This is a genomic window from Serratia sp. 1D1416, from assembly GCF_003641105.1.
Taxonomy (GTDB): Bacteria; Pseudomonadota; Gammaproteobacteria; order Enterobacterales; family Enterobacteriaceae; genus Serratia; species Serratia ficaria.
In genome coordinates this window covers 4,270,157-4,496,346 of the sequence record NZ_CP032738.1, presented here as the reverse complement: position 1 = coordinate 4,496,346, position 226,190 = coordinate 4,270,157, and the positions used below count along the sequence as shown (strand labels likewise).

Annotated in this window: 212 protein-coding genes, 8 pseudogenes, 1 riboswitch and 1 other annotated feature (2 of these 222 running past the window's edge); of the genes and pseudogenes, 116 read left to right on the top strand and 104 right to left on the bottom strand. The window is 60.0% G+C overall.

Features of this window, described 5'->3' with window-relative positions:
• From oppA to oppF, 5 genes and pseudogenes are all read left to right on the top strand, one after another.
• Positions 1–140: pseudogene (oppA, locus tag D7I37_RS21715) on the top strand (oligopeptide ABC transporter substrate-binding protein OppA) (it extends 1,497 nt beyond the left edge of the window).
• A gap of 83 nt (positions 141–223) precedes the next feature.
• Positions 224–1,144: an oligopeptide ABC transporter permease OppB gene (oppB, locus tag D7I37_RS21710; protein ID WP_061794484.1), complete on the top strand. Its 921-nt coding sequence runs from the start codon at positions 224–226 to the stop codon at positions 1,142–1,144.
• Between the two features lie 14 nt (positions 1,145–1,158).
• Positions 1,159–2,067 carry an oligopeptide ABC transporter permease OppC gene (gene oppC / locus D7I37_RS21705; RefSeq protein WP_006321181.1) on the top strand — a complete coding sequence of 303 codons (909 nt, stop codon included), beginning with the start codon at positions 1,159–1,161 and terminating at the stop codon, positions 2,065–2,067.
• 11 nt (positions 2,068–2,078) lie between these two features.
• The gene (locus D7I37_RS21700) at positions 2,079–3,095 is read left to right on the top strand and encodes an ABC transporter ATP-binding protein (RefSeq protein ID WP_061794483.1); all 1,017 of its coding nucleotides are present in this window, start codon (positions 2,079–2,081) and stop codon (positions 3,093–3,095) included.
• Complete coding sequence (oppF, locus tag D7I37_RS21695; RefSeq protein ID WP_061794482.1) at positions 3,092–4,093, top strand: murein tripeptide/oligopeptide ABC transporter ATP binding protein OppF; 1,002 nt, start codon at positions 3,092–3,094, stop codon at positions 4,091–4,093. The genes D7I37_RS21700 and oppF overlap by 4 nt, the downstream gene beginning before the upstream one ends.
• A gap of 71 nt (positions 4,094–4,164) precedes the next feature.
• On the opposite strand, the gene D7I37_RS21690 is transcribed toward oppF, so the two are convergent.
• The gene (locus D7I37_RS21690; RefSeq protein WP_061794481.1) at positions 4,165–4,488 is read right to left on the bottom strand and encodes an HI1450 family dsDNA-mimic protein; all 324 of its coding nucleotides are present in this window, start codon (positions 4,486–4,488) and stop codon (positions 4,165–4,167) included.
• A 56-nt stretch (positions 4,489–4,544) separates the two neighbouring features.
• Positions 4,545–6,005: a cardiolipin synthase gene (gene cls / locus D7I37_RS21685; RefSeq protein WP_061794480.1), complete on the bottom strand. Its 1,461-nt coding sequence runs from the start codon at positions 6,003–6,005 to the stop codon at positions 4,545–4,547.
• Positions 6,006–6,245: 240 nt separating this feature from the next.
• Here cls and D7I37_RS21680 point away from each other — a divergent pair, with 240 nt between their 5' ends.
• A complete protein-coding gene (locus D7I37_RS21680; protein ID WP_073970208.1) occupies positions 6,246–6,422 on the top strand; it encodes a YciY family protein in 177 nt (58 codons plus the stop codon).
• A 46-nt stretch (positions 6,423–6,468) separates the two neighbouring features.
• Here the strand turns inward: D7I37_RS21680 and D7I37_RS21675 are convergent, their stop codons facing one another.
• The gene (locus D7I37_RS21675) at positions 6,469–6,960 is read right to left on the bottom strand and encodes a Dps family protein (RefSeq protein WP_061794478.1); all 492 of its coding nucleotides are present in this window, start codon (positions 6,958–6,960) and stop codon (positions 6,469–6,471) included.
• Positions 6,961–7,159: 199 nt separating this feature from the next.
• Complete coding sequence (locus D7I37_RS21670) at positions 7,160–8,632, bottom strand: MFS transporter (RefSeq protein WP_129544349.1); 1,473 nt, start codon at positions 8,630–8,632, stop codon at positions 7,160–7,162.
• 126 nt (positions 8,633–8,758) lie between these two features.
• Here D7I37_RS21670 and D7I37_RS21665 point away from each other — a divergent pair, with 126 nt between their 5' ends.
• Positions 8,759–9,304, top strand: a complete 546-nt coding sequence (locus D7I37_RS21665) for a TetR/AcrR family transcriptional regulator (protein ID WP_061794476.1) — start codon at positions 8,759–8,761, stop codon at positions 9,302–9,304.
• A 157-nt stretch (positions 9,305–9,461) separates the two neighbouring features.
• On the opposite strand, the gene D7I37_RS21660 is transcribed toward D7I37_RS21665, so the two are convergent.
• Both D7I37_RS21660 and D7I37_RS21655 read right to left on the bottom strand, forming a co-directional pair.
• The gene (locus D7I37_RS21660) at positions 9,462–11,351 is read right to left on the bottom strand and encodes a hypothetical protein (RefSeq protein WP_129544348.1); all 1,890 of its coding nucleotides are present in this window, start codon (positions 11,349–11,351) and stop codon (positions 9,462–9,464) included.
• Positions 11,352–11,439: 88 nt separating this feature from the next.
• A complete protein-coding gene (locus D7I37_RS21655) occupies positions 11,440–12,408 on the bottom strand; it encodes an amidohydrolase family protein (protein ID WP_129544347.1) in 969 nt (322 codons plus the stop codon).
• Positions 12,409–12,759: 351 nt separating this feature from the next.
• Here D7I37_RS21655 and D7I37_RS21650 point away from each other — a divergent pair, with 351 nt between their 5' ends.
• The gene (locus D7I37_RS21650) at positions 12,760–13,941 is read left to right on the top strand and encodes a site-specific integrase (RefSeq protein ID WP_129544346.1); all 1,182 of its coding nucleotides are present in this window, start codon (positions 12,760–12,762) and stop codon (positions 13,939–13,941) included.
• A gap of 1 nt (position 13,942) precedes the next feature.
• On the opposite strand, the gene D7I37_RS21645 is transcribed toward D7I37_RS21650, so the two are convergent.
• From D7I37_RS21645 to D7I37_RS21630, 5 genes are read right to left on the bottom strand one after another with little or no spacing between them, the layout of a single operon-like run.
• Positions 13,943–14,146, bottom strand: coding sequence for an AlpA family transcriptional regulator (locus D7I37_RS21645; RefSeq protein WP_129544345.1), 204 nt, complete (start codon positions 14,144–14,146; stop codon positions 13,943–13,945).
• Positions 14,146–15,546: a DEAD/DEAH box helicase gene (locus D7I37_RS21640; RefSeq protein WP_129544344.1), complete on the bottom strand. Its 1,401-nt coding sequence runs from the start codon at positions 15,544–15,546 to the stop codon at positions 14,146–14,148. Before D7I37_RS21640 ends, D7I37_RS21645 begins: the two co-directional genes overlap by 1 nt.
• A complete protein-coding gene (locus D7I37_RS27475; RefSeq protein WP_242502725.1) occupies positions 15,533–16,576 on the bottom strand; it encodes a phosphoadenosine phosphosulfate reductase family protein in 1,044 nt (347 codons plus the stop codon). The genes D7I37_RS21640 and D7I37_RS27475 overlap by 14 nt, the downstream gene beginning before the upstream one ends.
• Positions 16,577–16,618: 42 nt before the next feature.
• Complete coding sequence (locus D7I37_RS27600; RefSeq protein WP_256369325.1) at positions 16,619–16,747, bottom strand: hypothetical protein; 129 nt, start codon at positions 16,745–16,747, stop codon at positions 16,619–16,621.
• On the bottom strand, positions 16,744–17,013 hold the full coding sequence (locus D7I37_RS21630; protein WP_129544343.1) for a VRR-NUC domain-containing protein: 270 nt from the start codon (positions 17,011–17,013) through the stop codon (positions 16,744–16,746). Before D7I37_RS21630 ends, D7I37_RS27600 begins: the two co-directional genes overlap by 4 nt.
• 64 nt (positions 17,014–17,077) lie before the next feature.
• Between D7I37_RS21630 and D7I37_RS21625 the strand changes: the two genes are divergently transcribed.
• Entirely contained in the window at positions 17,078–18,238 is a 1,161-nt protein-coding gene (locus D7I37_RS21625) for a hypothetical protein (protein WP_129544342.1), read from the top strand.
• 34 nt (positions 18,239–18,272) lie between these two features.
• Here D7I37_RS21625 and D7I37_RS21620 read toward each other — a convergent pair.
• Positions 18,273–20,168, bottom strand: a pseudogene (locus tag D7I37_RS21620) (DNA polymerase I); the annotation flags it as partial.
• A gap of 52 nt (positions 20,169–20,220) precedes the next feature.
• Here D7I37_RS21620 and D7I37_RS21615 point away from each other — a divergent pair.
• The 24 genes from D7I37_RS21615 (at position 20,221) to D7I37_RS21500 (ending at position 41,659) form a co-directional block, all read left to right on the top strand.
• Complete coding sequence (locus D7I37_RS21615; protein ID WP_371415236.1) at positions 20,221–22,089, top strand: VapE domain-containing protein; 1,869 nt, start codon at positions 20,221–20,223, stop codon at positions 22,087–22,089.
• Between the two features lie 307 nt (positions 22,090–22,396).
• Complete coding sequence (locus tag D7I37_RS21610) at positions 22,397–22,768, top strand: antiterminator Q family protein (RefSeq protein ID WP_242502724.1); 372 nt, start codon at positions 22,397–22,399, stop codon at positions 22,766–22,768.
• A gap of 558 nt (positions 22,769–23,326) precedes the next feature.
• Positions 23,327–23,689, top strand: a complete 363-nt coding sequence (locus tag D7I37_RS21605) for a DUF4406 domain-containing protein (protein ID WP_129544340.1) — start codon at positions 23,327–23,329, stop codon at positions 23,687–23,689.
• Positions 23,664–24,017: a phage holin, lambda family gene (locus tag D7I37_RS21600; RefSeq protein ID WP_129544339.1), complete on the top strand. Its 354-nt coding sequence runs from the start codon at positions 23,664–23,666 to the stop codon at positions 24,015–24,017. The genes D7I37_RS21605 and D7I37_RS21600 overlap by 26 nt, the downstream gene beginning before the upstream one ends.
• A gap of 5 nt (positions 24,018–24,022) precedes the next feature.
• The gene (locus D7I37_RS21595; RefSeq protein WP_129544338.1) at positions 24,023–24,634 is read left to right on the top strand and encodes a glycoside hydrolase family 19 protein; all 612 of its coding nucleotides are present in this window, start codon (positions 24,023–24,025) and stop codon (positions 24,632–24,634) included.
• Positions 24,631–25,077: a lysis protein gene (locus D7I37_RS21590; protein WP_129544337.1), complete on the top strand. Its 447-nt coding sequence runs from the start codon at positions 24,631–24,633 to the stop codon at positions 25,075–25,077. The genes D7I37_RS21595 and D7I37_RS21590 overlap by 4 nt, the downstream gene beginning before the upstream one ends.
• 6 nt (positions 25,078–25,083) lie before the next feature.
• Positions 25,084–25,371 (top strand): hypothetical protein, encoded by a 288-nt coding sequence (locus tag D7I37_RS21585; protein WP_129544336.1) that lies wholly within the window; start codon positions 25,084–25,086, stop codon positions 25,369–25,371.
• Between the two features lie 33 nt (positions 25,372–25,404).
• Positions 25,405–25,665: a hypothetical protein gene (locus D7I37_RS21580; RefSeq protein ID WP_129544335.1), complete on the top strand. Its 261-nt coding sequence runs from the start codon at positions 25,405–25,407 to the stop codon at positions 25,663–25,665.
• Between the two features lie 128 nt (positions 25,666–25,793).
• Positions 25,794–26,036: a DUF2560 family protein gene (locus D7I37_RS21575; protein ID WP_061069136.1), complete on the top strand. Its 243-nt coding sequence runs from the start codon at positions 25,794–25,796 to the stop codon at positions 26,034–26,036.
• Between the two features lie 8 nt (positions 26,037–26,044).
• Positions 26,045–26,578: a hypothetical protein gene (locus D7I37_RS21570; protein WP_129544334.1), complete on the top strand. Its 534-nt coding sequence runs from the start codon at positions 26,045–26,047 to the stop codon at positions 26,576–26,578.
• A 31-nt stretch (positions 26,579–26,609) separates the two neighbouring features.
• Positions 26,610–27,170, top strand: coding sequence for a terminase small subunit (locus tag D7I37_RS21565; protein WP_129544333.1), 561 nt, complete (start codon positions 26,610–26,612; stop codon positions 27,168–27,170).
• Positions 27,115–28,656: a terminase large subunit domain-containing protein gene (locus tag D7I37_RS21560; protein WP_129544332.1), complete on the top strand. Its 1,542-nt coding sequence runs from the start codon at positions 27,115–27,117 to the stop codon at positions 28,654–28,656. The genes D7I37_RS21565 and D7I37_RS21560 overlap by 56 nt, the downstream gene beginning before the upstream one ends.
• Positions 28,657–28,659: 3 nt before the next feature.
• Positions 28,660–30,837 carry a portal protein gene (locus D7I37_RS21555; protein WP_129544805.1) on the top strand — a complete coding sequence of 726 codons (2,178 nt, stop codon included), beginning with the start codon at positions 28,660–28,662 and terminating at the stop codon, positions 30,835–30,837.
• 14 nt (positions 30,838–30,851) lie between these two features.
• On the top strand, positions 30,852–31,763 hold the full coding sequence (locus D7I37_RS21550) for a scaffolding protein (RefSeq protein ID WP_129544331.1): 912 nt from the start codon (positions 30,852–30,854) through the stop codon (positions 31,761–31,763).
• Positions 31,763–33,052 (top strand): P22 phage major capsid protein family protein, encoded by a 1,290-nt coding sequence (locus tag D7I37_RS21545; RefSeq protein ID WP_129544330.1) that lies wholly within the window; start codon positions 31,763–31,765, stop codon positions 33,050–33,052. Before D7I37_RS21550 ends, D7I37_RS21545 begins: the two co-directional genes overlap by 1 nt.
• Positions 33,053–33,100: 48 nt before the next feature.
• Positions 33,101–33,406 carry a hypothetical protein gene (locus D7I37_RS27185; RefSeq protein ID WP_129544329.1) on the top strand — a complete coding sequence of 102 codons (306 nt, stop codon included), beginning with the start codon at positions 33,101–33,103 and terminating at the stop codon, positions 33,404–33,406.
• An 18-nt stretch (positions 33,407–33,424) separates the two neighbouring features.
• Complete coding sequence (locus D7I37_RS21535) at positions 33,425–33,934, top strand: packaged DNA stabilization gp4 family protein (RefSeq protein ID WP_129544328.1); 510 nt, start codon at positions 33,425–33,427, stop codon at positions 33,932–33,934.
• Positions 33,906–35,333, top strand: a complete 1,428-nt coding sequence (locus tag D7I37_RS21530) for a packaged DNA stabilization protein (RefSeq protein WP_129544327.1) — start codon at positions 33,906–33,908, stop codon at positions 35,331–35,333. The genes D7I37_RS21535 and D7I37_RS21530 overlap by 29 nt, the downstream gene beginning before the upstream one ends.
• Entirely contained in the window at positions 35,333–36,163 is an 831-nt protein-coding gene (locus D7I37_RS21525; RefSeq protein ID WP_165283118.1) for a phage tail protein, read from the top strand. Before D7I37_RS21530 ends, D7I37_RS21525 begins: the two co-directional genes overlap by 1 nt.
• A complete protein-coding gene (locus tag D7I37_RS21520; RefSeq protein ID WP_129544325.1) occupies positions 36,163–36,624 on the top strand; it encodes a DUF2824 family protein in 462 nt (153 codons plus the stop codon). The genes D7I37_RS21525 and D7I37_RS21520 overlap by 1 nt, the downstream gene beginning before the upstream one ends.
• Positions 36,618–37,268 carry a DNA transfer protein gene (locus D7I37_RS21515; RefSeq protein ID WP_129544324.1) on the top strand — a complete coding sequence of 217 codons (651 nt, stop codon included), beginning with the start codon at positions 36,618–36,620 and terminating at the stop codon, positions 37,266–37,268. The genes D7I37_RS21520 and D7I37_RS21515 overlap by 7 nt, the downstream gene beginning before the upstream one ends.
• A gap of 9 nt (positions 37,269–37,277) precedes the next feature.
• On the top strand, positions 37,278–38,621 hold the full coding sequence (locus D7I37_RS21510; RefSeq protein ID WP_129544323.1) for a phage DNA ejection protein: 1,344 nt from the start codon (positions 37,278–37,280) through the stop codon (positions 38,619–38,621).
• Positions 38,621–41,299: a lytic transglycosylase domain-containing protein gene (locus D7I37_RS21505; protein WP_129544322.1), complete on the top strand. Its 2,679-nt coding sequence runs from the start codon at positions 38,621–38,623 to the stop codon at positions 41,297–41,299. The genes D7I37_RS21510 and D7I37_RS21505 overlap by 1 nt, the downstream gene beginning before the upstream one ends.
• Positions 41,300–41,371: 72 nt before the next feature.
• On the top strand, positions 41,372–41,659 hold the full coding sequence (locus tag D7I37_RS21500) for a hypothetical protein (RefSeq protein WP_129544321.1): 288 nt from the start codon (positions 41,372–41,374) through the stop codon (positions 41,657–41,659).
• Positions 41,660–41,680: 21 nt separating this feature from the next.
• Here the strand turns inward: D7I37_RS21500 and D7I37_RS21495 are convergent, their stop codons facing one another.
• Positions 41,681–41,929, bottom strand: coding sequence for an Arc family DNA-binding protein (locus D7I37_RS21495; RefSeq protein ID WP_129544320.1), 249 nt, complete (start codon positions 41,927–41,929; stop codon positions 41,681–41,683).
• A gap of 142 nt (positions 41,930–42,071) precedes the next feature.
• Between D7I37_RS21495 and D7I37_RS27465 the strand changes: the two genes are divergently transcribed.
• Complete coding sequence (locus D7I37_RS27465; RefSeq protein WP_242502723.1) at positions 42,072–44,033, top strand: phage head-binding domain-containing protein; 1,962 nt, start codon at positions 42,072–42,074, stop codon at positions 44,031–44,033.
• Positions 44,034–44,244: 211 nt separating this feature from the next.
• On the opposite strand, the gene D7I37_RS21485 is transcribed toward D7I37_RS27465, so the two are convergent.
• Positions 44,245–44,541: a YciI family protein gene (locus D7I37_RS21485; RefSeq protein WP_061794473.1), complete on the bottom strand. Its 297-nt coding sequence runs from the start codon at positions 44,539–44,541 to the stop codon at positions 44,245–44,247.
• Between the two features lie 177 nt (positions 44,542–44,718).
• On the opposite strand from D7I37_RS21485, the gene D7I37_RS21480 reads away from it, so the two are divergent.
• Together D7I37_RS21480 and tonB are read left to right on the top strand one after the other, a co-directional pair.
• A complete protein-coding gene (locus D7I37_RS21480; RefSeq protein ID WP_061794472.1) occupies positions 44,719–45,372 on the top strand; it encodes an epoxyqueuosine reductase QueH in 654 nt (217 codons plus the stop codon).
• 236 nt (positions 45,373–45,608) lie between these two features.
• On the top strand, positions 45,609–46,352 hold the full coding sequence (gene tonB / locus D7I37_RS21475; RefSeq protein WP_061794471.1) for a TonB system transport protein TonB: 744 nt from the start codon (positions 45,609–45,611) through the stop codon (positions 46,350–46,352).
• 65 nt (positions 46,353–46,417) lie between these two features.
• Here the strand turns inward: tonB and yciA are convergent, their stop codons facing one another.
• Both yciA and D7I37_RS21465 read right to left on the bottom strand, forming a co-directional pair.
• Complete coding sequence (gene yciA / locus D7I37_RS21470; RefSeq protein WP_061795080.1) at positions 46,418–46,846, bottom strand: acyl-CoA thioester hydrolase YciA; 429 nt, start codon at positions 46,844–46,846, stop codon at positions 46,418–46,420.
• A 75-nt stretch (positions 46,847–46,921) separates the two neighbouring features.
• On the bottom strand, positions 46,922–47,461 hold the full coding sequence (locus tag D7I37_RS21465; protein ID WP_061795081.1) for a septation protein A: 540 nt from the start codon (positions 47,459–47,461) through the stop codon (positions 46,922–46,924).
• Between the two features lie 232 nt (positions 47,462–47,693).
• Between D7I37_RS21465 and D7I37_RS21460 the strand changes: the two are divergent.
• Positions 47,694–49,396, top strand: a pseudogene (locus D7I37_RS21460) (SulP family inorganic anion transporter).
• A 43-nt stretch (positions 49,397–49,439) separates the two neighbouring features.
• Here D7I37_RS21460 and D7I37_RS21455 read toward each other — a convergent pair.
• Together D7I37_RS21455 and D7I37_RS21450 are read right to left on the bottom strand one after the other, a co-directional pair.
• The gene (locus tag D7I37_RS21455; protein WP_061795083.1) at positions 49,440–50,192 is read right to left on the bottom strand and encodes a YciC family protein; all 753 of its coding nucleotides are present in this window, start codon (positions 50,190–50,192) and stop codon (positions 49,440–49,442) included.
• Between the two features lie 34 nt (positions 50,193–50,226).
• On the bottom strand, positions 50,227–50,667 hold the full coding sequence (locus D7I37_RS21450) for a YkgJ family cysteine cluster protein (protein ID WP_095097798.1): 441 nt from the start codon (positions 50,665–50,667) through the stop codon (positions 50,227–50,229).
• 283 nt (positions 50,668–50,950) lie between these two features.
• On the opposite strand from D7I37_RS21450, the gene ompW reads away from it, so the two are divergent.
• The gene (gene ompW, locus D7I37_RS21445; protein ID WP_129544319.1) at positions 50,951–51,583 is read left to right on the top strand and encodes an outer membrane protein OmpW; all 633 of its coding nucleotides are present in this window, start codon (positions 50,951–50,953) and stop codon (positions 51,581–51,583) included.
• 40 nt (positions 51,584–51,623) lie between these two features.
• On the opposite strand, the gene D7I37_RS21440 is transcribed toward ompW, so the two are convergent.
• From D7I37_RS21440 to D7I37_RS21410, 6 genes and pseudogenes are all read right to left on the bottom strand, one after another.
• Positions 51,624–51,938 (bottom strand): BON domain-containing protein, encoded by a 315-nt coding sequence (locus tag D7I37_RS21440; RefSeq protein ID WP_061795086.1) that lies wholly within the window; start codon positions 51,936–51,938, stop codon positions 51,624–51,626.
• A 215-nt stretch (positions 51,939–52,153) separates the two neighbouring features.
• Complete coding sequence (trpA, locus tag D7I37_RS21435; RefSeq protein ID WP_061795087.1) at positions 52,154–52,960, bottom strand: tryptophan synthase subunit alpha; 807 nt, start codon at positions 52,958–52,960, stop codon at positions 52,154–52,156.
• The gene (gene trpB, locus D7I37_RS21430) at positions 52,960–54,150 is read right to left on the bottom strand and encodes a tryptophan synthase subunit beta (protein WP_061795088.1); all 1,191 of its coding nucleotides are present in this window, start codon (positions 54,148–54,150) and stop codon (positions 52,960–52,962) included. Before trpB ends, trpA begins: the two co-directional genes overlap by 1 nt.
• Positions 54,151–54,208: 58 nt before the next feature.
• Positions 54,209–55,570 (bottom strand): bifunctional indole-3-glycerol-phosphate synthase TrpC/phosphoribosylanthranilate isomerase TrpF, encoded by a 1,362-nt coding sequence (trpCF, locus tag D7I37_RS21425; RefSeq protein ID WP_207205573.1) that lies wholly within the window; start codon positions 55,568–55,570, stop codon positions 54,209–54,211.
• A 3-nt stretch (positions 55,571–55,573) separates the two neighbouring features.
• A pseudogene (gene trpD, locus D7I37_RS27460) lies at positions 55,574–57,168 on the bottom strand (bifunctional anthranilate synthase glutamate amidotransferase component TrpG/anthranilate phosphoribosyltransferase TrpD).
• Positions 57,168–58,727, bottom strand: coding sequence for an anthranilate synthase component 1 (locus tag D7I37_RS21410; RefSeq protein WP_371415235.1), 1,560 nt, complete (start codon positions 58,725–58,727; stop codon positions 57,168–57,170). The pseudogene trpD and the gene D7I37_RS21410 overlap by 1 nt, the downstream one beginning before the upstream one ends.
• A 28-nt stretch (positions 58,728–58,755) precedes the next feature.
• Positions 58,756–58,858, bottom strand: a sequence feature (Trp leader region).
• Between the two features lie 240 nt (positions 58,859–59,098).
• Here D7I37_RS21410 and D7I37_RS21405 point away from each other — a divergent pair.
• From D7I37_RS21405 to rluB, 7 genes are all read left to right on the top strand, one after another.
• On the top strand, positions 59,099–59,986 hold the full coding sequence (locus D7I37_RS21405; protein ID WP_061795092.1) for a PHP domain-containing protein: 888 nt from the start codon (positions 59,099–59,101) through the stop codon (positions 59,984–59,986).
• 47 nt (positions 59,987–60,033) lie between these two features.
• Positions 60,034–60,654: an L-threonylcarbamoyladenylate synthase gene (locus D7I37_RS21400; protein ID WP_129544317.1), complete on the top strand. Its 621-nt coding sequence runs from the start codon at positions 60,034–60,036 to the stop codon at positions 60,652–60,654.
• Between the two features lie 114 nt (positions 60,655–60,768).
• Entirely contained in the window at positions 60,769–61,128 is a 360-nt protein-coding gene (locus D7I37_RS21395; protein ID WP_061795094.1) for a Rap1a/Tai family immunity protein, read from the top strand.
• Between the two features lie 151 nt (positions 61,129–61,279).
• Positions 61,280–61,732 (top strand): hypothetical protein, encoded by a 453-nt coding sequence (locus D7I37_RS21390; RefSeq protein ID WP_242502722.1) that lies wholly within the window; start codon positions 61,280–61,282, stop codon positions 61,730–61,732.
• A gap of 191 nt (positions 61,733–61,923) precedes the next feature.
• A complete protein-coding gene (locus D7I37_RS21385; protein WP_129544316.1) occupies positions 61,924–62,382 on the top strand; it encodes an STM2901 family protein in 459 nt (152 codons plus the stop codon).
• Complete coding sequence (locus D7I37_RS21380) at positions 62,376–62,708, top strand: DUF1493 family protein (RefSeq protein ID WP_095097784.1); 333 nt, start codon at positions 62,376–62,378, stop codon at positions 62,706–62,708. Before D7I37_RS21385 ends, D7I37_RS21380 begins: the two co-directional genes overlap by 7 nt.
• Positions 62,709–62,935: 227 nt before the next feature.
• Positions 62,936–63,835: a 23S rRNA pseudouridine(2605) synthase RluB gene (gene rluB / locus D7I37_RS21375; RefSeq protein ID WP_061795095.1), complete on the top strand. Its 900-nt coding sequence runs from the start codon at positions 62,936–62,938 to the stop codon at positions 63,833–63,835.
• A gap of 42 nt (positions 63,836–63,877) precedes the next feature.
• Here rluB and cobO read toward each other — a convergent pair whose 3' ends face one another.
• Entirely contained in the window at positions 63,878–64,468 is a 591-nt protein-coding gene (gene cobO / locus D7I37_RS21370) for a cob(I)yrinic acid a,c-diamide adenosyltransferase (RefSeq protein WP_061795096.1), read from the bottom strand.
• Positions 64,469–64,480: 12 nt separating this feature from the next.
• Positions 64,481–65,242 (bottom strand): YciK family oxidoreductase, encoded by a 762-nt coding sequence (locus tag D7I37_RS21365; protein WP_129544315.1) that lies wholly within the window; start codon positions 65,240–65,242, stop codon positions 64,481–64,483.
• Positions 65,243–65,604: 362 nt separating this feature from the next.
• Between D7I37_RS21365 and sohB the strand changes: the two genes are divergently transcribed.
• A complete protein-coding gene (gene sohB, locus D7I37_RS21360) occupies positions 65,605–66,651 on the top strand; it encodes a protease SohB (RefSeq protein ID WP_129544314.1) in 1,047 nt (348 codons plus the stop codon).
• A gap of 42 nt (positions 66,652–66,693) precedes the next feature.
• On the opposite strand, the gene D7I37_RS21355 is transcribed toward sohB, so the two are convergent.
• Positions 66,694–66,951 carry a YciN family protein gene (locus tag D7I37_RS21355; protein ID WP_061795099.1) on the bottom strand — a complete coding sequence of 86 codons (258 nt, stop codon included), beginning with the start codon at positions 66,949–66,951 and terminating at the stop codon, positions 66,694–66,696.
• Positions 66,952–67,376: 425 nt separating this feature from the next.
• On the opposite strand from D7I37_RS21355, the gene topA reads away from it, so the two are divergent.
• The 4 genes from topA to acnA all read left to right on the top strand — a co-directional run bounded on the left by topA (position 67,377) and on the right by acnA (position 74,829).
• Positions 67,377–69,974, top strand: coding sequence for a type I DNA topoisomerase (gene topA, locus D7I37_RS21350; RefSeq protein WP_061795100.1), 2,598 nt, complete (start codon positions 67,377–67,379; stop codon positions 69,972–69,974).
• A gap of 359 nt (positions 69,975–70,333) precedes the next feature.
• Positions 70,334–71,308, top strand: a complete 975-nt coding sequence (cysB, locus tag D7I37_RS21345; protein WP_061795101.1) for an HTH-type transcriptional regulator CysB — start codon at positions 70,334–70,336, stop codon at positions 71,306–71,308.
• A gap of 370 nt (positions 71,309–71,678) precedes the next feature.
• Positions 71,679–71,921, top strand: coding sequence for a hypothetical protein (locus tag D7I37_RS21340; protein WP_129544313.1), 243 nt, complete (start codon positions 71,679–71,681; stop codon positions 71,919–71,921).
• 235 nt (positions 71,922–72,156) lie between these two features.
• The gene (acnA, locus tag D7I37_RS21335) at positions 72,157–74,829 is read left to right on the top strand and encodes an aconitate hydratase AcnA (RefSeq protein ID WP_095097766.1); all 2,673 of its coding nucleotides are present in this window, start codon (positions 72,157–72,159) and stop codon (positions 74,827–74,829) included.
• Positions 74,830–74,880: 51 nt separating this feature from the next.
• Here the strand turns inward: acnA and ribA are convergent, their stop codons facing one another.
• Positions 74,881–75,474 carry a GTP cyclohydrolase II gene (gene ribA / locus D7I37_RS21330; RefSeq protein WP_061795104.1) on the bottom strand — a complete coding sequence of 198 codons (594 nt, stop codon included), beginning with the start codon at positions 75,472–75,474 and terminating at the stop codon, positions 74,881–74,883.
• A 279-nt stretch (positions 75,475–75,753) separates the two neighbouring features.
• Between ribA and pgpB the strand changes: the two genes are divergently transcribed.
• The 3 genes from pgpB to lapB all read left to right on the top strand — a co-directional run bounded on the left by pgpB (position 75,754) and on the right by lapB (position 78,296).
• The gene (gene pgpB, locus D7I37_RS21325; protein WP_129544312.1) at positions 75,754–76,518 is read left to right on the top strand and encodes a phosphatidylglycerophosphatase B; all 765 of its coding nucleotides are present in this window, start codon (positions 75,754–75,756) and stop codon (positions 76,516–76,518) included.
• Positions 76,519–76,814: 296 nt separating this feature from the next.
• Positions 76,815–77,117 carry a LapA family protein gene (locus tag D7I37_RS21320; RefSeq protein ID WP_061795106.1) on the top strand — a complete coding sequence of 101 codons (303 nt, stop codon included), beginning with the start codon at positions 76,815–76,817 and terminating at the stop codon, positions 77,115–77,117.
• Positions 77,118–77,123: 6 nt separating this feature from the next.
• Positions 77,124–78,296 (top strand): lipopolysaccharide assembly protein LapB, encoded by a 1,173-nt coding sequence (gene lapB / locus D7I37_RS21315; RefSeq protein ID WP_129544311.1) that lies wholly within the window; start codon positions 77,124–77,126, stop codon positions 78,294–78,296.
• Between the two features lie 58 nt (positions 78,297–78,354).
• Here the strand turns inward: lapB and D7I37_RS21310 are convergent, their stop codons facing one another.
• Positions 78,355–78,642: an Arc family DNA-binding protein gene (locus D7I37_RS21310; RefSeq protein ID WP_061795108.1), complete on the bottom strand. Its 288-nt coding sequence runs from the start codon at positions 78,640–78,642 to the stop codon at positions 78,355–78,357.
• Between the two features lie 173 nt (positions 78,643–78,815).
• Positions 78,816–79,076 (bottom strand): YdgH/BhsA/McbA-like domain containing protein, encoded by a 261-nt coding sequence (locus D7I37_RS21305; protein ID WP_061795109.1) that lies wholly within the window; start codon positions 79,074–79,076, stop codon positions 78,816–78,818.
• Between the two features lie 329 nt (positions 79,077–79,405).
• Here D7I37_RS21305 and pyrF point away from each other — a divergent pair, with 329 nt between their 5' ends.
• Together pyrF and yciH are read left to right on the top strand one after the other, a co-directional pair.
• Entirely contained in the window at positions 79,406–80,134 is a 729-nt protein-coding gene (gene pyrF / locus D7I37_RS21300; protein ID WP_095097763.1) for an orotidine-5'-phosphate decarboxylase, read from the top strand.
• A gap of 11 nt (positions 80,135–80,145) precedes the next feature.
• Positions 80,146–80,472: a stress response translation initiation inhibitor YciH gene (gene yciH, locus D7I37_RS21295; protein ID WP_061795111.1), complete on the top strand. Its 327-nt coding sequence runs from the start codon at positions 80,146–80,148 to the stop codon at positions 80,470–80,472.
• 196 nt (positions 80,473–80,668) lie between these two features.
• On the opposite strand, the gene osmB is transcribed toward yciH, so the two are convergent.
• The gene (gene osmB / locus D7I37_RS21290) at positions 80,669–80,887 is read right to left on the bottom strand and encodes an osmotically-inducible lipoprotein OsmB (protein WP_004945176.1); all 219 of its coding nucleotides are present in this window, start codon (positions 80,885–80,887) and stop codon (positions 80,669–80,671) included.
• Between the two features lie 338 nt (positions 80,888–81,225).
• On the opposite strand from osmB, the gene araD reads away from it, so the two are divergent.
• Positions 81,226–81,921 (top strand): L-ribulose-5-phosphate 4-epimerase, encoded by a 696-nt coding sequence (araD, locus tag D7I37_RS21285; protein ID WP_061795112.1) that lies wholly within the window; start codon positions 81,226–81,228, stop codon positions 81,919–81,921.
• Between the two features lie 3 nt (positions 81,922–81,924).
• Here the strand turns inward: araD and D7I37_RS21280 are convergent, their stop codons facing one another.
• The 3 genes from D7I37_RS21280 to D7I37_RS21270 are packed head-to-tail and all read right to left on the bottom strand — an operon-like array spanning position 81,925 to position 86,057.
• Positions 81,925–82,671 carry a DNA-binding transcriptional regulator YciT gene (locus tag D7I37_RS21280; protein ID WP_061795113.1) on the bottom strand — a complete coding sequence of 249 codons (747 nt, stop codon included), beginning with the start codon at positions 82,669–82,671 and terminating at the stop codon, positions 81,925–81,927.
• 49 nt (positions 82,672–82,720) lie between these two features.
• A complete protein-coding gene (locus D7I37_RS21275; RefSeq protein WP_129544310.1) occupies positions 82,721–85,153 on the bottom strand; it encodes a formate C-acetyltransferase/glycerol dehydratase family glycyl radical enzyme in 2,433 nt (810 codons plus the stop codon).
• Between the two features lie 4 nt (positions 85,154–85,157).
• The gene (locus D7I37_RS21270; protein ID WP_061795115.1) at positions 85,158–86,057 is read right to left on the bottom strand and encodes a glycyl-radical enzyme activating protein; all 900 of its coding nucleotides are present in this window, start codon (positions 86,055–86,057) and stop codon (positions 85,158–85,160) included.
• 149 nt (positions 86,058–86,206) lie between these two features.
• Here D7I37_RS21270 and fsa point away from each other — a divergent pair, with 149 nt between their 5' ends.
• Both fsa and kdgT read left to right on the top strand, forming a co-directional pair.
• Positions 86,207–86,872, top strand: a complete 666-nt coding sequence (fsa, locus tag D7I37_RS21265; RefSeq protein WP_061795116.1) for a fructose-6-phosphate aldolase — start codon at positions 86,207–86,209, stop codon at positions 86,870–86,872.
• A gap of 238 nt (positions 86,873–87,110) precedes the next feature.
• On the top strand, positions 87,111–88,094 hold the full coding sequence (gene kdgT / locus D7I37_RS21260) for a 2-keto-3-deoxygluconate transporter (protein ID WP_061795117.1): 984 nt from the start codon (positions 87,111–87,113) through the stop codon (positions 88,092–88,094).
• 51 nt (positions 88,095–88,145) lie between these two features.
• On the opposite strand, the gene D7I37_RS21255 is transcribed toward kdgT, so the two are convergent.
• A complete protein-coding gene (locus D7I37_RS21255) occupies positions 88,146–90,212 on the bottom strand; it encodes a carbon starvation CstA family protein (protein WP_061795118.1) in 2,067 nt (688 codons plus the stop codon).
• A 392-nt stretch (positions 90,213–90,604) separates the two neighbouring features.
• Here D7I37_RS21255 and D7I37_RS21250 point away from each other — a divergent pair, with 392 nt between their 5' ends.
• The gene (locus D7I37_RS21250) at positions 90,605–91,768 is read left to right on the top strand and encodes a M20 aminoacylase family protein (RefSeq protein ID WP_129544309.1); all 1,164 of its coding nucleotides are present in this window, start codon (positions 90,605–90,607) and stop codon (positions 91,766–91,768) included.
• Positions 91,769–91,796: 28 nt separating this feature from the next.
• Positions 91,797–93,110: an MFS transporter gene (locus tag D7I37_RS21245; RefSeq protein WP_061795120.1), complete on the top strand. Its 1,314-nt coding sequence runs from the start codon at positions 91,797–91,799 to the stop codon at positions 93,108–93,110.
• A 76-nt stretch (positions 93,111–93,186) separates the two neighbouring features.
• Here D7I37_RS21245 and D7I37_RS21240 read toward each other — a convergent pair whose 3' ends face one another.
• On the bottom strand, positions 93,187–95,121 hold the full coding sequence (locus tag D7I37_RS21240; protein WP_061795121.1) for an exoribonuclease II: 1,935 nt from the start codon (positions 95,119–95,121) through the stop codon (positions 93,187–93,189).
• Positions 95,122–95,306: 185 nt separating this feature from the next.
• Entirely contained in the window at positions 95,307–95,834 is a 528-nt protein-coding gene (gene gloA / locus D7I37_RS21235; RefSeq protein WP_095097754.1) for a lactoylglutathione lyase, read from the bottom strand.
• Positions 95,835–95,934: 100 nt separating this feature from the next.
• Here gloA and D7I37_RS21230 point away from each other — a divergent pair, with 100 nt between their 5' ends.
• Entirely contained in the window at positions 95,935–96,789 is an 855-nt protein-coding gene (locus D7I37_RS21230) for a LysR family transcriptional regulator (RefSeq protein WP_095097751.1), read from the top strand.
• A gap of 15 nt (positions 96,790–96,804) precedes the next feature.
• Here the strand turns inward: D7I37_RS21230 and D7I37_RS21225 are convergent, their stop codons facing one another.
• Positions 96,805–99,111, bottom strand: a complete 2,307-nt coding sequence (locus D7I37_RS21225) for an FdhF/YdeP family oxidoreductase (protein WP_129544308.1) — start codon at positions 99,109–99,111, stop codon at positions 96,805–96,807.
• Positions 99,112–99,396: 285 nt separating this feature from the next.
• On the opposite strand from D7I37_RS21225, the gene dacD reads away from it, so the two are divergent.
• Positions 99,397–100,566 carry a serine-type D-Ala-D-Ala carboxypeptidase DacD gene (gene dacD / locus D7I37_RS21220; protein WP_129544307.1) on the top strand — a complete coding sequence of 390 codons (1,170 nt, stop codon included), beginning with the start codon at positions 99,397–99,399 and terminating at the stop codon, positions 100,564–100,566.
• Positions 100,567–100,630: 64 nt separating this feature from the next.
• Positions 100,631–101,548 carry a LysR family transcriptional regulator gene (locus D7I37_RS21215; protein ID WP_061795126.1) on the top strand — a complete coding sequence of 306 codons (918 nt, stop codon included), beginning with the start codon at positions 100,631–100,633 and terminating at the stop codon, positions 101,546–101,548.
• 52 nt (positions 101,549–101,600) lie between these two features.
• Here the strand turns inward: D7I37_RS21215 and D7I37_RS21210 are convergent, their stop codons facing one another.
• The 6 genes from D7I37_RS21210 to sapA form a co-directional block, all read right to left on the bottom strand.
• The gene (locus D7I37_RS21210) at positions 101,601–102,785 is read right to left on the bottom strand and encodes a peroxidase-related enzyme (RefSeq protein WP_061795127.1); all 1,185 of its coding nucleotides are present in this window, start codon (positions 102,783–102,785) and stop codon (positions 101,601–101,603) included.
• Positions 102,786–103,206: 421 nt separating this feature from the next.
• The gene (sapF, locus tag D7I37_RS21200) at positions 103,207–104,019 is read right to left on the bottom strand and encodes a putrescine export ABC transporter ATP-binding protein SapF (protein ID WP_061795128.1); all 813 of its coding nucleotides are present in this window, start codon (positions 104,017–104,019) and stop codon (positions 103,207–103,209) included.
• A gap of 1 nt (position 104,020) precedes the next feature.
• A complete protein-coding gene (gene sapD, locus D7I37_RS21195) occupies positions 104,021–105,013 on the bottom strand; it encodes a putrescine export ABC transporter ATP-binding protein SapD (RefSeq protein ID WP_061795129.1) in 993 nt (330 codons plus the stop codon).
• A complete protein-coding gene (sapC, locus tag D7I37_RS21190; protein ID WP_061795130.1) occupies positions 105,013–105,903 on the bottom strand; it encodes a putrescine export ABC transporter permease SapC in 891 nt (296 codons plus the stop codon). The genes sapD and sapC overlap by 1 nt, the downstream gene beginning before the upstream one ends.
• The gene (gene sapB, locus D7I37_RS21185; RefSeq protein WP_061795131.1) at positions 105,890–106,855 is read right to left on the bottom strand and encodes a putrescine export ABC transporter permease SapB; all 966 of its coding nucleotides are present in this window, start codon (positions 106,853–106,855) and stop codon (positions 105,890–105,892) included. The genes sapC and sapB overlap by 14 nt, the downstream gene beginning before the upstream one ends.
• Positions 106,852–108,501 carry an ABC transporter substrate-binding protein SapA gene (sapA, locus tag D7I37_RS21180; RefSeq protein WP_061795132.1) on the bottom strand — a complete coding sequence of 550 codons (1,650 nt, stop codon included), beginning with the start codon at positions 108,499–108,501 and terminating at the stop codon, positions 106,852–106,854. Before sapA ends, sapB begins: the two co-directional genes overlap by 4 nt.
• Positions 108,502–108,707: 206 nt before the next feature.
• Between sapA and folE2 the strand changes: the two genes are divergently transcribed.
• The 3 genes from folE2 to zigA are packed head-to-tail and all read left to right on the top strand — an operon-like array spanning position 108,708 to position 111,384.
• Positions 108,708–109,634 (top strand): GTP cyclohydrolase FolE2, encoded by a 927-nt coding sequence (gene folE2, locus D7I37_RS21175; protein ID WP_061795133.1) that lies wholly within the window; start codon positions 108,708–108,710, stop codon positions 109,632–109,634.
• Positions 109,624–110,184: a carbonate dehydratase gene (locus D7I37_RS21170; protein ID WP_129544306.1), complete on the top strand. Its 561-nt coding sequence runs from the start codon at positions 109,624–109,626 to the stop codon at positions 110,182–110,184. Before folE2 ends, D7I37_RS21170 begins: the two co-directional genes overlap by 11 nt.
• A gap of 12 nt (positions 110,185–110,196) precedes the next feature.
• On the top strand, positions 110,197–111,384 hold the full coding sequence (gene zigA, locus D7I37_RS21165; protein WP_129544305.1) for a zinc metallochaperone GTPase ZigA: 1,188 nt from the start codon (positions 110,197–110,199) through the stop codon (positions 111,382–111,384).
• A 192-nt stretch (positions 111,385–111,576) separates the two neighbouring features.
• Here zigA and pspF read toward each other — a convergent pair whose 3' ends face one another.
• Positions 111,577–112,581, bottom strand: coding sequence for a phage shock protein operon transcriptional activator (pspF, locus tag D7I37_RS21155; RefSeq protein WP_061795136.1), 1,005 nt, complete (start codon positions 112,579–112,581; stop codon positions 111,577–111,579).
• 184 nt (positions 112,582–112,765) lie between these two features.
• Here pspF and pspA point away from each other — a divergent pair, with 184 nt between their 5' ends.
• The 7 genes from pspA to tyrR all read left to right on the top strand — a co-directional run bounded on the left by pspA (position 112,766) and on the right by tyrR (position 118,770).
• Entirely contained in the window at positions 112,766–113,431 is a 666-nt protein-coding gene (pspA, locus tag D7I37_RS21150; protein WP_129544304.1) for a phage shock protein PspA, read from the top strand.
• Between the two features lie 60 nt (positions 113,432–113,491).
• Positions 113,492–113,719 (top strand): envelope stress response membrane protein PspB, encoded by a 228-nt coding sequence (gene pspB / locus D7I37_RS21145; RefSeq protein ID WP_061795138.1) that lies wholly within the window; start codon positions 113,492–113,494, stop codon positions 113,717–113,719.
• The gene (gene pspC, locus D7I37_RS21140; protein ID WP_129544303.1) at positions 113,719–114,078 is read left to right on the top strand and encodes an envelope stress response membrane protein PspC; all 360 of its coding nucleotides are present in this window, start codon (positions 113,719–113,721) and stop codon (positions 114,076–114,078) included. Before pspB ends, pspC begins: the two co-directional genes overlap by 1 nt.
• A gap of 102 nt (positions 114,079–114,180) precedes the next feature.
• Positions 114,181–114,447, top strand: coding sequence for a phage shock protein PspD (gene pspD, locus D7I37_RS21135; protein ID WP_073970230.1), 267 nt, complete (start codon positions 114,181–114,183; stop codon positions 114,445–114,447).
• Entirely contained in the window at positions 114,428–115,825 is a 1,398-nt protein-coding gene (locus D7I37_RS21130; protein ID WP_129544302.1) for a YcjX family protein, read from the top strand. Before pspD ends, D7I37_RS21130 begins: the two co-directional genes overlap by 20 nt.
• Positions 115,822–116,883, top strand: a complete 1,062-nt coding sequence (locus tag D7I37_RS21125; protein WP_061795142.1) for a YcjF family protein — start codon at positions 115,822–115,824, stop codon at positions 116,881–116,883. Before D7I37_RS21130 ends, D7I37_RS21125 begins: the two co-directional genes overlap by 4 nt.
• 315 nt (positions 116,884–117,198) lie before the next feature.
• Complete coding sequence (gene tyrR, locus D7I37_RS21120; RefSeq protein ID WP_061795143.1) at positions 117,199–118,770, top strand: transcriptional regulator TyrR; 1,572 nt, start codon at positions 117,199–117,201, stop codon at positions 118,768–118,770.
• A gap of 59 nt (positions 118,771–118,829) precedes the next feature.
• On the opposite strand, the gene tpx is transcribed toward tyrR, so the two are convergent.
• The gene (gene tpx, locus D7I37_RS21115) at positions 118,830–119,333 is read right to left on the bottom strand and encodes a thiol peroxidase (protein ID WP_095097744.1); all 504 of its coding nucleotides are present in this window, start codon (positions 119,331–119,333) and stop codon (positions 118,830–118,832) included.
• Between the two features lie 223 nt (positions 119,334–119,556).
• On the opposite strand from tpx, the gene ycjG reads away from it, so the two are divergent.
• A complete protein-coding gene (gene ycjG, locus D7I37_RS21110) occupies positions 119,557–120,537 on the top strand; it encodes an L-Ala-D/L-Glu epimerase (protein ID WP_095097741.1) in 981 nt (326 codons plus the stop codon).
• Here ycjG and mpaA read toward each other — a convergent pair.
• Positions 120,534–121,241 (bottom strand): murein tripeptide amidase MpaA, encoded by a 708-nt coding sequence (mpaA, locus tag D7I37_RS21105; protein ID WP_129544301.1) that lies wholly within the window; start codon positions 121,239–121,241, stop codon positions 120,534–120,536. The two genes, ycjG and mpaA, sit on opposite strands and share 4 nt — an antisense overlap.
• A 208-nt stretch (positions 121,242–121,449) precedes the next feature.
• Here mpaA and D7I37_RS21100 point away from each other — a divergent pair, with 208 nt between their 5' ends.
• On the top strand, positions 121,450–121,800 hold the full coding sequence (locus D7I37_RS21100; RefSeq protein ID WP_061795147.1) for a hypothetical protein: 351 nt from the start codon (positions 121,450–121,452) through the stop codon (positions 121,798–121,800).
• 158 nt (positions 121,801–121,958) lie between these two features.
• Complete coding sequence (locus tag D7I37_RS21095) at positions 121,959–123,593, top strand: ABC transporter substrate-binding protein (protein WP_061795148.1); 1,635 nt, start codon at positions 121,959–121,961, stop codon at positions 123,591–123,593.
• A 156-nt stretch (positions 123,594–123,749) separates the two neighbouring features.
• Here the strand turns inward: D7I37_RS21095 and D7I37_RS21090 are convergent, their stop codons facing one another.
• Positions 123,750–123,998 carry a hypothetical protein gene (locus tag D7I37_RS21090; protein ID WP_061795149.1) on the bottom strand — a complete coding sequence of 83 codons (249 nt, stop codon included), beginning with the start codon at positions 123,996–123,998 and terminating at the stop codon, positions 123,750–123,752.
• A gap of 194 nt (positions 123,999–124,192) precedes the next feature.
• Positions 124,193–125,260, bottom strand: a complete 1,068-nt coding sequence (locus D7I37_RS21085; protein ID WP_129544300.1) for a hypothetical protein — start codon at positions 125,258–125,260, stop codon at positions 124,193–124,195.
• Positions 125,261–125,397: 137 nt separating this feature from the next.
• On the opposite strand from D7I37_RS21085, the gene zntB reads away from it, so the two are divergent.
• Positions 125,398–126,381, top strand: coding sequence for a zinc transporter ZntB (zntB, locus tag D7I37_RS21080; protein ID WP_095097735.1), 984 nt, complete (start codon positions 125,398–125,400; stop codon positions 126,379–126,381).
• A 211-nt stretch (positions 126,382–126,592) separates the two neighbouring features.
• On the opposite strand, the gene D7I37_RS21075 is transcribed toward zntB, so the two are convergent.
• The 3 genes from D7I37_RS21075 to nifJ form a co-directional block, all read right to left on the bottom strand.
• Positions 126,593–126,991: a VOC family protein gene (locus tag D7I37_RS21075; RefSeq protein WP_061795152.1), complete on the bottom strand. Its 399-nt coding sequence runs from the start codon at positions 126,989–126,991 to the stop codon at positions 126,593–126,595.
• Between the two features lie 141 nt (positions 126,992–127,132).
• The gene (gene ttcA, locus D7I37_RS21070) at positions 127,133–128,071 is read right to left on the bottom strand and encodes a tRNA 2-thiocytidine(32) synthetase TtcA (RefSeq protein WP_129544299.1); all 939 of its coding nucleotides are present in this window, start codon (positions 128,069–128,071) and stop codon (positions 127,133–127,135) included.
• A gap of 264 nt (positions 128,072–128,335) precedes the next feature.
• Entirely contained in the window at positions 128,336–131,869 is a 3,534-nt protein-coding gene (gene nifJ, locus D7I37_RS21065; RefSeq protein WP_129544298.1) for a pyruvate:ferredoxin (flavodoxin) oxidoreductase, read from the bottom strand.
• 249 nt (positions 131,870–132,118) lie between these two features.
• Between nifJ and ssmE the strand changes: the two genes are divergently transcribed.
• A complete protein-coding gene (ssmE, locus tag D7I37_RS21060; protein WP_061795155.1) occupies positions 132,119–132,451 on the top strand; it encodes a multidrug efflux SMR transporter SsmE in 333 nt (110 codons plus the stop codon).
• A 160-nt stretch (positions 132,452–132,611) separates the two neighbouring features.
• Here ssmE and D7I37_RS21055 read toward each other — a convergent pair whose 3' ends face one another.
• Positions 132,612–133,268 (bottom strand): MgtC/SapB family protein, encoded by a 657-nt coding sequence (locus D7I37_RS21055; RefSeq protein WP_095097725.1) that lies wholly within the window; start codon positions 133,266–133,268, stop codon positions 132,612–132,614.
• Between the two features lie 205 nt (positions 133,269–133,473).
• Here D7I37_RS21055 and D7I37_RS21050 point away from each other — a divergent pair, with 205 nt between their 5' ends.
• Positions 133,474–133,734 (top strand): DUF333 domain-containing protein, encoded by a 261-nt coding sequence (locus D7I37_RS21050; protein ID WP_061795157.1) that lies wholly within the window; start codon positions 133,474–133,476, stop codon positions 133,732–133,734.
• A 39-nt stretch (positions 133,735–133,773) separates the two neighbouring features.
• On the opposite strand, the gene hslJ is transcribed toward D7I37_RS21050, so the two are convergent.
• Both hslJ and D7I37_RS21040 read right to left on the bottom strand, forming a co-directional pair.
• On the bottom strand, positions 133,774–134,202 hold the full coding sequence (gene hslJ, locus D7I37_RS21045; protein WP_129544297.1) for a heat shock protein HslJ: 429 nt from the start codon (positions 134,200–134,202) through the stop codon (positions 133,774–133,776).
• Positions 134,203–134,250: 48 nt separating this feature from the next.
• Complete coding sequence (locus D7I37_RS21040; RefSeq protein ID WP_061795159.1) at positions 134,251–135,243, bottom strand: 2-hydroxyacid dehydrogenase; 993 nt, start codon at positions 135,241–135,243, stop codon at positions 134,251–134,253.
• Positions 135,244–135,709: 466 nt separating this feature from the next.
• On the opposite strand from D7I37_RS21040, the gene D7I37_RS21035 reads away from it, so the two are divergent.
• The 3 genes from D7I37_RS21035 to D7I37_RS21025 are packed head-to-tail and all read left to right on the top strand — an operon-like array spanning position 135,710 to position 138,848.
• Positions 135,710–138,322: a YdbH family protein gene (locus D7I37_RS21035; protein ID WP_129544296.1), complete on the top strand. Its 2,613-nt coding sequence runs from the start codon at positions 135,710–135,712 to the stop codon at positions 138,320–138,322.
• Entirely contained in the window at positions 138,319–138,516 is a 198-nt protein-coding gene (locus D7I37_RS21030; protein ID WP_061795161.1) for a YnbE family lipoprotein, read from the top strand. Before D7I37_RS21035 ends, D7I37_RS21030 begins: the two co-directional genes overlap by 4 nt.
• 8 nt (positions 138,517–138,524) lie before the next feature.
• Entirely contained in the window at positions 138,525–138,848 is a 324-nt protein-coding gene (locus D7I37_RS21025; protein WP_061795162.1) for a YdbL family protein, read from the top strand.
• 118 nt (positions 138,849–138,966) lie between these two features.
• Here the strand turns inward: D7I37_RS21025 and azoR are convergent, their stop codons facing one another.
• Positions 138,967–139,572 carry an FMN-dependent NADH-azoreductase gene (gene azoR, locus D7I37_RS21020; protein ID WP_061795163.1) on the bottom strand — a complete coding sequence of 202 codons (606 nt, stop codon included), beginning with the start codon at positions 139,570–139,572 and terminating at the stop codon, positions 138,967–138,969.
• Positions 139,573–139,841: 269 nt separating this feature from the next.
• Between azoR and hrpA the strand changes: the two genes are divergently transcribed.
• Positions 139,842–143,729 (top strand): ATP-dependent RNA helicase HrpA, encoded by a 3,888-nt coding sequence (gene hrpA / locus D7I37_RS21015; RefSeq protein ID WP_165283117.1) that lies wholly within the window; start codon positions 139,842–139,844, stop codon positions 143,727–143,729.
• A 66-nt stretch (positions 143,730–143,795) separates the two neighbouring features.
• On the opposite strand, the gene D7I37_RS21010 is transcribed toward hrpA, so the two are convergent.
• Together D7I37_RS21010 and asr are read right to left on the bottom strand one after the other, a co-directional pair.
• On the bottom strand, positions 143,796–144,617 hold the full coding sequence (locus D7I37_RS21010; RefSeq protein WP_129544294.1) for a serine protease: 822 nt from the start codon (positions 144,615–144,617) through the stop codon (positions 143,796–143,798).
• Between the two features lie 303 nt (positions 144,618–144,920).
• Complete coding sequence (gene asr, locus D7I37_RS21005; protein WP_061795165.1) at positions 144,921–145,205, bottom strand: acid resistance repetitive basic protein Asr; 285 nt, start codon at positions 145,203–145,205, stop codon at positions 144,921–144,923.
• Positions 145,206–145,390: 185 nt separating this feature from the next.
• Here asr and D7I37_RS21000 point away from each other — a divergent pair, with 185 nt between their 5' ends.
• The gene (locus D7I37_RS21000) at positions 145,391–146,320 is read left to right on the top strand and encodes an alpha/beta fold hydrolase (RefSeq protein ID WP_061795166.1); all 930 of its coding nucleotides are present in this window, start codon (positions 145,391–145,393) and stop codon (positions 146,318–146,320) included.
• Between the two features lie 171 nt (positions 146,321–146,491).
• Here the strand turns inward: D7I37_RS21000 and D7I37_RS20995 are convergent, their stop codons facing one another.
• The 4 genes from D7I37_RS20995 to folM all read right to left on the bottom strand — a co-directional run bounded on the left by D7I37_RS20995 (position 146,492) and on the right by folM (position 150,848).
• Positions 146,492–147,991 carry a carboxypeptidase M32 gene (locus D7I37_RS20995; RefSeq protein WP_061795167.1) on the bottom strand — a complete coding sequence of 500 codons (1,500 nt, stop codon included), beginning with the start codon at positions 147,989–147,991 and terminating at the stop codon, positions 146,492–146,494.
• Between the two features lie 34 nt (positions 147,992–148,025).
• A complete protein-coding gene (rstB, locus tag D7I37_RS20990; RefSeq protein WP_061795168.1) occupies positions 148,026–149,330 on the bottom strand; it encodes a two-component system sensor histidine kinase RstB in 1,305 nt (434 codons plus the stop codon).
• Entirely contained in the window at positions 149,327–150,052 is a 726-nt protein-coding gene (rstA, locus tag D7I37_RS20985; RefSeq protein ID WP_061795169.1) for a two-component system response regulator RstA, read from the bottom strand. Before rstA ends, rstB begins: the two co-directional genes overlap by 4 nt.
• A 73-nt stretch (positions 150,053–150,125) precedes the next feature.
• Positions 150,126–150,848, bottom strand: coding sequence for a dihydromonapterin reductase (gene folM / locus D7I37_RS20980; RefSeq protein WP_061795170.1), 723 nt, complete (start codon positions 150,846–150,848; stop codon positions 150,126–150,128).
• A gap of 185 nt (positions 150,849–151,033) precedes the next feature.
• On the opposite strand from folM, the gene D7I37_RS20975 reads away from it, so the two are divergent.
• Positions 151,034–151,444 (top strand): hypothetical protein, encoded by a 411-nt coding sequence (locus D7I37_RS20975; RefSeq protein ID WP_061795171.1) that lies wholly within the window; start codon positions 151,034–151,036, stop codon positions 151,442–151,444.
• A 29-nt stretch (positions 151,445–151,473) separates the two neighbouring features.
• Here D7I37_RS20975 and D7I37_RS20970 read toward each other — a convergent pair whose 3' ends face one another.
• Positions 151,474–152,865 (bottom strand): amino acid permease, encoded by a 1,392-nt coding sequence (locus D7I37_RS20970; RefSeq protein ID WP_095097710.1) that lies wholly within the window; start codon positions 152,863–152,865, stop codon positions 151,474–151,476.
• Between the two features lie 57 nt (positions 152,866–152,922).
• Between D7I37_RS20970 and D7I37_RS20965 the strand changes: the two genes are divergently transcribed.
• Complete coding sequence (locus D7I37_RS20965) at positions 152,923–153,123, top strand: hypothetical protein (protein ID WP_129544293.1); 201 nt, start codon at positions 152,923–152,925, stop codon at positions 153,121–153,123.
• Here the strand turns inward: D7I37_RS20965 and ydgH are convergent.
• On the bottom strand, positions 153,116–154,066 hold the full coding sequence (gene ydgH, locus D7I37_RS20960; RefSeq protein ID WP_061795173.1) for a DUF1471 family protein YdgH: 951 nt from the start codon (positions 154,064–154,066) through the stop codon (positions 153,116–153,118). The two genes, D7I37_RS20965 and ydgH, sit on opposite strands and share 8 nt — an antisense overlap.
• Before the next feature lie 540 nt (positions 154,067–154,606).
• Here ydgH and pntA point away from each other — a divergent pair.
• Together pntA and pntB are read left to right on the top strand one after the other, a co-directional pair.
• Positions 154,607–156,136, top strand: a complete 1,530-nt coding sequence (gene pntA, locus D7I37_RS20955; RefSeq protein WP_061795174.1) for a Re/Si-specific NAD(P)(+) transhydrogenase subunit alpha — start codon at positions 154,607–154,609, stop codon at positions 156,134–156,136.
• A 10-nt stretch (positions 156,137–156,146) separates the two neighbouring features.
• A complete protein-coding gene (gene pntB / locus D7I37_RS20950; RefSeq protein ID WP_095097704.1) occupies positions 156,147–157,541 on the top strand; it encodes a Re/Si-specific NAD(P)(+) transhydrogenase subunit beta in 1,395 nt (464 codons plus the stop codon).
• Positions 157,542–157,595: 54 nt separating this feature from the next.
• Here pntB and uspE read toward each other — a convergent pair whose 3' ends face one another.
• The 5 genes from uspE to dalD form a co-directional block, all read right to left on the bottom strand.
• On the bottom strand, positions 157,596–158,558 hold the full coding sequence (gene uspE, locus D7I37_RS20945) for a universal stress protein UspE (protein ID WP_061795176.1): 963 nt from the start codon (positions 158,556–158,558) through the stop codon (positions 157,596–157,598).
• 124 nt (positions 158,559–158,682) lie between these two features.
• Positions 158,683–159,447, bottom strand: coding sequence for an FNR family transcription factor (locus tag D7I37_RS20940; RefSeq protein ID WP_061795177.1), 765 nt, complete (start codon positions 159,445–159,447; stop codon positions 158,683–158,685).
• A 243-nt stretch (positions 159,448–159,690) separates the two neighbouring features.
• Entirely contained in the window at positions 159,691–160,986 is a 1,296-nt protein-coding gene (locus tag D7I37_RS20935) for an MFS transporter (RefSeq protein ID WP_129544292.1), read from the bottom strand.
• Between the two features lie 54 nt (positions 160,987–161,040).
• Positions 161,041–162,513, bottom strand: coding sequence for a xylulokinase (gene xylB / locus D7I37_RS20930; protein ID WP_061795179.1), 1,473 nt, complete (start codon positions 162,511–162,513; stop codon positions 161,041–161,043).
• A gap of 11 nt (positions 162,514–162,524) precedes the next feature.
• Positions 162,525–163,907, bottom strand: coding sequence for a D-arabinitol 4-dehydrogenase (dalD, locus tag D7I37_RS20925; protein WP_061795180.1), 1,383 nt, complete (start codon positions 163,905–163,907; stop codon positions 162,525–162,527).
• 193 nt (positions 163,908–164,100) lie between these two features.
• On the opposite strand from dalD, the gene D7I37_RS20920 reads away from it, so the two are divergent.
• Positions 164,101–165,048 carry a sugar-binding transcriptional regulator gene (locus D7I37_RS20920; RefSeq protein WP_061795367.1) on the top strand — a complete coding sequence of 316 codons (948 nt, stop codon included), beginning with the start codon at positions 164,101–164,103 and terminating at the stop codon, positions 165,046–165,048.
• On the opposite strand, the gene ogt is transcribed toward D7I37_RS20920, so the two are convergent.
• A complete protein-coding gene (gene ogt / locus D7I37_RS20915; protein WP_061795181.1) occupies positions 165,045–165,569 on the bottom strand; it encodes a methylated-DNA--[protein]-cysteine S-methyltransferase in 525 nt (174 codons plus the stop codon). The genes D7I37_RS20920 and ogt overlap by 4 nt on opposite strands.
• A 95-nt stretch (positions 165,570–165,664) precedes the next feature.
• Positions 165,665–165,796: pseudogene (locus tag D7I37_RS20910) on the bottom strand (class II fructose-bisphosphate aldolase); the annotation flags it as partial.
• Between the two features lie 165 nt (positions 165,797–165,961).
• Between D7I37_RS20910 and olsF the strand changes: the two are divergent.
• The 3 genes from olsF to D7I37_RS20895 all read left to right on the top strand — a co-directional run bounded on the left by olsF (position 165,962) and on the right by D7I37_RS20895 (position 169,357).
• A complete protein-coding gene (gene olsF / locus D7I37_RS20905; RefSeq protein WP_095097694.1) occupies positions 165,962–167,683 on the top strand; it encodes an ornithine lipid synthase OlsF in 1,722 nt (573 codons plus the stop codon).
• Positions 167,684–167,785: 102 nt separating this feature from the next.
• On the top strand, positions 167,786–168,568 hold the full coding sequence (locus D7I37_RS20900) for an N-formylglutamate amidohydrolase (protein ID WP_129544291.1): 783 nt from the start codon (positions 167,786–167,788) through the stop codon (positions 168,566–168,568).
• A gap of 75 nt (positions 168,569–168,643) precedes the next feature.
• The gene (locus D7I37_RS20895) at positions 168,644–169,357 is read left to right on the top strand and encodes a flagellar brake protein (protein WP_061795185.1); all 714 of its coding nucleotides are present in this window, start codon (positions 168,644–168,646) and stop codon (positions 169,355–169,357) included.
• A 33-nt stretch (positions 169,358–169,390) separates the two neighbouring features.
• On the opposite strand, the gene D7I37_RS20890 is transcribed toward D7I37_RS20895, so the two are convergent.
• The 3 genes from D7I37_RS20890 to D7I37_RS20880 are packed head-to-tail and all read right to left on the bottom strand — an operon-like array spanning position 169,391 to position 171,197.
• Positions 169,391–170,230, bottom strand: a complete 840-nt coding sequence (locus D7I37_RS20890; protein WP_095097691.1) for a PfkB family carbohydrate kinase — start codon at positions 170,228–170,230, stop codon at positions 169,391–169,393.
• A gap of 2 nt (positions 170,231–170,232) precedes the next feature.
• A complete protein-coding gene (locus tag D7I37_RS20885; RefSeq protein WP_061795187.1) occupies positions 170,233–170,946 on the bottom strand; it encodes a glutamine amidotransferase in 714 nt (237 codons plus the stop codon).
• Positions 170,943–171,197, bottom strand: coding sequence for a hypothetical protein (locus D7I37_RS20880; protein WP_061795188.1), 255 nt, complete (start codon positions 171,195–171,197; stop codon positions 170,943–170,945). Before D7I37_RS20880 ends, D7I37_RS20885 begins: the two co-directional genes overlap by 4 nt.
• Positions 171,198–171,264: 67 nt before the next feature.
• Between D7I37_RS20880 and D7I37_RS20875 the strand changes: the two genes are divergently transcribed.
• The gene (locus D7I37_RS20875) at positions 171,265–172,554 is read left to right on the top strand and encodes an aminotransferase class I/II-fold pyridoxal phosphate-dependent enzyme (RefSeq protein ID WP_095097688.1); all 1,290 of its coding nucleotides are present in this window, start codon (positions 171,265–171,267) and stop codon (positions 172,552–172,554) included.
• On the opposite strand, the gene D7I37_RS20870 is transcribed toward D7I37_RS20875, so the two are convergent.
• The 4 genes from D7I37_RS20870 to D7I37_RS20855 form a co-directional block, all read right to left on the bottom strand.
• Positions 172,551–173,537, bottom strand: a complete 987-nt coding sequence (locus tag D7I37_RS20870) for an LLM class flavin-dependent oxidoreductase (protein WP_095097685.1) — start codon at positions 173,535–173,537, stop codon at positions 172,551–172,553. The two genes, D7I37_RS20875 and D7I37_RS20870, sit on opposite strands and share 4 nt — an antisense overlap.
• 154 nt (positions 173,538–173,691) lie before the next feature.
• Positions 173,692–174,507 carry a D-alanyl-D-alanine endopeptidase gene (pbpG, locus tag D7I37_RS20865; RefSeq protein WP_095097682.1) on the bottom strand — a complete coding sequence of 272 codons (816 nt, stop codon included), beginning with the start codon at positions 174,505–174,507 and terminating at the stop codon, positions 173,692–173,694.
• Positions 174,508–174,677: 170 nt separating this feature from the next.
• A complete protein-coding gene (gene ppk2 / locus D7I37_RS20860) occupies positions 174,678–175,592 on the bottom strand; it encodes a polyphosphate kinase 2 (RefSeq protein WP_129544290.1) in 915 nt (304 codons plus the stop codon).
• Between the two features lie 27 nt (positions 175,593–175,619).
• Complete coding sequence (locus tag D7I37_RS20855; RefSeq protein ID WP_129544289.1) at positions 175,620–177,230, bottom strand: inorganic phosphate transporter; 1,611 nt, start codon at positions 177,228–177,230, stop codon at positions 175,620–175,622.
• Positions 177,231–177,417: 187 nt separating this feature from the next.
• Here D7I37_RS20855 and D7I37_RS20850 point away from each other — a divergent pair.
• A pseudogene (locus D7I37_RS20850) lies at positions 177,418–178,445 on the top strand (transporter).
• Here D7I37_RS20850 and D7I37_RS20845 read toward each other — a convergent pair.
• The 9 genes from D7I37_RS20845 to D7I37_RS20805 all read right to left on the bottom strand — a co-directional run bounded on the left by D7I37_RS20845 (position 178,446) and on the right by D7I37_RS20805 (position 185,891).
• Complete coding sequence (locus tag D7I37_RS20845) at positions 178,446–178,979, bottom strand: SRPBCC family protein (RefSeq protein WP_061795195.1); 534 nt, start codon at positions 178,977–178,979, stop codon at positions 178,446–178,448.
• Between the two features lie 3 nt (positions 178,980–178,982).
• Complete coding sequence (locus tag D7I37_RS20840; protein ID WP_061795196.1) at positions 178,983–179,330, bottom strand: helix-turn-helix transcriptional regulator; 348 nt, start codon at positions 179,328–179,330, stop codon at positions 178,983–178,985.
• A 90-nt stretch (positions 179,331–179,420) separates the two neighbouring features.
• Positions 179,421–180,647 (bottom strand): Zn-dependent hydrolase, encoded by a 1,227-nt coding sequence (locus tag D7I37_RS20835; RefSeq protein ID WP_129544288.1) that lies wholly within the window; start codon positions 180,645–180,647, stop codon positions 179,421–179,423.
• Positions 180,644–181,135 (bottom strand): L-2-amino-thiazoline-4-carboxylic acid hydrolase, encoded by a 492-nt coding sequence (locus D7I37_RS20830; protein WP_061795198.1) that lies wholly within the window; start codon positions 181,133–181,135, stop codon positions 180,644–180,646. Before D7I37_RS20830 ends, D7I37_RS20835 begins: the two co-directional genes overlap by 4 nt.
• Before the next feature lie 22 nt (positions 181,136–181,157).
• On the bottom strand, positions 181,158–182,312 hold the full coding sequence (locus D7I37_RS20825) for a branched-chain amino acid ABC transporter substrate-binding protein (RefSeq protein WP_061795199.1): 1,155 nt from the start codon (positions 182,310–182,312) through the stop codon (positions 181,158–181,160).
• Positions 182,313–182,345: 33 nt separating this feature from the next.
• Positions 182,346–183,059: an ABC transporter ATP-binding protein gene (locus D7I37_RS20820; RefSeq protein WP_061795200.1), complete on the bottom strand. Its 714-nt coding sequence runs from the start codon at positions 183,057–183,059 to the stop codon at positions 182,346–182,348.
• Complete coding sequence (locus tag D7I37_RS20815) at positions 183,052–183,822, bottom strand: ABC transporter ATP-binding protein (RefSeq protein WP_129544287.1); 771 nt, start codon at positions 183,820–183,822, stop codon at positions 183,052–183,054. The genes D7I37_RS20820 and D7I37_RS20815 overlap by 8 nt, the downstream gene beginning before the upstream one ends.
• Positions 183,819–184,931, bottom strand: coding sequence for an ABC transporter ATP-binding protein (locus D7I37_RS20810; protein WP_061795202.1), 1,113 nt, complete (start codon positions 184,929–184,931; stop codon positions 183,819–183,821). The genes D7I37_RS20815 and D7I37_RS20810 overlap by 4 nt, the downstream gene beginning before the upstream one ends.
• Before the next feature lie 9 nt (positions 184,932–184,940).
• The gene (locus tag D7I37_RS20805; protein ID WP_129544286.1) at positions 184,941–185,891 is read right to left on the bottom strand and encodes a branched-chain amino acid ABC transporter permease; all 951 of its coding nucleotides are present in this window, start codon (positions 185,889–185,891) and stop codon (positions 184,941–184,943) included.
• 170 nt (positions 185,892–186,061) lie between these two features.
• Between D7I37_RS20805 and D7I37_RS20800 the strand changes: the two genes are divergently transcribed.
• Entirely contained in the window at positions 186,062–186,994 is a 933-nt protein-coding gene (locus D7I37_RS20800) for a LysR substrate-binding domain-containing protein (protein WP_095097671.1), read from the top strand.
• Positions 186,995–187,118: 124 nt separating this feature from the next.
• On the opposite strand, the gene D7I37_RS20795 is transcribed toward D7I37_RS20800, so the two are convergent.
• Positions 187,119–187,703 (bottom strand): TetR/AcrR family transcriptional regulator, encoded by a 585-nt coding sequence (locus D7I37_RS20795; RefSeq protein WP_129544285.1) that lies wholly within the window; start codon positions 187,701–187,703, stop codon positions 187,119–187,121.
• A gap of 129 nt (positions 187,704–187,832) precedes the next feature.
• Between D7I37_RS20795 and D7I37_RS20790 the strand changes: the two genes are divergently transcribed.
• The gene (locus D7I37_RS20790) at positions 187,833–188,888 is read left to right on the top strand and encodes a sugar phosphate isomerase/epimerase (RefSeq protein ID WP_129544284.1); all 1,056 of its coding nucleotides are present in this window, start codon (positions 187,833–187,835) and stop codon (positions 188,886–188,888) included.
• Between the two features lie 26 nt (positions 188,889–188,914).
• A complete protein-coding gene (locus tag D7I37_RS20785) occupies positions 188,915–189,808 on the top strand; it encodes an alpha/beta fold hydrolase (RefSeq protein WP_061795206.1) in 894 nt (297 codons plus the stop codon).
• Positions 189,809–189,894: 86 nt separating this feature from the next.
• Here the strand turns inward: D7I37_RS20785 and D7I37_RS20780 are convergent, their stop codons facing one another.
• The gene (locus tag D7I37_RS20780) at positions 189,895–191,328 is read right to left on the bottom strand and encodes an NAD-dependent succinate-semialdehyde dehydrogenase (RefSeq protein WP_061795207.1); all 1,434 of its coding nucleotides are present in this window, start codon (positions 191,326–191,328) and stop codon (positions 189,895–189,897) included.
• 198 nt (positions 191,329–191,526) lie between these two features.
• On the opposite strand from D7I37_RS20780, the gene D7I37_RS20775 reads away from it, so the two are divergent.
• Both D7I37_RS20775 and D7I37_RS20770 read left to right on the top strand, forming a co-directional pair.
• Positions 191,527–192,354, top strand: coding sequence for an AraC family transcriptional regulator (locus tag D7I37_RS20775; protein ID WP_095097667.1), 828 nt, complete (start codon positions 191,527–191,529; stop codon positions 192,352–192,354).
• Positions 192,355–192,448: 94 nt separating this feature from the next.
• A pseudogene (locus D7I37_RS20770) lies at positions 192,449–193,401 on the top strand (DMT family transporter).
• 31 nt (positions 193,402–193,432) lie between these two features.
• Here the strand turns inward: D7I37_RS20770 and fusA are convergent.
• The 4 genes from fusA to D7I37_RS20750 all read right to left on the bottom strand — a co-directional run bounded on the left by fusA (position 193,433) and on the right by D7I37_RS20750 (position 197,398).
• Entirely contained in the window at positions 193,433–195,538 is a 2,106-nt protein-coding gene (gene fusA / locus D7I37_RS20765; protein ID WP_061795368.1) for an elongation factor G, read from the bottom strand.
• Positions 195,539–196,015: 477 nt separating this feature from the next.
• On the bottom strand, positions 196,016–196,417 hold the full coding sequence (locus D7I37_RS20760; protein ID WP_129544283.1) for a hypothetical protein: 402 nt from the start codon (positions 196,415–196,417) through the stop codon (positions 196,016–196,018).
• On the bottom strand, positions 196,414–196,734 hold the full coding sequence (locus tag D7I37_RS20755) for a hypothetical protein (protein ID WP_207205539.1): 321 nt from the start codon (positions 196,732–196,734) through the stop codon (positions 196,414–196,416). The genes D7I37_RS20760 and D7I37_RS20755 overlap by 4 nt, the downstream gene beginning before the upstream one ends.
• 415 nt (positions 196,735–197,149) lie before the next feature.
• On the bottom strand, positions 197,150–197,398 hold the full coding sequence (locus D7I37_RS20750; RefSeq protein WP_129544282.1) for a DUF883 family protein: 249 nt from the start codon (positions 197,396–197,398) through the stop codon (positions 197,150–197,152).
• A gap of 209 nt (positions 197,399–197,607) precedes the next feature.
• Here D7I37_RS20750 and D7I37_RS20745 point away from each other — a divergent pair, with 209 nt between their 5' ends.
• The 5 genes from D7I37_RS20745 (at position 197,608) to D7I37_RS20730 (ending at position 203,868) form a co-directional block, all read left to right on the top strand.
• Complete coding sequence (locus D7I37_RS20745; protein ID WP_129544281.1) at positions 197,608–199,101, top strand: alpha/beta hydrolase; 1,494 nt, start codon at positions 197,608–197,610, stop codon at positions 199,099–199,101.
• A 211-nt stretch (positions 199,102–199,312) separates the two neighbouring features.
• Positions 199,313–199,486: riboswitch (M-box (ykoK) riboswitch) on the top strand.
• Between the two features lie 341 nt (positions 199,487–199,827).
• The gene (mgtS, locus tag D7I37_RS27100; protein ID WP_145957250.1) at positions 199,828–199,920 is read left to right on the top strand and encodes a protein MgtS; all 93 of its coding nucleotides are present in this window, start codon (positions 199,828–199,830) and stop codon (positions 199,918–199,920) included.
• A 109-nt stretch (positions 199,921–200,029) separates the two neighbouring features.
• Positions 200,030–200,209, top strand: coding sequence for a hypothetical protein (locus D7I37_RS20740; protein WP_061795212.1), 180 nt, complete (start codon positions 200,030–200,032; stop codon positions 200,207–200,209).
• 289 nt (positions 200,210–200,498) lie between these two features.
• On the top strand, positions 200,499–201,773 hold the full coding sequence (locus D7I37_RS20735) for an HlyD family secretion protein (protein ID WP_129544803.1): 1,275 nt from the start codon (positions 200,499–200,501) through the stop codon (positions 201,771–201,773).
• On the top strand, positions 201,766–203,868 hold the full coding sequence (locus D7I37_RS20730; protein ID WP_129544280.1) for a peptidase domain-containing ABC transporter: 2,103 nt from the start codon (positions 201,766–201,768) through the stop codon (positions 203,866–203,868). The genes D7I37_RS20735 and D7I37_RS20730 overlap by 8 nt, the downstream gene beginning before the upstream one ends.
• 8 nt (positions 203,869–203,876) lie before the next feature.
• Here the strand turns inward: D7I37_RS20730 and D7I37_RS20725 are convergent, their stop codons facing one another.
• The 5 genes and pseudogenes from D7I37_RS20725 to D7I37_RS27640 all read right to left on the bottom strand — a co-directional run.
• The gene (locus D7I37_RS20725) at positions 203,877–204,887 is read right to left on the bottom strand and encodes a glycosyltransferase (RefSeq protein ID WP_129544279.1); all 1,011 of its coding nucleotides are present in this window, start codon (positions 204,885–204,887) and stop codon (positions 203,877–203,879) included.
• Entirely contained in the window at positions 204,880–206,214 is a 1,335-nt protein-coding gene (locus D7I37_RS20720) for a TcdA/TcdB catalytic glycosyltransferase domain-containing protein (protein WP_129544278.1), read from the bottom strand. Before D7I37_RS20720 ends, D7I37_RS20725 begins: the two co-directional genes overlap by 8 nt.
• Before the next feature lies 1 nt (position 206,215).
• Complete coding sequence (locus tag D7I37_RS20715) at positions 206,216–206,458, bottom strand: hypothetical protein (protein ID WP_129544277.1); 243 nt, start codon at positions 206,456–206,458, stop codon at positions 206,216–206,218.
• A gap of 68 nt (positions 206,459–206,526) precedes the next feature.
• Positions 206,527–206,778 carry a hypothetical protein gene (locus D7I37_RS20710; RefSeq protein WP_129544276.1) on the bottom strand — a complete coding sequence of 84 codons (252 nt, stop codon included), beginning with the start codon at positions 206,776–206,778 and terminating at the stop codon, positions 206,527–206,529.
• Positions 206,779–207,108: 330 nt separating this feature from the next.
• Positions 207,109–207,264, bottom strand: a pseudogene (locus D7I37_RS27640) (ATP-binding cassette domain-containing protein); the annotation flags it as partial.
• A 460-nt stretch (positions 207,265–207,724) separates the two neighbouring features.
• Between D7I37_RS27640 and D7I37_RS20700 the strand changes: the two are divergent.
• Positions 207,725–210,154: a DUF3772 domain-containing protein gene (locus tag D7I37_RS20700; protein ID WP_095100151.1), complete on the top strand. Its 2,430-nt coding sequence runs from the start codon at positions 207,725–207,727 to the stop codon at positions 210,152–210,154.
• A gap of 46 nt (positions 210,155–210,200) precedes the next feature.
• Here D7I37_RS20700 and D7I37_RS27095 read toward each other — a convergent pair whose 3' ends face one another.
• The gene (locus D7I37_RS27095; protein ID WP_165283116.1) at positions 210,201–210,377 is read right to left on the bottom strand and encodes a hypothetical protein; all 177 of its coding nucleotides are present in this window, start codon (positions 210,375–210,377) and stop codon (positions 210,201–210,203) included.
• 176 nt (positions 210,378–210,553) lie between these two features.
• Here D7I37_RS27095 and D7I37_RS20695 point away from each other — a divergent pair, with 176 nt between their 5' ends.
• Positions 210,554–210,823 (top strand): PTS transporter subunit EIIB, encoded by a 270-nt coding sequence (locus tag D7I37_RS20695; protein ID WP_129544275.1) that lies wholly within the window; start codon positions 210,554–210,556, stop codon positions 210,821–210,823.
• A gap of 22 nt (positions 210,824–210,845) precedes the next feature.
• Here the strand turns inward: D7I37_RS20695 and D7I37_RS20690 are convergent, their stop codons facing one another.
• The 4 genes from D7I37_RS20690 to D7I37_RS20675 form a co-directional block, all read right to left on the bottom strand.
• Complete coding sequence (locus D7I37_RS20690; protein WP_165283115.1) at positions 210,846–212,222, bottom strand: FAD-binding oxidoreductase; 1,377 nt, start codon at positions 212,220–212,222, stop codon at positions 210,846–210,848.
• A 22-nt stretch (positions 212,223–212,244) separates the two neighbouring features.
• The gene (locus D7I37_RS20685) at positions 212,245–213,102 is read right to left on the bottom strand and encodes a GNAT family N-acetyltransferase (protein ID WP_061795216.1); all 858 of its coding nucleotides are present in this window, start codon (positions 213,100–213,102) and stop codon (positions 212,245–212,247) included.
• A gap of 300 nt (positions 213,103–213,402) precedes the next feature.
• Complete coding sequence (locus tag D7I37_RS20680) at positions 213,403–214,146, bottom strand: bifunctional 2-polyprenyl-6-hydroxyphenol methylase/3-demethylubiquinol 3-O-methyltransferase UbiG (protein ID WP_129544272.1); 744 nt, start codon at positions 214,144–214,146, stop codon at positions 213,403–213,405.
• A gap of 182 nt (positions 214,147–214,328) precedes the next feature.
• Entirely contained in the window at positions 214,329–215,264 is a 936-nt protein-coding gene (locus tag D7I37_RS20675; RefSeq protein ID WP_061795218.1) for a LysR family transcriptional regulator, read from the bottom strand.
• 123 nt (positions 215,265–215,387) lie between these two features.
• On the opposite strand from D7I37_RS20675, the gene D7I37_RS20670 reads away from it, so the two are divergent.
• From D7I37_RS20670 to D7I37_RS20625, 10 genes are all read left to right on the top strand, one after another.
• Positions 215,388–216,653, top strand: coding sequence for an ABC transporter substrate-binding protein (locus D7I37_RS20670; protein ID WP_095097656.1), 1,266 nt, complete (start codon positions 215,388–215,390; stop codon positions 216,651–216,653).
• A 41-nt stretch (positions 216,654–216,694) separates the two neighbouring features.
• The gene (locus tag D7I37_RS20665; RefSeq protein ID WP_061795220.1) at positions 216,695–217,687 is read left to right on the top strand and encodes a carbohydrate ABC transporter permease; all 993 of its coding nucleotides are present in this window, start codon (positions 216,695–216,697) and stop codon (positions 217,685–217,687) included.
• The gene (locus D7I37_RS20660) at positions 217,684–218,529 is read left to right on the top strand and encodes a carbohydrate ABC transporter permease (protein WP_129544271.1); all 846 of its coding nucleotides are present in this window, start codon (positions 217,684–217,686) and stop codon (positions 218,527–218,529) included. Before D7I37_RS20665 ends, D7I37_RS20660 begins: the two co-directional genes overlap by 4 nt.
• Positions 218,530–218,560: 31 nt before the next feature.
• Positions 218,561–219,922, top strand: a complete 1,362-nt coding sequence (locus D7I37_RS20655) for an alpha-glucosidase (RefSeq protein WP_129544270.1) — start codon at positions 218,561–218,563, stop codon at positions 219,920–219,922.
• A gap of 61 nt (positions 219,923–219,983) precedes the next feature.
• Positions 219,984–221,099, top strand: a complete 1,116-nt coding sequence (locus D7I37_RS20650; RefSeq protein ID WP_129544269.1) for an ABC transporter ATP-binding protein — start codon at positions 219,984–219,986, stop codon at positions 221,097–221,099.
• Between the two features lie 16 nt (positions 221,100–221,115).
• The gene (locus D7I37_RS20645) at positions 221,116–222,786 is read left to right on the top strand and encodes an alpha-glucosidase (protein WP_061795224.1); all 1,671 of its coding nucleotides are present in this window, start codon (positions 221,116–221,118) and stop codon (positions 222,784–222,786) included.
• Between the two features lie 272 nt (positions 222,787–223,058).
• On the top strand, positions 223,059–223,412 hold the full coding sequence (locus D7I37_RS20640; protein WP_061795227.1) for a DUF1428 domain-containing protein: 354 nt from the start codon (positions 223,059–223,061) through the stop codon (positions 223,410–223,412).
• A gap of 12 nt (positions 223,413–223,424) precedes the next feature.
• Entirely contained in the window at positions 223,425–223,898 is a 474-nt protein-coding gene (locus tag D7I37_RS20635; RefSeq protein WP_061795228.1) for a VOC family protein, read from the top strand.
• Positions 223,899–223,928: 30 nt separating this feature from the next.
• Positions 223,929–224,615 carry a VIT family protein gene (locus D7I37_RS20630; RefSeq protein ID WP_129544268.1) on the top strand — a complete coding sequence of 229 codons (687 nt, stop codon included), beginning with the start codon at positions 223,929–223,931 and terminating at the stop codon, positions 224,613–224,615.
• A 116-nt stretch (positions 224,616–224,731) separates the two neighbouring features.
• Positions 224,732–226,069 carry a D-serine ammonia-lyase gene (locus D7I37_RS20625; protein ID WP_129544267.1) on the top strand — a complete coding sequence of 446 codons (1,338 nt, stop codon included), beginning with the start codon at positions 224,732–224,734 and terminating at the stop codon, positions 226,067–226,069.
• Here D7I37_RS20625 and D7I37_RS20620 read toward each other — a convergent pair.
• On the bottom strand, positions 226,063–226,190 hold the 3' portion of the coding sequence (locus tag D7I37_RS20620) for an IclR family transcriptional regulator C-terminal domain-containing protein (RefSeq protein WP_061795231.1). 700 nt of this gene lie beyond the right edge of the window; 128 of the gene's 828 nt are visible here — the last part of the coding sequence; its start codon lies beyond the right edge, outside the window; it ends in the stop codon at positions 226,063–226,065. The genes D7I37_RS20625 and D7I37_RS20620 overlap by 7 nt on opposite strands.

The window sequence follows — 226,190 nt, the reverse complement described above, 5'->3', positions numbered from 1 at the left end:
CAGTTGGATAAAGACTCGGCCATCGTGCCTGTTTATTATTATGTGAATGCCCGTCTGGTGAAACCTTACGTGGGGGGTATACCGGTAAAGACCCGCTTGATAACGTGTACGACAAAAACCTGTACATCATCAAGCATTGATACGGTAAGGAGCGGCGACATGAGTCGCCGCTCCATGTTGATAATAATAAGCCGTCATCAGGCTGTAGCACAGGGTTAGGGCAATGCTTAAATTTATACTTCGTCGCTTATTGGAAGCGATCCCGACACTATTTATCCTTATTACCATCTCCTTCTTTATGATGCGTTTGGCGCCGGGCAGCCCATTTACCGGCGAGCGCGCATTGCCGCCGGAAGTGATGGCGAATATCGAAGCCAAATATCATTTGAACGATCCTATCTGGAAACAGTACGGTCACTATTTAGCCCAGCTGTCGAAAGGCGATTTTGGCCCGTCATTCAAATACAAGGACTATTCGGTCAACGATCTGGTGGCCTCCTCCTTCCCGGTGTCCGCCAAACTCGGCCTGGCCGCGTTCCTGCTGGCGGTGGTGCTGGGCGTCAGCGCCGGCGTGATTGCCGCGCTGAATCAAAATACCAAATGGGACTATACGGTGATGGGGTTCGCCATGACCGGGGTGGTGATCCCCAGCTTCGTGGTGGCGCCGCTGCTGGTGCTGATCTTCGCCATTACGCTGAAATGGCTGCCGGGCGGCGGCTGGAACGGCGGGGCGCCGAAGTTCATCATTTTGCCGATGGTGGCGCTGTCGTTGGCCTATATCGCCAGCATCGCCCGCATTACCCGCGGTTCGATGATCGAGGTGCTGCACTCCAACTTTATCCGCACCGCGCGCGCCAAAGGCCTGCCGATGCGTCGCATCATCTTCCGCCACGCGCTGAAGCCGGCGCTGTTGCCGGTGTTGTCCTATATGGGCCCGGCGTTTGTCGGCATCATCACCGGTTCGATGGTGATCGAAACCATTTACGGCCTGCCGGGCATCGGCCAGCTGTTCGTGAACGGCGCGCTGAACCGCGACTATTCCCTGGTGCTGAGCCTGACCATTCTGGTCGGCGGCCTGACCATCTTGTTTAACGCGATCGTCGACGTGCTGTACGCCGTTATCGATCCGAAAATTCGTTATTAATCTGGAGCACGCGAATGATGTTGACCAAAAAGAACAGCGAAGCTCTGGAACACTTCAGCGAAAAGCTGGAAGTGGAAGGGCGCAGCCTGTGGCAGGATGCGCGCCGGCGCTTTGTGCACAACCGCGCGGCGGTCAGCAGCCTGTTTGTGCTGGCGTTGATCACCCTGTTCGTGATTGTGGCGCCCTGGCTGTCGCAGTTCGCCTATGACGATACCGACTGGGCGATGATGTCGGCCGCGCCGAGCCTCGAATCCGCGCACTACTTCGGCACCGATTCCTCCGGCCGCGACCTGCTGGTGCGCGTGGCCATCGGCGGGCGCATCTCGCTGATGGTCGGCGTGGCGGCGGCGCTGGTGGCGGTGATCGTCGGCACCCTGTACGGCGCAATGTCCGGCTATCTGGGCGGCAAGACCGATTCGGTGATGATGCGTTTGCTGGAGATCCTCAACTCCTTCCCGTTCATGTTCTTCGTGATCCTGCTGGTGACCTTCTTCGGCCAAAACATCCTGCTGATCTTTGTGGCGATAGGCATGGTGTCGTGGCTGGACATGGCGCGTATCGTGCGCGGGCAAACGCTGAGCCTGAAACGCAAGGAGTTCATCGAAGCGGCGCTGGTGTGCGGGGTTTCTACGCGCAACATCGTGCTGCGGCATATCGTGCCGAACGTGCTGGGCGTGGTGGTGGTCTACGCCTCGCTGCTGGTGCCGAGCATGATCCTGTTCGAGTCCTTCCTCAGCTTCCTGGGGCTGGGTACGCAAGAGCCGTTAAGCAGCTGGGGCGCATTGCTCAGCGACGGCGCCAACTCGATGGAAGTTTCACCGTGGTTGCTGCTGTTCCCGGCGGGTTTCCTGGTTGTCACTCTGTTCTGTTTCAACTTTATCGGCGATGGCCTGCGCGACGCCCTCGACCCGAAAGATCGTTAAGGAGTGCAATCATGAGCACCATTGAAAATCCGCAGTTGCAAAGCAGCGTCGGCGCCAAATCTTCGCTGTTGTTGGATGTAAAAGACCTGCGCGTGACCTTCGGCACCCCGGACGGCGACGTCACGGCGGTGAACGATCTGAACTTCGACCTGCGCGCCGGCGAAACGCTGGGCATCGTCGGCGAATCCGGCTCCGGCAAATCCCAGACCGCCTTCGCGCTGATGGGGCTGCTGGCCAGCAACGGCCGCATCGGCGGTTCGGCCAGGTTTAACGGCCGCGAGATCCTCAACCTGCCGGAAAACCAGCTCAACAAGCTGCGGGCGGAAGAGATCTCGATGATTTTCCAGGATCCGATGACCTCGCTCAATCCCTATATGCGCGTCGGCGAGCAGCTGATGGAAGTGCTGATGCTGCATAAAAAGATGAGCAAGAGCGAAGCCTTTGAAGAGTCGGTGCGCATGCTCGATGCGGTAAAAATGCCGGAGGCGCGCAAGCGCATGCGCATGTACCCGCACGAGTTCTCCGGCGGCATGCGCCAGCGCGTGATGATCGCCATGGCGCTGCTGTGCCGGCCCAAGCTGCTGATCGCCGACGAACCGACCACCGCGCTGGACGTGACCGTACAGGCGCAGATCATGACGCTGTTGAATGAGCTGAAGCGCGAGTTCAACACCGCCATTATCATGATCACCCACGATCTGGGGGTGGTCGCCGGCATCTGCAACAAGGTGCTGGTGATGTATGCCGGCCGCACCATGGAGTACGGCAGCGCGCGCGACGTGTTCTATCATCCGAGCCACCCGTACTCGATCGGCCTGCTGAACGCGGTGCCGCGCCTGGACGCCGAAGGCGAGGCGTTGATGACCATCCCCGGCAACCCGCCGAACCTGTTGCGTTTGCCGAAAGGCTGCCCGTTCCAACCGCGTTGCCCGTACGCGATGGAGCAATGCGCGAGCGCTCCGCCGTTGGAGCAGTTTGGTGAAGGGCGCCTGCGCGCCTGCTTTAAACCGGTGGAGGCGTTGGTATGACAGCGGTAACCGACAAGAAAGTGCTGCTCGAAGTGGCCGATCTGAAAGTGCACTTCGACATTCATGATGACAAACAGTGGTTCTGGCAGCCGGCGAAAACCCTGAAGGCGGTCGACGGCGTGACGCTGCGGCTGTTCGAGGGCGAAACGCTGGGCGTGGTCGGCGAGTCCGGCTGCGGCAAGTCGACCTTCGCCCGCGCCATTATCGGCCTGGTGAAGGCCACCAGCGGCCGCGTCGCCTGGTTGGGCAAAGACCTGCTCGGCATGAACGACGCCGACTGGCGCAAGACCCGCAGCGATATCCAGATGATCTTCCAGGATCCGCTGGCCTCGCTGAACCCGCGCATGACCATCGGCGAAATCATCGCCGAACCGCTGCGCACCTACTACCCGAAAATGCCGCGCCAGGAAGTGAAAGACAAGGTTAAGGCGATGATGCTGAAGGTCGGGTTACTGCCTAACCTGATCAACCGCTACCCGCACGAGTTCTCCGGCGGCCAATGCCAGCGTATCGGCATCGCGCGCGCGCTGATCCTCGAGCCGAAGCTGGTGATCTGCGACGAACCGGTCTCGGCGCTGGACGTATCGATTCAGGCGCAGGTGGTCAACCTGCTGCAGCAGCTGCAGCGCGAGATGGGGCTGTCGCTGATCTTCATCGCCCACGACCTGGCGGTGGTGAAGCACATTTCCGATCGCGTGCTGGTGATGTATCTGGGGCATGCGGTGGAGCTGGGCACCTATGACGAGGTGTACCACAACCCGCAGCATCCTTACACCAAGGCGCTGATGTCGGCGGTGCCGATCCCCGATCCGGACAAGGAAAAGGAAAAGCGGATCCAGTTGCTGGAAGGGGAACTGCCTTCGCCGATCAACCCGCCGTCGGGCTGCGTATTCCGCACCCGCTGCCCGATAGCCGGGCCGGAGTGCGCCAAAACGCGTCCGTTGCTGGAAGGCAGCTTCCGCCATGCGGTATCCTGCCTCAAGGTCGACCCTTTATAGCGTTTAGGGTTTATGCCAACAAAAAGCCCCGCTGATTCAGCGGGGCTTTTTTTATCCGGCGGAGCGGAAACTCACTCTTTCCACAAAATGTGGCACAGCTTGTGGTCTTTCTCGCGGCACAGCAGCACCCGGGCGAACACGTCGTTGATCGGTTCGCCGTCGCTGTCCGCCAGGCCAATCACCACTTCGGCGAAGAAGTCCGGGTTCAGATCGAAATCCACATGTTCCTGCCAGTCTTCGGCCGGGTCGTACAGCTCGGCGCCGCCGCGTTCCTCAAACTGCAGGTTGAACAGCAGAATATCCGCCGGATCCAGATTGTCGCCGGCCAACTCCAGGAAAATGTCGTAGGCCTGTTCCAGCGTTTCGTCTTCGGTAAGGCGGTTATTCAAATCCATAAAAAAATCCTGATAACAAATGATTTGGCGTTATTAAAGCACGCTCGCCGCGGCTTTTACAGCAGCGGGCTGAAAAAGTAGAACAGCCGCTCGAGCAGGCGGTGCCAGTATGGCCGTTTCAGCCACTCCTTGGCGTCCAGCAGCTGCGAACGGGCGATATAGTCTTCCTGCACGCAGGCCAGATCGCTGCCGAAGCCGTCGTCGTCGATCACCAGCGTGATCTCGAAGTTGAGCCACAGGCTGCGCATGTCGAGGTTGACGGTGCCGACCAGGCTGAGCTGGCCGTCGACCAATACGCTCTTGGTATGCAGCAGGCCGCCTTCGAACTGGTAGATGTTGACCCCGGCCTCCAGCAGCTCGGAGAAGAACGCCCGGCTGGCCCAGCGCACCATCATGGAGTCGTTGTCGCGCGGCACGATGATGCTGACCTCTACGCCGCGCAGGGCGGCGGTGCAGATGGCGTGCAGCAGATCGTCGCTCGGCACGAAGTAGGGGGTGGTCATGATCAACTGTTCGCGGGCGGAATAGACCGCGGTCAGCAGCGCCTGGTGGATCATCTCCTCCGGGAAGCCCGGACCGGAGGCGATTACCTGAATGGTATGGCCGCTTTCCTGCTCGAACGGCATGATATTGACGTCCGGCGGCGGCGGCAGAATGCGCTTGCCGGTTTCTATCTCCCAGTCGCAGGCGTAGACGATGCCCATGGTGGTGGCCACCGGGCCTTCCATGCGCGCCATCAGGTCAATCCACTGGCCGACGCCGGCGTCCTGTTTAAAGTAACGCGGGTCGACCATGTTCATGCTGCCGGTGTAGGCGATGTAGTTGTCGATCAGCACCACCTTGCGGTGCTGGCGCAAATCCATGCGGCGCAGGAACACGCGGAACAGATTCACCTTCAGCGCTTCGACCACTTCGATGCCGGCATTGCGCATCATTCCCGGGTAGGGGCTGCGGAAAAACTGCAGGCTGCCGGCGGAATCCAGCATCAGGCGGCAGTGCACGCCGCGCCGTGCGGCGGCCATCAGCGATTCGGCCACCTGATCGACCAGGCCGCCCGGCTGCCAGATATAGAACACCATCTCGATATTGTGGCGGGCCAGCTCGATGTCGCGGATCAGCGCCTTCAGGGTGTCATCGGTGGTGGTGAGCAGTTGGAGCTGGTTGCCCTTGACGCCGTCGATGCCTTGCCGGCGATCGCACAGCTGGAACAGCGGTCTGGCGACCTCGCTGTATTCGGTGGCGAAGATCCTGCGGCTTTCCTTCAGTTCGTTCAGCCAGCGGGCGGTGGAAGGCCACATCGCCTTGGCGCGCTCGGCGCGCCGCTTGCCCAAATGCAGTTCGCCAAAGGATAAATAGGCGACGATGCCGAACAGCGGCAGAATATAGATAACCAGCAGCCAGGCCATGGCCGAAGGCACGGTGCGGCGTTTCATCAGAATGCGCAGCGTCACCCCGGCGATAAGCAGCCAGTAACCGAACACCATGAGCCAACTGATTACAGTATAAAATGTTGTCATAAAGGCGAAAAATCCCGTTCGCAAACCACCAACGAAGAGTGTACGCACAGATTGATAAAGGGGAAACCTTTTATCGGCGCTTATGTTGCATAAATATGATGAAGTTAAGGCACTTGCTGAAAATAAAATGTGGCTTTTCGGACGCTTGCCCGGCAGCGGCCGCAGCGACGGCGACTTGGATCGCCGGCGGAAAGGGCTATAATGCCCGCGGTTGGCATTTGACGGACGAGTGATGAAATTATGAGACGCAGTAGAAACGAAGTGGGCCGCTGGCGGATGTTGCGGCAGAGCCAGCGCCGCAGGCATCGTTGGCTGGAGCGCCAGTCGTGCAGCAACCGGCATATCATCCGGGTGCGCCGCCGGCTGGACGACCAGCACCGGCGCTCGCTGCTGTTCGTGGTTTCCTGCGAATGGTAAAACGAAAACAGTCCCGTCAGGGACTGTTTTATCATGGCGGCAGGAATTATTTGCCCAGGTAGGCGTTGAGCATCCAAACCTGTTTTTCCTGCTCCTTGATGTAGTCGCTCATCAGCGAAGCGGTGCCTTCATCGCCCGCGTCGGCGGCCAGCGCCAGCAGCGCGCGCTGTTGCTGCAGCAGTACCGAATAACCGCCCAGCAAGCCGCCCAGCGTGCCTTTATCGTCGGTCACGTTGGTGTCCTCCTTGATATCGGCGGTTTTCAAATAGTCGCTGTATGCATGCCGCGGCTGTGAACCCAGCGTCAGAATACGCTCCGCCAGCTCATCCACCTTGGTCAGCAGATCGTTATAGGTCTCTTCGAATTTAACGTGCAGCTCAAAGAAATGCGGGCCGCTAATATTCCAGTGGTAGCCGCGCACGTTCATATATAACACCTGGTAATTCGCCAGCAGCGCGTTCAGCGCTTCGGCCAGCTTTGCCGATTGTTTACTGTCGAGGCCGATATGGGTCTTGGTCGCTTTCTTCGCCGTTGCCATAATAATCTTCTCCTGATTATTCGTTCCGAGGGTAGACAGGATAGTTTCCATAACACACACAGTAACCGGATTTATCGCAGGGTTAAATGCGATTTAAAGCATCATTGCCATCGCTAAAACCAATGGCGATAAATCCGTGAAGCAAATTGCCCAATCAGTTTACGCAGGATCTGTTAACGGCAAAAGTCGGTTTTGCCGCTTATTTGCGCAATGCCAATTTGACCGCGCCGGCGCCCAGCGCCATTAATGACGCCGCGGCGATTAATACGGCAATAAACGCCTGGTCGAAGGCCTGACGCGCCAATTGGGTCAATTGCTGCGCTCGATCGGCCGCCAGACCGGCGGCCAGCCGCAGCGCTTCGTCGATGCTGTCATAGGCCAGGTTTCCCACCGCCAGATCGGCCGGCAACGCCAGGCTGTGGCTGTAAACCGCCGTCATCAATCCGCCGAGCAGCGTGATGCCCAATACGCCGCCCAGTTCATAGGACACATCCTCAATCGACGCCGCCATGCCGGATTTCTCCTCCGGCGCGCTTAGCATGATGGCGGTAGACGCGGAGGTGATTGCGCCGCCCAGCCCGAACCCGCTGATAAACAGGCAAGCCAGCTGCAGCGCCAGGCCGCTTTGGTACAGCGCCGCCAACCCGGCGATGCCGAGCGCGGTCAGCATAAAACCGCCGAGGATGATGCGGCGTTCGCCATAGCGCGGCAGCAGCAGGCCGGCCATGGGGGCGGCCAGCGCCGAGGCCAGCGGGATAGGCAAAATGAACAGCGCCGCCTGCAAGGGGCTCAGGCCCAATACCAGCTGCAGGCGTTGGCTCAACACCAGCTCGACGCCGATCAACGCCACCATCGACAGCAACGCGACCCCAACGCCGCCGGCGAACAGCGGGTTGCGGAACAGCGAAAAGTCGATCATCGGGCTGTCGCTGCGCAGTTGGCGGCGCACGAACAGGGTGAGAAACAGCACGCCGATGATGGCGGCCATCGCCAGGGCGCCGAAAGAGGGCGCCGGCTTGCTCAACTCTTTCAGGGCGTAGATAGCGCCCACCAGTCCGGCCATGATTTGCACCGAACCGACAATGTCGTAAGGGCGCGGATTGTCTCCCCCGCAGTGCGGGATCAAGCGCCACGCCAGCGGCAATACCAGCAATACCACCGGCACGTTGATCAGGAATACCGATCCCCACCAGAAATACTCCAGCAGCAGGCCGCCGACCACCGGGCCGATGGCCGCGCCGCCGGACGCGACCGCCGCCCAGATGCCGATCGCCAGCGCGCGTTCGCCATCGTCGGTAAACACGTGGCGAACGATGGACAGGGTCGCCGGCATCATCATCGCCGCGCCCACGGCGAGGAACACCCGCGCGGCGATCAGCCATTCCGCGCTGGGCGAGAAGGCCGCGCACAGCGAAGCGGCGGCGAACACCGGCAGGCCGGAGATAAACAGCCGCTTATGGCCGATGCGATCGCTCAGCATGCCGGCGCCGGGCAACAGGCCGGCGACCACCAGCGGGTAGGCGTTGACGATCCAGAGTTTTTGCGAGGCGCCGGCGTCCAGCGCCTGGGTCAGCCGCGGCAGTGCGGTGTATAACACCGTCATATCGATGACAATCAGAAACAGTGCGCTGGAGATCATTGCCAGGATCAACCAGCGGTTATTGGCGTGCATAATAATATTCCACAAATGTGGGCGACGCGGTGGCGCCGCCATAGCGAGTAACCCACCGGGGTTGCCGGGTGATATACTGGTGCCAATATATATCCATACGTACGTATTGAAAAGAGGGGTTTCTCAATGGGGCGTCAACGCAGCATCGATCGCGACAAGGTTCTGGACGTGGCCGAAGAGATAGTCGCCACCCAGGGCGCCGCCGGCCTGACCATTGATTCCGTCGCCAAGGCGATGGGCATCTCCAAAGGCGGGGTGCAATATTGCTTCGGCAGTAAGGACGCGCTGATCGATGCGATGTTCGATCGCTGGGGCAAGGCTTACGACCGGGTATTCGACGCCATTGCCGGTGAGGATCCTTCGGCCATCACCAGCGTCAGGGCGCATATGCAGGCGACCTGCAGTTCGGATCAGGCCTCCAGCGCCAAGGCGGCGGGGCTGATGGCGACGTTGATCCAGACGCCGGAACACCTGGAAAGCTCGCGCGCATGGTATCGCAGCCGCATCGCCGGGCTGGATCTGCGCAGCGAAGAGGGCAAGCGCGCGCGGCTGGCTTTTCTGGCCACCGAAGGGGCTTTCATGCTGCGTTACTTTGGCTTAATGGATATCGATCAGGCTGAATGGGAAACGATGTTCACCGATATGCAGGCGTTGATTCTGGACCCCAAATAGCCGCCTATCGCAGCGATAGATGGAGCAACGCCGGCGAGCGGGAGTATGCTTGCCAGACAAGATATTCCCTCGAAGAACCCTTTGGCCAGCCGCTCCGTGCTGGCTTTTTTTTGTAAAAAAGCCGCGAAATTTCGCGGCTGTCGGCAAGGTTGGGCGATTAGACCTGTCGCAGATAGACATCGGTAATGCGCAGATCGAAATTGCTCTTCATTTTCGTCGTGTCAACCAACAGGAAAGCATGGGTAGCCCAATCCGGCGCTCGCTCAAATGACGGCGGCTGGGTGGCGTAACCTTGCATTTGCCCTGGAATAACTTCGGTTTTCAGCTGGGATTCGCTGCCGCTGAAATTATAGGTATACGAATGGCCGGTTTGCTGCATCAGGATTTTCGGTTCGACATCCTGTTGCGCGCCAAACTCGCTCAATTTTGCCCAAACGATTTTGACCTGACAGCTTTGCCCCTCTCCGGCATAGGTATTGGCGCGAATATGATGAATGACGCTGCCGTAACCTTTCAACTTGATGGTTCCCAGAACGGCCTGGAACACGCCGCTTCCTGCGGCAAGGTTGCGCCCCAGGGAAACGAAGCCGGTTTGCCGAATGATGCTGAAGTTGGTGCTGTTTTCGGTACCCCAACCATAGCGGGACTTGCGCACGGTGTTGACGCCGCCCGGCGGCAGTACCCACACTTCCTCGGTCCATTTTTCATTGCCGGCGCCGCTGGTATAGGTCGAACTGTCGAGCCAGTTGTCCTGCACCGCCGCATCGGTACGTACCTGCGTCAGCAGATACGGCCAGGCGATGGGCAGCTGCGTATCGTGCAACGATACCGAGCCGGTGCCGTCGAACCAGCCGCTGACGTTGGCATCGCCGCCTTGTTGCATTTGGCCGATATTGACCTTTTCAAACACCACTCGCGCCAGGTTGCCGACATAAAAAGGGTTGCTGGTGGTCGGGTAGGTGGATGGACTGCCGCCGGCTTTGAAGGTGAACAGGCCGCCGATAACGTTAACTTTGCAACTTTTATCGTCGGGGACGTTCATGATGTAATTCTGCGGCCCGTAGCCCTCGACATGGCAATCGCGGAAAATATGCTGCCCGCCCTCGATGTGCATGTATTTTCCCACGTGACTGGTTGAGGTTTGTTCGCCATTTTTCCCGTAGATATAGTCGAAGGAGCAATTGAAGAAATAGCTGTAGCCGCCCTGCAGTTTTACGCCGCAGTTGCTTTGCGCGAACACACAGCTGTGGAAGTTCATTTCTTCGCCGGAGTCTGTGGCGTTGTTCGGGAAGTAGTAGCAGATGTCACAGTGGTTAAAGGTAAAGCCGTACATGCGCAGGAAGTAGAAATGGCTGGTTCCCGTCAGGCCGTAAGCAAAGCCTTCGACAGCGCCGCCCTGGAAAGTCAGCGAGTTGCGCGCATAGCTCTCCGACAGCGACGTGGAGAAGGTCATGCCATCGACGAATGAGTCTGCGCCGGGGCCAATCATGCGCAGATTGCGGGCGCTGAGATTGCCCTGGGTATAACCGGCGCCGTTTTGCCATGCGATGGCGGCCATGCGTTTCGCCTCGGTGCCGTGCGCGAGGGCCGAAAAGTCCAGCAGGGCGCCGGAGAAATCGTAATCGACCGTTTTTACATTGAGATTCAGCGTCGCCAGGCATTTGAAACGGCCATTGCCAAATACCAGGTTGCCGTTTTTCAGTATGCGCGAACCGCTGAGGGACGCCAGCGAACTGGCGTAGTCATGAGCCTGTTGAATGGCGGCGGTGTCATCATTGATGCCGTCACCCTTTGCGCCATACATATAAGGGGACAGCGTGCCGGCAACGTCGAGCGCACGCACCCAGACCCATGAGGCGTTGGGGCGAATAAACATGCCGCCGTCGTCAGCGGGGGTCGATTGCGCCTTGGCGACGAAGGTGCCGCCGCCGGTGGGTTGGCGGTTGTTGGCGCTCCAGTCGTCATAATAAGCCGCAACGGCGATCTGTTCACCGGCGGCAGTCGGTATGCGGCTTCTCAGCGTGGCGATGTCAGGGCAAGTATCCATATTTTTTATCCTCAAATAATACTGTAATTATATACAGCAATTTAAGTCTATGCCTTGATGCGCCGGGTATCAAAGGAAGGCCGTTGTGCTATTCGTCAGCGAACGCGCCGCGCTCTGGCAGGCCAAACAGCCGGGCCGCATTGCCATCCAGAATGGCGGCGATCTGCGGCTCCGGCAGGCCGGAGCGCCGGATATACTCCACCGTGGTTTGGAACAAATCCCCTGGCTGGAACGGGAAATCGGTGCCGAACAGCAGCCGTTCGGCGCCGAACGAGTCTACCGCGGCGCGCAAGGCGGGAGGGTGATCATGGCCGACGGTGTCGTACCACAGGCGCTGTGCGGCGAGGCTCGGCCGTTCGGGGGTATTCGGCGCTTCCCAGGCCAGGGTTTGATCGATCCGTTCCAGCGCCATCGGCAACAGGCCGCCTAAATGCGGCACGATGATTTTCATCCGCGGGAAACGTTTAGGGATGCCGTTAACGATGAGGTGCATCGCCGCCACGGTATCCTCGACCGGAGCGCCGATCGCCCAGGTCAGCTGATAGTCGGCAATCAATGGAGACAGCGCGCCGCGGCCTGCCGGATGAAGGGCCAGCACGCTGCTGCGGCGATCGAGCTCCTGATAAAGCGGGTCGAACAGCGGGTTGGCGATGGAGAGGCCCAGCACCGAAGTGGTGATGCAGGCGCCCAGCATGCCCAGTTCGGAGAGCGCACGCTCCAGCTCGCGCAGAGAGGCGTCGATATGCGGCAGCGGCAGGGAGGCGATTGCGCGAAATCGGCGCGGATATTGCTGCACCACGGCGGCGTATTCGTCATTTATCCGCCGCGCCGCGTCGACGGCGGTTTTTTCATCTTCGAAGTGCGGGGAGAGCGGCGTCGCCGACAGAATTTGCATGTCGATATCGGCGGCGTCCAGCAGGGCGAAACGCGCGGCGAGTTCGCGCGCGGTGCTGCCCGCGCCCAACTGTCGATACTCGGCAACCTCCCGTACGCCTAGCGACTGCAAAAGGTCCAGATACTCCGCGCTCCACAGGTGGGCATGTACGTCCAGTCGCATCGGTCTTCTCCCGGTTGTCGAAAATCGCTCTTTGACAGTATAGGCGCGGCGGGTTTCACTCACCGCGGCCGGGCATTTTTTGGACCGGATGGATGGGGGAAAAGCACGTTCTGGACAGGGAACGCGCTTGGTTAATGCGCAGGAGTGGGGTCAGAACACCTGTTTGAAAAGTATTTTGGCAGGTTTACCCCTCAGTACTCACCTTTCACGTCTTTACCTTTTAAATCCCGTTGTGTCTGGCTTGATAGGGCAAATCGTTACCTTTTACCTCTAAGTTTTTACCCTCGATTTATCTGCAAGGCTTTAATTTTGTGTACACTAATACGTACATAAAAACACGAGCCAACCCCTATGTTGACAGACACGAAGCTGAAAAAATCGCTGGGTAAAAAACGCGATGCGATAGAGATCATTTCCGATAGCCACGGGCTGAATGCCCGGATCAGCAAAGCCGGCAAGATTACGTTCTTCTACCGCTACCGGTGGGTGAAAGAGCCTGTGCAACTGTCGATCGGCGAATATCCTGCGATGACCATCGCACAGGCGCGCGAACGGCGCCAGGTGCTGCGCGGTTGGTTGACGGAGGGTTTCGATCCTCGCGAAAAAATTCGTTTAGAGCGCCTTTCCCGCAACACTTCGCCGACGGTGGACGAGGCCTTCAACTACTGGATCGACAAATACTGTCGGCCGAACGGTTCGGTTAAGATCGACTATTACCTGCAGGTGTACTGCAAGCACATCAAACCCAAGCTGGGCGAACTGCGGATGGAGTCAACTGCCCGGATGCACTGGCTGGAGGTACTGGACTCTATCGATAGCAGTGTCATGGCCAACTACATGACATCGCTGTGCAAACGCGCGTTCAAGTTTTGCGTCAATCGGGGGTATATCGCGGCGAATCCCTTGGAAGGGCTGGGGCCGCGTGACGTAGGCACAGCTCCGGCGCGCAAAAAACGCTATCTCGCAGATCGAGAGATCCAGCAAACCTGGCAATGGTTGGATGACCACCAGACCGACGAGGCGCGCCTGATTATCCGGTTTATGCTGCTGACTGGGTGCCGCACCGCGGAGATCCGCCGGGCGTGCTGGGACTGGTTTGATTTTGAGGATGACACCTGGACGGTGCCGAAAGAAGAGTATAAGACCGGCGTGGCGGTGCGCCGCGCGTTGCCGCCGCTGGCAAAAGCGTTGCTGCTGGCCCATCGCGAAAAGGTGAATACTCGCCACGTTGTGACGTCGCAGCGCGGTATGCCAGGAAAAGAGTTTGATAGACCGGTAGGGCCGTCGGTAGCGGCTAATTATACTCGGCGGGTCTTTGAAGGGGCTGGAATGAAGCCGTGGTCTATGCATGACCTGCGCAGAACGTTGGCGACAAAATTATCGGAGCAGGGCGCGCCGCCGCATGTAATCGAGAAAATCCTCGGCCACCTGATGACAGGAACGATGGCGCATTACAATCTGCACGACTACATGGACGATCAGCGGCATTGGTTGGGGGTGTGGGAGGAGTATGTGAAGGGGGTTACAGGGTAACTTATTTCGCGCTGTTGGCGTCTTCCCAGGTCAGCACATCGGAAAGACGCCAGCGGTTTGGACTGCCGGGGATCGTCGGCGCCGGGAAGGGCAGCTTAAACCCCTTCGGGCATTGGTCTTTGTCTCGCCATTTCCACAGCGTCTTTTCTGAAATTTGATAGCGGGACAGAATATCCCGCGTGAACACGATCGGATTATCGCCCATTACATGCCTCTCTTTTTCATGGCTTCGAGCAGGATGTCCTGCACTTCACGTTTTGAATTGCGCCGCTCCATCACCATTTCGTCGGTGGTGTCGGCGGCGATGATGTGGTGTATCCAGACTGGTCGGTTGTGGCCGGCTTGCGCCTGGCGCGTCGGCCCGATGCGTTCGATAATTTGTTGGTACTGCTCCAGATCCCACCAATGCGAGAAGAACACCAGGATGTTGCCACCGTCCTGCAGGTTAAGGCCGTGGCCGGCGCTGGCCGGGTGTGCGAACATTACAGGGATTTTACCGGTGTTCCAGTCGCGGATTGTCTGCGGGTCTGCGTCGAGCTGGCACCCCTTAGGGAAGGCCTTTTGCAGTCGCTGCAGGTCGTGTTTCCAATGGTAGGCTACCAGCACCGGCATACCACCGGCCTCGGCCAGAATGCTGTCGAGCGCCTGCAGCTTGCCATCGTGCACTTTCGCCCAGTTGCCTGCATCATCGGTGTAAATGGCGCCGCTGGCGATCTGCAGGCACTTCACCGTTTTGGCCGCGGCATTTAGCGCTTCGATGTCGGCGCCGTTCAGTTCGAGAAACATCTCCTTTTCCATGTCCTGGTATTGCTGGCGCGCTTTCGGCGGCAGCTCTACGCGGATAACGTTATGGATGGGTTCGTCGATGTCGAACCAGTCGGCGGCATCCAGGGAGATCGTCACGTCGGCGAGCGCCGCCTGCATCTGCTCCTGCGCGTGCGGCCACGGCTCCAGTTTCGACCATTGCTGACCAGGGAACTGAATGCTGTTGAACCAGCGCGAGGTGAACGCGCTGAAGGTGCGGCCCAACCTATCACCGCGGTCAACGAACCACGCCTGGCCCCATAGGTCGATCAGGCCGTTCGGCGCTGGCGTACCGGTGAGGTTCACCCAGCGGTGCACGTGCTTATGTGCAACTTTCGCCAGCGCCGCCGCGCGTTTGCCGCCTTGCCGCAGGCGGAACGACTTCAGCCGGGTGCTTTCGTCCGCTATGACCGTGCCGAACGGCCAGCGGCCGCCGAGCTGCTCAACCAGCCACACCAGGTTGTCGTAGTTGGTGGTGAACACGCTGGCGTTGCTGTTGAGCAGCGCCGCGGCGCGCTCTTTGGCAGTGCCGACGATTGGTTGCATTTCTATGTTGCGAAGGTGGCCCCATTTCGCGACTTCATCCGGCCAGGTGCTGGCCGCCACGCGCAGCGGTGCCAGAACGAGCGTCGGCTGCGTCTCTTCACCGGAGCAGTAGAGCGCCTCCAGGCTGCTGAGCGTGCCCACTGTTTTGCCCATGCCCATGCCAGCCCACACGTTGGAGCGCGGTACCTGCAGCGCGTGGTCGATAATGAGATTCTGGTAAGGGCGGGGGGTGAATACTTTTTTAGATGAACTCATAGCCGTCCTTGTGTCGTAGAGAAGTGGATCCACTAAAAGGAAGGGCCGCTGTATTGGCGGCCCTTATCGGTTGCTGGGATGGCATTCGTGCTGCAAGCTCCTCCCTGCTTTCCGCTGAAAACATTGTGATTATTTCCCCGAAGCTATTTTTACCCCAGTACATGTCCAGGTCTGTCCCGTTACGGTTTTCCATTTTACGAACACTATTAGCATTAAGAACTTGCCAGAACTGCTTCGCCAATTCCGGTTCGTCTTTTGCAGCTAACGCTATTTTTTGAATGGATTTCTTTATGCAAAAAACACAGTTCCCGAGGTGTTCGGGAATCCCTAGGTCGAAAGGCTGACGAGACCACCAGTCAATAACATCATGTTTCCCTGTGTCAGATATTTCAGCTAAATAACTGGTGCTTTCCGATGCGTTTTGACTAAGCCTCTTCATGCATTTATCCAACAGTGCTGAAGGGGTGTTGAAGTCGTTTGCGAGACCTATTTTCGCCCAATCTTCCGACACCCACTGATAGGTATTCATGCCGCTCCGGTAGGCGATTAGCGTTTGCTCTCGCGTCATCCCTGCTTTAGTCATGCTGCGGTGTAGTAAACCGCCCCATAGTCGCGCTGGTTCATCTGCGCGAATACCTATCCACGTGCGATATGCCTTCCGGCCTATGTGCTCGTCGCAGTACTTTTTGAATGGGCCGAGCTTCATACGGTCGGTGCAGAACTCGCCGCCCACGTATGGTGTGCCGTATTTTTCCAACATGGCGCGCCACGGTTCCAGGTCGGGGCCGATCTCATCTAAGCTGATCACCCGGTAGCCGTTCCCCTTGCCTAATTCAGGGTTAACGACAACGCGCAGACATATCAGGTCAATCCCCCAGTGCTTTACGGCATCGCGTATAAATTGATATGTGGCCGGGTGTTCTGCGCCGGTGTCCATGAAAACAAAACGCGTATCAGGATCTTGTTGGCGCATCAGGTGTGCGAGGTACGCAGAAGTCCGGCCTCCTGAGAAGCTGACAACGTTAATCATGGTTTATACCTTGGGGATGTTGGGGGAAGCGGGGGAGATGCTTTATTTCGCCCACTCCACTACGACGATCAGCATCAGGCCGAAAGCGCCGAGCCAGAAGCTGGCGCAGAATGCAAAAACGGCGTACCAGATGGCACGCCGCGACCAGTTATAAATGTTCAATCCAATCACAATATGCCCTCCAGATTTTTACTGTCCAGCACCACCACCTCGAAGCCCAGCGCGTGCAGCTTGGCGTGACAACGCAGTTGGTCGGGGCGCGGCTTCTCGCCCGGTGCTTTGCACTCGACGAACACAGCCCGGCCGCCCGGTAGCAGCACAAGGCGATCGGGAACGCCGCGGATGCCAGGCGACACGAATTTATACGCAATACCGCCGGCCTTTTTTACCTCTGCGCGCAGGTACTGCTCAACTGAGGATTCTCGGCTATATGTCAAAACGTTTCCTCCTATGTCATACTGTTGTTTTGAGATTTCTTTACTGTCAGTTAGTGAGGGCTAAATGTCGGATGACCCGTTAAATACTATTGTTAAATCATCTTCGGAAGAATTGACTCGGCAACTGTATGGCGATGTGAAAAGCTTTATCGTAAACATGGCAAGAAAGATGATAACTCCGGTGAAGAAAAGCCAGGCTAAACGCTACGATAATATTGCGTCGCTATTGGATGACCTAAAATCAAATAAATTAAGGCAAGATAGTTTTGTTGCATTAGAGTGTAAGCCTAGCATGTTCGGCACTTTTCTTAGGGGGCATAAACTAAGTTTAATTAATTCTATGGGTCGTATTGTAGGACATAAAAACTTCATTTTGTCACCTGATCCATTCCTTCAGTTGATGGCAAATACGACCAGTTATCTTAAGCCTGTTGGATTGTATCCTAAGATTGATGATGAGGTGTCTCAAATATGCTTATACCCTGCGGATACAAATAATTATGGTATGATGGGTATAATGCCAGGTGTAGGGGATTTGGTACCTTCGATACCTGCAATAGCGTCTCAGAGCAAGTTAGTACACTCCGGTGCGTCTTCTAATGTTATAGGCATAGTTAGACTTATAACTCGAGCTATGTTTGAAGATAATAACATCCCTATCGAAATATATGAAGATTATAGAGCTAAAGGTGATGTTTGGTTTCTTGATCTCCATTCGGAGGGAACTGAAATAAAACCAATGTACAACGCAGCCACTACTGAGGTGTGGGCAGGGTTGTATGCCGAAGGGCACCTGGAACACAATGGGGTAGTGCGCTTTGATATACTTATCCCTGAACTAGTACAAGCATTCAAAAATGTTGGAATCGATGTTCAGTATATTCAGAATCAAGCTAGGGATAAGGATTTTTTATTTTGGTCGCCAGATGTTAGATTAGTGCTATATCCCAGCTCATCATATTTTTCCTTACACATGGATGCCGAGGTTAATATATCTTACAAAGTAAGCAGGAATAAATTCGACCGAATATGTCATGGTGTCTTAGACGCTTTAGTGCAATCAGCAAACAAATGTGGTGTTAAGGTAAATAATCCATACGATCTTGATTTTAGCTATACTGATTCATCAAGTATGTATTCATTGCTTACCTCGGGCGGAGCTAATGCTATTACAGACCCCTTAGCTATCGCCGTAAGAGATTGGCATCGTCTAAAAAATGGATAATATATATATATATATATAGTTTTTGCGTAAGATATTAATCCTTACGGTAATGGTAGGCCTCGAACCCACCGGCATTTAGCGGGAGGTCTGGAGCCCATGCAGGGTTAGTGGCGAGCAGCCGGCTTAGCTGGTCGTGGAAGTAGAAGTCTTTGTCTGGTGCCTCGGTGATCACCTCATCGTGCACGGTCAGCACGATCTCGTAGCCTCGCGCCTCGACGGCCGACATGTTGCCGGCTAGCACATCGCGGGCGCCGGCCTGGGTAACGTTCTCCACCAGTTTCCCGCCGTAGGTTTTGAGGCGCTGCCATTTGCGCGAATACGGGTTCACACCCATGTAAGTGATTTCGCCTTTGACGATTGCGGCCCCTGGGTAGCAGACGACGCGACCAGATGGCAGGGCGATACGTAGCCAGGAACCATCCTTGCGGACCTTCAGCCGCCGACAGTTGAACTGCTTACCCGGTTGCGAGATTGCGCGGCGCACGGCATTCTCCAGTTCGGACCACAGGCTAACCGTTTTGGGGTGTGCATTGCGCCACAGACGTTTCAGCGAGTCGCAGGTGATAAACACCCGTTCGGACAGGCCGTAGGTTTTTTTCTGCTTAACCGACACCTGCCACCAACTTTTCGCCTCTCGCTGGACGGCGATAGGGATGTTCGGCAGTGCAGCGTCGGCCAGGTCTTCCAGGTCGAGCCCGTAGACCAGTGCGAACGTCACGAACGCCGCCACACCACCGCCAAAGCCCAGCCCCAATTCCATTACCTTGCCGATTTGGCGCATGGCCTTATCGACTTCCTCGGGCGTCATGTTGAAGGCGCGTGCGTAGGCCAGCTTATACAAGTCATGTCCTGCGCGAATCGGTTCGCCGTTCTCGTCGGTGCCGAGGATGTTGTCGTAATCGCGGAACGCCTGCAGCTTCCACTCTTCACCAGCCAGCCATGCCAGGAACCGGCCCTCAATGTTTGACAGGTCGCTGACAACCAGCTTTTTGCCTGGTGGCGCCATGATGCAGCCGCGCAGCGCGGAACTGGTCAACTCCATGATGTTTTCGAACACCAGATCGGCGACGCCCAGTTTCAGCGCCTCGATGCCCTGATCGATTTGTTCCTGCTTCATCGTCGGGCGAGGGAGGTTTTGCGGCTGGAAGAGACGACCGGCCCAGCGGCCGGTTCGGCTGGCACCACAGAATTGAAGCGTTCCGCGCAGCCGGCCGTCACTGCTGACACCCTTCATCAGCGCTTTATATTTGCTGGTGCTGGTCGTACAGGCCGCCAGGCGTATGGTTAGCAGTTCGCGCAACGGGGCGGGCAGATCAGGGTCGTTGATGCGACGCTCGAGCGTGCTTTTCTGCATGTCTGGCAGCTCAACGCCGAAAGCCTCAAGGATGTGTTTCAGCATGGCGTCGCGCTGGGTCGCCGCCTGCACCTCGCCGTCGGTCATTTCCTGCGTGCGCTTTGCCAGCAGCAACTGCTCATCACCCACGGCAGTGATGGCGGCTTCGGCCAGCGCTATGTCCATGCACACGCCGCGGTCGTTGATCTGCTGATCGCGATGCCATAACGCCAGCTCGTCGCCCTGATAATTCCAGTTCGGTAGCTTGGCGTCGACGGCGCGCATGGCGTGGATATCGAGGCCGGCGTATTCAACAAAGCGCTGCCACTCCGCCGGGTGCGATTTGGCCGTGGCGCGACGCAGCTTGCTGTTTTTCGGGCGTGGCTTGCAGAACAACTGGATCAGCTGCTTACCCGCTTTATCCTTCGCCTTGTCGGTGTCGACGTTGAGCACTTCGCACAATGCACCCAGCGCGCCGGGGAGGCCGTGCGCCAGAGCCTTAACCATTGTGTCGCGCCAGCGTTCAACGCCGCCCACCACGATACCAGGCAGCAATCGCTGAAGTGCGTGGCGCAGCATGGTGCGGTCGAAATGACTGTATTACGGCATCCTGCTGCAGACGCGCACCGTCCGCGCGCTGGATGTGGACGTGTCCGATCCGATTGTCGCCGACGCGATTCTCAACGCGGTCACCACCATGATCGGCCCGCTACCCAAACGCATGCGCGACAACAGCCCGAAATTCCTGCTGGCGTTCCAGCTCGAGGGGCAGATGTCGAAACGCATCCTGCGCACCGAAGCCGGCAATATCGAATTTCTGGCCACCGGACAGCAGTTCGTCGCGCTGGGTACACACCCGAGCGGAGCCCGTTATCTGTGGGACGGCGGTCTGCCGGATGATATCCCGGTGGTGGGCGCCGACGATTTCGAGGCAGTGTGGACCATGCTCGAAACCGTGTTCGGCGTAGGCGAGACCGTCGTCGAGAAAGAAGGGCGGGCACGTGACCGTAGCGGGCGCGATGCTGGCGCCACAGACGAGACGGCCGACTACCTCGACGCCAACGGCTGGACACTCGACTGGGGCGCCGGCGGTGAGCGTTATATTCGCTGTCCATTCGAGGACGGACACAGCACCGAGAGCGCCGACAACACCGCAACCGCTTATTTCCCTGCGGGCACCGGCGGGTTTGAGCAGGGGCATTTCCGCTGCTTGCACGCCAGCTGCGCGCACCGCAACGATGGCGACTACCTGAATGCAATCGGCATTCGCGATAACGACTTCGACGTGGTGCCTCTCGCGCCAGCAGAGAAACCTCCGCTGCCGGCGTTTATTCGCAACGAGAAGACAGGGCAAATCAAGGCCACCATCGACAACGCCGCCAAGGCGGTGATGCGGCCAGATTTCTGCGGCCTGCAGATCCGTTTCGACCAGTTCCGCGACGAAATCATGTTCGCGCCCGAGAGCAGCGACCAGTGGCAGTCATTCGCCGACGCCGACTATTCGCGCCTGCGCATCACCCTGGAGCGCCGCAGCTTCGAGGCGGTGGGCAAGGAGCTGATCCGCGACGTGGTGATGCTGGCTGCCGACGAGCAGCCGTTCGACAGCGCCATGACCTGGCTCGAGTCGCTGAAGTGGGACGGCGTGCCGCGCATCGATACCTTCTTCCAGCACTATTTTGGCGTTGAGCCGTCGGCATACTGCCGCGCGGTGTCGCTCTATACGTGGACGGCGCTGGCCGGCAGGGTGCTGTCGCCAGGCTGCAAGGCGGACATGGTGCCTATCCTCGTCGGCCCGCAGGGCTGCGGTAAATCCACCGGCGTGGCGGCGCTATCACCAGACCCGTCGTTCTTCACCGAGATATCGTTCGCGGAAAAAGATGACGACCTGGCGCGCAAGATGCGCGGGCGCCTCGTGGCCGAAATAGGGGAGCTGCGCGGCCTGCACTCCAAGGAGCTGGAGTCCATCAAGGCCTTCATCACCCGCACGCACGAGAACTGGATCCCCAAATATCGAGAGTTCGCCACGCAGTTCCCGCGCCGGCTGGTGTTCATCGGCACCACCAACCAGGACGAGTTCCTCGCAGACGATACCGGTAACCGCCGGTGGCTGCCGCTGCGAGTCGGTAAAGTTGCGGTTGATCAGCTTAAAAAGGATGTCCTGCAGCTGTGGGCAGAGGCGCGGGAGACGTTTAAGCGCCTTGGCGGCGTCCAATTCCACGAGGCCGAGGTGCTGGCGGCGGGGGAACACGAGCAGCACACCATTAAGGATGCATGGCTCGAAATCGTCGAGAACTGGCTCGATGCTCCCGACAGCCTGACCGACGAGGTACCGCGAACACGCGATTTTTTACGTGCAGCTGACGTTTTGCGGGACGCCATCGGGCTGGACCCGCGCAGCATTGGAAAGCGCGAAGAAATGCGAATAAGTAATGTTTTGCAAAATTGCGGCTACTCCCGCGTGCGGCGACTAATCGAAGGTAAACAGCAACGAGTGTGGGCAGTGGCTAGTACCACCTAGACCACCTACGCGGAAGAGGCGGTCTAATTGCAACTTACTGATTGCACGAAACAAAGACCACCTAGACCACCTAGACCACCTGTTAAGTAAGAACCCCATTTATATATATAAGGGCTTTCAGGGAAAAGGATCTAAAAGAGCTGTCTAGGTGGTCACAGGTGGTCTAGGTGGTGAACTTGTAATTTTTCGCAAGTTACAGCGAACAAATAGCGGTTCGCAGCACATTGCCACAACAACCGGCACAGCGCGGCGGGCGAAGTTGCAAAAAAGATTAAGTTTGATGAGGTCACAACGAATGCGCAGAAATATGCAAGAAGTTTTAGAGCGGTGGGGCCGCTGGGCGGTCAGTGAAGAAAAATGCACGTCGGTGGACTGGCCGGCGATGTCCGTCACGCCAGCGCGCCTTCCGATGGCAGGGGGCGGCAAATCGTGCAGCGATGACGACGGGCTGATGATCGACGGCTGCGTCAGTCGCTTCAAGAAGCTACGCGACAGGGAAGACGTGCTGATCCTGGGCCTGCGCTACATCGGCGGGCTGCCGCTGCGCCAGATAGCGGAGGCGCTAAACATGGACCTCAACGCGGTGCGGCGCTCGCTGTATTCGACTGAGGCGTTTCTGGAAGGGTGCCTGGCAACGTTCTGCATTCCGTTGGACATGGATCCGGAAGTGTGCGAATAAGATTTTCTTTGTGTACACAGAAAACTATGCTATACAGATAACGTGCAAGAGTTGTATATGCACACCGACCTCGTGAAACACGGCCTCGCTTCGGCGGGGCCTTGTCGTTTCTGGCGCCCAAAACCAGAAAACCTCTCAAAATAGCCGTTTCAGCCATAAAATTGGCTATGCAAAAAGCACCCTGTTTTATGCACGGTTTATGCAGTCCGTTTTCCGCCGTATCGCCCAGAAGATTGCACAAAACACGCAGCTCGCCACGATCGCGCGGTGAGCGGTGTTACGGTGGTGCGCGTAAGGTTCATTATGTTAAAAAGTCCTCAAAATAGACAATTTTCAATGCAGAGCGCCATCCGATTAACTTCGTGTCCCGAAGCGACGTAGGGGTTGGTGTCGGTGCCTTGGTGGATGGCGCTCCGCATTGAAAATATTTGGCAGGTCCACCGGGGGTGGCGTGTGCATATTGGGGCTCACGTTTGACGGTTCGATTCCGTTACTTGCCACCAACACATTCGCAGCCCTGGCTAACCGCTGGGGCTTTTTCGTTTCTGGAACCCCTACATGAAAACTTACATCGCAGGGCCAATGACGGGCCTACCTGGATTCAACCGCCCGGCTTTCTTTGCGGCGGCGAAAGATATCGCGGCTGCGGGGCGCGTAGCGTTAAACCCTGCGGTGCTGCCTGATGGGCTTTCTGAGGTGGACTACATGTGCGTGTGCATCGCCATGCTGCAGCGCGCTGACGCGATTTACATGCTGGATGGTTGGCGTAGCAGTAAGGGCGCCCGCGCTGAATTCGCCCTGGCGGAGAAGCTGGGCATAGAGATCCTGTTTCAGGACGTGACGCCGCTCCAGTGCCTCTACACCCAACGCCGACACAGCCGGCAGGGGAAAGGATATGAAGATGCCAACCAATCCGCATAACTGGCCTGACTGGATCGAGCTGCTGCAATCTTGGTGGCGAGGTGAAACACCCATCGGCGGTGTACTCATGTCGATTGTGATTACCATTCTGCGTGTTGCCTACACCGGCGGCGGCTGGCGCCAGATGCTGCTGGAAGGGGCGTTATGCGGTGCGCTGACTCTGACAGCGGCGTCATGCATGGGGCTTATCGGCTTACCTCCAGCGGCAACCATCGCTTTGGGCGGCGCCATTGGCTTCATCGGCGTTGAGAAGGTGCGCGGCGTTTTGATCCGCGTGCTGAACCAGCGCTTCGGCGTCAGCGACGACAACAGCAAACCGCAGGCATAATCACCATGACACAAGACCAATTCCAACAGGCGGCTGGCATCAGCGCCGAACTGGCCGTGCGCTGGTTCAAGCCTATCACCGTCGCCATGGCGGAGTTCGGCATCACAACACCGGTGCAGCAGGCGATGTTCATCGCGCAGACAGGCCACGAGTCGCAGGGCTTCACCCGACTGGCCGAGTCGTTCAACTACACGCCGGCGGCGCTGCGGGCAACCTTCGGCAACCGCATCAGCAGCGACCAGGCTGCGATGCTCGGCCGCACGGTGGACCACCCGGCACGGCAGGAGGCGATCGCTAACCTGGTCTACCAGGGCCGCTACGGCAACAAGCTGCCTGGAGACGGTTGGAAGTTCCGCGGCCACGGCCTGATCCAGATCACCTTCCTCGACAACCACAAAGCATGTGGCAAAGCACTGGGCCTCGACCTGGTCGCCAACCCCGAACTGCTGATGGCCGACGCGAACGCCGCGCGCTCGGCGGGCTGGTATTGGCGTTCGCGCAATATCAATCAGGTGGCTGGCGATGTCCGCGAGGCAACCCGGCGCATCAATCCGGCGTTGCATGCACTTGACCAACGCGAGACGAGCTACAAACGCGCTATTGCGGTGCTCGCATGACATGGCCGCTACCGCATTGGCAGGCCGCTGTCGTGGCCGTTGTGCTCTGCCTGCTGGCGTATTTCGCTATCAGCAATCAGGCGCTGCGCCACGAACGCGACAAACTGCAAACGGCCAACAGCCAGCTGACTAACCAGCTCGCCTGGCAGAACAGCACACAGCGCGCGGTGGCTGCCATCGACGAACACCGTACCCAGGAACTGAACGATGCAAAGAATCAGATTGATGATCTGCAACGCCTTGTTGCCGCTGGCGCTCGCAAGCTGCAGCTCGCCGCCACGTGCACAACCACCGGCGCCGCCGGCGTGGCTAATGCAGCCAGCCCCAGACTTACTGACGCCGCTGAGCGGGATTATTTCCGTCTCCGAGAGCGAATAGAAACCGCCCGCAGCCAAATAGCCGGCCTGCAGGACTACATCCGCAACGTGTGCCTGGCGAAGTGAGGATGCATGGACAACGTAACCAAGCTGAACCTGATTAAGCCAGGCGAGAACGACCCGGCAATCGAGCATGACAAAGAGAAGATCCGGCGCATCCTGCTCGATGTTCTGGATAAGGTCGACACCGAAACGCTGCGCACGCTGGTGCTGGTTGCCATCACCGACGACGGTTCGGTTGTGCAGGGGCGCCACGTGCTCGGCAACTACCATTCGCTGCTCGGTGGCTTAAGCCGTTCGGCCTACATCGTTAACCAACTGCTGGACGGCGTTAATAACGCCAGCGAGCAGGAATATTAACCACCATCACCAGAAGACCCAGGAGAAGAAACCATGTTCACTTTGAAAATTATTACCGCCAACGGTAACGAAGTTATCCACGCGGCGCAGGATCCGATCTTTCACCAGGCCAGCAACACAATTTCGTTTCAGGGGTACGACAACCTGAGCAACTCGGTAACGCTGGGTGAGGGGCAAACGAGTGCAGGCGGCGATGTGGCCTACTTGATGGGCGAGCGAGGCGCAACCCTTGCAACGTGGCGTTATCGCCAACCGGAGCGTAGCGGAAACTCGCTGCAGCCGATGGATAGCTAAGCGCATTACAGAAGCCCTTCGTCGAGGGGCTTCGATAATGACAACAGGTGCGGCCAAGGCGGCTGTAAATATTAACCAGGGATGCCAACTGACAAGGATTAAGTCGTACCGCAGGAGACTCCCCGCAAATGGCGATTATCGAGATGACTGAATTGCAGGCAATGAACCTAGAGATCTTCCGCTTGGTTCAGAGCGACACAGCAGCGGCTGAGAAGGCGATCACTTTCATTGGCGGCGACAAGCTGAAATACGAGCTGTTTAAGGACGGCTACACCCGTGCCCAAAGCGAAACCGGTGTTGTGGCTCGCGCAGATAAAGCGATCCGCACTGCTGAGGAAGCTTTGGACCTGTTCCAAACTCCAGCCCAGTGAGGTGATGCATGAGCAACAAATGGCCGATTTTTACGGGTAATAACACCCAGGTTAACGCTGTGAAAATCAGCGCTATCCGTCAGCAGGACAACGGCTACGGCGTTATCACGCCAGATGGCGGCTACCCAGCGGTAACTGTGACCGACAGCTTTATGCGCGACTGGAAACCTGTTGTCGGCGGCTATTTGGTGCAGGACGCAACCGGCCAACTGGTGTTCATGTCCGCTGCCGCTTTCGAAGCGCAGTTCACACCTGGCGGTGGTGGCGATATCACCTCGGCAGATATCACCGATGCGACAACCGTCGGCCGGCAGGTCCTGACCGCAGCCAACTCGGCCGCAGCACGCACTGCTATCGGCGCCGGTACTTCGAGCCTGGCGCTGGGCACCACTGCCAGCACCGCGTTGGCGGGCAACGGTACAGCGGCCGCAGCTACCAAACTGGCGACGGCGCGCACGATCACCCTGACGGGAGCTGTCACCGGCTCCGCGACTTTCGACGGCACTGGCAACATCTCCATCGCAACTACCGCGGGCGCGTAATTTTTCGCGCCAAGCGAGACAGGAATAAATCATGGCAGGAAAACTCAAGGACAAAAAAGAGCTTTTTTGCCGCGAATACATCATCGATCTGAAAGCAGCGCCGGCGGCTGAGCGGGCAGGGTATAGCGCCCGTTCGGCCTGCAACATCGGTCCACGCCTGCTGAAGGAACCAGAAGTCCTGGCACGCATCGACGAGCTGAAGCGCGAGCGCCTTGCGCAGCTCGGCATTGATTCCAACTATGTGCTGCTGCGCCTGGTGGAGATCGACCAGATGGACGCGGCAGACATCTTCAACACCGACGGAAGCATTAAGCCGATCACAGACTGGCCCGCGGCATGGCGTCGCTATTTGAGCGGCTTCGATCTGGCAGAAATGTTTGAAGGTCGCGGAGAAGACCGCGAAATGGTCGGCTTGCTGAAAAAAATCAAATGGCCTGACAAGGTGCGAAACCTTGAGCTGATCGGCAAACACATCAGCGTGCAGGCCTTCAAAGACAAGATCGAGACTGAGGACGTCACCCCGGCGCCTAACCGCGATGTGCGGCAGTCGCGCATTAAGGAGTTGCTCAACCGTGGTAAACGCAGCGATTGACCTTGACGACCTGACCGACGAGGAGCAGGCCGAACTGCTCGCATTGTTGGAAGAGGAAGACGAGTATCGCCGCACGCACATGCTGTATGAATACAGCCCGTACGCCAAGCAGCGCGAGTTTCTGGACGCTGGCGGCGATTATACCGAACGCTGTTTCATGGCGGGCAACCAGTTGGGTAAATCCTACACCGGGGGGGCGGAGGTTACCTTCCACCTCACCGGGCGCTATCCGGGTGGCGCAGGCTATCCCGATGAAGGCGCCTACGATGGCGACTGGCAAGGCCGCCGGTTCAACGAGCCGGTGGTGTTTTGGGTCGGTGGCGAGACCAACGAAACCGTCACCAAAACCACTCAGCGCATTCTCTGCGGGCGAATTGAAGAGAACGACGAGCCAGGCTATGGCCTGATCCCGAAAGAAGACATCATCAGCTGGAAGAAATCGCCGTTCTACCCGAACCTGGTCGATCACCTGCTGGTGCGCCACCACGCGCCAAATGGCGTTGAAGATGGTATGTCTATCTGCTACTTCAAGCCTTATTCGCAGGGGCGCCAGCGCTGGCAGGGCGATACCGTGCACGGCGTCTGGTTCGATGAGGAGCCGCCGTACGCGATCTACTCGGAAGGTCTGACCCGTACCAACAAATACGGCCAGTTCTCACTGTTGACTTTTACCCCGTTGATGGGGATGTCGCAGGTCGTCGAGAAGTTCATTAAGAACCCGAGCAAGGCGCAAAAAGTGGTCACGATGACCATTCACGACGCCGAGCACTACACCGACGCCGAGCGCGAGCGAATCATCGAGTCGTATCCCGAGCATGAGCGCGAAGCACGTGCCAAAGGCATACCGACGATGGGTAGCGGGCGCATCTTCCAGATCCCTGAAGAGACCCTCAAATGCCAGCCATTCGAATGTCCTGATCACTTCTACGTTATCAACGGGCAGGACTTCGGCTGGGACCACCCGCAGGCGCACATTCAGCTGTGGTGGGACAAAGACGAAGACGTGTTCTATCTGGCGCGCGTGTGGAAGAAGAGCGAGAAGACCGCCACGGAGGCCTGGAGCGCCGTTAAAGCATGGTCAAACCGCATACCAGTAGCGTGGCCGCACGATGGCCATCAACACGAAAAAGGCGGCGGAGCACAGCTCAAAACGCAATATTCCGACGCGGGCTTCCAGATGTTGAAGGAGCACGCAACTTTCGCGGAGGGCGGAAACTCTGTCGAGTCCGGTCTTACTGAACTTCGTGACCTCATGCTGGAAGGTAGATTCCGGGTGTTCAATACCTGTGAACCCTTCTTTGAGGAGTTCCGACTCTATCACCGTGACGAGAACGGCAAGATATCCAAGACAAACGATGACGTCATTGATGCCGTTCGCTACGCCTACATGATGCGCCGCTTCGCGCGGATGATGCGCGACATCAGGAAGCCCAAAGAAAAAAAAATCCCAGCGCCAATACGGCCTATCCCACGTCCCACGAGGTAGATGATGGCTGACAACGACAAGCAGCAGGACAGGCTGCAGACCATCCTGACGATCTTCGATCGGGATTGGATGTCTAGCGACGAAGCCAGAACCGAAGCGACCAACGACCTGTATTTTTCTCGGGTGTCGCAGTGGGATGACTGGCTCAACCAATACACAACATTGCAGTACCGGGGGCAGTTCGACGTTGTCCGCCCAGTGGTGCGCAAGCTGGTCGCAGAGATGCGCCAGAACCCGATCGATGTGCTATACCGACCGAAAGACAACGCTGACCCCGACGCTGCCGATACGCTGATGGGCATGTACCGCACGGACATGCGCCACAACACGGCAAAAATCGCCGTCAACGTGGCCGTGCGCGAGCAGATCGAGGCGGGCGTCGGTGCCTGGCGTCTGGTCACCGATTATGAAGACCAGGACCCAACTAGCAACAACCAGATTATCCGCCGGCTGCCGATCCATGAGGCATCATCGCATGTTGTCTGGGACAGCAACGCCAAGCAGATGGATAAAAGCGACGCCCGGCACGTCACGGTTATTAACGCCATGAGCCTGGACGGGTGGAAAGCGTACGCTGAGGAACAGGGTTTTGACCCCGACGACATTCCCGACTTCCAGAACCCGGATATGACCTGGTTGTTCCCCTGGCTGACCAAGGACGTTGTCTACGTCGGCGAGTATTACGAGGTTGAGGAGAAGAAAGAGACCGTTTTCATCTATCAGGACCCACTGACAGGCGAACCGGTGAGCTACTTCAAACGCGATATTGCGGACGTGATCGACGAGTTAGCAGAGCGCGGCATACAGAAAATTGCAGAGCGTAAGGTTACGCGTCGCCGTGTTTATAAATCTGTCATCACCTCGTCGTGCATCCTGAAAAATCGTGAACTGATCGCCGGTGAGCACCTGCCAATCATCCCGGTTTACGGGGAGTGGGGTTTTGCCGGTGACAAAGAGGTCTACGAGGGCGTCGTCCGGCTGACGAAAGACGGCCAGCGCCTGCGCAACATGATCATGTCGTTCAACGCCGACATCGTCGCCCGTACGCCGAAGAAAAAGCCTTTCTTCTGGCCGGAGCAGATTTCAGGCTACGAATACATGTACAGCGGGCAGGATGATTTCCCGTATTACCTGCTGAACCGCACCGACGAAAATGGCGGTGACATTCCGCCGCAGCCGTTGGGATACATGGACAACCCGGAAGTACCGCAGGCCAACGCTTACATGCTTGAAGCCGCGACCAACGCAGTGAAAGAAGTCGCCACTCTTGGCGTGGACAGCGAGGCCGCCGGCAGCAATGTGGCATTCGACACCGTCAACCAGTTGAACATGCGCGCTGATCTGGAAACGTACGTGTTCCAGGACAACCTGGCCACGGCCATGCGCCGCGACGGCGAGGTTTACGCCTCAATGGTTAACGACATCTATGACGTCCCGCGAAACGTCCTTGTGACGCTGCCTGATGGCAGTGAGAAGGACGTGCAGCTGTTGACACAGGTTGTCGATTATCAGACCGGTGAGGTGGTTACGCTGAATGATATCCGCGGCCGGTATGAAACCTATACCGATGTGGGGCCATCGTTCCAGAGCATGAAAGAGCAGAACCGAGCGGAGATAGGGGAGTTATTGCAGAAAATCCCACCGGAACATCCGGTGTGGAATGTCCTGTTACTCCAGTTCCTATCGTTGCTAGATGGCAAGGGCATCGAGATCACTCGGGACTATGCTACGAAACAACTCGTCACGCAGGGGCTCAAGAAACCGGAGACTCCTGAAGAAATTCAGATGGTTCAGCAAGCACAACAGCAACAGGGGCAACCTGATGCTGCAATGGTGCAGGCTCAGGGCGTTCTGCTCACCGGGCAGGCCGACCTGCAGAAGGCGCAGAACGACCAGGCCAAGATCCAGGTCGAGGCGTTCAAAGCCCAGACGGAAGCTCAGGTATCGGCCGCGCGAGTGGTCGAGATTCTCGCTTCCGCTGACAGCACCAAGAAGCAAGATGTTCTCGCCGCGCTTAAGTTGCTCGGCGACTTCCAGAATAAGCAGGGAGATAGCGCCCGCGCTGACGCTGAGCTTGTCCTCAAAGGGCAAGGGCAAATTCACTCACGCCGCATGGATTTAACCAATCTCATGCAGCAAGCAAATCAACCCTCCGGCGGAGCAGCCGAGATTCCTCAATAGCGAGAGATTAAATCATGACCGACACCACCGAAATTCAGGCAACTGAAGAACAAACCCTGCCCGTCACCCCGCAGGCGGCACCTGCGGATGATCAGCTGGTCGACAATGCCAACGCCAGCGAAGGACAGGAAGACGGCTTCGATATTGTCCTGAACGACGATGAGGCAAAACCTAAGCAGGATCCGGCGACAAACGCCAAGTTCGCGGCTAAACGCCTCGAGCGAAAACGCCAGCGGGAGCTTGAACAGCAAGCCGAAGCGGTGCAGCGCGGCGAACTGCCGGACACCCTGCGAGTGGCTCCTGAGCTGCCTGCTCAGCCGGATATCAACGCATATCTGTCAGATGATGGCCTTGCCAAGTACGACTACGACCAGACGCGGGCACTTGCCGCTTTCAACGCAGCCAACACTGAATGGCTGATGAAAGCGCAGGATGCTCGCAGCAACGCCGTGGCCGCCCAGGGCAAGAAAACCCAGGAGTTCACTCAGCAGTCAGCTGTTTATGTGGATGCAGCACGCAAACACTACGACGCCGCCGAAAAGCTCAACCTGCCGGACTACCAGGCGAAAGAAGACGCCTTCCGCGCGATGCTCGCTCCGGGCATCGATACGGAGATCATGGCGCTGTTCCCTGAAAAGTCCGCAGCGATTTTCTACCACCTGGGCACAAACCCAGAGAAGGCGCGCGACATCCTGAGCCTGCCGCAAACGCAGGCCATCATCGAGCTGACTCGCCTGTCAGATCGTTTAACTCTCAAACCGCGTGCGCGGCAAATCTCCGGCGCGCCGGCGGTGGATGAGCCTGTGCAAGGTCAGGCCGCTGCAGCGAACCGAGACTCGCTCCAGAAACAAATGGAAGCCGCCGCCAACAAAGGCGACACCGCGACTTACCGCGCGCTCAAACAAAAGCTTAAGGAACTCAAATAATGGCTCTTAACGAAGGTCAAATGATCACCTACGCGGTAGACGAAATTGTCGAAACCGTAGCAAACCTGACGCCAATGGCGCAGAAAACTAACAAATACTCCCCTCCAGCGCCGTCGATGCAGCGTTCTGGCAACACCTTCTGGCTGCCGGTTGAGCAGGAAACGCCGACCCAAAGCGGCTGGGACCTGACCGACAAAGCTACTGGTGTGCTGGAATTGTCCGTGAAGTGCAATATGGGCGACCCAGACAACGACTTCTTCCAACTGCGTGCTGACGATCTGCGCGATGAGCGCTCTTATCGCCACCGCATCCAGGCGTCCGCTAAAAAGCTGGCGAACAACGTCGAGAAGGCTATTGCGCAGCAGGCTGTCGATATGGGTTCGCTTGTTGTCACCAATCCGCAGCCAATTGGCACCGCAACTGGCAGTGGCTGGGACTTCGTCGCAGATGCAGAAGAGATCATGTTTGCCCGCGAACTGAACCGCGACGCAGGCCTGTCCTACTTCTTCAACCCGGGCGACTACAAACGCGCAGGCCATGACCTGATCAACCGCGACATCTTCGGCCGCATCCCTGAAGAGGCCTATAAAAACGGCAGCATTCAGCGGCAGGTGGCTGGTTTTGATGACGTGCTGCGTTCCCCTAAACTGCCGACTCTGGCGGCATCTACTGCCACCGGGTTGACCGTAGCCGGTGCGCAGAAATTCAAGCCAGAAGCGTGGCGTGAAGATACTGACGGCAACAAGGAAAACGTCGATAACCGCGTGGCTACCGTCACCCTGAGCGCAGGCACCGGCTTGAAGCGCGGCGACAAAATTAGCTTCGCTGGCGTGAAGTATCTGTCACAGATGGCTAAAAACGTGCTGACTCACGACGCCACTTTCACCGTGGTTGCAGTGAACGGTGCCAACGTGACAATCGCACCTAAGCCAATCGCGCTGGATGATACCGCGTTGACCCCCGAAGAGCGCGCCTATGCGAACGTTAACACCTCGCTGGCCGATACCATGGCAGTGAACATCCTGAACGTGAAAACCGCGGAAACGAACGTGTTCTGGGCGGATGATTCCATCCGCCTGGTATCGCAGCCGATCCCGGCTAACCACGAACTGTTCGCGGGCATGAAAACCCAGTCGTTCGCCATCCCTGGCGTCGGCCTGAACGGGATCTTCGCGACGCAGGGCGATATCTCGACCCTGGCCGGCAAGTGCCGTATCGCGCTGTGGTATGCCGCGTGTGCGGTACGCCCAGAAGCGATCGGAGTCGGCCTGGCCAACCAGACCGCTTAACCAACTGAAAAGGGGCTTCGGCCCCTTTTTCTTTGTTGAGGATTGACCATGTCCCAGATGATTTACAAACACGGTGGCGGCACGCTGGTGTGGGGGCTGAAAGCCCACGTGAAAGTGGTCGAAGCCGACGAGTTGGACGAGCACCTCGCCGATGGTTGGCTTGACCACCCATCACAGCTTTTTGATGCTGCTGAGCCTGAGCCTGAGCCTGAGCCTGAGCCTGAGCCTGAGCCTGAGCCTGAGCCTGAGCCTGAGCCTGAGCCTGAGCCTGAGCCTGAGCCTGAGCCTGAGCCGACGAAGAAGCAACGCAAAGGAAAATCATCGGCTTCAGATAGCGCCGAAGAGTTCGTTTAACCACGGTAGGCGGTGACCATGAATCTCACGACAAAAGGCGATCTGGTGCTCGCCGCGCTGCGCAAAATTGGCATCGCCTCCAACGCCACGCTGACTGATGTCGAGCCGCAGTCTGTAGAGGACGGCGTGAACGACCTCGAAATGATGATGGGGGAATGGCGAGAAGACCCAGCGGTCGGCATCGACATTGGTTATCAGTTTGCCGCTGAAGGCGAACCGGCGATGGATGGCGACGACCACGGACTGAAAACGGCGCACCTCAGCGCGGTGTACCACAACCTGGCTATGCGTATTGCACCAGACTACCAGATTGAGCCATTGCAGAAGGTGGCGACCACTGCGCGCTATGGCAAGGAACTGCTGGTCAAGTCTTCCGCGCTTACGCGGGCTAAAAAAGTGTATCGCGATGCGGGATACCCAAACCGGATGCCTATCGGGTCAGGCAACCGCATTCCGACCTACAACGGCCACTACTATTTCCATCGCAAGGGTGATGAAGATGCCGACGACCCAACTACCTCTAGCTAAAGGACTCGGTAAAGACTACCGCAACGCGGATTATGTCGACCAGCTGCCGGTTAATATGCTGGCCACGCCGAAAGAGGTGCTGAACGCCGCCGGATATCTCCGCTCTTTTCCTGGGGTGGCCAAGAGGGCCGATGTGGCTGGAACATCCCGCGGGGCAGAGTTCAACACCGTGCAGAACCAGGTTTATCGAGTGGCGGGCGGCAAACTGTACAAAGGTACTGTTGAAGAAGGGAGTGTGTCAGGCAGTTTTCGCGTCAGCATGGCGCACAGTGCTACAAGCCAAGCGGTGGCCTCAAATGGCACGCTAACGCTGCACCGGTACGGTGGTGAAATAAAGACGCTGCAAAATTGGCCTGAGAGCGTTGGTGGGGTTTCATACGCTCAGTACGATATTGGCAGCGTGCGCGATATCTGCCGGGCCAGAGGCCGCTATATATGGGTGAAGGACGGCACTCAAACATTTGGGGTCACCGACCTCGAGGACGAGTCACATCCAGATCGTTTTCGCCCGTTCTACAGTGCGGAGAGCCAGCCTGACGGAATCATTGGTTGCGGTATCTGGCGTGATTTTGTGGTGATGTTTGGGTCAAGCACCATCGAATATTTCTCCCTTACCGGCGCTACAGACAGCACAGCAGCGATCTACGTTTCCCAGCCGTCGTTAATGGTGCAGAAGGGGATCGCCGGCACGTATTGCAAAACCGAATTCGGTGAATCTTTTGCATTTATTAGCCATCAGGCAACTGGGGCGCCGTCGATTTACATCATCAACAGCGGGCAGGCTACTACGATTGCCACGTCAACGGTTGAGAAGGTGCTACGCAGCTACACGGCGGATGACCTCGCCGCTGGCGTAATGGAAACTGTGAGGTTCGATAGCCACGAATTGCTTATCGTCCATCTCCCTCGGCATGTGCTTTGCTACGACGCGGCAGCCGGACAGAACGGTCCGCAGTGGTGCATCCTCAAAACTGGGCTGTTTGACGATACCCACCGGGCGATAGATTACATGTTCGAGGGGAACCAGATTACTGTCGGTGACAAAATCGAACCGGTGGTCGGAGTCCTGCAGTTCGACTCCTCAGCGCAATACGATAAGCAGGCGGAACATCTGCTCTTCACGCCGATGTTTAAAGCCAACAACGCCCGCGTGTTCGACTTCGAGCTCGAAGCAGCGACAGGTGTTTCGCAGTACGCGGAGCGCCTGTTTATCTCCTCGACCGCCGACGGGTCTAATTACGGCCGGGAGCAGATGATCGATGCAAATGCACCTTTTGCGTACGACAAGCGTGTGCTGTGGCGTCGCCTCGGCCGGGTGCGGAAAAATATCGGCTTCAAAGTTCGGGTGATCACCCGCTCGCCGGTGACTCTGAGCGATTGCTCGGTGAGGATTGAGTGATGGCTGATGATAACTTAAACAAGCCAGTGGTTATTCAGGCCACTCGAATTGATGCAACGCTCCTTCCTCGCAACGTTTTCTCTCAGCCATATCTCCTGTATGTCGTCCAACAAGGTACAGATCTGGGCAATGTGGCTGACAAAGCGAACGAGGCAGGCCAAGGGGCTTGGGACGCTCAGGTAAAAAATGACGAGCAGGATTTGGTCCTGGCAAACCATGAATCGCGAATAGAAGCGGCTGAGGAAACGCTCGTCGATCACGAGCAGCGCATTACTGCCGCAGAAGCCACGTTGGTCAACCACGAAGAGCGTATCACCGTAGCAGAAACTGAGCTCGCGGACCATGAAGCACGCATAGCAGCCAATGAATTGGAACTGGCGGACCATGAAACGCGAATCACGCAAAACACCAACGATATATCGGCGCTGGACACCCGGCTGGACACCGCCGAAAGCGACATCAGCACGCTGGAAACTAACTCGGTATCGAAAGCGGTATCGACCAGCCAATCCGTTCAGGCATCCGGCGGGTCGTTCCTCGTAGGCAACGTCGCTACCCCTACGACTGACAAGCTGCAGGTCGGCGGTAGCGCCAATATCAGCATCTCGTACAAAGTGGCAGGGCTGCAGGTGATAGGAGCACGCCAAACCGGCTGGACTGCCGCAACCGGTACGGCGAACAAATCCGCATTCAACGCTGATCTGGCATTCTCCGTTGGAGCAGCGTACACGCAAACCGAAATCCAAGCATTGGCCGACGCTTTAATTGCTGCACGTCAGCGCATCAAAGCGCTGGAGGATATGGCGCGCACTCACGGGATGATTAACTGATGGAAATTAAATTAATCGACAACCCGGCACGTTTGCAGGCGTTCCTGAACGACCAGGCCAATACTGGCAACATTGTCGATGACGGCGATCACTACTACATCAAGCCGGATGCGGTTTACCTCGGTATTTACGAAGGGGCGTTGCTGGCCGGCGTGCACGAGGTGCGCAACTTCTGGCAAAGCGTCGTTGAATGCCACGCCATCTACGACCCAGGTTTTCGCGGTCAGTACGCGCTCGAGGGGCATCGGCTTTTCTGTCTCTGGCTCCTGGCAAATTCGCCATTCACGAACAGCATCACGATGGTGCCCGATACCACAAAATATGGACGCGCAATCATCCGCCTGCTGGGTGCAACTCGAATAGGTCACCTGGACGATGCATATATCAGCAACGGCCAGACAGTAGGCGTCACTCTGTATCAGCTCAAACGCTCGCAGTATGAGGACATGCAAAAATGCTAATTTTCCAGCTCATGAACAAAGTTCGCGATCGCGCGGTGCTCTGCAAAGGTGGTGACAATGGTGCTGGCGCTTCTGCGGACGCAACCAAACAGGCCACCGCACTGCAGCGCGAGATGTGGCAAACCAATATGCAGAACCTGGCGCCGTTCACGCCGCTGGCGCAGCAGTATATCGGCCAGTTGCAAAATCTATCCTCGCTCGGCGGCCAGCAATCGGCGCTGAACAGCTATTACAATTCAGGCCAATTTAAAGACCTGGCAAATCAGGCTCGCTATCAGCAACTGGCATCTGCGGAAGCCACCGGCGGGCTGGGCTCGACTGCAACCAGTAACGGCTTAGCGACGATCGCCCCGATGCTCGGTCAGAACTGGCTCACCGGTCAGATGAACAACTATCAGAACCTAGCCAACATTGGCCTGGGGGCGCTACAGGGTCAGGCCAACGCAGGTCAATCCTATGCGAACAACACCGGCCAACTACTCCAACAACAGGCAGGTCTGGCGGCTGCGAATGCTAACCAGCCATCCAAACTGGGCGGCGCCCTACAGGGGGCTGCAGCTGGCGCGGCGGTCGGCACATCGATCATGCCGGGTTGGGGTACGGCGATCGGCGCTGGTGTTGGTGCACTCGGTTCACTATTTTAAGGGGGCATTATGGCAACGTGGCAGCAAGGCAACGCAGGTAGCCTGTTGGCCGGCATCGGCACCAACAACACGAACGCACCGCAAGCCAGTGATGCAAATACCGCGCTGAGCCTCATTCGCGATAATAACGACCGCGCGCGCGCCGGAGAGAACAATCTCGGCGTGCGGCTGGCGGGTGCGGCTGGGTCTATCTTCAACAGCTACAAGCAGGGCGAGCAGGTCCAGCGCCAGAAGGCGTTCCAGCAGGACTACGCGAATGCGTACGAATCTGGTGACCGCGGTGCGATGCGCGGGCTTGTCGCCAAGTACCCTGAACAGTTCGAAGCGGTACGCAACGGCATGGGGTTCATTGATGAAGACCAGCGCAATACGGTCGGCAGCCTGGCAGCGTCGGCGCGATTGGCAGCTCAAAGCCCCCAAGCCATGGGGCAATGGTTGCAATCAAACGCCGGTGATTTGACGCGTGTCGGCGTTAACCCCTCCGACGTGGCGCAGATGTACCAGCAGAACCCCGCCGGCTTTGGCCAGTTCGTTGACCATCTGGGGATCGCCTCGCTCGGCCCGGATAAATATTTTGACCTGCAGGCGAACAATGCCAAGTTGCAGCAGACCGGGCAGATCGCGCAGGCAAATCTCAACCTTGGCCAGCAGCGTCTGCAGCAACAAGCACAGTATCAGCAGGGACAGCTTTCCCAGGGGCAGCAACAACTGAACCTCACCGCCCAGAAGAACCAAGCGGATAACGCCAATAAGCAGCTGGAACTGAGTATGAAAGCGGGCGAGAACAGCGCTAAATCGCAGGCAACACAGCAGGCAGCAGTGCAGAAAATGCAGGACTACGTCGGGGCTCACCAAAGCAATGCGAATAGCGTGGCGAGCATGTACGACACGGTCAATCAGGTGAAGAGCATTCCACCCGACGTGTTCGACCGCGTGTTCGGATTTGGCGGCACAGTAAACTCCCGGATCCCCGGTACCGAGTCGGCCGACGCATGGTCCAAAATCGAGCAAATGCAGGGGCAGGCGCGATTGATGGGTGTTATCGGCATGAAAGGCACTGGGCCCGTGTCAGATTCCGAAGGGCAAGCTGCAGCCCGCGCTTTTCTGGCCATCAATCAAAATATGTCACCGAAAGCCGCCCGAGCTGCAGTAGACAACTGGCAGAAGGTTCTGCAGCGCCAGACCACCTATTTGCAGAAGCAACAGCCTACTATCGATACCTATCAGCAGAAGATCAGCGCATTTAACTCCCGGCAGAATGGTTCGGCGGTACCGCGTGCAGGGCAAAGCGAAGATGGCTATACGTTCATCGGCGGTGACCCGAGCAATCCTAATAGCTGGAGAAAGAACTAATGGCAGGACCTTGGGAAAAATATCAAAGTGCGCCAGCAGACACGCCACCCTCAGATGGGCCGTGGGCCAAATACCAGCAGCCTCAGGCTGAGCAATCGCCACCGCAACAGGGTGGCGATATTGTTTCTGCTGCCGAGCAACGTTTCGGGATTCCAGCGGGATTGCTCAGTGCAGTGATCAGCAAGGAAAGCAGCGGTAATGCAGGGGCCATTAGCGGGAAAGGTGCTATCGGCTTAGCGCAGGTCATGCCTGCCACGGCTCGCGGCATGGGCTACGACCCTGAGGAGCTGAAACGAAACCCGGCGCTGCAGGTTGAGGCCGGCGCTCGCTATTTGAAACAAATGCTCGATGCGCACGGCAATGTCACTGATGCACTGGCCGCCTACAACTGGGGTCCCGGCAACGTGCAAAAGTTTATGCGCGGTGAGAAAACGCAGATCCCGACGGAAACCGTCAACTATGTCACTGACCCGCGTTTTGCGCAGTGGACACAGCCGGCTGCTCAGCCAGGGAGTGAAAACGAACTGGCCCAGCTCTCACAGCAGGCAGAACAGCCGTGGGCCCAGGCAGCGCCGGAGCCCACGTTAGCGGAGAATTTAGGGCAGGCGGGGCGCGGTCTAGCGCAAAGCGCTGTGAACGTTGCCAACATCCCCGGGCAGGTGGTGAACACCGCTCTCGGTGCCGCAGGCGTGCCAGCTGAAGACCAGGTGATGCAGTTGCGCCTGCCAGAAAGCATGCAGCCTACAGACCCCTACGCGCAGCTGGGGGCCGAGATCGGCCCGTATCTTATTCCCGGCCTCGGCGCTGAACGTACTGCGGCGGCGCTGGCCTCTACAGCCGGCGCTGGGCGCGCAGAACGTATCGCAACGCAGGGCGCCAATATGCTGGCGGAAAACCTCCCCGGCGCGATTGCGCAGTCCTCCCAGGATAATGACCTGTCGGGTAATCTTGCCACCGGTCTAGCCGGTAGCGTAATAGGTCGCGGACTGCTGGCCGCTGGGGGCCGAGCTGCGGGCGCTATCCGCGGCGCGGCACAACGTGAAGGGCAGGCAACCGCAGCAGCGGCTGAGCAGACAGTACCAACGGCACCAGGAGCGCAGGCGGCTGCCACAGTGCCACCCGAACAAGGAGTGCAGGACGTGGCGGCGCGTGTTGGCGCTGCCGCTGACCGAGAAACTGCATCGCGCATGGCGGACGCCACGCGCGATGTCGCACCGCGACAGGATGTTATCGACGCCGCCAAGCAATTGGGGCTGAGCGAAGACGATTTGCTGTTGTCGCACGTATCAGGCAATCAGGCCTATCGCGATTTTGAACAGGCGTTGAAATCCGTTCCTGGTTCGCAGCTGGCGGCACAGGAGAATCAGGCGCTAACCAAGATCGCTAAACAGGCCACTGATATGACGGACGCAGCCGGCGCACTACCGGACAAAGCTGCGATGAATGACAAGTTTCTGTCTTCTTTCCAGCGCGGTATTGCCACTGTGCAGAATAAATCGGACCAGCTTTATAACCAGATTTCCTCTGCTATCCCCAAAGGCCAGACAGTTGAAGCGAACAACATCATTCGCTATCTGGATGGCAAAGCGGACGAACTGGGCGGCGCGGAGCATCTATCAACGATGGAGAGGCGGGTTTATAACTCCGTCGCCCCTGTTGGCACTGAAGCTACTGCGCCGACCTATGCGCGGCTAGACAACATCCGCAAGCAGATCGGGCAGGCTATTGGTAAAAACTCGGGGCCCTTCCGCGATGAGGAGACTGGTGCGCTGAAACAGCTCTATGCGAATCTGACAGCTGACCAGGAGCAGGCGGTTGTCGCTGCTGGTATGGGCGATAAATGGCAGGCTGCCAAGAAGCTGATCGGGGTCCGCAGCACGATGGAGGACGCGCTAACCGGCCTGCTGGGCAAAGACCTGCGTGGCGACATCGGCACAAAAGCCAGCTTGGCTATCCGCAACCTGGCCAAGGGTGATGCGAAAGGATTCCGGGCGCTGCAGCAGGATATACCCTCGCCGAGGATCCGGCGAGAAGTGGTGGCCACGTCGCTACGCGATGCATTCAGCCAGGGCAGCCGCAAAGAGAACGAGTTCCACCTACCGGGTTTTGTGGACTGGTATCAAGGTCTGAAATCCTCAGGCACATTGCCGATGGTGGAGCGAGAGCTGGGGGGAAGAACTGCCACCAACTTGCGGAATCTGTTCACCGTTTCACAGGCAGTGCGTCAGGCTCGCGAGAGCAGTATCCAAACGGGTCGACTGAACGCTTTCATCAAGCAGTTTGATGCAGAAGGCGGAACTTTGGACAAGATATATCGCCACGGTAAAGGTGCGTTAGCAACGACGGTGCTCGGGCACATCCCTGTTGTCGGCCCGACGTTGAGCTATGGCGCTGTAGCGGGGATGGCAGCGAAAGAAGCCGCCCGCCCGGCGCGTAGCGTCGCTGCAGATCGTCTGTTGGCGTCGGCTGAATTCAGGTCGGTTGTGAAGCAAGCAAAAGGAACCAGGCTGCCGGAGAAGGGTCAGCAGGCAATCAACCGGAAAATGGAAGCGCGCATCGCTAATTCCCCTGCGTGGAAATCGTTCTACCGAACGTTGACGCGCGAGGAGAAGCAGGCGATCACGAGAGTGGGGATTATTGGCTGGCTTTCAGGAGAGGCCGACGGCAGAGAATATTAACCCACGGCCAAGGATGGCAGAAATAGTTAACCAGATATATCATCTATGCCATAAATCAAAAGGGGTATATCAATGAAGAAATTAACTCTGGTTGTTGCTGCAATAGGACTGCTTTCTGGGTGTGCTAATTCGTCAAAAACTTTCGCGCCAGACGGACGTGAAGCATACTCAATTGACTGTTCTGGTACTGCCAGAACATGGGGTATGTGCTTAGAGAAAGCTGGTGATCTCTGCGGCGCTAAAGGCTATGACACCTTCATTTCTGCAGGGGATAAAGGTTGGATTGCAACAGCGCAACCTGATTTCTCCATGGCGGGAAGCACCATTTCAAGAAATCTACTTATCGCCTGCAAGAAATAGTGCAATGGGGCTTCGGCCCCTTTACTTTTCCGAGTAAATCACCTTCAGCGTTTCGACAACAACCTTTTTGAACTGCTCGGCGTGTTCGTACGCCAGGCGTTCTGCGTCGTTGCGAAAACCGGATATTTTTGGCGGCCGCGCCAGCGCTTCCTCGATTATCAGCGTGATCTCTGCGTTGAGCGAACGGCCGTTCATTTTGGCGCGCTGCTTAATTTTGCCGTGGGTTTCTTTCGGCAACCGTAAATGAAACTGCGTCTCTAACTCTTCCATAGTCGTGCCTCACCGGTGGGTGGATCGGCATGATATGGCGAACTGTATAAATCAACAATAGTACCATTTTGGTACAAAATCACACTTCAACACTACCGCAAGCCTCGCCTTGTGGGGGTTACACACGCCTGGAGAAAAACAAATGGCCGATGAGATCGTCCCGAACGTCGTTGTTTCGATGCCATCACAACTTTTTACGCTCGCCCGTGCATTCAAAGCGGCGGCGAACGGCCGGATTTACATCGGTAAAATCGACACAGATCCGACAATCCCCGAGAACCAAATCCAGGTATACCTTGAGAACGAGGACGGCACGCACGTGCCCATCGCCCAGCCGGTTATTATCAACTCCGGCGGGTACCCCGTGTATGGCGGCCAGATAGCTAAATTCGTGACCGTGCAGGGCCATAGCATGGCTATCTATGATGCATTCGGGGCGCAGCAATTCTATTTCCCTAATGTGCTGAAATACGACCCCGATCAGCTTCGCCCTGTAGTTGAGCAATTTATTAATGACATCAAGGGACCTGGCGGCGCTGACCTTGTCGGTAATGCGTTTGGTGGAAGCTTGCAGGATGCTATGGGATTTGTCACCCCGGAGATGTTCGGGGCGGTACCAGCGGAGAAATCAACTCCGGACGACAACGGAATGCACTACGAATCTGCAGCGGCCAACGTTGTAGCTATCCAGGCGGCGATCGACTATGCGCGAGTGAACCGGATCCCGCGCGTCTATGGGCGAGGTCTATATGCAGTATCAGGCCCGGTTCGTTTGGACGATATGGCGGAGGGATTTGAACTTGCCTTGGGGGGATTGGTAGTCAGCGATGATTGGCCGCTACTTTCCAACTGGAAGGATTCAACCGGCGCGGTTATTGTCGGTGAGAATTCAAACGGCAGCCAGGTAGGCCTGCGTACTATCATTGGTTATTTCAGTGGCAGAGATAAACGCGCAAGCCTGTTCCAGCTGAAAGGTATGGGCTGCGGCAGCTGTTATTTCGAAGTTGGTCGCGCGCGTGATTTCTGCGGGGTCTACGAGAACACGAAGTCAACCAAGTTCAACTCCGCGGATAACACGATCCGAATCAACTACGCGGCAACAGGGTACTTTGGCGTGCGACTTCGCCGTCCACCAAGCTTTATCTGCGAAGGGCACAAACTATACGGCGGATTTATCCAAGGCTGCTTATACGGCGCCGTTCAACTATTCAACGGCGCGCAGTACTTCACTGCACAGGGTATCGGTGTAGACTTCAACGGTCGTTATTTGTGCGAATACACCTTGGATGCAGGCTTTAACGCGTCAGTGGTCCGCGAGCAGTCATTTAGCAACGGTGCGAATAGCCGTGAGCTGCTCGACTATTACATCTACCCTGGCGGCACAAACAGAATTCTGTGCGTAGAGCCAGATAATGTTTCTAACGGGTCTGTCGCCACAGGCTTCAACGTCGGCGATACAGTAACAATGGGCGGGTATTCCGGGAAGGTGACGGCGGTGCGCCGGCCGGCGGCTAATAACTTCTATTTTGACGTAATCCACGGTTTTACAGGTAGTCCGTTCGGGAAGTGCGATATTCAGATGTCGTATTGCGGCGGCATTGTTGGCGGACTGTTCAACACGTCAACGCTTCGCTGGTATAACTCAAACTCTGCGTTCACTACTATCATTAACGGCATGCGTCTGCGTAGCACAGGAACCTCCGCCGTTTTGGAGGACGTTTATCTCGGGTCGATCATTGAGGCAACTCAGGGCCGCGTTATCATCTCGAAAGATCTGGACCTCGGGGAGTACCGGTTGCGGGTAGGCGATCAAAACGTAACTTTAGCTCAATCTGTCGTTACCAATGTTCGAACATTCGCCTACATAGATGACGAAACTGCGTCTGGGTTAGGGATTAAAAACCTGTACCGGATGACAATCAAAGGCCAATCCGCGTCGGGTAGCGTTCGCGGCGGTGCGTTAGTGTATGTCGGCCAGTCAGGCATTGAGGTGGTCGATAGCACCACATTCCCGGTTACGTTGAGTGTTTCAGGTTTTACGCTGCGGGCGGTCCAGAACGCACAGCCTAATATTTTCACCGTGTTCCAATTTGAGCGTATATAAACCCCGACTAACAAGATGTGGGGCACCCATGGGGCAAAAAATTACCGCAAAACGATGCAACTACTTGGTTTGTAGCGGCTCGGTTTGCGGTAATGCTCTGCTATTTAAAGGAAAACACGCTTTTATAAAGTGTACATAAAAGCGTGTTTAAATCGTTTTTAAAATGTCTTGTTTTATTTAATTTATTGTTTTTAAATGAATTAATTTAAAGCTAGAACACCTGTTTGAACGGCTTGACCGTCACTTCGGCATAGACGCCGGCGGCGACGTAAGGATCCTGCTCGGCCCAGGCCTGGGCGTCGGCCAGCGAGGCGAATTCGGCAATCACCGTCGAACCGGTAAAGCCGGCGGCGCCCGGGTCGTTGCTGTCGATGGCCGGGTTCGGCCCCGCCAGCACCAGACGGCCGGCGTCGCGCAGCGCCTGCAGGCGCGCCAGGTGAGCCGGGCGCACCGACAGGCGATTTTCCAGCGAGTGGGGAACGTCTTGCGCGTAGATCAGATAAAGCATGTTTCACCTTTAAAATCATTGCTATAAAACGGTAAATCCAAGGTAACGCAAAAGGCGGGACAAGGGAACGGCGCCCGACGGATTTTCATTGCGGTTGGCGCTTATGCCTTGAAGCAGCTAGTTTTTATTCGTATAGTGCGCCGCGCGGTTAAACAGACATGTCTCGGAGGTGAGGAAATGACGGAACTGGTGAGGGAAAAACTCGATTTGCCCGAGGGGAAAAGCAAACTGCTGCTGCATTCTTGCTGTGCGCCCTGTTCCGGCGAAGTGATGGAGGCCATTCAGGCTTCCGGCATCGAGTACGCCATTTTCTTCTATAACCCGAATATTCACCCGCAAAAGGAATATTTGCTGCGCAAGGAGGAGAACATTCGCTTTGCCGAGCAGCACGGGGTGCCTATCATTGACGCCGACTATGATACCGACAACTGGTTTGCCCGCGCCAAGGGCATGGAGCATGAGCCGGAGCGCGGCATTCGCTGCACCATGTGTTTCGATATGCGCTTTGAACGCACCGCCCTGTATGCGCATGAACATGGCTATGACGCGATTTCCAGCTCGCTGGGCATTTCCCGCTGGAAGAACATGCAGCAGATCACCGATTGCGGCATCCGCGCGGCGGAGAAATACCCCGATCTGCTGTATTGGGACTACAACTGGCGCAAGAAGGGCGGCGCGTCGCGAATGATCGAAATCAGCAAGCGCGAACGCTTTTATCAGCAGGAATACTGCGGCTGCGTTTATTCGCTGCGCGATACCAACCTGCATCGCAAAGCGCAGGGACGACCGCTGATTAAGCTGGGCGTGCTGTACTATGGCGACGAAGAATAACCCGCAATCGCGATAACGACCCGCTACGGCGGGTTTTTTTATTTTTAGCGTGAGTGAAACAGGTTAACGAAGCGTGTAAATCGCTCAGTTAAAAGGCAACGCGAAGGTTAATATCCTTATGAGTTTGCTGGTTTTAACCGCCAATACTGACGATTAAAGCGATAGTTTGCCTTTCGTTATTGAATATGATTGCTATTTGCATTTAAACTTGGCGAACCAGAGGAAACAGAATCATTATGCCGCTAAAAAAGATGTTCCTTAATCGCCGTTTGTCAGTGCCGATTGTCCTGTCCGTTGGCTTACATAGCGCCCTGGTGGTGGGCTTGCTCTATGCTTCCGTCAAAGAAGTGATGGACCTGCCCAAGCCCGAGGACGCGCCGATCAGCGTCATGATGGTCAATACCGCCGCGATGGCGGAACCGCCGCCGCCCGCGCCGGCCGAACCCGAGCCGCCGCAGGTGGAGCCGGAGCCAGAACCCGAGCCGGAACCGATACCGGAGCCACCGCCGAAGGCGATCCTGAAGCCGGAGCCGGTAAAGCCCAAGCCCAAGCCGAAACCCAAGCCGAAGGTTGAGAAGCAGGTCAAGCCCGCGCCGAAGAAAGTGGAGCCGCGCGAACCTTCGCCGTTCGAAAACGACGCGCCGGCCAAGCCGATTGACAAAGCGCCGGTGAAGCAGGCGCCGTCTGCGCCGGTGCAGGGCAATTCGCGGGACGTAGGGCCGAAACCGATCAGCCGTGCCGATCCCATCTATCCGCCGCGCGCCAGAGCGTTGCAGATTGAAGGTAACGTGCGGGTGCAGTTCGACATCGACAGCGACGGCCGGGTGAGCAACGTGCGCATTCTGTCCGCCGAACCGCGTAATATGTTCGAGCGCGAAGTGAAGCAGGCGCTGCGTAAATGGCGTTATGAAGCGAAAGAGGCGAAAGATCGCTTCGTTACTATCCGCTTCAAATTGAACGGCACCACCGAAATGAACTGATATTGAGGCTTACGCCAAAAGAAAAGGGTCGCCGCGGCGACCCTTTTTACCTTCGGCAGTTCAGCTTATTCTTCGAAACCGACGCGGAAGTTCATCTTGCCGTCGGGCAGGGCGCGCGAGTTGCCTTCGTCATCCACCGCCACATAGGTAAACACCGCTTCGGTCGCGCGGTAACGCTGGCCGATAGGGGCGGAAGAGACTTTCTTTACCCACACTTCAATGTTGATGGTGATGGAGCTGCGCCCGGTGCGGATACAGTTGGCATAGCAGCAAACCACGTCGCCCACGGCTACCGGTTTCAGAAAGGTCATGCCGTCGACGCGCACCGTGACTACGCGGCCTTCGGCGATTTCCTTGGCCTGGATGGCGCCGCCGATATCCATTTGCGACATGAGCCAGCCGCCGAAGATATCGCCGTTGGCGTTAGTGTCCGCCGGCATCGCCAACGTGCGCAGCACCAATTCGCCGCTCGGTAAAGGTCGTTGTTGTGTCATCGCTGTCTGCTTATCAAAGAAGGGATACCATCATACTGCCCGCGGCAAGCGCCGCAGGCATTAACAATTTTGTAACTATTTTTTCTGTTCTTCCGGCATGTGCCGGTAAATGTAAACGCCGCTGAGCAGGGTGAACACCAGCGTCAGCACCGTCAGGCCGAACACTTTAAAATTGACCCACACGCTTTGCGGCAGCCAGAAGGCGACGTAGATGTTCGCCAGGCCGCAGGCCAGGAAGAAGACCGCCCAGGCGAGGTTCAGATTGCTCCACACCTTGTCCGGCAGCGTCAGCTCTTTGCCCAACATGCGCTGTACCAGCGGTTTTTTCAGCACCAGCTGGCTGATCAGCAACGCCAGCGCGAACAGAGCGTAGATGACCGTCACTTTCCATTTGATAAACAAATCGTTATGGAATACCAGCGTCAGGGTGCCGAACACCAGCACCATCAGGAAGGTGATCAGCGTCATCTTCTCGACCTTGCGGTATTTCACCCAGGTGAACACCAACGCCAGGGCGGTAGCGACGATCAGCGCGCCGGAAGCGACGTAGATATCGTACAGCTTGTAAAAAGCAAAAAAGACAATTAGCGGGAGGAAATCTAGAAACTGCTTCATAAATCAATCCATCAACTGTTCATCGGCCGACTATACCGGATTCGACGGGCTCTGTGTACCGCCGGGAGCGGTCGATTATCGGCGTTTGGCCGGCGGATTTCTGCCGCGAAAGCAGGAATTTGCATAAACTTACGCTTGAAGTCGCGAGTTCGCAGCGGGCGGATTGCCAGTCTCGCCGGCGCGCCGCATAGTAAGCGTAATAATAGCCGCATAATTTACCACGGAAAATAGCATGCAGTGGAAATCTCTCCAGGCCCTGACGCCTGGTTTGACGCATTTGTTAGGGTATCAACGCAGCTGGCTCAAGCCGGACATGCGCGCCGGGCTTTCAGTGGCCGCCGTCGCGCTGCCGGTCGCCATCGCCTACGCCGAACTGGCCGGCGTCAGCCCGGTAGTGGGGCTTTATTCCTGCATTTTGCCGATGGTGGCCTATGCGCTGTTCGGCTCCTCCCGCCAACTGATCGTCGGGCCGGACGCCGCCACCTGCGCGGTGATCGCCGCGGTGGTCACGCCGCTGGCCGCCGGCAACATGGAGCGGCATTGGCAGTTGACCATCATGATGACGGCGATGATGGGGGCTGGTGCCTGCTGGCCAGCCGCTTCAGGCTGGGTGCGCTGGCGGATTTGCTGTCGCGGCCGATCCTCAGCGGGCTGTTGAACGGGGTGGCCATTACCATCATCGTCGATCAGATCGGCAAAGTGCTGGGGTTCGCGGTGCGGCCGGCGCAGCTGATCGAGCGCATCTACGCGCTGCCCGGCAATCTGTTGCACAGCGACTGGCTGACCATGGCGGTATCGCTGCTGACCCTGATAACGCTGATCGGGTTTAAAAAATGGCGGCCCAACTGGCCGGCGCCGCTGTTCGCCATCGTGCTGGCGGCGTTCGTCACCTGGGCGGGCGGCCTGCAGCGGCACGGCGTGGTGACGGTCGGCGGGTTCAGCGGCGTATTGCCGATCGTCCAGTGGCCGGATTTTCAACCGGGGCTGCTGCGCGACATGGTGATCCCGGCGCTCAACCTGGCGGTGGTGAGCTTTGTCAGCATGATGCTGACCGCCCGCAGCTTTGCGGCCAAGAACGGTTATGAGGTGAACGCCGACGCCGAATTCCGCGCGCTGGGCCTGGTGAATATCGTGTCGGCGCTGTCGCAGGGGTTCGCCATCAGCGGCGCCGATTCGCGCACCGCGGTCAACGACGCCAACGGCGGCAAAAGCCAGCTGGTGTCGATCATCGCCGCGGTGGTCATCGCCTTCGTGCTGCTGTTCCTGATGGCGCCGCTGCAGTTCATTCCGGTGGCGGGGCTGGGCGTGGTGCTGATGTATGCGGCCTGGTCGCTGCTGGATTTCCGCGGTATCTGGCTCCTGCGTCGCCGCAACGCCCAGGCTTTCCGCCTGGCGATGTTCACCTTCCTGTGCGTGTTGCTGGTGGGGGTGATCAGCGGCATCGGGCTGGCGGTGCTGCTGGGGCTGATGCAGTTCTTGCGCACGGTGTTCCGGCCAACGGAGCAGCTGCTGGGGGTTAACCAGGAGGGGATGATCCACTCGATGGGCCACAACAACGGCATCCGGCCGGTGCCGGGCGTGATGATGTATCGCTTCAACTCGCCGCTGACCTATTTTAACGTCGCCTATTTCAAGCGGCGCATTCTCAACCTGGTGGACGGCACGCCGTTCCAGCCGCGTTGGGTGGTGGTGGACGCGGTCGCCAGCTTTACCCACGCGGACATCAGCGTGCTGGCGGCCATCGATGAGTTAAAACGCGATCTGTTACAGCGTAACGTGAAGCTGGTGCTGGCGGGACGGCGCACCGAGCTGACGCGCTGGTTCCGCATCAATCGGCTGGGGCGCGACAAGGAGCTGATATTGGTGCCGGATTTGTATCTGGCGCTGAAGCTGATTCAGAGCAAAGAACAGGCGGATCCTCCGCCGGCGCCATAAAAAAGGGCACGCCGAGGCGTGCCCTTGATCTTGCCGGCCCACATTAGCTGCGCAGCAGCATATACAGGCGGAACAGGTAAATCAGCAGCAGCGCGGAAACCAGGTTGCTCAGCGCGGTCAGCACCACGCTGGCGACGTTTGGCGTCAGCACCGACAGATGGCTCACCATAAACAGCACCAGCAGCTTGGCCGCCAGCCACAGCATCATCGCCGGCACGATCACGCGCGCGTTGGCGAAGGCCAGCTTGCAGCTCAGCTTGATCGAGGCAAATACGCCCTTTTTGTCGGCGGTGGTGATCACCGGCGCCAGCGAGAAAGCGATGGCCATAATCACGCCGGGCACCACGAACAGCGTCAGGCCCAGTTGGATCAGCAGGGTGCAGATAAACAGCAGCAGCAGCAGGCGCGGCAGCTCCGGCGCCGAGATGCCGATGGCGCGCAGCGCGCTGGTACGTTGCCCCTGAGATACCAGGCGGATCAGCGTCAGCATCCCGCCGACCAGCAGCACGTTGCCCACCAGGGCGGAAAACGTGGCGGCGGCCGACACCCTCAGCAACACCATCTGCTGTTCCGGCGTCATTTGCTGGATGATCTCCTGGAGCCCCATGCCTGAAGTCGCGGCGAAATCGCTGGTCGTCGCGGCCAGGATCGTCAACTGTTCGGCGTCAGGACTGAATACCTGGTTGAGCAGCACGGAGATGAACGCAGTCAACAGCGCCAACATCAGGATGCTGGCCAGTTGATTACGGAAAAAATTAAAACTGTCACGGTACAAAGCGTTGGCCGTGATAGGCATGCAGACTCCTTGGCGTCGAGAAAACAGAGATAAATCAGTGGGCGATTGTACCCTGTTCCGCGCCGCTGTGGCACCCCGCGAGTTGCACTACGTCTAATTCTTCGACGATTGTCGTTTCCGGCAGCGACAAGGGCAGCGGAACCGGCAATGGCGGCAGGCCGTAGCGTTCACGGGCGCGATCGCAGGCTTCGTTGCGCAGCCCGTTTTCGCCCGACTGATCGAACTCGCGACAGGGGCTGGGGCGGTTGAGATAAATGGAACAGGACACCGCCTTGCCGATTTCGCCATCCAGTGCCGTACAGCGCGGGGCCTTGCTGTTGGTCCCCTGCATGCAGCGCAGGAAAGGGGTTAAGGGTTCGGTCAGGGATAAAGGCACCGCGCCGCCGCCATCTTCCGCTTCGGCCCAATAGAATGACACTCGAAAATAACCGCAGCATGCGCCGCAGCTGACACAGGGATTGAGAATTTCGCTCATCTTGATTGCCGACCGACTCCTTACGGCACCAACCAAAACCAACACGGAAGATGAAATTACTCAGCGGTAATTTTTTTAGCAACCGAAATTTGAACATGCAGATAATTTGCAACAAATTTGATTTTTTGATTCAGATCAATTCTCTATTTATTAAGCGGTTAGGTAACCTTGTTTTTAGTGGGATTTTGAATTTTTACACATAAGATGTGATCCCTATGGGATCATGAATACCCGTAAGTAGGTATATTCCCCGAGAGTTTAAACCACACAAATGGAATGGATAATGAAAAAGACAACTCTGGTGGTATTGGCGGCGATGACGGCCCCTATGTTGGCAAGTGCGCATCAGGCGGGGGATTTCCTGTTCCGCGCCGGGACCGCGACGGTGCGGCCGAACGCGGGGTCGGACAACGTGCTGGGGCTGGGCTCGCTGGATGCCAAAAACAACACCCAACTCGGGCTGACCTTCGGCTATATGGTCACGGACAATATCGGCGTTGAGCTGCTGGCGGCGACGCCATACCGCCATAAGGTCACGCTGGGCGGCACCGATCTGGCCACCGTGCACCAGCTGCCGCCGACGCTGATGGCGCAATATTACTTTGGCGACAAGCAGGACAAGCTGCGTCCTTACCTCGGCGTGGGGGTGAACTACACCACCTTCTTCGACGAGAAGTTCAACGACTACGGCAAAGAGGCGGGGCTGAGCAATCTGAGCCTGAAAGATTCCTGGGGCGTGGCGGCGCAGGCCGGTATGGATTACAACCTGGACGAGCACTGGATGCTGAACATGTCGGTATGGTGGATGAATATCGAAACCAAAACCCGCTTCGACGATGCGGCGGGTGGGCACCACAGCATAGATACGCGTCTGGATCCGTGGGTGTTTATGTTCGGGGCGGGTTATCGCTTCTGATGGGCCGGGCTCAGGGAGGCGTCGCGCCTCCCTGCAAAGGTTATTTCAACTGCATGACGTTCTCGACGGATTTCACGCCCGCTACGCCACGGGTGGTTTGCACCGCGCGGTTGGCGTCTTCGCTGGAGGTGACAAAGCCGCTCAGCTGAACGCGCCCTTTAAAGGTCTCCACGCTGATCTCTCTCGACTTGATGTTTTTGTCCGCCAGCAGCGCCGATTTTACCTTGGTGGTAATCACCGTGTCGTCAATATAACCGCCAGTCCCTTCGGATTTCGCCGTCGGCGCGCAGGCGCTCACCGCGAAAGCCACCACGGCTGCCATGCACCAGACCGAAAGGGTTTTAAATAGCTTCATAAATTACTCTCCATGCAATGTTATTGTCGAAACTACATTCGGTTTTCACCTGAAAAGATAGCGCATTCCCCAACACAAAGAAATGCCTGGATAACCAAGCCAATTGTGATGCAACAAGCGAATTTGTTCAAATTTCAGGTGTAAAAAAACGCCATAACCTTGAGCGCAAACAAGATGTTATCAGCGGGCGCCATCGGCTGCGCCCGCTGCGGCGGTCAGGAACGGGTGGCGGCCTTCATGTCGCGGACAAAGCTCGCCAGCCTGGCCAGCATCTCGCCCGGATCGGCCTGGTTCTGTTCGATAATTTTGACGATCGCCGAACCGGAAATCGCACCGGCGGCGCCGGCCTGCAGCGCATCCCGCACCTGGCCCGGTTCGGAGATGCCAAAGCCCTGCAGCGGCGGCGCGGCGCGGTATTCGCGCAGCCGGTTCACCAGGTGATGCAGCGGCAGCTGGGCGCGGCTTTCGGTGCCGGTAACGCCGGCGCGCGACAGCAGGTAGGTATAGCCGCGGCCGTGCGAGGAGATTTCGCGCAGCAGATCGTCGTCGGCGTTCGGCGGACAGATAAAGATCGGCGCAATGCCGTGACGCGCCGCCGCCGCGCGGAACGGGGCGGACTCTTCAAACGGCACGTCGGCAATCAACACCGAGTCCACGCCCACTTCGGCACAGCGTTGGTAAAACGCGTCTATGCCTTTATGGAACACCAGGTTGGCGTACATCAGCAGGCCGATCGGGATGGCCGGATGCTTTTGGCGGATCGTCGCCAGCATCTCGAAACACTGGGTCGGCGTCACGCCGGAAGCGAAGGCGCGCAGCGCCGCGCTCTGAATGGTCGGGCCGTCGGCCAGCGGATCGGAGAAGGGGATGCCCAGCTCCAGCGCGTCCGCGCCGGACTCGACCAGGGTATCGATAATCTGCAGCGACAGCGCCGGGTTGGGATCGCCCAGCGTCACGAACGGGACGAATGCGCCTTCCTTGTCGTTTTCCAGGCGTTTGAACAGTTGCTGATAACGTTCCATCAGATTTCTCCCCGTGCTTTCAGAATGTCGTGAACGGTAAATATGTCTTTGTCGCCGCGGCCGGACAGGTTGACTACCAGGATCTGCTCTTTCTGCGGCGTTTCACGGATCATTTTCAGCGCGTGTGCCAGGGCATGGGAGGATTCCAGCGCCGGGATGATGCCTTCGCTGCGCGACAGCGCCTTGAAGGCGTCCAGCGCCTCGTCATCGGTGATCGACACGTATTCCGCGCGGCCGATGCTGTTCAGGTAAGCGTGCTGCGGCCCCACCGACGGGAAGTCCAGCCCGGCGGAAATCGAATAGGATTCTTCGATCTGGCCTTCGGAGGTCTGCATCATCGGCGCTTTCATGCCGAAATAGATGCCGACGTGGCCATGCTTCAGCGGTGCGCCGTGTTGGCCGGTTTCGATACCCAGCCCCGCCGGCTCAACGCCGATCAGGCCGACGCCGGCGTCATCGATAAAGTCGGCGAACATGCCGATGGCGTTGGAACCGCCGCCGACGCACGCCAGCACCGCATCCGGCAGGCGGCCTTCGCGCTCCAGCATCTGCGCCTTGGTCTCTTCGCCGATCATGCGCTGGAATTCGCGCACGATGGTCGGGTACGGGTGCGGGCCGGCGGCGGTGCCGAGCATATAATGCGATTTTTCATAGCTGCCGGACCAGTCGCGCAGCGCCTCGTTGCAGGCGTCTTTCAGGGTGGAGGAACCGCTGTGCACCGGGATCACTTCGGCGCCCATCAGCCGCATGCGGAACACGTTCGGCGACTGGCGCTCGATATCTTTGGCGCCCATATAGATGCGGCATTTCAGGCCGAGCAGGGCGCAGGCCAGCGCCGAGGCCACGCCATGCTGGCCGGCGCCGGTTTCCGCGATAATTTCGGTTTTGCCCATGCGCTTGGCCAACAGCGCCTGGCCCAATACCTGGTTGGTTTTGTGCGCGCCGCCGTGCAGCAGATCTTCGCGCTTCAGATAAAGCTTGGTTTTGGTGCCGGCGGTGAGGTTTTTGCACAGCGTCAGCGCCGTCGGTCGGCCCGCGTAGTTTTTCAGCAGGTCGATAAATTCAGCCTGAAATTCTGGGTCGCGCTGGGCGCTGACGAAGGCTTCTTCCAGCTGTTTCAAGGCCGGCATCAGAATCTGCGGCACGTATTGACCACCGAATTCGCCGAAGTAGGGGTTAAGCAGCGTCATTATAGTTCCCGTTGTTATCCATTAATGTATACCCATTATTTAGGGTATAGAGTCGCATTCAGTAGGCGCGCAGGGTTTGGAACACCGCGGCCAGACGGGCGGCGTCTTTGATGCCGGGCTGGCTCTCCACGCCGGAATTAAAGTCCAGGCCGGCGCAGCCGAGCTTGGCCGCTTCGACGCAGTTGTCTGCGCCCAGGCCGCCGGCCAGCATCACGTTGCCCAGATCTTCGCCCTGCAATAACGACCAGTCGAAACGTTGGCCGGTGCCGCCGGCGCCGTTGTCCAGCAGGAAGCGATCGACGTGTTGCAGATCGCGCGCCGGCAGCCGGTCCTTCACGCTCAGCGCTTTCCAGATTTGGCAGCGGGCCGGCAATTGGGCGCGCAGGGCGGTGATATAGGCCTGATCTTCCGCGCCGTGCAGCTGCACCGCCTGCAGACCGAGGCGTTCGACGGTTTTCACCAGGGTGTCGACCTGCGCGTCGCAGAACACGCCGACATATTTCAGCGGCGCGCCGGAAATCACCTCGCGGGCGCGGTTGATGTCGACATAGCGCGGTGAGCGGCCGACGAAGATCAGCCCGCCGTAGAGGGCGCCGGCCTGATAAGCGGCGGCGGCGTCCTGCGGGCGGGTCAGGCCGCAGACCTTGTTGTCGCCGAGGATCACCCGGCGCACCGCGGCGCGCAGGTCGCTTTCCGACATCAGCGCACTGCCGATCAGGAAGCCGTTGGCGTAATGGCTCAGCTCGCGAATTTGGCCGTAGTTGTTGATGCCGGACTCGCTGATCACCGTCACGCCGTGCGGCACGCGCGGCGCCAGCTGGCGGGTGCGGCCCAGATCGATGCTCAGGTCGCGCAGGTCGCGGTTATTGATGCCCACCACCCGCGCCTCCAGGACGATGGCCCGCTGCAGCTCTTCTTCGCTGATCACTTCGGTCAGCACGCCCATGCCGAGGCTGTGCGCCACCGCCGCCAGCTGACGATATTGATCGTCGTTCAGCACCGACAGCATCAGCAGGATGGCGTCGGCCTGATAGAAGCGCGCCAGATAGATCTGATACGGATCGATAATAAAGTCTTTGCACAACACCGGCTGGGTCACGGTTTTGCTGACCAGCGGCAGGAAGTCGAAGCTGCCCTGGAAGTATTTCTCATCGGTCAGCACCGAGATGGCCGAAGCGAAATCCTTATAGACCGAGGCGATCTCCACCGGGTCGAAGTTTTCGCGGATCAGCCCCTTGGAGGGCGAGGCCTTTTTGCATTCAAGAATAAACGCCGTTCTGGTGCCCTGCAGCGCGTGATAGAAGCTGCGCTCGCTCGGGACGATGTCGTTCTGAAAGCTGGCCAGTGGCTGTTGTTGCTGTCGTGCTGCGACCCATTGCGCCTTGTCACGAACAATCTTGTTGAGCACGGTTTCCTGCATCATTTATCCTCTTGCCGCCAGTGCGATAACACGCTCGTAAGCCTGCCCGCTGTTAATCATGTCCAGGGCCTGCCGCGCATTGTGGCGCAGGTCTTCATGCCCGAATAACTTCAGCAGTAACGCCACGTTAGCGGCGACCGCTGCGGCGTGCGCCGGTTCGCCTTTACCTTGTAACAACCGTGCCAGAATGTCACGATTTTCTTCCGGCGTGCCGCCCAGCAGCGCCGCCAGCGGGTAGGTTTCCAGCCCGAAGGATTGCGGCGTCAGCTGGTAACTGGTGATTTCGCCGTTGTTCAGCTCGGCCACGTGGGTGGCGGCGTGGATCGCCACCTCATCCATCCCGCCGCCGTGCACCACCGCCGCGCGCTGGTAACCCAGCACCCGCAGGGTTTCGGCGATCGGCAGCACCAGCTCCGGGCTGTACACGCCGATCAGCGCCAGCGGCGGGCGCGCCGGGTTGATCAACGGCCCCAGCACGTTGAACAGCGTGCGGGTCTTCAACTGTTGGCGCACCGGCATCGCATGGCGGAAGCCGGTGTGATACTGCGGCGCGAACAGGAAGCAAACGCCGAGATCGTCCAGCGCCTTGCGCGCTTCTTCCGCCGGCAAATCCAGACGGATGCCGAACGCCGCCAGCAGATCGGACGATCCGGAACGGCTGGAGACGCTGCGGTTGCCGTGCTTGGCGATTTTCGCGCCGCAGGCCGCCGCGACGAAGGCGCTGGCGGTCGAGATGTTGATGCTGTTGGTGCCGTCGCCGCCGGTGCCGACGATATCGGCGAACGGATAGTCAGGGCGCGGGAACGGCTGGGCGTCGTCCAGCAACGCCATGGCGGCGCCGGCGATCTCTTCCGGGCGTTCGCCGCGCACTTTCATGCTGATCAACGCCGCCGCCAGCTGGCTCGGCTCCAGTTCGCCGCGCACGATGGCGCTGAATAACTGCTGGCTTTCCTGCTGGCTCATCGACTCGGCGCGGTACAGCTTTTCAAGAATAGGTTGCATCGTCGTTTTCCTTATTACTTCGCCAGCGCCCAGGCCAACGTCTGCTCAAGCAGGCGCGCGCCTTGGGTGGTCAGGATGGATTCCGGGTGGAACTGGAAACCGCATACGCGATGCCGGTCATCGCGCACCGCCATCACCATCTCGCCAAAGCGGGCGTTGACGGTGAGTTCGGCCGGGATATTGCTGCCGACCAGCGAGTGATAACGCGCCACCGGCAGCGGGTTGGCCATGCCGGCGAACATGCCTTCGCCGTCGTGAGCAATCGCCGACGCTTTGCCGTGCAGGATCTCGCCGGCCTGGCCGACGTGGCCGCCGTAGGCTTCGACAATCGCCTGATGGCCGAGGCAGATGCCGATAATCGGCAGCTGGCCGCGCAGGCGCTGCAGCAGTTCCGGCATGCAGCCGGCCTCGGCGGGGGTACCCGGTCCCGGCGACAGCATCAGCACCGGTTGCGCCATCTGCTGCAGGCGTTCGATAATCAGATCGGCGGCGATCTGGTTGCGGTAAATCACCACCTGATGGCCGCTGGCGCGCAGCTGATCGACCAGGTTGTAGGTAAAGGAATCGACGTTGTCGAGCAGTAAGATATCGGCCATCAGAACACCTCCCTGGCCTGATGCGCGGTAGCGATAGCGCGCAGCACGGCACGTGCTTTATTACGGGTTTCATCGGCTTCCGCCTGGGGAACAGAGTCCAGCACCACGCCGGCGCCGGCCTGCACGGTGGCAATGCCGTCTTCAACGTACGCGGAGCGGATGACAATACAGGTATCCAGATCGCCGGTGGCGGTGAAATATCCCACCGCGCCGCCGTAGCTGCCGCGGCGGGAGCCTTCGGAGGCGGCGATCAGTTGCATCGCGCGCACTTTCGGCGCGCCGCTCAGGGTACCCATGTTCATGCAGGCCTGATAGGCGTGCAGCACGTCGAGATCGGCGCGCAGGGTGCCGACCACGCGCGACACCAGGTGCATGACGAACGAGTAGCGATCCACCTTGGTCAGATCCGCCACGTAGCGGCTGCCGGCCTGGCAGATGCGCGCCAGATCGTTGCGCGCCAGGTCGACCAGCATCAGGTGCTCGGCCAGCTCTTTATGATCGGTGCGCATTTCCAATTCGATGCGGCTGTCGAGATCCAGATCCAGCGCCCCCTCCTTGTTGCGTCCGCGCGGGCGAGTGCCGGCGATCGGGTAGATTTCAATTTGGCGGTTGCCGGCGTCGTACTTCAGCGCGCTCTCCGGCGAGGCGCCGAACAGGGTGAATTCGTCGTCCTGCATGAAGAACATGTACGGGCTCGGGTTGTTGTCCTTCAGCGTTTGATACGCCGCCAGCGGCGCCGGGCAAGGCAGGGAGAAGCGGCGCGACGGCACCACCTGGAAGATCTCGCCCTGGCGGATCGCCTGCTGCAGTTCGCTGACCACCGCGCCGTATTCTTCGTCGCTCTGGTTGCAGCTCAGCTGCATGCTTTCCAGTGTCTGATGCGGGATCGGCTGCGGGGTTTGCTTCAGCTGCAGCTGCAGCTGCTCCAGACGCTGCTGCAAACGTTGTTCCTCGGCCGGGTCGGCGGTGAATACGCTGGCCTGCAAACGGGCGAAGCCGCGCTGGTGGTCCAGCACCAGCAGCGTTTCCGCCAGGTAAAAGCAGAAGTCGGGGCAGCGCTGGTCCTGGCGCAGCGCCGGCAAGTCTTCAAAGCCGGCCACCAGGTCATAGGCGAACAGGCCGCCGAGCATCACGGCTTCGCGCTCGTCCGCCGGCGAGTCGACCAGCGTCAGCAGGGTGCGCAGCGCGTCAAATACCGACAGCGAACGCAGGCGGGCGTCTTCATCCTGCACCGCATCGATCGGCGGGAAGGTCAGCTCGCGGCCGTTGGGGCGAACCTGGATGCGCACTTCGCCCGGCAGCGCTTCGTCCAGCAGCGGCAGCAGCGCGGCGCCGTTGGCGGTCAGCGCTTGTACGTTGACGATGCGGCCCAGCGCGGTGATGCGCAGGGCGCTGTCGATCACCAGCAGGCTTTGCAGGTTCTGCTTGCTGTTGATTTCAGCCGACTCCAGCAGCAGGGTGGCCGGGCGCGCGCCGCACAGCTGGTGGAAAATGGTGGTGGGGTCGCCCCGGTAACTGGCTTGCGCCTTTAACAACCTGAGTTGTGGTTTCTGGTTCATTATCGCTGGTTCCGCTTGAATTCTGTCCATAAAAAAGCCCGCTTCAGGGCGGGCTCAGGAAATCTGCATTGTCGGATGACAGGTATGCGCGATTACACCGCCCGCGAAAGGGAGGTACGCCACCAACGAAGAAGAGAAGTTTGCTTGTTCATTTCCGTGCTCTCTTGTTTATCATCCGACAGGGTATCCGTCGTGAACTTGTGTACTAGTTAACTGGTTCGAGGAAATAAAGTCAACCCTCTTTTCGCACAATGTTTTTAGCGTTGAGGATGAATTCTGTTCATCCTGACCCTGGGGCGGGCAGAATAGATTTCCGTCCGGTCGCCGATAACGGGTATGATAGAAAGCCAAGCCATTGCCGGATATTTGTTTTGACAGACAGCAGCCCACAGCCCTCCGCGTTTACCCTGTACGACCTCCACAGCCATACCACCGCCTCCGACGGCTACCTGACGCCGGCGCAGCTGGTGCAGCGGGCGGTGGAAATGCGCGTCGGCGTATTGGCGATCACCGATCATGACACCACCGCAGGGTTGGCCGCCGCCGCCGCGGCCATCGCCGAGCTGGCGCTGCCGCTGCAGCTGGTGAACGGGGTGGAAATCTCGACGCTGTGGGAAAATCACGAAATTCATATCGTCGGATTGGGCATCGATAGCGCTCACCCGGCTATGGTGCGGCTGCTGGCTGAGCAGAGCGAGCGCCGCAACCTGCGGGCCGGGGAAATCGGCCTGCGGCTGGCGAAGGCGCGCATTCCCGACGCCTATGAGGGCGCGCAGCGGCTGGCTGCCGGCGGGGCGGTCACCCGCGGCCATTTTGCCCGTTATCTGGTGGAGACCGGGGTGGCCGACAATATGGCGCAGGTCTTCAAGAAGTATCTCGCCAAGGGCAAAACCGGCTACGTTCCGCCACACTGGTGTACAATAGAACAAGCCATTGATGTGATTCATCAATCTGGCGGGCAGGCGGTGATGGCACATCCGGGCCGCTACGATCTGACGGCCAAGTGGCTGAAACGCCTGTTGGCGTATTTTGCCGAACAGGGCGGCGACGCCATGGAAGTGGCGCAGTGCCAGCAGGCGCCGAATGAACGTTCGCAGCTGGCTAAATATGCCCAGGACTATCGGCTGCTGGCGTCGCAGGGATCCGATTTTCACCAGCCCTGTTCGTGGATCGAGCTGGGCCGCAAGCTGTGGTTGCCGGGCGGCGTTGAACCGGTATGGCGCGACTGGCCGCAGCCGGCGCGGGCCGGGGCCATCTGATTTAACGCGGGCGATGCCGCCTGCGTGCATCATTTTAGGAGCAAGTCATGAGTCAGCTTTTTTATATTCATCCGGACAACCCCCAACCGCGCCTGATCAATCAGGCGGTGGACGTCCTGCGCAAGGGCGGCGTGATCGTTTATCCGACCGACTCCGGCTACGCGCTGGGCTGCAAGCTGGAAGAGAAGGCGGCGATGGAGCGCATTTGCCGCATTCGTCAGTTGGACGGCAGCCATAACTTCACGCTGATGTGTCGCGATCTGTCCGAGCTGTCGACCTATGCCTACGTCGACAACACCGCATTTCGACTGATCAAGAACAACACGCCGGGCAACTACACCTTCATTCTGAAAGCCACCAAGGAAGTGCCGCGTCGGCTGATGAACGATAAGCGCAAAACCATCGGTTTGCGCGTGCCTTCAAACCCGATCGCGCTGGCGCTGCTGGAAGTGCTGAATGAGCCGATGATGTCCACCACGCTGATGTTGCCGGGCAACGACTTTGCCGAATCCGACCCGGAAGAAATCAGCGATCATCTGGGAAAACAGGTGGATCTGGTGATCCACGGCGGCTTCCTTGGCCAGCAGCCGACCACGGTGGTCGACCTGACCGAATCCGCGCCGGAAGTGGTGCGCGAAGGGGCGGGCGATCCGGCGCCTTTCCGCTGATGTAAACTCTTGCCGCCTTGCTCATTATCTGAAAAGTGGCCGACGCGAGGTTATTTGCCGCGAAAGCCGCTATTCTACAGTTTCCAGAATTGATAATGAGCAGGATGCGTTACAATGATTAAACGGGTTTCTATTTTAGCGGCCTTATTATTTTCCTCTGCGGCCAGCGCAGGTTTCTATTCCGGCAGCGCCTTGCTGTCTGAGACCGGTGGCTACGTAAAAAACAAAAATGGCGAAGCCACCGTGGCCGAAGCGCTCGATGGCGGCATGTTTATGGGCTACGTGGCCGGGGTATTCGATACCTATTCCATGCAGGGCAACCGCAATATCTGCCCGGACGCCGGCATGAGCGTCGGCATGGCCGCCGATGCGGTGATGCAATATCTGAATGAGCATCCTGAGCAGCTGCATTATTCCGCCCCGTCGGTAATTATGCTGGCGTTAAGCGCCGCCTATCCCTGCGTGCGGCATTAACGGCCGGTCCATTTCGTGCGCATTTTTTCTTAAGGTGCGCTCTCTCCTCTTTAGCACGAACTCCCCTGGATAACGCCGCACAACGCTGGCAATTTGCTTCGGCGCGTCCCCCTTCGAACGGGGCGGAGAACTGCGTTTACCGGAGGTAAATATGACCGCGTTTCACTGTGCCAATATCACGTTCGATTATCAGGACGTCGGCGCCGGAGCGTTTTGTCACTCTGTCGGTGGCGCTGGCGGAAGCGATGCCGCAGCGGGTGCAGGGCATGTTGTTTCTCTACTGGAGCATGACGCGGCCGGAAGCGACCTTTTTTCAGGCGGTCGTGCAGATGCAACAGCCTCGCCACTGGCCATCGAGCGGGCCTATCGGCAATACGGTTCACCCCTGCAACGGCTGGCGGGGCTTTCGCCGGCGCCGCGCTGTCGGCATGTTTATTCGCTGGATCGCCACGAAGATTATCTGCACCGGCAGCAGGACTTCGCCGCCGAACATCGGTTCTTTTCGGTCGTGCGGCTGGAGCAGGCCCGCACCCACCTCGGCATTCTCGAGCGGCCTGAGGCGGTGTTGGGGGCGGTGGATGACTTTTTCGCCTATGGGACCTGAGGGAATGGCGGCCGCGCGCCCGGGAAAACACAATATATAATCTTATTTATAAATAAAAACAGTCATATAAAACATAGCCAGTTTGGGGCCGTGGGTTTGTGTTACAGCCGACAGTGCATTATTAATGCCTGTTGCCTTGGTTGAGGATTAGCTATTAGTATCAGCTTCTCTAAAGTGATGAGGATTCAGGGATGGATACTGTAGAGCAGTTAAACGGGACCTACTTCTACGCAGGACGGCCAAACCTGAGCGCAGGTGAAATGTTTTTCATGGTGTTCTGTGAACAGGTAGCCGAACAGTTAGGAGTTGATGATTTTGGCGCGATCGTTGCGATTGTGTCGGGTCTCAACGTTTCAAAGACGCGGGGCAAGTTTAGAGGGAACATTGAAGATACCTCCTATGCATCGCGCGGCGCTCGAAAAGTGTTCGGAAAAAAAACCTTTCCCGGTAATGTGAAATTGCCGTCTGTTGTAGGCGGGTATCCACTATCCACGATGAGAGTCATCCTAACGCGTAAAATGGGAACATTTGTAGGTCGTGCTGTCCCTGTTGTTGGTTGGATCATCCTCGCAAAAGACGTAACAGAGATTTCATTCAAATCCGTTACCAGATACAACAGCATAGCGCGAGGAGACGATAAATTATGGTAACGACCGAAGAAGTATTAGAGTTTTTCCGCAATGAACTATCCACGCCCGTAACATGGAAAGGAAAGGTTGAGCATCTCCAACTTGATACCCTACTTCAGGATTATGCTGAGGGGGATGAGTTTCCGTATGCGATTGAGGATTACGCTGAAAAGTTTGGCGTGGACGTATCCGTCATCGACATGACTCATTATTACCCGTGGGAAAATTTATCTCGCTGGGAACGCTGGTTTAAATGTAAAAAGAGTGACATAGAGAAAAACAGAAAGCCTTTAACCGTGCGTATGTTCGCGGAGTCTGCCAAGGCCGGTAAATGGTTATATGACTAATCTTCATCATCGAAAGTATTGAGCGATAAACCAACAAACTTTTTAGAATCATTGACTCTAAAATTTGTGTAGAATGTCCGGCCACGCTGTATCGTGTGTGACACCTTGTTTGACATGCTGTGTTCCAAAATGTATGCAAGATTATAGGGTTATGGCGTTACTGGCCGTAACTGATTGAAAGTATAGTATACGTTGACGTCTGTGAAGGCGACACTAGAGGTTGCTCAATGAGCGAGAAGTTACAGAAAGTTTTAGCGCGCGCCGGCCATGGCTCGCGTCGTGAAATCGAAACCATGATTGAAGCCGGCCGCGTCAGCGTCGACGGCAAGATAGCCAAACTGGGCGATCGCGTCGAGGTGAATCCTGCGATGAAAATTCGTATGGATGGCCACGTGGTGTCGATCAAGGAATCCGAAGAGGCGGTTTGCCGCGTGCTGGCTTATTACAAGCCGGAAGGCGAACTCTGCACCCGCAGCGACCCAGAAGGCCGCCCAACGGTGTTCGATCGCCTGCCCAAGCTGCGCGGTTCCCGCTGGGTGGCGGTAGGGCGCCTGGACGTTAACACCTCCGGCCTGCTGTTGTTCACCACCGACGGTGAGCTGGCTAACCGCCTGATGCACCCGAGCCGCGAAGTTGAACGTGAATACGCCGTGCGCGTGTTTGGCCAGATCGACGACGCCAAGGTAAAGCAGCTGAGCAAGGGCGTGCAGCTGGAAGACGGCCCGGCCGCCTTCCGCACCATCAGTTTCCAGGGCGGCGAGGGGCTGAACCAGTGGTATAACGTCACCCTGACCGAGGGCCGCAACCGTGAGGTGCGTCGCCTGTGGGAAGCGGTGGGCGTGCAGGTCAGCCGCCTGATCCGCGTGCGCTACGGCGATATCGATCTGCCGAAGGGCCTGCCGCGCGGCGGTTGGGCCGAGCTGGATCTGCCGGCGATCAACTACCTGCGCGAGCTGGTAGAGCTGAAGCCGGAAACGGTCAGCAAGATGCCGGTGGAGCGTGAACGCCGCCGCGTGAAGGCCAACCAGATCCGTCGTGCGGTCAAGCGGCATACTCAGGTCGCCGGCAACGGCGGCCGCCGCAGCGCGCCGGGCGGCAAATCCGGCAAGCCAGGCAAGCGCAGTTAAGCATGCCACTCTGGCCCCGTGCGGGGCCAGAGTGGGTTCCCGCTACCAGTCGATTCCCTGTTGCGCCTTGATGCCCGCGTCAAACGCGTGTTTCACCGGCCGCATCTCCGTCACCGTATCCGCCAGCTCCAGCACATCGCGATGGCAGCCGCGCCCGGTAACGATCACCGTCTGGTGCTCGGGACGCCGCCGCAGCGCCTCCAGCACCTCTTCCAGCGCCAGATAACCATAGGTCAGCATATAGGTCAGTTCGTCCAACAGCACCAGATCCAGGCTGCTGTCGGCCAGCATGCGTTTGCCGTGCTGCCATACCGCCTGACAGGCGGCGGTATCAGCGGCCTTGTTCTGCGTCTCCCAGGTGAAGCCGGTGGCCATCACCTGAAATTCGACGCCGTGCTGCTGCAGCAAATTCTTTTCGCCGTTGGGCCACTCGCCCTTGATGAACTGGATCACGCCGGCCTGCATGCCGTGGCCGACGGCTCGCGTCACGGTGCCGAAGGCGGCGGTGGTTTTGCCCTTGCCGTTGCCGGTAAACACCAGCAGCAGGCCGCGCGTTTCCTGGGCGGCGGCGATGCGCGCGTCCACCTGTTCTTTCAGCCGCTGCTGGCGCTGCTGGTGACGATCTTCAGCCATAAAACGGCTCCTTTATTCGGCGGCGCCGGGTTTGCGGTTCGGTTGCGCGTCGAAGGTCATGCCGGTTTTACGGCGGCTGTCATCCCCCATCAGATAAAGGTACAGCGGCATGATATCGGCCGGCGTTTTCAGCTTGTTCTTGTCTTCGTGCGGGAAGGCGGAAGCGCGCATTTTGGTGCGAGTTCCGCCCGGATTGATGCAGTTTACCCGAAGATGGCGGCTTTTGTACTCGTCCGCCAGCACCTGCATCATGCCCTCGGTGGCGAACTTGGACACCGCGTAAGCCCCCCAGGTGGCGCGCCCGGTGCGGCCCACGCTGGAACTGGTGAACACCAGCGAACCGGCGTTGGATTTCAGCAGCAGCGGCAGCAGCGCCTGGGTCAGCATAAAGGTGGCGTTGACGTTAACCTGCATCACCTCCTGCCACATCGGCATCGTCAGCTCAATCATCGGGGCGATATCCCCCAGCAGCCCGGCATTGTGCAATACGCCGTCGAGCCGCGGGATTTTCGCCGCCAAATCGTCCGCGATCTGTTGGCAGCGTTCCGGCGTGGCGTGCAGCAGATCCAGAGTGACGACCGAGGTCGGCGCGCCGCCCAGTGCGGCAATTTCGGCCTGAACCGCCTGCAGTTTGCTCTCGGTGCGGCCCAGCAGCACCAGTTGGGCGCCGAAGCGCGCGTAGGTCAGCGCCGCTTCACGGCCGATGCCGTCGCCGGCGCCGGTAACCAAAATAATGCGTTGTTCGAGCAGGTCTTGTTTAGGTTGGTAGTGCACAATAATTCCTCGCGCCTCGGTGGCTGGTCTCCCGCTTACGTCGGGGAGAAAGGGTGAATTGCCGGGCCGCGGCGGGAGCTAAGGCTCGACCGCATGACTGGCCCTGCAGCGAATCTGTCTCATCATGTTGATGAATAATGCGTGTTATATGCCTTAAATGGATCGCATTTTCAATGATTAGGCGGCGGAATCGGCATTCTTTTGTAACAAAAGTGGAATGGCGCCGGCTTGGTTAAGCTCGAAATTGCCCCCATAGTGCTTCACAGGGAACAAGGAATTTTTATTTAGCCGCGACAGCAGCCGCTGCGGATGGCTAAAATGAACCCGATCATACTAACAACCTGTAAATAAAGGCGGAATCTGTGGAGTTTATATCTGTTTATGGTCTGTTCCTGGCCAAGGTCGCCACTGTGGTGCTCGCCATCGCTGCATTGGCCGTGCTGGCGGTCAGCCTGGGGCAACGCAAGAACCGGCAGAAAGGGGAGCTGCAGCTGACCGATCTGGGCGAGCAGTATCGCGAGATGCAGCGCGAGATGCGCCTGGCGCGCATAGGTGACGCCGAACAAAAAATCTGGAGCAAGCAGTTCAAGAAGCAGACCAAAGCCGACGGCAAACTGAAAAAGCAACGCGCCAAATCCGGTGCGGTCGAAGTGACCAAGCCCTGCCTGTACGTGCTGGATTTTAAAGGCAGCATGGACGCGCATGAGGTGACCTCGTTGCGCGAAGAAATTTCGGCGGTACTGGCGGCGGCCACCCCGCAGGACGAAGTGCTGCTGCGGCTGGAAAGCCCCGGCGGCGTGGTGCACGGCTACGGCCTGGCGGCTTCGCAGCTGGAGCGCCTGCGCAAGGGCGGCATTCGCCTGACGGTGGCGGTGGACAAGGTGGCGGCCAGCGGCGGCTACATGATGGCCTGCGTGGCGGATCGCATCGTGGCTGCGCCGTTCGCCATCATCGGATCGATCGGCGTGGTGGCGCAGATCCCCAACTTCCATCGCCTGTTGAAAAAGAACGACATCGACGTGGAGCTGCACACCGCCGGGCAATTCAAGCGCACGCTGACGCTGTTTGGCGAAAACACCGAGCAGGGGCGCGAGAAGTTCCGCGAAGACCTGAACGAGACCCACGAACTGTTCAAGCAGTTCGTGCATCAGCAGCGCCCGTCGCTGGATATCGACAGCGTGGCGACCGGCGAGCACTGGTTCGGCAGCCAGGCCAAGGAGAAAGGGCTGGTCGACGCCATCGGCACCAGCGACGATCTGCTGATCGCCGAGCTGGACAACCATGAAGTGATCGCCGTGCGCTATGCGCGCCGCAAACGCCTGATGGATCGTTTCACCGGCAGCGCGGCGGAGAGCGTCGATCGTCTGCTGTTGCGCTGGTGGCAGCGCGGGGAAAAGCCGCTGCTTTAAGCGCGGATTAAACCGACTGCGGGGGCCAGGCGCCCCCGTTTTTTATTTCTCATCGACCAGGTGATATTTTTCGGAAAGCAGGTGGGCCAAATGTTTAAACATATTAAATACTGCGGTGGTTTTGGCGGTAGGCAATCCATCCGCGTCCAAAAAGAATTCGCCGCGGAAAACTAAAACGCTGCCTTTTTGTTCAACGTCGGTGGCGAGCATGCCGTGCAGATAATCTTCATGTTGACGAATGAGGTTATTTGCTTCCGCCAGCAGGGCTTCACGAGTGATGGGTGAGGTATTAGTGCGCATTTATTACACTCCAAACATAAATTCTGTGCATATTCTAACGCCGGTTCGCATTTATCCGCAAACCTACTAAGGTTTATTTGCCGTCTGGATGGCCAGCGTCAGCGGCCAGTTGGCGAAATCCGTCTTTCCGTGCTAATTAGGTTGCGTGACGCTTTTTATCAGGTACAGTGTGGGATTTTGCGGCGTCGGGTGGAAGGTTTTGTTTACGCCATGAATGAGTTTCACCCGGCCATACTTCTGGGGCATGGGTGAATAGCGGGCAGGATCAACAACTTGCGTTCAGGTTGAGCAATCAGTCAGCCAAAAGAAAAAAACCTGTTGATCTCTTGCCAGACTGCCGCAATATAAAAAAGAGACACGAATTGCCGCGGCACGGCGAGATAAAAGACTTCTTTTTAGAAGAAATAAATTAGGTAAAGGTAAATATGGGTAAAGCTCTCGTAATAGTTGAGTCCCCGGCAAAAGCCAAAACTATTAATAAATACTTAGGCAATGACTACGTGGTGAAGTCCAGCGTCGGTCATATCCGCGATTTGCCGACCAGTGGCTCAGCCAGCAAAAAGAGCGCTGACTCATCCGAAGACAAAGCCAAGAAGAAAGTTAAAAAAGATGAGAAGACGGCGCTGGTCAATCGTATGGGCGTCGATCCTTATCACGGCTGGAAAGCGCATTACGAAATCCTGCCGGGCAAAGAAAAAGTTGTCGCCGAGTTAAAATCGTTAGCGGAAAACGCCGACCATATTTATCTCGCAACCGACCTTGACCGCGAAGGGGAAGCCATCGCCTGGCACCTGCGGGAAGTGATCGGCGGGGACGACAAGCGTTTTAGCCGCGTGGTGTTTAACGAAATCACCAAAAACGCGATCCAGCAGGCGTTCAAACAGCCGGGCGAGCTGAACATCGACCGCGTCAACGCACAGCAGGCGCGCCGCTTTATGGACCGCGTAGTGGGTTACATGGTCTCTCCGCTGCTGTGGAAAAAAATCGCCCGTGGCCTGTCCGCCGGGCGAGTCCAGTCGGTGGCCGTGCGTCTGGTGGTGGAGCGCGAGCGCGACATCAAGGCGTTCGTGCCGGAAGAATACTGGGAGCTGCACGCCGATCTGCTGGCGAAAGGCGATACCGCGCTGCAGATGGAAGTGACGCACGCCCACGACAAGCCGTTCAAACCGGTTAATCGCGAGCAGACCCACGCCGCCGTCAAGCTGCTGGAGAAAGCCCGCTATACCGTGCTGGATCGCGAAGACAAACCGACCAGCAGCAAGCCGGGCGCGCCGTTCATTACCTCCACGCTGCAACAGGCCGCCAGTACCCGCCTGAGCTTCGGCGTGAAGAAAACCATGATGATGGCCCAGCGGCTGTATGAAGCCGGCCACATTACCTACATGCGTACCGACTCCACCAACCTGAGCCAGGATGCGCTCAACATGGTGCGTGGCTACATCGGCGACAACTTCGGCGCCAAGTACCTGCCGAAAGCGCCGAATCAGTACAGCAGCAAGGAAAACTCGCAGGAAGCGCACGAAGCCATTCGTCCTTCGGATGTGAACGTGCTCGCCGAGCAACTGAAAGATATGGAAGCGGACGCGCAGAAGCTGTATCAGCTGATCTGGCGTCAGTTCGTCGCCTGTCAGATGACGCCGGCGCAGTACGATTCCACAACGCTGTCGGTCAAGGCCGGCGATTACCAGCTGCGCGCCAAGGGCCGCACGCTGCGTTTCGACGGTTGGACCAAGGTGATGCCCGCGCTGCGCAAGGGCGATGAAGACCGCACGCTGCCGTTTGTTGAAGTCGGCAGCGAGCTGGAACTGCAAAAGCTGATCCCAAGCCAGCACTTCACCAAGCCGCCGGCGCGTTACAGCGAAGCTTCGCTGGTGAAAGAGTTGGAAAAACGCGGCATCGGCCGCCCGTCGACCTACGCGTCGATCATTTCCACCATCCAGGATCGTGGCTATGTGCGGGTGGAAAGCCGCCGTTTCTACGCCGAGAAAATGGGTGAAATCGTTACCGACCGCCTGGAGGAAAACTTCCGCGAGCTGATGAATTACGATTTCACCGCGCGCATGGAAGACGGCCTGGATCAGGTCGCGAACAACCACGCCGAGTGGAAAGCGGTGCTGGACGAGTTCTTCGTCGACTTCAGCGAACAGCTGGGTACGGCGGAAAAGGATCCCGAAGAGGGCGGCATGCGCCCGAACCAGATGGTGATGACCAGCATCGACTGCCCGACCTGCGGTCGCAAGATGGGCATTCGCACCGCCAGCACCGGCGTGTTCCTCGGCTGTTCCGGCTATGCGCTGCCGCCGAAGGAGCGCTGCAAAACCACCATCAACCTGGTGCCGGAAGCGGAAGTGCTCAACATCCTCGAAGGCGACGATGCGGAAACCAACGCGTTGCGCGCCCGTCGCCGCTGCCAGAAATGCGGCACGGCGATGGACAGCTACCTGATCGACAACCAGCGCAAGCTGCACGTCTGCGGCAACAACCCGGCGTGTGACGGTTACGAGATCGAAGAGGGCGAGTTCCGCCTGAAAGGCTATGACGGCCCGGTGGTCGAGTGCGACAAGTGCGGTTCTGAAATGCACCTGAAAATGGGGCGTTTCGGCAAGTACATGGGCTGCACCAACGAAAACTGCAAAAACACCCGCAAGATCCTGCGTAACGGCGACGTTGCGCCGCCGAAGGAGGATCCGGTGCCGTTGCCGGAGCTGCCGTGCGAGAAGTCCGACGCGTACTTTGTGCTGCGCGACGGCGCCGCCGGCGTATTCCTGGCGGCCAACACCTTCCCTAAATCGCGCGAAACCCGCGCGCCGCTGGTGGAAGAGCTGGCCCGCTTCAAGGATCGCTTGCCGGAGAAGCTGCGCTATCTGGCGGATGCGCCGGTGGCGGATGCCGAAGGCAATAAAACCATGGTGCGCTTCAGCCGCAAGACCAAGCAGCAATACGTCTCTTCGGAGAAGGACGGCAAGGCCACCGGCTGGTCCGCTTTCTACGTGGACGGCAAGTGGGTCGAAGGCAAAAAGTAACTTTGCAGCCTGAATGCAACAATCGAAAACCAGCCCCCGGGCTGGTTTTTTGTTGAAGAAACTCCGAAAAGGGATCTATCCTTTGCTGCTTTTGGTCCACAGGGGGCTGGGTTTCACGTTGATAGCAATGCAAAATAATCGTTATCATAGTGTGACGCGGATCTATACTTGAAGCTGCGGCGTGATATAGTGGTTATATAAAAAGTTTTTTTATGATTAAAGCTTATTAACGACGGCGTTTTCTTCAGCATCTGGGTGAAACACTGTGTTTAAGGCTTGTTACTTTCAGCATACCGGGGCGACACCGATATACCTGGCTGCGGGTAAGCCGCAGTGTTTAACCTAGGATGGTATAAGATATGAAATTGCAGCAGCTTCGTTACATCGTGGAAGTGGTTAACCACAACCTGAATGTCTCCTCGACGGCAGAAGGGCTTTACACCTCGCAACCCGGCATCAGTAAACAGGTGCGCATGCTGGAGGATGAGCTGGGCATCCAGATTTTTGCCCGCAGCGGCAAGCACCTGACCCAGGTTACCCCGGCTGGCCAGGAAATAATCCGCATTGCGCGCGAAGTGCTGTCCAAGGTGGATGCGATCAAAGCTGTCGCCGGCGAGCACACCTACCCGGATAAGGGCTCGCTGTACGTCGCCACCACGCACACCCAGGCGCGCTACGCCTTGCCTAACGTGATCAAAGGCTTTATCGAGCGCTATCCGCGCGTGTCGCTGCACATGCATCAGGGCTCGCCGACGCAGATTGCCGAAGCGGTTTCCAAAGGCACCGCCGATTTCGCCATCGCCACCGAAGCGCTGCACCTGTATGACGATTTAATCATGCTGCCGTGCTACCACTGGAATCGCGCGGTGGTAGTGAAGCCCGATCATCCGTTGGCCGGCAAAAGTCACATTACCATTGAAGAGCTGGCCGCTTACCCGATCGTCACCTATACCTTCGGCTTTACCGGCCGCTCGGAGCTGGACACCGCGTTCAACCGCGCCGGCCTGACGCCGCGCATCGTCTTCACCGCCACCGACGCCGACGTGATTAAAACCTACGTTCGCCTGGGATTGGGGGTGGGGGTCATCGCCAGCATGGCGGTGGACCCGGTGCAGGATCCGGATCTGGTAACGGTAGATGCGCGCGATATCTTTACCTACAGCACCACCAAGATCGGTTTCCGCCGCAGCACCTTCCTGCGCAGCTACATGTATGATTTCATCCAGCGTTTCGCTCCGCACCTGACGCGCGACGTGGTCGACAACGCCGTGGCGTTGCGCTCCAACGAAGAGATCGAACTGATGTTCAAGGACATCAAGCTGCCGAGCAAGTAAGCCGGTAAATCGCTATCCGCTCACAACACAGGAGAGGGCAAACCTCTCCTGTTTTCGTTTGGGGCAGAAATCGGTTAGTTCTGACGTTTCTCAGGATCATCCTGAAAAACACTTCCCTTGTTTTCAATACGTTTGCAGCCAGGCATACTCCAGAGCGGCCAAACAAATTGAATAGGGAAATCCAATGTTATGCAGATATGCAGGCTCGACTACACCACTGCTCATTCAGGGAAAAGGTGGCGTTACCGCCTGGCCAGTACTGGATTGTGGATCGCCCATTAAGCAGTATGCGTAATCGGCTAGAGGCTCTCGGTAAGGATCTATGGAATGTTCGGGGTGCGCCTGACTACAGTAATTGTGTGGTATCACGATGAAAAAGAGCCTGTGGATCGTCTTGTTTTTATGGTTAACCCTCCTTCTGTTGTTCTTCCTCCCCGATGGCGTTTGCAACGGTTTCGTATCCAATAACATAGAAATCAGCGGTGACGGTGAAGTGTCAATGAACAACTACGATACCGCCGTCATCCTCATTAAATTGGGTGTGTCCGCCGTTATCGCCCTTATTTTAATGGTCCTCATCCGGCGGATACTGCGTTCTCTGGCGCGCAGCTAAAGCGAGCGGTTTGATGACGGCGGACGCGAGCAATCATCCTTGCCGCTTTTTGTGCCGACGGCCCGCGTTGAATCTAACCCTTTGGCCAGACAGCAACTTCCCCGTCCCTGATTGTTTCCACCTATCGTTCTGATCAAAACGTGTTGTTATCAAAACGTTAATGCCTCTTTGTGGTATCTTTAAACAAGACCTCAGTGATTACCCTGTTTTAGTCATAATAAGAAATGGAGGAGCTATGTCGTCCGATCTTAGTGAAGCGAGTATGGATAAGCTGGTTGCGCTGAATAGCGAGTATTACTATTACAGCTTGCCGCTGGCGGCGAAGCAGTTGGGGGATATCGACCGGCTGCCCAAATCAATGAAAGTGCTGTTGGAAAACCTGCTGCGCCATGTGGATGGCGACACCGTGCAGGTTGACGACCTGAAAGCCATCGTCGGTTGGCTGCAAAGCGGCCATGCCGACCGCGAGATTGCCTACCGCCCGGCGCGCGTACTGATGCAGGACTTTACCGGCGTGCCGGCGGTGGTGGATCTGGCGGCGATGCGCGAAGCGGTGCAGCGCCTCGGCGGCAACGTCGACCAGGTGAATCCGTTGTCGCCGGTGGATCTGGTGATTGACCACTCGGTCACCGTCGACGAGTTCGGCGACGACGACGCCTTTGAAGAAAACGTGCGCATCGAAATGCAGCGCAATCATGAACGTTACACCTTCCTGCGCTGGGGGCAAAAAGCCTTCAACCGCTTCCGCGTGGTGCCGCCGGGTACCGGCATCTGCCACCAGGTGAACCTGGAATACCTCGGCCAGACCGTCTGGCACAGCGACGAAAGCGGCCGACGCATCGCCTATCCGGATACCCTGGTGGGCACCGACTCCCATACCACCATGATCAACGGCCTGGGCATTCTCGGCTGGGGCGTGGGCGGCATCGAAGCCGAAGCGGCGATGCTGGGCCAGCCGGTGTCGATGCTGATCCCCGACGTGGTCGGCTTCAAGCTGACCGGCAAGCTCAGCGAAGGCATCACCGCCACCGACCTGGTGTTGACCGTCACCCAAATGCTGCGCAAGCACGGGGTCGTCGGCAAGTTTGTCGAATTCTACGGCGACGGCCTGGCCGATCTGCCGCTGGCGGACCGGGCGACCATCGCCAACATGTCGCCGGAGTTCGGCGCTACCTGCGGCTTCTTCCCGGTGGATGACGTCACCCTGGGCTATATGAAGCTCAGCGGCCGCAGCGAAGAGCAAATCGCGCTGGTGGAAGCCTACGCCAAGGCGCAGGGCATGTGGCGCAACCCGGGCGACGAACCGGTGTTTACCAGCTCGCTGGCGTTGGATATGTCGACGGTGGAAGCCAGCCTGGCGGGCCCGAAACGCCCGCAGGATCGCGTGGCGCTGCCAAATGTGCCGCAGGCGTTCCAGGCGGCGACCGAGCTGGACATCGGCGGCCAGCAGGCCAAGGCCGAAAGCAAAACCTTTACCCTGGATGGCCGGCAGCATGAGTTGCACAACGGCGCGGTCGTGATTGCCGCCATCACCTCTTGTACCAACACCTCCAACCCGAGCGTAATGATGGCGGCCGGGCTGCTGGCGAAAAACGCGGTCAAAAAGGGCCTGCGCACCAAGCCATGGGTCAAAACCTCGCTGGCGCCGGGTTCCAAGGTGGTAACCGACTATTTCGACAGCGCCAAACTGACGGCCTATCTGGAAGAGCTCGGCTTTAACCTGGTGGGTTACGGCTGCACCACCTGTATCGGTAACTCCGGGCCGCTGCCGGATCCGATCGAACAGGCGATTAAAGAGGGCGATCTGACCGTGGGCGCGGTGTTGTCCGGCAACCGTAACTTCGAAGGCCGCATCCATCCGCTGGTGAAAACCAACTGGCTGGCCTCGCCGCCGCTGGTGGTGGCCTACGCGCTGGCGGGCAGCATGAAGATAGACCTCACCGCGGAGCCGCTGGGCGAGGGTAACGACGGTCAGCCGGTGTTCCTGAAAGATATCTGGCCGAGCAGCAAGGACATCGCTCAGGCGGTGGAAGAGGTGCGCACCGAGATGTTCCACAAGGAATATGGCGAGGTGTTCGATGGCGACGCCAACTGGCAGTCTATCCAGGTGACCGGTTCGGCGACCTATCAGTGGCAGGATGACTCCACCTACATTCGTCATCCGCCGTTCTTCAGCACCATGAAAGTGCAGCCGGATCCGGTGCGGGACATCAAGGACGCGCGCATTCTGGCCATCCTGGCAGACTCGGTGACCACCGACCACATCTCGCCGGCGGGGAACATCAAGAACGACAGCCCGGCGGGGCGCTATCTCAGCGAGCACGGCGTGGCGCCGCAGGACTTCAACTCCTACGGCTCGCGGCGCGGCAACCATGAAGTGATGATGCGCGGCACCTTCGCCAATATCCGCATCCGCAACGAAATGGTGCCGGGCGTTGAGGGCGGTTATACCCGCCACATCCCGTCGCAGGCCCCGCTGTCGATTTATGACGCCGCCATGCGGTACCAGCAGGAAAAGGTGCCGCTGGCGGTGATCGCCGGCAAAGAGTACGGCTCCGGCTCCAGCCGCGACTGGGCGGCGAAGGGGCCGCGCTTGCTGGGGGTGCGGGTGGTGATCGCCGAATCGTTCGAACGTATTCACCGCTCCAACCTGATCGGCATGGGCATTCTGCCGCTGGAGTTCCCGCAGGGCGTCACGCGTAAAACGCTGGGCCTGAGCGGCGACGAGCGGATCAGCGTCAGCGGGCTGCAAACGCTGCAGCCGGGCCAGACGGTGCCGGTGCACATCACCTACGCCGACGGCCGACAGGAAGTGGTCAACACCCGCTGCCGCATCGACACCGGCAATGAGCTGGTTTACTACGAGAACGACGGCATCCTGCACTACGTGATCAGGAAAATGCTGTAAGCAATAAAAAGGGCGCCGCAAGGCGCCCTGATTGTTTCCGCCGCGGCGGTGTTATTTCTGGTCCAGCAGGTGACCCATTTTGGCGGCCTTGGTGGCCAGATAACGCTCGTTCTTCGGGTTGCGCCCGACGATCAACGGCACGCGCTCGGTGATGTTGATGCCGGCCTCGGTCAGGATCTCAACCTTTTTCGGGTTGTTGGTCAGCAAACGCACCGCGTCTACGCCCAGCAGCTTGAACATGTCGGCGCACAGGGTGAAGTCGCGTTCGTCGGCGGCGAAGCCGAGCTGGTGGTTGGCTTCCACGGTATCGGCGCCCTTGTCCTGCAGGGCATAGGCGCGGATCTTGTTCAGCAGGCCGATATTGCGGCCTTCCTGACGGTGGTAGAGCAGAATGCCGCGGCCTTCTTCGGCGATGTGCTCCAGCGCGGCTTCCAGCTGGAAGCCGCAGTCGCAACGCAGGCTGAACAACGCGTCGCCGGTCAGACACTCGGAATGCACGCGCGCGAGCACCGGCGTTTCGCCAGAAATATCACCAAAAACCAACGCCAGATGGTCGTGACCGGTCGCCAATTCTTCGAATCCTACCATCAGGAAGTCGCCCCAAGGTGTCGGCAGTTTAGCCTCTGCCACCCGTTTAAGCTGCATGTCACTCTCCACAAACGCATCCGATTCAATCATTGTTGCGCATCCTACGTCCGGTGCAGCGAACTGACCAGTACTAAAACGTGCTACGCCGATCTCTATTTCGTTAATTATCGGCTATTTTGCCACAACTTCTTGCCCGGCGGTGCTCAGCAAAGCAGCAGATGGCGTATTAACGCCGGCTATTATTGCAATAGGTTGCTTATCTGTTTAATTTTTCGCGTGTTATCGATATTGCAACATTGTTACACTGCAGCCTGATTCACGCAGAGGAAAAATGGAATGTATGAGATAGCGAAACGCACCGCGGGCGGCGCTCTGCTGCTGCTGTTGATGCCCCTGGCGGTGTGGGTGTCCGGCTGGCAATGGCAGCCGGGCGGCAATGAACGGCTGCTCAGGGGGCTTTACTGGGTCACGGAAACCGTCACTTCGCCCTGGGGCGTTCTCACCAGCGTCATTCTCAGCGCCTGGTTTCTGTGGTGCCTGCGCTTTCGTCTCAAGGCGGCCATCGGCCTGGTGATTTTGCTTTCCGCCGCGGTATTGATCGGCCAGGGCGTCAAATCGCTGATAAAGGATCGGGTGCAGGAGCCGCGGCCGTTCGTGGTGTGGCTGGAGCAGAATCACGGCGTGGACGGAAAATACTTCTATTCGCTGCACCGCAAGGAGCGCAGCGCGCTGGTGGGCGAGCAGCTGCAGGATCAGCCGCTGGTGCCGAGCTGGCTGCGCAAGCACTGGCAGTTTGAAACCGGCTTCGCTTTCCCGTCGGGGCATACGATGTTCGCCGCCACCTGGGCGCTGCTGGGGGTGGGGCTGCTGTGGCCGCGCCGCCATTATAAAACCGTGGCGCTGCTGATGCTGTGGGCGGCCGGCGTCATGGGCAGCCGCCTGTTGCTGGGCATGCACTGGCCACGCGATCTGGCGATGGCGACGCTGATCAGCTGGCTGTTGGTCACCGTCGCCTGTTGGCTGGCGCAGCGCTGGTTCGGGCCATTGGCGCCGCCGCCGCAGGAACAGCGGGAAATTGCGGCGCGCAAGCCGGAGAAGTAACGATTTTGTGACTGTGTCACTTATCTGCGGCGCCGAAACGGCGCCGCATTAACCGCTTACATTTGGCCGCCATTGCAATTCGCTCCGCCGCCCCCATATCGTTATAAATCCGCTATTTTGAGAAGCTTTCTCATTAATTTGCGCGGCAGCGTCGTTTACTGCCGAATATGCCGGCAGATATGTGGTTTTATCGTGCCGCAGGGTTTCCCTGCCACGATGGGAAATGCTAACTTAATGGTTAGGGACGCCACGTATTGGCATAGTTCATCCGATTAACTCGGCATGCGGGAAAGAATGTGAAATATTTGCTGATTTTTTTGTTGGTTCTGGTGATCTTCGTGATTTCCGTCACGTTAGGCGCGCATAACGATCAGGTAGTGAGTTTTAACTACTTAATTGCGCAGGGCGACTATCGCGTTTCGACCTTGCTGGCTGCGCTGTTCGGCGCCGGTTTTGTCCTTGGCTGGATCATTTGCGGCCTGTTCTATCTGCGCACCCGCATTGCGCTGGGGCGCGCCGAACGCAAAATCAAAAGGCTGGAGCTGCAGCTTGAACAGCCTGCCGAGCCAGCGGCTCAGCCCGTTGTCAGCAAGGAATAATCCTCTATGTTAGAACTGCTGTTTCTGTTGCTGCCTGTGGCTGCCGCGTACGGTTGGTACATGGGGCGCAGAAGTGCTCAGCAGGATAAACAGCAGGAGGCTAACCGCCTGTCGCGCGAATACGTGGCCGGGGTGAACTTCCTGCTTTCCAACCAGCAGGACAAAGCGGTCGACCTGTTCCTCGACATGTTGAAAGAGGACAGCAATACCGTCGAGGCCCACCTGACGTTGGGTAACCTGTTCCGTTCGCGCGGCGAAGTCGACCGCGCTATCCGCATCCATCAGGCGCTGATGGAAAGCGCTTCTCTCACCTTCGAACAACGCCTGTTGGCGGTGCAGCAGCTGGGCCGCGACTATATGGCCGCCGGCCTGTACGATCGCGCCGAGGATATGTTCAGCCAACTGATTGGCGAAGAAGATTTCCGCATTTCAGCGCTGCAGCAGCTGTTGGTGATCCACCAGGCCACCAGCGACTGGCTGAAGGCGATCGACGTGGCCGAGCGGCTGGTCAAGCTGGGCAAGGAGAAACAACGCGTCGAGATCGCTCATTTTTACTGTGAGCTGGCGCTGCAGGCGATGGGCAGCGACGATCTCGACAAGGCGATGAGCCTGTTGAAGCGCGCCGCCGCGGCGGATAAACAGTGCGCGCGCGTGTCGATCATGTTCGGGCGCATATACATGGCGCAAAACGACTATGGCAAGGCGATAGAATTGCTGCAGCGGGTGCTGAGCCAGGATAAGGAACTGGTCAGCGAAACCCTGCCGATGCTGCACGAGTGCTACCAGCACCTGCCGAATCAGCAGCAGGATTGGGCCGACTTCCTCAAGCGTTGCGTGGAGGAAAACACCGGCGCCACCGCCGAGCTGATGCTGGCGGAGATTATCGAACAGCATGAGGGGCGCGACGTGGTGCAGGTGTACATCAACCGTCAGCTGCAGCGCCATCCTACCATGCGCGTATTCTACCGGCTGATGGATTACCATCTGGCGGACGCCGAAGACGGCCGGGCAAAAGAGAGCCTGCTGCTGCTGCGCGACATGGTCGGCGAACAGATCCGCACCAAGCCGCGTTACCGCTGCCACAAATGCGGTTTTACCGCCCATTCGCTTTACTGGCATTGCCCGTCATGCCGGGCCTGGTCATCGGTTAAACCGATCCGCGGCCTGGACGGGCAGTAGCGATCGATAACCAATAAAAAGGGGCGAAGATTCGCCCCGTTATTATGTTCGCGTTTTATTACTTCTTCTTGCCGCCCTTGGCGCCGCTCTTCAACAGCTGACGCAGTTTCTTCAGCTCCTTTTGGCTCAGCGGCTGCTCGTTCTGCTCTTCGATACCCTGATTATCAATCTCGTCATGCTGCAGCTCGGCCGGCTTCTTGGCCGCTTTGCTCGGCGCGGCGAAGCTGTTTTCCAGCCGTTGGCACACTTCGGCGCTCAGCGAGAATTCGTTGTCGGCGGCGGCGGCGCGGATTTTCTCTTTAAGTTCCAGAGGAATTTTAATGGTTAGTGTAGATATCTCGCTCATTTTGAAAGCCTTTCTGCGGGAAGATGCCTTCAAGCTAAGCCACCGGCGACCGGGTGTCTAGTGTGTAATAAAAATTTAATATTCATGTAACATTTTGGCGGGGGAGGATTGAGCGATCGGCGGCGAGAAATACAGGCAGGGCCCGGCGTGCCGGGCCCTGTACCAGGGGGAACTTATTTGTAAATAACCGCGGTGCCGCTCAGCATGTTGTTGCCGCCTGCAGAGACGATGCGATAGCTGCTGGCGCCTTGCGCGTCGGCTTTGGCGGCCAGTTTGGCTTCAAGGCCGCTGAGGGTGGTCGCATGGCCGGCGGACACGACGCCGGCGGCGGTCAGGCCGTCGGCCTGCTGCAGGTTAACCGGCTCAGCGGCCAGGGTGGCGAAAGAGCTCAGGGCGATGGCCGTTGCGGCTGCAAAATATTTGATGCTTTTCATGGGTGACTCCAGTCTATTCATTTAGGAAGGAAGCCGTTCGCTTCCGATGTGATGAATAATAAAGCATCTTCGCAGCTTTAAAATCTGATAATGCTGATAATCTCATTCAAAATATCTGATCGAGTATTTACACGTCTTTACGACGCTTTACGTTGGTTGGGTTATCGCCATCGCGCCTTCGCTGACGTTCGATGACTCAGACCGGGATTAACATTACTTAATCGCCTGGCGTGCTGCGGCTGGGATTTCTGCCGGCCGGCATGTAGAATGCGGCGGTCAGTTTGGCGGGTTATACCCTGATTATGTCCATTTTATAGAAGGTAGAAGAAATGAAGTCTGAAAATAACATTAATAACAATGACTTAAAATCATCTCCGATCGTCGTCGCGCTGGATTACGCCGACCGGGACGCCGCGCTGGCGTTCGCCGACCGTATCGATCCGCAGGACTGCCGGTTAAAAGTGGGCAAAGAGATGTTCACCCTGTTTGGGCCGCAGCTGGTGCGTGATCTGCACGCGCGCGGTTTCGAGGTATTCCTCGATCTGAAGTTTCACGATATTCCCAACACCACCGCGCACGCGGTGGCCGCGGCGGCTGAGCTGGGCGTTTGGATGGTCAACGTCCACGCCAGCGGCGGTGCGCGCATGATGACCGCCGCCAAACAGGCGCTGCTGCCGTATGGCTCTGCTGCGCCATTGCTGATAGCCGTGACCGTATTGACCAGCATGGAGGCGGAGGATCTGCGCGGCATCGGCATCGACGTCAGCCCGGCGGAACACGCCGAACGGCTGGCGCGCCTGACCCGAGACTGCGGTCTGGATGGCGTGGTGTGTTCCGCCCACGAAGCGCAGCGGCTGAAGGCGGCCTGTGGTCAGCAATTCCAGCTGGTGACGCCGGGCATTCGTCCGGAAGGCAGCGCCGCCGGCGATCAGCGCCGCATCATGACGCCGGTGCAGGCGCAGGCCGCCGGCGTTGATTACATGGTGATCGGCCGCCCGATCACCCAATCCGCCGATCCGGCCGCCACGCTGCGCGCCATCCGCACGTCACTGGCCTGAGGGGAAAGCCGATGAACGACGACAACAGCCGCCTGGTGTACTCCACCGACAGCGGGCGCATCAAACAGGAAGAGGCCAAGCCGCAGCGCGCCAAGGGCGACGGCATCGTGCGCCTTCAGCGCCAGACCAGCGGGCGCAAGGGCAAGGGCGTATGCCTGATCACCGGCGTGGATCTGGATGACGCGGCGCTGGACAAGCTGGCGGCCGAGCTGAAAAAGAAGTGCGGCTGCGGCGGTTCGGTCAAGGATGGCGTGATCGAAATCCAGGGCGATAAGCGCGACCTGCTGAAACAGCTGCTGGAAGCCAAGGGCATGAAGGTCAAGCTGGCGGGCGGTTAAGGCGGAGCGCCATGCCGCGGTGCAACGCTGCGGCATGGCTTAAGGGTAATAGCTGCCGGGCCGAGACCCGTAACGGCGAAAAGCCATAGACTCAATGAAAAACAGACCTGAAATAATCTTTATTATGGTTAATGCGTCAAAGCGCGAGCGCTTTTGCCAGCCTGTCGGCAGAGGTATTTTAAATTAGCCGGTAAGGTTATTTACCCACCTGATGACCAATGATACCCCCAACGGCGGCCCCACCCAGGGTGCCCAATGCGCTGCCGTCGGTCAGCACTGCGCCGCCGACTGCCCCGGCGCCGGCACCGATCGCGGTGTTACGGTCACGCTTGGACATGTTGGAACATGCGCTGAGTGAAAACGCCAGGGTCAATGCCAGAGCGGCGGTGGCGAAACGTTTATTGATAATCATCATAATGACTTCTCCTTAGCAGTGGCTATATGGAAGTGCCCTATAAGTATAGGCGTTAACCATAAAACGGGCCTGCTGTTGGCTCCCATACAGTATTGATATAAAAAATGGCATTTTTTGTTAAAGGCCGAATAATTAAAAAGTTACGGCCCAAAATATGCCCAAATTCAGTATAAGCCGCTATGCGCGGATAAACAGGTAAATTGTCTTAAAATCCGCCGGCCGGCCAAACTGTCGCAGTCAGCAGAAGGTAACGCGGTCTTCAGCGATTTAACCCATACCGCCCAGCCGTCGGCCTGTCGACAATTGTTCCCGGACAGTTTTTCAACGGGACCAGGCAAATGCTCAACGATCTTAAACAACAGGTGCTGGAAGCCAATCTGGCGCTCCCGCGCCACCATCTGGTGACCTTCACCTGGGGCAACGTCAGCGCCGTCGATCGTCGGCAGGGGCTGATGGTCATCAAGCCGTCGGGCGTGGCCTATGAGGCGATGACCCGCAACGATATGGTGGTGGTGGAGCTGGAGAGCGGCAAGGTGGTGGAGGGCGAGAAGAAACCCTCGTCGGACAGCGATACCCACCGCGCGCTCTACCTGGCGTTCAGCGGTGCGGGCGGCATCGTGCATACCCATTCGCGCCACGCCACCATCTGGGCGCAGGCCGGGCTGGACATTCCCGCCTGGGGCACCACCCACGCCGACTATTTCTACGGCGACATTCCCTGCACGCGGCCGATGAGCGATGACGAAATCAACGGACGCTATGAATGGCAAACCGGGCGGGTGATCGTCGAAACCTTTGCGCAACGCGGCCTGGATCCGGCCAGCGTGCCGGCGGTGCTGGTGCATTCCCACGGGCCTTTCGCCTGGGGGCCGGATGCGGACCACGCGGTGCACAATGCGGTGGTGCTGGAAGAAGTTGCCTATATGGGGATATTTTCCCGGCAACTGGCGCCTGCGCTGGCGAACATGCAGCAAACGCTGCTGGACAAGCATTACCTGCGCAAGCACGGCGAACACGCCTATTACGGCCAGTAACGGCTACTCTTTCACCATATCCAGCTGCACGCCCTGGCGTTTCAGCTGGTGCTGATACTCCAGCGGCAGGCGGGAATCGGTGATCACCCGGCTGATCTGCCCCGGCTGCGCCAGCGGGTTGGCCTGGATCTGGCCAAACTTGCTGGAGTCGGTCAATACGATATTTTCCACGCCCTTCGCCAGCACCGCGCCGACCACGTCGGCGCGCATCATATCGCGGCCGGTAAAGCCGGTTTCGGCGTGGTAGCCGTCAATGCCGATAAACGCCTTGTTGAAATGCACCTGCTGAATGCACAGCCGCGTTAACGGGCCGACCACGGTCTCGCTTTTTTTCTGATACATGCCGCCCAGCACTATCACCTCGCAGTCGGTTTCCTTCAGCAGGTTGGCGATGTAATGGCTGACGGTGATCAGCGTGATGCGTTTGCGTTCGGCGATATAACGGGCCAGCAGGGCGTTGGCGCTGCCGCTTTCGATAAACACGGTTTCGCCGTCGTTGACCTGCGAAGCGGCGTACTGCGCCAGATGCTGCTTGAGGGTGAAGTTGGACATCATGCGGGCGTCGACGTCGTCGCTTTCCAGCGCCACGGCGGAACCGTGCACCCGCTTCAAATAGCTGCGTTTCTCGAGCAGGTTGAGATCCTGACGAATGGTCACCTCGGAAACGCCGGAGGCGCGCGCCAGTTCGTTGACGCTGATCCGCCGGCGATCGTTAACCAGCTGCAAAATGGTCTGTTGTCTTGAATTCATATCGGCCTGATGATGCGGCCGCCAATGCGCGGCCGCTAATATTCATTGTTTAAATAGTATGTTCTGTTCGCGCAATAATATCATCCTGTGCGTCAGGGGATAATGCGGTAAAGAACGCGGAATATCCAGCGACCCGAACCACTAAATCACGATACTGGTCAGGATGTTGCCTGGCCGCCAGCAGCGTTTCCCGCGACACGATATTGTACTGCACGTGCCACCCGCGATAGGACTCGAAGAAGGTGCGCAACATCAGCATCAGCTTCTCGCGATCGCGCGGGTTGTCCAGCGTGGCGGGGTTCAGCTTCTGATTGAGCAGCACGCCGCCGAGGATCGCGGCGGTCGGCAGCTTGGCCAGCGAGTTGAAGACCGCCGTCGGGCCGAGATGGTCGGTGCCGGAGGCCGGGCTGGCGCCCTCCGCCAGCGGGGCGTGCGCCTTGCGGCCGTCCGGGGTGGCCAGGGTGGCCGCGCCGAACGGCACGTTGGCCGAGATGGAGGAGGTGCCGGCATAGTAGCCGCCGCCGATCGGCCCCCGGCCGAAGCGGGTGTTGCGGTACTGCTTCAGTTCTTCGATGTAAGTCCGGTAGGCGCGCACCAGCAGTTGGTCGACCTCGTCCACGTCGTTGCCGTATTTGGGCGCGGCGTTGAGCAAGCGCAGCCGCAGCCGCTCGCCGTCCAGCCCGTCAAAATCGTTCGCCAGCGCCGCCGCCAGCTGTTGCTGGCCGATGACGCCCTGCTCGAACACCAGCCTGCGCACCGCCGCCAGGCCGTTGCCCAGGTTGGCGATGCCGACCTGCAGGCCCGATACCCAGTCGTATTTGGCGCCGCCTTGCTTGATGCTTTTGCCGCGTTCTATGCAGTCGTCCACCAGCGCCGAGCAGAGGATATCCGGCGCGTTCTCCTCCAGCACGCTGTCAACCACGCACTCAATCTCGACTGATTTGCGGGTGTAGTAACGGATCTGTCGGTCCCAGGCGTCCATCACCTGCCCGAAGTCGCTGAAATTGCCTCTGGACAACGCCTGCTCCTGCGGCAGGAAAATTTTGCCGGAGGTGGCGTCGCGCCCCTGTTCCAGCGCCGCCAGCAGCACCCGGGCGAAGTTGATGAAGCTCATGCCGGTGCAGCGGTAGCCCCATTTGCCGCCGACCGCGGTCTCGATGCAGCCGATGGCGGCATAGTCGTAGGCGTCCTGCGCTTCGACGCCCAGCTTGATAAATTCGGGGATGACGATTTCGTCGTTGTTGAACGCCGGCATGCCGAAGCCGCAGCGGATCACCTGCACGCAGGCGTCGAGGAAGTCGCCGCTCATGCCGGCGTGATAGCGCACGCTGAGGTTAGGCTGAGTGGAACGCAGGCGCCCGCAGGACTCGAGAATGGCGTAAGACAGGGGATTGACCGCATCGACGGGGCGGCCGTTCACCAGCCGCTGCCCGCCGATGGTGACGTTCTGGTACAGCGGGCTGCCGGCCGAGGCCTTGGAGTGCGAACCGGAACGGATTTTGTTGACCTCGAGCAGCTTCAGCCAGCAGCCGTGCAGCAGCTCGATGGCGTCTTCGCGCGGCAGGGTTTGCTCCAGCTCCACGTCGCGGCGATACCAGGGATACAGATATTGGTCGAGGCGGCCGAACGACACCGAATGGCCGTTGGACTCGATCTGCAGCATCAGCTGGATGAAATAGCACAGCTGCAGCGCCTGCCGGAAGCTGCGCGGCGGCCGGTGCGCAATCAACTCGCAGCTTTCCGCGATGGTCAGCAGCTCGGCACGCCGCCAGCCGCGGGCTTCGTGCTGCGCCATCTCGCGCGCCAAGTGCGCAAAGCGCAGAATATGTTCGCTCAGCGCCGCCAGCACGATGTCGATGGCCTGAAGAAACTGCTCTTGGTGCAGGTCCTGCCAGTCGGTCAGGCGCAGGCGGCCGCGCCGTTCCTTCACCTGGTCGCGCAGGCCGTCGAGACCTTGCTCCAGCAGCCGCGGGAAGTTGACCGCCAGGTGGGCGTCGCCGGAAGTCATGTTGCCTTCCGCTTTAATGATGCCGCTGGCCAGCAGCGCCTGTTGCTCGTCGCTGAACATGCCATAGCAGCGGTCCTGCACCGTCTGGCCGCGCCACCAGGGGCAAATCCGCCGCAACACCGCCTTGTTTTCCTCGCTGACCCTGAAGCCGGCGCCGGGACGATCGGCCAGGCGGTCGATCTCGTCCTCAATCCAGCTGACGGTATATTCCGGGAAGATCGGCGCGGCGCGCAGTTCGCTGGCCTGATTGCCGACGATCAGCTCATCGTTGGCGATCCAAATCTGGCGTTTCGCCAGGTGATTGGCCAGCGCCAGCGCCCGGCGCACCGGCAGCGGCTTGTCCTGATGCCGCTGGTAAACCTCGGTATAGTGCTGTGCCCGTTCGGTGCATACCGGCGGTTTGACGATGTGGATCAGCGCGTTTTTATGCGCGCGAATGCGTTCGGTCAGGGTAGTCAAATCCAACGTGGTCATGGCGTTATCCTCGTAAAATGGCGGTCAGGCCCTTGGCGCCGGCGTAGTGCTCGGCATAGGCCAGCAGTTCGGGCGCGTCCAGCGGGGCGCGCGCGGCGCGGTAGGGTTCGCCGAGCAGCTGATATTTGTGGATGCCCAAGGTGTGATAAGGCAAAAAGTGGATTTCTTTCACGCCGATCTGGTCGGCGGCGAAGTCGACAATCGAGCGGATCGATTGAGGGTCGGCGTTGAAGTCAGGGATCAAGGGCACGCGCACCGTCATCCGCACGCCCTCGGCCGCCAGCCGGCGAAAGTTGTCCATGACCCGCCGCGCCGAGCCGCCGGTCCACTGGCGAAAACGCGCCGGGTCGGTATGTTTCAGGTCGGCCAGCAGCAGGTCAAGCCAGGGCAGCGCCGGCGCGATATAAGACCAGGGGATATGCAGGCAGGATCCCACGGCGGTATGAATGCCGGCTTCGCGGCTGCGGCGCAGCAGCGCGGCCGCCACGTCCGGCTGCAGGAAGGGCTCGCCGCCGGACAGCGTCAGGCCACCTCCGCTGCGCAGGTAGAAAGGCTTATCCCGCAGCACCTCGGCCATGATATCGTCGAGGTTGACTGCGCTGCCGCACAGGCTCAGCGCGCCGCTGGGGCAGCAGTCCGCCAGGGCGGCGTAGTCTGCTGCGCTGAGGCGTTCGCGCCGCAGCTGCGGTTGGCCGTTCGTTCGCCGAATGCCTTGCGGACAGCGTTCGGCGCACAGCGCGCAGCCGCTGAGGCACAGCCGCGGATCGTACAGCAGCTCCGCTCGGCGCGAACGGCTTTCCGGGTTTTGGCACCAGCGACAGGCGAGCGGGCAGCCCTTCAGAAACACCACGCTGCGAATGCCCGGCCCATCATGGGTTGAATAGCGTTGCAGATTGAAAATCATCGTTCACCCGTATCGCGTTGCTGAATCTTTCGCCATTAAAGGCATTTCGAATGAAAGTTGAATTGATTTTGGTCAAAGGTTTACGGGGTTTTTACCCTATGATGACCAGAGTTTGAATCCGCCCACATAACCTGACACAGGAGTCCGTGATGGAGCTTTATCTCGATACCGCCGACGTGAGCGCGGTAAAACGCCTGGCGCGCATTTTGCCGCTGCATGGCGTAACCACCAACCCGAGCATTGTGGCGAAAGAGGGCAAGCCGATTTGGGAAGTGCTGCCCGCGCTGCGCGACGCCCTGGGCGGCACCGGGAAGCTGTTCGCCCAGGTAATGGCCAGCGACGCGGAACGCATGGTGGCCGAGGCCGCGCTGCTGAGCCAGCGCGTGCCGGGGCTGGTGGTCAAAATCCCGGCGACCGCCGAAGGATTGGCGGCGATCAAGAAGCTCAAGGCGATGTCGATCCCCACGCTGGGCACCGCGGTCTACGGCGCCGGTCAGGGGCTGCTGGCGGCGCTGGCGGGGGCGGAGTACGTGGCGCCTTACGTCAATCGTCTCGACGCGCAGGGCGGCGACGGTATCGAAATGGTGCACGAGCTGCAGCAGCTGTTGAGCCTGCATGCGCCCAACGCCCGGGTGCTGGCGGCCAGCTTCAAAACCCCGCGTCAGGCGCTGGAGTGTCTGCTGGCGGGCTGTCAGGCCATCACGCTGCCGGTGGAGGTGGCGGAACAGTTCCTGGCGGCGCCGGCGGTGCAGGCCGCGGTGGAGAAATTTGAGCAGGACTGGCAGGGCGCTTTTGGCACTCAGCTGCTGAGCTGATCGCTGCGAACCCCATAGGGCGGCCATGTGCCGCCTTTTTTGTGCGCCGATAAACACTTTCAAAACAATGAATCTTTAAAATTAAAACATTGTTTTAATTTTACGCGTTCGATCACTTTTATTCACATGATGAACAGTTAGCTTAAGTGACCAAATCATCACGATGTTTGCACGCCCGGGACGGCGGCTGTCGGCGATGCGTTGCGTTAACCAATTCATTATCAGGGTGGAATGAGTGATGCAGATTAAACGTGCGATAGACAAGATCCCTGGCGGCATGATGCTGGTGCCGCTGTTCATTGGCGCGGTGTGCCACACCTTTGCGCCGGGGGCCGGCAAGTATTTCGGCTCTTTCACCAACGGTTTGATCGGCGGCACGGTGCCGATCCTGGCGGTGTGGTTCTTCTGTATGGGCGCGTCGATCAAGCTGAGCGCGACCGGCACGGTGTTGCGCAAGTCCGGCACGCTGGTGGTGACTAAAATCGCCGTCGCCTGGCTGGTGGCGGCGGTGGCGTCGCGGGTGATGCCGGAAAACGGCGTCGAGGTCGGTTTCTTCGCCGGACTGTCGACGCTGGCGCTGGTGGCGGCGATGGACATGACCAATGGCGGCCTGTACGCCTCAATCATGCAGCAGTACGGCAGTAAGGAGGAGGCGGGCGCCTTTGTGCTGATGTCGCTGGAGTCCGGCCCGCTGATGACCATGATCATTCTCGGCACCGCCGGCATCGCCTCGTTCGAGCCGCACGTGTTTGTCGGCGCGGTGCTGCCGTTCCTGGTCGGTTTCGCCCTGGGCAACCTGGATCCGGAGCTGCGCGAGTTCTTCGGCAAAGCGGTGCAGACGCTGATCCCGTTCTTCGCCTTCGCGCTGGGCAACACCATCGATCTGACGGTGATCGCGCAGACCGGGCTGCTGGGCGTACTGCTGGGCGTGGCGGTGATCGTCATCACCGGCGTTCCGCTGATCATCGCCGACCGGCTGATCGGCGGCGGTGACGGCACGGCCGGGGTGGCCGCCTCCAGCTCCGCCGGCGCCGCGGTCGCCACCCCGGTATTGATCGCCGAGATGGTGCCGCAGTTCAAACCGGTGGCGCCGGCCGCCACCGCGCTGGTGGCCACCTCGGTGATCGTCACCTCGATCCTGGTGCCGATCGTCACCGCAATGTGGTCGAAACGCGCCAAGGCCAGGGCGGCGCTGCGCGAACAGATGGCGGTGGTGAAGTAAAAACCATGAAAAAGGGCGCCGCGGCGCCCTTGACGTTTTTGGCCGTTAGCCTCAAGTGCGGCCCGCCTCCTCGCGCAGGGCGATATCGACCTCATGCGCCGTCGGCTGAGCCGAGTTGAGCGCGCGGCGGATCACGAAGAAGGCGGAAATCAGCATGGTGACCGCCACCAGCATAAAGAACCCGCACAGCGCGGCGTTGATCTGGTTGCTGAACACGATGGTTTCCATATCTTTCAGCGTTTTGGCCGGGGCGATCAGCGTGCCTTGCTCAATGCCGGCGGAGAATTTCTTCGCCTGCGCCAGGAAGCCGATGCTCGGCTTTTCATGGAAGATTTTTTGCCAGCCGGCGGTCATCGAGGTGATGAACAGCCAAACGGTCGGCACTATGGTCACCCAGGCGTAACGCTGTTTTTTCATTTTGAACAGCACCACGGTGCCGAGGATCAGCGCCATCGAGGCCAGCATCTGGTTGCCGATGCCGAACAGCGGCCACAGGGTGTTGATGCCGCCCAACGGATCGACCACCCCCTGATAGACGAAGAATCCCCAGCCGGCCACCGCCACCGTGGTGCCCGCCAGGTTGCCGAACCAGGAGCGGTTGTTGGCCAGCCGCGGCACCGCCACGCCAACCAGATCCTGCACCATAAAGCGGCAGGCGCGGGTGCCGGCGTCGACCGCGGTCAGAATGAACAGCGCTTCAAACAGAATGGCGAAGTGATACCAGAACGCCATCATCGCCCGGCTGTTGAACACCTCGCTGATGATGTGCGCCATACCGACGGCGAAGGTCGGCGCGCCGCCGGCGCGAGACAGGATCGAGTTCTCTCCCACCTCTTTGGCGATCAGCGCCAGCGTTTCCGGCGTGACGATAAAGCCCCAGCCGTTAATCACCTGCGAAGCGTTTTCCACAGTGGTGCCGATCAGCGCCGCCGGCGAGTTCATGGCGAAGTAAACGCCCGGATCCAGCACCGAGGCGCAGATCAGCGCCATGATGGCGACGAAGGATTCCATCAGCATGGCGCCGTAGCCGATAAAGCGGATATGGCTTTCACGCTCCACCAGCTTCGGCGTGGTACCGCTGGAGACCAGCGCATGGAAGCCCGAGATCGAGCCGCAGGCGATGGTGATGAACAGGAACGGGAACAGCGCGCCGGCGAATACCGGGCCGCTGCCGTCGATAAACCGCGACACCGCCGGCATTTTCATCTCCGGCATGGCGAAGACGATGCCGATCGCCAGCCCGATGATGACGCCGATTTTCATAAAGGTGGACAGGTAGTCACGCGGCGCCAGCAGCAGCCACACCGGCAGCACCGAGGCGACGAAGCCGTAGATCACCAGCACCCAGGTCAGGGTGGTGCCGTGCAGGGTAAAGATCGGTCCCCAGTATGGATCCTGCGCCACGTTGCCGCCGTAAACGATCGCCAGCAGCATCAGCACGAAGCCGATGATCGAAATCTCGGCGATCTTGCCCGGCCGGATAAAGCGCATGTACACGCCCATAAACAGCGCGATGGGGATGGTGGCGGCGATGGTGAACAGGCCCCAGGGGCTGTCGGCCAGCGCTTTCACCACCACCAGCGCCAGCGCCGACAGGATGATGATCATCACCCCCAGCGCCCCGAGCATGGTGATCACGCCGGCAAAGGCGCCCAGCTCTTGCTTGGCCATTTCGCCCAGCGAGCGGCCGTCGCGGCGGGTGGAGATGAACAGGATCAGGAAGTCTTGCACCGCGCCGGCCAGCATGACGCCGACCAGGATCCAGATGGTGCCGGGCAGAAAGCCCATCTGCGCGGCCAGGATCGGCCCGACCAGCGGCCCGGCGCCGGCGATGGCGGCGAAATGGTGGCCGAACAGCACCCATTTGTTGGTGGGCACATAGTCCAGCCCGTCGTTGTGGCGTTCGGCCGGCGTCAGGCGACGGTCGTCCAGCTCAAACACTTTTTTGGCGATAAACAGGCTATAGAAACGGTAGGCAATGCTGTAACAGGCGACGGCGGCCACCACCAGCCAAACCGCGTTGACGTGCTCCCCGCGGCTGAGCGCCAGCATGGCGAAAGCGAATGCCCCGACCAACGCCACCACCAGCCAGATAATTCCGGACCTGACGTTTTTCATGATCAACAGCTCCTCGGTGTGCAGAAGTAAAAATCGACGTTCTTATAAAAAAGGACAACGTCTTAAAAATAGGAGTTTTGCGGCTGAACAGAAGCAGGTCGGATGAGAAATGTGAAGCCGGTGGGGTTTTATTGTAAAAACAAAGTGATGAACCTACGGCGGAGCAGCATGCCGCGGCGCTCTTGGTATACAGCTTTTAGTTCTGCCATTTTAATTTGCACGCAGCGAATAATGTTATTTTTTTAATTCGATGCCGCGCCAAGAGGATTATTAACGCATCTGGCTGGCGGCGGTGAAAAAATTGGCGCATGGCGTGTTATATCTTTATTTTATTTGTGAGCGCAATGATTCATTCATTAAGTGAATAATAAACCTAAAAAAGGAGTTTAATTATGATAGATAAAGTTATCGATGGGTATTTATCGCAGCTGACGGCGATCCGCCGCGATATTCATCAACACCCGGAGCTGGGCTTTGAAGAGTTCCGCACCAGCGACCTGGTGGCGGATTATCTGAACTCCTGGGGTTATGAGGTGCACCGCGGTCTGGCGGGCACCGGCGTGGTCGGCACGCTGCGGGTGGGCGACGGTGCGAAGCGCCTCGGGCTGCGCGCCGACATGGATGCGCTGCCGATGGCGGAGAACAACGGCAAGGCCTGGAGCAGCAGCGTGGCTAACCGCATGCACGGCTGCGGCCATGACGGCCACACCACCATGCTGCTCGGCGCCGCGCGTTACCTGGCGCAGACGCGCAATTTCAACGGCACGTTGCACCTGATTTTCCAACCGGCGGAGGAGACGCTGGAAGGCGGCGCGCGCATGGTGCAGGAAGGGTTGTTCGAGCGCTTCCCCTGCGACGCCATTTTCGCCATGCACAACATGCCGGGGCTGCCGGTCGGCGAATTCTTCTTCCAGCACGGCCCCTTCATGGCGTCGTCGGATCAACTCGTCGTCACCGTGCAGGGGCGCGGCGGCCACGGCGCCATGCCGCACCTGGCCGTCGATCCGGTGCTGGTGGCCTCGCACATTACCCTGGCGCTGCAGAGCATCGTATCGCGCAATACGGATCCGCTGGCGGCCGCGGTGATCACCGTCGGCAGCATCAAGGCCGGCGAAGCGGCCAATGTGATACCGGACAGCGCGGAAATGAAGCTCAGCGTGCGCTCGTTGGGGCGTGAAGGGCGCACCGCGCTGCTGGCGCGCATTCCGGCGCTGATCGAGACCCTGGCGGCAAGCTTCGGCGCCAGCGCCCGGGTGGAGCACGTTAACGGCGCGCCGGCGCTGATCAATGACGAGGCGATGACGCGCTTCGCCCATCGGGTGGCGGAACAGCAGTTTGGCGCCGCCCGCGCGCACTACGGCGCCAAGCCGCTGATGGGCAGCGAAGATTTCACCTTTATGCTCGAGGTGAATCCGCAGGGTTGCTATCTGTTGATCGGCAACGGAGACGGCGAGGGCAGCTGCATGGTGCATAACCCGGGCTACGATTTCAACGATCAATGCCTGGCGGCCGGCAGTCATTATTGGGGAGCATTGGCTGAAGCCTATTTAAAATAACTCCAGATTATCATTCCAGGGAAATAAGATGAGTGAAACTACGCTTTCCAACGAGCGGGAAATAATAAAGGGGCGGAAGGTCAGCGGCAAACGGGTTATTTTCGCCGCGTCCTTCGGCAATGCGCTGGAGTTTTTTGATTTCGGCATTTACAACTTCTTCGTTATTTATATCAGCGTGCTGTTCTTCCCGCCTTCCAGCGATCCGAACCTGGCGCTGCTGCTGGCGTTCGCCACCTTTGGCGTCAGCTTCATCATGCGGCCGCTCGGCGGCGTGCTGATCGGCGCCTATGCCGATCGCTGCGGGCGGAAATCGGCGATGGTGTTGACCATTTCGCTGATGAGCCTGGGCACGGCGATGATCGGTTTCGCGCCGACCTACGCCAGCGCCGGCTACTGGGGAACGATTACGCTGGTCGCCGCGCGGCTGATCCAGGGCGTGGCGGCGGGCGGCGAAGTGGGCGCCTCGATGTCATTGCTGGTGGAGTCGGCGCCGCCGAACCGCCGCGGCTTTTATTCCAGCTGGACGCTGGCGACGCAGGGCATTGCCAGCGTGGTTGGCGGCCTGACGGCGCTGGGGTTGAGCGCGGCGCTGCCGGCCATCTCGGGCGATCCCGAAGCCATGGCCGACTGGGGCTGGCGCATTCCGTTCTTTATCGGCGTGGCCCTGGCGCCGATTGGCTGCTGGCTGCGGCTCAGCCTGGAGAACGATCGGCCGCCCGCGGAGAAGCAGCGGCAGACGCCGGCGCCGCATTTGCGCCGGCACGCGCGGGCGATCGGGCTCGGCGTGATGTTGACCATCGGCGCGACCGTCGCAACCTATATCTCGATGTATTATCTCGGCACCTATGCGGTGAAATACCTCGGTATGGCGCAGTCGTACGGCTATGCCGCGATGCTGCTGGCGGGCGTGGTCACCTTCGGCGGCAGCCTGCTGGTGGGCCACTGGTGCGACCGCTACGGCCGGTTGCCGCTGATCTTGTGGGCGCGCATCGCCATCCTGCTGCTGGCGCTGCCGGTTTTCTGGCTGTTGAGCGCCGTGCCGCACCCGGCGGTGTTGCTGAGCGCGGTCGCGCTGATGGTCGGCCTGACCACGCTGGGCTCGGTACCGACCCTGCTGATGATTTCAGAGCTGTTTCCTCAGCGCATCCGCGCCTTGGGATTTGCGCTGGTGTATAGCCTGGGGGTGGCGATCTTCGGCGGTTTTGCCCAGTACATCGCCTCGCAGTCGATCGCCCTGAGCGGCTCGCTGCTGGCGCCCGCCGGTTATTTGATGCTGGCTACGGTGATCTCATTGCTGGCGCTGCCGCTGCTGCGGGAAACCGGCGGCGATAAGCTGCGTTAGCGGAAGAGGGGCATAAAAAAACACCGGCGATTTTCATCGCCGGTGTCGAAGGTGACTGCGGGGCGCCGTTTCGGCGTCAGACCGCCGGGCGGGCAATCACGCTGCGGGTTTCCATGCGCACTTCGGCGATGGTGACCTGCAGAGCGTCGCTTTGACGGTAGGCCACTTCGCCCTTGATCAGCACGGTGCCGGTTTCCTGGCTGCACTGCATTTCGTCGCGCACCGCGTGGATGAACGGAGCCGGGATGAAGGCGACGGCGCCGTTGTCCAGCAGGCGCACGCGCAGGCCGCCGCGGGTCACGTCGATGATCTCCGCGTTAAAGCGCCGATCGGTGCCGGCCTTGTCCTGCAGATAGCGGGCGTACAGCCAGTCGCCGACGTCGCGTTCCGCCATGCGGTTCAGGCGACGGCGTTCCGCCAGCTGCACCGTAATCTCGTCCTGCGGTTTTTCCGCCGGCTGCTGGCCGATGATGGCTTTCAGCAGGCGGTGGTTGACCATATCGCCGTATTTGCGGATCGGCGAAGTCCAGGTGGCATACGCCTCCAGGCCCAGGCCGAAGTGCGGCCCCGGCGTGGTGCTGATTTCCGCGAAGGTCTGGAAGCGGCGGATGCGGCTGTCGAGGAACTGCGTCGGCTGCGAATCCAGGTGGCGGCGCAGCTCGCAGAAGCCGTCGAGGGTCAGCAGCTTCCCGGCGTCGGCCTCCACGCCGTTGGCCTGCAGCACGGTGACCGCCTGCTCGACCAGCGCCGGATCGAAACCGGTGTGCACGTTATACACGCCGAAGCCCAGGCGATCGCGCAGCACGATGGCGGCGCAGACGTTGGCGGCGATCATGCACTCTTCGACGATGCGGTTGGCGCTGCGGCGCTGCTCGGTGACGATGTCCAGCACGTCGCCTTTTTCGCCCAGCACGAAGCGGTAGTCGGGGCGATCCTTGAACACCAGCGCATGCTGATGGCGCCAGGCGTTGCGCGCATCGCACACGCGTTTCAGCAGGGTGATCTGCTGCGCGATCGATTCGCTTGGCGGCTGCCAGCCGGCGATGCCTTCCAGCCAGTTGGAGACGTCGTCATAAACCAGCTTGGCTTTCGATTCGATTTCGGCGGCGAAGAACTGGATATCGTTGCCCAGCGCGCCGTCGGCGCCGATGGTCACGCGGCAAGCCAGCACCTGGCGGCGCTCATTCGGGCGCAGCGAGCACAGGTTGTCGGACAGATCGCGCGGCAGCATCGGGATGTTGAAGCCCGGCAGATAGTTGGTGAAAGCGCGCACGCGGGCGATATCGTCCAGCTTGCTGCCCTGCTCAACGTAGGCGGTCGGGTCGGCGATGGCGATGGTCAGCTGCAGCGAGCCGTCGCCGTTGTCGACCACGAACAGCGCATCGTCCATGTCTTCGGTGCTGGCGCTGTCGATGGTGACAAAATCCAGCGCGGTCAGATCTTCACGCGCCAGCGCGGCGTCAGGTTCGCCGATGGCGACCATTTCCGGCGCTTCTTTTTCCAGATTGTGGCGTGCCAGCGTCACCCACCAGGGCGCGAAGTGGTCTTCGGCGTCGGTGATGAAGTGGGTCAGATCGGCGTTGAAGCCGCGATCGCCTTTCAGCGGGTGGCGGCGCATTTCGGCGACCGCCCAGTCGCCGGCCTGGAAGTTGTGGGTCAGCTCACGCACCGGGCGGCACTGAATCGCATCTTTCAGCAACGGATGATCGGGCACGATGGACAGGCGGTCATCGCGCTTCTGCACGCGGCCGACAAAGCGCGACAGGAACGGCTCGACCAGGGTTTCCGGCTCGGCGATTTCGCGTTCTTTCTCGGTATGCAGAGTGGCGACCACGCGGTCCCCGTGCATGACTTTCTTCATGTACGGCGGTGGGATGAAATAGCTCTTTTGACCGTCGACCTCAAGAAAGCCAAAGCCTTTCTCAGTCCCTTTTACTACGCCTTCAACGCGCGGGGTCTGAGAGTGAAGTTGCTGTTTAAGCTGCGCCAGCAGCGGGTTATCTTGAAACATATCGTCCAGTGAATGGGTTGTGAGTGGCAAGATTTGCGGCAGACAGTTTTACGCGAATCACCCGCTGCGGGCAAGCCTAACGTCACGGTTTTCCTGCGCTGGCGCGCGATTTTGCGCAATATCGGCCCAGCAAAAGACCATCGGTAAAACCCCGGCGCTGATGACCGGGGCGAGGGGCGGGCGGATCAGTCCTGCAGCGGGGTCGGCTGCAGGATCTCAATCCAGTAGTCGTCCGGATCGCGGATAAACGCCACGTAGTTCATGCGGCCTTCATGCAGGCGTTTCTGGAAGGTCACGCCAAGGCGTTCAAAACGCTCGCAGGCGGCGCGCACGTCCGGCACGGTAACGCACAGGTGGCCAAAGCCGCGCGGCTCGCCGTTGCCGTTGTGATAGCTGAAATCGGCCTGTTGTTCGGTGCCGTGGTTATAGGTCAGCTCCAGGATGCCTGGCTGACTCAAGGCCCAGCGTTTGCGCGCCACGTCATCCTGCGGGATCTGTTCGCGCGGGCTGCGGGTCAGGTAGCAGATGGTGAAGGCGGCTTCCTTGAACTCCTCCAGGTAAACCGGAGTGAAGCCCAGCACGCGGGTATAGAAATCCAGCGCCTTGGTCAGGTCTTTCACGCGGATCATGGTGTGATTGAAGACGTAGCCGTCGGTTACCGCCTCTGGTTGGGCGGTGACGCCCGGCAGCGTCAATAGGTCATTCAATGGCATCGGGGTTCCTCCTCAGGTTGCCGGTAAGACTGTAGGTCAAATTAATGCTAATCTAAAGTGATTGTTTTTAAGTAAAACGCTAACAAAAAGTGAATGTTTGATGAAGCTGAGCCAGCTTAGATTTTTTTGCGCTTTGGTAGAGTATAAGACCATCGCCGCCGCCGCGCGGGAGCTGCACTGCGTGCCCTCCAACGTCACCTTGCGCATCCGGGAGCTGGAGGCGTCGCTGGGCGGCGAGCTGTTTTTCCGCGACAAAAACCGATTGTACGTGAACCCCAAGGGGCGACTGTTCTACCAGCAGGCGCGCGATATCGTCGAGCAGGCCGATCGCAGCCGCCAACTGTTCGCCGGCGAGCAACACCAGGGGTTGCTCAATCTTGGCGCGCTCGATTTTTCGCTGGTCAGCCACCTGCCGGCGCGCATCGCTCAGCTGCGCCGCCGGCAGCCGCAGTTGCAGATCAACGTGCTGAGCCGCGATTCGCTGGTGCTGGAACGGATGCTGATCGACAGCGAGCTGGATTTGGCGATCACCGACGGGCCGATCGAACACCCGCTGCTGGCCAGCAGCAAGGCGTTTGATGAACGGCTGGTGCTGTTGCTGCCGGCCGATGTCACCCGGCTCGACGCCGCCTCGCTGGCCGGGCTGGAATTTTACACCTTTAGCCGCGAGTGCTCATTCCGCCTGAAAATCGATCACTGGCTGGCCTCGCGGAAGCTGAAACCGCGCATGACGCTGGAAATGGAGTCTTACGCCGCGATGGCGGCCTGCGTGCAGGCCGGCTGCGGGGTGGCCTGCATTCCCGGCTCGCTGCTGCCGACGGTCCTGCCGGCGCCTGCGCTCAAGGTAATGGAAATGGGGGAGGAAGGGGTCAGCGATTTGTATTTCGTCTGGCGGCGCCATCAGCTGTCGACCGAATTGCAAACCGCGCTGGAAATATTGGCGCGCCCGGCCTGAACCGGGCGCGGCCCGTCAGGCGATGCGCAGCGAAGGCGGCGCCGCGCAGCGGCGAACCGCCACCGGGATCGACTTGGAGGTCGGGGTGCCGGTGCCGTCGCCAAAGCTGGCCAGCGGCACCAGCGGATTGGTTTCCGGGTAGTAGGCCGCCAGATTGCCGCGCGGGATATCGTAGCTCACCAGCTTAAAGCCGCTCACCTTGCGCACCACGCCGTCGTTCCACAGGGTTTCAATTTCCACCCGTTCCCCGTCCCGCATGCCCAGCGCCGCCAGATCTTCCGGATGAATGAACAGCACCTCGCGCTGGCCGTACACGCCGCGATAGCGGTCGTCCAGCCCGTAAATGGTGGTGTTGTACTGATCGTGCGAGCGCAGGGTTTGCAGCGTGAAAGGCGCCTTCTGGCCGTTCAACTGCGGGAACAGACTGACCGGCAGCTCCGCCGCGCTGAACTCCGCCTTGCCGCTGGGGGTGGCGAACCGCAGTTCGGCGGCGGCGTTGCCCAGATAAAATCCGCCCGGCTGGTCACAGCGGCGGTTGAAGTCTGCAAAACCGGCGACGGTGGCGGCGATATGATCGCGGATCAGCGAATAGTCGTCCGCCAGCGCCAGCCAGTCGAGCGGCTGGTTGCCCAGCACCGCGTCGGCGATGCCGCAGACGATCGCCGTTTCAGAGCGTTGAGTGTCGGCCAGCGGTCTGCCGACGCCTTCAGAGGCGTGCACCATGCTGAAGGAATCCTCCACCGTGATGTACTGCGGGCCGCTGGCCTGCAGATCCCGTTCGGTACGCCCCAGCGTCGGCAGGATCAACGCGTCCTTGCCGGTCACCAGATGGCTGCGGTTGAGCTTGGTACTGATATGCACAGTCAGGTCGCAGCAGCGCAGGGCGCGGGCGGTGCGTTCGGTATCCGGCGCGGCGGCGGCCAAATTGCCGCCCAGCGCGATCAGCACTTTGACCTCGCCGCGCAGCATCGCCTCCAGCGCCTCGACGGTGTTATGCCCGTGCGCCCGGTTGGCGGTGAAGCCAAAATGGCGTTCCAGGCTGTCTAGCAGCGCCTTGGGCGATTTCTCGTCGATGCCCATGGTGCGGTTGCCCTGAACGTTGCTGTGGCCGCGCACCGGGCACAGACCGGCGCCCGGCTTGCCCAATTGACCGAACAGCAGCTGCAGGTTGGTGATTTCACGCACCGTCGCCACCGAGTGCTTATGCTGGGTTACGCCCATCGCCCAGGTGCAGATCACCCGCTCCGCCCCCTGGTAAATGGCCGCCGCCTGCCGCAGCTGGGCTTCGCTCAAGCCCGATTGTTCGGTGATCTGCGCCCACGAAGTGGCGTCGACGCGCGCCAGATAAGCTTCCACCCCGACGCTGTGCCGTTCGATAAACGCCAGGTCGAACAGGCCCGCTTCGCCGGCCGCCAGGCGCTGGCGGTGGCTTTCCTGCAGCGCCTTCACGATGCCGCGCACCGCCGCCATATCGCCGCCGAGGTTCGGCTGGAAGTAAGACGAGCTGATCGGCGAGGATTTCGGCGTCAGCATCTGCAGCGGATCCTGCGGATCGGCGAAGCGTTCCAGCCCGCGTTCGCGCAGGGTATTGAAGCTGACGATGCGCGCGCCGCGCTTGGCGGCGTTTTTCAGGCTGTGCAGCATGCGCGGGTGGTTGGTGCCGGGGTTCTGGCCGAAGACGAAGATGGCGTCGGCTTTCTCGAAGTCATCCATACGGATGGTGCCCTTGCCGACGCCGATGCTTTGCTTCAGCCCGACGCCGCTGGCCTCGTGGCACATGTTGGAACAGTCGGGGAAGTTGCTGGTGCCGAGCATGCGGCCGAACAGCTGATACAGATAAGAGGCTTCGTTGCTGGCACGGCCGGAGGTGTACAGCTCGATCTGGTTCGGGTTATCCATCGCCTTGATATGTTTGGCGATCAGCGCCAGCGCGTCCGGCCAGTCGATCGGCTCGTAATGGTCGGTTTCGGCGTTGTAACGCATGGGATGGGTGAGGCGGCCCTGATATTCCAGGAAATAATCGCTTTGCTGCTGCAGGGTGCCGACGCTGTGCGCGGCGAAGAATTCGGGCTCCACCGCATTGCGGGTGGCCTCCCAGCTGACCGCTTTGGCGCCGTTTTCACAGAAGCTGAAGGTACTGTGGTTATCGTCGCCCCAGGCGCAGCCGGGGCAGTCGAAGCCGCGCGCCTTGTTGACGCGCATCAGATTGCGCAGGTTTTTCAGCGTTTGCTTGCTGTCGAGGACAAAGCGGGTGGTGGCTTCGAGCGAACCCCAGCCGCCTGCCGGGCCGGTATAGGGTTTGATTGCGGGTTTGAATTTCATGGTGGTTTTTGTTTGCCGGTGTTGTAGCTAAAAAGTAAACGTTTTTTTAAGCTTTATGGGTGTTTATGTCACAAGTCTAGGAGCCTGCAGGGGGCGGCGTCTAATAGAATAGGATTATGACGGGATAGAGCGTATCTATCGCGCGGCGACCTTCAGCAAACAAATGGTTGCATAATGACATCCGCTGCAAAAGAGTAATGATTCCGCCGAGCGCCGAATTGATGCAGGCTATGCCACGGATTGTATTGGTATTTTATTTCGCCCGCAGGGCCTGAGGAACCTCCCTTGAAACGTACGGTATTGGCCGCGATCGGCGCAGCGTTGCTGCCGCTGGCGGCGCAGGCGGCGGATGCGCCGTTCAACTTTCCCGCGAGTACGCCCCCGGCGATAGACGCCGCCTCCTATGTATTGATGGATTACACCACCGGGCAGGTGCTGGCCGCCGGCAACCCGGACGAGCGGCGCAACCCCGCCAGCCTGACCAAGCTGATGACCGGGCTGGTGATCGATCACGCGCTCGACCAGCATAAAATCGGCCTGGACGACGTGGTGACGGTGGGGAAAGACGCCTGGGCGCAGGGCAACCCGGTATTCAAAGGGTCTTCGTTGATGTTCCTGAAGCCTGGTGACAGGGTCAGGGTGCGCGACCTCAGCCGCGGCATCATCATCGACTCCGGCAACGACGCCTGCGTGGCGATGGCGGATTACGTGGCCGGCAGCCAGGCCAACTTCGTCAAGCTGATGAATGATAAAAGCGCCCAGCTGGGCCTGCAGAATACCCATTTTGAAACCGTGCACGGCCTCGATGCGCCAGGGCAGTTCACCACCGCCGGCGATCTGGCGGTGATTTCTCGCGCCATCATCATGAGCGAACCGGCCGAATATCACATGTACAGCGAGAAATCGCTGACCTGGAACGGCATCACCCAACAGAATCGCAACGGCCTGCTGTGGGATAAAACCCTGCACGTCGACGGCCTGAAGACCGGCCATACCGCATCGGCCGGCTTTAACATCATCGCCTCCGCCACCGAGGGCGACCGGCGCCTGATCGCCGTGGTCATGGGCGGGAAAAGCCCCAAAGGCCGTGAGGAACAGGCGCGCAAGCTGCTGACCTGGGGGCTGCGCGATTTCGCCACCGTGCACCTGTTCAGCGCCGGGCAGAGCCTGGGGCAAGAGCCGGTGTGGTATGGCGATCGCCACCAGGTGCAGGTGGGCAGCGCGCAGGATCAGTTCCTGAGCCTGCCGAAGGCCGAGGCGGACAAGCTGAAGGCGCAGTACGTACTGAACGTCAAACGGCTGGACGCGCCGCTGACCCAGGGGCAGACGGTGGGCGAGATCCGCATCAGCGATAACGGACAGCTGCTGAAAACCTTGCCGCTGGTGGTGTTGCAGCCGGTGAAACAGGGCGGGATGTTCTCGCGCCTGATGGACTACGTGAAACTGAAGGTGTGATGGCCGGGCGCAAGCCGTCACGCGATGGTATAATTAGCGCGTATGCCTATTGATGAGCCGCGTTATGGATATTAAACAACTGATCTACCTGTGTAATCTTGAGCGTGAACGCCACTTTGGCCGCGCGGCCGAGGCCAGCTTCGTCAGCCAGCCGACCTTGTCCATGCGCTTGAAAAATCTTGAGAAAGAGCTGGGCGTCTCACTGATTAACCGCGGCAACAATTTCGGCGGTTTTACCGCCGAGGGCGAACGGGTGCTGGCCTGGGCACGAGAAATCGTGTCGGTCTACCAGGGGCTGAAGCTGGAGGTGGAGTCGCTGAAGCACGGCCTCAACGGCACGCTGCGCCTCGGCGTGGTACCGCAGTGCAGCATCTCGCTGGCGGAAATGCTCAAGGCGGTCAGCGAGCGTTACCCGCATCTGGACTACCGGGTGGCGGTGCTGAGCGCCGATCAGCTGCTGGAGGCGCTGACGGCGCATACCGTGGATATCGGCATCGGCTTCTTCGAACTGACGACGCTGAAAGAGCTGCATTTCCAGTCGCAGCCGCTGACGGAAACCGGCGTGGAGCTGGTGTTCCACCCGCAGCATTTTCCCAAGCTGGTCGGCGACACGCCGCTGCCGCTGGAAGCGGTGGCCGCGCTGCCGTTATGCCTGGCGGAACCGACGCGTTATTTCCGCCGCTATCTCGATCAGTACTTCCGCGAAGCCGGGCTGACGCTGCATCCGCGCCTGGAAACCACCTCGATATTCCAGCTGCTGGAAGGGATTTTTGTCGGTCTCGGCTGCGGCCTGTTCCCGCACGGCAACCTGCTGCCGGAAATGACGCCGGCGCTGCATCGTCGGCCTATCGCCATCGCTGCCATGTCGCGTCATGCGGCGGTGGTGGTCGATGTGCCGGAACGCGCGACGCCGTTGGCGCAGAAGTTTTTCGACGCCGCCAGCGAGTGGCTGCGTAAACAGAACGCGCACCCAGGGGCGTGACCGCCGCGGCAATCCCTGCGTTCTCCTCGATGGCCCCGCACGGGGCCATTATTTATGCTTCGTCGCCGTAGCGCACCGTTTCTCCCAGCGTCTGCCGCAGTCGGTTCTCCCAGGCATAGAGCGCCCCGGTGAGGATCACATCCAGCGCCTGCGCCTGATTCAGTCCGCTGTTGAACAGCGGCCGCACGCTCTGCGGGGTGAACTTCTCCGGCGCCCGCGTCAGGTCCGCGGCCACGCGGATCACCGCCTGGCTGACCGGGTTATCCGCTTTTTCCGCACCCTCGGCGACGTTGACAAACAGCGCGTTCACCAGCGCCGGCTGCTGAATGTCCTGCGCCACCGTGGCGGCGCAATACCGGCTGCCGTTAATGCGCGATACCGCCAGGGTGGCCAGCGCCTTCAGCCGGGCGGAAAGCCCGTAGCCGTCGGCGTTGATGCTGTTGAATACGCCATTGCGCTCGCGCAGCGCGGGCGCGTCGTGCGCCAGCAGCAGGTAGTAAGACTCGGTGCGGGCCTGCGGGTGACTTTGGTCCAGTACGTCGAGCTGCTCGGCGCTGGCGTCTTCCTCGTTGATCCCCGGCAGTCGCGATTGCCACGCCAGCTCCCGGTCGCTGAAAGCGATGCCTTCCGCGTCGTCGATATGCGGAAAGCCGGGCACCACCACGGTGGGGCGGCCGGCCAGCGCGGCGACGCCGGCGACCACCCGCGCCTGGTAGCTGACAAAGCCGATAATCTGCGAGAAGGTCACGATATCCGCCGGGCTCAGCCCGACATCGGCGAGCTGTTGCAACGCTTTGGGGCAGATTAACGTCGGTTGGCTGGCGAGTTGGCGGGCGTATTGGGTGATCTGGGCGAGGCGGATATTGCTTTCTCGGGAGGCGTCTGGGCTGTGCAGCGGGGCGAGGCGGGCGGCGTAGTGGCTACAAAGCGATTGCACGCCGGTCACCTGCGCGACGGTCAGCGCGGTGCTGAGGCGATCGTAGGGTGACAATGTCACGAATCGCGACAGCGCCACCTGATCCGGGAACAACGCGTGATAGCCGGCGAGCGAGGCGCTGAAAACGCCGGCGCGCGCGGTCAGCGCGGTGTTCAGCGCTTCGTCGGCAAAGGCGCCCAGCCCGAGCAGGAAGCGGTCGCGGATGGTGGCCGCCTGCGGCTCCAGCGGAGTTTCACCGCGCACGCTGCTCTGAGTTTCGTGATACCACTGGGCGTTGTGTTGTCGACGGAGTAGTTCCATAGGGTCAATCCTTAATCATGAGCAACGGCCGCCGCTGCAAGCAGCAGAGGCGACCCGATGGCAAGGCAAGCGCCCGCGGACGGGCAAGCAATGTGGCAGGATCAATAGGGTTCATCGCCGCACAGGGCGTGGCCATAAACAGAGAAACCTGCGGCTAAAGCGAGCAGAAACTGCGCGAGTCGGCGATTGCGGGGGCTGTTCATCAGTGCGATATCCTGTCGTTCAATAAGCTCAACGTAGGGGATATCCTCACCGATCGCATTGGCGAGATAAAATAATGTTACGTGCTAATCAATAACTGAAAGGAATAAAATATAATGTTATATAGCAAAAATGTAATTTGTATCTGCGCTTTTTGGCTAAGCCGCGGCGATAAAAAACCCGCCTGAGCGGGTTCCGTCATCCGATGGCGGCGGCGCGGTCAGAACCGCCCGCCGTCGCGGCGCCAGGCGTCGGCGGTCAGCGCTTCGCCAAAGTGGCTGGCGATCAGCCGTTTGGTCAGCTCATGCAGCGGCGCCGCCAGCACCTCCGCGGTACTGCCGCGCTCGACGATTTCCCCTTCGTGCATCACCATCACCTGGTCGCTGATATGCTTCATCATGCCGAGGTGCTGGGTTACATAGATATATGAAATACCATGCTTTTCCTGCAGTTCCAGCATCAGGTTGATGATCTGCGAACGCATCGACATATCCAGCGACGCCAGCGCTTCGTCGGCGACGATCACCTTGGGCTGCAGGATCAGCGCCCGCGCCAGGGCCACGCGCTGCTTCTGGCCGGAAGCCAGCATATGCGGATAGTAATAAGCGTGATCCGGCAGCATGCCGACCTGGCGCAGCGTCTGGTTGATGCGCTGTTCGCGCTCCGTCGGCTCGAGATCGGTATTCAAGCGCAGCGGGGCGTCCAGCAGTTGGCCAATGCGTTGACGCGGATTGAGCGAGGTGCTCGGATCCTGGAAAATCATGCGGATGCGCTGGCTGCGATAGCGGTAATCGCCGTATTCCAGCGGGCGATCGTCGATCAGGAGTTCGCCGCCCGACGGCTCCACCATGCCGGACAACATTTTGGCCAGCGTCGATTTGCCGGAGCCGTTTTCACCGATGATCGCCAGCGTTTGCCGTTCGCGCAGGGTAAAGCTGACCGACTTCACCGCCTCCACGTGTTGGCGGCGAAACAGCCCGGTGCGGTAGCGGTAGGTTTTACTCAGGTTGCGCACTTCCAGCAGCGTTTCCATATTATTGCTCCTCCATGTTGAGCGGGAAGTGGCAGGCGAAGAAGTGGTTTTTCACCGGGCGCAGGCGCGGCGTCTCGATGCATTTCTTTTGCGCATACGGGCAGCGCGGCCCCAGCCGGCAGCCGATCGGCAAATGCTCGAGCGAAGGAATGGCGCCCGGCAGGGTGTTCAGCCGGCTCTTGTGCGGCAACGAGCGGCCAAAATCCGGCATGGCGCGGATCAGCGCCTGGGTGTAAGGGTGGTGCGGCGCCGCCAGCAGATCTTCGCACTGCGCGCTTTCCACCGTCTGGCCGCAGTACAGCACGTTCACCCGGTCGGCCCATTTGCTCATCATCTGCAAATCATGACTGATCAGCAAAATGGTGGTGCTGTTGTTTTGATTGAGCCGCGCCAGCAGGCGGAAGATCTGCGCCTGGGTGGTCGGCTCCATGGCGTTGGTCGGCTCATCGGCGATCAGCAACCGCGGCTGATTGGCCAGCGCGATGGCGATCATCACCTTCTGGCATTCGCCTTCGGTCAGCTCATAGGGGAAGCTGCCCATGATGTCGTCGTGATCCTTGATGCCGACGCGGTGCAGCAGCTCGATGGCGCGGCGTTTGCGCCAGTTGAAGCGCTGCCACCAGCGGCCTTTGTAGGTCCAGCCCGGGATCGCCTGCGCCAGCTGGCGGCCGATGCTTTCGGAGGGATCGAGACACGACTGCGGCTCCTGGAAAATCATCGACACGTTGTGCCCGACCAGCCTACGGCGTTCGCGCGGCGTCAGCTGCAGCAGGTCGATATCGTCGAAGCGGAAACGGTCGGCGGTGACGCGCCAGTTATCTTTGGTCACGCCGCAGATGGCCTTGGCGATCAGGCTCTTGCCGGAGCCCGATTCGCCCACCAGGCCGCGCACTTCGCCTTCGCTCAGCGTCATGCTGACGCGGTCAACCGCCTTGACCGGCCCGTCGGCGGTCATAAATTCAATCGTCAGATTGCGGATATCAAGTAACGGCATTATTCCACTCCGGCATTGATTGCGCGGCGCATACCGTCGCCCAACAGGTTAACCAGCAGCACGCTGACAAGGATCGCCGCGCCGGGCAGCATCACCGTCCAGGGCGCCACGTAGACCAGTTCCAGCGAGTCGCCGAGCATGGCGCCCCATTCCGGCGAAGGGAGCTGCGCGCCGAGATCGAGAAAACCGAGCGCGGCGATGTCCAGGATCGCCATCGACAGCGCGCGGGTAAACTCGGTCACCAGCACCGCGGCGATGTTCGGCATCACCGCATACCACAGGATCTGCAGCGTGGACGCGCCGTCCAGCCGCACCGCCACCACATACTCCTTTTCCAGCTCGTCGTGCACCGCGCTGTAGATGGTGCGCACCATGCGCGGCAACAGCGCCAGCCACACCGCCAGCATCGCGTGCTCGAGTTTGGGGCCGATGAACGCCACCACCACAATCGCCAGCAGCAGCGAAGGGATCGACAGCAGGGTATCGAGAATATGGTTGAGCACCGCCGAGCGCAGCCCGTGGGTGACGCCGGCGAACACCCCGAGGATCACCCCGAAGAAGGCGGCGGCGAGCGTTACCAGCAGCGCCGAGCCGAAGGTGGCGGCGGCGCCGGTCAGCAGGCGGCTGAGGATATCGCGCCCGAGGTCGTCGGTTCCCAGGAAGAACGAAACGTTGCCGTAGCGCGACCAGGACGGCGGCAGCAGCTGATAGCCCAGGAACTGCTGATCCAGCGCATAGGGCGCCAGCAGGCTGCCGAACAGCGACAGCAGCAGCAGGGCGATCACGCCGTAAAAGCCAATCATCGCCAGCGCGTCGCCGTAAAAAATCCGCCAGGTGTAGCGCAGCGGGCTCGGCATTTTCTTTTCGCGGTATACGTTATCTAAGGGCATACCATTCCTTATGCTTCAGCGGGTTGGTGGCGGCGCCCAAAATGTCGGCCAGCACGTTGATGGTGATCACCAGCGTGCCGACCACCATCACCCCGGCGGAGATCGCCGCATAGTCCTGCTGGCGAATGGCGTTGATCAGCCAGCGGCCGAGGCCCGGCCAGCTGAAGACCATTTCGGTGATCATCGCCAGCGTCAGCATGGTGGAGAACTGCAGCCCCAGCTTGGGCACGATCGGCGGCAGCGCGTTGTGCAACACGTGGCGGCGGATGATGGTCAGGCGCGACAGCCCGCGAGTGGCGGCGGCTTTGATGTAGTTCTGGCTCAGCACGTCGTCGGTGCTGATGCGCATCAGGCGCACCACCTCGGTGGTCGGCGCCACCGCCAGCGCGGCGATCGGCAGGATCATGTGGCGCAGCGCGCTGCCGATCATTTCCGAACGGTATGGCGAATCCGACAGCCAGGCGTCAATCAAGGCAAAGCCGGTGATCGGCTTCACCTGGTATAACAGATCGAAGCGGCCGGAAACCGGCAGCCAGCCGAGGTGCAGCGAGAAGAACAGCATCAGCAGCAGCGCCAGCCAGAATACCGGCATGGAAAAGCCCAGCAGCGCAAAGGTGCTGATGGCGGTGTCCTGCCATTTGCCGCGCATCACGCCGGCGATAATGCCCAGCGGAATGCCGATGAACAGCGCCAGGGTAAAGGCCAGCAGGCACAGTTCCATGGTGGCGGGAAACACTTCGCGCAGCTGCTGGCTGATCGCCTGGCCGTTGATGCTGGAGACGCCGAAGTCCCAGTGCAGCAGGCTGACAAAGTAGAACTGGTAGGCATCCAGCAGCGCGGCGCCGTTGAGCGGCGCGCGCGGCGTGAAGTAGCTCAGGCTGAAGCTGACCAGCGTCAGGAAAAACAGCGTAATCAGCAGCAGCAGGATGCGGCGCAAGGTAAAGATAATCACTTTTTCGCCTCCTCCGCGGACTCACGGTATACCCCGGCAAACGAGGCGTTGCCGAACGGGCTCAGCACCAGCCCCTTGATGTCATAGCGGTAGGCCTGCAAACGCAGCGACGACGCCAGCGGCAACACCGGCAACTGCCGCTCGAGAATCTTTTGCGCCTTGCGATAGCTGTCGATGCGTTGCGACAGCTGCTGCGACAGCAGCGCGTCCTGCAGCACCTCATCGAAGCCCGGGTCACACCAGTGAGCATAGTTGGTTTGCGAACGTATTGCCGCACAGCTCAGCAGCGGCCGGAAGAAGCTGTCCGGATCGTTGCTGTCGGTGGCCCAGCCGGTGAGGGTCAGATCGTGGTTCATCTCCATCAGTCTGGCCTCCTGGAAACGGCCTTCCACCGGCACGATGGTGACCTTGACGCCCACCTGGCCCAGATCGGCCTGGATCAGCTCGGCGGTTTTCAGCGGGCTGGGGTTGTAAGACTGGGAGGCGGTCGGCACCCACAGCTTCAGGTTCAGCTGGCCGACGCCGGCCTGCTTCAGCATGTCGCGCGCCTTGGCCGGATCGTATTCGGTGACGTGCGCGTCGTTGTCGTAGGCCCAGGAAGCGCGCGGCAGGATCGAGGCGGCGGTTTCCGCCGTGCCGTAATAAATCGACTGCATCAGGCGCTGGTTGTTGATCGCCAGCGAAATCGCCTGGCGCACCTTCAGGTCGTTGAACGGCGGTTTGCGGGTGTTGAACGCCAGGTAGGCGATGTTCATCCCCGGCCGCAGCGTCAGGCGCAGGCGCGGATCGTCGCGCAAGATCGAAAGCTGGCTGGCGGCCGGGTAGGCCAGCACGTCGCACTCGCCGGTCAGCAGCTTGGACAACCGCCCGGTGCCGCCGGCGCCCATATCGATCACCACCTGCGGCATGCGCGGCCGCCCCTTCCAATAGGCGTCGTTGCGCGCCAGGCGGATATATTGCCCGGAGCGGTATTCGTTGAGCAGGAATGGGCCGCTGCCGACAGGTTCGCGGTCGATCATTTCCTGGCGGCCTTCGTGCGTCAGCCGATCGGCGTATTCGGCCGACAGCACCGGCGCATAATGGGTCGCCAAATGCCACAGGAAAGAGGCGTCCGGCGCCTGCAGGCGGATTTCGACGGTGTAGTCGTCCAGTTTTCTGACGCTCTGCACCGAATCGCCGAACTGCAGGCTGTCGAAATAGGGGTACTCGCCGCCGTTGACGTCGTGATACGGATGCTTCTGGTCGAAGACCCGCGCGAAGCTGAACACCACGTCGTCGGCGTTCATCTTGCGGGTGGGTTTGAACCAGGCGGTGGTCTGGAACGGCACGTCCTTGCGCAGATGGAAGCGGTAGGTCGCGCCGTTGTCCAGCACTTCCCAACTCTGCGCCAGCTCGGGGATCAGCCGGTAGGTATAGGGATCGACATCCAGCAGCCGATCATACAGCTGGGCGGCCAGGGTATCGACCGTCAGGCCGCTGCTGGCCATCTGCGGATTAAAGGTATTCAGTATGCCGCTGACGCAGTAGACAAAGCCGCTCTGGCGAATGTCCGGCAGCGGTGGCGCCGCGGCGGGCGCGGGCGGTGTCGCGGCCAGGGCAGAGCCCGTAAGGCACAACGACAGTATCCAAAGGGGTAAACCACGCATAGAGGATTCATGGGTTAATAAGCGATAGCGTTAGTGTATCGCACTCTGGCAGTCTGCCCAATCCATTGCGCAAAATGGCTGTGTTTTCTGCTACTTGATTGAGCAGGCGTCAACGGGCGGATAAAAAAATTCAATATAGCATGTTATAACATAACAGTATCATGTTACCGTTCCCCGGCAAAGGTCACAATAACGCAAGGGGATGTATGAACCAAATTGCACTTCCACCGCGCCAGCCGCTGCCGGACGCTCAGGCATGGCGGGGTGAAATGAGCGAGGTCGGGCTCGACTGGGTCGGGATGCAAGGGATAGCGCTGCCGCTGGAGCTGGCCGGCAAGCCGCTGCAGGCGAAAGTGGACGCCGGCATCAATTTGCGGCCCAGCGCCGCAGGCGCCCGCGGCATTCATATGTCGCGGCTGTATCTGGCGCTGGACGAGCTGACGCAGGGCGAACTGACGCCGCGGCGCATCGAAAACACGCTGCGCGCCTTCCTGGCTTCGCAACCGGAGCACAGCGACAGCGCCAGCCTGCGGATCGGCGGCGAACTGTTGCTGTCGCGTTCGGCGATGCTGTCGCCGCAGCGCGGCTGGAAAGCCTACCCGCTGCGCATCGATGCCGCCTTGACCCACCGGCTGGCGCTGTCGCTGCAGATCGGGGTGCCGTATTCCTCCACCTGCCCCAGTTCGGCGGCGCTCAGTCGCCAGCTGGCGCAGCAGCAGTTTCAGTTTGATTTCGAACAGGCGGCGAGCGTCAGCCCGCAACAGGTGCTCGACTGGCTGGCGGAGCACGGCATGCCGGCGACGCCCCATAGCCAGCGAAGCTGGGCCTGGGTGACGGTGTGGCAGACGGACGGCGGATCGGCGTTCAACCCGGTGAACCTGATCGACCGCATCGAACATACTCTGGGCACGCCGCTGCAAACGCTGGTGAAACGCCGCGACGAGCAGGCCTTCGCCCTGGCCAATGGCCAGAATCTGATGTTCTGCGAAGACGCCGCGCGTCGCCTGTACCAGATGCTGCGCAGCCAATGCGACGTCGGCGCCTTCTCGGTGCGCGTTGAACATCAGGAAAGCCTGCACGCCCACAACGCGGTGGCGGAGCTGAGCTGGCGGGAGGGCGGCGATGCTGCGTAAAAACCCCAGCGGCCATCTGCCGCAGGTCTCGCCGTTGGCCTATATCGATCCCACCGCCATTATTTGCGGCCGGGTGATCGTCGAAGACTTTGTTTACGTCGGCCCCTATGCGGTGATCCGCGCCGATGAATTAAACGCCGCCGGCGAGATGGAGCCGATCGTGATCGGCTCGCACTCCAACATCCAGGACGGCGTGGTGATCCACTCCAAAAGCGGCGCGGCGGTGACCATCGGCCGCTTCAGTTCCATCGCTCACCGCGCCATCGTGCACGGCCCGTGCCGCATCGACGATCGGGTGTTTATCGGCTTCAACAGCGTGCTGTTCAACTGCCATATCCGCTCCGGCTGCGTGGTGCGTTACAACGCGGTGGTCGACGGCGTGACGCTGCCGGAGAATCGGTATATCCCATCGACCGAGCGCGTCGGCGCCGACAGCGATCTGTCGCTTTATGCGCAGGTGGACCGCAGCGCGCTGCAATTTTCCGAAGAGGTGGCCGCCACCAACGTCGAACTGGTGCGCGGCTACCAGGCATTGCGCAATGAGTTTTAAGTGAGGGAACCCATGAGTCCATTACCCGTAACCGTGCTTTCCGGCTTTCTCGGCGCCGGCAAGACCACGGTGCTGAACCATATTTTGAATAACCGTCAGGGCATGCGCGTGGCGGTGATCGTCAATGACATGAGCGAAGTGAACATCGACGCCGCGCTGGTGGAAAACGAAGTGCGGCTCGATCGCCAGGAAGAAAAGCTGGTGGAGATGAGCAACGGCTGCATCTGCTGCACGCTGCGCGAGGACCTGCTGGTGTCGGTGCGCGAGCTGGCGCAGGCCGGGCGTTTTGACTATCTGCTGATCGAATCCAGCGGCATCTCCGAGCCGCTGCCGGTGGCGGAAACCTTTACCTTTGCAGACGAACGCGGCGAAAGCCTGTCGCAGTTCGCCCGGCTGGATACGTTGGTGACGGTGGTCGACGGCGTGAACTTTATACGGCAGTACCGGCAGGCGCAAACGCTGCAGGAGGCCGGGCAAAGCCTGGGCGAGGACGATCTGCGCAGCGTGGCGGATCTGCTGATCGAGCAAATCGAGTTTTGCGACGTGATGCTGGTCAGCAAAACCGATCTGTTGAGCGAGCGGCAGCAGGGTGAGGTGATGGCGCTGCTCGCCAGCCTGAACCCCGACGCGCGCATTCTGCCGATCTCTCCCGGCCAGCTGCCGCTGGAGGCGGTGCTGAATACCGGCAGCTTCAGCTTTGAAAAGGCGCAGCGGGCGCCCGGCTGGCTGAAAGAGCTACGCGGCGAGCATATGCCGGAAACGGAAAACTACGGCATCAGCAGCTTTGTCTACCAGGCCCGGCGGCCGTTCGCCCCGGATAAGTTTTACCGGGTGATCAACGGCGACTGGGGCGGCGGCACGTTGCTGCGCTCGAAGGGCTTCTTCTGGCTGGCGACGCGGCCGCGCCAGGCCGGGCAGTGGAGCCAGGCCGGCGGCATCGCCCATTACGGGCTGGCGGGCACCTTCTGGCGCGCTATTCCGCAGGATAACTGGCCGCCGGACGAAGAAACCCGTGCGCATATTCAGGAGAAGTGGGTAGAGCCGTTCGGCGACATGCGTCAGGAGTTGGTGTTTATCGGCCAGCATCTGCGCCAGGCGGAGATCGCCCGCATGCTGGACGCCTGCCTGCTCGACGACGACCAAATGGCCGCCGGCCTGGACTATTGGCTGGAGATGGCGGACCCGTTTCCTGCATGGTAATCGCACAACGTCGGTGTGGTAATGAGAAAAATTCTCAACAAAGTGCTTTACAGGTGATACTGATAACCATTATCATCGCCTGGCAGTTCACGGAAGGCCACAGTTTGCGGCTCTGATGTGGAAGGCACGACATTGCTCACATTGCTTCCAGTGTTTTTTAAGCCAGCTCGGGTGCTGGCTTTTTTTTGCCCGCTATTCCTCGTCCGCCTCACCGTTTTGCAACAGCGCATGCTTTTTCAACATGCCGCGCAGCTGATGGTAAGTCAGCCCCAGCAGTTGCGCCGCCTTGCGCTGATTAAATCTTCCCTGCCGCAGCGCCGCTTCGATCAAGGTTTTTTCCTGTTCCAGCTGCCAGGACTTCAGATCCAGCGGCAGGGCCGGCAGGCCGTCGCGCGCGTCGTCCAGGGGCGGCGGGGCGCTCTCACGCGGGGCGAAGGGATTGATGATGATCTCATCCAGCGCCCGGCCGCTGGTGCCGTGGCGATAGACCGAGCGCTCCACCACGTTTTTCAATTCGCGCACGTTGCCCGGCCAGGCGTAGCCGAGCAGGCTGTCCCTGGCGCGTTCGGTAAAGCCGGGGAACAGCGGCAGCGACAGCTCGCGGCACATCTGGATGGCGAAGTGCTCGGCCAACAGCATGATGTCTTGCTGGCGCTGGCGCAGCGGCGGCAGCTGCACCACGTCGAACGCCAGCCGGTCGAGCAGATCGGCGCGGAACTTGCCCGCCGCCGCCAGCGCCGGCAGATCGTCGTTGGTGGCGCAGACCAGCCGCACATCCACCTGCAGCGGCTGGCTGCCGCCGACGCGCTCCAGATGGCCGTATTCGATCACCCGCAGCAGTTTTTCCTGCACCAGCATCGGCGCGGTGGCCAGCTCGTCGAGGAACAGCGTGCCGCCGTCGGCGCGTTCGAAGCGGCCCAGATGGCGCTTTTGCGCGCCGGTAAAGGCGCCGGCCTCGTGGCCGAACAGCTCCGAGTCGAGCAGGTTTTCGTTCAGCGCCGCGCAGTTGAGCGAGATAAACGGCCCCTGCCAGCGGTGGGAGAGATAGTGCAGGCGGTGAGCGATCAGCTCCTTGCCGGTGCCGCGCTCGCCGATCACCAGCACCGGCTTGTTCAGCTTGGCCACCCGGGAGACCTGTTCCAGCACGTCGACGAAGGCATTCGCTTCGCCGAGCAGATTCTCTAACTGTTCGCTCATGATGAAATTCGCCAATGTTTGGTTAAAATAATCACTCTACAGCAAGCGCTTTCAGAGTCAAAAATAAATAATCGTTTAAATTCAATAAAATAAAACTTGGCACGGGTTTTGATTATATCTTTAGGCAAGCTGTACGACTTAACGCGGCGCTTCAGACGCCATCAGAACCAAGAGGAAGTGAATTATGGGTATTTTTTCTCGTTTTGCCGACATCGTGAACGCCAACATCAACACCCTGCTGGATAAAGCGGAAGATCCGCAAAAGCTGGTGCGCTTGATGATTCAGGAGATGGAAGACACGCTGGTTGAAGTGCGTTCCACCTCGGCGCGCGCGCTGGCGGAGAAAAAGCAGCTGCTGCGGCGCATCGAGCAGGGTGAAAACCAGCTCAACGATTGGCAGGATAAAGCCGAACTGGCGCTGCGCAAAGATAAGGAAGATCTGGCCCGTGCGGCGCTGATCGAAAAGCAGAAGGTGGCCGACCTGATCGCCACCCTGACGCAGGAAGTGTCCACGGTGGAAGAAACCCTGGCGCGCATGAAAAGCGAAATCGGCGAGCTGGAAAACAAGCTGACCGAAACCCGCGCGCGCCAGCAGGCGCTGACGTTGCGTCACCAGGCGGCGGCGTCTTCCCGCGACGTGCGCCGCCAGCTCGACAGCGGCAAGCTGGACGAGGCGATGGCGCGTTTCGAGCAGTTCGAACGCCGCATCGACCATATGGAAGCCGAAGCTGAAAGCGTCAGCATCGGTAAAAAGAAGTCTCTGGATCAAGAGTTTGCCGAGCTGAAAGCCGACGACGCCATCAGCGAGCAGCTGGCGGCGCTGAAGGCTAAAATGAATCGAGCCGAGTAAGGCAACGGCGGCCAGGGCCATGCTGGCCGCCCACCAAAGACCCGATAAAAAGGAACAGAAATGAGCGCTCTATTACTTGCCATTCCGTTGACAATCTTTGTGTTGTTTGTCGCACCGATTTGGCTTTGGCTGCATTACAGCAACCGGCAACAAAGCGGCATCCAACTGAGCCACCAGGAGATGCAGCGTCTGGCGCAGCTGGCGGAAGACGCCAGGCGCATGCGCGAACGCATTCAGGCGCTGGAAGAGATCCTCGATGCGGAACACCCGAACTGGAGACAGTCTTGATGAGCAATATTCTGGGCAGTAAAAAGCTGTATCGCGTCCCTGAAGAGGGCATGGTGAAAGGCGTCTGCGCCGGTCTGGCCCATTATTTCGACGTGCCGGTGCGGTTGATCCGCGTGATTGCCGTGCTGTCGCTGTTCTTCGGCCTGTTTTTCTTCACGCTGGTGGCCTATATCGCGCTGGTGTTCGTACTGGACGAAGCGCCGGCCAGCCGTTTTGACGGCGAACATCAGAAAACGCCGCGCCAGCTGCTCGATCAGCTGGAGTATGAACTGGGCAGCGGCGAACAGCAGCTGCGTCAGGTTGAGCGCTACGTAACGTCCGACACCTTCGGCGTGCAGAGCCGCTTCCGCAAGCTGTAACCCTTCTTGCGCTGCGTTGGCCTGCGCATGACGCAGGCCGGGCATTGCGCCTGCCGCATCATCCTGTTGAACTCAATCTTATTGTGCCGGAGGGCATCGCTAATGAATAAAATCTCTACGGTGAACGCCGCCAAAACGGCTGGTTTTAAACAAGGAGCGGGTGCAATGTTGAAGACATTGTCTAAAGTCATCATCATAGCGTTACTGAATTATGGCCCGGCGGGCGCCGCCGGCTGGTTGCTGAAGGCCGTCGGCCGCAAACCGATTCGCTTTGTGCTGGCGCTGGTGCTGGAACCGCTGTTCCGCAAAGGCCTGAACAAGGTATTTGGGCGTTATGCCAAGGAGAAGAATGAAACGACTGCAAAATGAGTTAACCTCGCTGGTCAACCGCGGAATGGATCGCCACCTGCGGCTGGCGGTCACCGGCCTGAGCCGCAGCGGCAAGACCGCCTTTATCACCGCCTTCGTCAATCAACTGCTGCACGTGCACAGCGGGGCGCGCATGCCGCTGTTTTCCCCGGTGCGCGAAGACCGCCTGCTGGGCGTGAAACGCATTCCGCAGCGCGACCTCGGCATCCAGCGTTTCACCTATGACGAAGGGCTGGCGCAGCTGTACGGCACCCCGCCGAGCTGGCCGACCCCGACGCGCGGCGTCAGCGAGATCCGCCTGGCGTTGCGCTATCGCTCCAACGACTCTTTGCTGCGGCATTTCAAGGACACCTCGACGCTGTATCTGGAAATCGTCGATTATCCCGGCGAATGGCTGCTGGACTTGCCGATGCTCGAGCAGGATTACCTGGCCTGGTCGCGCCAGATGGCCGGGCTGTTGCAGGGCGAGCGCGCCGAATGGGCCAAACCCTGGCTGGCGCTGTGTAAAAGCTGCGATCCGCTGGCCCCGGCCGACGAAAATAAGCTGGCGGCGATCGCCCAGGCCTATACCGATTACCTGCTGCGCTGCAAAAGCGAAGGGCTGCATTTCATCCAGCCGGGGCGCTTCGTGCTGCCGGGCGATCTGGCCGGCGCGCCGGCGCTGCAGTTCTTCCCCTGGCCGAACGTCGACGCCCTCGGCGAGTCGAAGCTGGCGCAGGCCGACAAGCACAGCAACTTCGGCATGCTGCGTGCGCGCTTCAACTATTATTGCCAGTCGATCGTTAAAAACTTCTATAAAGAGCACTTCGTCCGTTTTGACCGGCAGATTGTGCTGGTCGACTGCCTGCAGCCGATCAACAGCGGGCCGCAGGCGTTCAACGATATGCGCCTGGCGCTGACTCAGCTGATGCAGAGCTTCCATTACGGCAAGCGCACGCTGTTCCGCCGGCTATTTTCGCCGACCATCGACAAACTGATGTTCGCCGCCACCAAGGCGGACCACATCACCGCCGATCAGCACGCCAACCTGGTGTCGCTGCTGCAGCAGCTGGTGCAGGAAGCGTGGCAGAACGCCGCGTTTGAAGGCATCAGCATGGACTGCGTCGGCCTGGCCTCGGTGCAGGCCACCGAGAGCGGCATCGTCGACCATCAGGGCCAGCGCATTCCCGCGCTGAAGGGCAACCGGCTGAGCGACGGCGCGCCGCTGACGGTATTTCCCGGCGAAGTGCCCGCTCGCCTGCCGGGAACGGCGTTCTGGCAAAATCAGGGATTCCATTTTGACGAGTTCCGTCCGCGAGCGATGAGCGTGGACAGTCCGTTGCCGCACATCCGTCTGGATGCGGTGATGGAGTTTTTACTGGGAGATAAGTTGCGATGAGCGAGCCGATCAAACCGCGTATCGATTTTGAAGAACCGCTGCAGCCGCCGCAGGAGCCGGTGCTGCGTGCCGGGGTGGCCTTCGATCCCGAGCAGGCCGAAAGCTTTTATCCGGCGGCGCCCGAGCTGCAGCAGGAAGAGGAAGAAGGGCGCGCCGAAGGCATCATCAACGCGGCGCTGAAGCCGAAGCGCAGCCTGTGGCGTAAAATGGTCACCGCCGGTCTGGCGCTGTTCGGCGCCAGCGTGGTGGCGCAGGGCGTGCAATGGGTGCATGGCGCCTGGGTGCAGCAGGACTGGATCGCCATGGGCGGCGGCGTCGCCGGCGGGCTGATAGTGTTTGCCGGCGTCGGATCGGTGGTGAGCGAATGGCGCCGCTTGTACCGCCTGCGCCAACGGGCCGAGGAGCGCGACGTGGCGCGCGAACTGCTGCACAGCCACGGTTTGGGCAAGGGGCGCGAGTTTTGCGAGAAGCTGGCGCGGCAGGCCGGCCTGGATCAGGGGCATCCGGCGCTGCAGCGCTGGCAGGCCTCGCTGCATGAAACCCAGAACGATCGGGAAGTGGTGGAGCTGTACGCCAAGCTGGTGCAACCGGTGCTGGACAACCAGGCGCGCCGCGAAATCAGCCGTTCCGCCGCCGAGTCGACGCTAATGATCGCCGTCAGCCCGCTGGCGCTGGTGGACATGGCGTTTATCGCCTGGCGCAACATTCGGCTGATCAACCGCATTGCGGCGCTGTACGGCATCGAACTGGGCTACTTCAGCCGTATTCGGCTGTTCCGGCTGGTGCTGCTGAACATCGCCTTCGCCGGCGCCTCAGAGCTGGTGCGCGAGGTGGGCATGGACTGGATGTCGCAGGATCTGGCGGCGCGGCTTTCGGCGCGCGCGGCGCAGGGCATCGGCGCCGGCCTGCTGACCGCCCGGCTCGGCATCAAGGCGATGGAGCTGTGCCGGCCGCTGCCGTGGCTGGAGGGGGAAAAACCGAAGCTCGGCGATTTCCGCAGCCAGCTGGTCGGCCAACTGAAAGACACGCTGAAAAAAAGCGGCGGCAAGCCGCAATGATCGGCAGGCGACGCCCGACCGCGGCGTCGCCTCTCCCGAGCGCTGACTCTCCTGACGTAACCCTTGCTTGACGACAGTCGATCCCCCTGCGAAGGCGTTATAATTCTCTGCAAAATTAATTCCGTTTATAATAACTATCTGTAAATAGACTAAAATGACGCCGATGGTGTTATCTGCTTGCGTTTAAAATCGACAACGGCGCTAATAAATCAGAGTTCTGTCAACTTTTGCTGACAGATTGCTTCTACCGCTCGGGGTGAGGGAGTATCATCATCGCCAGTCATCCCCGCACTTGCAGAGATAAGGCCAATACTGATGCGTTTGGAAGTATTTTGCGAAGACCGGCTCGGTCTCACTCGAGAATTACTCGATCTTTTGGTATCGCGCAGCATTGATTTACGGGGCATCGAAATCGATCCCATCGGCCGCATTTACCTCAATTTCTCCCAGCTGGATTTTGACACTTTCCGCGCGCTGATGGCGGAGATCCGTCGCATCGCCGGCGTTACCGACGTGCGCACCGTCAACTTCATGCCGTCCGAACGCGAGCACCGCGCCCTGCGCGCGCTGCTGGAATCGATGCCGGAACCGGTGTTCTCGATCGACATGAAAGGCAAGGTCGAGCTGGCCAACCCGGCGGCCCAGGCGCTGTTCAGCCTGAGCGAGGACAAGATCCGCAATCAGACCGCCGGCGCCTTGATCGGCGGCTATAACTTCAGCCGCTGGCTGGAAAGCGAGCGCACCGCTCCGCACTCCGAACGGGTGGTGATCCGCAGTCAGGACTTCCTGATGGACATCACGCCGATTTATCTGGAAGACGAGAATCAGCAGCACGCCGCGGTGGGCGCGGTGGTGATGCTGAAGTCTACCGCGCGCATGGGGCGGCAGCTGCAGAACCTGTCGGTCAACGACGATACCGAGTTCGACCATATCGTCGCCGCCAGCGCCAAGATGCGCCACGTGCTGGAGCAGGCGCGCAAGCTGGCGATGCTCGACGCGCCGCTGTTGATCGTCGGCGACACCGGTACCGGCAAGGATATTCTGGCGCGCGCCTGCCACCTGCGCAGCCCGCGCGGCAAGCAGCCGTTCCTGGCGCTGAACTGCGCCGCGCTGCCGGACGACGTGGTGGAAAGCGAACTGTTCGGCCATGCGCCGGGCGCTTACCCCAACGCGCTGGAAGGCAAGAAGGGGTTCTTCGAACAGGCCAACGGCGGTTCGGTGCTGCTGGACGAGATTGGCGAAATGTCGCCGCGCATGCAGACCAAGCTGTTGCGCTTCCTCAACGACGGCACTTTCCGCCGGGTAGGCGAGGAGCACGAGGTGCACGTCGACGTGCGGGTGATCTGCGCCACGCAGAAAAACCTGACCGAACTGGTGCAGCGCGGCGAGTTCCGCGAAGATCTCTATTATCGCCTCAACGTGCTGACCATCACCATTCCGCCGCTGCGCGAGCGCCCGCAGGACATTATGCCGCTGACCGAGCTGTTCGTGGCGCGCTTCGCCGACGAGCAGGGCGTGGCGCGGCCCAAGCTGGCCAACGATCTGGGCGGCTTCCTCGGCAAATACGGCTGGCCGGGCAACGTGCGCCAGCTGAAAAACGCCATCTACCGCGCGCTGACCCAGACCGAAGGCTACGAACTGCGTCCGCAGGATATCGTGCTGCCGGAGTTCGAAGTGGAGATGTCGTTGGGCGACGAGGTGCTGGACGGCTCGCTGGACGACATCAGCAAGCGCTTCGAGCGTTCGGTGCTGACGCGCCTGTATCGCACCTACCCGAGTACCCGCAAGCTGGCGAAGCGGCTGGGCGTTTCTCATACCGCCATCGCCAACAAACTGCGTGAGTATGGGCTCAGCAGCCGCAAGGCCGCCGGCGAGGGAGAAGAATAAAAAAGGCGCCTTGCGGCGCCCTTGGTGGTATCGGGGTTCGGCTTGCGCCGGGCCCTTTTTTATTTCAGCGCGGCCAGCGCCGCGTCGTAGTTCGGCTCGGTGGTGATTTCATTCACCAGCTCGCTGTACAGCACGTTGTCCTGGCCGTCCAGCACCACCACGGCGCGCGCGGTCAGGCCCGCCAACGGGCCTTCGGCGATCTCAACGCCGTAGGCCTGCTTGAAGTCCGCGCCGCGCAGAGTGGAGAGGGTCACCACGTTGCTCAGGCCTTCCGCGCCGCAGAAGCGGGCCTGGGCGAACGGCAGGTCGGCGGAGATGCACAGCACCACGGTGTTATCCAGGCCGCCGGCCAACTGGTTGAAGGTGCGTACTGAGGTGGCGCAAACGCCGGTGTCGATGCTTGGGAAAATGTTCAGGACTTTGCGTTTGCCCGCGAAGCTGCTCAGGGCTACGTCTGACAGGTCTTTGGCCACCAGCGAGAAGGCGTTGGCTCGTTCGCCCGGCTGCGGCAGTTTGCCCGCTACGCTGACCGGATTGCCTTGAAAATGTACTGTCTGAGTCATTGCTGGATTCCTTTTACAGGTGTTTATACAAAGGGCATGAGCCTAATAAAGTGGCCGCTTTGGCCGCGGTTAACATTAGGTTCACACCCTCGCGCCAGTTTATGTCAACAATTGCGGGTTGGATATACAAAGTTTGCTAAATAGTTGTATATATTAGGCTGTTTATAAAAACATCGCCCGCGCATCCGCCTGGCCGATGCGCCATTTTCGCTCAGGAGCCGTTATGAGAAGCATGCGTTTTTATCCCGAAGCCTGGCCGCTGCATACCGCCTTCGTCATCGCCCGCGGCAGCCGCACCGAAGCCCGAGTGGTGGTGGTCGAAATCGAGCAACGGGGCGTGCGCGGCGTCGGGGAATGCACGCCGTATCCCCGCTACGGCGAAAGCGAAGCTTCGGTGATGGCGCAGCTGGCGGAGGCGGCGTCGGCCGTCGAGCGCGGCGCCGGCCGTGAGCAACTGCTGGCGCTGATGCCGGCGGGCGCCGCCCGCAACGCGCTGGATTCAGCGCTGTGGGATCTGGAGTGCCGTTTGCACGGCCAAAGCCTGTGGCAGCGCTGCGGCGTCGACGCGCCGCGGCAGATCCGCATGGCGCAAACCGTCAGCATCGGCACGCCGGAGGCGATGGCCTTCGCCGCCTGCGAGCTGGCGCGGCAGGGCGCGACGCTGCTGAAGATCAAGCTCGACGACCGGTTGATCAGCGAACGGCTGGTGGCGATCCGCGCCGCTGTGCCGCAGGCGACGTTGATCGTCGACGCCAACGAGTCCTGGCGGGCCGAAGGGTTGGCGGCGCGCTGCCAGCTGCTGGCCGATCTCGGCGTGGCGATGCTGGAACAGCCGCTGCCGGCCGGCGAAGACGACGCGCTGGACAATTTCATTCACCCGCTGCCGATCTGCGCCGACGAGAGCTGCCATACCCGCGCGGACCTGCCGCGCCTGGCCGGGCGTTATCAGATGGTCAACATCAAGCTGGACAAAACCGGCGGTTTGACCGAAGCGCTGGCGCTGGCCGCCCAGGCGCGTGAGCAGGGGTTCGCCATCATGCTCGGCTGCATGCTGTGCACCTCGCGCGCCATCGCCGCGGCGTTGCCGCTGGCGCCGGGGGCGCGCTTTGTCGATCTGGATGGCCCAACCTGGCTGGCCGACGACGTCGAGCCGGGGCTGGCGTTTGCGTGCGGGGCGATCCTGAATCTCGCCCCGGAGCATTAATCGGGGTAGGTCAGCAGCTCCACCATGGCGTCGAGATAGCTTTCGCTGGCGGCGTCGGCGGAGATCGGCGGAAATTCGGCGGTAATGCACGGCAGCGACAGATCGGCGCACCAGCTGCCGAAGGAGCCGGGGGTCTCGTAACCGACGCTGGTCACCAGCGGCAGGGCAAACTTATGCGACAGCCAAACGCCGAGCCGCGAGCTGGCGGGATCTTCGATGCAGGCCAGCGGCTCATGGAAAGAGACCACCCATTGGGGCTTCAGCCGATGGATCAGGTGACACAGGGCCTGGGTTTCCGGCTCTGATCCGGGGCGGCCGCCGGTCGACAATTTGACATCGCGCACCGGCGCCGCGCTGTTCCAGCGGTACACCGTATCGCCGGAGCGCCAGTTGGCGGCCGGGAAATTGCGGTTCAGATCGACGCCGTTGGCGTTGGCGCGCAGGCCCAGCTGGCAGCCGTCGGGGTTCACCGCCAGCACCACGTGGTGGCGCAGCTGGCTTGGGGCGATGCTGCGCAGCGCGCAGGACAAGGTCACGATGGCGGCGCTCTCGTCGCCGTGGGTGCCGGCGATGATCAGCCCGGTATCCGGCCCGCTGGCCGCCGCCGGGAAGTACAACAGCGGCGCCCCCAGCAGCGAACTGCCGTAATTCTCTCCTGCAACTGCCAATTGGCCACGTTCACTGCGCGGTCGATGTTGAGTCATGCTGTGGTCCCTGGTTCAAAGGTCGAGAGTCATTGTCATTTTATTCAGTGTATTACGCTTTTCCCGATCTTTCCCAGCGCAATTGTTCGGCCGTTGAGCAATCTGTGAGCCGCCCGGCGGTGAAAGCGCGAATAAAACCCCGCCGGGCATTTCGCTGTTGTTATACTAACGGCAGAAGCTAACCCAATAACCAGCAAGGGGATTTAACATGCCAGTAGCCAGAATAGTTGCCAGCTATAGCGAAAATGAGAAAGACACCATCACGCTGCTGTGCGGCGTGGACGCAGAGAACCAGATCCGTCAGGGGGAGTGGTTCGGCGTGGTGAAAAATGACGACGGGCGTGGTGATGAGTCGAACTATCCGTTTTCCCTGCACGTCGATTACCAGAACAACGCCTTCTATCTCGATTACGGCTATGACGACGCCGATTCGCGTCAGCTGCAACAGACCGATATCCACGCCAAACCTTTGGCGGAGAAAGGCTTCTTCACCATTTTCGATGAGGAAGAGGGCGAAGAGTTCAGTTACCGCATCGACAGCATTCATCTGTACGACTGATCGCCGCCGAACAGGAATACCCCCGTGCCGACCTGGTCGCACGGGTTTTTTATTGTCTGGCGCGCAGTTTTCGCATCTTGTTGACCGCGGGCTATAGGTGAGCGGGATCTTGTGCTATATGATAAAAAATTCAGACGGTTAACGGGGGATAATTCAGAATGACGGGAAGAAAAATTCAACGAGGTTTTCGTTTGGCGCTCTGCGCCGCGGCGATCGGCGCGTGCCTGAGCAGCGCGATGGCGGCGCAGGTTCCCCCGGGCACCGCGCTGGCGGACCAGCAGGAGATCGTGCGTCACATCAAGGACGAGCCTGCCTCGCTCGATCCGATCAAGGCGGTCGGCCTGCCGGAGGCCCAACTGGCGCGCGACCTGTTTGAAGGGCTGGTCAATCAGGACGCCAATGGCAAAGTGATCCCCGGCGTCGCCACCCGCTGGCAGACCAACGATAACCAAACCTACATTTTCCACCTGCGCAAAGATGCGCGCTGGTCAAACGGCGATCCGCTCACCGCCAAGGATTTCGTCTACAGCTGGCAGCGGCTGGTGGAGCCCAAGAACCTGTCGCCGTTCGCCTGGTTCGCTCAGCTGGCGGGCATCAAGAACGCCGAACAGATCATCAGCGGCAAGCTGCCGGCCGACAAACTGGGCGTGACGGCGCCGGACGACTATACATTGCAGGTGCAGCTGGACAAGCCGGTGCCGTACTTCGTCAGCTTGACCGCCAACTTCAGCCTGTTCCCGGTCAACCGGGCGGTGGTGGAGAAATTCGGCAACGACTGGACCAAGGTCGGCAATATCGTCGGCAACGGCGCGTTCAAACTGCAAGACCGGGTGGTGAACGAGAAGCTGGTGCTGACGCCTAACGAACACTATTGGGACCATGCGCACACGGTGCTGACCAAGGTCACCTTCGTGCCGATCAACCAGGAATCCAACGCCACCAAGCGTTATCTGGCGGGGGATATCGACATCACCGAATCCTTCCCGAAAAACATGTACCGAAAGCTGCTGAAAGACATTCCGGGCCAGGTGTATACCCCGGATCAACTCGGTACCTATTATTACGCCTTCAACACCCAGCGCGCGCCGACCAATGACGTGCGGGTGCGCCAGGCGCTGTCTTACGCCATCGATCGCAAGATCATCGCCGAAAAGGTGCTGGGCACCGGCGAAAAACCGGCCTATCACTTTACGCCGGACGTGACCGCCGGGTTCAAGCCGGAGCAGAGCCTGTTGCAGCAGCAATCGCAGGCCGAGCTGGATGCGCAGGCCAAGGCGTTGCTGCAGGCGGCCGGCTATGGCCCGAACAAGCCGCTGAAACTGACCCTGCTGTACAACACCTCGGAAAGCCACCAGAAGATAGCCATCGCCGTGGCCTCGATGTGGAAGAAAAAGCTGGGCGTCGACGTCAAACTGCAAAATCAGGAGTGGAAGACCTACATCGACAGCCGCAATACCGGCAACTTCGACGTGGTGCGCGCCTCCTGGGTCGGCGACTACAACGAAGCCTCGACCTTCCTGTCGCTGCTGACCTCGACCCACAGCGGCAACATCGCCAAGTTCAAGGATGCGAATTACGATAAGCTGCTGGAGCAGGCCGGCCACGAGACTCATCCCGCCGCGCTGACCGCCGACTACAACAGGCTGGAGCAGATTATCGCGGCGCAGGCGCCGATCGCGCCAATCTACCAATATACCAACGGGCGATTAATCAAGCCGTGGGTGAAAGGCTACCCGATCACTAACCCGGAAGACGTCGCTTACAGCCAGACGATGTATATTATCAAACACTAGCATCAGGCCGTAAATTCGGCCCCGCCTGCGTGGGGCCTTTATTTTTATTGAGCCGGCGTCGGCATCAGGTTTATTTAATTAACGCGAAAAACCCCGTTAATTAAAAACAGGGTTGCCATCATCAATTATATTTTTCGGTTGGGGATTAATTCTGCGTTATAAGCTATCCCGCATGGCGTCGACCACCACGCGGCCTGCCATATCGGTCTGGGTGATGCGGTAGCTGGTCGGGTAGGAGCGGCGGGTGCTCAGGTGATCGTGCACCGAGACTTTGCCGACCTGCGCGCCGGCGGCGTTTTTCACCACAAATTCGCTGATTTCTTCCTGGCCCTGATTTTGCAAATGAATGCTGCCGATCTTCTCCAGCGTATCGCTGTCGTTTAATTTTAAATGGTCGCGTAACATAACTACCTCCTCGTAGTGAGGAAAGTATATGCCCATGAAATTTGAGCTGAAACAGCTTTGTGTTACTTTATTATCATCATTTTGAATTAAAATTGCTGGCAATATGTTAAGTCATAATAATAAAACCATTGCCAGCGGTTTATTTCCGTTATCGCTGCATTTATCGGCAGCGGTTTATTTCATCGCCGTTATTATTAGTCTGCGCTGATAGAAAATAACGTTCGGCGCGCCACCGCGGAAGGAAATACGCAGGACACGCTGTGCGCGCAGCCGGGTACCCTCTGCAACCGGCGGTTTTTGTCCGGCGCAATAAAGCGGCGGTCATAGTCGGCGTAGGCCAGGCCGCGTTGCAGGCGGTAGGGGCCTTGCAGCCGCGCGGCGCAGGATTTGTCGAGTATCGGGTAGAAGCTGCCCGGCGCGTTGCCGCGGTCCCGTTCCGCTTCCAGGTAACTCACGTCGGCGGCGGCATAGCGTTGGCGTACGGCGTCGCCATTCAGCGTGCGGGGCAGCGCCTCAAGGCCATATTTCCAGCGGTTGGCCTGCGGGCATTGGCCCACGTCTGCGGCCCGCCAGCGGAAACGGCAATCTCCTTCGCGGCGACAGCGGTCCCAGCCGACGGGGCGCCCGTGCCGCAACGGCTGCGGCCGCAGGCGATCGAAATACAGCCAGCTGCCCGGATCGGCCACCACGTAACGCAGCCGCAATCCGTTCGGCGGATTGGCGAAGCCGATGTAGTGCTGCACGAACTGGGCGCCGGCGGAGAATCCCGCCACGGTCACGGTTTGCAGCGACGGCCAGCGTTGCTTCAGCTCGGCAATCAGGCGATCGAGCGCGGCGAAGGAGCCGGTTTTCCCGCCGTTATCCAAACCGCCCGCGATCCAGGAGCCGCAGCGCCACAGGGCATCGCCGCTTTGCGGCGGCGGTACGCCGGCCGAACGGCAATGGGCGGATTGCGCCTCGGGCACCTGAAACAGCGGGGCGACCAGCAGGGTGGTCGAGGCCCGGTCGGCGAGCCGTGCGGCGCGGATCGCCGCGGCCAGCGTTTTTCCCGCGTCCCGCGGGTGGCCGTGCAGCACCACCAGAGCCGAGCGCGGGCCGGACGGCGGCGATTTTGCAACGAAATAAGACAGGCTGCCCGCCGCGTTATCCAGCGGAATTCGGTAGGCGTCGGCGATCGCGGCCAGGGAATTATCGGCGGCCTGCGCAGCGCGCAGCGGCAACAGGCAAAGCGCCAGCACATAACAGAACGCCAGAAATTTCATATCGAACGGCCAGGCGAAGGGAAGATGCCTCCATCTTAGCGCATAACCGGCGCTTGAATGTTGAAACGGCTGTCATCTTTGATTCGCAAAGCATTAACGCTAGACTCAGGAGTACAGAAAGACGAAGGGGATAATGAATGGAAGTCATCGAGGGGCGCGAGTTACAGGTTCCTGACGCGGTATATGCTTATCAATTGGACGGTAAGGGCGGGGTCACCGCGATTGATTATGATGATAAGGTCACCTGCGATGAGCCGTGTTGGCTGCATTTGGACTATGCCCATCCCGGCAGCGCCGCCTGGCTGAACAGCACGCCGCTGTTGCCGGATGCGGTGCGCGAGGCGTTGTCCGGCGAAAGCTCGCGGCCGCGCGTTAGCCGGCTGGGCGAAGGCACCATGATCACGCTGCGCAGCATTAACTTCAACGCCGATTCCCGCCCGGATCAGCTGGTGACCATCCGCGTGTACATCACCGACAAGCTGATCGTCTCCACCCGCCACCGCAAGGTGTACTCCATCGATCAGGTGGTGAACGATTTGCAAAGCGGCAGCGGCCCGACCAACAGCGGCAACTGGCTGGTGGAAATTTCCGATGCGCTGACCGATCACACCAGCGAGTTTATCGAAGATTTGCACGACAAGATTATCGATCTTGAAGATGCGCTGCTCGAGCAGCAAATTCCCGAGCGCGGCCAGCTGGCGCTGATCCGCAAACAGCTGATCGTGCTGCGCCGCTACATGGCGCCCCAGCGCGACGTTTTCTCGCGCCTGGCCAGCGATCGCCTGCCGTGGATGAGCGACGACGACCGCCGCCGCATGCAGGACATCGCCGATCGATTAGGCCGCGGCCTGGACGATTTGGACGGCAGCATCGCGCGCACGGCGATCTTGTCGGATGAAATCACCACGGTGATGGCCGACGCCATGAACCGCCGTACTTACACCATGTCGCTGCTGGCGATGGTGTTCCTGCCCACCACCTTTTTGACCGGGCTGTTTGGGGTCAACCTCGGCGGCATCCCCGGCGGCGGCAACCCCTTCGGCTTTGCCGCATTTTGCCTGATGCTGACCGGGCTGGTGCTCGGCGTGGCCTGGTGGCTGAGACGCAGCCGCTGGCTGTAGCCAAAAACACGGAAAACCCGGCTAACATTGAGCGATATCAACATTTAGCCGGCTGAAATGGGGCATGATCTCTCTCGCAGGTGAATGCAACGTCAAGCGATGGGCGTTGCGCTCCATAATTGTCTTACTTTCTTATTTTTGAATTACTGCATAGCACATTTGATTCGTACAATGCCGGTTTAATCACCGGCATTTTTTTGTCTGCCGTTTCTCAGGCCGCGCTTTCATCCCAGAAGCTGGCTTCGATCTTGTGCCCATCCAAATCCCGTACGAAACAGCCGTAGTAGGCTTCGCCATAGTGCGGCCGCGAACCCGGCGCGCCTTCGTCGACCGCGCCGGCCAGCAGCGCCTGGCGATGGAACTCGTCAACCTGCTGTTTGCTGGTGGCGAAAAAGCCGACGTGCACGCCGTTGCCGACCGAAGCGGGTTGAGCGTCGTTCGGCAGCTGCAGCCAAAACTCCGGGTAATCGCGGCCATAGCCGATGGCGCCGGGGTGTTCGAGCACCCGGCGGCAGCCTAGGGCGGCCAGCGTGCGGTCATAAAATACCGCGGCGGCGTCAAAATTATTGGTTCCTAGCGAAACGTGGGACAGGCAAGGGGTAATGTTCATGGGCAATCTCCGCGTAACTGTACAAATAAACAGTATATCGGGAAAATGGCATCATCCATGGAATTTTGCGCAGATTGTGAGCGGGATCGACCTTGGCGACAAGGAAAAGCAACCGCCCGCAGGGTTGCGGGCGGCAGGGGATTATTTGATTTCGAGCACGTTCAAACGTTCCAGCGCCGGTGCGGCGTCGTCCGTCTCTTCCGGCTGCCAGCCCACCGGCTGCAGCGGGAGCTCTTCGCGATCAAACGCCAGGTCGCCGCCGTCTACCACCTCGCTGCCGTGGTGAATGCCTTTGAAATCAAACAGGTTGATATCGCTAAGGTGTGAAGGAACCACGTTCTGCATCGCGCTGAACATGGTCTCCAGGCGCCCTGGATAGCGCTTGTCCCAATCGCGCAGCATGTCGCCGATCACCTGGCGCTGCAGGTTGGGCTGCGAGCCGCACAGGTTGCACGGAATGATCGGGAAGGCTTTAGCGGTCGAGAAACGTTCGATATCTTTCTCGCGGCAATAGGCCAGCGGGCGGATCACCACGTGTTTGCCGTCGTCGCTCATCAGCTTCGGCGGCATGCCCTTCAGTTTGCCGCCGTAGAACATATTGAGGAACAGCGTCTGCAGGATGTCGTCGCGGTGATGGCCCAGGGCTATCTTGGTGGCGCCCAGTTCGGTGGCGGTGCGGTAGAGAATGCCGCGGCGCAGGCGTGAACACAGGGAGCAGGTGGTTTTGCCTTCCGGGATCTTGTCCTTGACGATGCTGTAGGTGTTTTCCTCGACGATTTTGTATTCCACCCCGAGTTTTTCCAAATAGGCGGGCAGGATATGCTCCGGGAAACCGGGCTGTTTCTGATCGAGGTTCACCGCCACCAGCGAGAAGTTCACCGGCGCGCTCTGCTGCAGATTGCGCAGAATTTCCAGCATGGTGTAGCTGTCTTTGCCGCCGGACAGGCAGACCATGATGCGGTCGCCTTCCTCAATCATATTGAAATCGGCGATCGCTTCGCCCACGTTGCGGCGCAGGCGTTTCTGCAGCTTGTTGAGGTTGTACTGCTCTTTTTGGCTAACGGTTTGCTTTTCTGACATTTAAATCGTGCTCATTCTCAATTGGGGGCACTATGGGGGCATGGCATTTTAGATAGCGAGTTTAACATTCAACAGGCTGATTTGATCATTATTCATCATCGTGCCTCCACGCGCCCTAAGCGAGGCCTGTATGGTACGGATTGTGCGGCCGAATGCCAGTCGTTTTATCGCCGATTTGCCGACGTCTGCGGCTGAAAAGCCAAATAGCCCAAGATTGCGCCGGCAAATATGACAGCGGGGCGCGAATCGCTCGCGCCCCCGGGGTTACTCGGCGGAGGATTTATCCGCCTTGCCGGCCAGCAGGCTGAGGAAATCGTACTTCTCCTTCAGCTCCCGCTCGGCGGCCCGATACAGCGCGCTGGCCACCTCCGGCTGCTGCGAGTTCAGCCGGCGGAAGCGCTGTTCCTTGAGCAGGGTTTCGGTCAGGTCGCTGTTCGGCGGCCGTGAATCCAGCGCCAGCGCCACCTTGCCTTCGGCGCTGCGGCGCGGATCGAAGCGGTACAGCGGCCAGAAGCCGGTGGCGGTCAACTGTTTCATCTGATCGTGGCTGAGCGCCAGATCGTAACCGTGCTCCTCGCAGGGGCTGTAGGCGATGATCAGCGACGGCCCCGGATAGGCTTCCGCCTCCTGAATCGCCTTCACCGTCTGGTTGAGCTGCGCGCCCAGTGAAATTTGGGCGACGTAGACGTGGCCGTACATCATCATGCTGACCCCCAAGTCCTTGCGCGCCTTGCGCTTGCCGTGCTCGCCGAACTTGGTGACCGCACCGAGCGGGGTGGCCTTCGACTGCTGGCCGCCGGTATTGGAGTAGCACTGGGTATCGAGCACCAGCACGTTGACGTTTTCGGTCAGGCTGAGCACATGGTCCAGCCCGCCGAAGCCGATGTCATAGGCCCAGCCGTCTCCGCCGATCAGCCAAATGGATTTATCCACCAGATAATCGGCGTCGGTCACCAGCTGGCGCGCGTCGTCGCCGTCCAGCAGCGCCAGCCGCGTGCGCAGTTCGGCTATCTGTTGGCGGCGCGGCTCCGGCGCGATGTCGGTCATCTGCAGCGCATTGACCAGCTGTTCTGGCAGCTGCGGCGCCAGGGTGTTCAGCAGGCGCAGCACCCGGATGCGGTGCTGGTCGACCGTCAGGCGGAAGCCCAGCCCGAATTCGGCGTTATCTTCGAACAGCGAGTTGGCCCAGGCCGGCCCGCGGCCTTCGGCATTGGTGGTGTACGGGGTGGTCGGCAGGTTGCCGCCGTAGATCGACGAACAGCCGGTGGCGTTGGCGATCAGCAGCCGATCGCCGTACAGCTGGGTCAGCAGTTTGATATACGGCGTTTCGCCGCAGCCGGAGCAGGCGCCGGAGTATTCGAACAGCGGGGTGATCAGCTGCGAGGTGCGGATGTCGATGCGCTCCATCTGCGCCGGGTCGATCTCCGGCAGCTGCAGGAAGAAGTCGTAATGCGCTTTTTCCGCGTCCAGATTATCGAGGCGCGAGGCCATATTGATCGCCTTGATTTCCGGGTTCTGACGATCTTTCGCCGGGCAGACCTCTACGCACAGGTTACAGCCGGTGCAGTCTTCCGGCGCCACCTGCAGCACATATTTCTGGCCGCGCATGTCGCGCGCCTTCACGTCCAGCGACTGCAGCGAAGCCGGCGCCTGTTCCATCGCCCCGGGCGGCACCACCTTGGCGCGAATGGCGGAGTGCGGGCAGGCGGCGACGCAGTGGTTGCATTGGGTGCACAGATCCGGCCGCCAGATGGGGATCTGTTCGGCGATATTGCGTTTTTCCCACTGGGTGGTGCCGACCGGCCAGGTGCCGTCCGGCGGGAAGGCGGAAACCGGCAGGGCATCGCCCAGCCCGGCCAGCATCGCGGCGGTGACGGTCTTGACGAAGTCCGGCGCGGCGTCGGAAACCACCGGCGGGCGCATCGGGCTGGCGGCGTCGACCGGCCGCCGCGGGATCTCGACCAATGCGCTGCGGGTGGCGCCCAGCGCCTGCCAGTTGCGCTCGACGATCTCCTGGCCTTTGCTGCTGTAACTGCGGGAAATGGCGTCCTGCAGCTGCTGCAGCGCCACCTCGCTCGGCAGGATCTGCGTCAGGTGGAAGAACGCCATCTGCATGACGGTGTTGATGCGCGCGCCGAGCTGGCATTCGCGCGCCAGCCTGGCGGCGTTGATGATATAGAAGCGCGCCTGGCGCTGGTTCAACAGGGCCTGCACCTCCTGCGGCAGCCGCGACCACGCCTCTTCGGCGCCGTAAGGGGTATTGAGCAGGAAGATGCCGCCGGGCTTCAGGCGCTCAACCATCTGGTATTTATCGATAAACTGCAGCTGGTGGCAGCCAACGAAGTCGGCGTGGCTGACTAGGTAGGCCGAGTTGATCGGCTGCTCGCTTACGCGCAGGTGTGAAACCGTCAGGCCGCCGGCCTTTTTCGAGTCGTAGACGAAATACCCCTGGGCATACAGCGGGGTACCGTTGCCGATGATTTTGATATTGTTTTTGGTGGCGGACACCGAGCCGTCGCTGCCCAGCCCATAGAACAGCGCCTCCAGCGAGGCGCGCGGCGGCAGGGTTTCGTCGCTCAGCGGCAGCGACAGGCCGCTGACATCGTCGAAGATGCCGACGGTGAAGCGCGGCCGCGGCTGGGGCTGCGCCAGCTCGCGGAACACCGCCAGCGCGCAGTCCGGCCCGAACTCTTTCGACGACAGCCCGTAGCGGCCGCCAATCACCCTCGGCAGGCTGGCGCGCTCGCCGCGGCTGAAGGCTTCCGCCAGCGCGGTCATCACGTCGAGATACAGCGGCTCGGCCAGCGCGCCCGGCTCCTTGGTGCGATCCAGCACCGCGACGTTGCGCACGCTTTCCGGCAGCACGCCGAGCAGATGCCGGGCGGAGAACGGCCGGAACAGACGCACCTTCAGCACGCCGACCTTTTCGCCGCGGCTCAGCAGGGCATCGACCGCTTCTTCGCAGGTGCCGATGGCGGATCCCATCAGGATCGCCACGCGATCGGCCTGCGGATGGCCGTAATACTCAAAGGGCCGGTAGGCGCGCCCGGTGATTCGGGCGAATTTGTCCATCGCGTCGACGACGTGCCGCTCGCCGTCGTCGTACCACGGGTTAGTGGCTTCACGCGACTGGAAATAGGTGTCCGGATTGGCGGAGGTGCCGCGCACCACCGGATGATCCGGCGACAGCGCCCGGCTGCGGTGCGCATCGATCGCCGCCTGCGGCAGCATCTGGCGCAGCGAATCGTCGCTCAGCGGCACTATCTTGTTGATTTCATGCGAGGTGCGGAAACCGTCGAAGAAGTGAATAAACGGCAGGCGGCTGTTGAGGCTGGCGGTTTGGGCAATCAGCGCGAAATCCTGCGCTTCCTGCACGTTGCTGGCGCACAGCATGGCGCAGCCGGTCTGGCGCACCGCCATCACGTCCGAATGGTCGCCGAAGATCGACAGCGCGTGGGTGGCCACGGTGCGCGCGGCGACGTGCAGCACGAAGGGCGTCAACTCGCCGGCCAGTTTGTACAGCGTCGGGATCATCAACAGCAGACCCTGCGACGAGGTGAACGAGGTGGAAAGCGCGCCGGTTTGCAAGGCGCCGTGCACGGTGGCGATGGCGCCGCCCTCCGACTGCATTTCGACCACGCGCGGTACGTCGCCCCAAATATTCTGCCGGCCGTCGCCCGACCAGGAATCCGCCTGTTCCGCCATGGTGGAGCTGGGGGTGATAGGGTAGATGGCAATCACTTCGTTGGTGCGGTAGGCCACGGAAGCGACTGCATTATTACCATCTGTAGTAATCATCGACTTTACCTTTCATTGCTCGAAAAGCTGCGGAAGTCGCCCCCCGCAGTAATTAATAAAGTCTAGCAGAGCGCGATAACCGCTCTTTATCGCGATTGTGTGGCGGCGGATAAATCGGCAATCGGCGGGGTAAGGGAATATTTCCTGCAGCAACATTGCGATAAAACAGGGAATTGTCATGATTGTTTAACGACAATTTATTTCCTGCACGCCATACTGGCGAACCGATGAAGATAGAGAAGAAGAAGCATGAGCGCATTTATGTATTTGACGATGGCGATCGTCGCGGAAGTGATCGCCACCACCATGCTGAAAGCCTCGGAAGGCTTTACCCGCCTGTGGCCGTCGTTACTGGTGGTAGCCGGCTACGGCGTGGCTTTCTGGGGGTTGTCGATGGTGGTCAAGACCCTGCCGCTGGGCATCGTTTACGCCATCTGGTCAGGGATGGGCATCGTGTTGGTTTCGATCGCCGCCGTATTCGTTTACCAACAGAAACTGGATTGGCCGGCGGTGATTGGCATGGGTTTAATTATCGCCGGGGTGCTGGTGATTAATTTGCTGTCGAAAGCCTCGGTGCATTGAGCGTTATTTATTGGTGAAAAAATCCGGCGTGACATAATGCCGCGCCGGTTGAAGAATTCAGTCATCATTCACTGAAAATAGTGGAATGCTAATAAGTTAGCGACAGCAGCATAGCCGTAAATAACGCGCTGGCCGGTAGCAAAAAATGCGCAGCGGCGGGCTAGCGCACGTCAAGTGAATTAACCCCCGGCACCGCCATCACCCGCTGATAAATATCGGCGATTTGTCGCTTGGGTGACAGCGTCACCTCCAGCGACAGCTCACAAAGCTCGGCGTCGCCTTCGCGCTGGGTTACCGCCAGGTGCGCCGGGCGGATGCGCAGCTTTTGCAGCTCCAGCAGCACCGCCGGCACGCTGTGCGGCGTCAGGCGCATCAGCAAATAATGGTGATGGCCGATCAGCCGATTGCTGAGCTGACGGAACACCTCCAGCACCACCAGGGTCATCAGCGTGCCGTAGATGCCGATCTGATACAGCCCGCTGCCGATCACCAAGCCGATCGCCGCCGTCACCCACAGCCCGGCGGCGGTGGTCAGCCCTTTCACCACCTGCTTTTGTATCATGATGGTGCCCGCGCCGAGGAACCCCATGCCGCTGACCACCTGGGCGGCGACGCGGCTCGGGTCCAGTTCCACGTGCGACAGGCTGAGCAGGTCGTCAAAGCCGTACTTCGACACGATCATAAACATTGCGCTGCCGATGCCCACCAGAATATGGGTGCGCAAACCGGCCTCTTTGGCGCGCAGCTGGCGCTCCAGGCCAATCAGGCCGCCCAGCGCGCCGGCGAGGGCGATACGTAACAAAAGGTCTGTAATCATGGTGCAAATATCCTTTAACGAAAATAAATGTCCGTGGCGTTCAAAAAAACGGCAAATAATTGCTGGAATATATTTTCATTATTTATATATCAAGCTAGATTAAACGAGTTTGCATCAAAGATAACAAAACGTGTCCGCATTAGTGACGCGCGTTATCGGCAATGGCGATTTTACACAGCGCAGTTTCGGGTTCAGGAGTGGAATAATGACAACATCAAAATGGTTGCTGGCCAGCGCCGTGCTGTTTTTGGCCGCCTGCAGCAGTAATAATGACGAACCGGTACAACAGGGCAACAGCGCCAGGATCAATACCCTGCAAACCAGCGCCAACTGCGCGGGCGTGGGGGGCGTCACCACCATTGCGCACAATCTGAACGGCGAAGCGCTGCGCATGTGCCAGATGCCGAACGGCATGCAGTGCGAAGAGCGGACGCTGGGCCAGGGGGCCTGCGCCAACGCCGGATAACGGCAGTCACCGGACCTTGCGCGGTCTGGTGAACAAGGATCACTGCACCCAGTCTCTCAGGGTATATACCAGGGTATGGTCGCCGTCGCTCAGCGTTAACCGCTGCGCGCTGAGGGTGACTTTTGCGCCGTTTTGCAGCAGCGCGCGGATCGTTCGGTCCCACCGATTGCGCTGCGCATCGGCACACGTCATGCGGGTGGTGGCCAGGTTTTTCACCGTCAGCACCCCGTCCGCCAGCTGGCCCTGGCCGAAGATGCGGCTGCACATGGCGCCGGAGACATGCATCTTTTCGCCGAATTCCAGGTTGGGCGGGTTGCCCGACCGGGCCGCGACCGCCACGCCGTCGACGCTGGACAGCACAAAATTGTGATGCAGCAGGTCGCTTGCCTGGATGCGCTCCTGCGGCCGGTTCATGCCGCACCCCGCCAATACCGCTGCCGCCAGGGCCACCAACGCCCATTTTTTCATCGTTATCGCTCCTCGAGTGCGGGCGCCGCCGTGCGCCCGGCGGAGTGGTCAGGCATTCAACTGGTTAGGGCAGTTTTCGCCGCGCTCCAGCTGGCCGATGTTCTGCAGCGTGGTCTGCGAGATGCTGGTCAGCGCTTCTTCGGTCAGGAAGGCCTGGTGGCCGGTAAACAGCACGTTGTGGCAGGCCGACAGGCGACGGAACACGTCATCCTGGATCACGTCGTTCGATTTGTCTTCGAAGAACAGATCGCGCTCATTTTCGTAAACGTCCATGCCCAGCGCGCCGATTTTCTGCTGTTTCAGCGCGTCGATGGCGGCGGTGGAGTCGATCAGCGCGCCGCGGCTGGTGTTGATCACCATCACGCCGTCTTTCATCATCGCGAAGGCGTCGGCATTCAGCAGGTGGTGGTTTTCCGGCGTCAGCGGGCAGTGCAGGGTGATGACGTCAGACTGCGCGTACAGCGTTTTCAGATCGACATATTCCGCGCCCAGCGCCAGCGCCTGTTCGCTTGGGAAAGGATCGTAAGCCAGCAGCCGCATGCCGAAGCCTTTCAGGATGCGCATGGTCGCCACGCCTATTTTGCCGGTGCCGATCACCCCGGCGGTGCGGTTGTGCATGTTGAAGCCGATCAGCCCTTCCAGCGAGAAGTTGGCGTCGCGGGTGCGCTGATAGGCGCGGTGAATGCGGCGGTTCAGGCACATCATCATGCCAACCGCGTGTTCGGCCACCGCTTCCGGGGAATAGGCCGGCACGCGCACCACCTTGATGCCCAGACGCCTGGCGGCGTCCAGGTCCACGTTGTTGAAGCCGGCGCAACGCAGGGCGAGGATCTCCACCCCTAACGCCGCCAGTTCTTCGAGCACTTCACGGCTGCCGTCGTCGTTGACGAAAATACACACCGCCTTGCATCCGGCGGCGGTTTTGGCGGTTTTCTTGCTGAGCATGAAATCGAAAAACTCCAGCTCAAAGCCAAACTGCTGATTCACCAGTTCGAGATATTTACGGTCATACTGTTTAGTACTGTATATCGCCAATTTCATCGTGGTTTCTCCACCGTGATTTTGTGATCAATTTAACAGATTTTAGTAAATTCTACAATTGGTTAGCATTTTGAAATGGGCTGGCATCAAGGCATTTTCTGCGCTTGAGCGGCGGTTATCAAGAGGGGCGCGGCGGCGGGCGATGGCGACAAAAAAATCCCCACGGGGGTGTGGGGAATGGCTTCTCTAATACACAGTTAGCTAACAGCTTACTTTTATTGGAATGGTTGCCAGCCTATTAATCCTCAAGTGCAACAACAATAACAAAAGTCTGAAAGCACCCCCCTTTATGTGACGAATATGTAACTAAAACCTACAGAACCCGTCGCGCAGGGGGGCAAAACCCCCGCGGGCGGCGTTTAGCGCCGCTCCCGGCTTCACCCGGTGTCAAATTCGTGCCATCATTATTGCTAATTCAGGCATAGACTTACCCTGTTGCCTCACTCAGGACTGAAACAATCATTTAATGACTAAGCGATTGAAAATATTCATAGGGATGGTGGCGGGTTGCGTGATCCTGCTGCTGGCGCTGTGGCAAACCCTGCCGCGCTGGCTGCCGAGCCTGTTAGCGCACTGGTTGCCGCAGGGCAGCCAGCTGACGCTGCAGGGCAATCTGCACTGGCGACAGGGCGGGCTGCAGCTGGACGGCGCCCGATTCAAGGCGCAAGACTGCGTGCTGGCCAATCTCGGGCCAACCCGGTTGGCCTACCGCCAGGGGCGCTGGCAGTTGCTCAGCGAACGGGCCAGCGTCGATACCGCCTGTTTATCCAAACTGCCGGCCGCGGCCGCCGACAGCCCGCCGTTGGCGCTCGATCGGTTGCAAAAGCGGCTTCCGCCGCTGGATCTCACCATCAATCAACTCACTGTGATCCCCTGGCAGCGCTACGCCGGCCAACTGCAGCTGAGCGCTGATGCCGAAGGGCAGCGCCTGCATTATCAGGGCCGCCATCTCAGCGCGGAAGCGCTGCTGGATCCGCAGCAGCAGCTGAGGTTAAACCGCCTGATCGTCACGCCGCCGAACGGCGAACGGCCGCTGCGCCTGACCGGCAAGGTCGCCATGCCGTTGGATATGGCCAGCGTACCGGAACAGGGCGCGCTGCAGGGTGAAATGCAGACCGGTTACCTGGAAAAACCGCTGTTGCTGGATATGCGCTGGCACCATCGGCAAGGCGTGTTGACGTTGACCGAAAAGGGCGACGAACGGCCGCTGGCCACGCTGCCGTGGGAAGTCACCCCGCAGCAGGTCAGCATCCGGCAGGGCGAGTGGCGCTGGCCGTACAGCCAGCAACCGCTGACCGGCGGCCTGAGCATCGCGCTGCACGACTGGAGCAAAGGCTTCGATGAAACCCAGGTCAGCGCTCGCCTCAATGTGATCACCGCCGGCCACAACGGCAAGGGCAACGCCGTGTTGACGCTGGGGCCGGGCAAGATCGGGCTGACCGACAGCGATTTGCGTTTTCAACTGACCGGGCAGGCCAACCTGGCCGACTTCTCCCTGACCGCTTCGATCCCCGGCATTCTCGGCGGCAGCATGCTGAACCCAACGCTGGTGCTGCAGCCGGGGGCGTTGTTGCGCCTGTGGGGCAACGCCACGCCGGAGATGAAGCTGGAAGAGGCGCGTTTGCCGCTGGCCGGGGTGAAGGTCACGGCCAACGGCATCACCGGCCGCCTGCAGGCGATCATTAACGCCAGCGACAGCTACTGGGGGCGTTTCAAGCTGCACCTGGACGGCAAGGCGCAGGACTTTTGGCCGGATCACGGCGACTGGCAGTGGCGCTATTGGGGCAATGGCCAGCTGCCGCCGCTGCAGGCCGCCTGGGACGTGGCCGGCAGCGGCCGCTGGCAGGACAGCGCGCTGGAGCTCGACAGGCTTTCCACCGGCTTCGATAAACTGAAATACGGTCTGGTCACCGTCGATGCGCCGCGCCTGACCCTGAGCCGGCCTCTGCGCTGGCAGCGGGGTCAACAGGCCCCGGCGTTCAACGGCGAACTGCAGCTGGCGGCGAGCAAGGTCAGCTTCAACGACGGCGGCCACCTGCCGGCGCCGGTGTTGGCGTTACAGCTCAAAGGCAGCGCTCCGGACAGCTTCCAGCTGCAGGGCAAGCTGCAGGCCGAGCAAATCGGCCCGATCGCGCTGCGCGGCCGCTGGGACGGCGAGCGCCTGCGCGGCGAAGGCTGGTGGCCGAAGCAGTCGCTGAAGGTATTCCAGCCGCTGATTTCACCGGATTTGAACATTACGCTGCGCGACGGCGAGTTTTACGCGCAGTCGGCGTTTTCCGCCGCCCGGGTGCAGGGGTTTGAAGCCGGCGGCCACTGGGTGGTGAAGAACGGCGGCATGTGGCTGAAAGACGGCGAAATGAGCGGCCTGGATTTTGTCATGTCCTACCGGTTGAAGAACCACCGGTGGCAACTGGGCGCCAGGCGGCCGGTCATGCTGCGCATCAAATCCTTCAGCAACCTGTTTGAAATGCAGAACATCACCGCCGATCTGCAGGGCACCTATCCTTACGATGAGGGGGCGCCGCTGACGCTGAGCAACGTTGGGGTGGATGCCCTGAACGGGCATATCAGCCTGTCGGCGCTGCGCTTGCCGCAGCATGACGCCGCGGTGCTCAAACTGGACAAAGTGGATCTCAGCGCGCTGTTTACCGCGCTGAAGCCGAAACAATTCGCCATGTCCGGCCGGGTCGACGGCGAATTGCCGCTGTACCTGAACCACCCGAAATGGCTGGTGCACGACGGTTGGATCGCCAACGCCGGCACCCTGACGCTGCGGCTGGACAAGGACATGGCCGACGCCATCGGCAGCAATAACCTGGCCACCGGCGCGGCCATCGACTGGCTGCGCTATATGGAAATCAACCGTTCGCAGGCCAGGGTCGATCTGGACAACCTGGGCGAACTGACGCTGCGGGCGCGCATCGACGGGGTTAATCCGCAGAAAAACGCCAAGCGCGAGGTGATCCTGAACTACAGCCATCGGGAAAACGTGTTTCAGCTGTGGCGCAGCCTGCGCTTCGGCGACAATTTACAGGAGTGGCTGGAGCAGGCCCTCTCACAACCTGGGGAACAACAATGAAAATCATGAGCGCGCCGGTGCTGGCGACGGTGCTGAGCGCCTCCTTGCTGAGCGGCTGCGTGCCGCGCATCGAGGTGGCGACGCCCAAAGATCCGATCACCATCAATATGAACGTCAAGATCGAGCACGAAATTCATATCAAGGTGGATAAAGACGTGGAAAATCTGCTGAAGAACCAAAGCGGTCTGTTCTAGGAGCCAACATGAAAAAACGTTATTTGTGGCTGATGGGCGCCAGTTGGCTTTTCAGCGGGTTGGCGATGGCGCTGACGCTGGACGAAGCCAAACAGCAGGGGCGAGTGGGCGAAACCCTCAGCGGCTATATCGCGCCGGTGAAGCAGGATGCGGAAACGCTGGATCTGGTAAAGCGCATCAACGCCGGCCGCGCCGAGAAATACCAGGAAGTGGCGGACGGCAATCACATCGCGATCGACGAAGTGGCGCGCATGGCGGGGCAAAAGCTGGTGACGCGGGCGCCAAGCGGCGAATATGTGCGCGGCATCAACGGCCAATGGCTGAAGAAATAAAAAAAGCGCGCCATCAGGCGCGCAACGGTAATACAGACATTGGATTATTATGAGGGCAGTGCAGGTTTGACAGGATGAGGATCCTGCGGAGCAGGGGCGGCGCTCCCCTGCGCGGGCGTCAGGCGGTCACCACCTGAGCCAGCGCCGCTTTGGCGTCTTCCTGAGCCTTGGTCGCCACGTCCGGACCGTAGGCGATGCCTTCCGCGAACACGAATTCGACGTCGGTGATGCCGATAAAGCCCAGGAACAGGCGCAGGTAAGGCTCAACCAGATCGGTCGGCGTGCCTTTATGGATGCCGCCGCGGCTGGTGAGGATGATGGCGCGCTTGCCTTTCACCAGGCCTTCCGGGCCGTTTTCGGTGTAGCGGAAGGTGACGCCGGCGCGGGCGATCAGGTCGAAATAGTTTTTCAGCTGGGTCGGGATGTTGAAGTTGTACATCGGCGCCGCCATCACGATGACGTCATTGGCCTGCAGCTCGGCGATCAGTTCGTCGGACAGCGCCAGCGCTTCTTTCTGGCGCGGCGTCAGCGGCGCATCCGAAGGGCGCAGGGCGCCGACCAGTTCGCCGTCCAGCACCGGAATTGGCTGTGCGGCCAAATCGCGCACGGTAATGGTATCGTTGCCGTGGGTGTTGCCCCATTGTTCAACGAAGAAATCAGCCAGTTGGTTAGACTGAGAATAGGTCGCCAGGATGCTGGATTTAAGAACCAATACTTTGCTCATCGGTAATTCCTTACGTTATGACAGTGACATCAGGACGGAGCGTCCTTTGCATGGAGTACATGCTATTCACATTTTTCCAACAGTGATAGCGCAATATTTCGAGTTCTTCGTTCGATTTTATTGAATGACATGATGCCTCTCAAGCAGAGGGATTATGGGGAAAAAGCCGCGTGTGATAGGCTGTGCGGCTAAAGCTGAAAAATCGCTAAAACACCATTAAACCGTTGCCAAGCCTCGTCACAGCAGCGATGAAACAAGGAATGCCGAACGTGAAATCTCCGCTCGAGACAGTGCCGGCCCAACTGGGCGAGCTGATGCTCCGCGATCAACAACGCCTGCAGCGCCGCCTGCAGGGCGCACGAAAAATCAAAAATCCCGATGCTCTGGCCGCGGTGGCCGGCGAGCTGGAAAGTGACATCGCGGCGGCGCGGCAAAAAGTGCAGGCGCGCGCCGCCGCGTGCCCGAAAATCAGCTACCCGGCAAACCTGCCGGTCAGCCAGAAAAAACAGGACATCCTGGACGCCATTCGAGAAAACCAGGTGGTGATCGTCGCCGGTGAAACCGGCTCGGGCAAAACCACCCAGCTGCCGAAGATTTGCCTGGAGCTGGGGCGCGGCGTGAAAGGGCTGATCGGCCACACCCAGCCGCGCCGTCTGGCGGCGCGCACCGTGGCCAACCGCATCGCCGACGAGCTGGAAACCCCGCTCGGCGGCAGCGTCGGCTATAAGGTGCGCTTTAACGACCAGGTAAGCGACAACACCCTGGTCAAGCTGATGACCGACGGCATCCTGCTGGCGGAGATCCAGCAGGACCGCCTGCTGATGCAGTACGACACGCTGATCATCGACGAGGCGCACGAGCGCAGCCTGAACATCGACTTCATCCTCGGTTATCTGCGCGAGCTGCTGCCGAAACGCCCGGACCTGAAGGTGATCATCACCTCGGCCACCATCGATCCGCAGCGCTTCTCGCGCCACTTCAACAACGCGCCGATCATCGAAGTGTCCGGCCGCACCTACCCGGTAGAGGTGCGTTATCGGCCGGTGGTCGACGACGCCGACGATACCGAACGCGATCAGCTGCAGGCGATTTTCGACGCGGTGGATGAGCTCGGGCGCGAAGGGCCCGGCGATATCCTGATCTTTATGAGCGGCGAGCGCGAAATTCGCGATACCGCCGACGCGCTGAACCGCTTAAACCTGCCGCACACCGAGGTGCTGCCGCTGTACGCGCGTTTGTCGAACAGCGAGCAAAACCGGGTATTCCAGTCGCACCACGGCCGGCGTATCGTGCTGGCGACCAACGTGGCGGAAACCTCGCTGACGGTGCCGGGCATCAAATACGTGATTGACCCCGGCACCGCGCGCATCAGCCGCTACAGCTTCCGCACCAAGGTGCAGCGCCTGCCGATCGAGCCGGTGTCTCAGGCCTCGGCCAACCAGCGCAAGGGCCGCTGCGGCCGCGTTTCCGAGGGCGTCTGCATCCGCCTGTATTCGGAGCAGGACTTCCTGTCGCGGCCTGAATTTACCGATCCGGAGATCCTGCGCACCAACCTGGCGTCGGTCATCTTGCAGATGACCTCGCTCGGCCTGGGCGACATCGCCGCCTTCCCGTTCGTGGAGGCGCCGGACAAGCGCAACATTCAGGACGGCGTGCGGCTGCTGGAAGAGCTGGGCGCCATCAGGACCGCCGACAACGGCCATTATCAGCTGACGCCGCAGGGCCGCCAGCTGGCGCAGTTGCCGATCGACCCTCGGCTGGCGCGCATGGTGCTGGAGGCGCAGAAGAGCGGCAGCGTACGCGAGGTGATGATCATCACCGCCGCGCTGTCGATCCAGGATCCGCGCGAACGGCCGATGGACAAGCAGCAGGCGTCGGACGAAAAGCACCGCCGCTTCGCCGACAAGGATTCGGACTTTCTGGCGTACGTCAACCTGTGGGACTACCTGAAAGAGCAGCAGAAAGCGCTGTCCTCCAGCCAGTTCCGCCGGCTGTGCCGCAACGATTTCCTCAACTATCTGCGGGTGCGCGAGTGGCAGGATATCTACACCCAGCTGCGGCAGGTGGTGAAGGAGCTCGGCCTGCCGGTCAACAGCGTGCCTTCCGACTACCGCAGCGTGCACACCGCGTTGCTGACCGGCCTGCTGTCGCATATCGGCCAGAAAGATGCCGACAAGCAGGAGTTTACCGGCGCGCGCAACGCCCGCTTCTCGATTTTCCCCGGCTCCGGGCTGTTCAAGAAGCCGCCAAAATGGACTATGGTGGCCGAGCTGGTGGAAACCAGCCGCCTGTGGGGGCGCATCGCCGCGCGCATCGAGCCCGAGTGGATAGAACCGCTGGCCCAGCACCTGGTGAAGCGCAGCTACAGCGAGCCGCACTGGTCGAAATCGCAGGGCGCGGTGATGGCCAGCGAGAAGGTGACGCTGTTCGGTTTGCCGATCGTCGCCGCCCGCCAGGTGAACTACGGCGCGATCGATCCGCTGCTGTGCCGCGAACTGTTTATCCGCCACGCGCTGGTGGAGGGCGACTGGCAGACGCGCCACGCGTTCTTCCGGGAAAACCTCAAGCTGCGCGCCGAAGTGGAAGAGCTGGAGCATAAGTCGCGCCGTCGCGACATTCTGGTCGACGACGAAACCCTGTTCAGCTTCTACGACCAGCGCATTCCGAACGACGTGGTGTCCGGCCGCCATTTCGACAACTGGTGGAAAAACGCCGGCAGGCAGCAGCCTGACCTGCTCAACTTCGAAAAAGAGATGCTGATTAAGGACGGCGCCAACAAAATCAGCGCGCTGGACTACCCGAATTTCTGGCATCAGGGCAATCTCAAGCTGCGGTTGAGCTACCAGTTTGAACCGGGCGCCGACGCCGATGGCGTGACGGTGCACATCCCGCTGCCGATCCTCAATCAGGTGGAGGAGCAGGGCTTTGAATGGCAAATTCCCGGCATTCGTCGCGAACTGGTGATTGCGCTGATCAAATCGCTGCCGAAGCCGGTGCGCCGCAACTTTGTGCCGGCGCCGAACTACGCCGAGGCGTTCCTCGGCCGGGTTACCGCGCTGGAACTGCCGCTGCTGGATGCGCTGGAGCGCGAGCTGCGCCGCATGACTGGTGTGACCGTGTCACGTGATGACTGGCAGTGGGATCAGGTGCCCGATCACCTGAAAATGACCTTCCGGGTGGTGGGCGAAAAGCACCAGACCCTGCGCGAAGGCAAGGATTTGGCGGCGCTGCGGCTGCAATTGAAGGACAAAGTGCAGGAGACGCTGTCGGCGGTGGCGGACGACGGGCTGGAGCAAAGCAACCTGCATATCTGGAGCTTCGGCGAACTGCCGGCGTTCTACGAGCAGAAACGCGGCGGCTACTCGATGAAGGCCTACCCGGCGCTGGTGGACGAGAAAGACAGCGTGGCGATCCGCCTGTTCGACAGCGAGCGGGAGCAGCAACAGGCGATGTGGCAAGGCACCCGCCGCCTGCTGTTGCTGAACATCCCCTCGCCAATCAAGTACCTGCACGAGAAGCTGCCGAACAAGGCCAAGCTGGGGCTGTATTTCAACCCTTACGGCAAGGTGTTGGATCTGATCGACGACTGCATATCCTGCGGCATCGACAAACTGATTGCCGAACACGGCGGGCCGGTATGGCAGGAAGAACGCTTCGCCCGGCTGCAGGAACAGATACGCGCCGAATTGAACGATACCGTGGTGGAGGTGGCCAGGCAGGTCGAACAGATCCTGACGGCGGTGTTCAACATCAACAAGCGGCTGAAGGGGCGAGTGGACATGTCGCTGGCGCTGGCGCTGTCGGACGTGAAAACCCAGCTCGGCGGGCTGGTCTATCGCGGATTCGTCACCAACAACGGCTGGAAACGCCTGCCGGATACCCTGCGTTACCTGCAGGCGATTGAACGCCGATTGGAGAAACTGGCTATCGATCCGCACCGCGACCGCGCGCAAATGCTGCGGGTGGAGCAGGTGCAGCAGGCCTGGCAGCTGTGGCTGAACAAGCTGCCGCCGAAGCGCCAGCAGGAGGAAGAGGTGAAAGAGGTGCGCTGGATGATTGAAGAGCTGCGCGTCAGCCTGTTCGCCCAGCAGCTGGGCACCCCTTATCCGATTTCGGACAAGCGCATCCTGCAAACCATCGAGCAGCTTTCCGCCTAAGCGCCGGCCGGCAAACGGCTGGCGCAGATCGGGCTGCGCGGCAACCGCGTGGCCGCCGCACCATGATCACCCGCCGGCGGCCAGCGCGTCCAGCGCGTCGCGAATGCCGGTTACCGCCAGCGCGCGGTTGTCGGCGCGGTAACGGTCTTTGGCGGCCGGCGCCGAGCTTTGGATGGCGATCAGGCTCCAGCCGGCGGCGGTTTTCAGCAGCAGCGGCGAACCGCTGTCGCCGGGCAGGGTATCGCACTGGTGCGAAAGAACGCCCTGTTGCGCCCAGCCGGTGACCTTGCAGTTCTGATGGCTGTAGAGGTCATCCAGATGATCCTCCGGATATCCCGCCTGGGTAATCAGCCTTTTCGCCTGTTTCAGCGTCTGGGTCAGCGCCTTGGCGTCGCCTTGCCACAGCGGCAGGGGTTTTATCGGCAACGGGGTTTTATCCTTCAGACGGATCAGCGCGAAGTCATAGGCCGCCGCCGCCGGGGGAACTATCCAGCCGTCGCCGTCCGGCTTCAGCTTTTTGCCCAGCTTGCTGTCGACCAGGGTTTCGATATTGTCGGTTTGGTACTTCCAGCTTTTATTGCCGGCGACAAAACGCAGCGCGATGGCCTTGTCGAGCTGCCCCGGCGGCGCCAGCACGCAGTGGCCGGCGGTTAACGCCAGATGCGGGGAGATCAGCGTGGCGGTGCACAGGTTGCCGCTGGCGGTTTCTACCTGGCCAATCGCCTGCCATGGCCAGCCGGCGGTTTCCGCGACTTTTATTCGTTCATCCGTGCCGAAAAACAGCCGGATCTGTTCGGCCGAGCCGTCATCGGATGGGCTGTCGGCGCGAGCCGAAAGGGAGAGCGCGAACGGGAATGAGCACAGCAAAAGTAAAACGGATATGCGCATAGATCTCTTGCCTGACGAATACGGATCATCCATAAACACACTGAATGCTAACTATAGACTGAATTAATCGGCGTGTGGATGGGCGTCGATTGATTTTTCAATAATTTCCCACCGGAATACGCGGCGGATTACAGGTAAAAGCAGGCGGCGATCAGTCCGCACAGGATCAGGGCGGCCAGAATGATTTCGAACAGGTAGCGACGCAGCATGGATGGGAACCCCCGATGAAAAAACACCCGGCGAACCGGGTGTGGGACAACTCTGGCCTGAACGGGTGAGGGGGTGCCTCACTGCAGGTTGCGATTAGGCAGCCGGAGTGCTGGTCGCTTTTTTGTGGCTGGCTTTCTTGTGATGCTTTTTAGCCGCTTGGGCTTTCTGCGCCGGGGCTTTCTTGTGGTGCTTTTTAGCCGCCTGAGCTTTTTGCGCCGGGGCTTTCTTCGCGTGATGCTTTTTCACGTGAGCGGTTTTAGCCGGAGCGGCGGTCGCGGCGGCGGCCGGCGCGGAGGTGGTGGTGGCGGCATCAGCCGCGAAGGCCACGGAAGACAGACCCATTGCAGCGGCAACAACCAGAGCCAATACTTTTTTCATCGTCGATTCCTCTAATTACTTTCAGGTATCAACCCCACTGCGGGGCCGTTGGAAAGATACTAGGCAAATGACGGCGCGCTTTCCGTGAGTGATTGGTTTCGGCGTGTAACCTAATGTACAGGGCGGCGGCGGCCGGCGGCATTGCTGCTATAATGGCCGCCATGGCATGTGAAAAGGGATTTTAAATGAATGAGATAGAAATTCGCCGCGGGGTCACCGAACAGGGTGACGTGCCCATCGCCTATGAGGACTGGGGCGCCGTTTCGCACCCGCCGTTGCTGCTGATTATGGGGATCGGCGCCCAAATGCTGTTGTGGCCGGACGATTTTTGCCGTGCGCTGGTGGCCAAAGGTTTTCGGGTGATCCGTTTCGACAACCGCGACGTCGGGTTATCCGGCAAGACGCAGGGCCAACGCCGGATGCCGCTGTGGTTGCTGATGCTGCGCGCCCAGTTGGGGTGGCAAACCGCGGTGCCTTACACCCTGGCGGACATGGCGGCGGATGCGGTGCGCCTGCTGGACCACCTGCAAATTCCCCAGGCGCACGTGCTGGGCGCCTCGATGGGCGGCATGATTGCCCAGGTGCTGGCCGCCGAGTATCCGCAGCGGGTGCGCTCGCTGACGATTCTGTTTTCCAGCACCAACCAGCCGCTGTTGCCGCCGCCGGCGCCTTCCTTGTTGCTGCGGCTGCTGCGCCGCCCGCCGGCCGAAGCGACGCAGCAGCAAAGGCAGCAAGCGATGAAGGACTTCCTGCGCGCGCTGGGCACCCGCAGTTACCCGCTGGACGAGGCGGAGTTGGACCTGCTGGTGCGACGGCTGCTGAAGCGGGGCGTAGAGCCGGAAGGCATGCAGCGGCAGCTGTCCGCGCTGTTGGGCAGCGGCGACCTGCGCCGCTACAGCCGCAAGATTAGCGCCCCGACGCTGGTGATCCACGGCGAGGCGGACCGGCTGGTGCGTAAGGCCGGCGGCGTGGCCATCGCCAGGGCAGTGGCCAACGCCAGGCTGCACACCATCCCCGGCATGGGGCATGATCTGCCGCCCCAGCTGCGGCCACGGCTGATTGCGCTGATCGCCGAGCATGCGGCGGAACCGTGCGCCGGGCGCGGCCTGCAATAAAAGTCGCCGGCCAGCGCCGGCGGCAGCACTCATTTTAGTTACAACATACTTATAGGGTGCTGAAGACCGCCACTCTGCGGCCAGGGTAACGCCAGAGGGAGACGGGGCCATGACGCATGGCAGGGTCATGCAGGGAAAAAGGCGCAGGGCAAGCCGCGCCTTTGAAGCGGATTACAGGTAACGGCTTTCCAGGTGTTCGCGGAAATAGCGCGGGTTAAGCGCTTCGCCGGTGGCGTTGGCGATCAGCGTGTCGGTCGGGAAACGGCTGCCGTGGCGCCAGATATTGTGCTGCAGCCAGTGGAACAGCGGCTGCAGATTGCCCGCGGCGATATCTTCGCTCAGCGACGGCAGCGCCTGGCGCACGCTGTGGAACAGCTGCGCGGCGTACATCGCGCCCAGCGTGTAGGTTGGGAAGTAGCCGAAGGCGCCGTCGGTCCAGTGGATATCCTGCATGCAACCGTTGCGGTAGTTGCCGATGGTATCCAGCCCCAGGTAGCTCTGCATCTTCTCATTCCACAGCGCCGGAATGTCCTCTACCTCGATGTCGCCCTCGATCAGCGCCTTCTCGATTTCATAACGCAGCATGACGTGCGCCGGGTAGCTCACCTCATCGGCATCTACGCGGATCAGCCCCGGTTTCACCCGCTGGTTGAGGCGGATAAAGTTGCGTTCTTCCAGCGCCGGTTGCTCGCCGAATTGCGCAATGGCCAGCGGACGCAGGATTTTCAGGAAGTCGCCGCCGCGCGCCAGCTGCATTTCGAACAGCAGGCTCTGCGACTCGTGGATCGCGGTCGAACGCGCCAGCGCCACCGGCTGGCCAGGCAGATCGCGCGGCAGGTTCTGCTCGTAGCGCGCATGGCCGGTTTCGTGGACGATGCCGAGCAGCGCGGTGAGAAACTCTTTATCGTTGTAGCGGGTGGTGATGCGCACGTCTTCCGGCACGCCGCCGCAGAATGGATGCGCGCTGACGTCGACCCGGCCGCCGTCAAAGTTGAAGCCCAGCAGCTTCATGACGCTTAGGCTCAGCTGGCGCTGGGTATCCAGGTTGAACGGCCCCTGCGGCGTCAGGCAGGGCTCTCCGGCCTGTTTGGCCACCACGCGCTGCAGCAGATCCGGCAGCCAGGTTTTCAGGTCGCCGAAGATGCGTTCCAGATCGCTGCTGCGCATGCCCGGTTCGTACAGGTTGAGCAGGGCGTCGTAGCGGCTGGTGCCGGCGGCCTGGGCGCGGATCTGCGCTTCCTGCCGGCTCAATTTGACCACTTCGCGCAGGTTCTCGGCGAAGCCATCCCAGTCGTTGGCCGGGCGTTGGGCACGCCAGGCGTGTTCGCAGCGGGCGCCGGCCAGTGACTTGGCTTCGACCAGCGATTCCGGCACCATCGCCGCGTTGTCGTACTGGCGGCGCATTTCGCGCAGGTTGGCGCGGTCGAGTTCATCCAGGGGTTCCTGCTGCGCGCGATCGAGCAACGCGCCGGTTTTTTCCGCCGTCAGGATCTGGTGCTGCAGTACGCTGAGCTCGGCCAGCGCTTCCGAACGCGCCTTGCTGCCGCCCGGCGGCATCATGGTTTGCATGTCCCAGCCGGCGATGGCGGAGAGGTGGCCGAAACGCGACAGCCTGGTGAACAGGGCGCGCAGCTCGCCGTAGGCGGAGGATGGGGAATGTGCAGATGTCATTGTTCAGCTCCATAGGATAGTGATCCGGACTCGATTACGCCGGGTCCGCTTTTAAATTGAAGGTGGGCTTCAGCGGCCAACAGAAGCGGAAGCCGGCGCCGCCGAGGGGGCTGCCTTCGACAAAGACCTGGCCCTGGTAGGCCACGGCGATGGAATGGACGATCGCCAGCCCCAGGCCGCAGCCGCCGGTCGCGCGGTCGCGGCTCGGATCGAGGCGCACGAACGGCTCGAACACTCTCAGGCGCTCTTCCGGCGGAATGCCCGGGCCGTCGTCTTCCACCTGCAGGCAGGCCAGGTCGCCGTCGAACCACAGGCCCACGCGCAGGCGTTGCCGTGAATAACGCAGCGCGTTGTTGACCAGGTTGTCCAGCACTCGCTCCATCAGGCGCAGATCCACGCCGCCGAAGTCGCCGGCGTGCGGGATATCGAGCTGGATCTCGCGCTCCGGGTGGATCAGGCGCATATCCTCGACCTTGTCCTGCAGCCAGGTCGGCAGATCGAGCGGCTCGATGTTCAGCGCGACCTGCGGGCGGTCCAGACGCGCATAGGTCAGCAGCTCATCAATCAGCGATTCCAGCTGGCCGATGTCGCGGTTCAACGCCTGCTGTTCGCTTTCGGCCAGGTTATCGCTCATCGCCAGCCGATAACGCAGGCGCACCAGCGGGGTGCGCAGCTCGTGGGCGATGCCGTCGATCAGCTGTTTCTTGCTGGCGATCAGCGTATTGACGTTGTCGGCCATTTGGTTGAACGCCACCCCGAGCCGGCTCAGGCTGGAAGTGGGATCGAAATGGGTGCGCTCGTCAAGGTGCCCGGCGCCCAGCCGCTGGGCGGCGTTTTCCAGCTTGAGCAAGTCCTGCCAGTGCGGGCGCATCCACAGAAACACCGGCAGCGCCAGCGACATGCCGATAAACACCAGCAACGCCAGGTCCAGCAGCCGCATCTGGTGCAGGTAGAACAGATAAGGGATCGGACCGACCACCAGCACGTAGTGGCTGCGCGGGATGCGCTGCATGAAGGTGTACTGATCGTCGAGCGCGATGATTTCGCCCAGCCGCAGCCTTTTCTTCAGATCCTCGCTCAGATCCTGCTTGCCGAGCGGCTCGATATGCAGCTTGAACGACAGATTCAAATCCAGCGTGGCGATGGTCTTGTTCCAGTCTTTCAGCGGGATTTCGCGCAGTTCGCTGCGCATCAGGTACAGCGAGCTTTTCATCAGGTCGTCCATCGACTGGCGGCCGGCGCGTTCGGCGGTAACCTTGTACACCAGGCCGACCAGCATCGCCATCACCAGAAAACAGACGAACAGCAGCAGGAAGAACTGCACGAAAAGCTTTCTCATTGCTGCACCGATTCCCAGGCGTTAGGGGCGAACAAATAGCCCTTGTTACGCACGGTTTTGATGCGGAACGGCTCCAGCGCGCTGTCGTACAGCTTGCGGCGCAGGCGCGAAATGGCCACGTCGATGCTGCGGTCGAGGCCGTCGTAGCTCACGCCGCGCAGGTTCTGCAGCAGGGCTTCGCGATCCATGATCTGCCCGGCGTGGGTCGCCAGCTCCCACAGCAAATCAAAGTCGGAGGTGGACAGGGTGACGGTTTCTTCTCCCAGCGTCACCTGGCGGTTGACCGGATCGATGCACAGCAGGCCGAAATGCAAGGCGTTGTGCTGGGTGAGCGGCTGGGAGGACTCTTCCTTCGGCTGCTGGCTGTGCTGGCGAAGATGCAGGCGCAGCCGCGCCAGCAGCACCGCCGGCGGGGTGGTTTTCAGAATGTAGTCGTTGGCGCCCATTTCCAGCGAGAGAATATGGTTCATATCGCTGTCGAGCGAGGTGAGCAGCACGATGGGGCCGGGAAAGGTCGGCCGCAGATCGCGGCACAGCGTCATGCCGTCCTTGCCGGGCAGCATGATGTCCAGCAGCACCAGATCGGGCTGTTCCTGTTCGATGCGCGCCTGCGCGCTGTCGCCGCGCGGCTCGATCAGCACGTCGATATCGTGCTTGCCCAGGTAGGCGGCAATCAGCTTGCCGACCTCTGGGTCGTCTTCTACAAAAACAATTTTATGCATAGGCCAGCGGTTTTATGAGAAAAGCGGAATTCAGCATAGCGCGGTGCCAAGGGATACGCCACGCACATCTGTTCTAGCGCAGCGGGCGCCCGCCGTCTACGCCGTGGGTGCGGCCGGTGACGTAGCGGCTTTCCAGCAGATAATCCACCAGATTCACCACTTCGCTCTCGCCGGGGGCGACCTGCATCAGCGATTTCGCCAGCGCCTGTTGGCGGTAGGCCTCGTCGTCGCCGGGATTAAAGATAATCAGCGCCGGCGCGATGGCGTTCACCTTGACCTCCGGCGCCAGCTTGCGGGCGAAGGAGCGGGTCATGTTGTCCAGCGCCGCCTTGCTGGCGGCGTAGGCGATATGTTTGTCGCTGCCTTTTTCCACCACGTAATCGGTCAGGTGGATAATGTCGGCGCCGGCCTGGCCCTGGCCCCGCAGGCAGGGCTCAAGCAGCTGATTCAGCAGGTAAGGGGTGTAAACATGGATTTGCAGCATTGCCGCCATAACCTGCTCCGGCGGCACCGCCGGCGATTCCGCCTGCCAGGCGCTGGCGTTGTGGATCACCGCGCGCAGCTTGGGTGCAGTCTGCCGCACCTGTTCGGCAAAGCGGTAGATCCCTTCATGGGTCGAAAAGTCCCCTTGAATGCAACATGCCCCCAGCCCTTTCAGCTCGGCCAGCGCCGGATAATCGCTGCGGTAGGCGATGATCACCGGCACGCCGCGCTGCAAAAATGACCTGGCGAGCGCCAGCCCGATCCGCCGCGCGCCGCCGGTGATCAGCACCGGGGCTGAGTTGTGATGTTCCATCGATTAAAGCTCCTGGACAGACTGGCAAACAATAGGGGAATTATGCCATTATACGGCGGAAAGTCGTTAAGGCTTCGCATCGATTATCCATTTCCGGATGTAAGATCCCCAATGAATTTCAGGTTGCCGGGCATCGGCAGGTTGAAATACCACGGGTTAACACTGGCCATGAGAGGAATGAGGGGATGAACAGCAGTCACCTTGCATCCATCGCGCGCAGTGAGAAAATCTGTTTCGATTACATGGATTTTCTGTCCGCATCGTGCAGAAAGCACTGGCGCTTTGTAGATGCTATTTATGGTGTGATGCCGATCTTCGGCATGGTGTTGAAATCACGGGTGACCACGTCACAAACGCGCAAAGAGCAGTTGAAGGAGTTGGCGCTGCAGGTGGTGTCTACCCAGGTCAGCGACGAAACCAATATTGTGCGCCTGATCGACCTGGCGCAGCAGCAGGGATTGGCGGTGTTCGACATTCAGCTGCCGTACGCGCTGGATGCGGAACAGCTGGCGGCGATCCGAAAAGAGTGTGTAGAAGGTGTGGAGATCGCACTGGTGGGAGAACGCATGACCATCACTCTCCCGCACGGAAACTGACCGGGTGTTTCCACCCGGCCGTCTCTCAATTACTGCAACATAAACCATCCGGCCGGCACCGTGGCCGCCAGCAGCAGAAAGATGCTGCCTTTCTCCAGTCGGTTCAGCAGCGCGATGTCCTGATGCCCGTGACGGGCGTAGATAAACACCAGCAGGCCCGGCGCATACAGCAGCACCGACATCAGCAGGTGCATCAAACCTGACGCATACAGCAGCCAAATCCCATACAGGCAGGCGCCGGTGGCGGCGAAGATCAGCCGTTTGTCCCGGCGGCGTAGCGCCACCTTGAACAGGAAAGCGCCGACCAGGAAGTAAGGCACCAGGATCATTTCCGAGGCGATGGTCAGCAGCGAATTGTAGTTGCTGCCGGTCAGCCAAATCAGCACCAGCGCCAGCTGCACCGCAATATTGGTCAGCCACAGCGAAGCCGAAGGGGCGTGATGCCGGTTCTGTTTGCGGAACATGCGCGGGAAGGCGCCGTGCTGGGCGGCCAATAGCGGCACTTCGGCCGCCATGATGGTCCAGCTCAGGTAGGCGCCGCAGACGGAAATAATCAGGCCGGCGGCGATGATCACGTCGCCCCAGGGGCCGATCAGATCCACCATCAGTACCGCCATCGACGGGTTGCGCATCTCGGCCAGCTCGGTGCGCGGCACCACGCCCAATGACAACAGCGTAACCAGCAGATACACCGCCAGCGCCGACAGCACCGCCAGCATGGTGGCGCGCCCCACGTCTTTCTTGTTGCGCGCGCGGGCCGAAACCACCACCGCGCCCTCTACGCCGATAAACACCCACAGGGTGATCAGCATGGTGTCTTTCACCTGCTCCCACACCGGTTTGCCGAGCGCGATGCCCTGGAAATCGAGGGTGAACACCTCCATTTTAAAGGCGATGGCCGCCAGCACGGCGAACAGCCCGAGCGGCAGCAGCTTGGCCAGCGTGGCCGCCAGATTGATGCTGGCGGCGGTTTGCACGCCGCGCAGCACCAGCGCGTGCACCACCCACAGCAGCAGCGATTCGGCGATCAGGGCCTGCCAGGTGTTGCCGTCACCCAGAATGACCTGGCCGCCGCGGTCGGTGAAGATGCTCAGCGCGGCAAAGACGATCACCAGATAAGAGACGTTGGCGATCACCGCGCACAGCCAATAGCCCCAGGCCGAGCAGAAGCCCACCAGCTCGCCGAAGCCTTCCTTGGCGTAGGTGAATATGCCGCCGTCCAGATCGGGACGCAGGCGGGTCAGCAGCAGCATGGCGAAGGCCAGAAACAAAATGCCGACGCCGGTAATCGCCCAGCCCAGCAGCAGCGCGGCGGGGCTGGCCACCTGCGCCATGTTTTGCGGCAGGCTGAAAACCCCGGCGCCCAGCATCGAGCTCAGCACCAATGCGGTTAACGCGGTAAGACCTAGTTTTTTTTCCAATGACGGGTCCTGAACACAGAATAAACAACTGGAAGGGAACTGCTTGGCAGCAACAACGTGGCGACAATCACCGCGCGTATAGACAATAGCCCTAAAAATTGGCGCAAATTCTACGGAGGGATGATTGCAGATGCAATGATTGAATATGCGGTATTTACAAAAAACTATTCAACCGGCGGGCGCGGCGGGGCAAATAAAAACGGGCAGCTCAAAGGCTGCCCGATGGTAAACCCTTTTGGGGCAAATACGATTATTTGAACAGGTCGGCGCTGACGGTCAGGTTGCCGCCGCTTTTGTTCTGCCACTGACGGGTCACGTGGTAGTACTTGGCGCCTTTCTCTGCCGCGCGTTTCGCCACTTCGCTGGAAACGTCGGTCATGCTGTTGAAGTGGCCGGTGAAGGTCACAGAATCGAACGGCACCATCTGCGCGGCGGTCACGTTGTTCACTTCCTGGATCTTGGTGCCGTTAGGCAGCGTGACGGTATAGCGTTGGCCGGTGGAGGACTGGGTTTCGAAGAAACGGCCAACCTCGCGGCTTGGCGAACCGGAAGAGGCGACGCCAGGAATTTCCACTTTAGCGGCGGCGGCGCCGCCGGCGGCCAGCGCGGCCTTACCGGCTTCGGAGTCGGCCGGAATGGCGTCTGGGCTCTGCACGCGGCGTTTTGGCGCATCGGCTTTGTAGACGTAAGCGGTGATGAACTGGTTGCCGCCCTGGTTGGCATCAACCTGACGCACGATAAAGAACGAGGCGGCGCCTTTCTTCTTCGCTTCTTTGGAGATGGCGTCGTTGATGTCCGGCTGGCTGCGGTAGAACCCGCTGACGCTGACGGTATCGTAAGGCTCAAGCAGGTAAGCCTGGTCTTTTGGCAGTTCGTTCACGCCGTTAAATACGCGGTATTTTTGCTCTTTGCTCACTTCCGGCGCATCTTTATGGTAAAGGTCTGCGGTGACGCGCCAGTTGCCGCCGTTGTTGCTGTTATTGCTGTCCTGGATGTAGAAGGAATCTGCGCCCAGTTTGTCTGCACGGCGGGATACGGCATCGACGGCTTCATTGATGGCATTAAAGCGGCCGGTAATCGTGATGCGATCAAACGGCTTCAGCGCCGCCGCTTTTTCAGGAGTTAACTCTTGCGCCGCATGAGCAGACAGCGCAGTGAGTGATAACAAGGCTGATGCGATGATCGTGGTCTTCAGCTTCATAAAAAATCCTTTCGCCTAGCGCATTAACGTTTATAACGTGCTGAACTGTTTAAGTGTAATTCAGCCGTCGATTATTACATGTAATCCCGGAAACTGTCTCAGCATTTTATGTTATCCCTGACGACAAATCGCCTGAGGAAACGCTCAGCGCCCGCCGGGTTCAAACGCCATAAGTTTCAATAATAAAGGCTTTGGTGTCATTAGTGTTAATTATTCACAATTTACTAACTTTTATTCCCGTTCGCCGCATGGCTGCAGAAAATGCCGCGAGGGCGAAAAACGTAATGTTGCGAAGAAAGCGATGTTCTATATGACTTTTTTCACTGAAAATTGCGTTTTGTCATATCGCCGCCTGCGTTTTTATGTAAAAACTGAGATGAATGCGTAAGCAGTTATGGATCATCGACCTTATTTTCAGTAGGTTATAGATGGCGCCCGAAATTCGGACGGGTAAGCATAAGTAAAAGACCGCCCGAGGGCGCCGGTGCTATGGGCAGGAAGATAATAAACATCATCCAAGACAGGTGAGAAGGGAACATTATGCGTATTGGTGTACCAAGAGAGCGGTTGGCCAATGAAGCCCGGGTCGCAGCAACGCCGAAAACGGTGGAGCAACTGCTGAAACTGGGCTTTACCGTCGCGATTGAAAGCGAGGCGGGCAAACTGGCAAGTTTTGAGGATGTCGCTTATGAAGCCGCTGGGGCGACGATCGCCGACGCCGCCGACGTTTGGCAGTCGGATCTGATATTGAAAGTTAACGCGCCGCAGGACGACGAGATCGCGTTAATGCGCGAGGGCAGCACCCTGGTCAGCTTTATCTGGCCGGCGCAGAACCCCGAGCTGATGGCAAAGCTGGCGGCGCGCAACGTCACCGCGCTGGCGATGGACTCGGTGCCGCGCATTTCCCGCGCCCAGTCGATGGACGCCTTGAGTTCGATGGCCAACATCGCCGGTTATCGGGCGATCGTCGAAGCGGCGCATGAGTTCGGCCGCTTCTTTACCGGCCAGATCACCGCCGCAGGCAAAGTGCCGCCGGCCAAGGTGATGATCATCGGCGCCGGCGTGGCCGGCCTGGCGGCGATTGGCGCCGCCGGCAGCCTGGGCGCCATCGTGCGCGCCTTCGACACCCGCCCCGAAGTGAAGGAGCAGGTGCAGAGCATGGGCGCCGAGTTCCTGGAGCTGGACTTCGAGGAAGAGGCGGGCAGCGGCGACGGCTACGCCAAGGTGATGTCCGAAGCCTTCATCAAGGCGGAGATGGCGCTGTTCGCCGCCCAGGCGGCCGAGGTGGACATTATCGTCACCACCGCGCTGATCCCGGGCAAACCTGCGCCGGTGCTGATCACCAAAGAGATGGTGGCGTCGATGAAGCCGGGCAGCGTGATCGTCGATCTGGCGGCGCAAACCGGCGGCAACTGCGAGCTGACCGTGGCCGATCGCATTACGCTGACCGACAACGGCGTGAAAATTATCGGCTATACCGATCTGCCCAGCCGTTTGCCGACCCAGTCCTCGCAGCTGTACGGCACCAACCTGGTCAACCTGCTGAAGCTGCTGTCGAAAGAGAAAAACGGCGAAATCGACATCGATTTCGAGGACGCGGTGATCCGCGGCGTGACCGTGGTGCGCAGCGGCGAAGTCACCTGGCCGGCACCGCCGATCCAGGTCTCCGCGCAGCCAAAACCGGCGCAGGCGGCGGCCCCGGTCGCCAAGCCGGCGGCCAAACCGGTGTCGCCGTGGCTGAAATACGGCCTGATAGCGCTGGCGATCCTGCTGTTCGGCTGGCTGGCCGATGCGGCGCCGAAAGAGTTCCTGTCACACTTTACCGTCTTTGCGCTGGCCTGCGTGGTGGGTTACTACGTGGTGTGGAACGTCAGCCATGCGCTGCATACCCCGTTGATGTCGGTGACCAATGCGATCTCAGGGATTATCGTGGTCGGTGCGTTACTGCAGATTGGCCACGGCGGCTGGGTGAGCTTCCTCTCCTTTATCGCCGTGCTGATCGCCAGCATCAACATTTTTGGTGGATTCACCGTCACTCAGCGCATGCTGAAGATGTTCCGCAAGAACTAAGGGGTAACACATGTCTGGAGGATTAGTTACAGCTGCATACATTGTTGCCGCTATTCTGTTTATTTTCAGCCTGGCGGGCCTGTCGCGCCACGAAACGTCGAAGCAGGGCAACCTGTTCGGCGTCGCGGGGATGGCGATTGCGCTGATCGCCACCATCCTGGGGCCGGATTCCGGCAACGTGGGCTGGATCATCATCGCCATGATCATCGGCGGCTCGATCGGCATCTATCTGGCGAAAAAGGTCGAAATGACCGAGATGCCGGAGCTGGTGGCGGTGCTGCACAGCTTCGTCGGCCTGGCCGCGGTGCTGGTGGGCTTCAACAGCTACCTGGACCACGGCGCGCCGATGGAACCGGTGATGGAGAACATCCATCTGACCGAAGTGTTCCTCGGCATCTTTATCGGTGCGGTGACCTTCACCGGGTCGATCGTCGCCTTCGGCAAGCTGCGCGGCATCATCTCGTCCAAACCGCTGATGCTGCCGAACCGCCACAAGCTGAATCTGGCGGCGCTGGTGGTTTCCTTCCTGCTGCTGGTGGTGTTCGTGCGCGCCGACAGCCTGGGCTGGCAGGCGGTGGCGCTGCTGCTGATGACGCTGATTGCGCTGGCCTTCGGCTGGCACCTGGTGGCTTCTATCGGCGGCGCCGACATGCCGGTGGTGGTGTCGATGCTCAACTCTTATTCGGGCTGGGCGGCGGCGGCGGCGGGCTTTATGCTGAGCAACGATTTGCTGATCGTCACCGGCGCGCTGGTCGGCTCTTCGGGCGCCATTCTGTCCTACATCATGTGCAAGGCGATGAACCGTTCGTTCATCAGCGTGATCGCCGGCGGCTTCGGCACCGACGGGTCTTCCACCGGTGACGCCGAAGAGATGGGCGAGTACCGCGAAACCACCGCGGAAGAGGTGGCCGAACAGCTGAAGAACTCCACGTCGGTGATCATCACCCCGGGCTACGGCATGGCGGTGGCGCAGGCGCAGTATCCGGTGGCGGAAATCACCGAGAAGCTGCGCGCGCGCGGCATCAAGGTGCGTTTCGGCATTCACCCGGTCGCCGGGCGCCTGCCGGGCCATATGAACGTGCTGTTGGCGGAGGCCAAGGTGCCGTACGACGTGGTGTTGGAGATGGACGAAATCAACGAAGATTTCCCGGACACCGACACCGTGCTGGTGATTGGCGCCAACGACACGGTAAACCCGGCGGCGCTGGAGGATCCGCGCAGCCCGATCGCCGGCATGCCGGTGCTGGAGGTATGGAAAGCGCAGAACGTGATCGCCTTCAAGCGTTCGATGAATACCGGCTACGCCGGCGTGCAGAACCCGCTGTTCTTCAAGGAGAACACCCAGATGCTGTTTGGCGACGCCAAAGAGAGTGTGGAAGCGATCCTGCGGGCGTTGCAGCAGTAACGCCGCCAGATGAAAACACGGGCCAATCGGCCCGTGTTTTTTTATGCGCGGAGCTTAATCTTCGTCGTCGTGCTCATCGTCTTCGTCCGCTTCGATCGGGCAGTTGAAGTTCTCCGGCTTAATCACCAGCAGATCGCATTTCAGATGATCGATCACATGTTCGGCGGTATTGCCGATAAAGGCCGCCGAAATGCCGGTACGGCCGAGGGTGCCCAGCACCACCACGCCGGCCTGCAGATGCTCGGCCAAATCCGGGATCACTTCTTCCGGCAGGCCTTTCTCCACGTGGGTGAACTCTTCTTTAATGCAGAATTTCTGCCTTAACGCCTTCATGGCGATCAGATGCTGCCCGCGGATGGCGTCGTTATAGACGCTGGGGTCAAAATCGGGCAGTTCGATGGCGATGTTGATCGGGGTGACGGGATAGGCGCCCACCAGGTGCACTTCGGTCTGGTTGACGTTTTCCGCCAGCTCGACGGTTTCCTGCACCAGCTTCAGGTTGAGCGGATCGTGATAGGGTTCTTCGCTGGCCAGGTTGACCGCCACCAGCGCCTTGCCGCCTTCCGGCCACGGCTGGTCCTTGACCATCCAGACCGGGCAAGGGCATTTGCGCAGCAGATGCCAGTCGGTAGGGGTGAAAATGACGGATTCCAGACGGTCGTGCTGGTGCGCCATCTTCAGCAGCAGGTCGTGTTGCCCGGTCAGCACTTCCTGGATGATGGCCTCGAAGGGGCGGTTGTGCCAGACCACTTTGATTTCAATAGGCACGCCTTCGTCGAGGTAAAAACGGCATTGCTCGTTGATCCACGCGGCGCGTTGGCTGATAACGCCTTGCCGCATCGCCGTCCGTTCGTCCGGGGAAAGCAGGGTCGTCATCTCGTAAGAGAAGTCATAGATAGGAAGGAAGGCCTTGATGCGCCCGCCGTTCCGCTTTACCAGGTACACCGCCCGGCGCAGCGCCGGTTGATCGTCCTGATTGGGGTCAATAGCCACCAGAAGATTCTGATACTTCGCCATAGGGCCTCCTTACAGCTGAAATCAACAGTCTGTTAATTTACAGAGTAACCCAACATTGAAAAACAGAACAGCGACAGAAGCGTGCCGGATCAACAATTTCGCGAATTGTCGATCCGGCGGGGGATCAGGCATTGACGCTGACGTTGATGCGCGGCGTGCCGGCCAGCGCCGACAGGGCGTCGGCGTTTTCGATGGTGATGTATTTGCCTTTTACGCTGAGGATCTCGCTTTTCTGGAAGCGGCCCAGCAGGCGGCTGATGGTTTCCACCGTCAGGCCGAGGTAGTTGCCGATGTCGCCGCGGGTCATGGTCAGGCGGAACTCGCGCGGCGAAAAGCCGCGTTCGGCGAAGCGGCGCGACAGGTTGTAAACGAACGCCGCCAGGCGTTCTTCGGCGTTTTTCTTCGACAGCAGCAGGATCATGTCCTGATCGCCCTTAATCTCGCCGCTCATCAGGCGCATGATTTGCTGGCGCAGGTTCGGCATTTTGCCGGACAGATCGTCGAGGGTTTCGAACGGGATCTCGCACACCATCGCGGTTTCCAGCGCCTGAGCGAAGCTGGGGTGCTTCAGGCCGCCGATGGCGTCGAAGCCGACCAAATCGCCCGCCAGATGGAAGCCGGTGATTTGCTCATCGCCCTGTTCGGTAATGGTGTAGCTCTTGATGGTCCCGGAGCGGATTGCGTACAGCGACTTCAGTTCGTCGCCGGCCTTGAACAGGGTCTGGCCTTTCTGGATCGGCTTTTTCCTTTCGATAATGTTGTCGAGCTGGTCCAGCTCGTGAGCATTAAGGGTAAAAGGAATGCACAGCTGGCTGATGCTGCAGTCCTGACAATGGATCGCACAACCACCAGACTGGATACGACGAATCACGCGTTTTTCCGGGATCATAGATTACGCTCATTCAATAATTGATATGAGTCAATTTTAACATCTTTTGCCGCAGCTGATAAGGGTAGCATTAATAAGATCAGGGGCATTGTGTTCGAATTTTGCGCACATACGCCGAAGATTATTCGCCGCCCGGTGAAAAACGGATGTGTTATTCTCTACTTGGCGCCGGCGGCGAAGGGGAGTAAACCGCGTTGGCCGCGGTTTATTTCGCTTGGTGTCGCTTGATATTTCACTCTGCGGTTAGCCGCGTTCGGAGCGCTCGGCCAGCGCTTCGGCGCTGGCAACATAGCGCGGCGCCGCGGCGTGCCCGGGCTGGTCGACCTTGACTATCAGCGTCAGCACCGCCGCCACCAGGTAGAGCGCGGTATATACCCACACCACGCCGACGATGTCGAAAAACGGCAGCACCAGGGAGGCGATCGCCGGGGCGGCGAAGTTGCTCAGGCCGGCGGAAAGGTTGTAAATGGACACCGCCGCGCCCTTGTGATTCGGCTCCAGCACCGGGAAGACCGCGGTCATCGGCACGAAGGCCGCCACCGTGATGCCCAGCATCACCGCCGGAATCAACGCCGCCCAAAAATTGTGGCCGAAGTGGACCGGCAGGTAGTAAAACGCCAGGCTGGAGATAGCGCAGCCGATACAGCCAAACCAGCGCACCTGGCGCATCCAGCCAATCTTTTCGCCCAGAATGCCCCACATCACGTTGGTGAAAATGGTGACGAAGAAGAATACCGCCCAGATCTGCAGCCACTCGGACATGCTGAAGCCCAGCCGGCCGACGAACAGCATCGGCATGATCACCGCGAAGCCGAACAGCGACAGGGTATTGATGATGCGGATCAGGCAAGACAGGAAAATATTGCGGTTGGTGAACAGAATGGTGACCGCGCGCGACAGCTCCTTCAGCTTCTCCTTCGGCGTCAGATCGGTTTTGCTGCCGGCCGTGCCGACGCGGCGCAGCAGCACCAGCGCCATCAGCCCGCCAACCGCCACCCAAACGATGGCGAACCACAGCGTGCCGGTCTCGCCGATCAGCGGAATGGTGAAGCTCGGCAGGTAGCTGCCGATACAGCCGATGCCAATCGAGTACATCGCCCAGAACCAGCCCATCGCCGACGAAAGCTGATGTTTCGGCACGTTCTGCACCACCAGCATCACGAACGAGTAGATAAACAGCGGATAGGCCAGGCCGCGCACCCCGTAGAACAGCAGCATCAGCGGGTAATTTTTCATGCCGAGCCCGAACAGCATAAACAGCGCATGCATCACCACCCAGAGAATGAAGCCGATGCGCATGGCTTTCTGCGGCGTGATGATCTCGGCCACCACGCCGGAGCTCCAGGCGGCGAGCGCGGCGGCCAGCCCATACAGGGTAAACACCAGCGCCGACTGCGTCGGAGAAAAGCCCATATCGGTGATGTGCTTGGACAGGAAGGCCATTTCAAAGCCGTCGCCGCTCATGAACACGGCGATGGCGATATAGCCCCACAGCAGGTTCATCGGCAGCCCGAACCAGTGTTTGTGCGGTTGTTGCATAGCAAACTCCTAGGCCGGCCTCAGCCGGCGGATGTAGGGACAGCGGTTTTATTGTTATTGGTGCCCGGCCTGGCGCAGCGCGAGCTGCTGTTGGTACAGCCGGCGATAGGTCGCCAGACGCGCGTCGAGCATCGGCTGCACGGCGCCGTCCGGCAGGAAACGCCGTTCGATCGGCGGCCGGCGGCACACCTCGGCTTCGGCGCCGCCGTCCGCCAGCTGGCCCAGCCGCGCCGCGCCCAGGGCGCCGCCGGCTTCGCCGCCCTGATGGGTGACGATCGGCAAATGGAGCGCGTCGGCCAACAGCTGCGCCCAGCGCTCGCTGCGGGCGCCGCCGCCAATCAGCGAGCATTGTTCCAGCCGGGTGCCGGCCTGTTGCATGACCGACAGCCCGTCCGCCATGCCGAACGCCACGCCTTCCAACACCGCATAGCCGAGCGCCGCCCGACGATGGGCATGCGTCAGGCCGTGAAACGCGCCGCTGGCCTGCGGATCGTTGTGCGGCGTGCGCTCGCCGGAAAGGTAGGGCAGAAACAGCGGCGCCTGGCGTTGTTCGGCCTGATCCAGCTGGGCGATTTCCGCCAGCAGCTGGATTTCGCTGCTGCCGGTCAGTTGGCAGAACCAGCGCAGGGCGCTGGCGGCGGTCAGCATGACGCTCATCTGGTGCCAGCGGTTCGGCAGCGTATGGCAGAATGCGTGCAGCGCCGAGTGCGGGTTGGGGCGGAAGCGATCGTTGACGGCGAACAGCACGCCCGAGGTGCCGAGCGAGATAAAGGCGTCGCCGGGATTGACCGCGCCGATGCCGACCGCGCTGGCGGCGTTGTCGCCGCCGCCGCCGGCGATGATCACGTCGTCGCTCAGCCCCCAGGCGCGGGCGATGTCGCCTTTCAATACCCCGGCCACCCGGCTGCCTTCTTCCAGCCGCGGCATCTGATCGCGCGTCAGGCCGCAGGCGGCCAGCAGGCTGTCGGACCAGTCGCGCTGCGCCACGTCCAGCCACAGGGTGCCGGCGGCGTCTGACATATCGGAAATTTTCTCGCCGCTCATCATCCAGCGCAGGTAATCCTTCGGCAGAAGCACGCAGGCGGTTTGCGCGAAAATTTCCGGCTCATGGCGCGCCACCCACAGCAGTTTCGGGGCGGTAAAGCCTGGCATCGCCAGATTGCCGGCGACGGCATGCAGATGGGGGGCGCTGCGCGTCAGCTGCAGGCACTGTTCCGCGCAGCGCCCGTCGTTCCATAAAATCGCCGGGCGCAGCACCCGGTTTTCGCTGTCCATCAGCACCGCGCCGTGCATCTGGCCAGACAGCCCGATAGCGCGGATGTGCGGCCAGCGCTGCGGGATTTTGGCGCGCAGCCGGGCGATCGCGCTCTGCGTCGCCCGCCACCAGTCCGCCGGGTTTTGTTCGGCCCACAGCGGATGGGGACGTTGCACCTCCAGCGTTTCACCGGCGCTGGCCAGCGGCGTGCCGCGTTCATCCACCACCATCGCTTTAATTTCCGAGGTGCCCAGATCGATTCCCAGATACATAACGTTCTCCGTCACTCGCCCAGCCAGCGGTTGACCCGCTCTACGGCGTGGCGCAGCAGTTGGGTAAACCCGGCGTTGTGGGCCAGTGCGCCGAACAGCGCCTCATCGGCGGCGTAAACCGCAAGCGGGTCGGCGGCCTCGAACATCCGCTGCACCGCCGGGGCATCCAGCATGCCGTCCTGATAGTCGTAAGGCAGGCGCCCCTGATGCCAGCGCCGCATAAAAACAAAGAACAGCGCCGGCAGCATGGCGGTGGCCTGCGGCGTTTCGCCGCGCTGGAAACACTCGCTGAGCGTCGGCACGATAAAACCGGGGATTTTTGAGAAGCCGTCGGCGGCCACGCGCTGGTTGGTGTCGCGGATATCGGGATTGCCAAAGCGTTCCAGAACCCGATCGCGATAGTCGGTCAGGTCGATCGGGCTGGGCGTCAGGCAAGGGATGACGTCCTGGGTGAGGTAGTCGCAGGCCATTTGGCGAATGGCGTCGGTCCGGGTGCTTTCATGAATGAAGCGTTGGCCGATCAGCGTGCCGGCCCAGGCGATGCAGCTGTGGCTGGCGTTGAGGATGCGGATCTTCGCCTCTTCGTAAGGCAGCACCGAATCGACCAGCTCGACGCCAACCTGTTCCAGCGCCGGTCGGCCTGCGGCGAAGTTATCCTCGATCACCCACTGAATGAAGGACTCCGCCATCACCGGCGCCCGGTCCTGAATGCCGGTGGCCTCGGCGACGCGTACCGCTACCTCTGGTGAAGGACGCGGCGTGATGCGATCGACCATGGTGTTGGGGCAGCGGGTGCAGCGTTCGATCCAGTCGATCAGCGCATCCTCGCGGCGCAGCTGAAGAAACTGCATCAGCCCCCGGCGGAAGCGGTCGCCGTTGTGCCGCAGGTTATCGCAGTTCAGCAAGGTGACGGGGTCACCATTGAGCTGCATTCTGCGCTGCAGCAGCTGGGTGAGCGCGCCATAAATGGTGCGGCAGGCGCCGTGCAGGTCGGCCTGGATATCGGCATGCTGCCGGTCGAGATTGAACTGATTGTCCAGGTAATAGCCGGCTTCGGTCACGGTGAAAGAGATCACCCGGGTTTCGGGCCGCGCGCCTTCGGCGGTCAGGGCCGCCAGTTCGGCATCCCAGGGGACGATGGTTTGAATCGAGGTGATGGTTTCATAGCTGCGCTCCCCGTGCGGCGTCACCGTTTCCAGCACGTACTCGCCGTGCTGGGCCTCAAGGGCCGCCAACAGCGGCGCGGCGTCGTCGCGGATATTGGCCAGCGCGATCGACCAGCGCCGATCGCCGGCGAGCCGCAGGCGATGCAGGTACCAGGCCTGATGCGCGCGGTGGAAAGAGCCGGCGCCGATGTGCAGCCAGACGGCAGGGGTGGAATGGGTTTGCGGCATAAAGATTCTCCGTGGATCCAAGATTATTTGGGCAAAGGCCCTTTTGTTGGGCAAATGCTCGGTCGATGCGCTGTAGCCTAATCAAACTTTTGCCCATTAAATGGGCTTTAGCTCACAAAAGTGTAAATTGGCACGCCACCGGGCCGGTGATGGCAGTAACATGGCGGCATGAGGCTTCATGGGCGAACGGCAGATGAGTAAACACGACAGGAAATTGGATCAGGCGGCGCGCGCCGCCTGGATGTATTACGTTGCGGGGCAGACCCAGCACGAGATCGCCGAGGCGCTTGGCGTCTCGCGGCAGGTGGCGCAGCGGTTGGTGGCCTGCGCCATCGACAACGGCCTGGTCAGCGTCAGCATCGCTCATCCGGTGGGCCGCAGCATGGAATTGGCCGCGCAGCTCGGCGCGCGTTATGGTCTGGCGCTCTGTCAGGTGGTGCCGAGCCAGGGCATGGACGGCGCCGGCATCAATCGGGCGGTGGCGGTGGCGGGCGCCGAGGTGATGGCGCAGTTTATCCGCAGCGAAGCGCCGCTGATTATCGGCGTGGGATCGGGGCGCAGCCTGAAGGCGGCGATCGACGAGTTGGCGGAGTATCAACGGCCGCAGCACAGCTGTGTTTCGCTGATCGGCGCCATTGCTTCGGACGGTTCCTGTACGCGTTACGACGTGCCGCTATGGATGGCGGAAAAAACCCAGGGGCGCTATTTCATCCTACCGGCGCCGCTGTTCGCCGACAGCGAGCAGGATCGCGCGCTGTGGTGCAACCACCGCATTTACCGCACGGTGAACGACAAGGCCAGCCAGGCGGACGTCACCTTTATCGGCATCGGCACCATCGGCGAACGCTGTCCGCTGCACCAGGATGGGTTTATCTCGTTGGAGGATGTGCAGCGGTTGACGGCGGCCAACGCGGTGGCGGAAATGCTGGGCCACTTTATCGACGCCGAGGGCGCGCGCGTCGCCAGCGATCTGGATGCGCGTCTGACCAGCGTCGGCCTGCGCCAGCGGCCGGAAAAGCCGGTGATCGCCTTGGCCGGCGGGCCGGAAAAACACCGCGCCATTCGCGCCGCGCTGGCCGGCCGCTGGATCAACGGGCTGGTGACCGACGAAGACAGCGCCCTGGCGCTGCTGGCGGATTAAAGCAGCGCTTTTGGCAGATAGCCTTCATGCTGCAGCAGCCATTGCTTGCGCTGCACGCCGCCGGCATAGCCGGTCAGGGCGCCCTGCGAACCGATCACCCGGTGGCAGGGCACCACGATGCTGATCGGGTTGGAGCCGTTGGCCATGCCGACCGCGCGCGAGGCGGTTGGCCGGCCGATGCGCTTGGCCAGCTCGCCGTAGGTGAGGATTTCGCCGCAGGGGATCTGGCGCAGCTGTTGCCAAACGGTGCGCTGGAATTCGGTGCCCGCGGTCATCACCGGCAGCCGGTCGATCACCGCCAGCTCCCCGGAAAAATAGCGCTGCATGGCCTCCGTCAGGCCGCCGGGATTACGCCGTTCGCGCAGTTGGAAACGGTCCGCCCGGTAATGGGTATTCAGCAGCTTCATCAGGCGCGCTTGGTGATCGGTCCAGTCGATAGCGCGCAGGCGGTCCTGCTCATCGGCGATCAGCACCAGTTCGCCCACCGGCGTGGCCATACGGTCAATTAAAAAAGTCTGCATCTGGATCACTCCTCTGTTCGATAGACCGATTATTGCATGAAACGCGGCGAAACGATGGCGAATTTCGGACATGCAGATGGGCGGCGCCGGGCTGCCCGCGCGTCGATCAATCGTTCGAAGTCCAGCCTGGGTTCGCCGTGGTACAGGCCGTGCGCTGAGCCGATCGCCACCGCCAGCGAGTCGATGCCGGTGGCGGCGACGAATTCGCGCGCCGCATCCGGATCGGTATCGCACGTGGTCAATCGGCAGCGAAAGTTCGGCTTTCGCTGCCTAATTCACCATTATTTGCTATACCTGATAGTCGAGGGATTTCATTTTTTTGTCATGTAACTGACACGTTAGAGTCATGCCTCTAGCTTAAGTTTGCAGCGACTAAGTCAGGAGATAACGCGATGTTCAGCCTGGATTCTCTGTTGCAAGACGCCTTTCCACACCGCAATACCCCCGCCTGGCAGCGTAGCCTGCTGAGAAGCCTTCTCTTCGAAAAAGAATTCAAACAGTTCGCCGTCGATTATCCCCATCTGAAAGGGTTGGACCTGATAGAACAGGTGGTGGTCCATTTCAACCTCAGCTGCGAGCTGGTGGACGGTGACCTGGAAAACATTCCCAGCCAGGGGCCGGTGGTGCTGGTGGCCAACCACCCGATCGGCTCGCTGGACGGGCTGGTGCTGCTGCGCGCCGTCGCCGCGGTGCGGCCGGACGTCAAAGTGGTCGCCAGCCAGCTGCTGACCTACATCGAACCGCTGCGCAGCCTGTTTGTGCCGGTGGACAACGTGGCGAACAAAACCAACCGCAAGCAAATCGAAGGCATGCAGCGCCAGTTGGATAACCAGGGCGCGCTGATCCTGTTCCCGGCCGGCGAAGTGTCGCGCATGAGCCCGAAAGGCATCCGCGACGGCCACTGGCATACCGGTTTCCTGCGCCTGGCCGCCAAGGCGCGCGCGCCGATCGTGCCGATCCACATCAGCGCGCGCAACAGCAATCTGTTCTACTTTACCTCGTTGGTTTATCGGCCGCTGTCGACGCTGCTGTTAGTGCGCGAAATGTTCCAGCAGCAGGGCGGGCGCATCAAAATCCGCATCGGCGGCCGCGTGCCGTTCGCCAACTGGCACGACGGCCACACCAGCGCCAAGGATCTGGCCGAACGCTTCCGTCGCCACGTGTATCGCCTGGGCCAGGGCAAACCGGGCCTGTTCGCCAGCGAGTCGCCAATCGCGCTGCCGGAGGATCGTCTGGAGCTGAAGAAAGCGCTGAGCCACTGCGAACGCTTGGGGGTGACGCCGGACGGAAAAACCATCTTCCTGTATCGCCGGCAGGATGAAGCGCGCACCCCGATCCTGCGCGAGCTGGGGCGGCTGCGGGAAATCGCCTTCCGCGCGGTGGGGGAAGGCTCCGGCCGCCGCCGCGATCTGGACAGCTATGACGACGACTATTATCACCTGGTGCTGTGGGACGAAGACGAGCTGGAAATCGTCGGCGCCTATCGGTTTATCCCGACCGCCGAACAGCTCGAGCGCAAGGGGCTGGAAAGCATCTACAGCAACAGCCTGTTTCACTACGATCGCGATATGGCGCCGATCCTGGCGCAGGGCATCGAGCTGGGGCGCAGCTTCATTCAGCCGGCCTACTGGGGCAAGCGCGGCCTGGACTACCTGTGGCTGGGCATCGGTGCCTACCTGGCGAAATACCCGCAGTACCGCTATCTGTTCGGTCCGGTGTCGATCTCCGGCGGCATGCCGCTGGCGGCGCGCGACCTGTTGATCGCCTTCTATCGCCTGTATTTCTCGCCGGATCAGGCGTTCGCGCAGTCGCGCCAGCCTTATCCCGCTTCGCTGCCGCAGGTGCTGGCGCAGTTCGCCGGCGACAACTACCAGGAAGATCTGGTGCGGTTGAAAAGCCTGCTCAGCAATATCGGCTGTTCGATCCCGACGTTGTACAAGCAGTACACCGAATTGTGCGAGCCGGGCGGGGTGCAGTTTATCGATTTCGGCACGGATCCGGCGTTCAACAACTGCATCGACGGGCTGGTGCTGGTGGATACCACGCGCCTCAAACCGGCGCGCTACCAGCGTTACATTGCGGTGCATCAGCCGCAGGCGGCGGACGCAGTGTGACCGGCCGCACACTCATGCCTTTTTGATCTAAGCCCCGGCTTGGGGCCGGCGGCGAGATAGCGCTACGATAGACGTTTTGTTATCGAGCCGCCGGAGCTTGCCATGTCGCAGTCATTTATCCCGCCACTGTTATCCGCCGAGGAACCGCCTGCGGTGGCCGTTGAAACTCCGCAGGGCGCGGCGCCGTTTTTGTTGCTGTGCGATCACGCCGGCCAGGCGATACCCCGGCGGTTGGGCGGTCTGGGCCTGCCGCCGGGCGAGATCGACCGCCATATCGGCTGGGACATCGGCGCGTTGAGCGTTTCCCGTCATCTGAGCCGCCATCTGGACGCCACGCTGATACACCAGCGCTACTCCCGGCTGGTGATCGACTGCAACCGCGCGCCGGGCATCGCCAGTTCGATCCCGCAGCTGTCCGAGCTGACGCCGATCCCCGGCAATATCGGCATCGACGCCGAGCACGCGCTGGCGCGTGAGCGCGAAATCTTCCTGCCTTACCACCGCGCCATCGACGATCACCTCGGCGAGCGCCACATGCGCCAACGTCCCACCGCCATTATCGCCATGCACAGCTTTACGCCGGTCTTCAAAGGCGACGCGCGGCCCTGGCCGGTGGGGCTGCTGTTCAACCGCCAGCCCGAGTTTGCGCATTTGCTGGCCGAACTGCTGCGGGAGGAAGGGGATCTGCAGGTCGGCGTCAACCAACCTTACGCCATGACCGACGCCACCGACTATACGCTGCCGGTCCACGCGGAACGCCGCGGTTTGCCTTACGTGGGCATTGAAATTCGCCAGGATCTGATCGCCGACGAGCGGGGCCAGCAGGCCTGGGCGAAGCGCCTGGCGCGCCTGCTGCCGCAGGCCTGGCTGCGCTGGCAAATTTGACTTTAGGAATATTCCCAGAGATGATATCCGTAAGGATTTTGTCATCCCCCAGTGGGAATAGGTCAGGAGAGACGTGTGGAACACAGCGATAGCGGACTGTTTATCAAACGGGAGCGTTTTGAGGTTCTGGCGATTTTGCGCGAAATTTGCAAACAACGCACGCCGCTGCGTGTGGAGAGCCAGCAACAGCGGTTTCAGAGTCTGCTATTGAGCGTCGGGGCGGACAACATCGTATTCAGCGGCGACGAGAACCAGCCGACGATCGACGGCGAATTCACCATCGTGATTGAAAGCCACGACGCCAAAATTGAGTTTGCGGTCGGCCAGCCGCAGATGACCGAACATCAGGGCGTCGCCGCCTGTTCGACCCGCCTGCCGCAGGAGCTGGTCTATATTCAGCGCCGGCGTCAGTTCCGCATTACCACGCCGCACTGGCGCGAGTTTCTGTGCACCGGCGAATACCCGGACGGCACGCCGTATCAACTGCGCATACATGATCTTTCCGCCGGCGGCGTCGGCCTGCGTTTCGACGGCGAGGTGCCGGCGTTTCTCCAGCCGGGTTTGCTGCTGCAAAAAGCGCAGCTGGATCTCGGCAGCTACGGCAGCTTCAAGGTAAATATGGAGCTGGTGGTGGTTAATGCCGATCGGGAAGTGGACGACCACGACCAGGTGGTGCATTTTTCGCGCCTGTCGTGCCGTTTTCTCAAGCTCGGGCTGGCGACGGAAAGGAAAATCCAGAGCGCGGTGTTTGCCTTCGAACTGGATTTCAACAAGAAAAAGAAACGCTGATCTTCCGCTGGGGCAGCGGGCTGCCCCGATGCTTCACTTCAACGCGCGCAGGCTGCCAATTTCTTCCCAGCCAAAATGCGCCGCCTCGGCCAACACCTCACAGACTTCATCGCCGGCGATCGCGATCGCCTCGCTGAGGCTTTTGCCCAGCAGCAGGTGGCTGACCAGCAGCGCGGTGAACAGGTCGCCGGTGCCCTTGGCCGCCGATGCGATCTTCGGATGGCTGTAGCTTCGCACCTCATCCCGGCTGACCAGCAGCAAACCCACCCGACTCTCGTTTTCCGCCACGCCCGGCGCGCTGGTGACCAGCACCCATTCGGTGGTGTCGTTCAGCAACGCCTGCGCGGCGCGTTGGGTCTGTTCGCGGCTGGACAGGCTGTGCCCGCACAGCTGCTCCAGCTCGAAGCCGTTCGGCGTCAGGCCGTTGGCCAGGTGCAAAAACGGCGAACGATAGCAGTCGACGAGGCGCCGATCGACGTAAATGCCTTCGCCGTAGTCGCCCATCACCGGATCGATATAGATTTTTATCTGCGGATTGATCGCGCGCACGCGTTGCAGCCAGTCGGCCAGAATATGGCACTGCATCACCTCGCCTAAATAGCCGACGATCACCGCCCGGGTGCGTTCCATCACCCCGCGTTCAATCAGGTCATCGAGAAAGCCGGCGAACCATTCCTGCGGAATGGCGCCGCCGTGCGGCCGGCCGTAATAGGGCGGGCAACCGAACAGCACGCTGGGTACCTGCAGCGCTTCCAGCCCCTTTTTCAGCAGGGTGCGGTAGGCGATGCCGTTGCCGACGCTGCCATACACCACCTGGGACTGAATGCTGATCACGTCGATCGGCGGCGAACGCCGTTGAGAAGCCTGTTGCATGGTCACTTCCTTTGTTCGTATTTATCCAGCCAGCGCTGGAACACCTGCCGGGCGCGCTGCTCCAGCCGCGGGCCGTGCCGTTCGGCCTGATCGCGCAGATCCTGCGGATCGATGCCGGCCTGCGCCAGCTCGCAGGCATGGCCGATCAGCCAGCGTTCGATATCGCGATAGTCGGCTTCCAGATGGAACTGCAGGCCCAGAGCGAAGTCCTGATAGTCAAACGCCTGATGCGGGCAGACTGCGGTACCCGCCAGGCGGCGGGCGCCGGCGGGGATCATGAACATATCGCCATGCCAGTGCAGCACCGGCGTGTCCGCCAGCGGCGCCAGCACCGAGTCGCCGTCCGCCGCCAGCGTCAGCGGCGCATAGCCGATCTCTTTGACCCCCAGCGAAACCACGTCGGCGCCCAGCGCCTGGGCTACCACCTGCGCGCCCAGGCATACGCCGAGGGTGGCCTGTCGCCGTGCCATACGCTGTTGCACCAGCGCCAGCTGATGATCGAGAAAGTCGTAGCGCAGCTCGCCGGAAAAATGCTGCGCGGCGCTGATCGGCCCGCCGAGCACCACCAGCAGATCGACGTTCTCATTATTGATAGCACGGATATCATCCCGGCCTGCATCATAATAATCAATCTGATAACCGCGCAGCGACAGCAGCGAGCCTAAAATGCCCAAATTTTCGAAATTGACGTGCCGAATGGCGACCACTTTCTTCATGGTTGTTCCTCCTCAACGGCGGGGCAAGGCGCCAGCACCCACGATTCTCCCAGGACGACAATGCCCTGATTGCCGCTCTGATAGAGCATTTTGCGTTCGCTAACCTGGCTGATTTGCAGCTGGTAGCCCTGGGTTGCCGGGAACAGCGCGCGGGCCTGCTCCAGTTGGCCGGCGGCCCAGGGGGTGAACATCTGCAGGCGGCCGAAGGCCTTTCCTGCATACTGAATGTCGAGCACGTAATGTTTATCCACAATGACCCTTACCTTTAGCCGCAGAAGCTGATATTCTGATTTGAACTAGTACAAAAAGGTTTTATGTATGAGTTTATTGTATGCAAAAGGCGGCGGCGCTGTCCAGATTGCTGAACAGATCGGCGCACGCATCAAAAGCGGCGAGCTGCGGCCGGGCGAACTGTTGCCGCCGGTGCGGCAGCTGGCGGCGGAGCTGGCGGTGAACCCCAACACCGTCGCCAGCGCCTACGCCAGGCTGCGCGACGCCGGGTTGGTCGCCACCCGCGGGCGCGCCGGAACGCGGGTGCTGGAACGGCCGCTGACGGCGGTGAACCCGGCGCCGCAGGTGCCGCCGGGGCTGCGCGACCTGGCCAGCGGCAATCTGGATGCCGCGCTGCTGCCGGCGCTGGGCGTGCAGGACGTTTTTCCGCAGCAAAGCGGTTATGACATCAGCGGCGATCTGCCGGCGCTTTGCACGCTGACCGCTGACTGGCTGCAGGCGCAGGGCGTGGCGTTGTCCGAGCCGGCGGTGTTTTCCGGCGCGCTGAGCGCGATTGAGAAAGCGCTGCGCAGCCATGCCCAGCCGGGTGAGGCGGTGTGGGTGGAAGATCCCTGCTGGCCGCCGCTGCTGACGCTGCTGCGGCATTTGCGCCTGCGGCCGCTGCCGCTGGCGATGGATCGGCAAGGCTGCCGGCTGCCGGAGAACCAGGCGGCATGCGCGGTGATCCTGACGCCGCGGGCGCAAAATCCGACCGGCATTTCTCTCAGCGCCGGGCGGGCGCAGGAGTGGCGCGCATTTCTGGCGCGCCACAGCGGCTGTCTGGCGATCGTCGACGATTTTTGGGGCCCGCTGTCGCAACAGCCGCTGCATCTGCCGTTCGACGGCGATCGCGGGCTGTACCTGCTGTCGCTGAGCAAGTTTCTCAGCCCGGACCTGCGCATTGCGCTGGCCTGCGGCAATCCGCAGCTGTTGCAGGCGATGCGCGCCGACCGCTACATCAGCGAACGCTGGGTCAGCCACATTCTGCAGCAGATTGCCGCCAGGCTCTGGGAGCAGGCGCAGCGGGATGGGGGGCTGCTGCGGGCGCGGCAGGCGTATCAGGCCCGGCGCGAAGCGCTGACCCAGCGGTTGAATGTCTTGAGCCCGCTGAGCGTGCCGGTGGGAGAAGGGTTGCATCTGTGGCTGCCGGTGCGCTCGGAAACCGCCGCCGCCCAGCTGATGGCGCAGCGCGGCTGGTTGGTGCAGGGCGGGGAGCCTTTCCGCCTGAAGAGCGGCCCGGCGATCCGCGTCAGCCTGGCCAACGTCGGCCTGGAACGATTGGCGCAGCTGGCGCAGGATTTGACCGATGCGTTGAGCGCCGGCGTGGCGGTCAACTAGGCCGGCGTCAGGTTTTCCTGCGCCAACAGCCGCAGAGAGGCCAAACGGGCGGCGGGCTCGCCGATCGGGGTATCGATGATGAATTCGTCCACGGCGTATTGCCGCTGCAGCTGGTCCAGCTGTTGACGCACCTGTCGCGCGGTGCCCAGCAGAATATGGCTCTCGCGCGGTTCGATGCGATATTCGGTCGCGCCGGCCTGCTGCACAAAGCTTTCCGCCTGTTCCAGACTGCCGACGGTCACGCTTTGCGCGCCGGTGACGTGCACCCGATATTGCTGGATCCCCGCCGCCAACGTTGCCGCCTGTTCGGCGCTTTCCGCGACAATCACCGCCACCGCCAGCAGCGCTTTGCGTCCGCCGCTCAGCGCCGCGTACTGCGCCAGCGCGCGTTGGATATCCTGCGGATTGCCGTTCAGATGGGCGGCGAACACAAAGGCCCAGCCCTGTTCCGCCGCCAGCCGGGCGCTTTCTTCGCTGGCGCCGAGCAGAAAACGTTGAGCGGGCTGCGGCGGCAGCGGGGTGGCGCTCAGGCCCGGCTGCGCATCGTCATTCAGATGAGCGGTAAGCTGGGCCAGCTGCTCGGGAAAGCCCGGCTTGCGCTGCCGATCGTGGGCGGCCTGCAGCGCCTGGGTGGCAAGCGGCAGGCCGCCCGGCGCCTTGCCCACCCCGAGATCGACCCGGCCCGGCGCCAGCGCCGCCAGCAGATTGAAGTTTTCCGCCACTTTATAGGCGCTGTAATGCTGCAGCATCACGCCGCCGGAGCCGATGCGAATGTGCGAGGTTTGCCCCAGCAGGTAGGCGATTAGCACCTCCGGCGACGGGCAGGCGAGCTGCGGGGTATTGTGGTGTTCCGCCAGCCAGAAACGGCGATAGCCCCAGCTTTCCGCCTGCTGCGCCAGATGCCGCGTGCGCGCCAACGCCTGCGCGGCGCTTTCTCCTTCGGCAATCGGACTTTTTTCCAATATGCTCAGGGCATAAGCCATTTTCCCGCTCCTTTGTCATCAGTTATCCATGACAAATACCATGGGCATCGCCGGCGGCTTAATACTGATTGGAGATAGGATATTCCATTGATACAAAACGAATTTAGATATGCGGCTGGCGGTAAAGGGCGCGCCATCAGCGCGCCCCGGGCGCTCAGGACGCCAGCCAGGCCTTCAGGCGAACGGCGTCGCTGTAGTGGCCGTAGCGCTGCGGCGAGCCGAGCAGGATCATCACCACCGGCTGGCCGTTGATCACCGTGCGCATCACCAGACAGTGGCCGGCTTCGTCGGTAAAGCCGGTCTTTTGCAACTGAATTTTCCAGGCCGGGTTGTTGATCAGCCCGTTGGAGCTGCGGTACACCAGTTGGCCGCGGCCCGGCCGCACGATCTGCTGTTTGTCGGTGCTGAAGCGGCGAATGGTCTGGTAGCGGTAGGCGTGATTGACCATCTGCAGCAGATCCCTGGCGCTGGCGACGTTGCGCGGCGTCAGACCGGTCGGATCGTAGAAGCGGGCGCGCTTCATGCCGATGGCGCGCGCCTTGCGGTTCATTTTCGCCACAAAGGCCTTGCGCCCGCCGGGATAGTTGCGGCTCAGCGCCGAAGCGGCGCGGTTTTCCGACGACATCAGCGCGATATGCAGCATATCGCGGCGGCTGAGGGTGGAACCTATGGTCAACCGCGAATGGGTTTTCTTCAGCAGGTCGCGATCGGCGGGGGTGACCCGCATCTTGTTGCCCAACGGGCGTTTGGCGTCGAGCGTCACCATGGCGGTCATCAGCTTGGTCAGCGAAGCGATGGGCAGCACGCGGTTGGCTTGTTTTTGATAGAGGACTTTACCGGTACGTGGGTTGACCACCAGCGCGGCCTTGGAATTCAGCACCGGCGGTGCGGCGGCGTGGGCCTGAGACAGGGCGGCCAACAGGCCGAGGAACAGCACGAGAACACGAGAAAAAGGTTTGGATAAAAACATGGCGACCGCAACTATGACCCTAAGTGATTAATAAATACCGGTAAGAGTCTGAGCAGTAAATGTGGAGAAAATAGGGGGATGGCCCTTCAATCTGTTAACAGGCGTTACAGCAACCCTGTTGCCGCAGGGTCCGGCTGAGCGAGGGGCGGTTGCCCGCCCCTGTGCGGCACTCAATAGACTTCCGGCACCACCATTTCGTCCGGCACCGGGCTGCGGCTGTATTCGGGGCTGCGCTTGCGCGGCGGCAGGGTAATGACGTTGCCTGCGCTTTCCTCATACGGCACCTGCTGCAGCAGATGGCTGATGCAGTTCAGCCGCGCCTTTTTTTTGTCGACGCCCTGAACCACCCACCATGGCGCTTCCGCAATGTTAGTGCGTGCTAACATGACCTCTTTGGCTTCGGTATAGTCTTCCCAGCGCCGGCGGCTCTCCAGATCCATCGGGCTGAGCTTCCACTGTTTGAGCGGATCGTGGATGCGGCTGAGAAAGCGCAGCTCCTGTTCGTCATCGGTGATCGAGAACCAATACTTGACGATCTGAATGCCGCTGCGGGTCAGCATTTTTTCGAACTCCGGCACGCTGCGGAAAAACTCTTCGTACTCTTCATCGTTGCAAAAGCCCATCACCCGCTCCACGCCGGCGCGGTTGTACCAGCTGCGGTCGAACAGCACCATCTCGCCGGCGGCGGGCAGGTGGGCGATATAGCGCTGAAAATACCACTGGGTGCGTTCGCGGTCGTTCGGCGCCGGCAGCGCCGCCACGCGGCAGGTGCGCGGGTTCAGACGCTGAGTGATGCGTTTGATCACGCCGCCTTTGCCGGCGGCGTCGCGCCCTTCGAAGATGATCACCAAACGGTGGCCGGTGCGCATCACCCAGTCCTGCAGCTTCACCAGCTCGCCCTGCAGGCGCAGCAGTTCGCGGAAGTACTGCTTGCGCCAGGCCTTTTTCTGATCGCTGTCCACTTCGGCGGCGTCGAAACGCAGGTCGTCCAACTCCATCTCCAGCTCTTCGTCGTAGCTGTCGTAAAATTCCTGCAGCAGGCGCTGGTTGAAGCTGTCGTCGCGGTTAAATTCATGCATAGACATAATAGTTTTCTCCGTGTTAGCCCGGTTTTAGATATGGGTGAAGATCCAGTACAGCACCGCCGAAAGCAGTATCGAGACCGGCAGCGTCAGCACCCAGGCCATCAGCAGGTTGCGCAGCGTGGACATCTGCAGGCCGGAACGGTTGGCCGCCATGGTGCCGGCGATGCCGGAGGACAGCACGTGAGTGGTGGATACCGGCAGGCCGAAGGCGTCCGCCGCGCCGATGGTGGTCATCGCCACCAGTTCGGCGCTGGCGCCCTGGGCGTAGGTCAGGTGCGATTTGCCGATTTTCTCGCCGACGGTCACCACGATGCGCCGCCAGCCGACCATGGTGCCGAGGCCCAGGGCGATCGCCACCACCACCTTGACCCAGAACGGGATAAAGCGGGTGGCGCTGTCCAGCTCGCCTTTCAGCGCGTCGAGGTTGCGCTGCGAGCCGGCGGCAATCTGCAGCTGCTTCTCCGACTTCAGATGCTTGATGGTTTCCGACGCCAGGTACATGTCGTTACGGGTGTTGGAGACCGCCTGCGCCGGGATCTTGTCGACCGAACCGTACTGGCGGATCTGGTCGCCGATGGCGCCGGTCAGCTGCGCCAGGGCCGGCACCACGTCCGGGGTCAGTTCGCTGGTGCGCACATAGCCGGTCAACACCTCGCGTGCCGGCGTCTGGCTCCGCGCCGGGAACTGCCGCAGCAAATCATTCTTGGTCACTTCCGCCAGCGCCGCCACGCGCGGGATTTGATCCGGCGGCATCGAGCGGTTCAGGGCGTAGGCGATCGGCATGGTGCCCACCAGGATCAGCATGATCAGCCCCATGCCTTTCTGGCCGTCGTTGGAGCCGTGGGCGAAGGAAACGCCGGTGCAGGTGAGGATCAGCAGGCCGCGGATCCACAGCGGCGGCGGCGCGTCGCCCTTGGGGGCGGTATACAGCTGGCGGTTTTTAACCAGCGCTTTCAGCGCCAGCAGCAGCAGGGCGGCGCACGCGAAGCCGATCACCGGCGACAGCAGCAGCGCGTAGCCCACCTTAATCGCCTGGCCCCAGTCCACGCCGCTGGTGCCGGTGCGGCCGTGGATCAGCGCGTTGGCCACGCCGACGCCGATAATCGAGCCGATCAGCGTGTGCGACGACGACGCCGGCAGCCCGAGCCACCAGGTGCCGAGGTTCCAGATAATCGCCGAGAACAGCAGGGCGTACACCATGGCGAAGCCGTTGCCGGTGCCGGCCTGCAGGATCAGCTCCACCGGCAGCAGCGAAATGATGCCGAAAGCCACCACGCCGCTGGACAGCAGCACGCCGAGAAAGTTGAAAAAGCCGGACCACACCACCGCCACCATCGGCGACAGCGAGTGGGTATAAATCACGGTCGCCACCGCGTTGGCGGTATCGTGAAAACCGTTAACGAATTCAAAACCAAGCGCAATAAGTAGCGCCAGGCCTAATAAGAGAAACGGGACGTAACTGGTATAAACCGCACCGGCGTCGGTGACGTCGTTAAATAAGTTCACCCCGGCGAAGGCGATCCCCAGTACCAATGAAAACACAAAAAAAAGAACAGTTAATCGACTGTTCTTTTGGTAGATCTTTGGCAGGCTGGATGCGGCCGGCGCACCCTGTTGAACGGCGCTGTTATCGCTCATAAGGACCTTCCTGAGAAACTGCATTAAAATATTGAACGTGTGCTGGCTATTGCCTGCAAAGTATTCTGAATTACTGTGACTTTTTTATGACGGGAATATTAATCATCGGGAAAGGTGAAAATAATTAACGTTGGCGGATAAAGATTGCTATAAAGGCGAGGTCCGGTTTCTCAGGGTAGCGATATTTATGGCTCAGACGCTTGCGGAAAAAATGCACCAGCTTGATTTCGACGACGAGGTGACCGGCCTGATCTACGGCCACCTATTCCGCCAGGGCGAGCCGCCGCAGCGGCTGACGTCGCAGCGGGTCTGCCAGGCTTACCAGACGCTGCCGCCCGGCGAAGGATTTATCTGGCTGCACCTCAATCTCAACCACGCGGCGGCGGAAAAGTGGCTGAGAAATCATTTCGCCATTTCCGATTTTTTCTTCGACGAAATTCGCCACGGTTCGCACACCACGCGCATCGAGCGGCAGGGCGACGACCTGTTCGCGGTGCTCAACGACGTGATTTTCCACCCCAAAGAGAACAACCCCGAAACCGCGACGCTGTGGCTGTACTGCTGCAGCGGGCTGGTGGTGACCGTGCGGCATAAGCCGCTGCGCCTGATCGAACGGCTGCTCGGCCGGCTGGGGCCGCTGCAGCTGGCGTCTTCGACCGAACTGCTGGCGCACTTGCTCGAAGAGCAGGAGGAGGTGCTGGAGCAGGTGGTGCGCCAGGCCAACCACTATGTCGATACCATCGAAGATCGCCTGTTGAGCAACCACGTCAAGCGCAACCGCACCGAGTTGGGGCGCATGCGCCGCATGCTGCTGCGCTTTCAGCGCCTGTTGGCGCCGGAGCCGGCGGCGCTGTTCCGCCTGCTGAATCGCCCGCCGAACTGGCTGAGCCGCGAGGTGGTGCAGGATCTGCGCCAGTTCACCGAGGAATTCACCGTGGTGCTGAACGATCTCGCCAGCCTCACCGAGCGCATCCGGCTGCTGCAGGAGGAAATTGGCGCCAAGCAGATGGAGCAGAACAACCGCACGCTGTACACCCTGACGGTGATCACCGTGCTGGCGCTGCCGATCAACATCGTCGCCGGCTTTTTCGGTATGAACGTCGGGGGATCCCGCTGGCCAGCAATCACCACGGTTTTATCCTGCTGGTGTTGCTGGTCGGCAGTTTTACGCTGATCGCCGGTTATCTGGCGTTCAGGCGCAGGGACGACGGCTGATCACAGCCTGGCGCGGTATTCCTCTTCCAGCCTGGCGTGGGTGCTCCAGAACGGCCGTGGCTGGCGGTCGTGCAGCCGGTCCACCAGGATATCCAGGTGGGTGTGCCAGCCGCCGGCCACGCTGAGCATGTCGTCGCGGTTGGCCAACCGGCGATGGGTCACCGTCAGCAGCACCGCCTGACCTTGCTCGGTCAGCTCGAAAGTCACTTCGGAAGGGCGGCCCTGATCCTGTTCGGCCCAGGTAAAGCTCAGCAGGCGCGGCGGGAAAAGGCAGGTAATGTGCCCGCGGTTGCTGACGCAGCCGCCGTGCTGTTTGTATTTGGCCGGCGGCTGTTCGTGCTCGCCCGCCAGATCGGAATTGCGGAAATTCAGCTCCAGCGCCGCGCCGCTTTCCAGCGTCATCTCACCGGCCGCCAGCCAGGTGGCGCGCTTGTCGGATTCGGTCAGGTAGGCCCAGACCCGTTCGATCGGGCCGGGCAGCAACCGCTGGATGCGCAGCGTGCCGGGTTCGATAATCATGCCGTAGTCATTCATGGTTCACTCCTTGGGAGGATGCTGTTCGGCCTGGCGCAGCGCCAGTTCCAGCGCGTCCAGCCGTTCAGTCCAGAAATGTTCATAGGTTTGCAGCCATTGCATGGCCTGCGCCATCGGCTCGGGTTCGAGCCGGCAAATATGGTTTCTTCCCTGCACGGTTCGCTGCACCAGGCCCGCATGTTCCAGTGCTTTAACGTGCTTGGAGGCGCCGGCGAACGACATCTGCAGCGGCGCGGCCAGTTCGCCGATGCTGCGTTCGCCGTCGGCCAGCGCGCGCAGCATGGAGCGCCGGGTCGGGTCGGACAGCGCGTGGAAAATGGCGTCCAGCTGAGAGGAAGATAATTTAACCATATGGTTGAATATAGAACAGTCAGGCTAATATTCAACCATCTTGTTGAATATTTTTTTGCGCCCCGAGCGGCCGCCGGGGGCGCAAAGGGATCAGGCGTCGGCGTGCGCCAGCAGCGCGTGCAACAGCACGTTGGCGGCGGCGGCGGCCCAGCCCGGCGTGATGTCTTCCCGTTCGTTGTGGCTGATACCGTCCACGCAGGGGATGAAAATCATCGCGGTCGGCGCCACCCGGCTCAGATAACAGGCGTCGTGGCCGGCGCCGGAGATCATGTCGCGATGGCTGTAGCCCAGCGCCTGCGCCGCATGGCGCACGCTGGCGATGCAGGCGGCGTCGAAGCGGATCGGCCGATACTGGAAGATGCGCTCGGCGCGGGCGCTCAAGGCGTCGCCATTCACCGCGCCGACCGCCGCCAGCAGGCGCTGCTCCATTTGTTCCAGCACCGCTTCCTGCGGATGGCGAAACTCGACGCTGAAGAACACCTTGCCCGGCACCACGTTGCGCGAATTGGGGGTGATTTGCGCCATGCCGACGGTGGCGCGCGCGTCCGGCGCAAAGTCCAGGCCAATCCGGTTGACCGCCGTGACCAGCTCGGCAAAGCCGAGCAGGGCGTCGCGGCGGCGATCCATCGGCGTGGTGCCGGCGTGGGCGCTGAAACCGACGATCTCCAGTTCATACCAGCGCTGCCCTTGCGCGGCGGTCACCACGCCGATCGCGATGTTTTCCGCCTCGAGGATCGGCCCTTGCTCGATATGCAGCTCGAAGGCCGCGTGGATCGGCAGGCCGCCCACCGGCCGTTCGCCGTCATAGCCGATTTCCCGCAGCGCTTCGCCGATGCTGACCCCCTGCGCATCGCGGCGCGACAGGCCGTATTCCAGGCTGAACTCGCCGGAGAAGACCCCGGAGGAAATCATCGCCGGCGCAAAACGCGCGCCTTCTTCGTTGGTCCAGTTGATCACCTCGATCGCCCGTTCGGTGGCGATCTGGCGATCGTTGAGGGTGCGCAGCACCTCCAGGCCGGCCAGCACGCCGTAAATGCCGTCGAAACGGCCGCCGTTGGGCTGGGAATCGCCGTGCGAACCGGTCACCACCGGCGCCAGCTCGGGGCGCGCGCCTTCGCGGCGCAGGAACATATTGCCCATGCGGTCGACCCGCACGCTGCAGCCGGCCTGCAGCGCCCAGTCGCGCAGCTGGTCGCGCGCCCGCCGGTCTTCTTCGCTCAGCGCCAGCCTGGTGACGCCGTTGTTGGCGATGGCGCCGAACTGCGCCATCTCATGCAGGCTGCGCCACAGGCGCTCGCCGTCGATCTGCAGAGTCATTTTTTCTCTTCCCGAGTTTTGGCGGTGTAGCGGAAGTCGCAGCAGGGCGCGCCGGACATGATGGTCTGGCTGCGCTGCAGTTCGACGTCCGGCGCGTAGCCGACGATGAACTGGCTGTCGCGGGCGCACGACAGCAGGTGGCCGATCTCGCCCAGCCCCATTTCGTGGTACATCTCGGCGTAGCGGCAGCGGGTGACGTTATAGTCGAAGTGCCGGTCGTCCAGGTTGACCACTTCGACCCGCAGCGCGTCGTCTTTTTCCCACAGGTATTGCAGCGCGGCGAAGCTTTGCAAATCCGCGCCCGCCGGCTCCTGCGCGGCAAACCGCTTGCCGGCGTCGATGGCGGCGTTTTCAATCGCCTCGCCGATCACCGCCTGGGCGCGCGCCTTGCCGATCTCGCGCACCAGGATTTGATAGATTGGTTTGATGATCTCCGCCTCAATCCTGCGGCGGGCCAGAATGCCCAATTCGTTTTTTGCACAGCTCATCGACATGCTCCTCATGGCTTTCTTATTGTGGTGTGGCGCCGCCCAGTACGGTCTGCGGCTGCCATTTGCCGTCGACCACCTTGTACAGGGTGAAGCTCGGCCGCTGCAGGTTGCCCTGGGCGTCGAAGGCGATGGTGCCGGTTACGCCCCGATAGCGGATGGCGCGCAGCTTCGGCAGGTAGTCGGCCGGGTCGGCGGAGCCGGCCTGCTCGATGGCGGCGATCAACACCCGGGTGGCGTCGTAGGCGAAGGGCGCATGCAGCTCGATATGGGTTTTGTAGCGGTCGCGGTAAGCCTGCTCAAAGGCCTTGCCGCCCGGCATCTGCTCCAGCGGCAGGCCGGGCTCCAGCGCCACCACGCCGTCGCCTTCTTTTTGCGCCAGCGTCAGAAACGTTTGGCTGACAAAGCCGCCGGCGCCCATCAATTGAGCGCTCATGCCCAGCTGTTTCAGACGGCGGGCCAGCGGCGCCGCCTGCGAATCCACGCCGCCAAAGAAAATCAGGTCGGCGTTTTTGCTGCGAATGGTGGTCAGCACCGCGCTGAAGTCGACGGTTTTGTCGTCGACGTATTCGCGGGTGACCGGCTGCACGCCCTGTGCCTGCAGCGACTTGACGAATTCATCCGCCAGCCCCTGGCCGAAAGCGGTGCGATCGTCGATGACCGCGATGCGTTTGGCCTTCAGCTCTTTCACCGCGTACTGCCCGGCATAGTTGCCGCCGTCGTCGTCATGGCCCATCACGCGGAAGCTGGTGTCGAATCCTTGCTGCGTATAGCCGTGGCCGGTAGCCACCGGCGCCACCTGGGCGATGCCGGCGTCGTGGTAGATGCGCGCCGCCGGGATGCTGGTGCCGGTGTTCCAGTGGCCGACCACGCCGACCACGCCTTCGTCCACCAGGCGCTGGGCCACCGCCACGGCGGTGCGCGGATCGGACTGATCGTCTTCGGACAGCAATTTGAAGGTGACCGGCTTGCCGTTCAGCGTCGGCTTTTGGGCATTGGCATCGGCGATCGCCAGCTGCGCGCCGTTTTCCAAATCCTTGCCGATGCGCGCGGAAGGGCCGGTCAGCGGCCCGGCCAGGCCGATCAGCAGGGTTTGGTCGGCCAGCGCGGGGGCGCTGAGGCCGATCGTCACGGCGGCGGCCAGCGCCAAGCGGGTAAAGCGAGTTGTCTGATTCATGCAAAGCTCCCGGTGCGGTTAACAGTAACAGGGTTATTCGCCTAAGTAGGCCCGTTTGATTTTTTCATCGTCCAGCATGCCGGCAGAGGGGCCGCTGTGGCTCAGGCTGCCGCTGTCCAGCACATAGGCGCGGTCGGTCGACTCCAGCGCCAGCCGGGCGTTTTGTTCCACCAACAACAGCGTGACGCCGTCATTGGCCAGCTGTTTGATCACCTCGAAGATCGCCTCCACCACGATCGGCGCCAGCCCCATCGAGGGTTCATCCAATACCAGCAGGCGCGGGCGGCTCAGCAGGGCGCGGCCCATCGCCACCATCTGCTGCTCGCCGCCGGAAAGCAGCCCGGCCTGCTGGTCAAGCCGCTCGCGCAGGCGCGGGAAGGTGGCGTAAATCCGCGCCAGATCTTGCCGCACCGCAGCGCGATCTCGCCGGGCATAGGCGCCGAGCTGCAGGTTCTCCCGCACCGTCATGCGGGCGAAAATGCCGCGCCCCTCGGGCACCATCACCAGCCCTTGCTGCAGCAGGCGGTGCGGCGGCACGCCGCGAATCGAACGGCCGTCGAACAGGATCTCGCCGTCGAACGGCAGCAGGCCGGTCAATGCGCGCAGGCTGGAGGTTTTGCCTGCGCCGTTGGCGCCGATCAACGTCACCTGTTCGCCGCTGTTTACCGTGAAATCTATGCCCTTAACCGCATGAATGCCGCCATAGGACACTTTGAGCCGTTTTACGCTCAGCAGGGGTTCAGACATGCGCCGCGCCTCCCAAATAGGCCCGTATCACCGCCGGTTCACGGCGGACCTCGGCCGGTTTGCCCTCGGCGATCGCCTTGCCGTAATCCAGCACCGTCAGGCGATCGCACAGGCCCATCACCAGCTTGACGTCGTGCTCGATCAGCAGCAGGCTGGTGCCGCCGTCGCGAATGCGCAGCAGCAGTTCGCGCAGCGCCACCTTTTCTCCGGCGTTCATGCCGGCCGCCGGCTCATCCAGCGCCAACAGCTGCGGTTCGGTGGCCAGCGCCCGGGCGATTTCCAGTCGCCGTTGGTGGCCATAGGAAAGATCGCCGGCGCGATAGTGGGCGAACCGGCCGATGCCGACGTACTCCAGCAGCGCCTGGGATTTTTCGCGCACCGCCCGTTCCTCCTCGCGGGCGCGGTGGTGGCGAGAGATCGCCGCCCACAGGCCGTTGCGGGTGCGCACGTGGCAGCCGACCATCACGTTTTCCAGCACGCTCATGTCGTTGAACAGCCGCAGGTTCTGGAAGGTGCGCGCAATGCCGGCCTGCACCACCTTGTCGATCGCCTGCGGCCGGTAGCGCCGGCCCTGCAGGCTGAACTCGCCGCCGTCGGCGCGGTACAGGCCGGTGATCAGGTTGAAGCAGGTGGTCTTGCCGGCGCCGTTGGGTCCGATCAAACCGTAAATTTCGCCTCGATGGATGCTCATGCTGACGTCATCCACCGCCGTCAGCCCGCCGAAGCGTTTGCTGACGTGGCTTAAGCACAGCAGCGGCGTCATGAGGCGGCTCCCCGTGAATGGCGGGCCGGCCATAAACCGGCCGGGCGATACAGCATCACCAGGATCAGCGCCAGCCCGTAGAACAGCTGGCGGACGATCTCCGGATCGATCCACACCTGGCCGAACAGCGCCTGCTGCAGCGGCCCCATGCTGCTGCGCAGCAGCTCCGGCAGGGCGGCCAGCAGCAACGCGCCGAGGATCACCCCCGGTATGTGCCCCATGCCGCCCAGCACCACCATCGCCAGCACCGCGATCGACTCCTGCAGGGTGAAAGACTCGGGCGAGACGAATCCCTGGAAGGCGGCGAACAATGCACCGGCGACGCCGCCGAAGGTGGCGCCCATCGCAAAAGCCAGCAGCTTGAAGTTGCGGGTATTGATGCCCATCGCCCGCGCGGCGTCTTCGTCTTCGCGGATCGCCGCCCAGGCGCGGCCCACGCGCGAATGCTGCAGCCGCAGGCAGATAAACAGGATCGCCAGCAGCAGCGCGGCGAACAGGTAGTAGTAGAGATACAGCGACGAAAAGCGTACGCCGAACCACTCATGCATGCCGGAAAACCGCAGGCCGAACAGGCTGACCGGATCGATGGCGGAAATGCCTTTCGGGCCGTTGGTGATGTTGACCGGCCGGTCGAGATTGCGCATCAGGATGCGCACGATCTCGCCGAAGCCCAGCGTGACGATCGCCAGATAGTCGCCGCGCAGCCGCAGCGTCGGCGCGCCGAGCAGGATGCCGCACAGCGCAGCCAGCACCGCCGACAGCGGGATCAGCAGCAAAATCGACAGGTGCAGCCCGTCCGGAAACCACTGCAACAGCAGCGGAAATTGTTGCGTCAGGTGCGGGGAAGACAGCAGCGCCGTCAGGTAGGCGCCCACCGCATAAAACGCGATGAACCCCATATCCAGCAGGCCGGTGAAGCCGACCACGATGTTCAGCCCCAGCGCCAGCATCAGGTACAGCAGGGCGAAGTCGATCACCCGCACCCAATAGTTGCCGCCGGCGGCGCCCGCCAGCCAGGGGGCCAGCAGCAGGCCCAGCATGAACAGCGCCACGCCCAGCCGGAGGCGGCGGGGAGCGGCGGTCTGCAGTGCGGAAGTCAGGATAGTCATGGTTACTCCTCAGGCGCGGGTGGCGACGCGTTCGCCCAGCAGGCCGGATGGGCGGAACACCAGCACCGCGATCAGCACCAGGAAGGCGAACACGTCCTGGTAGTTGCTGCCGAAGGTGCCGCCGGTCAGTTCGCCGAGATAGCCGGTGCCCAGCGATTCGAACAGCCCCAGCAGCAGTCCGCCTAGCATGGCGCCGCGCAGGTTGCCGATGCCGCCCAGCACCGCGGCGGTGAAGGCCTTGATGCCCGGCAAAAAGCCCATCGAAAAACCGGCGTTGCCGTAGTTGCTGGCCATCATGACGCCGGCCACCGCCGCCAGCGCGCCGCCGAGCGCGAAGGTCAGCACGATGATGCGGTTGGGGTTGATGCCCATCAGGCCGGCGACCTGCGGGTTCTCCGCCGTGGCGCGCATGGCGCGGCCAAAGCGGCTGTGTTCCACCAGCAGCAGCAGGCCGGCCATCACCAGCACGGCGACGGCCAGGGTGGCGATCGCCGTGCCGGTGATCACCGCCGGCGCATGTTCCGCACCGCCGCGCGTGAGCGCTATCGGGTCCATCGGCAACAGCTGCGGGAACATCAGCGGGTTGCGCGACCAGATAAGCATCGCCAGCGTCTGCAACAGCAGCGAAACGCCGATGCCGCTGATCAACGGCGCCAGGCGCGGCGCATTGCGCAGGCGGCGATAGGCCAGGCGTTCGATCGCCATCGAGGTCAGCGCGCATACCGCCATGGCGCACAGCGCCGCCAGCAGCAGCACCGCCGCAGGCGGCAAGGACGGGAAGTGGCGTTGCAGCATGCCGATGGCCGACAGGGCGCTCAGCGCGCCGACCATCAGCACGTCGCCGTGGGCAAAGTTGATGATGCGCAGAATGCCGTAAACCATGGTGTAGCCCAGGGCGATCAGCGCGTAAATACTGCCGAGCATCAGTCCGTTGACGGTCTGCTGTACCAGCGTATCCATAGGGGAGTCCCGAAAAATGATGATTCAGGCAGGTCACACTAGAGAATTAAAAAAAATTGTAAAATACGGAAAAATAATTTCTTATACGAAAAATGAGTGTTTTTAATTTATTGATTTATTTGTATATTAATTTCAACGACTGAGCCGATTTTCCATAAAATAGTCAATATATGAAAAAAACAGAACAGTATGATGCGCCGTTGCCGACGCTGCCCAAGGATCCGCCGCTGCGCGCCGTACGGGCCTTCGAGGCTGTCGCCCGGTTGGGCGGCATCGGCGCCGCCGCCAAAGAGCTGGCGATTTCCCCCTCGGCGGTCAGCCATCAGTTGAAAACGCTGGAGGCGTTTCTGCAGATGCCGCTGACCGAACGCCAGGGGCGCACTCTGATCCTGCGCGACGAAGGGCGGGAGTATTACCGCTCCATTCGCGCGGCGTTTAACGTGCTGCGTCAGGCCACCGAACAGGTGCGCGAGCGGTCCGCCTCGCGCCAGGTCACCATCAGCCTGATCCCGCTGTTCGGCATGGGCTGGTTTATCCCGCGTTTGCGCGGTTTTCTGCGTGAAAATCCGGATATCGACATCAACGTGGTGTACGCCAATCACCGAAATTACCTCAGCGACGCCGCCGATCTGTCGATCCGTTTTGGCGTCGGCCAGTGGACCGGCTACCGCAGCGAAAAGCTGATGTCCGGCAAGATGGTGCCGGTGTGCAGCCGCGCCTTCGGCAAGCTGCATGGCCTGCTGGATACGCCGGATCAGCTGGCGTCGCTGCCGCTGCTGCACGACGAAGAACGCAGCGCCTGGATGCAGTGGTTCCAGCAGGCCGGCGTGAAGCGCCCGCCGCGCAGCGCCGGCCCGATGTTTGAAGACGGCTTGCTGACGCTGGCGGCGGTGCAGGCGGGATTGGGCTGTGCGCTGATGCGTGAACCGCTGATCGCGCCTTATCTCCACGGCGGTGAGCTGATCAAACTGTTCGACCTGGCCGTCGACGACGGGCGCGACTATTACCTGTGCGCGCGCCAGGACAGCGAACTGTCGCAGGAGGGGCGGGATCTGCAGCTGTGGCTGCGGCGCGAAGCGGCGGCTCAGAACGCCGAGTCATAACCTGCAACCAAGGGGTATTTCAGCACCGCGCGCGCTCAGGATAGAGTGCAGGCCCACAGGATGACAAACAGGGCACGACGATGCTGTTCGATTTAAACGCGCTGGGCGCCGAACTGCCCGAGGGCTAGGCCAACGCCTTCAGCGCCGTCTGCACCGCCGCCGTCAGGCGCTCTTTCGTGACGCCGTCACGCGCTTGCACCGATAGCCCGTGCAGAAACGCCGCGAAGTAATCGCCCAGGCCCTCGGCATCGGTGGCGGGCGGCAGCTCGCCGTTTTGCACCGCCAGCCGCAGCCGCTCGATAATGCCCTGGGTGCGCTGGCGGCGATGCGTCGCCAGCCAGTCTTTCAGCCCGTCGTTTTCCGCGCTGACGCTGGCGGCGGAGGACACCACCATGCACCCCCGCGGCAGATCCGGCCGACTGTAGAGCTGTACGGCGTCGTTCAGCAGGCGTTCGAGCGCCGCCCGCACGCCGGTTTCTTCGCTAAACGCCCGATCGGCGAAGCCGCCCTCGTGGCTTTCATAGCTGGCGACGGCCTCGCGAAACAGCTGCTCCTTGGAACCGAATGCCTTGTAAATGCGGGCCGAGGCGATGCCCAGCTCGGCCACCAGATCCGACATCGAGGTGCCTTCATAGCCCTGGCGCCAGAATAAATCCCGCGCTTTCACTAACGCCTGTTCGCGATCGAACTCGCGTGGTCTGCCTGCCATCAGCGTGCTCCAATTTGCCTTTCATTCAGCGGCATAGCATTGCCTAAACCGATCAATTTGTAAATTCCGCTTGCCGCCGCACAGATTCGGTCCTATTGTTTGTCAATCGACAACTAATAGGGGTCTAGGATGAAAACCCTCAAAGGTCCAAGCCTGCATCTCGCCCAATTTAGCGATGACGCCGCGCCGTTCAACAGCCTGCCGGCCATTGCCCAATGGGCCGCCGCCACCGGTTTTAAAGCCCTGCAAATCCCGGCCTGGGATCGGCGGCTGTTTGACTTGGCCACCGCGGCGGAAAGCCAAACCTACTGCGACGATCTGCGCGGCATGCTGGCGGAGCGGGGTTTGGTGGTCAGCGAGTTGACCACGCATATTTTCGGCCAGCTGATGGCGGTGCACCCGGCCTACGATGCGCTGTGCGACAGCTTCGCCCCTGCGCAGCTGCATGGCGACCCGCAGGCGCGCGGCGAATGGGCGCGCGAACGGCTGCTGCTGGCGGCGCGCGCTTCCGCCCGGCTCGGCCTGAGTGAAATGGGCACCTTCTCCGGTTCGCTGGCCTGGCCGTATTTGTTCCCGTTCCCGCAACGCCCGGCGGGGCTGATCGACACCGCGTTCGATGAACTTGCCAAGCGCTGGCTGCCGGTGCTCGACGCCTGCGAGGAGCAGGGGGTGAACCTGTGCTATGAAATCCACCCCAGCGAAGATTTGCACGACGGCGTGACCTTCGAAATGTTCCATCGGCGGGTGGGTGGCCATCCGCGCTGCCAGATGCTGTTCGATCCGAGCCACCTGGTGCTGCAACAGCTTAACTACCTGGATTTTATCGATATCTATAAAGACGTTATCCGCATGTTCCACGTCAAGGACGCCGAGTTCAACCCGAGCGGGCGGCAGGGCATTTATGGCGGGTATCAGTCATGGGCCGATCGCGCCGGCCGTTTCCGTTCGCTCGGCGACGGCCAGGTGGATTTCAGGGCGATTTTTTCGAAGCTGACGCAGTATGGTTACGCGGGCTGGGCGACGCTGGAGTGGGAGTGCTGCCTGAAGCACCCGCAGGATGGCGCGCGCGAAGGCGCGGCATTTATTCGCGATCGCATCATTCACGTCACCGACAAAGTGTTCGACGACTTCGCCGGCGCGCCGGTTAACCAACGGCAAATCAACGCGTTGCTTGGCATCCGCTAAGCCGCCCCTCAACACGGAGAATATCCATGAAACAGCACGAAAACGGGTCCATGCCGTATGGACCTGAGCCGGAGCACGCCTATCTGAAGGTCAATGGCCAGCGCATACACTGCGCGATCCTCGGCGAAGGCGCGCCGGTGCTGCTGATCCCCGGCTGGCCGCAGACCTGGTATACCTGGCGCCATGTGATGCGCGCGCTGGCCTTGGCCGGCTTTCGGGCGATAGCGGTCGATCCGCCGGGCATCGGCGACTCGGACAAACCCCTGAGCGGTTACGACACCGGCAGCGTGGCGGCGACGCTGCACGCGGCGATGGCGCAGCTGGGGCACTCGCGTTACCAACTGGTCGGGCACGATATCGGCATGTGGATCGGCTACGCCATGGCGAGCGATTTCCCGCAGGCCGTGGAGCGGCTGGCGCTGACCGAAGCGGTGATCCCCGGATTGGCGCCGGCGCCGCCAATCTTTGTCGCGCCGGAGGAAAACATCTTCCTGTGGCACTTCATGTTCAACCAGTTGGCGGACCTGCCGGAAACCCTGACCCATGGCCGAGAACGCCAGTATCTGAGCTACATCTTCAACCGCTGGTCGCACCGCCGCGATCGGGTGGCGGCGGAGACCTACATCGCCGCCTATTCGGCGCCCGGCAGCCTGCGCGCGGGGTTTGATTATTATCGCGCCATTCCGGAAACCATTCGGCAGAATCGGCAACGCGCCGCGTCCCCGCTCGACATGCCGGTGATGACCATCGGCGCGGAGCACGCCACCGGCGAAGCGCCTTTCGCCACCCTGCGGGACAATGCGCGTAACCTGCGCGGCGAAACGGTGGCCGACTGCGGCCACTTTATTACCGAAGAGTGCCATGAGGCGTTTAACGCGCTGATTGTGCCGTTTTTGTCGGGAGAGCGCGATGCCGCTTGACGCTCAGATAGCCCGCCTGCTGTCCGAGCCGGCGGGTTAAATAAAAAAGCCCCGCACTGCGGGGCTTGGCTGTTTCATCCGGGGCATCAGCGCCCGGCGACGGTCACGAAGCGGGTTTCCAGGTAGGATTCGATCGCCTCGCTGCCGCCTTCGGTGCCGTGGCCGGAGTCTTTCACACCGCCGAACGGCGTCTCCGGCAGGCCGAAGCCGATGTGGTTGATGCTCAGCATGCCGCTTTCCACGTCGCGGCCCAGGGCGTTGACGGTGGCGACGCTGCGGCTGTAGGCATAGGCCGCCAGGCCGTACGGCAGGCGATTGGCTTCGGCGATGGCGTCGTCATAGCTGGCGAACGGCCGCAGCAGGGCGACCGGGCCGAACGGCTCTTCCGACATCGCGCGGGCGCTCAGCGGTACGTCGCGCAGCACCGTCGGCTCGAAGAAGTTGCCTTTGCCCGCCACGCGCTTGCCGCCGGTGCAGGCTTTCGCTCCCTGGGCAATCGCGTCCTGCACGAAGGCCTCGATGGCGTCGACGCTGCGGCCCAATACCATCGGGCCCATGGTGACGCCGTCTTCCTGCCCGTTGCCGAGCTTGATTTCGCGCACCGCAGCGGTGAACTTCTCCACAAAGGCCTCATAGACCCCTTGCTGGATCAGGAAGCGGGTTGGGGCGATGCACACCTGGCCGGCGTTGCGGAACTTGGCCAGCGCCAGCTCTTTGGCGGCCGCGTCGAGGTCTGCGTCGTCAAAAATCAGCACCGGGGCGTGCCCGCCCAGCTCCATGGTGGCCTTTTTCATATGCTGACCGGCCAGCGCCGCCAGATGTTTGCCCACCCGGGTCGAGCCGGTGAAGGAGATCTTGCGGATGGTCGGATGCGGGATCAAATACTCTGAAATTTCCGCCGGGGTGCCGTACACCAGCGCAATCACGCCGGCCGGAACGCCGGCGTCGGCGAAGGCTTTGATCAGCGCGGCCGGGGAGGCCGGGGTTTCTTCCGGGCCCTTGACGATGATCGAGCAGCCGGCGGCCAGCGCGGCGGAAAGTTTGCGCACGATCTGGTTGATCGGGAAGTTCCACGGCGTGAAGGCGGCCACCGGGCCCACCGGCAGTTTCAGGGTTTGCTGCTGAACGTCGCGGGCGCGCGAGGGGATGATTTGGCCGTAGGTGCGGCTGGCCTCGCCGGCGAACCAGTCGATGACGTCGGCGGAGTTGAGGATCTCGACCCTGGCCTGCGCGACGGGTTTGCCCTGTTCCTGGCTCATGGTGGTGGCGATGGCGTCTGCGCGCTCGCGCAGCAAGGCGGCGGCCTTGCGCATCAGGATCGCGCGCTGATAGGCGGAGGTGTCGCGCCAGATCTTGAAGCCGCGCTCGGTGGCGGCCAGCGCCAGATCGAGGTCGGCGGCGGCGGCGTGCGCCACCTGGCCGAGGGTTTCATCGGTCGCGGGGTCGGTGACCGGGATGGTTTTGCCGGCCAGCGCATCGCGCCATTGGCCATCAATATACAGTTGAGTATCCGGATACATGGTTGCCTCTTGCTTACGGGGGATCAGGCGGCGGTTATTCGCGATGACGCCGACCTGAACCGGACAGGGAACAATTACCCTACGCGGAATTAGACCGATCGTCTAGGCGCGGCGCACGAAAGCGCCCGCGCCGCTACTCAATCGCGCAAATTTTGGCTATGCTGGGGGCCGATGAGGCCATGTGACAAAGGTGATGCGGTGCAGGGTGTTCCAGAACAGTTTCCGTTTGAAAAGGACTGCGCGCAGTTTCGGCATTTGCCCCACTTACCGGGTGTAGAACTTTATCAGGCGCATATCGAACGCTACGCCTTCGAACCGCACACCCACGACGCCTTCGCCATCGGCACCGTGAACGCCGGGGCGGAGCGTTTTCGCTACCGCGGCGCGCAGCATCTGGCGGCACCGGGTTCCCTGGTGCTGATGAACCCCGACGAACTGCACACCGGCGAAGCGGAGACCCCCGGAGGCTGGCGCTACCGCATGCTCTATCTGGCGCCCGAGGCGCTGGAACAGCTTTCCGGTGAACGGGGGCAGTGGTTCACCGACGCGGTGCGCGAGGATCCGCTGGCGGCGCAGCGGTTGTCCGCCATTCTCGCCGGGCTGTGGCGGGAACATGACCCGCTGGCCATCGACGGCCTGTTGCTGGAGGCGGTCGGGCTGTTGCGCCCGCACATTCGCGTGGCGCACGGGGAAAAGGCCGAAGCGGCGCACCGCTTTGAGATTGTTAAACAGTATCTGCGCGATAATTTCTCCGAAGCCATTACGCTCAACCAACTGGCTGCGCTGGTATCGCTCAGCCCGTACCATTTTCTGCGTAAATTCAAGGCCGAATACCACGTTTCGCCGCATCAGATGCTGATGGCTATCCGCCTGTCGCAGGCCAAGCGCCTGTTGGAGCGCGGCCTGCCCGCCGCTCAGGTGGCGGCGGCGGCGGGGTTGACCGACCAGGCGCACCTGACGCGCGCCTTCGCTAACCGTTACGGCGTCACACCGGTGCGTTTTCAAAAACAGGTTAAATTGGGTTAAAACAGCAACCTGCTACAATAATTTCCCCCTGGGTTCCGTTACGCTGCTCCCATGATGATTGCCCGGGGAATGCCGGCTTAGCGTGGGAGTGGTGATGTTTATTGGCGTGTTGTTTGCCCTGATGGCCGGGCTGATGTGGGGGTTGATCTTCGTCGGCCCGCTGTTGGTGCCGGATTATCCCGCTGCGCTGCAGTCCACCGGGCGTTATCTGGCCTTCGGGCTGATCGCCTTGCCGTTGGCCTGGCTCGATCGTCGCCGTTTGCGGCGGCTGCTGCGCAAAGACTGGCTGGAGGCGCTCAAGCTGACCGCCATCGGCAACCTGCTGTATTACCTGTGCCTGGCCAGCGCCATTCAGCGCACCGGCGCGCCGGTTTCCACCATGATCATCGGCACCTTGCCGGTGGTGATTTCCATTACCGCCAATCTGTTTTATGGCCGGCACGACGGGCGCCTGGCCTGGCGCAAGCTGGCGCCGGCGCTGGTATTGATCGGCTGCGGCCTGGCCTGCGTTAACGTCGCCGAGCTGCGGGGCAACGAGGCGCCCCTCGACGGTTGGCGTTATCTCAGCGGCCTGGGGCTGGCGCTGTTGGCGGTGGCCTGCTGGACCTGGTTCCCGCTGCGCAACGCCCGCTGGCTGCGGGAGAACCCGACGCAGCGGCCCGCCACCTGGGCCACGGCGCAGGGGTAGTGACCTTGCCGCTGGCGCTGTTGGGCTATCTGCTGGTATGCGGCCAACTGGCCATTACCCAGCCTGCGTTCGCATTGCCGTTCGGGCCGCGGCCGGAAGTGTTTATCCTGCTGATGCTGATCATTGGCGTATTCTGCTCCTGGCTGGGCGCGCTGTGTTGGAACGAAGCCAGCCAGCGTTTGCCGACGGTGCTGGTGGGGCCGCTGATCGTGTTCGAAATTCTGGCGGGGCTGGCCTATACCTTCATCTTGCGCCAGGCTTGGCCGCCGTTGTTGACGCTATGCGGCATCGCCTGTTTGATTGTCGGGGTGGTGTATGCCATGCGCATCAAACCGCAGCCGGTGGAGGAAGGGGAATAACGCCCGCCGGCACTGCGGCGGGCGGATGGGGTTAACGCTGGCGGTGGTGGATAATCTCTTCGGCCACGTTGCGCGGCGCTTCGGCGTAGTGGCTGAACTCCATGCTGTAGGTGGCGCGCCCCTGCGACATCGAGCGCAGGGTGGTCGAGTAACCGAACATCTCGGACAGCGGCACCTTGGCGTGGATCATCTTGCCGCCGCCGCCCGGGATATCCTCCATGCCCTGCACCAGCCCGCGGCGGGAGGATAAATCGCCCATCACGTTGCCGGCGTAGTCCTCCGGCGTTTCCACCTCGACCGACATGACAGGTTCGAGGAGCGCCGGGTCCGCCAGGCGGCAGGCTTCTTTAAAGCCGAAGATCGCCGCCATGCGGAATGCCTGCTCCGAGGAGTCGACGTCGTGGTAGGAGCCAAAGGTCAGATGCACCTTGACGTCCACCACCTGATAACCCGCCAGCACGCCGTTGTTCAGCGCTTCCAGCACGCCTTTTTTCACCGCCGGGATGAACTCGCCCGGGATCACGCCGCCCTTGATCTCGTCGAAAAATTCGAAGCCTTTACCCGGCTCATTCGGTTCGACGGTGAGCACCACGTGGCCGTACTGACCCTTGCCGCCGGACTGGCGCACGAACTTGCCCTCGACGTCGGTCACCCGCTTGCGGAGGGTTTCCCGATAGGAGACCTGCGGCTTTCCGGTGGCGGTTTCCACGCCGAATTCGCGCCGCATGCGGTCGACGATGATTTCCAGGTGCAGTTCGCCCATGCCGTAAATGAGGGTCTGGCCGGACTCTTCGTCGGTGCGCACCCGGAACGAAGGATCTTCCGAAGACAGGCGCTGCAGCGCGATGCCCATTTTTTCCTGGTCGCTCTTGGTTTTCGGCTCGATCGCCTGGGCGATCACCGGCTCGGGAAACGTCATTTTCTCCAGCGTGACGATGGCGTCGGGATCGCACAGGGTGTCGCCGGTGGTGACGTCCTTCAGCCCGACGCAGGCGGCGATATCGCCGGCGTGCAGCTCATCCACGTCCTTGCGGTCGTTGGCGTGCATCTGCACGATGCGGCCGATGCGCTCTTTCTTGCCCTTGATCGGGTTGTAAACGCTGTCGCCTTTCGCCAGCACCCCGGAATAAACCCGCACGAAGGTCAACTGGCCGACGAACGGGTCGGTCATCAGTTTGAACGCCAGCGCCGAGAATTTTTCATTGTCGTCGGCTTTGCGGGTGACTATCTCATCGTGTTCGCCGTGGCCCTCCATCGGCGGCACGTCGAGCGGCGAAGGCATCAGCTCGATCACCGCATCGAGCATGCGCTGCACGCCCTTGTTGCGGAACGCCGAGCCGCACAGCATCGGCTGGATTTCGCCGGCCACGGTGCGCACCCGCAGGCCGTGGACGATCTCTTCCTCGCTCAGCGGCACCTGATTGAGATATTTCTCCGTCAGCTCTTCCGAGGCTTCGGCGGCGGCCTCGATCATGTTCTCGCGCCATTCCTGAGCCGATTCGCGCAGCTCGGCCGGGATCTCCTCAAAGCTGAAGCTCATGCCCTGCGAAGCCTCGTCCCACAGGATGGCCTTCATCCGCACCAGATCGACCACGCCGGTGAAATGGTCTTCGGCGCCGATCGGGATGACGATCGGCACCGGATTGGCCTTCAGGCGCTCGATCATCATTTTGCGCACCCGGAAGAAATCGGCGCCGACGCGGTCCATCTTGTTGACGAACGCCAGCCGCGGCACTTTGTACTTGTTGGCCTGGCGCCAGACGGTTTCCGACTGCGGCTGTACGCCGCCGACCGAGTCATAGACCATCACCGCGCCGTCCAGCACGCGCATCGAACGCTCCACCTCAATGGTGAAGTCGACGTGCCCCGGGGTGTCGATGATGTTGATGCGATGCTGCGGGTAATTATGCTGCATGCCGTTCCAGAAGCAGGTGGTGGCCGCCGAGGTAATGGTGATGCCGCGCTCCTGCTCCTGCGCCATCCAGTCCATGGTCGCCGCGCCGTCGTGAACTTCGCCCAGCTTGTGACTGACCCCGGTGTAAAACAGGATCCGCTCGGTGGTGGTGGTCTTGCCGGCGTCGATATGCGCGGAGATGCCGATGTTGCGGTAGCGTTCGATAGGGGTAGTGCGTGCCATAATCAACCTTTCTTAGCCGCGAGAAGGGCGTGCGGCTTAAACAGCATGAATATTGATGATAATCCTCAATGGGTTATCTGCCGGACCGCGCCGCCTCGGCGGTGGTCACAAAGTAATCGTAGTTGATGGCGGGGGGTTTATTAACCGATGGCTGCGATAGGCGGGAAATAAAAAGGGCCCGTAACGGCTGAGGGATCCCCACTCATTTCAGATACGAGATTATCCGCCTTGATTTCAGGTTATTGGCCTGATGTCACAGATATAATCCTTTATTTTCAGCATGATAACCCAGCAATCGCGGGACCACTGTGACAAGGTTTTACAGCTGTAACTGGAACTGGCACGAAGCCGTTAAACAGAGAAGAGTGCAAAGCACCAATGGTAACGGAACGGTGTGATTTCTTCGGTATCCATGCACACCGACGTGGTGAAGGCGAGGAGGAATATCCCGATCACTAGGTAATCACTGTTCAACGATTAATCAGTGAAGGTAAGTCGCACCGCATTATCGGTTTTGGCTATATAGGCGCTTTTATCAGAGCCTTCTTTTGCCCAGCGCTTACCAAACACCGGGTCATCCACCTGGTGGTATCCTAACGACACCAGGTAATCGGCCAATACGGTCTCATCCGTGCCTTTGCCGTACTCGACTTCATCGACCTGAGGAGAGTTTCCATCAGTGGCTCTAAAATGGAGGGGGGTTTCGTCGACCAACAGCGGGGCGCCTTTAATTTCGTCCGGTGCGATCAGCTTATACGTTAGCCAGTCAGAACGTGTGTAGTCTGCGCTGTCTGTTAGGGCAATGGACGCCGTCTTGTAAGCAGCGAATATCAAAACAGCGGCGACCGCAACAGAGACGATTTTAACTGCTTTGGTCATCGGTAATCCTTCATCGGTTCTACGCCAATATTCATATGTGCTCCGTCGTTGACAATGACATTAACCGTACCGTCGTTGAAATTGTTATATGGGGTGACCGCTTTCATGAACGGCGGTAACTCCCCATAGAGCGGTCTTGCTACCTTGTTTTTGGCTGGGTCTGGGAAAAGCATAGGGCGGAATAACTTGTTTTTGTAGTTGCCGATCGGCCCGTAGTGATCCCAGCGTTTTAGCGCTTCTTTCTTGCTGATTAAGCGGAGTTGTGGGAAGTAGTTCATTGGGCGGACGACGCGATAAAAGCCTAAGAGATCAGACACTAAATCTTCTGGGCTGAAGCCGCTGTCAGTCGTCCAGCTAAAAGGAGTAGACAAGCCCGTACATGGCCGTGGAAGCTTCTGAAAGCTCTATCAAATCCCCGCGCTTGCTCATCTACCTTCCCTCTGCATAATCCATAATAGTACCATTGTACGAGTTACGAGCGCTTATGAGAAGCCAGATGGTAAAGCAGGGTTTTCGAGGGTTGTAAGTTGGAAGCCGCCAAGTTTCTGGCGTCAGACCGACAATGAACTATTTTCGATAGTTACGGCAAACTTCTGGCATAACGCACGAGCAGGAATCGAGGTTATTTCATTGAATTTGCTAGCGTGATTTGCAGATTACAAAACGCGATGCCTGTCTTTTTTAGGGGCCCTTCAGCCGTAACGGGCCCCTTGTCTGGCTGGCGTAAAAGGTCTATTTACGGCCCAGCAGGAAGCCGAGCACGATGCCCACCGCCGCGGCAATGGCCACGCCGGCCAGCGGATTTGATTCCACCTGGGTTCTTACGCTGTCGGCCGCATCTCGGGCGGCATAGCTGGCCTGCGAGGCGTATTTGCGCGCCGCGCCGCGAACCTGATGCTCCTGCGAGTCGGTGGCTTTGCCAAACGCTTCTTCTACCGCGCCGGCCGCTTCGTTGGCTTTGTCTTCAGCTTTTCCAAACATATGACTCTCCTGTTCCTTGTTGGATAAACGAACCTTAAGCCTAGCAGAGGAAATGGCCGCGTGACGGATAATCGCGCCTTATGGGGGCAATCCGAGCGCGGGATAGCCACCGCGCGCCTTCACCCGGCAGGTTTTTTATGGTCTATTGGTCAGCTGTTTAACCGGGGCTATTTACCCTGAACAGATTCGCCGAGTTGAAAGGACTCCCCATGTCAGTACTGCGTATTCTGGTGTTGCTTGCCGCCGCCGCCAATCTGCCCGCCCATGCCAAACTGCCGGTCCGCGCCGCCGCGCCGGAAAGCAGCATCCGCTGGCAATCTTGCCTGAACAGCGGATTTCAGCGCTGGTTCGAAGATACGCCGCCGCCCGGCTTGCGCTGCGGCTACGTCGACGCGCCGCTGATCTACCCGGAAAGCGCCGGCCAGGCGTTGTCGGACCGGAGCGAAACCGTGCGTCTGGCGCTGACGCTGCTGCCGGCCACCGGGCCGAAAAAGGGCAGCCTGGTGGTGATCGCCGGCGGGCCGGGGCTGCCGGGCATCAATCCGCAGCTGGCCGCCGACGCCAGCGTCGCCCGCCTGAGAAAATCCTACGACATCATCGGCTACGATCCGCGCGGCGTGGGGCAGTCGACGCCGAAGATCGCCTGCCAGCGCGGCGAAAACGACGAAACGCCGTCGCCGGATGACAATGACCTGGCCGGCGCGGAAAGCCAGGTGCGGGAAATGATCGCCGCCTGCATCAGGCAAACCGGCGCCGAGGTGCTGCAGCATATCGGCACCGATGAGGCGGTCAACGACCTGAACGTTATCCGGCGCGCGCTGGGCGAACCGGGGCTGACCGCGGTGGCCTATTCCTACGGCACCAAGGTGGCGGCGCTGTACGCCGAGCGCTACCCGAAGAAAACCCGCGCGCTGGTGCTGGATGGCGTGGTGGACCTGGCCGAAGACGACTTTGCCCAGCGGGTGAATCAGGAACGGGCTTACCAGCAGAGCTTCCAGCGCTTTGCGGCCTACTGCGGCAAAACCGGCAGCTGCCCGTTGTCCGCCGACGCCAATCAGGCGCTGCAAAGCTACCATGCGATACTGCGCCAACTGCACGAACGCCCGTTCGTGACGCAGGACGGCTACGAGATTTCCGCCGATGACGTCATTACCGCAACCCGCTCGCTGCTGCCATGGCCGGAGCGTTGGCATGAACTGGCTACCCTGGTGCGGCAAATCAACGCCGGCATCGCCGGCCGGCAGGTCGCCGATCTGATTGACGAAAGCTACTCGCCGGACGCCGATGACGCCCTGAACGTCATTACCTGCGCCGATGTCGCCGACCCGGGCGCCGATCCGCAGCGGCTGCGGCGGCAGCGTCAGGAGGTCAACACCGCCGCGCTGTTCAGCCATTATCTGCCGCTGCACGAGTATCCGCTGGAAATGTGTGACCTGTGGCCGTACCGCGGCAAGGATCGGCCGCATGCGGCGGTAGCGTCGCCGTCGCTGCCGCCGCTGCTGTTTGTCGGCCAGCGTTACGATCCGGCCACGCCATACCGCAACGCGCAGGCGATGGCCGCCAGGTTCAAAAGCCCGCTGATCACCCGCGAACGGGACGGACACACGCTGGTGCTGAACGGGATCGATCGCTGCGTGGATGAAAGCGTGGTGGATTACCTGCTGGCGCCGAAAAAGCCGCGGCGCGACAAGGTGTGCCGCTGAGGTGGCCCGGCTTTTTTGTGGCAACCGGTTTACGCCGGTGTATTACAAAGCCAACGCCACGCCGATTCAAAAAATAAGGACGGCCGAATAATATCGGCCTTCTTTATGATTTATTCCATTAATAACAGTTTCCTAAATACTCCATCAACGGCGGAGGTTATTTTCTTCCCGCCGGCGAAAACACCGCCTATACTGCGCCGGTAGTTTATATGCAGTATCTCGTTTGGCGAGGCTCCTATACAAACACAGGTTACTGATCTGACGACATCGAGAGATGCCCAAGGTTAAGACAGGCTTTATCGAATTAAGGTTCAGCCCAAAGTAACTTCTGAGTAACACTTCAGATACGTTGTATAGTGCTAAAACCTGGACGCGGAGATAGGCCGTCTGCACTCCCTCTTTGGTTGCGCCCCTATGCGATTCGCTGTTGAAGTTCAAACAGAAATAGGGACTGACAATGACTCAATCACTTAAAAATCATTCCTCTGCGGCGCTGGCCAATGCTGAAGTTCTCGATGAATCTTCGATTGCCGGCTATATGAGCGCCGATTGATTATTTATTTCAAAATCGCCCAGTACGCATTGGGCATTTAACCATCGCCCCGCGCCGGCCCGGGCGGGGATGTTATTTATCACCAGGAGGACGTAGAACGCAATGGACACCGACCAACCCCGCTTTTTAATTAAAGAGGTTTTTATCGATAACGGTTAACTGAGGACGAGATAATGGGAAATATGACGGTTTTTGTAGGATTCCTGGCAATAATCAGCTCTCTGGGCCTGTTGGCGGCCTATATGAGCACCAAATGGGATGATTGATGAACGCTAAAGATCCACCTGGATGCATCCTCCCCATAATGGTTTTATTTTTTATGGGGAGGATTTAACGGCGCGCTGAACGCCGCCTGAGAAACGGAGTATAACGATAATGATGATATTAATTCTGGGGTTGCTCTACGCCATTTTGATGATTGCCGTGGGCGTTAATGAAATTTACTTTTACACCACCGGAAAATCCGAATTCCTCACCAGTTTAACGCTGACATTTTCCGGCAGCATGCTGCTGGTCGCCTTTGTCTGGCAACTCTCCGCGAAAGTAAAAAAATAATTCACCTAAGCCCGGCGTTTGCATCAGCCCGCGGGGGTAAACGCCAGTCGCCAGTGCGGCCGCTCGCCGGGCGTATCAATCCAGGCGCGGTAGGCGTCGGGCGGCAAAAAGAGCTGTGCCGAATGCATGAAACAGGGCAAAATTCGATCAGTGATCTGACGGAATTATTTTCGGTATCACGCCCAACGGTGTATTGGGCGCTCGCTCGCAGTCAGCCGAGTGTGTAGCGAATTTTCTCAGCATAATGGAGCAGACTCATTCCATCCCCTAATTTTAAGGAAGAAAAATGGTGTTTCGCCAGGAAGCGGTTGATAACCAGAAAATGAAATGGCGCGGTCGTGCGCTTCTTCTACCCGGTATCCCCTTATGGGTAATGGCGGGATTGTGTCTTTTCTTTCTTGTAGCGTTCCTGACCTTTGTCATTGCAGGCACCTACACCCGACGCGTCAATGTCACCGGTGAGATTTCCACCTATCCTCGAGCCGCCAATGTCTATTCCAGCGTCCAAGGCGTAGTGGTCAGACAGTTCGTCACCGAAGGGCAAGGGATCACCGCCGGTGCTCCTATCTACCAGATCGACGTCAGCAAAAGCACTCGCAGCGGCGTGGTGAGTGACAATCAGCGCCAGGATATCGATAGTCAGCTGGCACGCATTGCGCAAATCATTGGCCGACTGGAGAGCAGCAAAAAAAGCACCCTCGACATGCTGGAAAAGCAAAAATCGCAGTATACCACCGCGTTTCAACGCTCCACCGATATACTCCGGCGCGCCCAAGAGGGGATCCGTATCATGAAGGAGAACATGGAGAACTACCGACATTATCAGGCCAAGGGCCTAATAAACAAGGATCAGCTCACCAATCAGGTGGCGCTGTATTATCAGCAGCAAAACAACCTACTCGGCCTGTCCGGCCAAAATGAACAAAATTCCCTGCAGATCACCGCACTGGAAAGCCAAATCCACACCCAGGCCGCCGAGTTCGATAATCAGATTTACCAGATGGAGCTGCAGCGTTATGAGCTGCAAAAGGAACGGCTGAATATCGATGCTGGCGGGGCACTTATTGTCAGGGCCCTGGCTGACGGCCGCGTCGACTCACTGAGCGTCACGGTCGGGCAAATGGTCAATGCTGGTGACAGTCTGCTGCAGGTCATTCCACATCACATCGACCACTATTCCCTGGTGCTCTGGGTACCCAATGATGCCATCCCTTATATCGCTGCCGGGGACCGGGTCAACATTCGCTATGAAGCCTTTCCAGCGGAGAAGTTTGGTCAGTTCGCTGGCAGGGTGACCCTCATTTCCAAAGCCCCGGCCTCGCCACAGGAAATGCTGACCTATCAGGGAGCCCCCAAAGCAGCACTAACTAGTGCCATACCGTACTACAAAGTGATAGTCAGGCCGGAGATACAGACCATTGCCTACAACGGCAAGAGTCTGAGCCTGGAAAATGGCATGAAAGCCCAGAGTACTTTGTTTCTGGAAAAAAGGAGGATTTATCAATGGATGTTATCGCCATTCTACGACATGAAGCACAGCGCAACGGGGCCAGTCAATGAATAAGTATTCTTTTAAAAAGATGTTAAGTCAGCTGGATATGCGGCTACGAAACCGTGTTCCATTGGTCCATCAAACAGAATCCTCTGAATGTGGTTTGGCCTGCCTGGCCATGATTTGTGGCCACTATGGCAAGAACATTGATATGATTGCTCTCCGCCGACAGTTTAATCTTTCAGCCCGCGGTACTACGCTGTCTGGGCTGACAAGTATTGCCGACCAACTGGGGTTATCAACCCGGCCCTTGTCTCTGGAGCTCAATGAGATTAAGGCACTCAAAATGCCCTGCATATTACACTGGGATTTCAACCACTTTGTGGTACTCATCAGTGTTAACCGTAACCACGCGATCCTGCATGATCCAGCACTTGGATATCGTTCCGTCAGCCTGACAGAACTTTCACAGAGTTTTACCGGTGTGGCGCTTGAAGTCTGGCCAGGCAGTGCGTTTAAGGCAAACACTGTGCGCACTCGGCTCAGTTTAAGCACGTTAATAGGTAGTGTGCATGGACTTAAGATGACACTAGGCAAGATTTTCTTCTTATCTCTTGTTATAGAAACCATCAACCTGATGATGCCCGTAGGAGCTCAATTAGTGATGGATCATGCGATCCCTGCAGGAGATCACGGTTTACTCACTCTTATCTGTATCGGCCTCCTGCTATTTATTCTACTGCGTACAGCGGTAAGCATGCTTCGATCCTGGTCTTCCCTGATAATGACGACACTCATCAACATCCAGTGGCAATCGGGGTTATTGAACCATCTACTAAGGCTGCCATTGAGCTATTTTGAACGACGCAAACTGGGTGATATTCAGTCCCGATTTGGTTCACTGAACACATTACGTGAGACATTTACGAGTAGTATCGTAGGGGCGCTCATGGATGGCATCATGGTGTTCGGTGTAATTGTGATGATGGCGTTATATGGTGGCTGGTTAACTTGGTTTGTACTTGGATTTACAGCAATTTATGTGTTTATTAGACTACTATCATATGGAACGTATCGACAATTGTCGGAAGAAGCGTTAGTCAGGGATGCTCGAACAAGATCATATTTTATGGAAACCCTATATGGGATCGCAACGGTCAAGATGCAAGGAATGGGCGAACGAAGGGCAGCTCACTGGTTAAATTTAGAGATTGACACCGTCAACACAGAAATAAAAGTCACCAAAATGGACCTTTTTTTTGGTGGGATAAACTCCTTTATCAGGGCTTGTGATCAAGTGATAATCTTATGGCTGGGTGCAAGTCTTGTGATTGACAACCAAATGACTATAGGCATGTTTATTGCCTTTGGTGTATTCAGAGAGCAGTTTACAGATAGGGTTTCATCACTAACTAGCTTTCTTTTGCAATTACGTATGATGAGCCTGCATAACGAACGCATTGCAGATATTGCTATACACTCGCAGGAGGCTAGGAAACCTGATTTTTCGATAAATGTTGCCATGCGCCCCGTTTCATTAGAAACGTATAACTTAAGCTATCGCTATGATAGCCAGTCGCTACCAGTTTTTAATAGCCTATCTATCTGTATTCTACCTGGAGAAAGTGTGGCAATCACGGGACCTTCTGGCGCTGGGAAAACAACCTTAATGAGAGTATTGTGTGGATTATTCGACCCAGATGAAGGGAAAGTGATTATCGATGGCACTGATATACAGCAACTCGGCATTAATAACTACCATAAAATTATCGGTTGTGTAATGCAGGATGATAAATTATTTTCCGGTTCGATACGAGAGAATATTTGTGGATTTGAAGATAACGAAAATGAAGACTGGATGATTGAGTGTTCTAAGGCTAGTTACATTCATGATGTTATTATGAAAATGCCAATGGGTTATGAAACTTTAATCGGCGAGCTGGGGGAGGGATTATCGGGGGGGCAAAAGCAACGTATATTTATTGCTAGAGCTCTCTACCGGAAACCTGGTATTCTTTTCATGGATGAGGCTACAAGTTCATTGGACCATGAAAGTGAAAGTTTTGTAAACCAAGCGATAAAACAGTTGAAAATAACTAGGGTGATAATTGCTCACAGGGAAACTACCATTGCATCTGCAGACAGAGTTATATCGCTAAAACAATGACAATATGATTAAGTTATATAATCAAGATCTAGCAGGAAGCTATTCATGATTGACGACACAAACTTATCATCTATAGTCTCAATTATAAATTCGTCATGAGAATAGTTATCAATGCTGTCGAGTTTTTCTCTCAAGCTAAGCATATCATTATGGTAACGATGGGTTGACATCAAATAGAGTGAAATGAAGTAAAGAAAAAAACTATTTTTATCTCTATAATTTTCGAGTAATTCATCAGCATGAAAATGTGCATCAAAAAAATTAGATTTATCTAAGAGGTGTTTTATCAGTCTCGATTTTACGTTAAGTGCATATATTTCGATGTCATGACTGTAAGGAAGGGGTAATCTACCAAACTCGTTAAGGATACCTTCAAATTGTTCATCATGTGGCTCTAAATATCTAAGCATGAAATACTTCCATCTTAGCTCTGTTGGAGTCACATCCAACTGACGTTTTAAAAGGCGTAAGTTTCTATTTTTTTTAATATTTAATTCCCCACATTTCAAATACCCGGTGTGGTTTAATGTAATTTCAGGTGTATGTTTTATAGTATAATTCTCTTCATACAGATATTCATGAACAAACCCTTTATATCTTAAGGAGATTCTTTTCATAAAGATTCTTGCATTATTCCTTAATATAGAACCATTCATGTTATCGATAGCAGGTGCATATAGAGTGAGTTCCTCGCTATAAAATAGCGAATGTAGTTGTTCTCTAAATCCATTTCGACTGCTCTCTGCTAAATACTCGTCAGCATCAATAACAAAACAATAGGGTCCCGAAGCAAGATCTATTGCATAATTCCGCGGCGCGGAAAAATCATCATTCCATTCCTGACTATAAATTTTTACTTTTTTGTTATCTTTGGGGATGACATTTAGTGTATTATCGACAGAGCCAGTATCAACAATGATAACTTCATCCGTAACATCAATGATAGAATTTATAGTTCTCAATATTGAATCTTCAGCATCGCATACGATTATTAATGCACTTATTCCAAATTTATTCATTCCTATTTCTCCAGGCAGATTTGGTACCTAAAGGGGTGTCTAAAGTTTGTTTTTGGAACCCTATCCCAATTTCGCCATTTTGCATAAGCCTAGCTAAGTTATCGGTTGACAAGACTCTATGTAATCCAGTGAGCCCACATATTACGCGATATACTGTATTAGATATTAACTTTGGCCCTGCCAAATAAAATGTTACGAATTCATTTTCTGAAAATACATCACGTCGATAATTAAGCAAGAAATTGAAAACTGAACGACTATCCACAGAAGAAGACATCAAGGGATTATCATTAAATATATTTTTATTTTTCTCAATGTAATGAAAATTAAATGCTACTCTTTTAAGTAAGTTTTTTAAAAAACGGGAGTCAGGGGAGGAAGCAATGATGTTGTTAAAAAATACACCATTTATAAATTCCACTGTACTTATTGATATTAAATTATCATAAACATAAGTATCGCCAAGAACAGATAACTGAGAATGCTCGGCGTTGTTAAGGTCTGAAATTATTGCGTCTAATATATAATTAATTTCAATGCCATTAATGCTCTCAATCCGATTTAAATATGTTTTACAATCCATTAAACTGTCATTTGTATATTTAAACTCGCACAAGAAAGCATGGGATTTAGCTAAGTAAACGTGTTCATCATGGCGTATCCCAAGCTTACCCAAGAGAGCATTTGTCTTCTGATAAATATTGTCAATATAAGGTAGTGTATCTATATCTATATATACGCCACCATACCGGCACAAAATCAGAAGCCTAACAAAATCACTTGCACATGCAAGATTACCTCTCAATATTAACTCGTAATAGTAAAACTTTTTATACCTAATGAACTCTGTACTGAACAGTTCTTGAATGTTCATTATATTAATGCTTTCATATGCCTGCTTGTTAGAATCGCCTCTCTCAACATATTCATGGTTTTTTATATCAAGAAATTCACTCGCCGCATCATTAAACGTATCACCATCGTTTATTTTTGGCCAAATGTAATCAAACGCCTCGTTACGGAGGTTAAATATATCTTTTCCATTGGCATTACAATATGATCTTAAGGATTGCTGGAATAAGTTAACAAACGAGGAGGAGGCATCTAGCCATAAAAATAGCGACTTATCTTTATTAATGTCTCCCCATACTTTTACATATGACATATTTGATGATTTCAGATCACCAATCCAGACAAAGTGGATATTGTCCGGAACCTTAACCTTCTTAAACCCTTTAGCTCTTATTATGTTTATAGCTTCGTTAAAGCATCCATCATCATTGGCATCTCTCATTATCGCATTAAAGTTTAAGTTGTCTTTATCCATTTTATCTTAAAAATGCTTCAATAATAGAACTGAATGATATATCCTTTGTATACTCCTCAAGAGCTTTACTATTCTCTCCTAATTTTTCTTTGAATTTTTTAACAGCTTCTTTTTTTGATTCAGCCTCAACTTCCAATTTTTGAAAACCGTTCCCCATAAGTTTATCCAATTCACTTTGATTTTTTTCACTCTCATCACAGAGTAAGAAATTTTCGTTATTGTAGATAAAATTAAATTTTTTCATACCTTTCCTTAGCGTGTCTGGAATATCACAAGGAGAGTATATCTCCTTGTGAAGTTTTCTTCTATTTATTAACGAGGACGATGGCCACCAGTACAACCACCATCACCACCCTTCATACCTCCGGGGCGACCAAAGTGGTTAGCCTGGCTACCGCTGCCTCGATTGGACTGATTATAGCTATTATGTTGGCGATCATTTCCTGAATTTCCGCCATGACCGTTAGAGCCACCGCGGCCACCACCGTTATCAGAACGGTCACCGCCATTATTTCCACGACCACCAGATATACTGTCTAATAATGACGTATCAATAACTTTCATAAACAACTCCTTTTGAAGATGGTATTGAGTTATGTAAATCTGTGCAAAAGCGATTAGTTTTTAACCCACGTGAGAACATTTCTCAATAGCTTTGGTTAGAAAATGTCATCGTTATTGAGCTGGCGTTTATATTTTGCGAGATTACATTGCTTCGTTTTACTGTGATTTTAATATTGGCAGAGCTGCTTATCAATTAAAATCAATTGGTTACGTTATGTCCTTGTTGTCGACAGCCAATGCTGCTTTGTATTATGTATCGTTAGGTGACAAACGAGACAAACTTTTGGACGGTTCCCGCTTACGCCCCCAGATAACGGAAATTTTGGCGATTCCGGCGTAGAACCCCAACAGGGTGCTTTTGCCGCAGCCGTTGTGGCCGATTAAGCCGATGCGATCGCCTTTTTTCAGGCTGAAGGAAACCTCGCTCAGCAGGGGGCCGAACGCGTTGTCGTAACCGACGGATTGTGCAGAAAGTAATGTGCTCATTGCTTACTCAAGATTAACGGCATAGTCATGCCTATCGTCAAACATCGCTGACGACAACCCGGTAAGCCGGAGGGAAGGAACTCAGGTTTTAGTAAGCTTCGCTCAAGCTGGGTTATCGCAGCACGATACCGGTAACGCTTGAGCGGCGGCAATTACTGTAGAAGTGTGAGTAAATAAACAATTCACACATCGGCATAGTAATCCTCCTTTTATAATTTTGATTAATAGGTGAGCTGAGTATAGGCGGCTTTTTCAGCCTGCGCCAGATCAAAACCATCAGGATATCATAGGGCTAGCCTGCAGCGCCGTTTCGGCCGGCGGGCCGCGGCGCGGAATGGGAATAATTCCGGTATTTCGGCTTACATTAAGCAGCTATTATAATTGCCGTTTATGATTAAGTTGCGGGACTTCGCTCCCGCCTGTTCGCCTGGCTTTCAGGTTAATGCTGAGCACTGAATTTATGTTAAAGCCCCGTCAACTCTTTTTTTGCCTGTTCCTGTTGTTCGGCCTGCAGGCGGCGCCGCTGGCCTTCGCCGCGGAGCAGGATGATGCCGCCGCCGCCGAGAGCGCGCCGATAGACAGCGCCACCCAGCTGAAAAACGCCCAAAAGCAGCTGGACAGCATCAAGCAGCAGGTGTCCAAAGCCAGCACCGATAACCAGCTCAGCAAACTGCGGCTGGCCACCGACGATCTCGCCGCCGGGTTGGACAAGCTGGCGACCGATCTGCAGCCGGCGCAGGAAAAGCTGCAGGCGCAGCTCGACGTGTTGGGGCCGCCGCCGGCCGCCGGCGCTCAGCCTGAAACACCGGCGGTGGTGCAGCAGCGCAACGCGCTCAACAACAGTAAAAAACAGTTGGACGACGCGGTGAAGCGCGCGCAGGCGATCCACACCGGCGCGCTCGATCTGGGGCAGCAAATTGGCGATCTGCGCCGGGTGGCGTTCAAAACCCAGCTGGCGTTGAATACCGGCAGCATTCTGGGCGCCAAGTTCTGGTCGCCGATCGCGCATCCCTCGGATGAAGACGCGCAGCGTTTGGCCCAGTTCAACGCCGAGATGAAAGGCGCCTGGGACGCCAGCTGGCAGGAGGAGTGGCGCTACGGCACGCTCGCCTTGCTGGCGCTGGCGGTGATCATCTGGTCCTGGGGCCGCTACTACTCCGAGCGTTTTTTGGCCTGGGTCAGCATTCGTTTTCTGCCGGACGGCCGCCTGCGCCGCAGCTTTATGGCCATCGCCACCGTGGCGCTCACCGTGATCACCACCGGCATCTCGTTGAATCTGCTGAATCAGATCTTCACCCGCGTGCAGCCGTTGCCGGTGATGCTGCAGGACTTTTCCGAAGGCTTTGGCAAACTGGCGATTTTTTGCGCGCTGATCGCCGGCCTGGGCCGCGCGGCGCTGTCGCTCAACCGACCTTCATGGCGCCTGGCGTCGCTGGATGACGCGGTGGCCACCGGCCTGCGCTACTTCTCGCCGCTGCTGGCCGCGCTGGCGTTGGCGTTCGGCACCATCGAGCTGATCAACAACGTGGTGAGCGCCAGCCTGAGCACCACCATTTTCGGCAACGGGTTGGTGGCCGGGCTTATCGGCATGGTGTTGCTGGCGATCCCGCTGCGCGCCCAGCGCATCCGCCGCCGGCTGGAGCAGCAGGGCGAACATATCGAAAAGCGTTCCACCCTCAGCGGCCTGGTGCATATGGCCACGCTGGCGTGTTCGCTGATCATTCTGCTTTCGCTGCTGGTCGGTTACATCGCCTTCGCCCGCTTCCTGACTTATCAGGTGATCTGGATCGTTCTGGTTCTGATGACCTTCTATTTTACCGTGCTGTTCGCCACCGACCTGTGCGCCGCCATCTTCTCGTCGCAGACCACCAGCGGCAAAACGCTGAAGAAATCGTTCAACTTTAAAGATCGCCATCTGGAACAGATGTCGATCATCACCACCGCGGTGGCCAAATGTACGTTGCTGCTGCTGACCATCGTCTCGCTGTTCAACGGCTCCTTCGGCACCACCACGCCGAATACGCTGCTGGAAAAGATCGCCGCCATCCTGACCGGCGAAGGGCTGGAAAAGCTGAACATCGTGCCAGGCAACCTGATCAACGCGTTGATTTGCCTGGCGATCGGCATCTATATCCTGCGGGTGACCCAGCGTTGGCTGAGCAATGAGCTGCTGCCGAAAACCATTTCGGACGTCGGCATCCGCGCCTCGCTGGTCACGCTGTTCAGCAACGTCGGCTATGTGCTGCTGATCCTGATCACGCTGGCGGCGCTGGGCATTCAGTGGAATAACCTGGCGTGGATCGTCAGCGCCCTGTCGGTGGGTATCGGTTTCGGCCTGCAGGAGATTGTGAAAAACTTCATTTCCGGCCTGATCCTGCTGACCGAACGGCCGGTGAAGGTAGGGGATATGATCGGCATCGGCGGCGTGGAGGGCGATGTGCGCCGCATCAACGTGCGCGCCACCGAAATCCAGCTCAGCGACCGTTCGACCATGATCGTGCCGAATTCGCAGCTGATCTCGCAGAACGTGCGCAACGCCACCATGGGCAATGCCCAGGGCGTGGTCACCATTGCGCTGACGTTCCCGACCGACATCGACCCGGAGCAGGTGCGCAATATTCTGCTGAGCGCCTACAACGACTACGAGGCCATTCTGGACGCGCCGGCGCCTTACGTGCGCTTCAGCCAGCTGGGGCCGGAAGGCATTATCCTCAGCGTGACCGGCTACGTCCCCAGTCCGCGCATGGTCGGCGCCACCAAGAGCGAGCTGCTGTTCAATATCCTCAAACTGCTGCGCGCAGAACGCGTCAGCATGTCCAGCCCGCAGGAAGTGGTGTTTATGAAGCAGCAGGCGAAAAGCCTGGCCAATGAAGAGGAACAGTCTTCGTAATCTTCAGCACGCCATCGGGCCGCACTCTGCGGCCCGATGTGTTTCTCTAGTGCATCGACGGCACCACCGATTGCGAACAGTCGCTGTTGGCGCTGGCGGCGGAATTGGTGCAGGTATGCGGATCGTTGGTCGGCGGCGGCGGCGGCACGTCTTGCGGCCCGCCTCTGCCGCCGATACAGCCGGAAAGCAGCAACGTCAACAGCACGGGGATCATCGCTTTCATTTCACTCTCCTCCGGTGTGATAACTCCGTTAAGTATATGCGCTGAAAGGCGGCGGCACCGCCGCGGCGTGCGGTATAGACCGGGTCTATATCCGGCGCGTTGAAATCAATTTCACAACGGGATTGCGCGGCCCTATGCTGCAGCGGCGTATTAACCGGTTTTCAGGAGGCGACAAGATGGAAGAGCAACCGCAGGCGGCAAGGGTGCTGGCGGCGTTCGGCGGCGCGGACAACCTGACGCGGCTGCGCTACTGCGCCAGCCGCGTCAGGGCGGAGCTGCGCGACGGCGGGCGACTGGATCGCCAGGAAATGGCGCGGGTGGGCGGCATCAAGGCGGTGCTGGAGGTGGAAACACCGCAGCGCACCACCGAGTATCAGCTGGTGGTGGGGCCGGGCAACGCCCGGCCGCTGTATCAGGCGCTGATCGCGTTGAGCGGTGAGAAATAATCCCGCACCGAACGCGGCGCCGTTATGACTCGCGCTGCAGCAGCCGAACGTCGGCGAACACCCCGTGCGGATCATGGTCCAGGCGCAGTTGGCCGAGGCGCCGCCAGTTCTCGGGTGCGAAACAGCGCTGGATCTGGCCGGAACGCGCCTCGAGATCGAACTCGTTGATATAGCAGCCGCAGGAAAGCGGCTGCAGTTGATCATAGAGTTTGTGCAGCCAGCGGCGATGCTGTTCATCGCTGCCGGCGTCGTTCCATTGCAGATAGGTCGACACGAAGAATCGCCCGGTGACGGAATAGGCCGCATCGGGGAAATGCTGCTCACCGCGCCACACCAGCAGCGTGATGCCGTTTGGCGAGGGCTGCTGCGGCAATAATTCATCCAGCACCCCTTTAACCTGATGTATGGCGTTGGTGATGATGTTATCGCTGCGAAAACGGCGGTTTATCAGCATGCCTTCTCCCTGTTGAAAAATCTCCTCAAAGCCGCCGTGCGGATTTTCAAGCAGCGGCGTGACGGCGCTGCGGGGCAGCTGCTGAATAAATTCCCGCTGGAGAGCGGCGCTTTCCTCCTCGCTGTCGGTGAAGGCGAGGGTGTTCAAGATGATATTGTGCGGCTGGCCGGGCTGCGGCGGCGTGAGCGCCACCATTATCTGCAGGCGAGCGTCCCAGGCGCGCCCGTCGATCGCTTCCAGCAGCGGGCCCAGTTGGCCGTACGGCAGTTGGTAAAGATGGTTGGCGATGGCCCGCGGCAGCGGATGGCATTTGAGGTAAAAGCTCACCACCACAAAAAACGCGGCGGGACCGGCGCCGCGCGCCGCCCAAAACAGGTCCGGCTCCTCATGGCGACTGACGCGACGCAGCTGCCCGTCGGCGGTGATCAGGTCCAGCGCTTCAATGTTGAAAACGCTCATGCCGCCCCAGGCGGCGGAGTTGATCCCCATGCCGCCGCCCAGCAGAAATCCGCTGAGCGCCACGTTGCCGCCGTGGCCGGTGGGAAAGGCCAGCCCATGGGGCATCAGGGCAGCGCTCAGCTCACGGGCGGTGACGCCCGGCCCGATGCGCACGCGGGCGGCCTCGGGATCGACCTCAAGCTCATTCAACGCGGAAATATCCAAGAGAATGCCGTTGCTGCGCAGGAAACAGCCGCCGTAGCTGTGCCCGCCGGCGCGCACGCTGACGGCGTGCCGGTGCCGGCCGGCGAAACGCAGGGTTTCCGCAACGTCTTCAGCGGACTGGGCGCGCACGATCATTTCCGGCGCTCGGCCAAAGTCGCGCTGGTTCCAGGCGGATTGTCGCAGCCATCCGGCATATTCCGCGTGGTAGCGTGAGCGCACGCGGCCCGACAGCTGGTGAACAAAACGCCGATGATCATCGGCGCAACAGGTGTTATCTGTCATACACAGCTCCTGTAAGGCAGGGTTAAAGGCGGAAAGCCGGGGCATCGAGCCGTTCGCTGGTCACGGTATACAAACGCTCGGGCTGCAGCCCCAAACGGGTTTTGATCTTGGCGTTGAGCCGGCCGGCCTCGAGCCGCGCCAATCCCCGGTCAAACGCGTAGCGATACGCGTTGGCGAAGGCGAGCGTATAGGGGCTGAAATCAATGCGATCGTAACGCATGCCGGCGGACCACAGATGCAGCGTATCCTGCTGCTGGAAGCACACCATGCCGGCAACCAGCTCGCCCTCCAGCTCGATAAGATTCAGCCGGATCAGGTCGCCGCACAGGCGGCTAAAGCGGGCCAGCGGGGCCGAGGGAAAATAATGGGGCGTTCCATGGCGCGCGGTGGTTTGCTGGCAGAGTTCGGCGAGCTGCTCCAGCCGCCGATCGAAAGGCGGCGCCAGCATCGACAGCGTCGCCTTGCCGGCGTCGAATTTGCGCAGCTGTCGCCGCATTTCATTGCGCCCGTCGTAGGGCAATTTCTCGATAAAGTGGTCAAAATCGCGGTACTCGGTCAGCTCGGCGTACCAGCGATCCAGCATGAAGTTGACGTTTAGCCCCAGCGCGCCGGCGTGCTGCAGCAGAAAGGGGTCCTGCACGTTCAGCAGGCCAAAATAGCTGGCGCCCTGCGCAACGGCCAATTCGCGCAGGCGGCTGAACAGCGCGTCGTGCAACGCCAGCGAAGCCTGGCGGCTGGGGATGGTGCTGTCGAAGCAATGCATGATGTGGCTGAAAAGCCCGTAGTCCGCGCCGCGATTGTGCAGGCCGGCGTTTTCCGCCAATATCTGGAACGGATCGACCACGCTCAAATCCTGCAGGTACACCGGCAGCACCGCCATCAACTGGCCATGGCTGCGGGCAGTCAGGTAAAAAGTCTTTCTGACTGTTAATAAAGGCGATTGCTCCGCGGCAATGAGAAAACGCCAGTCATAAAACAAAGTCCCATTACGATGATGGTGAAATTGGCAATATTCGGATTCAGATAGCTGATTAAGCGATGAGAATACTTCAATCTTTATTTCCATTTATCCCCCGTGATTATTGCGATAACAACATCCCCTGGGGTATAGGCGATAAAATCGATCAAATATAAATATTTAGATATAATGGAATTGCATTATGGGTGAGTCTATTAAACGCTAATGGCTTCCATGATAATAACTGTCCACCAGCATGGTGTGCGGTCGCTGAAGATAGGCATCCAGCGATGGCGAGGCGCTCGCCGGGTTTGGCGGGTGGGGCGCATGCCATTGGATCTCGGACAGCCCGGATTGTTGCAGGGTGCGCGTCAGGGTCTCACGCGACCAGTACCAGGCGGTGATATCGACATGCCGATCGCCAACCGGCAGGTGCAGGTGAACTTCGCTGCCTTCCTGATGCGGCGTCGCGGTGGTCAGCCGGAAGCCATAGGGCGCATAGTAGTCGGCCTGCGGCGCGTAGGCCGGGTTCAGCGGCAGCGTGAGCAGGCGGCCCCCCGGGCGCAGCAAGGCGACCATGCTGCGAACCATGGCGCTCAGCTGCGCGCGCGTTGCCGCATAGGGCAAGACATAGACGCCGAGCACCAGATCAAACTGCGACTCGAACCCGCGGAGATCGCTGGCGTATTCGATGCCTCGCCGCTCCTGCGCTTCACGCTCGAGAGCGTAATGCAGCATGCCGCCGGCGACGTCATAACCGACCACCCGTTCAGCGCCTTTCGCCTTCAGCAATCGCGAGTAATGGCCGGAACCGCAGCCGAAATCCAAAATGCGCAATCCGCAAAGGTCACCCAGCCGCGTTAATACCGCAGGTATTTCTATTTCCTTGCGAAATGGCCAGTTGGCCATGTCCTCATACAGGGGCGCCAATGAATCAAATTGCGGTTCATGATTATTTTCACTCATAGGATTATTTCTATCCGCCATATATTCGGTAAAATAATTTATAGACAACGAATAAAAAAACCACAAATAAATAATGACGCTTTACACAGCGGAATTCGGTAGGTTTGAATTATTTGATTGGTTAATAATATTATTTGCCAATCAAATTTTAGCGGCGCGCGCGGGCGGGTCGATACGGTTATCTAGCGCAACAGCGGGCGGATCTGCTCCAGGTGCTGGCGCATTAATTCCTGCATTTGCACCACATGGGGCGCATCCGCCTTTTCACGCATCAGGTAGATGCCGACGGTGCAGCGCGGGCTTTCCTGGTTCATTTGCAGCGGCACGATGCCGTAATCGGCAAAATACCCCGCCATGCAGCTGGGGTAGGCCAGCATCACCGCGTCGGAATCGTTGACCATATCCACCGCCGACATCATCGAGTTGGTGGAACAGATCACCCGTTCCGCCAGGTGCAGGCGATTGCGCGCCAGCCGTTTCGGCTGCATGTCTTCCACCATGTGCTGATAGCGGGTCTCATCCGGCGTCAGCTCCACGCAGGGATAGTCCAGCAGCGCATCCGGCGTCACCACCCGGTCGAGCAGCGGATGCCCGCGGCGTACGAACATGCTGTCGGTGGTGCCGAACAGCGGCAGGAAGCTGATGCCCGCCTTGGGGTTAAGCCCCTGGATCTCGTGGCCGATAAACAGATCGATGTCGCCCCCCAGCAGCAGGTCCATCAACCGCAGATGGTTGCCCAGATCGATATGAATATTCACCGTCGGGTGCAGCCTGCGGTAAGCGTTGAAGCTGTCGCGCACGAACATGTACCACCAGGCGTGGCCGGTGCCCATGCGCAGGCTCTGTTCCTGGCGCGCCTTGATGAACGCCAGCTTGAGCAGCGTGTTGTCGTAAATGCGCTGCATCATCTGCGCCTGCTCCAGCAGCAGATCGCCGTACTCGGTGGTGTTTACCCCGGTCGACGTGCGTTCCAGCAGCTGCACCCCCAGCGTCTCTTCCAGCTTTTTCATGTTGTGGGTCAGCGTCGGCTGGCTCAGGCACAGCTTGTTTGCCGCATGACTCACATTTTTGAACATTGCCACTTCGATAAACTGCCGCAGAATTTTGTCCACGATCATATTTTCCGCTGGTGATATAGAAAGTTTCTATATCGTAGCGGTGAAAAACAATTTCCGCCAATGACCCCGCTTCGATAGCTTGCTCCTATGCCGGCGCTGCCCGCCGCCACCTGAGAGGAAGCCATGAGAAGAATCATCCCGAATCTGGTTGCCGCCGCGCTGGCGCTGACGTCCGGCCAGGCGCTGGCCGATACGCTGCGCATGGAGTGCGCGCCCAGCAAGGAAGGGCGCCAGTTCTGCAACGACGTCAAGCAGCGCTTCGAGGCCCAGACCGGGCATACCCTGGAGTTTATCGATCTGCCGCGCGCCTCGGACGAAAAGCTGTCGCTGTTCCAGCAGCTGTTCGCGGCCAAGGATGCCGGCGCCATCGATCTGTTTCAGGCCGATACCGTGTGGATCGGCGTGCTGAACAAGCACCTGCTGGATTTGACCGACCGGGTTGGCGACATTCGCCAGGACTTTTTCCCCGCCGCCTGGCAAAACAACGTGGTCAATGGCCGCGTCAAGGCGGTGCCGGCCTACCTGGATACCGGCGCGCTCTATTACCGCAAGGACCTGCTGGAAAAGTACGGCGAACGGCCGCCGGTCACCTGGGCCGATCTGACCCGCATCGCCACCCGCATTCAGCAGCAGGAGCGCCAGGCGGGCCGCAAAAATTTTTGGGGGCTGGTATTTCAGGGCAAGTCTTATGAAGGGCTGACCTGCAACGCGCTGGAGTGGGTGGCCTCGCAGAACGGCGGCGGCTTTATCGACGCCGCCGGCAACGTCACCGTTAACAACCCGCAGGCGGCCCGGGCGCTGGACATGGCCGCCGGCTGGATCGGCAAGATAGCCCCGCGCGGCGCGCTGGGCTACATGGAGGAGGAGTCGCGCGCGTTGTTCCAGAATGGCGATGCGCTGTTTATGCGCAACTGGCCTTACGCCTACGTGCTGGCGCAGGACAACAGCAGCGCGATCAAAGGCAAGGTGGGCGTGATGCCGCTGCCTAAAGGGGCCGACGGCGCCTCGGTCAGCGCGCTGGGCGGCTGGCAGTGGGCCATCAGCGCCTACACCAAAAATCCGCAGGCGGCGATCGCGCTGCTGAAGATCGTCAGCGACGCCGAATCGCAAAAAAAGGCGCTGGCGCTGATGGGCTGGGCGCCGTCGCGCGTCGCGCTGTACGACGATCCGCAGGTGCTGGCGCAGGCGCCGTATCTGGCGGACTTCAAGGGCATTTTCACGCAGGCGATGCCGCGTCCGGCCACCCAGACCAAGCGGCAATACGCGCAGGTCTCCAAGGCTATCTACAACGCCACCTACAACGTGCTGCGCGGCGACAGTGACGGCGTCACTGCGGTGGCGGATCTCCAGCAGCGTTTAGAACGCATCAAGGCCAGAGGATGGCGCTGAAGGCAGTGACAATCCCCCATTAACGGTTCGGAGTCCGATGCATGAAGCAAGAAACGCAGTCCCTATCCCTGGCGGCGACGCCGAGCCAGGACGCGGCGCGCTCGGCGAAGCGCGGCAAGCTCAATCACCGGCAGCGCCGCAGCCGCATCGCCTGGCTGCTGGTGGCGCCGGCGATGCTGTTGCTGGCGGCGGCGGCGGGCTGGCCGCTGCTGCGCACGCTGTTCTACAGCTTTACCGACGCCATGCTCGATGCGCCGGACGACTACCGCTTCGTCGGCCTGGCCAATTATCTGGATCTGGCCGACGGTGGCCGGCGTTACGGCGTATTGGCCGATCCGCTGTGGTGGCTGGCGGTCGGCAACACGCTGCGCTTCAGCCTGATGTCGGTCTCGCTGGAGCTGGTGTTCGGCATGCTGCTGGCGCTGCTGATGAACCAGAAGTTTCGCGGCCAGGGGCTGGTGCGCACCGCCATTCTGGTGCCCTGGGCGATACCGACCATCGTGTCCGCCAAGATGTGGGGCTGGATGTTCCACGATCAGTACGGCGTGGTGAACGATTTGCTGCTGAAAACCGGCATCATCAGCGCGCCGCTGGCCTGGGTGGCGGAGCCCGGGCTGTCGATGTGGGCGGTGGTGATCGCCGACGTCTGGAAAACCACGCCCTTTATGGCGCTGATGCTGCTGGCCGCGCTGCAATTGATCCCCGGCGACCTGTATGAAGCGGCACGGGTGGATGGCGCCAACGCCTGGCAGCGTTTCCGCCGCATCACGCTGCCGCTGATCATGCCGGCGATGATCGTCGCGTTGATTTTCCGGGTGATGGACGCGCTGCGGGTGTTCGACCTGATTTACGTGCTGACCTCCAACAGCGAGGCCACGGTCTCGGTGTCCGGCTATGCCCGCGATCGCCTGGTGAGCTATCAGGAAATGGGCTCCGGCTCCGCCGCCTCGGTGCTGGTGTTCATGATGGTGGCCGGCATCGCCGCCTGTTTCCTGATGCTGGGCCGCCTGAACGACAAGGAGAAGAGATCATGAAACTGAACCGACGGCAGCAAAAATTCGGCCAGCGGTCGCTGATTTTCGCCGGCGCCGCGCTGGCCGGCGTCATCTGCCTGTTCCCGTTCTACTACGCGCTGATCACCTCGCTGCGTTCGGGGCAGGACCTGTTCCAGGTGGCCTATCTGCCCAGCGGCCTGCATTGGGGCAACTACGTTACGGCGCTGATGGACAACGGCATCGCCCGCAGCCTGCTTAATTCGATAGCGGTCGCCACGCTGACGGTCGGGCTGTGCCTGCTGGTGTCGATCACCGCGGCTTTCGCCCTGGCGCGCATCGGCTTTCGCGGCCGCAAATACCTGCTGTTCACCATCCTGTGCGTATCGATGTTCCCGCAGGTGGCGGTGCTGTCGGGGATGTTCGAACTGGTGCGCTTTATGGGGCTGTATGACTCGCTCGGCGCGCTGGTGCTGTCTTACACCACCTTTTCGCTGCCGTTCACCGTCTGGGTGCTGACCACCTTTATGAAGTCGATCCCGGTCGAGCTGGAAGAGGCGGCGATCGTCGACGGCGCCGGCACCTGGACCATCATCAGCCGCATCTTCGCGCCGATCATGGGGCCGTCGCTGGTGACCACCGGGCTGCTGGCGTTTATCGGCGCCTGGAATGAATTCATGTTCGCCCTGACGTTCGTCATTTCCAGCGGCAAACGCACCGTGCCGGTGGCGATCGGCATGCTGCAGGGCGCCTCTCAGTTTGAACTTCCCTGGGGCACCATCATGGCGGCCTCGGTGATCGTCACGCTGCCGATCATTGCGCTGGTGCTGATTTTCCAGCGGCGCATCGTCAGCGGATTAACCCATGGCGCCGTTAAAGGCTGATTTTCGATTAACCACAAGCAGGAGACAGGCAATGGCTACAAAAATCGTTTTAGTGGGGGCGGGCAGCGCGCAGTTCGGTTACGGCACGCTGGGCGACATCTTCCAGAGCAAGACGCTGTACGGCAGCGAAATCGTGCTGCACGACATCAACCCGGCCGCGCTGGCGGTAACCGAAAAAACCGCCCGTGAATTCCTGGCGGCGGAGGATCTGCCGTTTACCGTCAGCGCCACCACCGATCGGCCAACCGCGCTGCGCGGCGCGGAATTCGTCATCATTTCCATCGAAGTGGGCGACCGTTTCGCGCTGTGGGACCTCGACTGGCAGATCCCGCAGCAGTACGGCATTCAGCAGGTCTATGGCGAGAACGGCGGCCCAGGCGGCCTGTTCCACTCGCTGCGCATCATCCCGCCGATCCTCGACATCTGCGCCGACGTGGCCGACATTTGCCCGGATGCCTGGGTGTTCAACTATTCCAACCCGATGAGCCGCATCTGCACCACCGTGCATCGCCGCTTCCCACAGCTGAACTTTGTCGGCATGTGCCACGAAATCGCCTCGCTGGAACGCTATCTGCCGGAAATGCTCGGCACGTCGTTCGAGAATCTGAACCTGCGCGCGGGCGGCCTTAACCACTTCAGCGTGCTGCTTGAAGCGCGTTACAAAGACAGCGGCAAGGACGCCTACGGCGACGTGCGCGCCAAAGCGCCGGACTATTTCTCCCGTTTGCCTGGCTACAGCGACATCCTGACCTACACCCGCAACCACGGCAAACTGCTGGAGACCGAAGGCAGCACCGAGCGCGATGCGCTGGGCGGCAAGGATAGCGCCTATCCCTGGGCGGACCGCACGCTGTTCAAAGAGATCCTGGAGAAGTTCCATCACCTGCCAATCACCGGCGACAGCCACTTCGGCGAATACATCCGCTGGGCCAGCGAAGTCAGCGACCATCGCGGCATCCTCGATTTCTACACCTTCTACCGCAACTACCTGGGGCAGGTGCAGCCGAAGATCGAACTGAAGCTGAAGGAGCGGGTGGTGCCGATCATGGAAGGGATCCTCGGCGATTCCGGCTATGAAGAGTCGGCGGTCAATATTCCGAACCGCGGCTTTATCAAGCAGCTGCCGGAATTCATCGCCGTCGAGGTGCCGGCGACCGTCGACAAGCGGGGCGTGCACGGCATCAGGGTCGATATGCCGGCCGGCATCGGCGGGCTGCTGAGCAACCAGATCGCCATTCACGATCTGACCGCCGACGCGGTGCTGGAGGGCTCGCGCGATCTGGTGATCCAGGCGCTGCTGGTGGATTCGGTCAACGATAAATGCCGCGCTATTCCGGAGCTGGTCGACGTGATGATTTCGCGCCAGAGCCCGTGGCTCGACTATCTGAAATAAGCCGCGCGGCGGGGCGTCTTGCGCCCCGCCTGGGATGAATCATCGTCAATTCGGAGGGGATATGGCGCAATTAACGCTGGAAAAACTGCAAAAACGCTACGGCGCTCATGCCGAGGTGATAAGGTCGCTGGATCTGCAGATCAACAGCGGCGAGTTCGTGGTGATCGTCGGGCCTTCCGGCTGCGGCAAGTCGACGCTGCTGCGGATGATCGCCGGGCTGGAGGAAATCAGCGGCGGCGGCATGTATATCGACGGCAACTACGTCAATGACGATACCCCGGCGGAACGCGGCATCGGCATGGTGTTCCAATCCTATGCGCTGTACCCGCACATGAGCGTTTATCAGAACATGGCGTTTGCCCTGGAGCTGGCGGGCCATGCGAAGGCGGATATCGATCGGCGGGTGCGTGAATGCGCGCGGGCGCTGCAGCTGGAGCCGCTGCTGACGCGTCGGCCGAAAGATTTGTCCGGCGGCCAGCGGCAGCGGGTGGCGATTGGCCGCGCCATCGTGCGCGAACCCAAGCTGTTTCTGTTCGACGAGCCGCTGTCCAACCTCGATGCGTCGCTGCGGGTGCAGATGCGCATGGAGGTGGCGGCGCTGCACCAGCGGCTGGGATCGACCATCGTTTACGTCACCCACGATCAGGTAGAGGCGATGACGCTGGCCGACCGCATCGTGGTGCTCAACAAAGGGCATATCGAACAGGTGGGCACGCCGCTGGAGCTGTACGATCGGCCGGCCAACGAATTCGTCGCCCAGTTTATCGGCTCGCCGAAGATGAACCTGATCCCGGCCATTCTGCTCCGCGCCGGCGAGCGGCAAAGCGTGGTGGAGTTGGACAACGGCAAGGCGTTGCTGCTGCCGATCGCCACCCCGGCGGCGGCCGAAGGCCAGAGCGTCAACGTCGGCATTCGCCCGGAGCATATCCGCGGCGGCGATCCCGGGCAGTGCGAATATCAGGGGGAGGTGATGTTCGTCGAGCATATGGGCAACGAAACCTATCTGTATCTGGACAACGGCAACGCCGGCGAACCCTGGGTGGTGCGGCAGCCGGAGCGTTCGGTCATTCGGGCCGGCGATCCGCTGGGGGTGCGCCTGCCGGTGGATTGCTGCTACCTGTTCGATCGTCAGGGGCGGGCTTTCCCGCGCATTCTGGCATCGTCACAGACGCATTAACGGAGGCAAGCGCACGATGAGCGGCGAAACGGCGCGATGGTGGAAAGAGGCGGTGGTCTATCAGATCTACCCGCGCAGCTTTATGGACTCCAACGGCGATGGCATCGGCGATCTGAACGGCATTGCCGACCGGCTGGATTATCTGCAGCGGCTGGGCGTCGACGTGCTTTGGATCTGCCCGATGTACCGATCGCCCAATGACGATAACGGCTACGACATCAGCGACTACCAGGCGATCATGACGGAGTTCGGCAGCATGGCGGATTTTGACCGCCTGCTGGCCGAGACGCACGCCCGCGGCATGCGGTTGATCCTGGATCTGGTGGTGAATCACACCTCGGACGAACATCCGTGGTTTATCGAATCCCGATCGTCGAAATCCAGCGCCAAACGCGACTGGTATATCTGGCGCGACGGCAAAAACGGCGCCGAACCCAACAACTGGGAAAGCATCTTCAACGGCTCGGCCTGGAAATACCACCCCGGCAGCGAGCAGTATTTCCTGCACCTGTTCTCCGAACGCCAGCCGGATCTCAACTGGGAAAACCCCGAGGTGCGCGCGGCGCTGTACGACATGATGCGCTGGTGGCTGGACAAGGGCATCGACGGCTTTCGCATCGACGCCATCTGCCATATGAAAAAACAGCCGGGCCTGAGCGACCTGCCCAACCCGCAGGGATTGCGCCATGTGCCGTCGTTCGAGCGCCACCTCAACTACCCGGGCCTGCTGGATTACGTCGATGACATGTGCCGACAGGTGTTTAACCGCTACGACATCATGACGGTCGGCGAGATGAACGGCGCCTCGGCGGAGCAGGGCGAGGACTGGGTGGGCGAACGGCACGGCCGGCTGAACATGATTTTCCAGTTCGAACACGTCAAGCTGTGGGAAACCGGGCACCGACGTTCGCCGGGCGCCGGGCTGGACGTGATGGGGCTGAAACACATCTTCACCCGCTGGCAAACGCTGCTGGAGGGCAAGGGCTGGAACGCGCTGTACGTCGAAAACCATGACATTCCGCGCGTGGTATCCGCATGGGGCGACGACGGGCGCTACTGGCGGGAAAGCGCCACCGCCATCGCCGCGCTGTATTTTCTGATGCAGGGCACCCCTTTTATCTATCAGGGGCAGGAGCTGGGCATGACCAACACCCGCTTCGCCGGTCTGAACGACTTCGACGACGTGGCGGCGCGCAATCGTGCGGCGCAGCTGCGTGAGCGGGGCATGGACGAGGCGCAGATCCTGGCGTTTCTCAGCCGCAGCGGGCGCGATAACGCGCGCACGCCGATGCAGTGGAGCGACGGACCGCACGCCGGTTTCAGCCGCGCGCAGCCCTGGTTTGCCGTCAACCCGAATTACCGGACAATCAACGCGGCGCGCCAGCTTGACGAAGCCGACTCGGTGTTCAACTTCTACCGGGCGCTGATCCGGCTGCGCAAGGCCACGCCGGCGCTGGTGTATGGCCGCTATCAGCTGCAGCTGGCCGAGCACCCGCATATCTACGCCTACACCCGCAGCCTGAACGACCAACGGTGGCTGGTGCTGTGCAACCTCAGCGCGCAGGAGCTGCAGGTCGATCCGCATCGGCTGGCATTGGCGCGCTGGCGGCCGCGGTTGGGCAACTATCCGCAGGGCGGCGAGCCGCAGCGGCTGCGGCCTTTCGAGGCGCGGGTGTACCGGGCATAAGCCCGGCCAGCCATCGCCGGGTTAATGCGACAGGATCACCGGCTGGTCCGGAATGCGGGTAAACTTCCGGATCAGCCGATGGTAATCGGCGGTGTACAAGGCGAAAAACGCCGGCCGCAACCAGGTCGCCACGCCGGAATCCTTCCCCTTGATTTACAGCGACATCTAATCCCCCCCGGCGCGCCTCGGCCACGACGTCTAAAATGGTAAGGGGCATCGGCATCTCGCCGGCGCCTGACCGACGGTCTTTCTCGGACAAGAGGAACCTGAAGATGAGCTATGTAGACGGTTTTGTCGTGGCGGTACCGGCCGCCAATAAGGAGGCGTACCATCAGCTGGCCGCGGCCGCCGCGCCGCTGTTCAAGGAGTTCGGCGCCACGCGCGTGGTGGAGTGTTGGGGCGACGACGTGCCCGACGGCAAACTCACCGACTTTCGCGGCGCGGTGAAGGCCGAAGCCGGGGAAGTGGTGGTGTTCAGCTGGATTGAGTATCCCTCCAAAGCGGTGCGCGACGCCGCTAACCAAAAGATGATGAACGATCCGCGCATGAAAGCCTTTGGCGAGCAGATGCCGTTCGACGGGAAGCGGATGATCTTCGGCGGCTTTGCGCCGATACTCGACGAATAGCGGGGGGATCCGATGACCAAAATTACCCAACATCTGTGGTTCGAAAAGGACATGGACGGGGCGTTGAACCTGTATGTCTCTCTGATCCCCGGTTCATCGGTGACCTGGCGCTCGGTGCTGCTGGCGGATACGCCGAGCGGCCCGTCCGGCAGCGTTAAAATGGCGTCGTTCACGCTCGGCGATCAGCGCTATGCGGCGTTTGAGGCCGGCCAGATGGAGCCGTTCAACCACAGTTTCTCGGTGATGGTTGAATGCGACGATCAGGCGGAAATCGATCGGCTGTGGGCCGGGCTGAGCGAAGGCGGCAAGATAGAACAATGCGGCTGGCTGCGCGACCGCTGGGGGCTGTACTGGCAGATTATCCCCAAGCGGTTGACCGAGCTGATGAACGATAGCGACGACGCCAGAGTCAGGCGAGTCACCGAAGCGATGCTGCAGATGGTGAAAATCGACATCGCCGGGCTGGAAGCGGCGGCGCGCGGGTAACGGCGCCCATGCCGCGAGGGAAGGGAACCGATGCATAAAGAGCGGCACAGCATGGCGCGCATAGGCTGGCTTCGGGCTGCGGTGCTCGGCGCCAACGACGGGATTGTCTCGACGGCCAGCTTATTGCTCGGCGTGGCGGCGGCCAATGCGTCGCACGCCGCGCTGACCATCGCCGGCATCGCCGGGTTGGTGGCGGGCGCGATGTCGATGGCCACCGGCGAGTATGTCTCCGTGTCTTCGCAGGCGGATACCGAAAAGGCCGCGCTGGCGGAAGAGCAATCGGAGCTGCTCAGCGATTACCCGGGCGAGTCGCGCGAATTGACGGCGATCTACGTGCACCGCGGGTTGGATCCGGCGCTGGCCAGGCAGGTGGCCGAAAAGCTGATGGCGCACGACGCCCTGGCGGCGCACGCCCGCGATGAGCTGGGGATTTCCGCCATCACCCGCGCCCGGCCGCTGCAGGCCGCGCTGGCTTCGGCCCTGAGTTTTTCCGTCGGCGCGTTGCTGCCCCTGCTGGTGACGCTGCTGGCGCCCGCGCTTTACGCCCGGCCGGCGATCGTGCTGTCCGCCCTGATTTCGCTGGGCATTCTCGGCGGCGTCGCCGCCAAAACCGGCGGCGCCCCGGTGCTGCCCGGTATCGCGCGCATCCTGATCTGGAGCGCGCTGGCGATGGCGGTGGCTTCCGGCGTCGGCATGCTGTTTGGCGGCCTGTCCTGACGGGTTGCCGGCGCTTGCATCAATCTGCTGCATGTTAAGCTTAGTTTTTATCATTTGTCAGCCGGCGGCGTTAACGGCATGTTATTGCGCACCGGCACTCACGACAGGGAAACCCGATGCAAGAAACCGAGATTCAGCAACTGGTGGCGCGGCACCCGCTGCTGCAGCAAATGGCGGCGCTGCAGCCCGTTACCTGGTTCAACCCGCGCGCGACCACGCTGCAGGCCGGGCTGCCCTACGTCGGGCTGAGCGCGAAGGATGTGGCCGACGCGGAGCGGCGCCTGGCGCGTTTCGCCCCTTACCTGAGTGCGGCGTTTCCAGAGACGCGGGCCGCCAATGGGATGATCGAATCGCCGCTGGTCGCCATTCCCGCCATGCAACAGGCGCTGGATCTGCGTTACGGCCTGGCGCTGCGCGGCCGCCTGTGGCTGAAGAAGGACAGCCACCTGCCGATCTCCGGCTCCATCAAGGCGCGCGGCGGCATTTATGAAGTGTTGGCGCATGCGGAAAAGCTGGCGCTGGAGGCCGGGCTGCTGACCTTGACCGACGACTACGCCACGCTGTTTTCGGCGCCGTTGCGCGAGTTTTTCAGCCGGTATCGCATCGCCGTCGGCTCCACCGGCAACCTGGGGTTGTCGATCGGTATCATCAGCGCCCGGCTGGGCTTTGACGTCAGCGTGCACATGTCGGCGGACGCCCGCGAATGGAAAAAGCAACAGCTGCGCGACAACGGCGTAACGGTGGTGGAATACGCCGAAGATTATGGCGTGGCCGTCGAGCAGGGGCGGCGGCAGGCGGCGGACGATCCGCGCTGTTTCTTTATCGACGATGAAAACTCGCGAACCCTGTTTCTCGGCTATGCGGTGGCCGGTGGCCGGCTGAAGCGGCAGTTCGACCTGCAGGGCATTCGGGTGGATGCGCAACACCCGCTGTTCGTCTATTTGCCGTGCGGCGTGGGCGGCGGGCCGGGCGGCGTGGCCTTTGGGCTGAAACTGGCGTTCGGCGATCACGTCCACTGCATCTTCGCCGAGCCGACGCACTCGCCCTGCATGCTGCTCGGCGTTTACAGCGGGCTGCATGACGGCATCGCGGTGCAGGATCTCGGCATCGATAACCACACCGCGGCGGACGGGCTGGCGGTCGGCCGCGCCTCCGGTTTCGTCGGCCGGGCGATGGAGCGCCTGCTCAGCGCCTTTTACACTCTCGACGACGGCGAGATGTTCGCGCTGCTGGGGCTGTTGGATCGGCAGGAAGGCATCCGGCTGGAGCCTTCGGCGCTGGCCGGCATGGCGGGCCCCTGGCGGCTGGCGGCCGATCATGCCTGGTTGCGCGAACGCGGGCTGAGCGCAGAACGCATGGCGCAGGCGACCCATCTGGTATGGGCGACCGGCGGCGGCATGGTGCCGGAGGCGGAGATGGCGAAATACCTCGCCGCCGCGCGCGCCACTCAGTGAGCCAGCAGTGACAGCTCCTGCGCGCTTTCCCGCAGGATGGGCAGAATGCGCCCGGTCAGTTCGCTGACCGGGACCTGTCCCGCCTGCACGCCGACGTTCAGCGCCGCGGCGACGCCGCCGT

Excerpts from the sequence above, each read along its gene's own strand:
- D7I37_RS20625 (WP_129544267.1), top strand. The coding sequence starts at position 224,732 with ATGCAAGAAACCGAGATTCAGCAACTGGTGGCGCGGCACCCGCTGCTG.
- D7I37_RS21700 (WP_061794483.1), top strand. The coding sequence starts at position 2,079 with ATGAGCACCATTGAAAATCCGCAGTTGCAAAGCAGCGTCGGCGCCAAA.
- D7I37_RS20690 (WP_165283115.1), bottom strand. The coding sequence starts at position 212,222 with ATGACAGATAACACCTGTTGCGCCGATGATCATCGGCGTTTTGTTCAC.
- dalD (WP_061795180.1), bottom strand. The coding sequence starts at position 163,907 with ATGCCGCAAACCCATTCCACCCCTGCCGTCTGGCTGCACATCGGCGCC.
- D7I37_RS20975 (WP_061795171.1), top strand. The coding sequence starts at position 151,034 with ATGAACAGCAGTCACCTTGCATCCATCGCGCGCAGTGAGAAAATCTGT.
- D7I37_RS21610 (WP_242502724.1), top strand. The coding sequence starts at position 22,397 with ATGCAAGAAGTTTTAGAGCGGTGGGGCCGCTGGGCGGTCAGTGAAGAA.
- D7I37_RS21690 (WP_061794481.1), bottom strand. The coding sequence starts at position 4,488 with ATGGATTTGAATAACCGCCTTACCGAAGACGAAACGCTGGAACAGGCC.
- D7I37_RS20845 (WP_061795195.1), bottom strand. The coding sequence starts at position 178,979 with ATGAATGACTACGGCATGATTATCGAACCCGGCACGCTGCGCATCCAG.
- D7I37_RS21245 (WP_061795120.1), top strand. The coding sequence starts at position 91,797 with ATGAGTGAAACTACGCTTTCCAACGAGCGGGAAATAATAAAGGGGCGG.
- oppF (WP_061794482.1), top strand. The coding sequence starts at position 3,092 with ATGACAGCGGTAACCGACAAGAAAGTGCTGCTCGAAGTGGCCGATCTG.
- D7I37_RS20830 (WP_061795198.1), bottom strand. The coding sequence starts at position 181,135 with ATGAGCTGTGCAAAAAACGAATTGGGCATTCTGGCCCGCCGCAGGATT.
- D7I37_RS21670 (WP_129544349.1), bottom strand. The coding sequence starts at position 8,632 with ATGCACGCCAATAACCGCTGGTTGATCCTGGCAATGATCTCCAGCGCA.
- ssmE (WP_061795155.1), top strand. The coding sequence starts at position 132,119 with ATGAGCGCATTTATGTATTTGACGATGGCGATCGTCGCGGAAGTGATC.
- osmB (WP_004945176.1), bottom strand. The coding sequence starts at position 80,887 with ATGATGATTATCAATAAACGTTTCGCCACCGCCGCTCTGGCATTGACC.
- D7I37_RS21035 (WP_129544296.1), top strand. The coding sequence starts at position 135,710 with ATGACTAAGCGATTGAAAATATTCATAGGGATGGTGGCGGGTTGCGTG.
- D7I37_RS21485 (WP_061794473.1), bottom strand. The coding sequence starts at position 44,541 with ATGCTTTATCTGATCTACGCGCAAGACGTTCCCCACTCGCTGGAAAAT.
- D7I37_RS20680 (WP_129544272.1), bottom strand. The coding sequence starts at position 214,146 with ATGAGTGAAAATAATCATGAACCGCAATTTGATTCATTGGCGCCCCTG.
- asr (WP_061795165.1), bottom strand. The coding sequence starts at position 145,205 with ATGAAAAAAGTATTGGCTCTGGTTGTTGCCGCTGCAATGGGTCTGTCT.
- D7I37_RS20795 (WP_129544285.1), bottom strand. The coding sequence starts at position 187,703 with ATGGCAGGCAGACCACGCGAGTTCGATCGCGAACAGGCGTTAGTGAAA.
- D7I37_RS21480 (WP_061794472.1), top strand. The coding sequence starts at position 44,719 with ATGACGGAACTGGTGAGGGAAAAACTCGATTTGCCCGAGGGGAAAAGC.
- D7I37_RS21385 (WP_129544316.1), top strand. The coding sequence starts at position 61,924 with ATGGATACTGTAGAGCAGTTAAACGGGACCTACTTCTACGCAGGACGG.
- D7I37_RS21250 (WP_129544309.1), top strand. The coding sequence starts at position 90,605 with ATGATAGATAAAGTTATCGATGGGTATTTATCGCAGCTGACGGCGATC.
- D7I37_RS21650 (WP_129544346.1), top strand. The coding sequence starts at position 12,760 with ATGTTGACAGACACGAAGCTGAAAAAATCGCTGGGTAAAAAACGCGAT.
- ogt (WP_061795181.1), bottom strand. The coding sequence starts at position 165,569 with ATGCAGACTTTTTTAATTGACCGTATGGCCACGCCGGTGGGCGAACTG.
- D7I37_RS21055 (WP_095097725.1), bottom strand. The coding sequence starts at position 133,268 with ATGATTACAGACCTTTTGTTACGTATCGCCCTCGCCGGCGCGCTGGGC.
- folM (WP_061795170.1), bottom strand. The coding sequence starts at position 150,848 with ATGGAACATCACAACTCAGCCCCGGTGCTGATCACCGGCGGCGCGCGG.
- D7I37_RS20870 (WP_095097685.1), bottom strand. The coding sequence starts at position 173,537 with ATGGCTTATGCCCTGAGCATATTGGAAAAAAGTCCGATTGCCGAAGGA.
- ycjG (WP_095097741.1), top strand. The coding sequence starts at position 119,557 with ATGAGAAGCATGCGTTTTTATCCCGAAGCCTGGCCGCTGCATACCGCC.
- D7I37_RS20815 (WP_129544287.1), bottom strand. The coding sequence starts at position 183,822 with ATGACGCCGCTGCTGTGCTTAAGCCACGTCAGCAAACGCTTCGGCGGG.
- pyrF (WP_095097763.1), top strand. The coding sequence starts at position 79,406 with ATGAAGTCTGAAAATAACATTAATAACAATGACTTAAAATCATCTCCG.
- pspF (WP_061795136.1), bottom strand. The coding sequence starts at position 112,581 with ATGAGCGAACAGTTAGAGAATCTGCTCGGCGAAGCGAATGCCTTCGTC.
- D7I37_RS20655 (WP_129544270.1), top strand. The coding sequence starts at position 218,561 with ATGGCTACAAAAATCGTTTTAGTGGGGGCGGGCAGCGCGCAGTTCGGT.
- D7I37_RS20825 (WP_061795199.1), bottom strand. The coding sequence starts at position 182,312 with ATGAATCAGACAACTCGCTTTACCCGCTTGGCGCTGGCCGCCGCCGTG.
- D7I37_RS20670 (WP_095097656.1), top strand. The coding sequence starts at position 215,388 with ATGAGAAGAATCATCCCGAATCTGGTTGCCGCCGCGCTGGCGCTGACG.
- uspE (WP_061795176.1), bottom strand. The coding sequence starts at position 158,558 with ATGGCGAAGTATCAGAATCTTCTGGTGGCTATTGACCCCAATCAGGAC.
- trpA (WP_061795087.1), bottom strand. The coding sequence starts at position 52,960 with ATGGAACGTTATCAGCAACTGTTCAAACGCCTGGAAAACGACAAGGAA.
- D7I37_RS21215 (WP_061795126.1), top strand. The coding sequence starts at position 100,631 with ATGGATATTAAACAACTGATCTACCTGTGTAATCTTGAGCGTGAACGC.
- tpx (WP_095097744.1), bottom strand. The coding sequence starts at position 119,333 with ATGACTCAGACAGTACATTTTCAAGGCAATCCGGTCAGCGTAGCGGGC.
- D7I37_RS27475 (WP_242502725.1), bottom strand. The coding sequence starts at position 16,576 with ATGATTAACGTTGTCAGCTTCTCAGGAGGCCGGACTTCTGCGTACCTC.
- D7I37_RS20890 (WP_095097691.1), bottom strand. The coding sequence starts at position 170,230 with ATGCAACAGGCTTCTCAACGGCGTTCGCCGCCGATCGACGTGATCAGC.
- D7I37_RS21010 (WP_129544294.1), bottom strand. The coding sequence starts at position 144,617 with ATGCGCATATCCGTTTTACTTTTGCTGTGCTCATTCCCGTTCGCGCTC.
- D7I37_RS20650 (WP_129544269.1), top strand. The coding sequence starts at position 219,984 with ATGGCGCAATTAACGCTGGAAAAACTGCAAAAACGCTACGGCGCTCAT.
- trpB (WP_061795088.1), bottom strand. The coding sequence starts at position 54,150 with ATGACGCTGCTTAACCCCTACTTCGGCGAATTCGGTGGTCAATACGTG.
- D7I37_RS21660 (WP_129544348.1), bottom strand. The coding sequence starts at position 11,351 with ATGGATACTTGCCCTGACATCGCCACGCTGAGAAGCCGCATACCGACT.
- D7I37_RS20885 (WP_061795187.1), bottom strand. The coding sequence starts at position 170,946 with ATGAAGAAAGTGGTCGCCATTCGGCACGTCAATTTCGAAAATTTGGGC.
- D7I37_RS21310 (WP_061795108.1), bottom strand. The coding sequence starts at position 78,642 with ATGAGCGAGATATCTACACTAACCATTAAAATTCCTCTGGAACTTAAA.
- D7I37_RS21665 (WP_061794476.1), top strand. The coding sequence starts at position 8,759 with ATGGGGCGTCAACGCAGCATCGATCGCGACAAGGTTCTGGACGTGGCC.
- hslJ (WP_129544297.1), bottom strand. The coding sequence starts at position 134,202 with ATGAAAAAATGGGCGTTGGTGGCCCTGGCGGCAGCGGTATTGGCGGGG.
- D7I37_RS21305 (WP_061795109.1), bottom strand. The coding sequence starts at position 79,076 with ATGAAAAGCATCAAATATTTTGCAGCCGCAACGGCCATCGCCCTGAGC.
- D7I37_RS20920 (WP_061795367.1), top strand. The coding sequence starts at position 164,101 with ATGAGTAAACACGACAGGAAATTGGATCAGGCGGCGCGCGCCGCCTGG.
- D7I37_RS21170 (WP_129544306.1), top strand. The coding sequence starts at position 109,624 with ATGCTGCGTAAAAACCCCAGCGGCCATCTGCCGCAGGTCTCGCCGTTG.
- pbpG (WP_095097682.1), bottom strand. The coding sequence starts at position 174,507 with ATGTTTTTATCCAAACCTTTTTCTCGTGTTCTCGTGCTGTTCCTCGGC.
- D7I37_RS20805 (WP_129544286.1), bottom strand. The coding sequence starts at position 185,891 with ATGGATACGCTGGTACAGCAGACCGTCAACGGACTGATGCTCGGCAGT.
- ttcA (WP_129544299.1), bottom strand. The coding sequence starts at position 128,071 with ATGTCAGAAAAGCAAACCGTTAGCCAAAAAGAGCAGTACAACCTCAAC.
- D7I37_RS21580 (WP_129544335.1), top strand. The coding sequence starts at position 25,405 with ATGTTCACTTTGAAAATTATTACCGCCAACGGTAACGAAGTTATCCAC.
- D7I37_RS21645 (WP_129544345.1), bottom strand. The coding sequence starts at position 14,146 with ATGGGCGATAATCCGATCGTGTTCACGCGGGATATTCTGTCCCGCTAT.
- D7I37_RS21130 (WP_129544302.1), top strand. The coding sequence starts at position 114,428 with ATGAAACGACTGCAAAATGAGTTAACCTCGCTGGTCAACCGCGGAATG.
- D7I37_RS21515 (WP_129544324.1), top strand. The coding sequence starts at position 36,618 with ATGCTAATTTTCCAGCTCATGAACAAAGTTCGCGATCGCGCGGTGCTC.
- D7I37_RS21675 (WP_061794478.1), bottom strand. The coding sequence starts at position 6,960 with ATGGCAACGGCGAAGAAAGCGACCAAGACCCATATCGGCCTCGACAGT.
- D7I37_RS21085 (WP_129544300.1), bottom strand. The coding sequence starts at position 125,260 with ATGAAATTTCTGGCGTTCTGTTATGTGCTGGCGCTTTGCCTGTTGCCG.
- D7I37_RS20725 (WP_129544279.1), bottom strand. The coding sequence starts at position 204,887 with ATGAATAAATTTGGAATAAGTGCATTAATAATCGTATGCGATGCTGAA.
- pntB (WP_095097704.1), top strand. The coding sequence starts at position 156,147 with ATGTCTGGAGGATTAGTTACAGCTGCATACATTGTTGCCGCTATTCTG.
- sapC (WP_061795130.1), bottom strand. The coding sequence starts at position 105,903 with ATGCCCTTAGATAACGTATACCGCGAAAAGAAAATGCCGAGCCCGCTG.
- topA (WP_061795100.1), top strand. The coding sequence starts at position 67,377 with ATGGGTAAAGCTCTCGTAATAGTTGAGTCCCCGGCAAAAGCCAAAACT.
- D7I37_RS21355 (WP_061795099.1), bottom strand. The coding sequence starts at position 66,951 with ATGCGCACTAATACCTCACCCATCACTCGTGAAGCCCTGCTGGCGGAA.
- oppB (WP_061794484.1), top strand. The coding sequence starts at position 224 with ATGCTTAAATTTATACTTCGTCGCTTATTGGAAGCGATCCCGACACTA.
- oppC (WP_006321181.1), top strand. The coding sequence starts at position 1,159 with ATGATGTTGACCAAAAAGAACAGCGAAGCTCTGGAACACTTCAGCGAA.
- D7I37_RS20935 (WP_129544292.1), bottom strand. The coding sequence starts at position 160,986 with ATGCAACAACCGCACAAACACTGGTTCGGGCTGCCGATGAACCTGCTG.
- D7I37_RS21625 (WP_129544342.1), top strand. The coding sequence starts at position 17,078 with ATGTCGGATGACCCGTTAAATACTATTGTTAAATCATCTTCGGAAGAA.
- D7I37_RS21500 (WP_129544321.1), top strand. The coding sequence starts at position 41,372 with ATGAAGAAATTAACTCTGGTTGTTGCTGCAATAGGACTGCTTTCTGGG.
- mpaA (WP_129544301.1), bottom strand. The coding sequence starts at position 121,241 with ATGACTCAACATCGACCGCGCAGTGAACGTGGCCAATTGGCAGTTGCA.
- D7I37_RS21270 (WP_061795115.1), bottom strand. The coding sequence starts at position 86,057 with ATGATTTTCAATCTGCAACGCTATTCAACCCATGATGGGCCGGGCATT.
- D7I37_RS20640 (WP_061795227.1), top strand. The coding sequence starts at position 223,059 with ATGAGCTATGTAGACGGTTTTGTCGTGGCGGTACCGGCCGCCAATAAG.
- D7I37_RS21605 (WP_129544340.1), top strand. The coding sequence starts at position 23,327 with ATGAAAACTTACATCGCAGGGCCAATGACGGGCCTACCTGGATTCAAC.
- D7I37_RS21535 (WP_129544328.1), top strand. The coding sequence starts at position 33,425 with ATGAATCTCACGACAAAAGGCGATCTGGTGCTCGCCGCGCTGCGCAAA.
- D7I37_RS20715 (WP_129544277.1), bottom strand. The coding sequence starts at position 206,458 with ATGAAAAAATTTAATTTTATCTACAATAACGAAAATTTCTTACTCTGT.
- lapB (WP_129544311.1), top strand. The coding sequence starts at position 77,124 with ATGTTAGAACTGCTGTTTCTGTTGCTGCCTGTGGCTGCCGCGTACGGT.
- D7I37_RS21380 (WP_095097784.1), top strand. The coding sequence starts at position 62,376 with ATGGTAACGACCGAAGAAGTATTAGAGTTTTTCCGCAATGAACTATCC.
- araD (WP_061795112.1), top strand. The coding sequence starts at position 81,226 with ATGCTCAACGATCTTAAACAACAGGTGCTGGAAGCCAATCTGGCGCTC.
- xylB (WP_061795179.1), bottom strand. The coding sequence starts at position 162,513 with ATGTATCTGGGAATCGATCTGGGCACCTCGGAAATTAAAGCGATGGTG.
- D7I37_RS20900 (WP_129544291.1), top strand. The coding sequence starts at position 167,786 with ATGTCGCAGTCATTTATCCCGCCACTGTTATCCGCCGAGGAACCGCCT.
- D7I37_RS21225 (WP_129544308.1), bottom strand. The coding sequence starts at position 99,111 with ATGAAATTCAAACCCGCAATCAAACCCTATACCGGCCCGGCAGGCGGC.
- D7I37_RS21025 (WP_061795162.1), top strand. The coding sequence starts at position 138,525 with ATGAAAAAACGTTATTTGTGGCTGATGGGCGCCAGTTGGCTTTTCAGC.
- D7I37_RS20820 (WP_061795200.1), bottom strand. The coding sequence starts at position 183,059 with ATGTCTGAACCCCTGCTGAGCGTAAAACGGCTCAAAGTGTCCTATGGC.
- D7I37_RS21280 (WP_061795113.1), bottom strand. The coding sequence starts at position 82,671 with ATGAATTCAAGACAACAGACCATTTTGCAGCTGGTTAACGATCGCCGG.
- D7I37_RS20835 (WP_129544288.1), bottom strand. The coding sequence starts at position 180,647 with ATGACTCTGCAGATCGACGGCGAGCGCCTGTGGCGCAGCCTGCATGAG.
- D7I37_RS21410 (WP_371415235.1), bottom strand. The coding sequence starts at position 58,727 with ATGAACCAGAAACCACAACTCAGGTTGTTAAAGGCGCAAGCCAGTTAC.
- D7I37_RS21450 (WP_095097798.1), bottom strand. The coding sequence starts at position 50,667 with ATGAGCGAAATTCTCAATCCCTGTGTCAGCTGCGGCGCATGCTGCGGT.
- D7I37_RS21640 (WP_129544344.1), bottom strand. The coding sequence starts at position 15,546 with ATGAGTTCATCTAAAAAAGTATTCACCCCCCGCCCTTACCAGAATCTC.
- D7I37_RS21590 (WP_129544337.1), top strand. The coding sequence starts at position 24,631 with ATGACATGGCCGCTACCGCATTGGCAGGCCGCTGTCGTGGCCGTTGTG.
- ribA (WP_061795104.1), bottom strand. The coding sequence starts at position 75,474 with ATGCAGCTTAAACGGGTGGCAGAGGCTAAACTGCCGACACCTTGGGGC.
- D7I37_RS27185 (WP_129544329.1), top strand. The coding sequence starts at position 33,101 with ATGTCCCAGATGATTTACAAACACGGTGGCGGCACGCTGGTGTGGGGG.
- D7I37_RS20685 (WP_061795216.1), bottom strand. The coding sequence starts at position 213,102 with ATGGCGGTGCTGCCGGTGTACCTGCAGGATTTGAGCGTGGTCGATCCG.
- D7I37_RS21400 (WP_129544317.1), top strand. The coding sequence starts at position 60,034 with ATGAGTCAGCTTTTTTATATTCATCCGGACAACCCCCAACCGCGCCTG.
- D7I37_RS20800 (WP_095097671.1), top strand. The coding sequence starts at position 186,062 with ATGAAAAAAACAGAACAGTATGATGCGCCGTTGCCGACGCTGCCCAAG.
- pspB (WP_061795138.1), top strand. The coding sequence starts at position 113,492 with ATGAGCGCTCTATTACTTGCCATTCCGTTGACAATCTTTGTGTTGTTT.
- cobO (WP_061795096.1), bottom strand. The coding sequence starts at position 64,468 with ATGGCTGAAGATCGTCACCAGCAGCGCCAGCAGCGGCTGAAAGAACAG.
- azoR (WP_061795163.1), bottom strand. The coding sequence starts at position 139,572 with ATGAGCAAAGTATTGGTTCTTAAATCCAGCATCCTGGCGACCTATTCT.
- D7I37_RS21545 (WP_129544330.1), top strand. The coding sequence starts at position 31,763 with ATGGCTCTTAACGAAGGTCAAATGATCACCTACGCGGTAGACGAAATT.
- D7I37_RS21525 (WP_165283118.1), top strand. The coding sequence starts at position 35,333 with ATGGCTGATGATAACTTAAACAAGCCAGTGGTTATTCAGGCCACTCGA.
- D7I37_RS21440 (WP_061795086.1), bottom strand. The coding sequence starts at position 51,938 with ATGAAGCTATTTAAAACCCTTTCGGTCTGGTGCATGGCAGCCGTGGTG.
- D7I37_RS21210 (WP_061795127.1), bottom strand. The coding sequence starts at position 102,785 with ATGGAACTACTCCGTCGACAACACAACGCCCAGTGGTATCACGAAACT.
- D7I37_RS21520 (WP_129544325.1), top strand. The coding sequence starts at position 36,163 with ATGGAAATTAAATTAATCGACAACCCGGCACGTTTGCAGGCGTTCCTG.
- sapD (WP_061795129.1), bottom strand. The coding sequence starts at position 105,013 with ATGCCGTTACTTGATATCCGCAATCTGACGATTGAATTTATGACCGCC.
- pntA (WP_061795174.1), top strand. The coding sequence starts at position 154,607 with ATGCGTATTGGTGTACCAAGAGAGCGGTTGGCCAATGAAGCCCGGGTC.
- rstB (WP_061795168.1), bottom strand. The coding sequence starts at position 149,330 with ATGAGAAAGCTTTTCGTGCAGTTCTTCCTGCTGCTGTTCGTCTGTTTT.
- D7I37_RS21050 (WP_061795157.1), top strand. The coding sequence starts at position 133,474 with ATGACAACATCAAAATGGTTGCTGGCCAGCGCCGTGCTGTTTTTGGCC.
- olsF (WP_095097694.1), top strand. The coding sequence starts at position 165,962 with ATGTTCAGCCTGGATTCTCTGTTGCAAGACGCCTTTCCACACCGCAAT.
- cls (WP_061794480.1), bottom strand. The coding sequence starts at position 6,005 with ATGACAACATTTTATACTGTAATCAGTTGGCTCATGGTGTTCGGTTAC.
- D7I37_RS20875 (WP_095097688.1), top strand. The coding sequence starts at position 171,265 with ATGAGTTTATTGTATGCAAAAGGCGGCGGCGCTGTCCAGATTGCTGAA.
- rluB (WP_061795095.1), top strand. The coding sequence starts at position 62,936 with ATGAGCGAGAAGTTACAGAAAGTTTTAGCGCGCGCCGGCCATGGCTCG.
- D7I37_RS20745 (WP_129544281.1), top strand. The coding sequence starts at position 197,608 with ATGTCAGTACTGCGTATTCTGGTGTTGCTTGCCGCCGCCGCCAATCTG.
- tonB (WP_061794471.1), top strand. The coding sequence starts at position 45,609 with ATGCCGCTAAAAAAGATGTTCCTTAATCGCCGTTTGTCAGTGCCGATT.
- D7I37_RS20785 (WP_061795206.1), top strand. The coding sequence starts at position 188,915 with ATGAAACAGCACGAAAACGGGTCCATGCCGTATGGACCTGAGCCGGAG.
- zigA (WP_129544305.1), top strand. The coding sequence starts at position 110,197 with ATGAGTCCATTACCCGTAACCGTGCTTTCCGGCTTTCTCGGCGCCGGC.
- D7I37_RS21230 (WP_095097751.1), top strand. The coding sequence starts at position 95,935 with ATGAAGCTGAGCCAGCTTAGATTTTTTTGCGCTTTGGTAGAGTATAAG.
- D7I37_RS21465 (WP_061795081.1), bottom strand. The coding sequence starts at position 47,461 with ATGAAGCAGTTTCTAGATTTCCTCCCGCTAATTGTCTTTTTTGCTTTT.
- ompW (WP_129544319.1), top strand. The coding sequence starts at position 50,951 with ATGAAAAAGACAACTCTGGTGGTATTGGCGGCGATGACGGCCCCTATG.
- D7I37_RS20660 (WP_129544271.1), top strand. The coding sequence starts at position 217,684 with ATGAAACTGAACCGACGGCAGCAAAAATTCGGCCAGCGGTCGCTGATT.
- trpCF (WP_207205573.1), bottom strand. The coding sequence starts at position 55,570 with ATGCAGGAAACCGTGCTCAACAAGATTGTTCGTGACAAGGCGCAATGG.
- D7I37_RS20810 (WP_061795202.1), bottom strand. The coding sequence starts at position 184,931 with ATGACTATCCTGACTTCCGCACTGCAGACCGCCGCTCCCCGCCGCCTC.
- D7I37_RS20630 (WP_129544268.1), top strand. The coding sequence starts at position 223,929 with ATGCATAAAGAGCGGCACAGCATGGCGCGCATAGGCTGGCTTCGGGCT.
- D7I37_RS21040 (WP_061795159.1), bottom strand. The coding sequence starts at position 135,243 with ATGAAATTGGCGATATACAGTACTAAACAGTATGACCGTAAATATCTC.
- D7I37_RS20700 (WP_095100151.1), top strand. The coding sequence starts at position 207,725 with ATGTTAAAGCCCCGTCAACTCTTTTTTTGCCTGTTCCTGTTGTTCGGC.
- D7I37_RS20635 (WP_061795228.1), top strand. The coding sequence starts at position 223,425 with ATGACCAAAATTACCCAACATCTGTGGTTCGAAAAGGACATGGACGGG.
- D7I37_RS21000 (WP_061795166.1), top strand. The coding sequence starts at position 145,391 with ATGAATGAGATAGAAATTCGCCGCGGGGTCACCGAACAGGGTGACGTG.
- D7I37_RS20675 (WP_061795218.1), bottom strand. The coding sequence starts at position 215,264 with ATGATCGTGGACAAAATTCTGCGGCAGTTTATCGAAGTGGCAATGTTC.
- D7I37_RS21455 (WP_061795083.1), bottom strand. The coding sequence starts at position 50,192 with ATGCCTATCACGGCCAACGCTTTGTACCGTGACAGTTTTAATTTTTTC.
- sapA (WP_061795132.1), bottom strand. The coding sequence starts at position 108,501 with ATGCGTGGTTTACCCCTTTGGATACTGTCGTTGTGCCTTACGGGCTCT.
- D7I37_RS21395 (WP_061795094.1), top strand. The coding sequence starts at position 60,769 with ATGATTAAACGGGTTTCTATTTTAGCGGCCTTATTATTTTCCTCTGCG.
- cysB (WP_061795101.1), top strand. The coding sequence starts at position 70,334 with ATGAAATTGCAGCAGCTTCGTTACATCGTGGAAGTGGTTAACCACAAC.
- D7I37_RS20790 (WP_129544284.1), top strand. The coding sequence starts at position 187,833 with ATGAAAACCCTCAAAGGTCCAAGCCTGCATCTCGCCCAATTTAGCGAT.
- D7I37_RS21240 (WP_061795121.1), bottom strand. The coding sequence starts at position 95,121 with ATGTTTCAAGATAACCCGCTGCTGGCGCAGCTTAAACAGCAACTTCAC.
- gloA (WP_095097754.1), bottom strand. The coding sequence starts at position 95,834 with ATGCCATTGAATGACCTATTGACGCTGCCGGGCGTCACCGCCCAACCA.
- D7I37_RS21530 (WP_129544327.1), top strand. The coding sequence starts at position 33,906 with ATGCCGACGACCCAACTACCTCTAGCTAAAGGACTCGGTAAAGACTAC.
- D7I37_RS21585 (WP_129544336.1), top strand. The coding sequence starts at position 25,084 with ATGGACAACGTAACCAAGCTGAACCTGATTAAGCCAGGCGAGAACGAC.
- fsa (WP_061795116.1), top strand. The coding sequence starts at position 86,207 with ATGGAGCTTTATCTCGATACCGCCGACGTGAGCGCGGTAAAACGCCTG.
- ydgH (WP_061795173.1), bottom strand. The coding sequence starts at position 154,066 with ATGAAGCTGAAGACCACGATCATCGCATCAGCCTTGTTATCACTCACT.
- D7I37_RS21125 (WP_061795142.1), top strand. The coding sequence starts at position 115,822 with ATGAGCGAGCCGATCAAACCGCGTATCGATTTTGAAGAACCGCTGCAG.
- D7I37_RS20840 (WP_061795196.1), bottom strand. The coding sequence starts at position 179,330 with ATGGTTAAATTATCTTCCTCTCAGCTGGACGCCATTTTCCACGCGCTG.
- D7I37_RS21680 (WP_073970208.1), top strand. The coding sequence starts at position 6,246 with ATGAGACGCAGTAGAAACGAAGTGGGCCGCTGGCGGATGTTGCGGCAG.
- D7I37_RS21095 (WP_061795148.1), top strand. The coding sequence starts at position 121,959 with ATGACGGGAAGAAAAATTCAACGAGGTTTTCGTTTGGCGCTCTGCGCC.
- folE2 (WP_061795133.1), top strand. The coding sequence starts at position 108,708 with ATGAACCAAATTGCACTTCCACCGCGCCAGCCGCTGCCGGACGCTCAG.
- D7I37_RS21030 (WP_061795161.1), top strand. The coding sequence starts at position 138,319 with ATGAAAATCATGAGCGCGCCGGTGCTGGCGACGGTGCTGAGCGCCTCC.
- D7I37_RS20750 (WP_129544282.1), bottom strand. The coding sequence starts at position 197,398 with ATGTTTGGAAAAGCTGAAGACAAAGCCAACGAAGCGGCCGGCGCGGTA.
- pspA (WP_129544304.1), top strand. The coding sequence starts at position 112,766 with ATGGGTATTTTTTCTCGTTTTGCCGACATCGTGAACGCCAACATCAAC.
- D7I37_RS21495 (WP_129544320.1), bottom strand. The coding sequence starts at position 41,929 with ATGGAAGAGTTAGAGACGCAGTTTCATTTACGGTTGCCGAAAGAAACC.
- D7I37_RS21275 (WP_129544310.1), bottom strand. The coding sequence starts at position 85,153 with ATGACCACGTTGGATTTGACTACCCTGACCGAACGCATTCGCGCGCAT.
- D7I37_RS21340 (WP_129544313.1), top strand. The coding sequence starts at position 71,679 with ATGAAAAAGAGCCTGTGGATCGTCTTGTTTTTATGGTTAACCCTCCTT.
- rstA (WP_061795169.1), bottom strand. The coding sequence starts at position 150,052 with ATGCATAAAATTGTTTTTGTAGAAGACGACCCAGAGGTCGGCAAGCTG.
- pgpB (WP_129544312.1), top strand. The coding sequence starts at position 75,754 with ATGTATGAGATAGCGAAACGCACCGCGGGCGGCGCTCTGCTGCTGCTG.
- D7I37_RS21655 (WP_129544347.1), bottom strand. The coding sequence starts at position 12,408 with ATGCGACTGGACGTACATGCCCACCTGTGGAGCGCGGAGTATCTGGAC.
- D7I37_RS21255 (WP_061795118.1), bottom strand. The coding sequence starts at position 90,212 with ATGAAAAACGTCAGGTCCGGAATTATCTGGCTGGTGGTGGCGTTGGTC.
- D7I37_RS21565 (WP_129544333.1), top strand. The coding sequence starts at position 26,610 with ATGGCAGGAAAACTCAAGGACAAAAAAGAGCTTTTTTGCCGCGAATAC.
- D7I37_RS21090 (WP_061795149.1), bottom strand. The coding sequence starts at position 123,998 with ATGTTACGCGACCATTTAAAATTAAACGACAGCGATACGCTGGAGAAG.
- D7I37_RS27465 (WP_242502723.1), top strand. The coding sequence starts at position 42,072 with ATGGCCGATGAGATCGTCCCGAACGTCGTTGTTTCGATGCCATCACAA.
- D7I37_RS20665 (WP_061795220.1), top strand. The coding sequence starts at position 216,695 with ATGAAGCAAGAAACGCAGTCCCTATCCCTGGCGGCGACGCCGAGCCAG.
- D7I37_RS21100 (WP_061795147.1), top strand. The coding sequence starts at position 121,450 with ATGCCAGTAGCCAGAATAGTTGCCAGCTATAGCGAAAATGAGAAAGAC.
- D7I37_RS21600 (WP_129544339.1), top strand. The coding sequence starts at position 23,664 with ATGAAGATGCCAACCAATCCGCATAACTGGCCTGACTGGATCGAGCTG.
- yciA (WP_061795080.1), bottom strand. The coding sequence starts at position 46,846 with ATGACACAACAACGACCTTTACCGAGCGGCGAATTGGTGCTGCGCACG.
- D7I37_RS21595 (WP_129544338.1), top strand. The coding sequence starts at position 24,023 with ATGACACAAGACCAATTCCAACAGGCGGCTGGCATCAGCGCCGAACTG.
- pspC (WP_129544303.1), top strand. The coding sequence starts at position 113,719 with ATGAGCAATATTCTGGGCAGTAAAAAGCTGTATCGCGTCCCTGAAGAG.
- fusA (WP_061795368.1), bottom strand. The coding sequence starts at position 195,538 with ATGGCACGCACTACCCCTATCGAACGCTACCGCAACATCGGCATCTCC.
- acnA (WP_095097766.1), top strand. The coding sequence starts at position 72,157 with ATGTCGTCCGATCTTAGTGAAGCGAGTATGGATAAGCTGGTTGCGCTG.
- D7I37_RS20855 (WP_129544289.1), bottom strand. The coding sequence starts at position 177,230 with ATGAGCGATAACAGCGCCGTTCAACAGGGTGCGCCGGCCGCATCCAGC.
- D7I37_RS20730 (WP_129544280.1), top strand. The coding sequence starts at position 201,766 with ATGAATAAGTATTCTTTTAAAAAGATGTTAAGTCAGCTGGATATGCGG.
- D7I37_RS20695 (WP_129544275.1), top strand. The coding sequence starts at position 210,554 with ATGGAAGAGCAACCGCAGGCGGCAAGGGTGCTGGCGGCGTTCGGCGGC.
- D7I37_RS20760 (WP_129544283.1), bottom strand. The coding sequence starts at position 196,417 with ATGACCAAAGCAGTTAAAATCGTCTCTGTTGCGGTCGCCGCTGTTTTG.
- nifJ (WP_129544298.1), bottom strand. The coding sequence starts at position 131,869 with ATGATTACTACAGATGGTAATAATGCAGTCGCTTCCGTGGCCTACCGC.
- D7I37_RS21390 (WP_242502722.1), top strand. The coding sequence starts at position 61,280 with ATGACCGCGTTTCACTGTGCCAATATCACGTTCGATTATCAGGACGTC.
- yciH (WP_061795111.1), top strand. The coding sequence starts at position 80,146 with ATGAACGACGACAACAGCCGCCTGGTGTACTCCACCGACAGCGGGCGC.
- D7I37_RS21575 (WP_061069136.1), top strand. The coding sequence starts at position 25,794 with ATGGCGATTATCGAGATGACTGAATTGCAGGCAATGAACCTAGAGATC.
- D7I37_RS21510 (WP_129544323.1), top strand. The coding sequence starts at position 37,278 with ATGGCAACGTGGCAGCAAGGCAACGCAGGTAGCCTGTTGGCCGGCATC.
- D7I37_RS20720 (WP_129544278.1), bottom strand. The coding sequence starts at position 206,214 with ATGGATAAAGACAACTTAAACTTTAATGCGATAATGAGAGATGCCAAT.
- D7I37_RS21555 (WP_129544805.1), top strand. The coding sequence starts at position 28,660 with ATGGCTGACAACGACAAGCAGCAGGACAGGCTGCAGACCATCCTGACG.
- D7I37_RS21075 (WP_061795152.1), bottom strand. The coding sequence starts at position 126,991 with ATGAACATTACCCCTTGCCTGTCCCACGTTTCGCTAGGAACCAATAAT.
- D7I37_RS27095 (WP_165283116.1), bottom strand. The coding sequence starts at position 210,377 with ATGAAAGCGATGATCCCCGTGCTGTTGACGTTGCTGCTTTCCGGCTGT.
- ppk2 (WP_129544290.1), bottom strand. The coding sequence starts at position 175,592 with ATGTCTATGCATGAATTTAACCGCGACGACAGCTTCAACCAGCGCCTG.
- D7I37_RS21550 (WP_129544331.1), top strand. The coding sequence starts at position 30,852 with ATGACCGACACCACCGAAATTCAGGCAACTGAAGAACAAACCCTGCCC.
- tyrR (WP_061795143.1), top strand. The coding sequence starts at position 117,199 with ATGCGTTTGGAAGTATTTTGCGAAGACCGGCTCGGTCTCACTCGAGAA.
- D7I37_RS21560 (WP_129544332.1), top strand. The coding sequence starts at position 27,115 with ATGTGCGGCAGTCGCGCATTAAGGAGTTGCTCAACCGTGGTAAACGCA.
- pspD (WP_073970230.1), top strand. The coding sequence starts at position 114,181 with ATGAATAAAATCTCTACGGTGAACGCCGCCAAAACGGCTGGTTTTAAA.
- D7I37_RS20645 (WP_061795224.1), top strand. The coding sequence starts at position 221,116 with ATGAGCGGCGAAACGGCGCGATGGTGGAAAGAGGCGGTGGTCTATCAG.
- D7I37_RS21570 (WP_129544334.1), top strand. The coding sequence starts at position 26,045 with ATGAGCAACAAATGGCCGATTTTTACGGGTAATAACACCCAGGTTAAC.
- sapF (WP_061795128.1), bottom strand. The coding sequence starts at position 104,019 with ATGGAAACGCTGCTGGAAGTGCGCAACCTGAGTAAAACCTACCGCTAC.
- D7I37_RS20940 (WP_061795177.1), bottom strand. The coding sequence starts at position 159,447 with ATGATCCCGGAAAAACGCGTGATTCGTCGTATCCAGTCTGGTGGTTGT.
- kdgT (WP_061795117.1), top strand. The coding sequence starts at position 87,111 with ATGCAGATTAAACGTGCGATAGACAAGATCCCTGGCGGCATGATGCTG.
- mgtS (WP_145957250.1), top strand. The coding sequence starts at position 199,828 with ATGGGAAATATGACGGTTTTTGTAGGATTCCTGGCAATAATCAGCTCT.
- D7I37_RS20780 (WP_061795207.1), bottom strand. The coding sequence starts at position 191,328 with ATGTATCCGGATACTCAACTGTATATTGATGGCCAATGGCGCGATGCG.
- D7I37_RS21505 (WP_129544322.1), top strand. The coding sequence starts at position 38,621 with ATGGCAGGACCTTGGGAAAAATATCAAAGTGCGCCAGCAGACACGCCA.
- D7I37_RS20995 (WP_061795167.1), bottom strand. The coding sequence starts at position 147,991 with ATGACATCTGCACATTCCCCATCCTCCGCCTACGGCGAGCTGCGCGCC.
- D7I37_RS20740 (WP_061795212.1), top strand. The coding sequence starts at position 200,030 with ATGATGATATTAATTCTGGGGTTGCTCTACGCCATTTTGATGATTGCC.
- D7I37_RS20710 (WP_129544276.1), bottom strand. The coding sequence starts at position 206,778 with ATGAAAGTTATTGATACGTCATTATTAGACAGTATATCTGGTGGTCGT.
- zntB (WP_095097735.1), top strand. The coding sequence starts at position 125,398 with ATGGAAGTCATCGAGGGGCGCGAGTTACAGGTTCCTGACGCGGTATAT.